203 protein-coding genes, 2 tRNA genes, 3 pseudogenes and 1 riboswitch are annotated in these 229626 nt (G+C 72.1%); of the genes and pseudogenes, 92 read left to right on the plus strand and 116 right to left on the minus strand.

Translation table 11 applies throughout. From position 1 onward, the window contains the following. Positions 1–222: 222 nt before the first annotated feature. Positions 223–933, minus strand: a complete 711-nt coding sequence (locus LZG04_RS24150) for an alpha/beta fold hydrolase (RefSeq protein ID WP_233820434.1) — start codon at positions 931–933, stop codon at positions 223–225. Between the two features lie 37 nt (positions 934–970). Between LZG04_RS24150 and LZG04_RS24155 the strand changes: the two genes are divergently transcribed. Then, entirely contained in the window at positions 971–1504 is a 534-nt protein-coding gene (locus LZG04_RS24155) for a GNAT family N-acetyltransferase (RefSeq protein ID WP_233820435.1), read from the plus strand. Here LZG04_RS24155 and LZG04_RS24160 read toward each other — a convergent pair. Continuing rightward, entirely contained in the window at positions 1480–2235 is a 756-nt protein-coding gene (locus LZG04_RS24160) for an alpha/beta hydrolase (RefSeq protein ID WP_233820436.1), read from the minus strand. The genes LZG04_RS24155 and LZG04_RS24160 overlap by 25 nt on opposite strands. Before the next feature lie 750 nt (positions 2236–2985). Then, positions 2986–3279: a hypothetical protein gene (locus tag LZG04_RS24165; protein ID WP_233820437.1), complete on the minus strand. Its 294-nt coding sequence runs from the start codon at positions 3277–3279 to the stop codon at positions 2986–2988. Positions 3280–3331: 52 nt separating this feature from the next. Between LZG04_RS24165 and LZG04_RS24170 the strand changes: the two genes are divergently transcribed. Both LZG04_RS24170 and LZG04_RS24175 read left to right on the plus strand, forming a co-directional pair. Then, positions 3332–3748 carry a hypothetical protein gene (locus LZG04_RS24170; RefSeq protein ID WP_233820439.1) on the plus strand — a complete coding sequence of 139 codons (417 nt, stop codon included), beginning with the start codon at positions 3332–3334 and terminating at the stop codon, positions 3746–3748. 5 nt (positions 3749–3753) lie between these two features. Next, a complete protein-coding gene (locus tag LZG04_RS24175; protein WP_233820441.1) occupies positions 3754–3954 on the plus strand; it encodes a zinc ribbon domain-containing protein in 201 nt (66 codons plus the stop codon). 58 nt (positions 3955–4012) lie between these two features. Here LZG04_RS24175 and LZG04_RS24180 read toward each other — a convergent pair whose 3' ends face one another. From LZG04_RS24180 to dhaK, 5 genes are all read right to left on the minus strand, one after another. Beyond that, complete coding sequence (locus tag LZG04_RS24180) at positions 4013–4603, minus strand: DUF3558 family protein (RefSeq protein ID WP_233820443.1); 591 nt, start codon at positions 4601–4603, stop codon at positions 4013–4015. Between the two features lie 59 nt (positions 4604–4662). After that, the gene (locus LZG04_RS24185; RefSeq protein WP_233820445.1) at positions 4663–6441 is read right to left on the minus strand and encodes a 3-hydroxyacyl-CoA dehydrogenase family protein; all 1779 of its coding nucleotides are present in this window, start codon (positions 6439–6441) and stop codon (positions 4663–4665) included. Positions 6442–6576: 135 nt separating this feature from the next. Further along, entirely contained in the window at positions 6577–7224 is a 648-nt protein-coding gene (gene dhaM, locus LZG04_RS24190; RefSeq protein ID WP_233820447.1) for a dihydroxyacetone kinase phosphoryl donor subunit DhaM, read from the minus strand. Beyond that, positions 7221–7847 (minus strand): dihydroxyacetone kinase subunit DhaL, encoded by a 627-nt coding sequence (gene dhaL / locus LZG04_RS24195; RefSeq protein ID WP_233820449.1) that lies wholly within the window; start codon positions 7845–7847, stop codon positions 7221–7223. The genes dhaM and dhaL overlap by 4 nt, the downstream gene beginning before the upstream one ends. Next, entirely contained in the window at positions 7847–8848 is a 1002-nt protein-coding gene (gene dhaK / locus LZG04_RS24200; RefSeq protein WP_233820450.1) for a dihydroxyacetone kinase subunit DhaK, read from the minus strand. Before dhaK ends, dhaL begins: the two co-directional genes overlap by 1 nt. Positions 8849–8978: 130 nt before the next feature. Between dhaK and LZG04_RS24205 the strand changes: the two genes are divergently transcribed. Then, entirely contained in the window at positions 8979–9983 is a 1005-nt protein-coding gene (locus tag LZG04_RS24205) for an ABC transporter substrate-binding protein (RefSeq protein ID WP_233820452.1), read from the plus strand. Positions 9984–10376: 393 nt separating this feature from the next. Here the strand turns inward: LZG04_RS24205 and LZG04_RS24210 are convergent, their stop codons facing one another. From LZG04_RS24210 to nucS, 10 genes are all read right to left on the minus strand, one after another. After that, a complete protein-coding gene (locus LZG04_RS24210; RefSeq protein ID WP_233820454.1) occupies positions 10377–11882 on the minus strand; it encodes an aldehyde dehydrogenase family protein in 1506 nt (501 codons plus the stop codon). Between the two features lie 77 nt (positions 11883–11959). Continuing rightward, a complete protein-coding gene (locus tag LZG04_RS24215) occupies positions 11960–12958 on the minus strand; it encodes a DUF3558 domain-containing protein (protein WP_233820455.1) in 999 nt (332 codons plus the stop codon). 241 nt (positions 12959–13199) lie between these two features. Continuing rightward, positions 13200–13457: a hypothetical protein gene (locus LZG04_RS24220; RefSeq protein WP_233820457.1), complete on the minus strand. Its 258-nt coding sequence runs from the start codon at positions 13455–13457 to the stop codon at positions 13200–13202. 11 nt (positions 13458–13468) lie between these two features. Further along, entirely contained in the window at positions 13469–15154 is a 1686-nt protein-coding gene (locus tag LZG04_RS24225) for a sodium:solute symporter family protein (protein WP_233820459.1), read from the minus strand. Positions 15155–15288: 134 nt separating this feature from the next. Further along, the gene (locus LZG04_RS24230) at positions 15289–15609 is read right to left on the minus strand and encodes a hypothetical protein (protein ID WP_233820461.1); all 321 of its coding nucleotides are present in this window, start codon (positions 15607–15609) and stop codon (positions 15289–15291) included. 323 nt (positions 15610–15932) lie between these two features. Next, positions 15933–17507, minus strand: a complete 1575-nt coding sequence (locus LZG04_RS24235; RefSeq protein WP_233820463.1) for a TROVE domain-containing protein — start codon at positions 17505–17507, stop codon at positions 15933–15935. Positions 17508–17614: 107 nt separating this feature from the next. After that, a tRNA-OTHER gene (locus LZG04_RS24240) sits at positions 17615–17684 on the minus strand. Between the two features lie 116 nt (positions 17685–17800). Next, positions 17801–19795 carry a tetratricopeptide repeat protein gene (locus tag LZG04_RS24245; protein WP_233820465.1) on the minus strand — a complete coding sequence of 665 codons (1995 nt, stop codon included), beginning with the start codon at positions 19793–19795 and terminating at the stop codon, positions 17801–17803. Between the two features lie 121 nt (positions 19796–19916). Next, a complete protein-coding gene (locus LZG04_RS42660) occupies positions 19917–21938 on the minus strand; it encodes a TIR domain-containing protein (RefSeq protein ID WP_233820466.1) in 2022 nt (673 codons plus the stop codon). A gap of 126 nt (positions 21939–22064) precedes the next feature. Then, complete coding sequence (nucS, locus tag LZG04_RS24255; protein ID WP_233820467.1) at positions 22065–22724, minus strand: endonuclease NucS; 660 nt, start codon at positions 22722–22724, stop codon at positions 22065–22067. Positions 22725–22780: 56 nt separating this feature from the next. On the opposite strand from nucS, the gene LZG04_RS24260 reads away from it, so the two are divergent. From LZG04_RS24260 to LZG04_RS24270, 3 genes are all read left to right on the plus strand, one after another. Beyond that, positions 22781–24175 carry an amino acid permease gene (locus LZG04_RS24260; protein ID WP_233820468.1) on the plus strand — a complete coding sequence of 465 codons (1395 nt, stop codon included), beginning with the start codon at positions 22781–22783 and terminating at the stop codon, positions 24173–24175. A 2-nt stretch (positions 24176–24177) separates the two neighbouring features. Further along, the gene (locus tag LZG04_RS24265; protein ID WP_233820469.1) at positions 24178–24714 is read left to right on the plus strand and encodes an NUDIX hydrolase; all 537 of its coding nucleotides are present in this window, start codon (positions 24178–24180) and stop codon (positions 24712–24714) included. Positions 24715–24844: 130 nt separating this feature from the next. Beyond that, the gene (locus LZG04_RS24270; RefSeq protein ID WP_233820470.1) at positions 24845–25186 is read left to right on the plus strand and encodes a DoxX family protein; all 342 of its coding nucleotides are present in this window, start codon (positions 24845–24847) and stop codon (positions 25184–25186) included. Here LZG04_RS24270 and LZG04_RS24275 read toward each other — a convergent pair. Continuing rightward, positions 25183–25956 carry an enoyl-CoA hydratase-related protein gene (locus LZG04_RS24275; protein WP_233820471.1) on the minus strand — a complete coding sequence of 258 codons (774 nt, stop codon included), beginning with the start codon at positions 25954–25956 and terminating at the stop codon, positions 25183–25185. The genes LZG04_RS24270 and LZG04_RS24275 overlap by 4 nt on opposite strands. Before the next feature lie 56 nt (positions 25957–26012). Between LZG04_RS24275 and LZG04_RS24280 the strand changes: the two genes are divergently transcribed. After that, positions 26013–26843 (plus strand): hypothetical protein, encoded by an 831-nt coding sequence (locus LZG04_RS24280; protein ID WP_233820472.1) that lies wholly within the window; start codon positions 26013–26015, stop codon positions 26841–26843. A gap of 6 nt (positions 26844–26849) precedes the next feature. Here LZG04_RS24280 and LZG04_RS24285 read toward each other — a convergent pair whose 3' ends face one another. Continuing rightward, positions 26850–27794 carry a GlxA family transcriptional regulator gene (locus LZG04_RS24285; protein ID WP_233820474.1) on the minus strand — a complete coding sequence of 315 codons (945 nt, stop codon included), beginning with the start codon at positions 27792–27794 and terminating at the stop codon, positions 26850–26852. 72 nt (positions 27795–27866) lie between these two features. Here LZG04_RS24285 and LZG04_RS24290 point away from each other — a divergent pair, with 72 nt between their 5' ends. Next, on the plus strand, positions 27867–28388 hold the full coding sequence (locus LZG04_RS24290; RefSeq protein ID WP_233820475.1) for a cysteine hydrolase family protein: 522 nt from the start codon (positions 27867–27869) through the stop codon (positions 28386–28388). Here the strand turns inward: LZG04_RS24290 and LZG04_RS24295 are convergent. Beyond that, positions 28385–30376 carry a protein meaA gene (locus LZG04_RS24295; RefSeq protein WP_233820476.1) on the minus strand — a complete coding sequence of 664 codons (1992 nt, stop codon included), beginning with the start codon at positions 30374–30376 and terminating at the stop codon, positions 28385–28387. The genes LZG04_RS24290 and LZG04_RS24295 overlap by 4 nt on opposite strands. A 128-nt stretch (positions 30377–30504) precedes the next feature. Between LZG04_RS24295 and LZG04_RS24300 the strand changes: the two genes are divergently transcribed. Beyond that, complete coding sequence (locus tag LZG04_RS24300; RefSeq protein ID WP_233820477.1) at positions 30505–30807, plus strand: hypothetical protein; 303 nt, start codon at positions 30505–30507, stop codon at positions 30805–30807. A 7-nt stretch (positions 30808–30814) separates the two neighbouring features. Here LZG04_RS24300 and murA read toward each other — a convergent pair whose 3' ends face one another. Then, positions 30815–32071, minus strand: coding sequence for a UDP-N-acetylglucosamine 1-carboxyvinyltransferase (murA, locus tag LZG04_RS24305; protein ID WP_233820478.1), 1257 nt, complete (start codon positions 32069–32071; stop codon positions 30815–30817). Positions 32072–32165: 94 nt separating this feature from the next. On the opposite strand from murA, the gene LZG04_RS24310 reads away from it, so the two are divergent. The 3 genes from LZG04_RS24310 to LZG04_RS42665 all read left to right on the plus strand — a co-directional run bounded on the left by LZG04_RS24310 (position 32166) and on the right by LZG04_RS42665 (position 34183). Next, positions 32166–32738, plus strand: a complete 573-nt coding sequence (locus LZG04_RS24310) for a cob(I)yrinic acid a,c-diamide adenosyltransferase (protein ID WP_233820479.1) — start codon at positions 32166–32168, stop codon at positions 32736–32738. A 73-nt stretch (positions 32739–32811) separates the two neighbouring features. Further along, positions 32812–33495 (plus strand): alpha/beta fold hydrolase, encoded by a 684-nt coding sequence (locus tag LZG04_RS24315; protein WP_233820481.1) that lies wholly within the window; start codon positions 32812–32814, stop codon positions 33493–33495. 4 nt (positions 33496–33499) lie between these two features. Further along, on the plus strand, positions 33500–34183 hold the full coding sequence (locus LZG04_RS42665; RefSeq protein WP_233820482.1) for a winged helix-turn-helix transcriptional regulator: 684 nt from the start codon (positions 33500–33502) through the stop codon (positions 34181–34183). Here LZG04_RS42665 and LZG04_RS24325 read toward each other — a convergent pair. After that, positions 34171–34521 carry a helix-turn-helix domain-containing protein gene (locus LZG04_RS24325; protein ID WP_233820483.1) on the minus strand — a complete coding sequence of 117 codons (351 nt, stop codon included), beginning with the start codon at positions 34519–34521 and terminating at the stop codon, positions 34171–34173. The two genes, LZG04_RS42665 and LZG04_RS24325, sit on opposite strands and share 13 nt — an antisense overlap. Before the next feature lie 90 nt (positions 34522–34611). Here LZG04_RS24325 and LZG04_RS24330 point away from each other — a divergent pair, with 90 nt between their 5' ends. Then, positions 34612–35490 (plus strand): NAD(P)-dependent oxidoreductase, encoded by an 879-nt coding sequence (locus LZG04_RS24330; protein ID WP_233820484.1) that lies wholly within the window; start codon positions 34612–34614, stop codon positions 35488–35490. 160 nt (positions 35491–35650) lie between these two features. Here the strand turns inward: LZG04_RS24330 and LZG04_RS24335 are convergent, their stop codons facing one another. Together LZG04_RS24335 and LZG04_RS24340 are read right to left on the minus strand one after the other, a co-directional pair. Then, the gene (locus tag LZG04_RS24335) at positions 35651–36082 is read right to left on the minus strand and encodes a DUF2550 domain-containing protein (protein ID WP_233820485.1); all 432 of its coding nucleotides are present in this window, start codon (positions 36080–36082) and stop codon (positions 35651–35653) included. Between the two features lie 22 nt (positions 36083–36104). Beyond that, positions 36105–36470, minus strand: a complete 366-nt coding sequence (locus LZG04_RS24340) for a F0F1 ATP synthase subunit epsilon (protein WP_233820486.1) — start codon at positions 36468–36470, stop codon at positions 36105–36107. A 317-nt stretch (positions 36471–36787) separates the two neighbouring features. Between LZG04_RS24340 and LZG04_RS24345 the strand changes: the two genes are divergently transcribed. Continuing rightward, entirely contained in the window at positions 36788–37540 is a 753-nt protein-coding gene (locus tag LZG04_RS24345; protein ID WP_233820487.1) for an IclR family transcriptional regulator, read from the plus strand. Positions 37541–37595: 55 nt separating this feature from the next. Here the strand turns inward: LZG04_RS24345 and atpD are convergent, their stop codons facing one another. The 8 genes from atpD to LZG04_RS24385 form a co-directional block, all read right to left on the minus strand. Next, a complete protein-coding gene (gene atpD / locus LZG04_RS24350) occupies positions 37596–39032 on the minus strand; it encodes a F0F1 ATP synthase subunit beta (RefSeq protein ID WP_233820490.1) in 1437 nt (478 codons plus the stop codon). After that, the gene (locus tag LZG04_RS24355) at positions 39025–39960 is read right to left on the minus strand and encodes a F0F1 ATP synthase subunit gamma (RefSeq protein WP_233820492.1); all 936 of its coding nucleotides are present in this window, start codon (positions 39958–39960) and stop codon (positions 39025–39027) included. Before LZG04_RS24355 ends, atpD begins: the two co-directional genes overlap by 8 nt. Positions 39961–39967: 7 nt before the next feature. Further along, positions 39968–41614: a F0F1 ATP synthase subunit alpha gene (gene atpA / locus LZG04_RS24360; protein WP_233820493.1), complete on the minus strand. Its 1647-nt coding sequence runs from the start codon at positions 41612–41614 to the stop codon at positions 39968–39970. Between the two features lie 61 nt (positions 41615–41675). Continuing rightward, positions 41676–42503, minus strand: coding sequence for a F0F1 ATP synthase subunit delta (locus LZG04_RS24365; RefSeq protein ID WP_233820494.1), 828 nt, complete (start codon positions 42501–42503; stop codon positions 41676–41678). Between the two features lie 10 nt (positions 42504–42513). Beyond that, positions 42514–43065 (minus strand): F0F1 ATP synthase subunit B, encoded by a 552-nt coding sequence (locus LZG04_RS24370; RefSeq protein ID WP_233820495.1) that lies wholly within the window; start codon positions 43063–43065, stop codon positions 42514–42516. 31 nt (positions 43066–43096) lie between these two features. Continuing rightward, positions 43097–43342, minus strand: coding sequence for an ATP F0F1 synthase subunit C (locus LZG04_RS24375; RefSeq protein WP_121231937.1), 246 nt, complete (start codon positions 43340–43342; stop codon positions 43097–43099). 76 nt (positions 43343–43418) lie between these two features. Continuing rightward, positions 43419–44198, minus strand: coding sequence for a F0F1 ATP synthase subunit A (gene atpB / locus LZG04_RS24380; RefSeq protein ID WP_233820496.1), 780 nt, complete (start codon positions 44196–44198; stop codon positions 43419–43421). Between the two features lie 152 nt (positions 44199–44350). After that, positions 44351–44809 carry a hypothetical protein gene (locus LZG04_RS24385; protein ID WP_233820497.1) on the minus strand — a complete coding sequence of 153 codons (459 nt, stop codon included), beginning with the start codon at positions 44807–44809 and terminating at the stop codon, positions 44351–44353. Between the two features lie 104 nt (positions 44810–44913). Here LZG04_RS24385 and LZG04_RS24390 point away from each other — a divergent pair, with 104 nt between their 5' ends. After that, positions 44914–45084, plus strand: coding sequence for a hypothetical protein (locus tag LZG04_RS24390; protein ID WP_233820498.1), 171 nt, complete (start codon positions 44914–44916; stop codon positions 45082–45084). 56 nt (positions 45085–45140) lie between these two features. On the opposite strand, the gene LZG04_RS24395 is transcribed toward LZG04_RS24390, so the two are convergent. The 3 genes from LZG04_RS24395 to LZG04_RS24405 form a co-directional block, all read right to left on the minus strand. Beyond that, positions 45141–46301 (minus strand): glycosyltransferase family 4 protein, encoded by a 1161-nt coding sequence (locus tag LZG04_RS24395; RefSeq protein ID WP_233820499.1) that lies wholly within the window; start codon positions 46299–46301, stop codon positions 45141–45143. A gap of 110 nt (positions 46302–46411) precedes the next feature. Then, positions 46412–47062: an L-threonylcarbamoyladenylate synthase gene (locus LZG04_RS24400; protein ID WP_233820501.1), complete on the minus strand. Its 651-nt coding sequence runs from the start codon at positions 47060–47062 to the stop codon at positions 46412–46414. A 72-nt stretch (positions 47063–47134) separates the two neighbouring features. After that, complete coding sequence (locus LZG04_RS24405; RefSeq protein WP_233820503.1) at positions 47135–47782, minus strand: hypothetical protein; 648 nt, start codon at positions 47780–47782, stop codon at positions 47135–47137. A 51-nt stretch (positions 47783–47833) separates the two neighbouring features. Between LZG04_RS24405 and LZG04_RS24410 the strand changes: the two genes are divergently transcribed. After that, positions 47834–48502, plus strand: coding sequence for a hypothetical protein (locus LZG04_RS24410; RefSeq protein ID WP_233820510.1), 669 nt, complete (start codon positions 47834–47836; stop codon positions 48500–48502). Positions 48503–48553: 51 nt separating this feature from the next. Here the strand turns inward: LZG04_RS24410 and prmC are convergent, their stop codons facing one another. The 5 genes from prmC to rpmE all read right to left on the minus strand — a co-directional run bounded on the left by prmC (position 48554) and on the right by rpmE (position 53412). Beyond that, on the minus strand, positions 48554–49414 hold the full coding sequence (gene prmC / locus LZG04_RS24415) for a peptide chain release factor N(5)-glutamine methyltransferase (RefSeq protein ID WP_233820511.1): 861 nt from the start codon (positions 49412–49414) through the stop codon (positions 48554–48556). 19 nt (positions 49415–49433) lie between these two features. After that, positions 49434–50819 (minus strand): dihydrolipoyl dehydrogenase, encoded by a 1386-nt coding sequence (gene lpdA / locus LZG04_RS24420; RefSeq protein WP_233820512.1) that lies wholly within the window; start codon positions 50817–50819, stop codon positions 49434–49436. 10 nt (positions 50820–50829) lie between these two features. Further along, the gene (locus LZG04_RS24425) at positions 50830–52035 is read right to left on the minus strand and encodes an acyl-CoA thioester hydrolase/BAAT C-terminal domain-containing protein (protein ID WP_233820514.1); all 1206 of its coding nucleotides are present in this window, start codon (positions 52033–52035) and stop codon (positions 50830–50832) included. Between the two features lie 21 nt (positions 52036–52056). Continuing rightward, a complete protein-coding gene (gene prfA, locus LZG04_RS24430; RefSeq protein WP_233820516.1) occupies positions 52057–53112 on the minus strand; it encodes a peptide chain release factor 1 in 1056 nt (351 codons plus the stop codon). Positions 53113–53199: 87 nt separating this feature from the next. Continuing rightward, the gene (rpmE, locus tag LZG04_RS24435; RefSeq protein WP_233820518.1) at positions 53200–53412 is read right to left on the minus strand and encodes a 50S ribosomal protein L31; all 213 of its coding nucleotides are present in this window, start codon (positions 53410–53412) and stop codon (positions 53200–53202) included. Between the two features lie 247 nt (positions 53413–53659). Here rpmE and LZG04_RS24440 point away from each other — a divergent pair, with 247 nt between their 5' ends. Continuing rightward, complete coding sequence (locus tag LZG04_RS24440; RefSeq protein ID WP_233820521.1) at positions 53660–54070, plus strand: hypothetical protein; 411 nt, start codon at positions 53660–53662, stop codon at positions 54068–54070. A gap of 220 nt (positions 54071–54290) precedes the next feature. On the opposite strand, the gene rho is transcribed toward LZG04_RS24440, so the two are convergent. From rho to argS, 6 genes are all read right to left on the minus strand, one after another. Next, positions 54291–56384 (minus strand): transcription termination factor Rho, encoded by a 2094-nt coding sequence (rho, locus tag LZG04_RS24445; protein ID WP_233820523.1) that lies wholly within the window; start codon positions 56382–56384, stop codon positions 54291–54293. Positions 56385–56728: 344 nt separating this feature from the next. Then, positions 56729–57619 (minus strand): homoserine kinase, encoded by an 891-nt coding sequence (thrB, locus tag LZG04_RS24450; RefSeq protein WP_233820524.1) that lies wholly within the window; start codon positions 57617–57619, stop codon positions 56729–56731. Further along, positions 57616–58692: a threonine synthase gene (thrC, locus tag LZG04_RS24455; RefSeq protein WP_233820527.1), complete on the minus strand. Its 1077-nt coding sequence runs from the start codon at positions 58690–58692 to the stop codon at positions 57616–57618. The genes thrB and thrC overlap by 4 nt, the downstream gene beginning before the upstream one ends. Then, complete coding sequence (locus tag LZG04_RS24460; protein ID WP_233820529.1) at positions 58689–59996, minus strand: homoserine dehydrogenase; 1308 nt, start codon at positions 59994–59996, stop codon at positions 58689–58691. Before LZG04_RS24460 ends, thrC begins: the two co-directional genes overlap by 4 nt. 3 nt (positions 59997–59999) lie before the next feature. Next, positions 60000–61424, minus strand: coding sequence for a diaminopimelate decarboxylase (gene lysA, locus LZG04_RS24465; protein ID WP_233820531.1), 1425 nt, complete (start codon positions 61422–61424; stop codon positions 60000–60002). Continuing rightward, entirely contained in the window at positions 61424–63067 is a 1644-nt protein-coding gene (gene argS, locus LZG04_RS24470; protein WP_233820533.1) for an arginine--tRNA ligase, read from the minus strand. Before argS ends, lysA begins: the two co-directional genes overlap by 1 nt. A 170-nt stretch (positions 63068–63237) precedes the next feature. On the opposite strand from argS, the gene LZG04_RS24475 reads away from it, so the two are divergent. From LZG04_RS24475 to LZG04_RS24485, 3 genes are all read left to right on the plus strand, one after another. Continuing rightward, a complete protein-coding gene (locus LZG04_RS24475) occupies positions 63238–64059 on the plus strand; it encodes a DUF3105 domain-containing protein (protein ID WP_233820535.1) in 822 nt (273 codons plus the stop codon). A gap of 2 nt (positions 64060–64061) precedes the next feature. After that, on the plus strand, positions 64062–64766 hold the full coding sequence (locus LZG04_RS24480) for a DUF305 domain-containing protein (RefSeq protein WP_233820537.1): 705 nt from the start codon (positions 64062–64064) through the stop codon (positions 64764–64766). A 253-nt stretch (positions 64767–65019) separates the two neighbouring features. After that, positions 65020–66909 carry an acyl-CoA dehydrogenase family protein gene (locus LZG04_RS24485; protein WP_233820539.1) on the plus strand — a complete coding sequence of 630 codons (1890 nt, stop codon included), beginning with the start codon at positions 65020–65022 and terminating at the stop codon, positions 66907–66909. Between the two features lie 230 nt (positions 66910–67139). Here LZG04_RS24485 and LZG04_RS24490 read toward each other — a convergent pair whose 3' ends face one another. Next, positions 67140–68285: an ROK family transcriptional regulator gene (locus LZG04_RS24490; protein ID WP_233820934.1), complete on the minus strand. Its 1146-nt coding sequence runs from the start codon at positions 68283–68285 to the stop codon at positions 67140–67142. Between the two features lie 176 nt (positions 68286–68461). Between LZG04_RS24490 and LZG04_RS24495 the strand changes: the two genes are divergently transcribed. Continuing rightward, the gene (locus LZG04_RS24495) at positions 68462–72727 is read left to right on the plus strand and encodes a GH92 family glycosyl hydrolase (protein WP_233820541.1); all 4266 of its coding nucleotides are present in this window, start codon (positions 68462–68464) and stop codon (positions 72725–72727) included. Positions 72728–72734: 7 nt separating this feature from the next. Here LZG04_RS24495 and LZG04_RS24500 read toward each other — a convergent pair whose 3' ends face one another. Beyond that, positions 72735–73643: a cation diffusion facilitator family transporter gene (locus LZG04_RS24500; RefSeq protein ID WP_233820542.1), complete on the minus strand. Its 909-nt coding sequence runs from the start codon at positions 73641–73643 to the stop codon at positions 72735–72737. A gap of 44 nt (positions 73644–73687) precedes the next feature. Then, positions 73688–75208 (minus strand): SDR family NAD(P)-dependent oxidoreductase, encoded by a 1521-nt coding sequence (locus tag LZG04_RS24505; protein WP_308199279.1) that lies wholly within the window; start codon positions 75206–75208, stop codon positions 73688–73690. A gap of 131 nt (positions 75209–75339) precedes the next feature. Here LZG04_RS24505 and LZG04_RS24510 point away from each other — a divergent pair. Both LZG04_RS24510 and LZG04_RS24515 read left to right on the plus strand, forming a co-directional pair. After that, a tRNA-Arg gene (locus tag LZG04_RS24510) sits at positions 75340–75411 on the plus strand. A 542-nt stretch (positions 75412–75953) separates the two neighbouring features. Further along, entirely contained in the window at positions 75954–77108 is a 1155-nt protein-coding gene (locus LZG04_RS24515) for a polysaccharide lyase family 7 protein (RefSeq protein WP_267937672.1), read from the plus strand. Positions 77109–77157: 49 nt separating this feature from the next. On the opposite strand, the gene LZG04_RS24520 is transcribed toward LZG04_RS24515, so the two are convergent. Next, the gene (locus LZG04_RS24520; RefSeq protein ID WP_233820545.1) at positions 77158–77889 is read right to left on the minus strand and encodes an SWIM zinc finger family protein; all 732 of its coding nucleotides are present in this window, start codon (positions 77887–77889) and stop codon (positions 77158–77160) included. 491 nt (positions 77890–78380) lie between these two features. Continuing rightward, positions 78381–79436 carry an amidohydrolase family protein gene (locus tag LZG04_RS24525; RefSeq protein WP_233820546.1) on the minus strand — a complete coding sequence of 352 codons (1056 nt, stop codon included), beginning with the start codon at positions 79434–79436 and terminating at the stop codon, positions 78381–78383. Between the two features lie 109 nt (positions 79437–79545). On the opposite strand from LZG04_RS24525, the gene LZG04_RS24530 reads away from it, so the two are divergent. Further along, positions 79546–79908 (plus strand): MerR family transcriptional regulator, encoded by a 363-nt coding sequence (locus LZG04_RS24530; protein WP_233820547.1) that lies wholly within the window; start codon positions 79546–79548, stop codon positions 79906–79908. A gap of 15 nt (positions 79909–79923) precedes the next feature. On the opposite strand, the gene LZG04_RS24535 is transcribed toward LZG04_RS24530, so the two are convergent. Beyond that, a complete protein-coding gene (locus tag LZG04_RS24535) occupies positions 79924–81138 on the minus strand; it encodes an MFS transporter (protein WP_233820548.1) in 1215 nt (404 codons plus the stop codon). A 55-nt stretch (positions 81139–81193) separates the two neighbouring features. On the opposite strand from LZG04_RS24535, the gene LZG04_RS24540 reads away from it, so the two are divergent. Continuing rightward, positions 81194–81772 (plus strand): transcriptional regulator, encoded by a 579-nt coding sequence (locus LZG04_RS24540; RefSeq protein ID WP_233820550.1) that lies wholly within the window; start codon positions 81194–81196, stop codon positions 81770–81772. On the opposite strand, the gene LZG04_RS24545 is transcribed toward LZG04_RS24540, so the two are convergent. Beyond that, entirely contained in the window at positions 81716–82474 is a 759-nt protein-coding gene (locus LZG04_RS24545) for an ABC transporter permease (protein ID WP_233820552.1), read from the minus strand. The genes LZG04_RS24540 and LZG04_RS24545 overlap by 57 nt on opposite strands. Next, positions 82471–83394 (minus strand): ATP-binding cassette domain-containing protein, encoded by a 924-nt coding sequence (locus tag LZG04_RS24550; RefSeq protein ID WP_233820553.1) that lies wholly within the window; start codon positions 83392–83394, stop codon positions 82471–82473. The genes LZG04_RS24545 and LZG04_RS24550 overlap by 4 nt, the downstream gene beginning before the upstream one ends. A 104-nt stretch (positions 83395–83498) precedes the next feature. Here LZG04_RS24550 and LZG04_RS24555 point away from each other — a divergent pair, with 104 nt between their 5' ends. Beyond that, on the plus strand, positions 83499–84248 hold the full coding sequence (locus tag LZG04_RS24555; RefSeq protein WP_233820554.1) for a TetR/AcrR family transcriptional regulator: 750 nt from the start codon (positions 83499–83501) through the stop codon (positions 84246–84248). Between the two features lie 41 nt (positions 84249–84289). On the opposite strand, the gene LZG04_RS24560 is transcribed toward LZG04_RS24555, so the two are convergent. The 5 genes from LZG04_RS24560 to LZG04_RS24580 all read right to left on the minus strand — a co-directional run bounded on the left by LZG04_RS24560 (position 84290) and on the right by LZG04_RS24580 (position 88958). Beyond that, positions 84290–84757: a DUF417 family protein gene (locus tag LZG04_RS24560; protein WP_233820555.1), complete on the minus strand. Its 468-nt coding sequence runs from the start codon at positions 84755–84757 to the stop codon at positions 84290–84292. Between the two features lie 176 nt (positions 84758–84933). Continuing rightward, entirely contained in the window at positions 84934–86964 is a 2031-nt protein-coding gene (locus LZG04_RS24565; protein WP_233820556.1) for an EAL domain-containing protein, read from the minus strand. Positions 86965–87336: 372 nt separating this feature from the next. Next, positions 87337–87684 carry a hypothetical protein gene (locus LZG04_RS24570; RefSeq protein WP_233820557.1) on the minus strand — a complete coding sequence of 116 codons (348 nt, stop codon included), beginning with the start codon at positions 87682–87684 and terminating at the stop codon, positions 87337–87339. An 84-nt stretch (positions 87685–87768) separates the two neighbouring features. Continuing rightward, positions 87769–88179 (minus strand): glycosyl hydrolase, encoded by a 411-nt coding sequence (locus LZG04_RS24575; protein ID WP_233820558.1) that lies wholly within the window; start codon positions 88177–88179, stop codon positions 87769–87771. Positions 88180–88466: 287 nt separating this feature from the next. Continuing rightward, positions 88467–88958: a MarR family winged helix-turn-helix transcriptional regulator gene (locus tag LZG04_RS24580; RefSeq protein WP_233820559.1), complete on the minus strand. Its 492-nt coding sequence runs from the start codon at positions 88956–88958 to the stop codon at positions 88467–88469. A gap of 80 nt (positions 88959–89038) precedes the next feature. On the opposite strand from LZG04_RS24580, the gene LZG04_RS24585 reads away from it, so the two are divergent. Genes LZG04_RS24585 through LZG04_RS24595 form a run of 3 tightly spaced genes read left to right on the plus strand, consistent with a single transcriptional unit; the run spans position 89039 to position 91575 of the window. Further along, complete coding sequence (locus tag LZG04_RS24585; protein ID WP_374202871.1) at positions 89039–89962, plus strand: EamA family transporter; 924 nt, start codon at positions 89039–89041, stop codon at positions 89960–89962. 42 nt (positions 89963–90004) lie between these two features. Continuing rightward, positions 90005–90412, plus strand: coding sequence for a YciI family protein (locus tag LZG04_RS24590; protein ID WP_233820563.1), 408 nt, complete (start codon positions 90005–90007; stop codon positions 90410–90412). Between the two features lie 8 nt (positions 90413–90420). Further along, on the plus strand, positions 90421–91575 hold the full coding sequence (locus tag LZG04_RS24595; RefSeq protein ID WP_233820936.1) for an RNA polymerase sigma factor: 1155 nt from the start codon (positions 90421–90423) through the stop codon (positions 91573–91575). 54 nt (positions 91576–91629) lie between these two features. Here the strand turns inward: LZG04_RS24595 and LZG04_RS24600 are convergent, their stop codons facing one another. Continuing rightward, complete coding sequence (locus LZG04_RS24600; protein ID WP_233820565.1) at positions 91630–94212, minus strand: exo 1,3/1,4-beta-D-glucan glucohydrolase; 2583 nt, start codon at positions 94210–94212, stop codon at positions 91630–91632. Positions 94213–94477: 265 nt separating this feature from the next. On the opposite strand from LZG04_RS24600, the gene LZG04_RS24605 reads away from it, so the two are divergent. The 3 genes from LZG04_RS24605 (at position 94478) to LZG04_RS24615 (ending at position 97129) form a co-directional block, all read left to right on the plus strand. Next, positions 94478–95350 (plus strand): alpha/beta hydrolase, encoded by an 873-nt coding sequence (locus LZG04_RS24605; RefSeq protein WP_233820567.1) that lies wholly within the window; start codon positions 94478–94480, stop codon positions 95348–95350. Between the two features lie 313 nt (positions 95351–95663). Continuing rightward, the gene (locus LZG04_RS24610; protein ID WP_233820569.1) at positions 95664–96254 is read left to right on the plus strand and encodes an RNA polymerase sigma factor; all 591 of its coding nucleotides are present in this window, start codon (positions 95664–95666) and stop codon (positions 96252–96254) included. After that, complete coding sequence (locus tag LZG04_RS24615) at positions 96251–97129, plus strand: hypothetical protein (protein ID WP_233820580.1); 879 nt, start codon at positions 96251–96253, stop codon at positions 97127–97129. The genes LZG04_RS24610 and LZG04_RS24615 overlap by 4 nt, the downstream gene beginning before the upstream one ends. 22 nt (positions 97130–97151) lie before the next feature. Here the strand turns inward: LZG04_RS24615 and LZG04_RS24620 are convergent, their stop codons facing one another. Further along, complete coding sequence (locus LZG04_RS24620) at positions 97152–97598, minus strand: Lrp/AsnC family transcriptional regulator (protein ID WP_233820582.1); 447 nt, start codon at positions 97596–97598, stop codon at positions 97152–97154. Positions 97599–97691: 93 nt separating this feature from the next. Between LZG04_RS24620 and LZG04_RS24625 the strand changes: the two genes are divergently transcribed. The 3 genes from LZG04_RS24625 (at position 97692) to LZG04_RS24635 (ending at position 99781) form a co-directional block, all read left to right on the plus strand. Then, positions 97692–98525, plus strand: coding sequence for an LLM class flavin-dependent oxidoreductase (locus LZG04_RS24625; RefSeq protein WP_233820584.1), 834 nt, complete (start codon positions 97692–97694; stop codon positions 98523–98525). Continuing rightward, on the plus strand, positions 98522–98932 hold the full coding sequence (locus LZG04_RS24630) for a nucleoside deaminase (RefSeq protein ID WP_233820586.1): 411 nt from the start codon (positions 98522–98524) through the stop codon (positions 98930–98932). Before LZG04_RS24625 ends, LZG04_RS24630 begins: the two co-directional genes overlap by 4 nt. A 177-nt stretch (positions 98933–99109) precedes the next feature. Continuing rightward, positions 99110–99781 carry a lytic polysaccharide monooxygenase gene (locus LZG04_RS24635; RefSeq protein WP_233820588.1) on the plus strand — a complete coding sequence of 224 codons (672 nt, stop codon included), beginning with the start codon at positions 99110–99112 and terminating at the stop codon, positions 99779–99781. A gap of 75 nt (positions 99782–99856) precedes the next feature. Here LZG04_RS24635 and manA read toward each other — a convergent pair whose 3' ends face one another. The 6 genes from manA to LZG04_RS24665 form a co-directional block, all read right to left on the minus strand. Then, complete coding sequence (gene manA / locus LZG04_RS24640; RefSeq protein WP_233820590.1) at positions 99857–100957, minus strand: mannose-6-phosphate isomerase, class I; 1101 nt, start codon at positions 100955–100957, stop codon at positions 99857–99859. A gap of 9 nt (positions 100958–100966) precedes the next feature. Continuing rightward, entirely contained in the window at positions 100967–101923 is a 957-nt protein-coding gene (locus LZG04_RS24645; RefSeq protein ID WP_233820591.1) for an ROK family protein, read from the minus strand. Between the two features lie 100 nt (positions 101924–102023). Next, the gene (locus LZG04_RS24650; protein ID WP_233820593.1) at positions 102024–102464 is read right to left on the minus strand and encodes an NUDIX domain-containing protein; all 441 of its coding nucleotides are present in this window, start codon (positions 102462–102464) and stop codon (positions 102024–102026) included. A 10-nt stretch (positions 102465–102474) separates the two neighbouring features. Further along, positions 102475–103455, minus strand: a complete 981-nt coding sequence (gene mgrA, locus LZG04_RS24655; protein WP_233820603.1) for an L-glyceraldehyde 3-phosphate reductase — start codon at positions 103453–103455, stop codon at positions 102475–102477. Between the two features lie 10 nt (positions 103456–103465). After that, positions 103466–104299, minus strand: coding sequence for a LacI family DNA-binding transcriptional regulator (locus tag LZG04_RS24660; RefSeq protein WP_233820605.1), 834 nt, complete (start codon positions 104297–104299; stop codon positions 103466–103468). Then, positions 104296–106743, minus strand: coding sequence for a glycoside hydrolase family 2 protein (locus LZG04_RS24665; RefSeq protein ID WP_233820607.1), 2448 nt, complete (start codon positions 106741–106743; stop codon positions 104296–104298). Before LZG04_RS24665 ends, LZG04_RS24660 begins: the two co-directional genes overlap by 4 nt. A 121-nt stretch (positions 106744–106864) precedes the next feature. Between LZG04_RS24665 and LZG04_RS24670 the strand changes: the two genes are divergently transcribed. Beyond that, entirely contained in the window at positions 106865–108985 is a 2121-nt protein-coding gene (locus LZG04_RS24670) for an alpha-galactosidase (RefSeq protein ID WP_233820609.1), read from the plus strand. A 79-nt stretch (positions 108986–109064) separates the two neighbouring features. Here LZG04_RS24670 and LZG04_RS24675 read toward each other — a convergent pair whose 3' ends face one another. Further along, positions 109065–112145 (minus strand): TIR domain-containing protein, encoded by a 3081-nt coding sequence (locus tag LZG04_RS24675; protein ID WP_233820611.1) that lies wholly within the window; start codon positions 112143–112145, stop codon positions 109065–109067. Positions 112146–112430: 285 nt separating this feature from the next. On the opposite strand from LZG04_RS24675, the gene LZG04_RS24680 reads away from it, so the two are divergent. Continuing rightward, positions 112431–112964 carry a DUF3558 domain-containing protein gene (locus LZG04_RS24680; protein WP_233820613.1) on the plus strand — a complete coding sequence of 178 codons (534 nt, stop codon included), beginning with the start codon at positions 112431–112433 and terminating at the stop codon, positions 112962–112964. Positions 112965–112967: 3 nt separating this feature from the next. Here the strand turns inward: LZG04_RS24680 and LZG04_RS24685 are convergent, their stop codons facing one another. From LZG04_RS24685 to LZG04_RS24705, 5 genes are read right to left on the minus strand one after another with little or no spacing between them, the layout of a single operon-like run. After that, the gene (locus tag LZG04_RS24685) at positions 112968–115034 is read right to left on the minus strand and encodes a glycoside hydrolase family 36 protein (RefSeq protein ID WP_233820615.1); all 2067 of its coding nucleotides are present in this window, start codon (positions 115032–115034) and stop codon (positions 112968–112970) included. Then, a complete protein-coding gene (locus tag LZG04_RS24690; RefSeq protein WP_233820617.1) occupies positions 115031–115894 on the minus strand; it encodes an ABC transporter ATP-binding protein in 864 nt (287 codons plus the stop codon). The genes LZG04_RS24685 and LZG04_RS24690 overlap by 4 nt, the downstream gene beginning before the upstream one ends. Next, on the minus strand, positions 115891–117717 hold the full coding sequence (locus LZG04_RS24695; protein WP_233820618.1) for a dipeptide/oligopeptide/nickel ABC transporter permease/ATP-binding protein: 1827 nt from the start codon (positions 117715–117717) through the stop codon (positions 115891–115893). Before LZG04_RS24695 ends, LZG04_RS24690 begins: the two co-directional genes overlap by 4 nt. Before the next feature lie 17 nt (positions 117718–117734). Continuing rightward, a complete protein-coding gene (locus LZG04_RS24700) occupies positions 117735–118724 on the minus strand; it encodes an ABC transporter permease (RefSeq protein WP_233820620.1) in 990 nt (329 codons plus the stop codon). Positions 118725–118752: 28 nt separating this feature from the next. Continuing rightward, positions 118753–120441 (minus strand): ABC transporter substrate-binding protein, encoded by a 1689-nt coding sequence (locus tag LZG04_RS24705; protein WP_233820622.1) that lies wholly within the window; start codon positions 120439–120441, stop codon positions 118753–118755. Between the two features lie 156 nt (positions 120442–120597). Here LZG04_RS24705 and LZG04_RS24710 point away from each other — a divergent pair, with 156 nt between their 5' ends. Continuing rightward, positions 120598–121869, plus strand: coding sequence for an ROK family transcriptional regulator (locus tag LZG04_RS24710; RefSeq protein ID WP_233820624.1), 1272 nt, complete (start codon positions 120598–120600; stop codon positions 121867–121869). A gap of 140 nt (positions 121870–122009) precedes the next feature. On the opposite strand, the gene LZG04_RS24715 is transcribed toward LZG04_RS24710, so the two are convergent. Both LZG04_RS24715 and LZG04_RS24720 read right to left on the minus strand, forming a co-directional pair. Further along, a complete protein-coding gene (locus LZG04_RS24715; RefSeq protein ID WP_233820626.1) occupies positions 122010–122795 on the minus strand; it encodes an ABC transporter permease in 786 nt (261 codons plus the stop codon). Further along, complete coding sequence (locus LZG04_RS24720) at positions 122792–123574, minus strand: ABC transporter ATP-binding protein (protein WP_233820629.1); 783 nt, start codon at positions 123572–123574, stop codon at positions 122792–122794. Before LZG04_RS24720 ends, LZG04_RS24715 begins: the two co-directional genes overlap by 4 nt. Before the next feature lie 61 nt (positions 123575–123635). On the opposite strand from LZG04_RS24720, the gene LZG04_RS24725 reads away from it, so the two are divergent. Then, positions 123636–124418, plus strand: coding sequence for a TetR/AcrR family transcriptional regulator (locus LZG04_RS24725; RefSeq protein ID WP_233820631.1), 783 nt, complete (start codon positions 123636–123638; stop codon positions 124416–124418). Between the two features lie 2 nt (positions 124419–124420). Here the strand turns inward: LZG04_RS24725 and LZG04_RS24730 are convergent, their stop codons facing one another. After that, positions 124421–125059 carry a ThuA domain-containing protein gene (locus LZG04_RS24730; protein ID WP_233820633.1) on the minus strand — a complete coding sequence of 213 codons (639 nt, stop codon included), beginning with the start codon at positions 125057–125059 and terminating at the stop codon, positions 124421–124423. 11 nt (positions 125060–125070) lie between these two features. Continuing rightward, the gene (locus LZG04_RS24735; RefSeq protein WP_233820635.1) at positions 125071–125736 is read right to left on the minus strand and encodes a TetR/AcrR family transcriptional regulator; all 666 of its coding nucleotides are present in this window, start codon (positions 125734–125736) and stop codon (positions 125071–125073) included. A gap of 75 nt (positions 125737–125811) precedes the next feature. Between LZG04_RS24735 and LZG04_RS42670 the strand changes: the two genes are divergently transcribed. From LZG04_RS42670 to LZG04_RS24760, 5 genes are all read left to right on the plus strand, one after another. Continuing rightward, positions 125812–126567: an MSMEG_6728 family protein gene (locus tag LZG04_RS42670; RefSeq protein ID WP_308199283.1), complete on the plus strand. Its 756-nt coding sequence runs from the start codon at positions 125812–125814 to the stop codon at positions 126565–126567. A gap of 23 nt (positions 126568–126590) precedes the next feature. Continuing rightward, positions 126591–127025: a DoxX family protein gene (locus LZG04_RS24745; RefSeq protein ID WP_233820637.1), complete on the plus strand. Its 435-nt coding sequence runs from the start codon at positions 126591–126593 to the stop codon at positions 127023–127025. A gap of 88 nt (positions 127026–127113) precedes the next feature. Next, positions 127114–127953: an SDR family oxidoreductase gene (locus LZG04_RS24750; protein ID WP_233820639.1), complete on the plus strand. Its 840-nt coding sequence runs from the start codon at positions 127114–127116 to the stop codon at positions 127951–127953. 134 nt (positions 127954–128087) lie between these two features. Next, on the plus strand, positions 128088–128519 hold the full coding sequence (locus LZG04_RS24755) for a YciI family protein (RefSeq protein ID WP_233820641.1): 432 nt from the start codon (positions 128088–128090) through the stop codon (positions 128517–128519). A gap of 53 nt (positions 128520–128572) precedes the next feature. Further along, positions 128573–129817, plus strand: a complete 1245-nt coding sequence (locus LZG04_RS24760; protein WP_233820652.1) for an RNA polymerase sigma factor — start codon at positions 128573–128575, stop codon at positions 129815–129817. Positions 129818–129829: 12 nt separating this feature from the next. On the opposite strand, the gene LZG04_RS24765 is transcribed toward LZG04_RS24760, so the two are convergent. After that, positions 129830–130711: a DMT family transporter gene (locus tag LZG04_RS24765; RefSeq protein WP_233820661.1), complete on the minus strand. Its 882-nt coding sequence runs from the start codon at positions 130709–130711 to the stop codon at positions 129830–129832. 37 nt (positions 130712–130748) lie between these two features. Here LZG04_RS24765 and LZG04_RS24770 point away from each other — a divergent pair, with 37 nt between their 5' ends. Continuing rightward, a complete protein-coding gene (locus LZG04_RS24770) occupies positions 130749–132149 on the plus strand; it encodes a PLP-dependent aminotransferase family protein (protein WP_233820663.1) in 1401 nt (466 codons plus the stop codon). Between the two features lie 2 nt (positions 132150–132151). On the opposite strand, the gene LZG04_RS24775 is transcribed toward LZG04_RS24770, so the two are convergent. After that, complete coding sequence (locus LZG04_RS24775) at positions 132152–132604, minus strand: SRPBCC family protein (protein WP_233820665.1); 453 nt, start codon at positions 132602–132604, stop codon at positions 132152–132154. Beyond that, positions 132601–133788, minus strand: coding sequence for an MFS transporter (locus LZG04_RS24780; RefSeq protein ID WP_233820682.1), 1188 nt, complete (start codon positions 133786–133788; stop codon positions 132601–132603). The genes LZG04_RS24775 and LZG04_RS24780 overlap by 4 nt, the downstream gene beginning before the upstream one ends. Before the next feature lie 30 nt (positions 133789–133818). On the opposite strand from LZG04_RS24780, the gene LZG04_RS24785 reads away from it, so the two are divergent. Then, positions 133819–134856: a LacI family DNA-binding transcriptional regulator gene (locus tag LZG04_RS24785; RefSeq protein ID WP_233820685.1), complete on the plus strand. Its 1038-nt coding sequence runs from the start codon at positions 133819–133821 to the stop codon at positions 134854–134856. A 114-nt stretch (positions 134857–134970) separates the two neighbouring features. On the opposite strand, the gene LZG04_RS42675 is transcribed toward LZG04_RS24785, so the two are convergent. Beyond that, a complete protein-coding gene (locus tag LZG04_RS42675) occupies positions 134971–135642 on the minus strand; it encodes an AraC family transcriptional regulator (protein WP_233820695.1) in 672 nt (223 codons plus the stop codon). A 62-nt stretch (positions 135643–135704) separates the two neighbouring features. On the opposite strand from LZG04_RS42675, the gene LZG04_RS24795 reads away from it, so the two are divergent. Continuing rightward, the gene (locus LZG04_RS24795) at positions 135705–136469 is read left to right on the plus strand and encodes an NAD(P)H-binding protein (protein WP_233820697.1); all 765 of its coding nucleotides are present in this window, start codon (positions 135705–135707) and stop codon (positions 136467–136469) included. A 1-nt stretch (position 136470) separates the two neighbouring features. Here the strand turns inward: LZG04_RS24795 and LZG04_RS42680 are convergent, their stop codons facing one another. Next, the gene (locus LZG04_RS42680) at positions 136471–139134 is read right to left on the minus strand and encodes an AAA family ATPase (RefSeq protein WP_308199284.1); all 2664 of its coding nucleotides are present in this window, start codon (positions 139132–139134) and stop codon (positions 136471–136473) included. Positions 139135–139562: 428 nt separating this feature from the next. Here LZG04_RS42680 and LZG04_RS24810 point away from each other — a divergent pair, with 428 nt between their 5' ends. The 3 genes from LZG04_RS24810 (at position 139563) to LZG04_RS24820 (ending at position 142783) form a co-directional block, all read left to right on the plus strand. Further along, a complete protein-coding gene (locus tag LZG04_RS24810) occupies positions 139563–140084 on the plus strand; it encodes a hypothetical protein (protein ID WP_233820699.1) in 522 nt (173 codons plus the stop codon). 72 nt (positions 140085–140156) lie between these two features. Beyond that, positions 140157–141452: a PepSY domain-containing protein gene (locus LZG04_RS24815; protein ID WP_233820701.1), complete on the plus strand. Its 1296-nt coding sequence runs from the start codon at positions 140157–140159 to the stop codon at positions 141450–141452. 167 nt (positions 141453–141619) lie between these two features. Then, positions 141620–142783: an alginate lyase family protein gene (locus LZG04_RS24820; RefSeq protein ID WP_233820703.1), complete on the plus strand. Its 1164-nt coding sequence runs from the start codon at positions 141620–141622 to the stop codon at positions 142781–142783. A 229-nt stretch (positions 142784–143012) separates the two neighbouring features. On the opposite strand, the gene LZG04_RS24825 is transcribed toward LZG04_RS24820, so the two are convergent. Then, complete coding sequence (locus LZG04_RS24825; protein ID WP_233820705.1) at positions 143013–144299, minus strand: isocitrate lyase/phosphoenolpyruvate mutase family protein; 1287 nt, start codon at positions 144297–144299, stop codon at positions 143013–143015. 64 nt (positions 144300–144363) lie between these two features. On the opposite strand from LZG04_RS24825, the gene LZG04_RS24830 reads away from it, so the two are divergent. Then, complete coding sequence (locus tag LZG04_RS24830) at positions 144364–145044, plus strand: helix-turn-helix transcriptional regulator (RefSeq protein WP_233820707.1); 681 nt, start codon at positions 144364–144366, stop codon at positions 145042–145044. Here LZG04_RS24830 and LZG04_RS24835 read toward each other — a convergent pair whose 3' ends face one another. Further along, on the minus strand, positions 145045–145677 hold the full coding sequence (locus LZG04_RS24835) for an SMI1/KNR4 family protein (RefSeq protein WP_233820716.1): 633 nt from the start codon (positions 145675–145677) through the stop codon (positions 145045–145047). It lies immediately after the preceding gene. Between the two features lie 46 nt (positions 145678–145723). Beyond that, positions 145724–146974: a hypothetical protein gene (locus LZG04_RS24840; RefSeq protein WP_233820718.1), complete on the minus strand. Its 1251-nt coding sequence runs from the start codon at positions 146972–146974 to the stop codon at positions 145724–145726. Positions 146975–147129: 155 nt separating this feature from the next. Here LZG04_RS24840 and LZG04_RS24845 point away from each other — a divergent pair, with 155 nt between their 5' ends. Then, on the plus strand, positions 147130–147483 hold the full coding sequence (locus LZG04_RS24845) for a YbaB/EbfC family nucleoid-associated protein (protein WP_233820720.1): 354 nt from the start codon (positions 147130–147132) through the stop codon (positions 147481–147483). Continuing rightward, a complete protein-coding gene (locus LZG04_RS24850; RefSeq protein ID WP_233820722.1) occupies positions 147480–147803 on the plus strand; it encodes a hypothetical protein in 324 nt (107 codons plus the stop codon). The genes LZG04_RS24845 and LZG04_RS24850 overlap by 4 nt, the downstream gene beginning before the upstream one ends. A gap of 24 nt (positions 147804–147827) precedes the next feature. Here LZG04_RS24850 and LZG04_RS24855 read toward each other — a convergent pair whose 3' ends face one another. Together LZG04_RS24855 and LZG04_RS24860 are read right to left on the minus strand one after the other, a co-directional pair. After that, entirely contained in the window at positions 147828–148577 is a 750-nt protein-coding gene (locus tag LZG04_RS24855) for a PP2C family serine/threonine-protein phosphatase (RefSeq protein ID WP_233820724.1), read from the minus strand. 55 nt (positions 148578–148632) lie between these two features. Further along, on the minus strand, positions 148633–149688 hold the full coding sequence (locus LZG04_RS24860) for an ROK family transcriptional regulator (RefSeq protein ID WP_233820726.1): 1056 nt from the start codon (positions 149686–149688) through the stop codon (positions 148633–148635). 54 nt (positions 149689–149742) lie between these two features. Here LZG04_RS24860 and LZG04_RS24865 point away from each other — a divergent pair, with 54 nt between their 5' ends. The 3 genes from LZG04_RS24865 (at position 149743) to LZG04_RS24875 (ending at position 152144) form a co-directional block, all read left to right on the plus strand. Further along, the gene (locus LZG04_RS24865) at positions 149743–150762 is read left to right on the plus strand and encodes a Gfo/Idh/MocA family oxidoreductase (RefSeq protein WP_233820728.1); all 1020 of its coding nucleotides are present in this window, start codon (positions 149743–149745) and stop codon (positions 150760–150762) included. After that, on the plus strand, positions 150759–151220 hold the full coding sequence (locus tag LZG04_RS24870) for a heme-degrading domain-containing protein (RefSeq protein ID WP_233820730.1): 462 nt from the start codon (positions 150759–150761) through the stop codon (positions 151218–151220). The genes LZG04_RS24865 and LZG04_RS24870 overlap by 4 nt, the downstream gene beginning before the upstream one ends. Before the next feature lie 438 nt (positions 151221–151658). Continuing rightward, positions 151659–152144: a carboxymuconolactone decarboxylase family protein gene (locus LZG04_RS24875; protein WP_233820732.1), complete on the plus strand. Its 486-nt coding sequence runs from the start codon at positions 151659–151661 to the stop codon at positions 152142–152144. A 64-nt stretch (positions 152145–152208) separates the two neighbouring features. On the opposite strand, the gene LZG04_RS24880 is transcribed toward LZG04_RS24875, so the two are convergent. Further along, a complete protein-coding gene (locus LZG04_RS24880) occupies positions 152209–153339 on the minus strand; it encodes a serine hydrolase (protein ID WP_233820734.1) in 1131 nt (376 codons plus the stop codon). 245 nt (positions 153340–153584) lie between these two features. Here LZG04_RS24880 and LZG04_RS24885 point away from each other — a divergent pair, with 245 nt between their 5' ends. Then, positions 153585–155213: a glycosyl hydrolase family 18 protein gene (locus tag LZG04_RS24885; protein WP_233820736.1), complete on the plus strand. Its 1629-nt coding sequence runs from the start codon at positions 153585–153587 to the stop codon at positions 155211–155213. Between the two features lie 323 nt (positions 155214–155536). On the opposite strand, the gene LZG04_RS24890 is transcribed toward LZG04_RS24885, so the two are convergent. Beyond that, positions 155537–157303 (minus strand): M14 family zinc carboxypeptidase, encoded by a 1767-nt coding sequence (locus tag LZG04_RS24890; RefSeq protein WP_233820739.1) that lies wholly within the window; start codon positions 157301–157303, stop codon positions 155537–155539. 153 nt (positions 157304–157456) lie between these two features. On the opposite strand from LZG04_RS24890, the gene LZG04_RS24895 reads away from it, so the two are divergent. Further along, on the plus strand, positions 157457–157699 hold the full coding sequence (locus LZG04_RS24895) for a DUF2630 family protein (RefSeq protein WP_233820741.1): 243 nt from the start codon (positions 157457–157459) through the stop codon (positions 157697–157699). Positions 157700–157755: 56 nt separating this feature from the next. Continuing rightward, positions 157756–158568, plus strand: coding sequence for a MerR family transcriptional regulator (locus LZG04_RS24900; RefSeq protein WP_233820743.1), 813 nt, complete (start codon positions 157756–157758; stop codon positions 158566–158568). 5 nt (positions 158569–158573) lie between these two features. Here the strand turns inward: LZG04_RS24900 and LZG04_RS24905 are convergent, their stop codons facing one another. The 3 genes from LZG04_RS24905 to LZG04_RS24915 form a co-directional block, all read right to left on the minus strand. Next, entirely contained in the window at positions 158574–160739 is a 2166-nt protein-coding gene (locus tag LZG04_RS24905) for an ATP-dependent RecD-like DNA helicase (RefSeq protein WP_233820745.1), read from the minus strand. A gap of 105 nt (positions 160740–160844) precedes the next feature. Beyond that, the gene (locus LZG04_RS24910; RefSeq protein WP_233820747.1) at positions 160845–161702 is read right to left on the minus strand and encodes a hypothetical protein; all 858 of its coding nucleotides are present in this window, start codon (positions 161700–161702) and stop codon (positions 160845–160847) included. A 27-nt stretch (positions 161703–161729) separates the two neighbouring features. Beyond that, positions 161730–163448 (minus strand): caspase family protein, encoded by a 1719-nt coding sequence (locus LZG04_RS24915; protein WP_233820749.1) that lies wholly within the window; start codon positions 163446–163448, stop codon positions 161730–161732. A 135-nt stretch (positions 163449–163583) separates the two neighbouring features. On the opposite strand from LZG04_RS24915, the gene LZG04_RS24920 reads away from it, so the two are divergent. The 3 genes from LZG04_RS24920 (at position 163584) to LZG04_RS24930 (ending at position 166832) form a co-directional block, all read left to right on the plus strand. Further along, positions 163584–164258, plus strand: a complete 675-nt coding sequence (locus LZG04_RS24920) for a response regulator transcription factor (protein ID WP_233820751.1) — start codon at positions 163584–163586, stop codon at positions 164256–164258. Continuing rightward, positions 164255–165277, plus strand: coding sequence for a HAMP domain-containing sensor histidine kinase (locus LZG04_RS24925; RefSeq protein WP_233820753.1), 1023 nt, complete (start codon positions 164255–164257; stop codon positions 165275–165277). The genes LZG04_RS24920 and LZG04_RS24925 overlap by 4 nt, the downstream gene beginning before the upstream one ends. Positions 165278–165500: 223 nt before the next feature. Further along, on the plus strand, positions 165501–166832 hold the full coding sequence (locus LZG04_RS24930) for a DUF4153 domain-containing protein (RefSeq protein ID WP_233820755.1): 1332 nt from the start codon (positions 165501–165503) through the stop codon (positions 166830–166832). Here LZG04_RS24930 and LZG04_RS24935 read toward each other — a convergent pair. Continuing rightward, positions 166807–167649: an alpha/beta fold hydrolase gene (locus LZG04_RS24935; protein ID WP_233820757.1), complete on the minus strand. Its 843-nt coding sequence runs from the start codon at positions 167647–167649 to the stop codon at positions 166807–166809. The genes LZG04_RS24930 and LZG04_RS24935 overlap by 26 nt on opposite strands. A gap of 90 nt (positions 167650–167739) precedes the next feature. On the opposite strand from LZG04_RS24935, the gene LZG04_RS24940 reads away from it, so the two are divergent. Beyond that, a complete protein-coding gene (locus LZG04_RS24940) occupies positions 167740–168360 on the plus strand; it encodes a TetR/AcrR family transcriptional regulator (RefSeq protein WP_233820759.1) in 621 nt (206 codons plus the stop codon). On the opposite strand, the gene LZG04_RS24945 is transcribed toward LZG04_RS24940, so the two are convergent. Continuing rightward, a complete protein-coding gene (locus LZG04_RS24945) occupies positions 168357–169511 on the minus strand; it encodes an MFS transporter (protein ID WP_233820761.1) in 1155 nt (384 codons plus the stop codon). The two genes, LZG04_RS24940 and LZG04_RS24945, sit on opposite strands and share 4 nt — an antisense overlap. A gap of 208 nt (positions 169512–169719) precedes the next feature. On the opposite strand from LZG04_RS24945, the gene LZG04_RS24950 reads away from it, so the two are divergent. Then, positions 169720–170859, plus strand: a complete 1140-nt coding sequence (locus LZG04_RS24950) for a mechanosensitive ion channel family protein (protein ID WP_233820763.1) — start codon at positions 169720–169722, stop codon at positions 170857–170859. A gap of 44 nt (positions 170860–170903) precedes the next feature. After that, the gene (locus LZG04_RS24955) at positions 170904–171311 is read left to right on the plus strand and encodes a hypothetical protein (RefSeq protein ID WP_233820772.1); all 408 of its coding nucleotides are present in this window, start codon (positions 170904–170906) and stop codon (positions 171309–171311) included. A gap of 60 nt (positions 171312–171371) precedes the next feature. Here the strand turns inward: LZG04_RS24955 and LZG04_RS24960 are convergent, their stop codons facing one another. Then, a complete protein-coding gene (locus LZG04_RS24960; RefSeq protein ID WP_374202872.1) occupies positions 171372–174617 on the minus strand; it encodes a S8 family serine peptidase in 3246 nt (1081 codons plus the stop codon). Between the two features lie 256 nt (positions 174618–174873). On the opposite strand from LZG04_RS24960, the gene LZG04_RS24965 reads away from it, so the two are divergent. Beyond that, positions 174874–175704, plus strand: coding sequence for a hypothetical protein (locus tag LZG04_RS24965; RefSeq protein ID WP_233820776.1), 831 nt, complete (start codon positions 174874–174876; stop codon positions 175702–175704). A 422-nt stretch (positions 175705–176126) separates the two neighbouring features. Here LZG04_RS24965 and LZG04_RS24970 read toward each other — a convergent pair whose 3' ends face one another. Beyond that, a complete protein-coding gene (locus tag LZG04_RS24970) occupies positions 176127–176600 on the minus strand; it encodes a cupin domain-containing protein (RefSeq protein WP_233820778.1) in 474 nt (157 codons plus the stop codon). Positions 176601–176667: 67 nt separating this feature from the next. On the opposite strand from LZG04_RS24970, the gene LZG04_RS24975 reads away from it, so the two are divergent. Next, entirely contained in the window at positions 176668–178320 is a 1653-nt protein-coding gene (locus LZG04_RS24975) for an FAD-binding dehydrogenase (protein ID WP_233820780.1), read from the plus strand. Positions 178321–178432: 112 nt separating this feature from the next. Beyond that, complete coding sequence (locus LZG04_RS24980) at positions 178433–179146, plus strand: zinc ribbon domain-containing protein (RefSeq protein ID WP_233820782.1); 714 nt, start codon at positions 178433–178435, stop codon at positions 179144–179146. A 28-nt stretch (positions 179147–179174) separates the two neighbouring features. Here the strand turns inward: LZG04_RS24980 and LZG04_RS24985 are convergent, their stop codons facing one another. After that, positions 179175–180131, minus strand: a complete 957-nt coding sequence (locus LZG04_RS24985) for a hypothetical protein (protein ID WP_233820784.1) — start codon at positions 180129–180131, stop codon at positions 179175–179177. 193 nt (positions 180132–180324) lie between these two features. After that, positions 180325–182997: a BTAD domain-containing putative transcriptional regulator gene (locus LZG04_RS24995; protein WP_374202873.1), complete on the minus strand. Its 2673-nt coding sequence runs from the start codon at positions 182995–182997 to the stop codon at positions 180325–180327. Positions 182998–183237: 240 nt separating this feature from the next. Between LZG04_RS24995 and LZG04_RS25000 the strand changes: the two genes are divergently transcribed. From LZG04_RS25000 to LZG04_RS25010, 3 genes are read left to right on the plus strand one after another with little or no spacing between them, the layout of a single operon-like run. Then, positions 183238–183654, plus strand: a complete 417-nt coding sequence (locus LZG04_RS25000; protein WP_233820786.1) for a hypothetical protein — start codon at positions 183238–183240, stop codon at positions 183652–183654. A 13-nt stretch (positions 183655–183667) separates the two neighbouring features. Further along, positions 183668–185290, plus strand: coding sequence for a PPE domain-containing protein (locus tag LZG04_RS25005; RefSeq protein ID WP_233820788.1), 1623 nt, complete (start codon positions 183668–183670; stop codon positions 185288–185290). Then, entirely contained in the window at positions 185287–186054 is a 768-nt protein-coding gene (locus tag LZG04_RS25010) for an ESX secretion-associated protein EspG (protein WP_233820790.1), read from the plus strand. The genes LZG04_RS25005 and LZG04_RS25010 overlap by 4 nt, the downstream gene beginning before the upstream one ends. Before the next feature lie 93 nt (positions 186055–186147). Here LZG04_RS25010 and LZG04_RS43070 read toward each other — a convergent pair whose 3' ends face one another. After that, positions 186148–186582, minus strand: coding sequence for a hypothetical protein (locus tag LZG04_RS43070; protein ID WP_374202875.1), 435 nt, complete (start codon positions 186580–186582; stop codon positions 186148–186150). Further along, positions 186565–187020: pseudogene (locus LZG04_RS43075) on the minus strand (NAD(P)-binding domain-containing protein); the annotation flags it as partial. The gene LZG04_RS43070 and the pseudogene LZG04_RS43075, both read right to left, overlap by 18 nt. Positions 187021–187227: 207 nt before the next feature. Between LZG04_RS43075 and LZG04_RS25020 the strand changes: the two are divergent. Continuing rightward, the gene (locus LZG04_RS25020) at positions 187228–189315 is read left to right on the plus strand and encodes a bifunctional diguanylate cyclase/phosphodiesterase (RefSeq protein WP_233820794.1); all 2088 of its coding nucleotides are present in this window, start codon (positions 187228–187230) and stop codon (positions 189313–189315) included. A 45-nt stretch (positions 189316–189360) separates the two neighbouring features. After that, the gene (locus tag LZG04_RS25025) at positions 189361–190200 is read left to right on the plus strand and encodes a S1C family serine protease (RefSeq protein ID WP_233820796.1); all 840 of its coding nucleotides are present in this window, start codon (positions 189361–189363) and stop codon (positions 190198–190200) included. Between the two features lie 100 nt (positions 190201–190300). On the opposite strand, the gene LZG04_RS25030 is transcribed toward LZG04_RS25025, so the two are convergent. Together LZG04_RS25030 and LZG04_RS25035 are read right to left on the minus strand one after the other, a co-directional pair. Beyond that, positions 190301–191536 (minus strand): class I SAM-dependent methyltransferase, encoded by a 1236-nt coding sequence (locus LZG04_RS25030; RefSeq protein WP_233820798.1) that lies wholly within the window; start codon positions 191534–191536, stop codon positions 190301–190303. 15 nt (positions 191537–191551) lie between these two features. Beyond that, positions 191552–192925, minus strand: a complete 1374-nt coding sequence (locus LZG04_RS25035; RefSeq protein WP_233820800.1) for an FAD-binding oxidoreductase — start codon at positions 192923–192925, stop codon at positions 191552–191554. A gap of 88 nt (positions 192926–193013) precedes the next feature. Between LZG04_RS25035 and LZG04_RS25040 the strand changes: the two genes are divergently transcribed. Further along, entirely contained in the window at positions 193014–194606 is a 1593-nt protein-coding gene (locus LZG04_RS25040) for an acyl-CoA dehydrogenase family protein (RefSeq protein ID WP_233820809.1), read from the plus strand. Continuing rightward, positions 194603–195358 carry a crotonase/enoyl-CoA hydratase family protein gene (locus LZG04_RS25045; protein WP_233820811.1) on the plus strand — a complete coding sequence of 252 codons (756 nt, stop codon included), beginning with the start codon at positions 194603–194605 and terminating at the stop codon, positions 195356–195358. Before LZG04_RS25040 ends, LZG04_RS25045 begins: the two co-directional genes overlap by 4 nt. 153 nt (positions 195359–195511) lie before the next feature. Here LZG04_RS25045 and LZG04_RS25050 read toward each other — a convergent pair whose 3' ends face one another. From LZG04_RS25050 to LZG04_RS25065, 4 genes are all read right to left on the minus strand, one after another. Next, the gene (locus LZG04_RS25050; RefSeq protein WP_233820813.1) at positions 195512–196666 is read right to left on the minus strand and encodes an acyl-CoA dehydrogenase family protein; all 1155 of its coding nucleotides are present in this window, start codon (positions 196664–196666) and stop codon (positions 195512–195514) included. A 3-nt stretch (positions 196667–196669) separates the two neighbouring features. After that, the gene (locus LZG04_RS25055; protein ID WP_308199290.1) at positions 196670–198589 is read right to left on the minus strand and encodes a biotin carboxylase N-terminal domain-containing protein; all 1920 of its coding nucleotides are present in this window, start codon (positions 198587–198589) and stop codon (positions 196670–196672) included. A 5-nt stretch (positions 198590–198594) separates the two neighbouring features. Beyond that, the gene (locus tag LZG04_RS25060) at positions 198595–200199 is read right to left on the minus strand and encodes a carboxyl transferase domain-containing protein (RefSeq protein WP_233820817.1); all 1605 of its coding nucleotides are present in this window, start codon (positions 200197–200199) and stop codon (positions 198595–198597) included. A 116-nt stretch (positions 200200–200315) separates the two neighbouring features. Then, on the minus strand, positions 200316–201104 hold the full coding sequence (locus LZG04_RS25065) for an SGNH/GDSL hydrolase family protein (protein WP_233820819.1): 789 nt from the start codon (positions 201102–201104) through the stop codon (positions 200316–200318). Between the two features lie 182 nt (positions 201105–201286). Here LZG04_RS25065 and LZG04_RS25070 point away from each other — a divergent pair, with 182 nt between their 5' ends. Together LZG04_RS25070 and LZG04_RS25075 are read left to right on the plus strand one after the other, a co-directional pair. Continuing rightward, positions 201287–201880 (plus strand): TetR/AcrR family transcriptional regulator, encoded by a 594-nt coding sequence (locus LZG04_RS25070; RefSeq protein WP_233820821.1) that lies wholly within the window; start codon positions 201287–201289, stop codon positions 201878–201880. Positions 201881–202000: 120 nt separating this feature from the next. Further along, entirely contained in the window at positions 202001–204151 is a 2151-nt protein-coding gene (locus tag LZG04_RS25075; protein ID WP_233820823.1) for a phospholipase A2, read from the plus strand. Between the two features lie 18 nt (positions 204152–204169). Here LZG04_RS25075 and LZG04_RS25080 read toward each other — a convergent pair. The 4 genes and pseudogenes from LZG04_RS25080 to LZG04_RS25095 form a co-directional block, all read right to left on the minus strand. Further along, positions 204170–205030 (minus strand): annotated as a pseudogene (locus LZG04_RS25080) (acyltransferase family protein); the annotation flags it as partial. After that, complete coding sequence (locus LZG04_RS25085) at positions 205027–205701, minus strand: alpha/beta hydrolase (RefSeq protein ID WP_233820825.1); 675 nt, start codon at positions 205699–205701, stop codon at positions 205027–205029. The gene LZG04_RS25085 and the pseudogene LZG04_RS25080, both read right to left, overlap by 4 nt. 63 nt (positions 205702–205764) lie before the next feature. Then, positions 205765–206412: a response regulator transcription factor gene (locus LZG04_RS25090; protein ID WP_233820827.1), complete on the minus strand. Its 648-nt coding sequence runs from the start codon at positions 206410–206412 to the stop codon at positions 205765–205767. After that, positions 206409–207524 (minus strand): histidine kinase, encoded by a 1116-nt coding sequence (locus LZG04_RS25095; protein WP_233820836.1) that lies wholly within the window; start codon positions 207522–207524, stop codon positions 206409–206411. The genes LZG04_RS25090 and LZG04_RS25095 overlap by 4 nt, the downstream gene beginning before the upstream one ends. A 205-nt stretch (positions 207525–207729) precedes the next feature. Here LZG04_RS25095 and LZG04_RS25100 point away from each other — a divergent pair, with 205 nt between their 5' ends. Both LZG04_RS25100 and LZG04_RS25105 read left to right on the plus strand, forming a co-directional pair. Continuing rightward, positions 207730–208230 (plus strand): hypothetical protein, encoded by a 501-nt coding sequence (locus tag LZG04_RS25100; protein ID WP_233820838.1) that lies wholly within the window; start codon positions 207730–207732, stop codon positions 208228–208230. Between the two features lie 132 nt (positions 208231–208362). Continuing rightward, on the plus strand, positions 208363–209922 hold the full coding sequence (locus tag LZG04_RS25105; RefSeq protein ID WP_233820841.1) for a cellulose binding domain-containing protein: 1560 nt from the start codon (positions 208363–208365) through the stop codon (positions 209920–209922). Here LZG04_RS25105 and LZG04_RS25110 read toward each other — a convergent pair. Further along, positions 209919–210983, minus strand: coding sequence for a homoserine O-acetyltransferase (locus LZG04_RS25110; RefSeq protein WP_233820843.1), 1065 nt, complete (start codon positions 210981–210983; stop codon positions 209919–209921). The genes LZG04_RS25105 and LZG04_RS25110 overlap by 4 nt on opposite strands. Next, positions 210980–212272, minus strand: a pseudogene (locus LZG04_RS25115) (bifunctional o-acetylhomoserine/o-acetylserine sulfhydrylase); the annotation flags it as partial. The gene LZG04_RS25110 and the pseudogene LZG04_RS25115, both read right to left, overlap by 4 nt. A gap of 214 nt (positions 212273–212486) precedes the next feature. On the opposite strand from LZG04_RS25115, the gene LZG04_RS25120 reads away from it, so the two are divergent. Then, on the plus strand, positions 212487–213503 hold the full coding sequence (locus tag LZG04_RS25120) for a Gfo/Idh/MocA family oxidoreductase (RefSeq protein WP_233820847.1): 1017 nt from the start codon (positions 212487–212489) through the stop codon (positions 213501–213503). Positions 213504–213693: 190 nt separating this feature from the next. Here LZG04_RS25120 and LZG04_RS25125 read toward each other — a convergent pair whose 3' ends face one another. Continuing rightward, complete coding sequence (locus LZG04_RS25125; protein WP_233820849.1) at positions 213694–214965, minus strand: MFS transporter; 1272 nt, start codon at positions 214963–214965, stop codon at positions 213694–213696. Positions 214966–215143: 178 nt separating this feature from the next. On the opposite strand from LZG04_RS25125, the gene LZG04_RS25130 reads away from it, so the two are divergent. The 5 genes from LZG04_RS25130 (at position 215144) to LZG04_RS25150 (ending at position 219051) form a co-directional block, all read left to right on the plus strand. Beyond that, positions 215144–215497: an SSI family serine proteinase inhibitor gene (locus LZG04_RS25130; protein WP_233820852.1), complete on the plus strand. Its 354-nt coding sequence runs from the start codon at positions 215144–215146 to the stop codon at positions 215495–215497. Positions 215498–215606: 109 nt separating this feature from the next. Continuing rightward, positions 215607–217520: an AarF/ABC1/UbiB kinase family protein gene (locus LZG04_RS25135; protein ID WP_233820854.1), complete on the plus strand. Its 1914-nt coding sequence runs from the start codon at positions 215607–215609 to the stop codon at positions 217518–217520. A gap of 31 nt (positions 217521–217551) precedes the next feature. Continuing rightward, positions 217552–218262, plus strand: a complete 711-nt coding sequence (locus LZG04_RS25140; RefSeq protein WP_233820857.1) for a hypothetical protein — start codon at positions 217552–217554, stop codon at positions 218260–218262. After that, a complete protein-coding gene (locus tag LZG04_RS25145) occupies positions 218255–218569 on the plus strand; it encodes a transcriptional regulator (protein ID WP_233820859.1) in 315 nt (104 codons plus the stop codon). The genes LZG04_RS25140 and LZG04_RS25145 overlap by 8 nt, the downstream gene beginning before the upstream one ends. Beyond that, positions 218566–219051 carry a glutathione peroxidase gene (locus LZG04_RS25150; RefSeq protein WP_233820864.1) on the plus strand — a complete coding sequence of 162 codons (486 nt, stop codon included), beginning with the start codon at positions 218566–218568 and terminating at the stop codon, positions 219049–219051. The genes LZG04_RS25145 and LZG04_RS25150 overlap by 4 nt, the downstream gene beginning before the upstream one ends. 46 nt (positions 219052–219097) lie before the next feature. On the opposite strand, the gene LZG04_RS25155 is transcribed toward LZG04_RS25150, so the two are convergent. Together LZG04_RS25155 and gcvH are read right to left on the minus strand one after the other, a co-directional pair. Then, complete coding sequence (locus LZG04_RS25155) at positions 219098–220462, minus strand: L-serine ammonia-lyase (protein ID WP_233820866.1); 1365 nt, start codon at positions 220460–220462, stop codon at positions 219098–219100. A 4-nt stretch (positions 220463–220466) separates the two neighbouring features. Continuing rightward, a complete protein-coding gene (gene gcvH / locus LZG04_RS25160) occupies positions 220467–220847 on the minus strand; it encodes a glycine cleavage system protein GcvH (protein ID WP_233820868.1) in 381 nt (126 codons plus the stop codon). A 122-nt stretch (positions 220848–220969) separates the two neighbouring features. Beyond that, positions 220970–221064, minus strand: a riboswitch (glycine riboswitch). A gap of 194 nt (positions 221065–221258) precedes the next feature. Between gcvH and ald the strand changes: the two genes are divergently transcribed. From ald to LZG04_RS25190, 6 genes are all read left to right on the plus strand, one after another. Then, entirely contained in the window at positions 221259–222365 is a 1107-nt protein-coding gene (gene ald, locus LZG04_RS25165; RefSeq protein WP_233820870.1) for an alanine dehydrogenase, read from the plus strand. Between the two features lie 339 nt (positions 222366–222704). After that, positions 222705–222887, plus strand: coding sequence for a hypothetical protein (locus LZG04_RS25170; RefSeq protein ID WP_233820872.1), 183 nt, complete (start codon positions 222705–222707; stop codon positions 222885–222887). 5 nt (positions 222888–222892) lie between these two features. Then, the gene (locus LZG04_RS25175) at positions 222893–223267 is read left to right on the plus strand and encodes a hypothetical protein (protein WP_233820875.1); all 375 of its coding nucleotides are present in this window, start codon (positions 222893–222895) and stop codon (positions 223265–223267) included. 48 nt (positions 223268–223315) lie between these two features. Next, entirely contained in the window at positions 223316–224479 is a 1164-nt protein-coding gene (locus LZG04_RS25180; protein WP_233820877.1) for an ABC transporter ATP-binding protein, read from the plus strand. Then, entirely contained in the window at positions 224479–225351 is an 873-nt protein-coding gene (locus tag LZG04_RS25185; protein WP_233820879.1) for an ABC transporter permease subunit, read from the plus strand. Before LZG04_RS25180 ends, LZG04_RS25185 begins: the two co-directional genes overlap by 1 nt. A gap of 94 nt (positions 225352–225445) precedes the next feature. Further along, positions 225446–229204, plus strand: coding sequence for an ABC transporter ATP-binding protein (locus tag LZG04_RS25190; protein ID WP_233820881.1), 3759 nt, complete (start codon positions 225446–225448; stop codon positions 229202–229204). Positions 229205–229626: the final 422 nt, after the last annotated feature.

A 229626-nucleotide genomic window follows, 5' to 3' on the forward strand; every position in this document is an offset into this window, starting at 1 on the left:
CGATCCGGGGAGGCCGCTGCCCCCACCCCCGCGGCCTCCCCGGATCCCGCTCCCACCGACGAGGCGAAGCCAACCCCGGACGCCCCAACCCAGAAGATCGCGCGCCCCCAACCGGCCAAGCGCTGACCCCGCGGGAGTCCTACCTTCACGTCGCGCGTGTCCTACGTTCAGAACGCGCGTGTCCTACGTTCAGGACCCCCGAATTCAACGCTCAGGACGCCGTCACACGCCGGCGCGCCGTCGCCAGTCGAGGACGGCGGCGGCGAACGCGTCCGGCGCTTCGAGCGGGCTCAGGTGACCGACGCCCGGCAGTTCGACGTACTCGCCCTGCCGCAGCGTCGTGGCCAGTTCCCGGGCCAACGCGGGCGGCGTGAGCGAGTCGTGCTCCCCGACCAGCACCAACGCCGGCACGTCGACTCCGGCCAGCACGTCCGTCGAGTCCGGTCGCGCCGCCATCGCCCGCTGCGCCCACACGACCTCCGCCGGGTCCTGGTCGAGGATCAACTCCCGCACCCGCCCGACCACGGCGTCGTCCGCCGCCGGTCCGAGCAGCCCGCCCACGACCGCGTCCGGCACCCAGCCGAGGCCCTCCGCCTCGACGCGCGCGGCCATCGTCAGCCGGTTCGCCCGCGCTTCCTCCGTGTCCGCGCCCGCACGCGTGTCGGCCAGCACGAGCCCCGCCACCCGCGACGCGTCACGCCGCAGCACGGCCATCGCCACGTACCCGCCCATTGAGCACCCGCCGAGCACCGCCCGCTCGATCCCATGCTCGTCGAGCAACCGCAGCACGTCGTCCGCAACTGCCACCAGATCGGGTGAACGATCGCCGCCCCGCTGGTCCGGCGTGATCGGTTTCAGCAGGTCACGGACCCCGTCCCACATCCGTGAGTCGAACGGGAAGGCGTGCAACAGGACGAGCGGAGCGGATTCCATACCCGGAATTGTCGGACCCCCTCGCTAGCTTCGTCGCATGACCTCCACCCCGGAACCGGACGGGATGCGCACCGACCGCCTCCTGCTCAGGCGCGTCGGCCCGGGTGACGTGCGCGCGGCGATCGCGGTGCTGTCCGACCCGGGGGCGAACCGCTATAACCCAGCGGGGCCACCGTCGGCGGAACAGGTGGCGAAGATGCCGACCGAGTGGCAGGCGCACTGGGCGCGTGACGGCATCGGGTACCGGGCCGTGGAGCTGCCGGAGACCGGGGAGGTCATCGGCTTCGGCGGCCTGCGGCACCACGACTTGGACGGCGAGGCGACGTTCAACCTGTTCTACCGCTTCCGCCCCCGGCACTGGGGTCGCGGCTACGCACCGGAGATGGCGCGCGCGGCCGTCGACTGGGCGGGCCGGGCCCGGCCGGACCGTCCGGTCGTGGTCATCACCGACCCCGACAACGCGCCCTCCCAGCGCGTGACGGAGAAGCTGGGCTTCGCGCACGTGGGCGGGAGCAGGACCGTCGAGGGTCCGGTGCCGGTCTGGCGTCAGGAGGCCACGATGGTTGCCTGATACCGCTCGTGGGGGCCGGACCAGGTGCGCGGCAACGGCGTGGGCACCTCGGGCACGGCCGCGGACACGATCGCGTCCAGCACCTCTTCGGTGTGCCCGACCATGAGGTGCTTGGCGCCGGGGAAGTCGATGACGTCCGCGGTCGGGATGTCCGCGCCGAACCGCCGCCTGGCCTCGGCCGGTGGGAGGTAGGTGTCGAACTCGGGCACCAGGCACACCACCGGCTTGCCCGACCGCGCCCACGTCCGCAAGTGCTCGGCCTTGCTCCACCGCAGGGGAGGTGAGATCAACACGGTGCCCTCGACCATCGGCTCGCACCCGTGCATCAGCGCGAGGTCGGTGCCGAAGGACCAGCCGACCAGCCACACCCGGGGCAACCCCCGTTCGGCCGCGAACGCCAGGGCGGCAGCGACATCCAGCCGCTCGCCCACGGCGTGGTCGAACGCGCCCTCGCTGCACCCGGCGGCACTGGCCGTGCCCCGCGTGTTGAACCGCAACACCGCCAGGCCGGCCAACGCGGGCAACCGCCACGCCGCCTTGCGGTAGAGGTGGGAGTCCATCATCCCGCCGTGCGTCGGCAGGGGGTGCAGCAACACCACCGTGGCCACCGGTTGCCGATCGACGGGCAACGCCAACTCCCCGACCAACCCCAACCCATCGACCGTCCGCAACGTCACCGCCTCCCGGCGCGCCGGGAGCACGGTGTTGGCCTTGATCGGAACCTCACCCACGACCCCATCGTCCCACCGCGCCGCCAACGCCTGCGTCACCGGCGGCCTGCACTCGCCGCCAACCACGACACCTCTCACGGCTGGCCGACCACAAGACACCACAGCGGCCGAGCTTGTGGGGCAGTGGCAGCAGCCGCAACGGGGCGGTGCCAGCAGGGGCAGTGGTGGAAGGCGGCCGTCGCGACTGCGTGGTGGCAGCGGTCGCCGGCCGGAGGTGGTCTGTCGGTGTGCTGCCTAGCTAGCCGGGCATCGGCTGCCATCGACGGTTGGCGGGCGGTCGGCGGGCCCTGGGGTTCCCTGCCGGCGATCGGCTGGCCGGATGGTCGGCTGCCCGTCGAACGGGCGGTCCGCTGATCCGCTGGCCGGGCGTTCGACTGCCCGTCGAACGGGCGTCCAGGCGGCCGATTACCGCCTGATCCGCTGGTCGGGAGATCGGCAAGCCAGGCGCTCGGCGGACCGGGCGGTCGGCGGTCGGTGGGCCGGGCGGTCGGCGGTCGGTGGGCCGGGCGGTCGGCGGGTCAGGCGCTCGGCGAACCAGGCGCTCAGCGGACCGAGCGGTCGGCGAACCAGGCGGCCGGCGGGCAGTGCGATCGGCGGGCTAGGCGGCCGGCGAGCCGGGCGGTCGGCGGGCAGTGCGATCGGCGGGCCAGGCGGCCGGCGAACCGGGCGGTCGGCGAACCGGGCGGTCGGCGGGCAGTGCGATCGGCGGACCGGTGGGGAGGGGTTGGCCGAGTCGGCGGGTACGGAGCGTTACCAGCGGCGGGTGGTGGGGCCTCGGCGGGTTCTCGTGGTCCAGCAGCCCTGGTGCCAGTGGCGGCGGTCTTCGACGGAGCCGTAGTCGGCGGCCGGCCAGGCGACGACGTGGGCTGTGCCGGGGCGGATCTCGTGGTCGCAGCCCGGGCAGCGGTAGGTCTTGGTGGTGGCGGTGCCGGAGACGGTGCGCACCAGCCACTCGCCGTCCGGGGCGCTCTCGGCCCGCGCCCAGCCGTGCCCACCGATGGGTGAGGGCTCGGAAGGGCGTTGCGGGCGGTTACGGCGTGGCACGAGGAACGAGGGTATCCGGGCTCGCCCTGGGTGATCGCCTACGGTCCACTGGGTGAGCAAGTGGCAACGGGTCGTATTAACCCTGCTCCTGGTGACCGAAGTGGCCGTGACGCTGCTGCCGGTGGTGCGCGGGCTGCTGTTCGAGCCGTCACCCCCGCACGTGGTCGCCGGTGACGTGGCACGTCCGATCGTGGCCGAGCGGGACGTGCCGGTCGGCCAGCCGCGCGGGCTCAGGCAGGGCGTGCTGCTCGGGTCCACGATGTTGCTGCTGGTCACCGCGCTGTCGGCGTTGGCCCCGGTGTGGTTGCGGCCGAGTTCGCGGACGTGGGTCGTCACGTTCGCGGGCACGCACGTGGCCGCCGCGGGCCTCGGCTGGGTGCACAGCCTGCCGTTGTTGACGTTGCTCGCCGCCGTGTCCGCTGTTGGGGTGCCCTTGCTGGTGCTGGCACCGCCGCGCCGGGGACAATGAGCGACGTGCCAACCTACGAATTCCGCTGCAAGGCGTGCGGCTCGACCTTCGACGTGAAGCGGTCGATGGACGACGCCTCCGCGCCCGCACCGTGCCCGAACGGCCACGACGACACGGTCAAGCTGCTCTCCATGGCCGGGCTGAGCGGCAAAGCCGACGCACCCGCGACCGGCGGTGGCTGCTGCGGCGGCGGTTGCTGCGGCTGACCGCACGCCACGACCGCGGCCTGCGCCGCACCACGCGCGGAGCAGGCCCGGACGTGGCTCAGCTGGTGGGTTCCTTCGCCACCAGCGCCTCGGCGACCTTCTTGCCCTGGTCGCAGATCGCGCCGAAGCGGGCCGTCCCGTCGATCACGATGATGCCGATCCCGCCACCGGCGTAGTCCATCACCAGCACGCACGACGGCTGCACGGACGTGTCCGTGGTGCGGTCGAAGTAGGTCACCTTCCGGTCACCCAGGTCGAACTCGCCGTTGCTCTGCTCCAGCGTGATCGCCCGCCCCGCCCGGAACCGCAGCGTCACGCCCACGTCCAGCGACCCGACCGACGTCTGCCACTTGCACGACTGGTCGAACGTCTTGTCGTAACCGGTCTCCGTCGGCTTGGCGTTCTTGTCCGGCACGTCGTAGGGCAGGTCCTTCCACCCGATCAACGCGCAGATGTCCCCGACGTCACCGGTCGGCTCGGAGCGGTCGTCGGACGGGTCCGCGGACCCCGTCGGCGTGGGCTGGGCCGACGTGAACGGCGGGTCGACGTCGAGCACCTGCTCCGCCACCGGGGTGCCGTTGACCGTGTACGCGCAGGCGCTCGTCAGACCGAACGCCGCCACCAGGAGCGAGATCACCACACGCCGCATGGTGACCACGATGCCAAACGCCGAAACCCGCCACGCCATCAGCCCGGGCAACGCGGGTCTCAGGCCGCGTAGTCGCGGAACCCCTTGCCGGTCTTGCGACCCAACCGCCCGGCCTTCACCAGGTGCTCCAGCAGCGGCGCTGGTGCGAAGCCCGCCTCGCGGAACTCCAGGTAGAGGGTCCGCTCGATGGCCAGCGAGACGTCCAGCCCGACCACGTCCAGCAGCTCGAACGGCCCCATCGGCAACGAGCAGCCGACCTTCATCGCGTTGTCGATGTCGTCGGCGGACGCGTAGTGCGCCTCCAGCATCTTCACCGCGTCGTTGAGGTAGGGGAACAGCAGCGCGTTGACGATGAACCCCGCCCGGTCGCCGCAGTGCACGGGCACCTTGCCCAGGTCCAGGCACACCCGGCGGGCCGTCGCGACGACGTCGGCCGACGTGGAGATGGTCCCCACGACCTCGACCAGCTTCATCACCTGCGCCGGGTTGAAGAAGTGCAGGCCGACGACGTCACCGGGGCGCGCGGTCGCGGCGGCGCACTCGATCACCGGCAGGGACGACGTCGTGGTGGCCAGCACCGCGCCCGGCTTGCACACCTCGTCCAGCGCCTGGAACACCGCCTTCTTGATCGACAGCTCCTCGGCCACGGCCTCGACCACCAGGTCGCAGTCGGCGAGGTCCGCGAAGTCGACCACCGGCGTCACGCGGGCCAACGCGGCGTCACGGTCCTGCTCCGACAGCTTCCCCCGCGAGACCGCCTTCTCCAACGACTTGCGCACCTTGCCGACGGCCGCGTCCGCCTTGTCCCGCGACCGGGCCCGCAGCACCACGTCGTACCCGCGCTTGGCGAACACCTCCACGATGCCCGTGGCCATGGTGCCGGTGCCGATCACGCCGACCCGCTGCACCTCGCGCGCCGACTCACCCTCCTGAGACGCGACCGGCGTGAGGACGTCCGGCACGACGACCGGCGAGTCCGGCCCGTCGTAGGTGTAGAAGCCGCGCCCGCTCTTGCGCCCCAGCAGACCCGCCGTGATCATCTGCTTCAGCAGCGGCGCGGGCGCGTGCAGCCGGTTGCGCGACTGGTGGTACATCGTGTCGAGGATCTCGTACGCGGTGTCCAGGCCGATGAGGTCCAGCACCGCCAGCGGTCCCATGGGGTAGCCGCACCCGTACCGCATGGCCGCGTCGAGGTCTTCCCTTGTCGCGTAACGGGACTCGTACATCCGCACCGCGTGGTTGAGGTACCCGAACAGCAGCGCGTTGGCGATGAACCCGGCCCGGTCGCCGATGACGACCGGCGTCTTGCCGATCCGTTCGGCGAACGCCACCACGTCGGTCACCACGTCCGGCTCGGTGACGACCGTGCGGATCACCTCGACGAGCTTGAGCACCGGCGCGGGGTTGAAGAAGTGCAGCCCGACGACCTTGCCCGGCCGTCCGGTGTGGACACCGATCTCGGTGATCGACAACGACGACGTGTTCGACGCGAACACCGTGTCGGGCCCGCAGATCCGGTCCAGCTCGGCGAACACGGCCGCCTTCAGCTCGATCCGCTCGGGCACCGCCTCGATGACGAGGTCGACACCGGCCAGCGCGTCCAACGACGTGGCGTAGGAGATGCGGGCCAACGTGGCGTCACGTTCGTCCGCCGACAGCTTGCCGCCCGCCACCGCGCGGTCCGTCGAGTGGTCCAGGTGGCCGCGACCGCGGGCCAGGCCCGCCTCGTCCACGTCCACCGCCACCACAGTGGTGCCGGTCCGGGCGAGGACTTCGGCGATACCGGCGCCCATCGTGCCGAGACCGACGACACCGACCGTGTCGAACTGGCGCGTCACTGCTCACCTCCCACTCAACGGAGTGGCTACCGGACGGTAACTTGACCGCGACTATCCCACGGCCGTCACGCGTCGTTCGCGTGAGCTTCACCATCGGTATCGAGCAAGTGATCGGTCCAGGCGCGCCTCACCAGCTCATTCGTCGAACCGCCGCGCGGCCAGCTCCTCCACCCTCCGCACCGCCTCCGCCGCGTCGGCCCCCGACGCCACGACCTCCACGCGCGCACCGCCCGGCGCGCCCAGGCCCATCAACGCCAACACGCTCTTCGCGTCCGCCGACTCGTCGCCGAACCGCACGTGGACCGACGCGTCCAGCCGGTCCAGCGCCCGCGCCACCAACGCGGCGGGCCGGGCGTGCAACCCGACCGAGTTCGTCAACTCCACCTCGGCCCGCACCACGTCCCCGTCCACCACCGACGTCGGCGCGACACCGGACGCGGCCGCCGCCACCTCCGCCAACCCGGCCCCGCCCTGCGCCCGCACCGCGGCCGCCACCGCGCCCTCGACCAACGGCGCGTCCACCACGACGACCGACCCCTCCGCCTCCTCGGCCGCCATGTCGGCCACCATCTTCGCGCTGCCGAGGTCGAACAGGACCACCACACCCGACCCGGAATCGGCCCGCGCGATGGCCTCCCCGACGGCCACGTAGTCCGTGCCCAGTCCCCCCGTTCCGTCACCGCCGGACGGCACGATCCGCACCGAAGGCGCCATCTGCCCGGCCAGCTCGGCGACCCCCTCGGCCAACTTCCGGCTGTGCGACACCACCACGAGACCGATCACCGCGCGCTCGCCGCCAACGTCCGCAGCAGCAACGCCGTCGACCGCGCGCCCGGGTCGAGGTGCCCGGAACTGCGTTCACCCAAGTACGACGCACGCCCCTTGCGCGCCACCATCGGCACGGTCGAGTCGGCACCCATCTCGGCCGCGTCGGCCGCCGCCGTCAACACCTCCGCGACGCCACCACCGCCGGCCGCCACGGACTCCGCGGCCGCCACCGCGGGCGTGAGCGCGTCCACCATCGTCTTGTCCCCCAACGACGCCTTCCCCCGCGCCACCACCCCGTCCAACGCCGCCCGCAACGCCGCCGCCACCGCCGCGCCGTCCAGCGTGGCGACATCACCGACCGATGTCGCCGCGCGCAGGAACGCCGTCCCGTACAACGGTCCCGCCGCGCCGCCCACCGTGGAGATCAACGTCGTGGCCGCCAACCTCAACACCCCACCGGGTGACGACGGCACCTCGTCCAACTTGGACACCAACGCCGTGAAGCCGCGCGCCAGGTTCTCGCCGTGGTCCCCGTCGCCGATCTCGCGGTCGAGCCGGATCAGCTCCTCGCGGTGCTCGACCACGACCGCCGCCACCGCCCGCACCGCCTCCGCGACCGACTCCGCCGTGCAGGCCATCAGACGCCCCACCGCAACGCCGGGGTTTGCACGGGCGCGTCCCACAGCTCGACCATCTCGTCGTCCAGCTTCAACACCGTCAAGCTCATGCCCTGCATCTCCAGACTCGTGATGTACGGCCCGACCAACCGCCGCGCCACGGCGATCCCCCGTTCCGCCAACAGCCGCTCCGCGATCCCGTGCGCCAAGTACAGCTCGATCAACGGCGTCCCGCCCATCGAGTTGGTGAACAACAGCACCCGGTCGCCCTCGCCGAACGGCAAGTCCTCCAGCACGGGGTCGAGCAGGGCGCGCACCATCTCCTCGGCCGTCCCGACCGCCACCCGCCGCCGCCCCGGCTCGCCGTGGATGCCGATCCCCAGCTCCATCTCGTCGTCCGCCAACGTGAACGACGGCTCCCCCGCGTGCGGGACCGTGCAGGGCGTCAACGCCAGGCCCATCGACCGCACGCGTTCGACCACCCGCCGCGCCAACGCCTCGCACCCGTCGAGGTCGACGCCACGTTCCGCCGCCGCCCCGACGATCTTCTCCAGCAGCACCGTCCCGCCGACACCGCGCCGTCCCGCCGTGTACAGCGAGTCCTTCACCGCCACGTCGTCGTCGATCACCACGGTCCGCACGTCCACCCCGTCGGCCGCCGCCAGCTCGGCCGCCGTCTCGAAGTTGAGCACGTCACCGGTGTAGTTCTTCACGATCAGCAACGCCCCCGCCCCGCCATCGGTCCGCGCCACCGCCGCCGCCACCTGATCGGGTGTCGGCGACGTGAACACCGCGCCGGGGCAGGCCGCGTCGAGCATCCCCCGCCCGACGAACCCGCCGTGCAGCGGCTCGTGCCCCGACCCGCCACCCGAGATGACGGCGACCTTGCGCGGCACCGGCGCGTCCGCCCGCACCACCACCGCCGGGTCGTACTGGACGTCCAGCAGGTCGGCGTGCGCGAGCGCCATGCCCCGCAGCGAATCGGCCACGACGGTCGCCGGATCGTTGATGATCTTCTTCACGGGTGACCTCCCGATCGACGCTGATCACCCCATTACTACTCCACCGCGAGCGACCCCGAAAGCGGAAGCTACGGTGAGGACACCCTAAGAACAGCAGGTCAGTGACCTGGAGTAGTGGAGGAACCCCGGAGTGTCGAAGACCAGGACCGCGGCCCTGCTGGCAGCCGCCCTCACCCTCGCCGCGTGCGGCCAGACCGATGCGCCCGCCGACAAGCCCGCGGTGGCCCAGGGCGGCTCGGAGTTCGGCAAGGCGGGCGAGAAGAGCGCCGGCTTCGGCACCGACGCCCAACCGGGCCAGTTCCCCCGCACGATCAAGCACGCCATGGGCGAGACCGTGATCGAGAAGCGCCCGGAACGCGTCGTCGTCCTCGACGGCGGCGAGCTCGACAACGTGGTCGCGCTGGGCATCAAGCCGGTCGGCGTCGCCTACCCCGACGGCGCGCCCACCATGCCCAGCTACATCGGCGACAAGGCGGGCAACCCGGAGAACGTCGGCGGCATCACGAGCCTCAACCTGGAGACCATCGCCAAGCTCCAGCCCGACCTCATCATCGGTTCCCAACTGCGCGCCGAGCAGCAGTACCCGAAGCTGTCGGAAATCGCCCCGACCGTCTTCGCCGCCCGTCCCGGCTACACGTGGAAGGAGAACTTCCGCCTGAACGCCGCCGCCCTGGACCGTTCCGCCGAGGCGGAGAAACTCCTCACCGACTACGAAACCCACGCCAAGCGGGTGGGCGAGACCATCGAGTCCAAGGCGGGCAAGCGCCCGACCATCACCATGCTCCGCTTCATGCCGGGCAAGATCCGCCTCTACGCCCAGAAGAGCTTCATCGGCACGATCCTGATCGACGCCGGCATCCCCCAACCCCCGGCCAGCCAGAAGGACGACCTGGCCGTCGAGGTGAGCACCGAACAGATCGCCCAAGCCGACGCCGACTGGATCCTAATCGGCACCTACGGCGACCAATCCAAGACCGCCCAACAACAAGTCCTGGGCGGCCCCCTGTGGCAAACCCTGTCCGCCGTCCGATCAGGCCACGCCAAGCCCGTCAGCGACGAAACGTGGTTCCTGGGCCTGGGCGTCCTCGCCGCCGAAGAAGTCCTCACCGACCTCGAACAAACCCTCACCAACTGACCAAACCCGACCCACCCCCACCATCCCCAACCCACCCCATCCCCACCACCCACATCGGACCCGCCACCAACCCACTGAGGCCCGAATTGACATGGGTTCGGGTGCTTTAGGCTGGTCGAAGCCGGCAGGCCTGGCGGGACGCTTTTCCCCGCCGGGCCTGCCGGCTTTGGCCTGCCTGGAGTGCCCGTAAGGGCCCCATGTCAAATCGAGCCGGACTGGACCACCGCCCCCGGCCTTGCCCCCTGCCTCACACCCCACCGCACCTGAACGTTGAACTCGGGTGTCCTGAACGTAGGACACACGCGTCCTGAACGTAGGACTCACCCGACCCGAACGTAGGACTCACGCGCTCTGAACGTAGGACACACGCGTTCTGGACGTAGGACACGCGGGTTAGCGGCCGTAGAGGAGGCGGACCATGCGGACCACGTGCCGGATCGTGCGGGAACCCCGTTCGTACGTCATCGGGTTCAGCAGAGCACCGAACCGCTTGCGGGTCACCGCGTGGGCGTAGGCGAACTCCCGCAGCCCGTCCTCCCCGTGGATCCGCCCGAACCCCGAATCCCCGACCCCGCCGAACGGCAACCCGGGCACCGACGCGAACGCCAGCACCGAGTTGACCGACACCATCCCGCACCGCAGCTTGCCGGCGATCTCCTCACCCCGGTTGCGCGAGAACACCGTCGCACCGAGCCCGTACGCCGACGAGTTCGCCCGCCGCACGGCCTCGTCCGCGTCCGCCACCCGCGTCACGACCAACGTGGGCCCGAACGTCTCCTCGGTCACCGCGATCGAGTCGTCGGGCACGTCGACCAGCACCACGGGCTCCACGTACGGCGGCCGGATCGACTCCAGCCCGCCGACCACCGCCCGCCCGCCGCGCTCCAACGCGTCGGCCACGTGCGACTGGATGACGTCCACCTGCTGGGGCATGGTGATCGGACCGAAGTGCGCGTCGGCCTCACCACCGGGCCGCAGCTTCCCGGCCTTCTCCACCACCAGCGCGACGAACTCGTCGTACACCGCGTCCGCCACGTACACCCGCTCCACCCCGGCGCACGTCTGCCCGGAGTTGAAGATCCCGCCCCACACCGCGCCGTCCGCCGCCGCCCGGACGTCGGCGTCCTCGGCCACGATCAGCGGGTCCTTGCCGCCGCACTCCACCAGCACCGGCGTCAACGACGCGGCGCACGCCGCCATCACCTTCTTGCCGGTCGCCGTCGACCCGGTGAACGCCACCTTGTCCACCCCGGCCGCGCACAACGCCGCCCCGGTCTCGCCGAACCCGGTCACCACCTGCAGCACCGGGTACTCCGGCACCACGTCGGCGAACGTGGAAGCCAGGAACACGCCGACCCCGGGTGTGAACTCCGACGGCTTGAACACGACCGCGTTCCCCGCCGCCAACGCGTACGCGATGGAACCCATGGGCGTGAACGCCGGGTAGTTCCACGGCCCGATCACGCCGACCACGCCCAACGGCCGGTACTCCAGGGTCGCCGCGTGGTTGTACATCAACATCCCCGGCGCGACCTTGCGCTTGCCCAGCACCTTCGCCGCGTGCCTGGCCGCCCAGTGCAGGTGGTCGATGACCAGGGCCACCTCGGTGCGCGCGTCGTCGGCCGACTTGCCGGTCTCCGCGCTGATCAGCACGTGGAACTCGTCCAGCCGCTTGACCAGCGCCTTGCGCCACGCGTCCAGCCGCGCCCGCCTGCCGTCGAACCCGAGGTCGTCCCAGAAGGCGGCGGCGTCGCGCGCCACGCGCACGGCCTCGCGCACGTCCTCCTCCGAGGCGACGACGTGGTGGGCGACGACTTCACCCGTGCGGGGATCGAGCGACGCGAACCGCCGCTGCCCGTCGTCGGCCCGCGCCGGAGTGGTGGGAGCGGTCTGCGTCATCGGGCCCTCCAAGCACAAGCACGAACGCGGGTGTTACTCGACAGTAACGGGTAACGGGGGGTGATGTCAGCCCCCGTTCAGCCCTTCGGGATCTTGCCGATGACCGCCTTGGCGAACGCCACGGCCGTCGCGCAGCGGTCGAACTCGGTCGCCTTCGGCCCGGCCGACTTGACCTCGCCGATCTCGCCGTCGTTGTCGGAGCCCGCCAACTGCACCCACTTGACCTCGCACGACGGGAACGCCGTGCTGCTGGACACCTGGTAGCCGGTCACGCCGCCACCCAGGTCGACCTCGGTCTGCTTGGCGTCGAACTCGCGGTCGTCGGGGATGAACGTCTCGCGGAACGCCAACGACACCTCGCGGTCCTTGCCGACCCAGGCGCAGTTGTGCAGCCCGTACGGGTACAGACGGTAATCGGCGCCCGCCGCCGCCTCGACCGCCGCCTTGTCCGGCAGCACGCACGGGTCCAGCGTGATCAGCGAGCCCTTGGCGGGCGTCCGGGTCGCCGCGCGGGCCTTGATCTGCTCGACCACCGACACGGCCATCTCACGGCCGGGCGCGCACGCGTCACCGTCCTCGTACCCGATCTGCACCGTGATGCCGAGGCCGGGCTGCTCCTGCGTGATGACGGACACGAAGCACGCGCTGTTGTCCAGCACCTGCTCGTAGCTGCGCAGGCCGGCGAGCTGCTTGTCGGCGTTCTTCAGCTCGGTGGTCATGGTCTGGCCGACCTCGACGGTCACGGCCAGGTCCTTCCCGCCCTTGTCCTTCATGAAGTTCGAGCACCGGCTGAACCCGCTGCGCGAGCGGTCGCCGGGCGTGCCGAACCGCTTGAGCACGTCCTCGTCCAGCAGCTCGCACGGGTCGGTCAGCCGCAGCTTGTCCGGGGCGAACGCCGGGTCGACCGGCTTGCCGTCGGTGGCCGGTGGCGACTTCTGGCTCGACCCGGTCGGGTCGGAGGCGTTCTCGGCGTCGGCCGGGATGGTGGTGCGCGGGAACCTCTGCTTGGCCAGATCCGCCCCGGCACAGCCGGCCAGCAGCAGGATCGAGCTCAACACGGCGACGAGACGGTGCACGTGGTGCACGGTAGCGACCGAGTGGTCCATTCGTGGCACGAACCCTGTGTCCGTCCTCACGACGGCGTTCGGGAACGATTCAGAAGATCGACGCGCTGAACCAGGTGTCCCCCCGCCGAACCCGACGAAAGGACATCGAATGCGCAACCGCATCCGACGCGCCGTCCGCTGGATCGACAGCTGGACGGTCGAGGCGTTCAACCCGGTCTACCCGCGGCGCTGACCGCGGGTAGCCCCGACCTCAGCCACGCGTGCCCGACGACTCCCCGACCGGGGTGTCGGGCACGATGACCGGCCGCAGGAGCGCCCAGGCGGCGAACACCGCCGACAGCGCGATCATGCCGACGCCGGACCACAGGTTGATGTTGAGCCCATCCGCTTTGGCCAGGTCGGCCTCGTCGGTGAAGCCGAGTCCGACCACCAACAGCACCACGCCGTAGATGGCGAACAGCACCGCGATCACCAGTCGCAGGTCGAACAGACCGGCCTTGCGCGCCACGACGACCTCCCTCAGCCGAAGATGATGTTGAGCACGGCGGTGAGCACGAGCACGCCGATGCCGAGCAGCAGCGGCGAGCGGTACCACCCGGCGTCGTCACCCGTGGTGGAGTGCATGCGGTCCTCCTTGGGCGTCAGGCTGTACACCAGCCCGACCAGCCGCTCCTCGGGCACCGGCCGGGTGAACACCGTCACCACCACGCTCACCACGATGTCCACCGCGAACGCCACGCCCGCGCCGACGAAGCTCGCGCCCTGCCCCGGCAGGTCCAGCGCCCCGGTCTCGGCCAGCACGAACACCGCCACCGCGCCGAGCGTGCCCGCGACCAGGCCCGCCCAGCCCGCCGCCGCCGACATCCGCTTCCAGAACATGGCCAGGATGAACGTGGCGAACAGCGGCGCGTTGAAGAACGAGAACAGCGCCTGGATGTAGTCCATGATGTTGCCGTAGCCGGCCGCCAGGAACGCGGTCCCGATGGCGATCAGCGTGCCGCCGATGGTGGCCAGCCGACCGACCCGGAGGTAGTACTCGTCCGGGCGGTCCTTGCGCACGTAGTCCTGCCACAGGTCGTACGTGAACACCGTGTTGAACGACGACACGTTCGCCGCCACGCCCGCCATGAACGACGCCAGCAGGCCCGTGATCGCGATGCCCAGCATGCCGTTGGGCAGCAGCTCGCCGATCAACGCGGGCAGCGCGTTGTTGTAGACCACGCCGGCGCTGTCGTCACCGGCCTTGAGCGCGACCATCTCCGGCACGACCAGCGCGGCGATGATGCCGGGGATGATGATCACGAACGGGATCAGCATCTTCGGGTACGCGCCGATGATCGGCGTGCGCCGGGCGGCCGACATGCTCTTGGCCGACAAGGCGCGCTGCACCTCGGCGAAGTTCGTGGTCCAGTACCCGAACGACAGCACGAACCCGAGCCCGAACACGATGCCGATCACGCTGAGCACCGGGTTCTGGATGCCGGTCAGCTCCGTGGCGGGCCACGCCGAGAGCTGCTCCGCGCCGCCGGGGCCGCCGGTGACCTTGTCGACCAGGCCCTGCCACCCGCCGACCTTGTGCAGGCCCACGATCGTGAGCGGCAGCAGCGCGGCCACGATCACGAAGAACTGCAGCACCTCGTTGTAGATGGCCGCGGACAGGCCGCCCAGGGCGGTGTAGGTCAGCACGATCGCCGCCGCGATCACCACCGACAGCGGGATCGGCCAGCCGAGCATGAGGTTGAGCAGGAACGCCAGGGCGTACAGGTTCACGCCCGCGATCAGCACCTGGGCGACGGCGAAGCTGATCGCGTTGACCAGGTGCGCGCCCTTGCCGAAGCGCCGGCGCAGGAACTCGGGGACGCTGCGGACCTTCGAACCGTAGTAGAACGGCATCATCACCAGGCCGAGGAACACCATGGCCGGGATCGCGCCGATCCAGTAGTAGTGCACCGTCGCCATGCCGTACTGCGCGCCGTTGGCGGCCATGCCGAGCAGCTCGATCGCGCCGAGGTTGGCGGAGATGAACGCCAGGCCGGTCACCCAGGCGGGCAGCGAGCGGCCGGAGAGCAGGAAGTCCAGGCTGGAGGAGACCGATCGGCGGGCCAGGAAGCCGATGCCGAGGACGAACAAGAAGTAGACCGCCAGCAGGGTGTAGTCCAACGGACCGGCATCCAGCCTGAGATCCACCTGGGCCAGTACGGGCACGTCCGCCCACCTCCCTGATCGAACAACCCCGAACACCACCGCGCACTACCGCACAGCCGATCAAGCCGACGGTAGTGCACCTCGGCGCGCTCCGCCGGTTTGAACTACCCCGGCCTAAACCTCTGGTGAGGGCGTCAGCGGGTGAGGACGAACGGGGTCTCGGCCGACACGGGGCCGGAGGTCGCGCCGATGGTGAACTGGGTGCCGGGCGCGGAGTCGGCGAAGGACCCGGGCACCCGCACGGGGACCGCGGCGAACCGCCCGACCGCGTCCGCGGTGGTGTCGCCGACCGGCCGGCCGTGGAAGGTGAACACCACCCGACCGTGTGCCGGATACCCCTCGCCGCTGAGCCGGACCTCGCCACCGGCCGGGCCGGCCACGGGCTGCGTCACGAGGTGCGCGGCGGAGGGTGCGACGGTCGAGCTCAACGCCGCGACGACGGCCGGCGGCGTCACGGGCGACCGCTCCGCGCACCCGGCCACCGCCAAGAGGGCCGAGAGGGGAACCGCCCAGGCCAGGACGGGCCGACCGGATCTTCGTCTTCGACGTCTTCGCACCACGCGCCTCCAGGCCCGTTGACGGGGGAAGTCAGCGTATATCGCGGAATCCGGCCTGCCACGCGCCCGAACGGCTTACCGCCGACCCGGGAATTGCGGAGACGACGACCGCCCACCGACCCCGACACCCGCGGCGGAACAGCCGCCCTGCCGAACCCGACCATCCCACCGAGCGCGGCCGCCCCGCCGGCCCGCGGGCAGCGGACCGGCGGGGTGATCGCCTAGAACGGCCAGCCGGCGTCCCGACCGCTCTCCAGCAGCGGGATCATCCGGAACGCCTGGTCGGTCAGCCCTCCGAACGCGTGCCGCCCCCGGCCGCCGCTCGGCGCGTGACCGTGCCGGTACCCGGCGAGGTTCCACGTGTACAGCGGCACGTCGTCGGGCACCGCGCGGTGCACGTCGCCGTCACCCGCCTGCTCGTCGGTGACGATGACCACGCGGTCGTGGCGCTTGAAGTGCGACCGCACCGCACCGGCCGTGGCGGTGCCGCTGCCCAGGAAGTAGCCGTCGGACTTCCAGCGCTCCACCGCCTTCAGCAGCGACTCGCCCCGGCGCAGCCGGAACGGGCGCGTGCCGTCCGAAAAGGACACCACGTCGGCCCGCTCGCACCGGGAGCCCAGCGCGATCCCGAACACCGCCGCCGCGTCCCACCGCATGAGCGTGCCGTCCTTGGTGAACGGCGCGTTCATCGAGTACGACGTGTCGACCAGGACCAGCGTGCGCCCCGCCAGCTCGGGCACGTTGCCCAGCGAGTGCGTGACCGCCTGCTCCAGCGCCCACGCCCAGCGCAACGACGGCGCGGCCCGGTACGCCGACAGGAACCGCATGGGCAACTGCCGCGACCGCGCCACCTGCCCGGCGTCGGCCAACCGCTCCGCGACCTCCGCCGCGACCGCGTCCGACACACCCGCCAGGTCGAAGTTCCGCAGGTTGCGCAACAGCGCCATGTAGCCCATGGACGGGATCAGCGCCTCCCACACCTGGGCCGTCATCGGTCCCTGCAACCAGCCCGCGACCGACTCCCACGTCATGCCCGCCGCACGCAGCGTCGTCGCGACCGTGTCGCGGTCCGCGGCGAACAGCGCGCGCCGCCGTTCCACCGGCCACGCCATCAGCTCGGCACGCGCGCGCAGCACGCCCAAGGACGCCGCCACGTCGTCGGCACGGCCGAAGCGGCGGTCGAGGGCGTGGGCGAACAGGTCGCCCTGCCACGGCGCGCGCGGGGACGGGTGGGTCAGGTTCAGCACGTCGCCGAACCGGTAGCCGCGCGCCTCGGAGTCCCACTTCACCAGGGCGCGCTCGTCGTACAGCCGCCGCACCGCGTCACCGATGCCGCGCTTGACCGGCTTGGGCAGCGCGCGGCCGTGCCGGGAGGTCCAGTAGGCCAGCAGCTCGCCCGGCTCGTCGGCGCGGTGCAGCACCGAGTCCACGACCTGGCGGGACAGGCCCGGCGCGCCCGCGTCGAGCCGTGCCTTGACGAAGTGCGCCGCGCCCACGAGGGCCGCCGTGCGCATGTTCGCCTCGCCGCGCAGCCACGCCAGGAACCGGGCCGTCCACTCGGGGTCGGCGGCGGTGGTGGCGCGCACCAGCGCGGCGTAGCGGTCGTCCCGCTCGCCGGCGGACTCGTAGAACGTCCGCTCGCCCACCATGTTGGCGACCGCGAGCAGGAACAGCTCCGACTTGGCGTCCCGCGCATACCCCGGCGCGCCCTCGTGCGTGCGCCCGCTCGCCACCGCCTCGGACCGGACCGGGCTGGACACGGCCGCGCGCACGCGACCGAAGTTGAACTTGCTCATTTCCCGCCCCTCACTCGCCGAGGGGAGCGACCACCAACCCCACACGTGCCCGAGATCGAATTCGGCGAAGGCACACAGCTGCTCTGCCAGTTGAGCTACACCGGTCGAACCGGTGGCGGGACTCGAACCCGCAACCCGCCCATTACCAGTGGAAGTAGCCCTCGCCTGCGCACCGGGCACGTGTGGAGTCGTGCGCTCCCGAGGTCACACCGTCCCGCGGTGAACTTTGTCGAGAAGTAACCGCCGAACTCGCACCGGGTGCGCGGCCCACAGTAATCCGCGCACGAGCAGGATCAAACCGATTTCGGCACGGCCGGTCGCGCGGTTTCCTCGTCCGGCGGGAATCGTTCTTCGGCCACGTCCATGGACGCCAGCCGCGCGGTCAGGCCGGCGGCCTCCGGTGACCCGAGGGACCGATAGTGGCGCACCGCCGCGCCCCACCGGGCGACGGCCTCGTCGACCGAACCGCGCGCCGCTGCCAAGTCGCCCAGCCGGTGCAGCGCTTTGGCTTCCTCGAGAGTGCTACCGCACGCCCGGCTCGCCTCCAGGGCGGCCAGGTGCTGCGCCTCCGCGCCCGCCGCGTCACCTCGCCGCGCGGCGATGACACCGCGCAGGTCGTACGCCTCGGCGAGGTCTAGGTGCGATCCCAGTTCGGCGAACATGGCGACCGCCCGATCGAGGTCGGCGGAGGCTTCATCCAGCGCGCCTTCCGCGTAGTGCATCTTCGCCCGGCTGCGCCACGCGATCGCGGCGTTGCGCCGCGCGCCCACCTCGAGGTAGTAGTCCAGCGCCGACTTGTTGAGGCGCAACGCTTCCGCAAGGTCACCGGAGCGGCGTAACAGGACCGCCCGGTTGGCGACCGCGTTGCTCCACCCGTGCCGGTCGCCGATCTCCTCGAACAGGCGCTGCGCGCTCTCGTACTGCCCGGCGGCCTCGTCCGGCCGCCCGGTCTCCAGCAGTGCGCGACCCAAGTCGTTGCGGATGCGAGCCTCGGCGTGCCGGTCGCCCAACCGCAGGCATGCCGCCAGCGCCGACCGGTAGCACTCGAGCCAACCGTCCCACTGCTTGGTGAGGAAGAAGTAGCCCCGCATCGTGTACGCGAGCTGCCAGCGCCGCACGTCCAGTTCCGGCTCGTCCCAGGCGCACAGGCCGACGGCGTCGCGCCAGTGCCGGTGCAGCCATGCCAGGGCCGAGCCGTAGTCGGCGAACTCCTCCGCACCGGCCGGGTCACCGACCAGCGGCACCCGGTACCGGTTGGGCGTGACGAGCGCGTCGGCCCGCTCGGCGGTGTGCAGCACGTGGTCGAACAACCTCGCCTTGGCGGCGACCCGCTCGCGGTCGACGCCCGCGAGTTCGACGGCGAAGAGGCGGAGCAGGTCGTGCGCGCCGTACCGACCGGTCACGGGCTCGGCGAGCATGTGGGCCCCGACCAGCACGCGCAACAGGCGCGCGGCCCGGGCCACCGACACGCCGCAGAGCGCGGCGAACGCGGGTGCCTCCACCACGCCGGTCGGGTGCGCGCCGAACAGCCGGAAAGCGCGTGCCGCGTCCTCCGGCAAGCGGTCCAAGGACCACGACAACACCGGCCGGATCGAGGAGTGGAGGTCGCCGCCGACCTCCAGCGCGTCCAGCCGGTCGCCCGCGTGGCGCAGTTCCGCGACCAGTTCCGCCAAGGGAGCCGCCGGTCGGGACCGAGCCAACTGCGCGACGATCCGCAGCGCCAGCGGCAGCCCGCCGCATTGCGCCACCAATTCCCGCGCGGCGGGCTCCCGGTCCACCCGGTCACCGAGCGCGGCACGCAGCAGGGCCTGCCCCTGATCGGGGCTGAGCAGGTCCAGGTTGAGCACCTCCGCACCCTCGTGCACCTCCAGGCCGGGCAGCACGTTCCGGCTCGTCACGAGCACCACACCCGCGCCTGGCAGCAACGGGCGCACCTGGTCCTCGGATGCGGCGTTGTCGAGCACGACCAGCACTCTGCGGCCGTGCAGCAGGCTGCGGTAGCGCCCTTCGCGTTCATGACGGGCCTGCGGCACCTCGGCATGGGGTACGCCGAGGTCACGCAGGAACGCGCCGAGCGCCTCGTCCGGCGTCAGTGGCCGATCCGGGCCGTGCCCGCGCAGGTCGACCCACAACTGCCCGTCGGGGAAATCCGAGAGGTGCGCGTGCGCCCAGGTCAGGACCAGGGCACTCTTGCCCACGCCTCCGGGGCCGCTCACCACGACCGGCGCGGGCCGCGCCGCGCCCACCTGGTGGTCCAGCCAGGCGAGCTCCGCTCCGCGTCCGGTCAACCGACGCGGACCGCCGGGTAACTGGCGCGGAACGACCACCGGCGGCGCGGCCCCATGGATGTGCACGGGGCCCTCGATGCGACCCGCCTGCACTGCCACGGACACCGGGGCCGTCACGGTGTTACGGACCTCTTCGCCCATCGTCTGCCTTCCCGGCGGCCAGGATGAACTCCGCCAGTCGCTGGAAGTCGCCGTCCCGTTGGAAGTGCAGCCGCTTGGTGCCTCGGAAGATCCGGGGGATGGCTTCGTCGTTGCTCTCGTTCTCGTAGAGCTTGAGCACGAGGACCTTCGGGTCGTCGTGCTCCCGCTTCACGTCCAAGTGCAGGACCGAGTCGATCTCCCGGTTCGCCCAGTCCGACGAGTTGAGGTTCGCACTTGCGCACAGGAGCAGGAACCGGCTGCTCATCAGCCCTTTTTCGATCACCTTGCGGGTCGAGTCGCCCGGACGCAGCTCCGCGTCGTCGTACCAAGACCTGAGGCCGTAGTCCTGCCACAGCCGGTCCTTGATCTCACGGACGACGGCCTTGTCCCGGCTCGAGTGGCACAGGTACACGTCGTACTCGTACTCGGGTGGCACCTCGCCGACCACGCTCTCCAACGACCGGCGCAGCTCGGCGCGCTGCTCCAGCGACAGCCGGTCGACGCCCTTGGCCCCGATCCGCAGCACCATGATCGGTTCCGCAGCGCGCTCGTAGGTGCTCGGCGGGGCGTCGAAGAGTTTGGGCACGTCGACCCACAGCAGCGGGCGCCGGGTGCCGTTCAACTTGGCGACGACGGGCGATGAGGACTGGACGCTGCCCGACACCAGGACGAACATGCCGTGTTCCGGGTCGTCCTTGTTCATCGCGCGCACCACTTCGCCGATCTCGAGGGTGAAGCCCCCTGGGGCGACCGTGACCAGTTCCGTGTGCGGCAGCAGCTCGCGGACGGCGGCCTCCCACGCCTTGACGTCATCGCTGACTCGCGCGATGCCGTGGGCGGGAGGGATGCTCAGCGGCCCGAAGAGGTACGGCGTGGCCTGGACGGTGTGCTGGAGCACGCGGTCGAGGATGAACAGGTCGTACTGCCGCCTCGCCTCCTTGCCCGGTTCCGTGTCCGACAGCTTGTCGGTGACCTCCTCGCTGATGAACGACAGCAGCGCCACGTCGGTCTTCGCGACGAGGTCCGCGGTCCGGTTGCGCTTGAGAGCGGTCGCCAACTCCCCGACCACCTCGCCCGCGCGGTGCACGTTGTTCGCCTCGGCCGTGCCCCCGAACCCCTTGCCCTCCAGGTTGTAGACACCGACCTCGCCGCGCAGGATGACGAACATCGACTCGCCTGGTTCGCCGACGCGGCAGATCACCTCGCCGGGCCTGCGCTCGACCAGGTGACCGAGCTTCAGCATCTCGGTCAGCTCGTCCGCCCGAAGCAGCTCGAGGAAGCTGCGATTGGCACCGGTGCTGGACTTGAGCATTCGCGAGGCGCGCTCAAGTGCAGCCGTGACGTTGTGGTCCCGCGGGTTGATCTGGGAGATCCTCTTCGCGTAGTAGAGCGCGTCCCACCCGTTTCCCGTTTTCAGTGCCAACTTCAACGACGCGTAGTCGTGCTCCGGTTTTCCCCATTCGGATCGCACGCCCTCGAGCGACAGCAGGCAGAGCAGCTCTTCATAGCTGCGTTCCACCCGCAGGCGTTGGTCGTGCAAATCGACTTCGGAAGCGATCGGCGCGGAGGCGATCGCGCGACGGAACGTGTCGGACACGACGATGCCGTCACCGGTCGCCTGGGAGACCAGCCACCCGGCGAAGTTGATGCCGGACCCGACCACCTGGGTGCGTCCGTCGGCCCCGGTGAGGCTGTCGACCTCGCCGACGTGACCGGTGACGCGGAGCTTGACCCGCTCTCCGCGCGCCCAAGAACACAACTCCGCCATGAGTCGCACGGCGTGCTCCTGCCAGTCTTCCCCGAAGAAGACCACGTGACCGCCGTCGCCACCCGACGCCCAGACGACCTGACCGGGCTCCCGGCGCTCGATCGCATCGGCGACGATCCGGTTGATCGCCGCGACCCGGCGGAGTTGGGACACGCCGTTCGCCGCGGAATGGCCGGAGATGTCGCATGACACGACGGCGACCTCTGCTAGTTCACCCGCGGGGACCTCGACCACAGACGCTCCTCCTTCTCCGCGTGGCGACCGCTCGAATGGAGCAGCGCAACTACGCAAAAATGCGGAAACGCCTGAAAGGCGTTCGAACCACATTACCCACCGGCCGTCCGCAGTGGGAAAACGGGATCAGAACAGGCGGAACTCGTCGGATTCGATGCCGCGCAGGGCGTCGTAGTCCAGGACGACGCAGCGGATGCCGCGGTCCTCGGCGAGGGTTCGGGCTTGGGGTTTGATCTGCTGGGCGGCGAAGACGCCCTTCACCGGGGCGAGCAGCGGGTCGCGGTTGAGCAGTTCCAGGTAGCGGGTCAGTTGTTCGACGCCGTCGATCTCGCCGCGGCGTTTGATCTCGACGGCCACGGAGGTGCCCGAGGCGTCGCGGCACATCAGGTCGACCGGGCCGATCGGGGTCGGGAACTCGCGGCGGACCAGGGTCCAGCCCTCGCCCAGGGTGGTGACGTGCTCGGCCAGCAGCTTCTGCAGGTCGGCTTCGACGCCGTCCTTGACCAGGCCGGGTTCCGGGCCGAGCTCGTGCTTGGAGTCGTGCAGCACCTCGGCCAGGGTGATGATCAGCTTCTCGCCCGCCTTGTTCTGCACGACCCACAGGTCCGGGTCCTCGATCAGCCAGCACGGCGGGCTCATCCAGTTCAGCGGCTTGTACGCGCGGTCGTCGGAGTGGATCGACACCGAGCCGTCCGCCTTGATCAGCAGCAGCCTCTGCGCCATCGGCAGATGGGCGGTGAGGCGTCCGACGTAGTCGACCTGGCAGCGAGCGATGACGAGGCGCACGGCCGACAGGCTACGGGGTGCGAGCGCCGATCCACCGGCAGGTACCGTCGGCCGACGTGTCACCGCTGCGACAGCTCCTGCGCACCAAGCCCGTCGACCGGATCACCGACGAGAGCGCTCACACCTCACTGCGCCGCAGCCTCGGCCTGGTGCCGCTGGTCTCCCTCTCGGTCGGCGCCACGCTGGGCACGGGCATCTTCGTCGTGCTCGGCCAGGCGGCCCCGGTGGCCGGTCCGGCGGTCGCCGTGTCGTTCGCCGTGGCCGCGCTGGCCGCGTTGTTCTCCGCGCTGTCGTACGCCGAGCTGGCCGGCGCGGTGCCGGTGTCCGGGTCGGCCTACTCCTACACCTACGCCACGCTCGGCGAGCTGGTCGCGTGGGTCTGCGGGTGGTGCCTGCTGCTGGAGTACGGCGTCTCGGTGGCGGCGGTCGCGGTCGGCTGGAGCGGTTACCTCAACGCGTTCCTCGACGCCACGCTCGGGTTCCAGCTGCCCGCGGCGCTGTCCGGGGACGTGGTGAACCTGCCCGCCGCGGTGGTGGTGCTGCTGGCCACGGCCGTGCTGCTGGGCGGGGTGAAGGAGAGCGCGGCCGTCACCACCGTGACCACGCTGCTCAAGGTGGCCGTGCTGGTGTTCTTCGTGGTGGTGGCCGTGTTCGGGTTCCACAGCGAGAACCTCGCGCCGTTCGCGCCGGCCGGGCTCGCGGGCGTCACGGGCGCCGCGTCGCTGGTGTTCTTCTCGTTCATCGGGTTCGACGCCGCCTCCACGGCCGGTGAGGAGGCGCGCGACCCCCAGCGCGACCTGCCGCGGGCGATCGTGATCTCGCTGGTCGTCGTCACGGTCGTGTACGTGCTGGTGGCGTTCACCGCCGTGGGGGCGGTGGGCGTGGACGCCCTGGCCGGTTCCGACGCCTCGCTGGCCACCGTGCTGCGGCAGGTCACCGGGGCCGGGTGGCCCGCGACGGTGCTGTCGGCGGGCGCGGTGGTCGCGATCGCGTCCGTGGTGCTGACCGTCCTGTACGGACAGACGCGGGTGCTGGTGGCCATGGCGCGTGACGGCCTGGTGCCGCGGGTGTTCGCGCGGGTCGGCGCGAAGCGGGTGCCGACGGTGAACACGGTGCTGGTGGGCGCGGTGGTCGCGGTGCTGGCCGCGCTGGTGCCGCTCGGGCAACTGGCGGAAGCGACGAGCATCGGCACGCTGGTGGCGTTCAGCCTGGTCAACGTGGGCGTGCTCGTGCTGCGGCGCACACGGCCGGACCTGCCGCGCGGTTTCCGCACGCCGTGGGTGCCGGTGGTGCCGCTGCTGGGGCTGGGCATGTGCGTGCTGCTGGTGGCGGGCCTCGCGCCCGCCACCTGGCTGGCCTTCGGCGTCTGGTCGGCCGCGGGCCTGGTGGTGTACTTCGCGTACGGGCGACGCCGGTCGGAACTCGCCCGGCATTCGGCACAGGGAGAGTGATCGTGGAAACCCTCGGATCGCGTGAGGTGTACGCGAACCAGTGGATGGTGGTCCGCGAGGACGCCATCGGGCGGGCGGACGGGACCACCGGCATCTACGGCGTGGTGGACAAGCCCGACTTCGCGCTGGTCATCCCCATGGACGGGGAGCGGCTGCGGCTGGTCGAGCAGTTCCGCTACCCGCTGGGCATGCGGCGCTGGGAGTTCCCGCAGGGCACCGCGCCCGAGCGGGCCGACGAGGACCCGCTGGTGCTGGCCGAACGCGAGCTGCGCGAGGAGACGGGGTTGCGCGCGGGCAAGCTGGTGCAGCTGGGGATGCTGGACGTCGCGCCGGGCATGTCGAGCCAGCGCGGCCGGGTGTTCCTGGCCACCGAGCTGCGCGAGGGCTTCCACGAGCGCGAGCACGAGGAGCAGGACATGCGCTCGGCGTGGTTCCCGCGCGCCGAGTTCGAGGCGATGATCGCGCGCGGCGACATCACCGACGCCCAGTCGATCGCCGCCTACACGCTGCTCCTGCTGCACGAGCACGCCCAGCCGTGACCGCCGGGCTCGCGGGGCACGACCCCCGCCGAGCCTCGGGTGGCACGGGTGCCGGGCAGCGCGGTCACCTCCCGCGCCGCCCGCGCGTCGGGTGAGCAGACGGTCCTGTGCCCGCTCACCCGGAGGTCCCATGTCCACCGCGCACGTCGTCGTCACCGCCCTGGCGATCCTGGCCAACGCCGGCATCGCCGTCGCCGACCTGGTGAAGGCGGACTTCGTCCTGGCGAACTCGGCCGCGGTCGACGTGCCGCCGTCGTGGGTGCCGGTGCTCGGCCTGCTGAAAGGCGCGGGCGCGGTCGGTCTGCTGCTCGGTCTGCTCGGCGTGCCGGTCGTCGGGACGGCGGCGGCGATCGGGCTGGTGGCGTTCTTCGCGGGCGCGGTCATCGCCCACGTGCGCGCCGGTGTGTGGCACAACATCGCCGCGCCCGGCGCGTTCCTCGCCCTCGCCGTCGCCTCCCTCCTGCTCGGCTAGTCGGTCCAGGCGGCGGGGCGCTTCTCCAGGAACGACGACATGCCCTCCTTGGCCGCCGGGGTCTGCGAGGCCGCCGCCATCACCTCCAGCGCGATGGCGTAGGCGTCGGACTCCGGCCGGTCCAGTTGGGCGTAGATCGTCTGCTTGCCCAGCGCCTTGCTGGCCCGGCTGCCGCGGGTGGCGCGGCGCATCAGGTCGGCCACGGCGTCGTCCAGCTCGGCCTGCGGCACGACGCGGTTCACCAGGCCCCACTGCTCGGCGGTGCGGGCGTCCACGGTGTCGCCGGTCAACGCCATCTCCATCAACCGCTTGCGGCCGATCGCGCGGGCCACCGGCACGGCCGGGGTGTGGCAGAACCAGCCGCCCTTGCCGCCGGGCAGGGCGAAGCCGGCCTCCTCGGCGGCCACGGCCAGGTCGCACGAGGCCACCAGTTGGCAGCCCGCGGCGGTGGCCAGGCCGTGCACGCGGGCGATCACGACCTGCGGCACGGACTCGATCGTGCGCATCAGCTCCGTGCACAGCGCGAGCAGGTCGCGCACGCCGTCGAGGTCGCGGGCCGCCACGTCGGCGAAGTCGTGGCCGGCGCAGAACACCGGCCCCTCGCCCGCCAGCACCACGCCGACCGCGTCCGACGCGGCGACCTCGCGGAACGCGGTCAACAGCTCCGCCAGGTGCTCGGCGGACAGGGAGTTGCGCCGGGCGGCGCGGTCCATGGTGATCCGCACGACGTCATCCGTGCGGTCGACGCGGATGTGCTGGTGTTCGGCCATGTTGCGACGGTAACGGGCCGTGCAACCGCGTGCCCGGGGACTGCCGTCCAGGGGGTATGAGACTGCGCCTGTCAGCGCTGGCGGTGGGTGCGCTGCTGCTCGTCGGCTGCGCCTCGAAGACGCCGCCCACCCTGCCGGTCGACCACGGCACCTCCACGCAGACCGCGACGTCGACCGTGCCCCCGCCACCGCCCGCCGACTTCCCGGTGACCGCCGTGCCACGCCCGATCGTGCTGTTCGCGCCGAAGCTGGTGACCGTGCGGTGGGCCGGCTCGGAGCAGGACAAGCTCTCCGGCGGCAACGGCTACCGGTTCACCGGGGTCGAGCCGCCGACGCCCGGCCCCGCACCGGTGGTGCTGCCCGACGGTCCGGCGACGTTCCCGCTGATCGGCGTGCGCGACGCGCTGGCCGCCATGTCGGAGGGAGCGCGCGGGGGCGAGCCGACGGAGATCGTGGGCGTCGAGCTGGGCGCGGCGGCGTTCACCACCGACCGCGGTCCGCTGGAGTTGCCCGCCTGGCTGTTCCGGTCCTCGTTCGGCAGCCTGTTCGCGTGGCCCGCGGTCACGCCGGACGCGTTCTGGAAGCGGGGCGAGGTGATCGCCGGGTCCCACCACGCCAAGACCTCGGACGGGGTGCGGCTGGAGGTGGAGCTGGGCGCGCCCGAGACGCCGTGCGAGGGCGACGAGCCGTCCACCAAGGAGGCGGTGGTGACGGAGACCGGGACGGCCGTGGTGGTCGGGGTGCGGACGATCGGGACCGTCGGCGACTGCGCCCGCAACGCCATTTACCGGCCGCAGTACTACCCGGTGACGCTGGCCGAGCCGTTGGGCGCGCGGCTGCTGGTCTTCGCCGACGACAACAGCGTCATCCCGGTGACGTCGAGCTGACCGGGGTCAGGCGGCGGGCACGCGGAACGTGCGGCGGTAGGCGTCGGGGGTGACACCCAGTTCGGCGCGCAGCCGGCGGCGGAGGTTGGCGGGCGTGCCCAGTCCCGCGCGTTCGGCCACCCGGTGCACGGGCAGGTCGGTGGTCTCCAGCAGGCGCTGGGCCAGCCGGACCCGTTGCGCCTGGAGCCAGCGGCCGGGTGTGTCGCCGGTGGCGGCCAGGAACGCGCGGTGGAACGTGCGCTCGCTCATCGCGGCGTGCGCGGCCATGTCGGCCACGCCGACCGCCGACGCCAGGCGCGTCACGGCCCAGTCCACCGTGGCAGCGATGCCGGCGCGGTCCGGGCGGGGCGGCAGGGGCGCGTCGACGTACTGGCGCTGGCCGCCCTCCCGGATCGGCGGCATCACCAGGCGGCGCGCCAGCGCGGCGGCCACGTCGGCGCCGTGCGCCCGGCGCACCAGGTGCAGGCACAGGTCCAGCCCGCCGACCACGCCCGCCGACGTCGGCACCTCGCCGTCGGTGAACAGCACGTCGCGGACCACGCGGGCGCGGGGCGCGGCGGTCTCCAGCGCGTCGAGCAGCCGCCAGTGCGTGGTCGCCTCACGGCCGTCCAGCATCCCCGCCGCCGCCAGCGTGAACGCACCCGAGCACAACGCCGCCACCACGCCGGAGAACGACCGCAGCGCGCGCACCGCGGCCTCCGGCACGGGCGCGAGCGGGTCGACCCGACCGGGCACCACCACCAGGTCGCAGTCGCGCAGGCCGGACAGCCCGTGCGTCGCCGGGATCACGCCCACCGGCTCGACCGGCGTCGCCGCACGCCCCGGAGCGCACAGCCGCAGCTCGAACGGCCCGATGCCGGCGTCACCGCGGTCCACGCCCCACACCTCGCCGACCACCGACACGTCGAACATCCGACTGCCCGGCAACACCAGGACACCGACCGTGCGCATGGCAGGAAAGTACCCCAACGCGCCGGTTCTGCCACTCACGGCCGGGCCGCGGACCAGCGCAGGCTCGACGTCATGACCACCACCGCCCTGATCCTGATCGACGTCCAACGCGGCTTCGACGACCCTTCGTGGGGCACGCGCAACAACCCCGGCGCGGAGGCCAACATCGCCCGCCTGCTCGACTCCTGGACCGGCCCGCTGGTGCTCGTCCGCCACGACTCGACCAAGCCGGGTTCGCCGCTGCGCCCCGGCCAGGACGGCAACCGGTTCAAGCCCGAGCTGGACCGCGCCGAGCCCGACCTCGTGTTCGCCAAGGACGTCAACTCCGCGTTCCACGGCGAGGTGAACCTGGACGCGTGGCTGCGGGCGCGCGGCATCACCGACATCGTGCTGGCCGGCATCCAGACCAACATGTGCGTGGAGACGACCGCCCGCCTGGGCGGCAACCTCGGCTACCGCGTCCGGGTCGTGCTCGACGCCACGTTCACGTTCGACCTGGAGGACCTGACCGCCGACCAGCTCGCCCGGGCCACCGCCACCAACCTGCGCGGCGGCGGGTTCGCCGAGGTCGTGTCGACCGACGAGGTCGTCTAGAGGCCGTTCGCCTCCCGGACCACGGTGACGATCTCGTCCATGATCTGGGTCAGCTCGTAGTCCTTGGGCGTGAACACCCGGGCCACGCCCCGTTCGCGCAGCTCGTCGGCGTCGTCGGGCGGCACGATCCCCCCGACGACGACCGGCACGTCACCGGCACCGGCCGCGCGCAGGCCGTCGACCACCGCGGGCACGACCTCCAGGTGCGAGCCGGACAGGATCGAGAGGCCCACCACGTGCACGTCCTCCTGCACGGCGGCGGCCACGATCTGCGCGGGCGTGAGCCGGATGCCCTGGTACACGACCTCGAAACCGACGTCGCGGGCCCGCACGGCGACCTGCTCCGCACCGTTGGAGTGGCCGTCGAGCCCCGGCTTGCCGACCAGGATCCGCAGCCGCTCCCCCAGCTCCTCGCCGGTCGCCCGCACGCGCTCGCGCACCCGGCCGATCTGCGTGCCCGCCTCGCCGGACGCCGACGCCGCCGACACCCCGGTCGGCGCGCGGTACTCGCCGAACGTCTCGCGCAACGCCTGCGACCACTCACCGGTCGTCACGCCCGCGCGAGCGCACGCGATCGTCGCCTCGACCAGGTTGCGGTCCGTCTTCGCCGCCGCCCGCAGGTCGTCCAGAGTGGACTTCACCAGCGCGTCGTCCCGGGAGGACCGCCACTGCCGGATCGCCTCGACCGCGTGCCGCTCCACGACCGGGTCGATCTGCTCGATCGCGTTCGCGCCCTCGGCCTGCAACGGCGAGGGTTCCGTGGTGGCGAACTTGTTCACGCCCACCACGACGTCCTCACCGGACTCGACCCGCCGGCGGCGTTCGGCCAGCGACGACACCAGCGCCGACTTCATGTACCCGGACTCGACCGCCGCGACCGCGCCGCCCATCGCCTGCACGCGGTCGATCTCGGCCCCCGCGCCCTCGACGATCTCGTCCACCTTGGCCTCGATTACGTGCGAGCCCGCGAAGAGGTCCTCGTACTCCAACAGGTCCGTCTCGTAGGCCAGCACCTGCTGCATCCGCAGCGCCCACTGCTGGTCCCACGGCCGGGGCAGGCCGAGCGCCTCGTTCCACGCCGGTAGCTGGATCGCCCGCGCCCGCGCGTCCCGCGACAGCGTCACGGCCAGCATCTCCAGCACGATCCGCTGCACGTTGTTCTCCGGCTGCGCCTCGGTCAGCCCGAGCGAGTTCACCTGCACGCCGTACCGGAAGCGGCGGTGCTTGGGGTCGGCGATGCCGTACCGGTCGCGGGTGATCTCGTCCCACAGCCGGACGAACGCCCGCATCTTGCACATCTCCTCGACGAACCGCACGCCGGCGTTGACGAAGAACGAGATGCGGGCGACCACCTCGCCGCGCCGCTCCTCGGGCACCTGCCCGGAGTCGAACACGGAGTCCAGCACGGCGATCGCGGTGGACAGCGAGTAGGCGACCTCCTGCACGGGCGTCGCGCCCGCTTCCTGCAGGTGGTAGGAGCAGATGTTGATCGGGTTCCACTTCGGCACGTTCGACACGGTCCACGCGACCACGTCGGTGATCAGCCGCAGGCTCGGCCCGGGCGGGAACACGTAGGTGCCGCGGGACAGGTACTCCTTGATGATGTCGTTCTGCGTGGTGCCCGCGAGGGTGGCGCGGTCCGCGCCCTGCTCCTCGGCCACGCTCACGTACAGCGCGAGCAGCCACATGGCCGTCGCGTTGATGGTCATCGACGTGTTCGCCTCGGCCAGGGGGATCTGGTCGAACAACTGCCGCATGTCACCGATGTGGCTGATCGGCACGCCGACCTTGCCGACCTCGCCCCTGGCCAGCTCGTCGTCCGGGTCGTACCCGGTCTGCGTGGGCAGGTCGAACGCCACGGACAGGCCCGTCTGGCCCTTGGCCAGGTTGCGGCGGTACAGCGCGTTGGAGGCGGCGGCGCTGGAGTGACCCGCGTACGTCCGCATCACCCACGGGCGGTCGCGCTCTCGATCGGCCGGGTAAGGCACGGCACCTCCTGTGCTCAACTGCGCCGCCGCTCGGCAGCGGTCGTTCGCGACCTCACGTGCCCCGTAGCGTACTGACCGGTAACACAGCGGGTGGGTGCCGTTGCTCACTGAATCGTGACTGCGGGAGGATGGGCGGCGTGACCGCGCTCACCACGTTCCTGCTCATGGTGATCGTCTTCGGGCTGCTCGGCCTGGTGCTGTTCTGGGCGTTCGGCATCGACCGGCGGGCCGTGCCCGACTACACCGGCGACGACTTCGGCCTGCTCACGGAAGTCTCCGCGGTGCCGACGCCCGAAGCCGCCGACGTGCTCGCCAAGCGCTTGCGGGCGGCCAGGATCAAGGTGACGGTCGTGCGGCGCGGCGGCCTGCACCGGCTGATGGTGTTCCCGGCCGACGCGCCCGACGCCAAGCTGCTGCTGCGCGGCTCCTGACCGGCCGTCAGGCGCTGACCCGCTCCACGGTCGCGCCGAGCTTGCGCAGGTTCTCCACGAAGCCCGGGTAGCCGCGCTCGATGTGGAAGATCTCGTACACCTCGGTCACGCCGTCCGCGCACAGCCCGGCCAGCACCAGGCCCGCTCCCGCGCGGATGTCCGACGCCCACACCGGCGCGCTGGACAGCCGGTCCACGCCGCGCACCACCGCGTGGTGGCCGTCGGTGCGCGCGTCCGCGCCCAGCCGCACCATCTCCTCGATGAACCGGAACCGCGCCTCGAACAGGTTCTCGGTGATCATCGACGTGCCGTCGGACACCGCCGACAGCGCGATCGCGAACGGCTGGAGGTCGGTGGCGAAGCCGGGGTAGGGCAGCGTCACGAAGTCCACCGACCGGGGCCGGTCGGTCTGCACCACGCGGAAGCCGTCGTCGAGCGTGGTCACGTCCGCGCCCGCCATCCGCAGCTTCTCCAGCACCAGGTCGAGGTGGTGGGGGTCCACGCCGCGCACGGTGATGTCACCGCGGGTCATGGCGGCGGCGAACGCCCACGTGGCGCCGACGATGCGGTCACCGATCACGCGGTGCTCGGTCGGCTGCAACGACTCCACGCCGTGCACGGTGAGCGTGGACGTGCCCGCGCCCTCGATCTTCGCGCCCATCTGCTGGAGCATCACGCAGATGTCCACGATCTCCGGCTCGCGGGCGGCGTTGTCGATGACCGTGGTGCCGTTGGCCAGCACCGCCGCCATCAGGATGTTCTCCGTCGCGCCCACGCTGGGGAAGTCGAGCCAGATCTGCGCGCCGTGCAGGCCCTCGGCCTCGGCGATCACGCAGCCGTGCTCGATCTCGCTGTGCGCGCCGAGCTTGCGCAGGCCGTTCTGGTGCATGTCCAACGGCCGGTTGCCGATCGCGTCGCCGCCGGGCAGCGCGACGACCGCGCGCTTGCACCGGCCCACCAGGGGACCGAGCACGCACACCGACGCGCGCAGCTTGCCCATCGCCTCGGAGTCGGCGCGGTGGTTGAGCTCCTTCGGCGTGGTGATGGTGACGACGCTGCCGTCGAGCGTCACCTCGCAGCCCAGGCTGCGCAGGACGTCGGCCATCAGCGGCACGTCCAGGATCTCCGGGCAGTTGGTGATGGTGGTGGTGCCCTCGGCCAGCAGTGCCGCCGCCATCAGCTTGAGCACGCTGTTCTTCGCGCCTACGACGGCGACCTCGCCGACGAGCCGCGCACCGCCCTGAACCCGGAAGTGCTCACTCACGTAAGGAACTCCTCGCTCGATGTGCCGCAATCCTACGTACGGTCTGAATCGTGCCCGTCCCTGGTGGCCCGGCCCGGTGTCTACAGTGCTCGGCATGGCCGTGCACCTGACGAAGATCTACACCCGGGTCGGCGACGACGGGACCACGGGCCTCGGCGACTTCTCCCGGGTGCCCAAGACCTCGCCCCGCATCACGGCGTACGCCGACGTGGACGAGACCAACGCGGCGCTCGGCGTCGCCCTGGCGCTCGGCGCGCTGGAGGCCGACGTCGCCGAGGTGGTCCGGAAGGTCCAGAACGACCTGTTCGACGTCGGCGCGGATCTGTGCACGCCGATCGCGCCCGACCCCAAGTACCCGCCGCTGCGGGTCACCCAGGCCTACGTGGACCGGCTGGAGTCGTGGTGCGATGCGTTCAACTCCCGGTTGGGCAAGCTGGAGTCGTTCATCCTCAACGGTGGCACACCGGGCGCGGCGCTGCTGCACCAGGCGCGCACGATCGCGCGGCGGGCCGAGCGGTCGACGTGGGCGTTGATCGAGGTGGAGGCCGAGCAGACCAACGCGCTGACCGCGAAGTACCTGAACCGGCTGTCCGACCTGCTGTTCATCCTGGCCAGGGTCGCCAACCCGGACGGCGACGTGCTCTGGCAGCCGGGCGGCAACGCCTGACCCTCGCAGTGGCACTTCCTGTTTTTGAACCGTAGACTTCAAAATCAGGAAGCACTCACTGGGGAGGTCGACCATGACCACGTACGTCCTCGTGCACGGCGCGTGGCACGGCGGTTGGGCCTGGGAGCGGGTCGCACCGCTGCTCACCGCCACCGGCGCGCACGTCGTCACGCCCGACCTGACGCACGACCGGGACGTCGGCCTGGCCGACCACGTGGACGAGGTGGTGGCCGCGCTCGACGCGGTCACCGACCCCGGCGCGGTGCTGGTCGGGCACAGCTACGCGGGCCTGGTCGTGCGCCAGGCGGCCGACCGGCGGCCCGACCGGGTGGCGCACGTCGTGCTGGTCGACGGCTGGGCGGGCCCGGACGGCGCGAGCCTGGTCGACCTGGCCCCGGGCTGGTTCGGCGAGGCGATGGCGGCCGCCGCCGGCCCCGACGGCCTGATCGCGCCGCCGCCACCCGCGTCGTACGGCGTCACCGACCCCGACGACGCCGAGTGGCTGCGACGACGGCTGCGCACCCACGCGCTGCGGACGTTCACCGAGCCGACCCGCCTCACCGGCGCGGTCGACCGCCTGCCCGGAACCGGCGTCCACTGCGTGCCGGGGACGTTCCCGTTCGCCCGGTTCGCCGCCGACCTCGGCTACCGGACCCTGCCCGTCGAGGGGCCGCACGACGTGCCCCTGACCGACCCCCGGGCCGTGGCGGACGTGCTGCTCGCGGTCGGGTCGGAGGAGGCCCCGACCCTAGGATGAGCGGGTGGACCAGCGGACGTACAACCAGTACTGCGCCACCGCGCGCACGCTCGACCTCGTCGGCGAACGCTGGACCCTCCTGCTCGTCCGCGAGCTGCTCACCGGGCCCAAGCGGTTCGGCGACCTCCAGAAGAGCCTGCGCGGCCTGGGCACCGGCCTGCTCGCCGCCCGGTTGAAGCACCTCGAACAGGAGGGCCTCGCGCACAAGGTCACGCTCCCACCGCCCGCCCGCACCCCCGCCTACGCCCTCACCGAGGCGGGCCGGGAGCTCGGGCCCGCCGTGCTCGCCCTGGCCCGCTGGGGCGCCAAGTGGGCCATGGGCGGGCGGCGGGACGGCGAGGCGTTCCACCCGGGCTGGGCGGTGCTGGCGATGGAGGCGTTCTTCGACGCCGGCGCCGCGGCGGGCGTGCGCGCGGTCTACGAGTTCCGGGTCGGCGACGAGGTGTTCCACGTGCGCGTGGACGACGGCTCGGTGGACGCGGGCCACGGTCCCGACCCGCGCCCCGACGTGGTGGTCGAGACGAGCGAGAACGTGTTCGCCGAGCTGGCCGACGGCCGGTCGGGCCTGGCGGACAAGATCGCGTCCGGCGAGGCGACCGCGTCCGGCGACCGGGACGCCCTGCGCCTGCTGGGCACGCTGTTCCGCCGGCCGACCCCCGCCGAACGAATGCCCGCTCAGGACGCGTAGACCTTCTCCGCGCCGATGCGGCGGATCCGCTCGGTGCCCCACGCGCCCAGCGGGGCCAGCGCCTCGTTGAGCGAGCGCCCCTCGTCGGTCAACGCGTACTCCACCCGCGGCGGGACCTCCGCGAACACCTCGCGGTGCACGAGGCCGTCCTCCTCCAGCTCGCGCAGTTGCTGTACCAGCATCTTCTCGCTCACGCCCGGCAGGCCGCGGCGCAGCTGGGCGAACCGCCGCACGCCGTGGTCGGCCAGCTCCCACAGGATCAGCACCTTCCACTTCCCGGACACCACGTCCATCGCCGCGTCGATGCCGCAGAAGTAGGGACCACGTCGAGCCGCCATCGCCCCTCCCAGGGGTGCTTACCGAAAGGTGGGTACTGCACAAAATAGTCCGTACTGGTACGACCGTACCGTTCGGGTGATGATCAATCCATGACACACGCGAAGACGAACACGAAGGTCACCGTCCTCGGGCTCGGCGCCATGGGTGCCGCCCTCGCCGAAGCCCTGGTGCGGGCCGGGCACCCCACCACGGTCTGGAACCGCACGCCCGGCCGCGCCGACACCCTGGTCGAGCTGGGCGCGACGGCCGCCACCACCGCCCGCGACGCCGTGACCGCGTCGGAGGTGGTGATCGCCTGCCTGCTCGACGCCGCGTCCGTGCACGAGGTGCTCGACCCGGTCGCCGACCTGCTCGCCGGCCGCACGCTGGTCAACGTCACCACGACCACTCCCGAGCAGTCGCGGGAGATCGCCGACTGGGCCGCGGCGCACGGCGCGGTGCACCTCGACGGCGGCATCATGGCCGTGCCGCAGATGATCGGGCAGCCCGGCTCGTCCATCCTCTACAGCGGCTCGCGGGCCGCGTTCGAGCGGTACCGCCCGCTGCTGGACCTCTGGGGCGAGAGCGCGTACTTCGGCGAGGACGCGGGCCTGGCCTCGCTGTACGACCTGGCCCTGCTCGCGGGCATGTACGTGATGTTCGCGGGGTTCGCGCACGGCGCGGCGATGGTCGCGGGCGCGGGCGTGTCGGCGACGGAGTTCGCGAAGCGGGCCGCGCCCTGGCTGTCGGCGATGACCGGCGCGCTGGCCGGGTACGCGGCCGTGATCGACGGCGGCGACTACACCGTGCCCGGTCAGCAGAGCCTGGAGTTCTCCGACCTGGGCGACCTGGTCGCCGCGAGCGCCGCGCAGGGCATCTCCACCGAGGTGGTCGGCGTGGTGCAGGGCCTGATCCGGCGGCAGGTCGACGCCGGGCACGGCAAGGAGGGCTTCGCCCGGATCTACGAGAGCATCAAGAACCCGGCCTGACCTCTGTTCGAGTGACGTGCCTGGGCCGATCGAGTGCCCGGGTGATCGGCGGGCCACCGCGGCTGATCGTCCTTGGGTCTACTCGGTCGCGAGGCGACGACCGCCCCGCGACAACGAGGCGATCAGCGCGACCACCGCCGTGCGGCAGGCCGTGACCGGCCTAGGAGGCCCAGGGAATGGATCGGCCCGGAGGCGCTGACTCCAACCAGGAGAGGAATCCTGTCAGCGCGTCCGGGCCCATCGCGATCTCGACCTCGCCCTTGCTGCCGCGGCAGCGGAGCACCACCGCGCCCGTGGGCATGGCGTACGCCTCCGGCGCGGTGGGCTCGCGGCGGTCGTCGATCTCGAAACCCTCGCGGGAGATCACCATGTCCGGGCCGCTGCGCAGGCTCAGCACGCGGAACCAGGTGAACTCGTCACCCCGGTAGTGCCCGACACCCAGGTGCCAGCCCCGGCCGGAGTCCTCGATCCGCGATCTCAGCGCGACGTGCACACCGCCCGCGCGCAACAGCCGGACGCGGCGCCACGCGAAGTACGCGAGGACGACCACCGCGCCGAACAGGACCACCCCCACCAGCTCGGCGATCCCCACGGCGTTCGTCCGCTCGTCCGCGTCAGGCCGAGTGTCCGGCGGCGCGAAGCCGCGCGATGGCCCGTGCCCGCTGCACGTCGTCGGCGTTCTGCGCGTCCGCGCGGGCCTGTTCGACGTCGATCTCGTGGGAGAGCTCCGCGTCCTCGGCGAGGATGCTCACGCCCTCACCGGTCACGGAGAGGAACCCACCGTGCACGGCCGCCGTGACGAGGTCGTTGTCCGTGGTCCGGATCCGGACCACCCCGCCCTCGACCAGCTGCCCGAGCACCGGCTCGTGGCCGGGCAGGATGCCGATCTCGCCTTCGAGCGTCTGCGCGACCACCGAGGTGGCCGTGCCGGACCACAGGCGGCGTTCCACGGCGACCAACTGGACGGTCATCTCGGCCACGCGCATCTCCCTGAGTCGAGTGAGTCCACCGCAGTCTAAACGGTGACCGGAACACCCCGCCGCACCAGCCACCCCCAGCCACCCTCACGACCCGCCACCCGCCGCTCCGATGCCGCCCCACCACGCCGAACACGGGCACGAGGCCCGCGATGAGCACCGTGCGCACAGCAGCGGCCCACCCTCGACCGAGGCCACGCGCCGGGGTCGGAACAGCGAGCCGACCAGCCCATCGGGTGCACCCGTTCGCCCGCGCGAGCGGTGGTGGGGGTCACCGCCCGCCGGGCGGTCAGGTTTCCGGTGAGTGGAAGACTGGGCCGGTGCCGACACCGAAGTCGCTGCTGGAGCGCGCGTTCTCGCTGCTGTCCGTCTTCACCGTGGACCGGCCCGCGGTCACGCTGTCCGAGCTGAGCCGCCACTCCGGCCTGCCGCTGAGCACCACGCACCGGCTGGTGACGTCCCTGGTCGAGCTGCGCGCCCTCGACCGCGCCCCGAACGGCCGCTACCGCGTGGGCCTGCGGCTGCTGGAGCTGGGCGCGCTGTCGCCCGGCAGCCTGGACCTGCGCGACCGCGCCCTGCCCTTCCTGGAGGACCTCTACGAGGTCACGCGGCACAACGTGCAGTTGGCCGTGCGCGACGGCACGGAGGTCGTGTACGTCGAGCGCATCTCGGCGCGTGACGCGGTGAACGTGGTGACGCGGGTCGGCAGCCGGATGCCGTTGCACTGCACGGGCGTCGGCCTGGTGCTGCTGGCCGCCGCGCCGGTCGCCGTGCAGGACGCCGTGCTGGCCGCGCCGCTCAAGCGGTACACGGCCAGGACGATCGCGTCGCCGCAGGAGCTGCGCGAGTCGCTGGCCCGCGTGCGCCGCGACGGTTACGCGATCAGCGACCGCCAGATCGAGCTGATCACCTACTCGGTCGCCGCGCCCGTGCGCGGCCCGGACGGCGACGTGGTGGCCGCCGTGTCCGTCGTCGTGCCCACGGGCACCCGCACCGACACCGTGGTGCCCGCCGTGCGCACGTGCGGCCTGGCCATCTCCCGCGCCCTGGGCTGGGCGTCCGGGGCCCCGTGAACGCCCGAAGGGCCGTCCCCCAGCGGGGAACGGCCCTTCGTGACGAAGCCCGGACTTACTTGCCGGCGAGCTTCTTGGCGTTGGCCTCGACGTCGTCCAACCCGCCGCAGGAGAAGAACGCCTGCTCCGGGTAGTGGTCGAACTCGCCCTTGCAGACGCGGTCGAACGCCTCGATCGTGTCCTTGATCGGCACGAAGGAGCCCGGCTGACCGGTGAACTTCTCGGCCACGATGAAGTTCTGGCCGAGGAAGCGCTCCAGGCGACGGGCGCGACCGACGAGGACCTTGTCCTCCTCGGACAGCTCGTCCATGCCGAGGATGGCGATGATGTCCTGCAGCTCCTTGTACTTCTGCAGGATCCGCTTGACCTCCTGCGCCACCCGGTAGTGCTCCTCGCCGACGATCGACGGCTCGAGGATCCGGGAGGACGAGGACAGCGGGTCCACCGCCGGGTAGATGCCCTTCTGGGAGATCGGACGGGAAAGCTCCGTCGTCGCGTCCAGGTGGGCGAACGTGGTGGCCGGCGCGGGGTCGGTGTAGTCGTCCGCGGGCACGTAGATGGCCTGCAGCGAGGTGATCGACTTGCCGCGCGTCGAGGTGATGCGCTCCTGGAGCTCACCCATCTCGTCCGCCAGCGTCGGCTGGTAACCCACGGCGGACGGCATGCGGCCCAGCAGGGTCGACACCTCCGAGCCCGCCTGGGTGAACCGGAAGATGTTGTCGATGAACAGCAGCACGTCCTGGTTCTGCACGTCGCGGAAGTACTCCGCCATCGTCAGCGCGGACAGCGCGACGCGCATGCGCGTGCCGGGCGGCTCGTCCATCTGGCCGAACACCAGGGCGGTGTCGCCGAGCACGCCCATCTCCTCCATCTCCAGGAGGAGGTCGGTGCCCTCACGGGTGCGCTCGCCGACGCCGGCGAACACCGACGTGCCGGAGAACTCGCGGGCGATACGGGTGATCATCTCCTGGATGAGCACCGTCTTGCCCACGCCCGCGCCGCCGAACAGGCCGATCTTGCCGCCCTTGACGTACGGGGTCAGCAGGTCGATGACCTTGATGCCCGTTTCCAGGATCTCGGTCTTGCCCTCGAGCTGGTCGAACGACGGCGCCTTGCGGTGGATGCCCCACTGCTCGCCGTCGCGGCCGAGGCCCGGCTGGTCGAGGCAGTCGCCCAGCGCGTTGAACACGTGGCCCTTGACGACGTCGCCGACGGGCACGCTGATCGCCCGGCCGGTGTCGGTCACGGCCGCGCCGCGGACCAGGCCGTCGGTCGGCTGCATCGAGATGGTGCGGACCAGGTTGTCACCCAGGTGCTGGGCGACCTCCAGGGTCAGCGTCTTGGCGACCGCCTCGTAGGTGATCTCCACGTTCAGGGCGTTGAACAGCTCCGGCACCGCGTCGCGCGGGAACTCCACGTCGACGACGGCACCGATCACCCGGACCACACGGCCGGTGCGGGTGGCGGTAACGGTTGCGGTCATGTCACTCATCACTTCCTGCGCCACCGGTAAGCGCGGAGGCGCCACCGACGATCTCGCTGATCTCCTGGGTGATCTGGGCCTGGCGGGCCGCGTTCGCCTGGCGGCTGAGGTTGCGGACCAGCTCGGTGGCGTTGTCCGTCGCCGCCTTCATCGCGGTCCGGCGCGCCGCCGACTCCGAGGCCGCCGCGTCCAGCAGTGCCGAGAAGAGCCGGGTCTTGACGTACTTGGGCAGCAACGCGCCCAGCAGCGTCTCCGCACTCGGCTCGAACGAGTACACCGACTGGAGCTTCTGCGGCTCCGGGTCGAAGTCGACGACCATCGGCGCGATCCGCTTGGCGACCGGCGTCTGGCTCAGCATCGACTTGAACTCGGTGTAGACCACGTGCAGCTCGTCCACGCCGAGCACGCCGTCCGGGCCGGGCTGGTCGCCCTCGTCGTCGCTGCCCGCGACGAACGCCTTGACCAGCGCGTCACCGGCCTCGACCGCGTTGACGTAGTGCGGCAGCTGCGAGAAGCCGGTCCACTCGCCCGCGATCGGGCGGCGGCGGAACTTGTAGTAGCCGACGCCCTTGCGACCGATGACGTAGAGCACGGGCTCCTTGCCCTCGGACCGCAGCAGGGAGAACAGCTCCTCCGCGGCACGCAGCACGTTGGCGTTGTACCCACCGCACATGCCCTTGTCGCTGGTCACGACCAGGACGGCGGCGCGGCGGGGGTTCTTGCGCTCGGTCAGCAGCGGGTGGTCGAGGTTCGCCGACGCCGTCGCCAGCGAGGAGAGCACGTTGGTGATCTCCTCCGCGTAGGGCTTCGACGCCGCGACCCTCGTCTGCGCCTTGGCCAGGCGCGACGTGGCGATGAGCTCGTACGCCTTGGTGATCTTCTTGGTCGAGTTGACCGAGCGGATCCGCTGGCGCAGCTCTCGGATCTGTGCTGCCATGCCTACGTCACTTCTCGGTCGGAGCGGGCCGGTTGACCTTCACCGACTCCTGCCCGACCTTGTCGGCGTCCATCGCCTCGGCGGGGACGTCGTTGACCGCGGTCGCGCCGCCGGACGCGGTGAACTGCTGCTTGAACGCGGTGACGGCGTCCACGATGCCCTTCTCCGTGTCGTCCGACAACTTCTTGGACTCGCGGATGTCGGACAGGATCACCTCGTGGCTGCGCCGCACGTGGTCCAGGAACTCCGACTCGAAGCGGCGGACGTCGCCCACCGGGATGTCGTCGTAGTGCCCGTTCGTGCCGAGGTAGATGGAGACGACCTGCTCCTCCATCGGCACCGGCGAGTACTGGCCCTGCTTGAGCAGCTCCACCAGCCGGGCACCGCGGTCCAGCTGGGCGCGCGACGCGGCGTCGAGGTCGGAGGCGAACGCGGAGAACGCCTCCAGCTCGCGGAACTGCGACAGGTCCAGCCGCAGCGAGCCGGCGACCGTCTTCATCGCCTTCGTCTGCGCGGCGCCACCGACGCGGGACACCGAGATGCCCACGTTGACGGCCGGGCGCACACCGGCGTTGAACAGGTCGGACTCGAGGAAGCACTGGCCGTCGGTGATCGAGATGACGTTGGTCGGGATGTACGCCGACACGTCGTTGGCCTTGGTCTCGATGATCGGCAGACCGGTCATCGAGCCGCCGCCCATGTCGTCGGACAGCTTCGCGCAGCGCTCCAGCAGGCGCGAGTGCAAGTAGAAGACGTCGCCCGGGTAGGCCTCGCGGCCCGGCGGGCGGCGCAGCAGCAGCGAGATGGCGCGGTACGCCTCCGCCTGCTTGGTCAGGTCGTCGAAGATGATCAGGACGTGCTTGCCCTGGTACATCCAGTGCTGGCCGATGGCCGAGCCGGTGTAGGGCGCGAGCCACTTGAAGCCGGCCGAGTCGGACGCGGGGGCGGCGACGATGGTGGTGTACTCCAGCGCGCCCGCCTCCTCCAGCGCGGCCTTGACGCCCGCGATGGTGGAGCCCTTCTGGCCGATGGCGACGTAGACGCAGCGGACCTGCTGCTTCGGGTCGCCCGACTCCCAGGCCTTCTTCTGGTTGATGATCGTGTCGATGCAGACCGCGGTCTTGCCGGTCTTGCGGTCGCCGATGATCAGCTGGCGCTGGCCGCGGCCGATGGGGGTCATCGAGTCGATGGCCTTGATGCCGGTCTGCATCGGCTCGCTCACCGGCTGCCGCTGCAGCACGGTCGCCGCCTGCAACTCCAGCGCGCGGTTGTCGTCGGCCACGATGTCGCCGAGGCCGTCGATCGGCTGGCCGAGCGGGTTCACCACGCGGCCGAGGAAGCCGTCGCCCACCGGCACGGAGAGCACCTGGCCGGTCCGCTTGACCTCCTGGCCTTCTTCGATCTTGTCGAAGTCGCCCAGGATGACCGCGCCGATCTGGCGGACTTCCAGGTTCAGGGCCACGCCGAGCACGCCGCCGGGGAACTCCAGCAGCTCGTTGGTCATGGTGCCGGGCAGACCCTCGACGATGGCGATGCCGTCGTAGGTCTCCGCGACGACGCCGACCTCTTCCCGGCTGACTTCCGGGGAGTAGGTCGAGACGTACTTCTCGATCGCACTGCGGATCTCGTCCGACGAGATCGTCAGCTCCGCCATGTCGTTCCTGCTCTCACTTCGTTTTCGGGAAAGGGGCTTGTGGGCCGCGGTTCCGGTTCGGTCAGCCGGCGAGGTCGCGGCGCAGGGACGCCAACCGACCCGCCACGCTTCCGTCGATGACTTCGTCGCCGATCTTGATCAGCAGGCCGCCGCGCAGCGTCGGGTCGACCTCCACGTGCAACGCGATCGGCCTGGAGTAGATCCGGGTCAGCGTGGCCTCGAGGCGCTCCTGCTGTGCCGCGTCCAGCTCGACGGCCGAACGGACGTGGGCGACGGAACGTTCCCGGCGCTTGGCCGCGAGCGACGCGAGCTCACCCAGGCCGTTGACGACGCCCTGGCCACGCGGCTCGCGGACGAGCTGGTCCACCAGGGTCTTGGTGGTCGCGTCGACCTTGCCCGCCACGAGGCTGTCGACCAGCGCGACCTTGCCCGCGGGCTCGGCCGCCGGGTCGGACAGCGCCAGCTCCAGCTCGTGGTTGCCCGCGATGATGCGGCCGAGTCGGAACAGCTCGTCCTCGACGGAGTCGAGCTTGCCGTCCCGTTCGGCCCGCACCAGCAGCGTGGTGCGGGCCAGCGACTCGACGCCGTCGACCAGCTCGCGCGGGCTGGACCAGCGCGCGGTGACGATCGTGGCCAGCACCTGCACCGTCACCTCGCCGACCTTGCCGTCGAGCAGGCCCCGGAGCAGCTGTTCCCGGGACGCGGGGTCCGAGGAGTTGTCGGCCAGCGCCCGGCGCAGCGGGGGCTGCGCCGACAGCAGGCTGACGACCGCGAACAGCTCGCTGCCCAGGTCGCCCAGGGCCGCGCTGTCCTCGGTGCCGTCCACGACCTCCAGCAGCCGCAGCTCGGCGGCGGCCAGGGCGTCACGGCTAGCGGCGTGCAGCGTCATCGGCGTTCCCTCACTTGGCGGCCGGAGCCGACGTGCCGTCGAGCTCGGAGAGGAACCGGTCGACGGTGCCCCGACGGCGCACCTCGTCCTCCAGCGACTCGCCGACGACCCGGTCAGCCAGGTCGATGGCCAGTCGGCCCAACTCGCCGCGCAGCTCCGCGACGATCTGCGCGCGCTGCGTCTCGAGCTGGGTCTGCCCCTGCGCGATGATCCGCGCGGACTCCTCCTGCGCCTTGGCGCGCAGCTCGCTGATGATCTGCTCGCCCTCGATGCGGGCGTCGTCACGGATGCGAGCCGCTTCGGCACGGGCTTCGGCGAGCTGCGCCTTGTACTGCTCCAGCGTCGCCTGCGCCTGGGCCTGCGCCTGCTCCGCCTTCTCGATCCCGCCCTCGATCTTGGCGGCACGTTCCGCGTAGACCGCCTCGAACTTCGGCGAGACGAACTTCTTGATGACGAACAAGAGCAGCAGGAACGCGATCAGGCCGATGATGATCTCGGAAGTGTGGGGGAGGACCGGGTTGATCGGTTCCCCCTCCGCCGCCGCCACGATGAGGGTTTTCATCACAAACCTCTCTTATGCGATGAACAGGTGCTCAGGCTGCCGACGCGAGGAAGTACACGACGAAGCCGAGCAGCGCGAGGACCTCGACGATGGCGAAGGTCGTCCAGGCGAGGCTCAGCAGGACGCCGCGGGCCTCGGGCTGGCGGGCGGTGCCGCTGATGACCGAGGAGAAGATCAGACCCACGCCGATGCCCGGGCCGATGGCCGCGAGGCCGTAGCCGATCGCGGCGAGACCCGCGTTGGTCACACCGGAGGCGGCTTCCTGAGCAAGAACGATGGATGCGCTCACTTGTGCTGTTCCCTTTCCAACTCGGTCCGCGAAAGGCATCGCGGATCGGAGGCTTGACTATTTTTCAGTGCTCTTCCGCCAGCGCGGCGCCGATGTAGTTGGCGCTCAGCAGGGCGAAGATGTAGGCCTGAAGGACCATGATCAGCGCTTCCAGGAACGTCAGCGCGATGGCGAAGAGGAAGGCGATCGGGGCCACCACGACCGTGATGCCGCCGTTGAGCAGCAGGAACTCACCCGCGAGGGTGAACACCAGCAGCAGCAGGTGACCCGCGAACATCGCCGCGAAGACCCGGATGGCGAGCGTGAGCGGGTTCAGGACGAACTTCTGGAAGAACTCGATCGGGATCAGCAGGATGAGCACGAACCAGGGCGCACCGGGCGGCATGGTGGCGTGCTTCAGGTAGCCGACGAAACCGTGGCGCTTGAAGCCCACGAAGTGGTAAACCGGATAGATGACCAAGACCGAGACGGCGAGCGGGAAGCCGATGTGCGCCATCGTGGGGAACTGGACGAACGGGACGAGCCCGAACAGGTTGTTCACCAGCACGAAGGTGAAGACGGTCAGGATCAGCGGCACGAAGGGCTTGAAGTCCTTGCCGCCGATCTGCTCACGCGCGATCGAGTTGCGCCCGATGTCGTAGGCCGACTCGGCGAGGAACTGGAACTTGCCCGGGACGAGCTTCATGTTTCGGGTCGCCAGGATGAAGAACGCCCCGATGATGAGGACCGACAGGACCAGCAGCACCATCGGCTTGTCGACCGAGCCGAAGATCGCCGGGGGGAAGAAGTCCTTCACACCGGGCGCGACGAACTCGCCACCCGAGGCCAGCACCAACGTGGTCACTGTGTTCCTTCCGGTTCTCCCGGCCGGCGTTCACTCCGCCGGGGGAATCGTCACGATCGGGACTTAACGTACCTTACGGACCGCAAGCGCCTGCGAGAGGCACCCCACCTACCTGGGTGTCCCGTCTTGCGCGCACCGTACCAGCCGGTAGATCAGGTGTTGCCAGGGGTCGGGATGACGATCTGACTGCGACTGCGCCTGGAGGCGCGCACCTCCATCGCGGTGGCGACCAGGATGGTCGCGGCCATGGTCAGCGCCAGCGCGTTGGTGTGCAGCACGGGGAACTTGCGCAGGAGCAGCATCACCGCGAACAGCAGGATCAGCTTGCCCAGGAACCCGGCGAACGCCGCCACCATGATCACCTGGAGCGGCATCGCGGCGGTGCGGTGCATGAGCAGCAGCGTCCCGGCCGACGACAGGCACGCGATCGCGCCGCCGATCAGCGCCGCGACGAGGCCGGGGACACCTGCGAGCACGGTCCACAGGACCGCGCCCGCGGCCACCGTGCCCAGCGCCGCCCACAGCGCGCTGCGGTACATCTCCCCCGCGAGTCGCCGCACGACGGCCTCGTGGGTCCACTCGGTGGTTTCCGCAGGTCGGTCCTGGCTCATGTACCAGAGTGTAGGAACCTGGCGCGGACGTCCGTCACCCCACCCCGGGGCGAGGGCGCGCTGTTCGCGTGCTCGCGCCGCAGGTCCTGCACGAAGAAGCGGTCATGTCGTTGCCCCTGCGGGACGTTGGCCGCGGCCAGGTGATCGAGAAAGCGCTCGGCGTCCTGGGCCGCCGGCCCGGTGGCCGCGGCGGCGAAGGCGGCCGTGAAGCCCGTCCCGGGCAGGTCGCCGAGCCGCCGGAAGAACCCCTGTCGGTCGACTCGGCGGGCAGCTGACCTGCAAGGGGCGAAGCAGGGGTGGCGGCAGCTCGGGCGCCACCCCGTTCCGCGTTCTACGTGCGGCGCACTTCGCGAAGCCTGGGTATCGCGGAGACCAACAGTGCGAGAACAAGTCCGATCGCCAGGCACCAGACCACGACCACGACGTCGAACAGCGTCAGCGCGACCGCGCCGAACGCCAGCACACCCGCCCACAAGTAGATCAACAGCACCGCGCGGCGCTGGGAGTGGCCGATCTCCAGCAGCCGGTGGTGCAGGTGCATCTTGTCCGCGGAGAACGGGCTCTCGCCCCGGCGGGTCCGCCGCACGACGGCCATCAGCAGGTCCAGCAGGGGCACGAACAGCACCGCGGCCACCACGACCAGCGGCGAGAGCAGGCCGAGGACGTCGGTGGCCCGCACCGACTCGTAGTTGATCTTCCCGGAGGCCGAGATCGTGGCCGCCGCGAGCATCAGCCCGATCAGCATCGACCCCGAGTCGCCCATGAAGATCCGCGCCGGGTTGAAGTTGTGCGGCAGGAAGCCCAGGCACGCGCCCGCCAACGTGGCCGCGATCAGCGCGGGCGGGTACGCCCCGACGTCACCGCCGTTGTTGGCCAGCAGGCCGATGGAGAACACGCAGGTGGCGGCGGCGGCGATGAGCCCGATGCCCGCGGCCAGGCCGTCCAGCCCGTCCACGAAGTTCATCGCGTTGACCATGGTCACGGCCAGCAGCACGCTCAGGATCGCGCCCTGGTTCTGGTCCAGCGACAGCAGCGAGCCGGTGCCCTCGCCGTCGTCGCCCCACGGCACCCAGAACAGCAGCCACTGCAGGCCGAACAGCACCAGGATGCCCGCCGACGTGACCTGGCCGGCGAGTTTCGTCAGGGAGTCCAGCTCGAACCGGTCGTCCAGCACGCCCACGAGCACGATCACGCCGCCGCCCACGATCACCGCGTACGGGTCGTAGGAGAAGTCGAACGCCGAGCGCAGCACCGGCAGCTGGTGCGCCAGGAGCATGCCGCCGAGCACCCCGCCGTACATGGCGAGGCCGCCCATGCGCGGCATGGGTTGGACGTGCACGTCCCGTTGCCGGGGGTAGGCGACCGCGCCGATGCGGAACGCGAACGCGCGCACCAGGCCGACGAGCAGGAACGTCACGACGGCGGCGGTCAGCGCGACGAGCAGGTACTCCCGGACGGGGAGGACGTTGGACACGGCAGGCAACTGGCCCACGGCAGGCTAGCCCCTCGGCGATGGGGTGTGGGGTGGATCTTGCTGCATCGGATCCCGTCGGGGTGGTTCGTGCGACGGGACCACCACGCTACTCCGATCGACAAGATCCACTAGCGGGCGACCTCGACTTCGACGCCCAGTGCCTCGGACACCTGGGCCACCGGCACCGCGCCCTCGCGCAGCACCACGGCGTCGGGACCGGTCAGGTCGACGATGGTGGAGGCGGTGTTGTCGGTGGCGGGGCCGCCGTCGAGGTAGACGCCGACCTCCTCGCCGAGCTGGTCCCACGCCTCCTGGGCGGTGGTCGCGGGCGCGAACCCGGACTTGTTGGCGCTCGACACCGCCATCGGGCCGACGTCGCGCAGCAGCTCCAGCGCGACGGGGTGCAGCGGCATCCGCAGCATCACGGTGCCCCTGGTGTGACCGAGATCCCACGCCAGCGACGGCGCGTGGGGCAGCACGAGCGACAGCCCGCCGGGCCAGAACGCCTCGATCAGCGCCCGCGCCTGGCGCGGCACGCCGAGGACCAACCCGTCGATGGTGGTCCACGAACCGACCAGCACCGGCACGGGCATGTCGGGCCCGCGACCCTTGGCCTCCAGCAGGGCACGCACGGCGGACGCGTCGAACGCGTCGCACCCGATGCCGTAGAGCGTGTCGGTGGGGAGGACGACCAGCCGCCCGGACCGGACCGCACCCGCGGCCGCGGCGAGCCCTGCCGCCCGATCAGCCGGAACGCCACAATCGTAGACCGTGCTCACCCTGCTGATCCAAGCACAGCGCGGAGCGTCGCAGCGGCCGAGGTCACACCCGACCGCGGCGGCACGGGAGGGTCAGCCGCCGCGTCGGCCGAACGCGGCTTCCGCGTCCACCGACCACTGCCGCTTGCGGTGCGCGACCACGAAGCCGAAGACCAGCGCGCCGCCGACGAGCACGCCACCCACCGTCACCGCCGGGTCGCCGATCGCGGCGCCGACGAACGGCAGCACCAGCACGGCGAGCCCGACCACCGCCGCGGTCCACACGTCCGGCTCCACCCACCTCCACCGGCGGGCCCGGTCGAGGCGGTGGAGCAGCTCGGTGGCGAACGCGGTCAGCTCCGGGTCCGGGCTGACCGCGACGACCTCCTCGGCCAGGGCTCGGCACCGGGCCCACTGCCGGGCCCCGGTGACGACGAGCGCGCCGTCCGGGGTGATGCCCCGCACCCGCGCCGTGCGGGCCGCCAGCGCGATCGCCAGGTGGGTGCGCAGCACGTCGTCCGCCCGGGCGGTGCCGCCGCGCTCCAGTTCGCCGCGCACCGCGGCGGCGGCGAGATCGCCCTCGTCGTCGTGCCCGTCGGCCAACGCCGACATCACCGCGTCCAGCGCGCGGGCCAGGCGGACGCGGTCGTGGTCGGCGAATTCGGTGAGGTCGACGTGCCGGATGCGGGTCAGGAGCCATTCCCGCAGCTCGCTCCACTCGTTCGGCTTATTGACAGCCATCGGCGGTTCTCCGATTTACTCGGCGGAGCGTTGACCCCCAGATTATCGGCGATGGCGAGGCGTCCGGTGAATGCCAGGAACCCGATCGGCGCGCTTCCGCTGGCGCTGTCGCTGGCCGTCGCGTACGTCGCCGTGGCCGGGGCGGCGGGTTTCCTGGCGTTGGACGCGCGCACGGCCACGCCCACCACGACCGTCGCGGCGGTCGTGGTGCCGGTGATCACCACGACGACCGCGACCACCACCACCGCACCCTCCGCCGCGCCGACCACGACCACCGAACTGCCTCCCGACCTGCGGCGGGTGGACGCCCCGGGCGGCCTCAGCACCGCGATCCCGGCGGGTTGGGCGGTCGGCGCCGGCACCGTGGCGACCACGCTCGTGGCCACCGACCCGGCCGACCCGCGCCGCGAGATCCGCCTCGGCGGCGCGCCGGTCACCGACCCGGCGGTGCCCCTGCTCGACCGGATCACCGCCGCCGCGGTCGAGCGGGAACGGGAGCCCGGCCACACCAGGCTCGCGTTGACCGGCGACCGGATCCGCGATTTCCCGGCGGTGCGGTGGGATTTCGAAGAACTGGTGGAGGGCGCGCCCGAACGGGTGGCCGTGGCGTACTGGGAAACGGGTGGGATCGAATACGTGGTTTACGCCCGCGGACCGGCCGGGGAATGGGCGCAGACCCGTTCCCGGCTGGCCGCGCTGATCGACCACGCCCGCCCGTGACCGGGCCGCGGTGATGTCCGGGTCCGGTGCGCGGTCGGGGCGACCGCGAGGTCAGACGCGGCGGGCGGTGGCGAAGCGGGGACGCCAGGCCAGGTCGCGGTGGTCGGCGACGTCGGTCAGCACGCGGCGGGTGGACAGCAGCGCGGGCACGATGACGCCGTGGCTGTCGTCGTGCTCGATCGCCACGTGCCCGCCCGGCTTGAGCAGCCGCGCGGCCAGCGCGACGACGTGCCGGATCACCTCCAGCCCGTCCTCACCGCCGAACACCGCGTGCCGGGGGTCGTGCTCGGCGACCTCCGGTTGCACCTCGGTCCCGTCCGGCACGTACGGCGGGTTGCACAGCACCAGGTCGACCTGACCGTCCAGGTCCGCCAGCACGTCCGGCGCGGTCACGTCGCCCGCGTGCAGGGTGATCGGCGTGTCGCCCGCGACCGCGCGCGCCTCCGCGTTGCGCCGGGCCCAGGCCAGGGCCGCGGGATCGCGCTCCACCGCGTGCACGGACGCGCGCGGCAACCGGTGCGCCACCGCGAGCGCCAGCGCGCCGGAACCCGTGCACAGGTCCACCACGACGGGGTCTTTCGACTCCACAGTGGACAGGCCCCACTCCAGCATCAGCTCGGTCTCCGGGCGCGGGATGAACACCCCCGGGCCGACCTCCAGGTCCAGCCCGCCCAGGTGCGCCCGACCGGTGATGTGCTGCAACGGCACGCGGGTCGCGCGCTGCCGCACGACCTTGTGCAGCGCGTCCACCACCGGCGGGTCGACCAGCGGGATCAGCGGCAGCCTGGAGCGCTCGACGCCGAGCACGTGGGCGGCGAGCAGCTCGGCGTCCACGCGCGGACTGTCGACACCCGCCGCGGCCAGCATCCGCTCCGCTTCGATGATGGCCAGCCGCAACGGGTGTCGGGTCATGGCAGCTAGGGTAGGCGGATCAGAAGTTGATCATGTGGCCGGCCAGGCCGTGGACCGCTTCCTTGACCGCCTCGCTCAACGTCGGGTGCGCGTGCACGTTGCGCGCCACCTCGTGCACGGTCAGGTCCCACTGCTGGGCCAGCGTCAGCTCCGGCAGCAGCTCCGTCACGTCCGGCCCGATCATGTGCGCGCCGAGCAGCTCGCCGTACTTGGCGTCGCTGATCAGCTTGACGAAGCCGTTCGGGTCCGCCAGGCCGTGCGCCTTGCCGTTCGCGGTGAACGGGAACTTCGCCACCCGCACGTCGAAGCCCTTCTCCCGGGCCTGCGCCTCGGTCCAGCCGAACGACGCGATCTGCGGCTGGCAGAACGTCGCGCGCGGGATCATCGGGAAGTCCAGCTCCATGGTCTCCGCGCCCGCGATGGTCTCGGCGGCGACGATGCCCATGGACTCGGCCGCGTGCGCCAGCATCAGCTTCGCCGTCACGTCGCCGATGGCGAAGATGTGCGGGACGGTGGTGCGGCCGCGGTTGTCGACCGCGATCGCGCCGCGCTCGGTCAGCCCGACGCCGGTGTTCTCCAGCCCGTAGCCCTCCACGCGCGGCTGGAAGCCGATCGCCTGGAGGACCTTGTCGGCCTCCAGCACCTCCTGCTGCCCGTCCTTCGACACGGTGACGCGGACCTTCGCGCCGCTGTCGTCGATGGACTCCACGCGGGTGGACGTGCGCACGTCGATGCCCATGCGCTTGTAGCGCTTGGCCAGCTCGGCGGACACCTCCGCGTCCTCCAGCGGCACCACCCGGTCGAGGAACTCGACGATGGTGACCTTCACGCCGTAGTTGTGCAGCACGTAGCCGAACTCGACGCCGATGGCGCCCGCGCCGGCGATGACGATGCTCTCGGGCAGCTCCTTGGACAGGATCTGCTCCTCGTAGGTCACCACCCGCTCGGACAGCTCGGTGCCGGGCAGGAGCCGGGTCTTCGCGCCCGCCGCGATGATGGCGTGGTCGAACGTGACGGTCTCGCCGTTCACCTCGATGGTGTTGGCGTCGCGGAACGTGCCGTAGCCGTTGTACTCGGTGATGCCGTTCTTCTTCATCAGGAAGTGCACGCCCTTGACGCGCCCGTCCGCGACCTTGCGGCTGCGCTCGAAGGCGACGCCGTAGTCGAACTTCACCGTGCCGTCGACCTGGATGCCGTAGGTCTTCTGCTCGTGGGTGAACAGGTGCGCGAGCTCCGCGTTGCGCAGGAGGGCCTTCGACGGGATGCAGCCCACGTTCAGGCACACCCCGCCCCAGTAACGCTCCTCGATGACCGCCGTCTTCAGCCCCAGCTGGGCCGCCCGGATCGCGGCGACGTACCCGCCTGGCCCCGCACCGAGGACCACGACGTCAAAGTGTGCGCTCATGAACGACACATTAGGTGCCCAGTTGGTCGGACAAGAACTCAACGGTCCGACGCCACGCGTCGGCCCGGGCGGCGGCCGTGGCGGCGGGTGTGCCGCCCATCGAGAAGGTCACACCCGGGCCGGGCACGACCAGTTGCGTCGCGGGGCGGTGCGGCGGCCCCGCGATCAGGTGTCCTGCCTCGGGGTATACCACCCGTTCGTGTCGGTGCCGGTGCCCTCGCTCCGTCAACCGGCGCCACGCGACCTCGCTGAGCCCCACGGCCGGCCACGACTCGTCCCGACCGGATGAGAGCAGCAACACACCGCCGGCGATGCGCTCGACCGGGATCTCGGCGTCCTCCGCGATGCCGTCGGAGAAGTCGAACGCCGACGTCAGCGCCACCGGCTTGCCCGACACGACCCGGTGGCGCAGCTCGTCGGGGATCGAGTACGGCAGGTACGGCAGCGGCCTGCCCTGCCAGGTCCAGGACGCGCCCTCGTGCTCCAGCTTCGGCAACAACCGCGGGCCGGGCCCGATGCACTGCGTCACCACACCACTGCCCGCCACGCTCACCACGGCCTTGACCTGCGAGAACGTCGAACCGACGAGCAGCGCCAGCTCACCGCCGCGCGAGCCGCCGACCACGCCGAGCGCACCCGCCCGCGCGCCGAGCCAGTCCAGCGCCGCCCCGACGTACTCCAGCGGGATCTCGACCAGGTCGTCCGGCACGCCCGGCACGCCGAAGTAGGCCAGGGCCAGCGCCGCGAACCCGTGCCCGGCCAGCAGCCCGGCGTCCAGCTCGGGCAACCCGCCCTCGGAGCCGCCGAGCACGACCACGCCGGGGTGGACCTCGCCGTCGTCCGGCTCGAACAGCACGCCGACCAGGCCGTCCTCGCGCACCTCGGTCCGCCGCACGCCCTCGGGCACGTCGCGCCGGTCCACCTCCACCTTGCCGACCCCGACGACCTCGACCACCGTCGGCCCCGGCTCCTCACCCGTCCGGGTCATCGACCAGAACAACCCCATCGGGTCGACACCGGAGTAGTCGCCCTCGACGGGCGCGTGCCGGGTCAGGTCCACCACGCCGCGCTCGTCGGCCAGGAACACCGCCGAGGCCGCCCAGTCGCCCGTCGACGCGCGGATCGTGGCCCGTTCGTCCGGCGGCAGGTCGACCACGCGGATCGCCAGCTCGGCGTCGAGCGGGGCACTGCGCGGTGTCACCAGGATCTCGGCCATCGCGCGCGCCCTCCTCGTCGCTCACCCGCCGGCGAGTCGCTCCGCCCGATCGGCCGCCGCCAACGCGTCGAGCAACGCGTCGAGATCGCCGTCGAGCACCTGGTCAAGGTTATGGGCTTTGTACCCGACCCGGTGGTCGGAGATGCGTGATTCCGGGAAGTTGTAGGTGCGGACCCGCTCGGAGCGGTCCACCGTGCGGATCTGCGAGCGGCGGGCGTCCGAAGCCTCCTGCTGCTGCTTCTCCTCGGCCAACGCGGTCAGCCGGGCCTGGAGCACCTGCATCGCCCGCGCCTTGTTCTGCAACTGGCTGCGCTCGTTCTGGCAGGACACCACGATGCCGGTCGGCAGGTGCGTGATGCGCACCGCCGAGTCGGTCGTGTTGACGCTCTGCCCGCCCTTGCCCGACGAGCGGAACACGTCCACCCGCAGGTCGTTCTCGTCGATCTCGACCTCGACCTCGTCGAGCTCGGGGAACACCAGGACGCCGGCGGCGGAGGTGTGGATGCGGCCCTGCGACTCGGTCACCGGCACCCGCTGCACGCGGTGCACGCCACCCTCGTACTTCAGCCGCGACCACACGCCGTCCGGGGTGTCCGCGCGGCTCTTGATGGCCACCGTGACGTCCTTGTAGCCGCCCAGGTCGGAATCCGTGCCGTCGAGCACTTCGGCCTTCCACCCGTGGCGTTCGGCGTACCGCAGGTACATGCGCAGCAGGTCGCCCGCGAACAACGCCGACTCCTCGCCACCCTCACCGGACTTGATCTCCAGCACGACGTCCGCGCTGTCGTGCGGGTCGCGCGGCAGCAGCAGCTCGGTCAGCTTCGACTCCAGCGCCGGGACGGCCTTGGCCAGCTCCTCGGCCTCCTCGGCGAACACCGCGTCCTCGGCGGCCAGCTCGCGGGCGGTCTCCAGGTCCGACTTGGCCTGCTCCAGCTCGCGAGCGGTCTTCACGATCGGGGTCAGCTCGGCGTAGCGCTTGCCGAGTTTCCGCGCGCCCGCCTGGTCGGCGTGCACCGAGGGGTCGGCGAGCCTGGCTTCCAGCTCGGCGTGCTCGGCCAGCAGGGCGTCCAGCGTCACGATCTCGCTCCGGTCTCGGCGTGCTTCGGGGTGTGGAGACGACAACGGCGCCCACCCGCGAGATCGGGGTGGACGCCGTTCTGGCAGCTACTTGGCGCGCTTGCCGTAGCGGGCCTCGAAGCGCGCGACCCGACCACCGGTGTCGAGGATCTTCTGCTTGCCCGTGTAGAACGGGTGGCAGTTGGAGCAGATCTCGACGTGGATGGCGCCGGACGACTGGGTGCTGCGCGTGCTGAAGGTGTTGCCGCAGTTGCAGGTGACCTGGGTCGTCACGTACTCGGGGTGGATACCGGTCTTCAACGTCTTGTCCCTTTCCTAAGTGGCCGCCGGGTCCTCGTTGGGGTTCGTCGAGGTGAACCGGAGCCGGACTCGACCCGACAGTGTGCCAGATCGGCGGTCACCGACTGCAACGCGCGCCCCGTCCTGGTTGTTCCCGGTGGGAAGCGTCACAACCGCTCACCGATGGTGGTCGACCATTTGGCGCACGAGGTAACCGCTGAACTACAGAGAGCAGCGCACAGCGTTGCGTGGACGCCACACTGACCGCGTGTTGTGCACTGTCGGGCGTCCCCTGCCGCTGACCACGTGGCTGGCCGTGCCGTTCCTGTTCAGCATCGCCGTCCTCGGCCTCACCGGGTTGGGTGGCCTGCTGCTGGGTGCCCCGGGGTACCTGGCCCTGTCGAGCCCCGTGTTCGGGGCGGGCGTCGCCGTCGGGGTGGCGACGTCGAACGCGGTCCTGTGGACCGCCCGGTGGCAGCGCGCGTGGCTGCGCTGGCCGTACCTGGCCGCGGTGCTGGCCGTGGGCGTGCTGCTGGACGGCGTGCGGGTGCCCGTGGGCGCCGTGGTGGCCCTCGGGGTGCCGGTCACCGCGCTGCTGGTCGCCCAGTACTTCCACGACCGCCGCCGCACGGCCGCGCTGGCCGAGGCGGGGCTCGCCGCGCCCACGCCACCCTGCTGACCCGCGAGAACGCCGGAAGAGCCGGGCGAACACCCGAGGGTGCTGCCGAACACCTGAAGGCTCCCCCGAACGCCCCGGAACGCCCGGAACGCCCTGAAGGCCCCGCGGACGCCCGAAGGCCCGCCGAACGCCCGAAGGCCCCGCGAACACGCCGAAGCCCTCCGAACGCCCGAAGGCCCGCCCGGCAGCACGCCGGACGGGCCTTCGCGGTCGTGCGCGGTCAGTCGTTGTCCGCGCCCGGGGTGGTCTTGGCCACCTGCATCAGGAACTCGATGTTCGTGCGGCTCTTGCGCAGCCGGTCCAGCAGCAGGTCGATGGCCTGCTGGCTGTCCAGGGCGTGCAGCACCCGGCGCAGCTTGTGCATGACCGCCAGCTCGTCCGGCGAGAGCAGCAGGTCTTCCTTGCGGGTGCCGGACGAGTCCACGTCCACCGCCGGGAAGGTCCGCTTGTCCGCGATCTTGCGGTCGAGCTTGAGCTCGGCGTTGCCGGTGCCCTTGAACTCCTCGAAGATCACGCTGTCACCCGCGGACCCGGTCTCGACCAGGGCCGTCGCGATGACGGTCAGCGAGCCGCCGCCCTCGATGTTGCGGGCCGCGCCCAGGAACCGCTTGGGCGGGTACAGCGCGGTCGAGTCGACACCACCGGACAGGATCCGGCCGCTCGCGGGGGCCGCGAGGTTGTAGGCCCGACCCAGGCGGGTGATCGAGTCCAGCAGCACGACCACGTCGTGACCCATCTCGACCAGGCGCTTCGCCCGCTCGATGGCCAGCTCCGAGATCGTGGTGTGGTCCGACGGCGGCCGGTCGAAGGTGGAGGCGATGACCTCGCCCTTCACCGACCGCTGCATGTCGGTGACCTCTTCGGGGCGCTCGTCCACCAGCACCACCATCAGGTGGCACTCGGGGTTGTTCTTGGTGATCGCGTTGGCGATCGCCTGGAGCACCGAGGTCTTGCCCGCCTTCGGCGGCGACACGACCAGGGCGCGCTGGCCCTTGCCGATCGGCATCACCAGGTCGATGACGCGCGTGGTGAGGATGTGCGGTTCCGTCTCGAGGCGCAGGCGCTCGTTCGGGTACAGCGGCGTCAGCTTGGTGAAGTCCGGCCGGTTGCGGGACTCCTCCGGGTCGAGGCCGTTGATCTTGTCCACCCGCACCAGGGGGTTGAACTTCTGGCGCTGCTGCTCGCCGTCGCGCGGCTGCCGCACGGCGCCGATCAGGGCGTCGCCGCGGCGCAGCCCGTACTTGCGGACCAGCGACAACGACACGTACACGTCGTTCGGCCCGGCCAGGTAGCCCGAGGTGCGGACGAACGCGTAGTTCTCCAGCACGTCGAGGATGCCCGCCACGGGCAGCAGGACGTCGTCCTCGCGCACCTCGGTGTCGGTGGCGGGACCGCCGTCGTCGCCCCGGCCACCGCGCCGGCGGCGGTCGCGGAAGCGGCGACCGCGACGGCCGCCCTCCTCGTCGCCGTCGTCGCCCTGGCTCTGCTGGCGGTTGCGGTTCTGGTCGCGGTCGCGGCCACCCCGGTCGCCACGATCGCCGCGGTCGTCCCGCCCGCCCCGGTCGGACCGGTCGCGGTTGCCGCGCTCGCCCCGGTCGGAGCGCTGCTCGCGCTGCTCGGAGCGGTCGGACCGGTCACCGCGGTCGGACCGGTCGCCCCGGTCGGAGCGCTCGGCGCGGTCGGGCCGCTCGCCCTGCTGGCGCTCGCCCTGGCGGCCGTCACCCTGCGCGCGGCCGTCACCCTGCTGGCGGTCGCCCTGCTGGCGGTCGCCCTGGACGACGCGGTCGGCCTGGGCGGGCCGGTCGGCCTGCGGCGCCTGCTGCGCGTCCGCGGCCGGGGCCTCCGGGCTGCCCGCGGGGCGGTTGGCGGACCGGCGGCGGCGGTTGCCGCGGCGGCCGCTGTCCTCCTCGGCGGGGCGGTCGGTCACGTCGAGCTGCTGCTGGGTCGGCTTCTCCACCGCGGGCAGCGCCTCGGCGGGCTTCTCGACCACGGGCGCGGCGACCGCCTTGGCGGTCTCGGCCTTCTTCTCGGCCTTGGGCGGCGTCGCGGCACTGCCCCGACCGGAGGTGCCGCCCTGCCGCTCCTTGATGGCCGCGATCAGGTCGCCCTTGCGGAGGCCGGCCACGCCGGTGATACCCAGCTGACCTGCGAGTTCACGGAGTTCGGCCAGCACCATTCCAGAGAGGCCCGCGCGCTTGCGCGGCGTGGCGCTGCCGTTCGAAGGGGTGGTCAGAGCGTTCTCCTCGGCTCCGGAACTGGCAGCGGGGTCGGGAGCAGCAGGAGCTTGGCTGCTCAGTACATCGGTGTTGGTCACACATGTCCTTCCTGACCGGAGCGCGCCTCCTACGCGATCCAGCGGACCTGCCGTCCGACGGAATGCGGCGCGGCAGTTTCGTCCCGGTTCAGGCGGACCTGGCGACGGCGCGGAACGCGCACGAAAGCGGAGTCCTCCGGTGCGGGACTTCGGTCACACGGCGAGCGGGTGCCTTCCAGCGTCGGCCCCGTCCATACGGCACAGAGCCAAGTCACTGGAGGAATGCGATCCGGAACGAACGTCCGGGCACCACACCGGCGCCCGTGCGCGCGGTGACTGATGGCCCCGAGGGTAGACGCCGGTCCGGCCGGGTGCAACAACCGGGGCACGGCGCGTCGCATCACTCAGCCGAGTGGCGCAACCCGGACTCCGGCCAGGTCGACCGGTACGGCACGGGCCTCGAACCCGGTCGTGTCCACCCGGGGCGGCAGCACACCGTCGGGTGGCAGGGCCAGGACCGTGGGTCCGGCGCCCGACACCGCGGCCGCCACCCCCGCCTCCCGCAGCGACCGCACCAGGCGTGTCGTCGCAGGCCAGGCGGGTTCCCGGTAGGGCTCGTGCAGCCGGTCGTCCAACGCGTCGAGCAGCAGCGAGGGGTCCGCGGTGAGGGCGTGCACGGCCAGCGCGGACCGTCCCGCGGCGAACGCCGCGTCCTCGTGCGGCACCTTCGACGGCAGCAGCCCCCGGGTGGTGTGGGTGGACGACTCCTCCGCCGGCACCAGCACCACCGGCGTCACGCCGGGGTGCGGGTCCACACGGACCGCGCGGTAGCGGTCACCCTGCGTCCACGCGATCACCACACCGCCGAACATCGCCGCCGCCGCGTTGTCCGCGTGGCCCTCGAACTCGGCGGCGAGTTGCAACGCGCTCGTGTCCGACTCGCGACCGGCGAGGGCGAACCCGGCCGCCACGCCGGCCACCACCGCCGCCGCCGAGGAGCCGAGGCCCCGCGCGTGGGGGATGGCGTTGCGGCACGTCAGCCGCAGCCCCGGGACGTCGAGCCTGAGCCGCTCGCACGCCGCCCGGAACGCCCGCACGACCAGGTGCCGCTCGTCGGTCGGCACGTCGGAGGCGCCCTCGCCGGACGCCTCCACCACCAGCCCGCCGCCGGTCACGGCGAACTCCAGCTCGTCGTGCACGCCCAGCGCCATGCCGAGCGCGTCGAACCCCGAGCCGAGGTTCGCCGTGGACGCGGGGACGGTGACGCGGACGGCGTGGGCGGCCAGGGCCGTCACGCCAGCTCCAGGGCGGTCGCGACCGCGCCGGGGTCCACCGGCACCGGCTCGACCTCGGGCATGCCGAGCAGGGCCGTGTCGGGGTCCTTCAGGCCGTGGCCGGTGACCGTGCAGACGACCGTGGAGCCCTTGGGCAGCCTGCCGTCGGCGGCCGTGGCCAGCAGGCCCGCCACGCTGGTCGCCGACGCGGGCTCGACGAAGATGCCCTCGGTCGAGGCCAGCAGCCGGTAGGCCTCCAGGATCTTCTCGTCGGTCACGGCCTCGAACAGGCCGCCGGACTCCTCCTTGGCGGCCACCGCGCCGGTCCACGACGCCGGGCTGCCCACCCGGATGGCGGTCGCGATGGTCTCCGGGTTCGCCACCGGCGCGCCCAGCACCAGCGGCGCGGAGCCCGCGGCCTGGAAGCCGAACATGCGCGGCGTCGAGGAGGTGACCCCGTCCTCGTGGTAGTCCGAGTAACCACGCCAGTACGCGGTGATGTTGCCCGCGTTGCCGACCGGCAGGCAGTGGATGTCCGGCGCGCGGCCGAGCACGTCGCAGATCTCCCACGCGGCGGTCTTCTGGCCGATCAGCCGCACCGGGTTGACCGAGTTGACCAGCGTGATCGGGTACTCGGTCGAGGTCTTGGCGGCCAGCTCCAGGCAGTCGTCGAAGTTGCCGTCGATCTGGAGGATCTTCGCGCCGTGCGCCACCGCCTGGGCGAGCTTGCCCAGCGCGATCTTGCCGCGCGGCACGAGCACCGCGGCGGTGAGGCCCGCCTTGGCCGCGTAGGCCGCCGCGCTGGCCGAGGTGTTGCCGGTCGACGCGCAGATCACCGCGCGGATGCCGCTGGCCAGGGCGTGCGTCATGGCCACGGTCATGCCGCGGTCCTTGAACGAGCCGGTCGGGTTCGCGCCCTCGACCTTGATGTGGACGTCGCAGCCGGTGAGCTCCGACAGGTGCCGGGCGGCCACCAGGGGCGTGCCGCCTTCGTGGAGGGTGACGACCTCGGCGCCCTCGGGGAGTCGGATCCGGTCCGCGTAGGCGTGGATGATGCCGGGCCACCCCGGTCGCACGCCTGCTTGGATCGTCATGTCTCTTCGCCTTCCACCCTCATCACGCTGACCACTTCCCGAACCACGGGCAGCCCGCCGATTTTGTCCACGGTCGACCGCAGTGCCGCGTCGGTCGCGGCGTGGGTGACGATCACCAGGCTGGCGTCGTCGACCCGCCCCTCCTGCCGCACCGCCGCGATGCTCACGTCGTGTTCCGCGAACACCGCCGCCACCTGCGACAACACGCCCGCCCGGTCGGCGACGTCGAGGCTGATGTGATAACGCGTGGGCGTCTGGCCCATCGGCCGCACGGGCAGGTTCGCGTAGGCCGACTCACGCGGCCCGCGCCCGCGGTGCACCCGGTTGCGGGCCACCGCGACGAGGTCGCCCAGCACCGCGCTGGCAGTCGGGGCGCCGCCCGCGCCCTGGCCGTAGAACATCATCTCGCCCGCCGCGTCGGCCTCCACGAACACCGCGTTGAACGCGCCGTGCACGCTCGCCAGCGGGTGGGAGGTGGGGATCATCGCCGGGTGCACGCGCACCGAGATCCCCTCGCCCTCGTCGTGCGCGACGCGCTCGCAGATGGCGAGCAGCTTCACCGTGCGGCCCAGGGCCTTGGCGGCGGCGATGTCGGCGGCGCTGACCTGCGCGATGCCCTCGCGGTGCACGTCGGCGGCCGTGACCCGGCTGTGGAACGCCAGCGACGCGAGGATCGCGGCCTTGGAGGCGGCGTCGAAGCCGTCCACGTCCGCCGTCGGGTCGGCCTCGGCGTACCCGAGACGGGTCGCCTCCTCCAGGGTCTCGGCGTAGCTCGCCCCGGTGGAGTCCATGCCCGAGAGGATGAAGTTCGTGGTGCCGTTGACGATGCCCATGACCCGGGTGATGCGGTCACCGGCCAGCGACTCGCGCAGCGGGCGCAGCAGCGGGATCGCGCCCGCCACCGCCGCCTCGAAGTACAGGTCCGCGCCCGAGGCGTCGGAGGCCTCGAACAGCTCCGCCGAGTGCTCGGCCAGCAGCGCCTTGTTCGCGGTCACCACCGACTTGCCCCCGCGCAACGCGGCGAGCAGCAGCGTACGGGCGGGCTCGATGCCGCCGATGACCTCCACGACCACGTCCACGTCGGCGGAGGTGACCAGCGCCTCGGCGTCGGTCGTCAGCAGCTCGGCGGGCACGTCGCGGTGCTTGTTCGGCCTGCGCACGGCGATGCCGGCCAGCTCGATCGGCGCGCCGACCCGCGCGGTGAGGTCGGCCGCCTGGTCGGTGAGCAGCCGGACCACCTCGGTGCCGACGGTGCCGCAGCCCAGCAGCGCGACCCTGATCGGTTTGCCCTCGTGGCTTGCCACTTCTCATACCTCCAGGCGGAACAGGTCTTCCTCGGTCTCCCGGCGCAGCAGCAACCGGGCCTGGCCGTCCACGACCGCGGCGAGCGCGGGCCGGGGCAGCCGGTTGTAGCCGCTGGCCATGGAGTAGCAGTACGCCCCGGTGGCGGCGACCGCGATCAGGTCGCCGGGCGCGAGGTCGTCGGGCAGCCAGCAGTCGCGCACGACCACGTCACCGGACTCGCAGTGCTTGCCCACGACCCGGCACAGCACCGGCTGTGCGTCCTCGCCCGCCGCGCGCGAGACCAGCTTGCAGTCGTAGACCGCGTCGTACAGCGCGGTGCGGATGTTGTCGCTCATGCCGCCGTCCACGCTGACGTACCGGCGGACCACGCCCGCGTCGAGCTGGACGTCCTTGATGGTGCCCACCTCGTACAGCGTCACCGTGCCGGGGCCGACGATGGCGCGGCCCGGCTCGACCGCGATCTTCGGCGCGGGCAGCTGCGCGTGCTCGCACTCCTTGGCCACGATGTTGTGCAGCTGCCTGGCCAGCTCGGCGGGCGGCGGCGGGTCGTCGTCCGGGGTGTAGGCGATGCCGAGGCCACCGCCGAGGTCCACGGTCGTGACGTGGTCGAGGATCGCGTCGCCGTGCTCGTCGCGCAGGTCGGCGAGCAACCCGATGACGCGGCGCGCGGCGACCTCGAAGCCGCTGGCGTCGAAGATCTGCGAGCCGATGTGGCTGTGCAGGCCGACCAGCCGCAGCCCTTCGGACTTCAGCACCCGGCGGGCCGCCTCGGCCGCGTCGCCGGAGGACAGCGAGAAGCCGAACTTCTGGTCCTCGTGCGCGGTGGCGATGAACTCGTGCGTGTGCGCCTCGACACCGACCGTCACCCGGATCATCACCGGCTGCACCCGGCCGCGCTCGCGGGCCACCTGGTCCAACCGGGCGATCTCGTAGAACGAGTCCAGCACGACCGCGCCGACCCCGGCCTCGACCGCGGCCGTCAGCTCGGCCACGGACTTGTTGTTGCCGTGCAGCGCGATCCGCTCGGGCGGGAACTCCGCGCGCAGCGCCACGGCCAGCTCGCCGCCGCTGGCCACGTCGATGCTCAGGCCCTCCTCGGCGACCCACCGAGCCACCGCGACGGACAGGAACGCCTTGGACGCGTAGTGGACGCGGGTCGGGTCGCCGAACGCCTCGGCGTGCTCGCGGCAGCGGGCGCGGAAGTCGGCCTCGTCCATCACGAACAGCGGGGTGCCGTGCTCCTGGGCGAGCTGCCGCACGTCCACGCCGGCCAAGCGCACCGCGCCGTCGTCGTCGCGCTCGGCGTTGCGGGGCCACACCTGCGGGTGCAGCGCGTCCAGGTCCCGCGCGGACGTGGGCCGGTTGCCGGCCGTGTTGGAGGGGACGAGGACGTCGGCGTGCCGGGGACCGGCCGGGTGCGCGCGCATCACATGCGCTCCGGCGCGGTCACGCCCAGCAGCGCGAGGCCGTTGGCGAACACCTGGCGGGTCGCCGCGCACAGGCTCAGCCGGGCCCGGTGCAGCTCGGTCGTCTCCTCGTCGCCCCTCGGCAGCACCCGACACGCCTCGTGGAAGCGGTGGTAGGTGCCCGCCAGCTCTTCCAGGTAACGCGCCACGCGGTGCGGTTCGCGCAGCTCGCCCGCGGTGGCGATGACGCGCGGGAACTCGCCGATGGTGCGGATGAGGTCGCCCTCGCGGTCGTGGGTGAGCTCCTCCACCGCGTCACCGGGCGTAACGCCCAGGTCGGCGGCGTTGCGCAGCACCGACGACAGCCGCGCGTGCGCGTACTGCACGTAGAACACCGGGTTGTCGTTGCTGCGCTTGCGCAGCAGGTCCAGGTCGATGTCCAGGGACGAGTCCACCGACGAGCGGCTCATGGCGTACCGGGCGGCGTCCACGCCGACCGCGTCCACCAGGTCCTGCATGGTGATCACGGTGCCCGCGCGCTTGCTCATCCGCACCGGCTTGCCCTCGCTGACCAGGTTCACCATCTGGCCGATCAGCACCTCCACCGACGCCGGGTCGTCGCCCAGCGCCGAGGCGGCGGCCTTGAGCCTGCCGATGTAGCCGTGGTGGTCCGCGCCGAGCATGTAGATGCACAGGTCGAAGCCGCGCGACCGCTTGTCCACCAGGTACGCGATGTCACCGGCGATGTACGCGGGGTCACCGTCGCTCTTGATGACCACGCGGTCCTTGTCGTCGCCGAACTCGGTGGACCGCAGCCACCACGCGCCGTTGTCGAAGTACAGCGCGCCGGAGCCCTTGAGCTGCTCGACTGCCTTGGTGACCGCGCCCGACTTGTGCAGCGAGTCCTCGTGGAAGAAGACGTCGAAGTCGGTGCCGAAGTCGTGCAGGTCCTTCTTGATCTCCTCGAACATCAGGTTCACGCCGATGCGGCGGAACACCTCGTGCGAGTCCTCGCTGGTCAGCGCGCTGGGCTCCTGGCGGAGCACCTCGGCGGCGATGTCGCTGATGTAGCCGCCCGCGTAGCCGTCCTCCGGCGCGGGCTCGCCCTTCGCGGCGGCGATCAGGGACCGGACGAACCGGTCGATCTGCGCGCCCGCGTCGTTGAAGTAGTACTCGCGGGTGACCTCGCCGCCGTTGGCGGTCAGGATGCGGCCCAGCGCGTCGCCGACCGCGGCCCAGCGGGTGCCACCCAGGTGGATGGGGCCGGTCGGGTTCGCCGAGACGAACTCCAGGTTGATCCGGGTGCCGGCGAGCTGGTCGCCCCGGCCGTAGGCCTCGCCGGCCTTCAGCACGTCGCGCACGATGGCGCCCTGGGCGTCCGCGGCCAGCCGCAGGTTCAGAAAGCCCAGGCCCGCGACCTCGACCGAGGAGATGGCGTCGGTGCCGGTCAGCGCCTCGGCGAGCCAGCCGGCCAGGTCGCGGGACGTCACGCCGACCTTCTTGGCGGTCTGCAGGGCCAGGTTCGTGGCGTAGTCGCCGTGCTCGGGGTTGCGGGGGCGCTCGATCGTGACCGCTGTGGGCAGGGCGGCGGGGTCGAGGCCGCGGGTGGACAACACGTCCACGGCCGTCGCACGGACCAGTTCAGCGAGCGCAGCGGGAGTCACCCGGCAAGTCTAGGGAAGCGTTCCCGCTGGTCTCGACCGGGATGGGCGTCCCGCGAAGTGGGAACGGACACGGCCCGTGACCACCGGCTGTGACGGGCAGTTGACGGTGATCAGACACGGTGTCCCTACACTGGCCCGCGGCATGGGCGTATGACGAGACTGAGGCGGACATGACCAGCGGCAAGAAGACGAAGGCCGCGCGCTCCAGCGTTGCGGCGGCGCGCTCCTCGGTGGTGGCCAAGAAGCCGAAGCCGTGGGGGACCATCATCGCGGTGGTAGCCGTGCTGGCCCTGGCCGGCACCGTGTTCGGCTACGCGTTCTCGCAGATCTCGGAGCAGAACGCGAAGGAAGAGGCGCTCGCCCAGTGGACGCCGTCCGAGGAGAACAAGGACCCCTCGGACAAGATCGCGGGCGTGGTGAAGGTCGAGTACGAGGCGAGCAAGCACGTCGACGCCGCGCAGCGGGTCGCCTACGACCAGTCGCCGCCCTTCGGCGGTCCGCACGACAACGTGTGGGCCGACTGCACCGGCACGGTCTACGACAAGGCCGTCCGCAACGAGAACATGGTCCACCCGCTGGAGCACGGCGCGGTGTGGATCACGTACAACCCGGACCAGGTCAGCGGTGAGGCGCTGGACAAGCTGAAGGCGCGCGCCGACGGCCAGCCGTTCACCATGCTGTCGCCCTACCCCGGCTTGGACAAGCCGATCTCGCTGCAGTCGTGGGGCCACCAGCTCAAGCTCGAGAGCGCCGACGACGAGCGCATCGACCAGTTCATCCAGTCGCTGCGGCGCAACCAGTACACCTACCCGGAGGTCGGCGCGTCCTGCGAGTCGCCGAACTTCGACGTGGCCAACCCGCCCGCGTTCGTGGCGGAGGCCCCCGGCCCCGACGCCGTCCCGATGACCGGCGGCAGCGACGCGGCCACGCAGGAGAGCGGCACGCCGTCCGCCTCCGACGCGCCCGCCGCCACCTCCACGCCGGGCAGCTGACCGTGGTCGACGCCGAGCAGGAGGAGGTCACCCCCACCCGCGGGGTGACCGCGACCAGGGCCGCCGTCGCGACGGTGGCCGTGCTGGCCGTCCTCCTGCTCGGCGCCGCCATCGGCCTGCTGATCAAGGTCCCGGGCTCGGACACCGGCTCGACGCCGCCGCGCGACTCCGTGGACGTCGGGTTCAGCCAGGACATGTCGGCGCACCACCTCCAGGGCGTGCAGATGGCCAACATCGCCCGCGAGCGGACCGCCGACCCCGCGATCGAGCAGCTCGCGTTCGACATCTCGTCCACGCAGCTGGAGCAAGTCGGCCGGATGAAGGGGTGGCTGTTCCTCTGGGGCTTCCCGGAGCAGTCGTCCGACGGCAGGCACATGTGGTGGATGACCTCGTCGACCCACGGCCACTCCGCCGGCGGCTCGGGCGCGGGCTCGGCCGACCCGGAGCAGGCGATGCCGGGCATGGCCTCGCCGCAGGAGATCGCCAAGCTGCGCACGTTGAGCGGCGTCGAGTTCGACGTGTACTTCCTCCAGCTGATGCTGCGCCACCACCAGGGCGGTGCGCCGATGGCCGAGTACGCGGCCACGCACGCGGGCCAGAACGTCGTGCGCACGCTCGCGGACAACATGCTCAAGTCGCAGACCGGCGAGAGCACCTACATGCAGCAACTGCTCACCGAACGCGGCGCCGCTCCCCTGCCGAGCTGAGCACGCGCTCGGTCACCGCGATCGCTGCTGGGCACCATCACCGGCGTGCCCGAACGGACCGCCGACCTCGCCGCGCGGCGAGCTGCCGCAATCGCTTGATCCGGGTCGGCGACCGGTCGTGGCCTCCCTGAGCGAGCGGTGGGCCGTCCGACCCCGCGGTTTCACGTCACCCTGATGGGGCTACCCGCCGGTAGTAACGTGAGAGACCGCCCGCGAGGTGGCCGGGCGGCGCACTCCGACACGGAGGTCGGCGATGACCGCAGTGGACCCCGATCGCGACGTCGACGAGCGCACCGCCCGCGAGGTCGCCGAACAGGCGCGCGAGACGCGGTGGCGCCACCCCAGCTTCGGCCGCGAGCTCTTCCTCGGCCACTTCCGCCTCGACCTGATCCACCCGCACCCCAGCGGCTCGGCCGAGGACCGCGAGCGCGGTGAGACGTTCCTGTCCGCCCTGCGCGAGTTCTGCGAGCACACCGTGGACGGCGCGCAGATCGAGCGCGACGCCCGCATCCCCGACCACGTGCTCACCGACCTCAAGCAGCTCGGCGCGTTCGGCATGAAGATCAAGCGCGAGTACGGCGGCCTGGGCCTGTCCCAGGTGTACTACAACCGGGCGTTGATGATGGTCGGCTCGGTCAGCCCGGCGTTGGGCGCGCTGCTGTCCGCGCACCAGTCCATCGGCGTGCCGCAGCCGCTCGCGCTGTTCGGCACCGACGAGCAGAAGCGGCGGTACCTGCCCCGCTGCGCGACCGGCGCGATCAGCGCGTTCCTGCTCACCGAGCCGGACGTGGGCAGCGACCCGGCCCGCCTGGGCACCACGGCCACGCCCACCGACGACGGGTACGTGCTCGACGGCGTGAAGCTGTGGACCACCAACGGCGTGGTGGCCGAGCTGCTGGTGGTGATGGCGCAGGTGCCGGGCAAGGGCATCAGCGCGTTCGTGGTCGAGGGCGACTCGCCGGGCATCACGGTGGAGAACCGCAACGAGTTCATGGGCCTGCGCGGCCTGGAGAACGGAGTGACGCGGTTGCACCAGGTCCACGTGCCGAAGGAGAACCTCATCGGCCGGGAGGGCGAGGGGCTGAAGATCGCGCTCACCACGCTCAACACCGGCCGGTTGTCGTTGCCCGCCCTGTGCGCCGGCTCGGCGAAGTGGTGCCTGAAGATCGCCCGCGAGTGGTCGGGGCTGCGCGTGCAGTGGGGCCGGCCGATCGGCAAGCACGAGGCCATCGCGGGCAAGGTCGCCTACATCGCGGCCACCGCCTACGCGCTGGAGGCCGTGCTCGACCTGTCCAGCGAGCTGGCCGACGCGGGCGGGCACGACATCCGCATCGAGGCGGCGCTGGCCAAGCTCTACGGCTCGGAGATGGCGTGGCGGGTCGCGGACGAGCTGGTGCAGCTGCGCGGCGGCCGCGGCTACGAGACGGCGGCGTCCCTGGCGGCCCGCGGCGAGCGGGGCGTGCCCGCCGAGCAGGTGCTGCGCGACCTGCGGATCAACCGGATCTTCGAGGGCTCGACCGAGATCATGCACCTGCTGATCGCGCGCGAGGCGGTGGACGCGCACCTGGCCGTCGCCGGGGACGTGATCGACCCGGAGGCGGACGCCAAGCGCAAGGCGCGGGCGCTGGCCAAGGCGGGCGGGTTCTACGCCAGGTGGCTGCCGACGCTGGTGGTCGGCAAGGGCCAGGTGCCGCGCGCGTACGCCGAGTTCGGGCCGCTGGCCGGGCACCTGCGGTTCGTCGAGCGGTCCAGCCGCAAGCTGGCCAGGCAGACGTTCTACGCGATGTCCCGCTGGCAGGGCGGGCTGGAGCGCAAGCAGCGGTTCCTGGCGCGGATCGTGGACATCGGCGCGGAGCTGTTCGCGATCAGCGCGGCGTGCGTGAAGGCGGCGGCGGACGGCGACCGGGCCGTGGAGCTGGCCGACGCGTTCGCCGCGCAGGCCAGGGTGCGGGTGGACGAGCTGTTCGACCGGCTGTGGCGCAACTGCGACGATTCGGACGCGGCGCTGGCGCGGCACGTCCTGGAGGGCCGGTTCGCCTGGCTGGAGGAGGGCGTGCTGGACCCGTCCACCCCGGGACCGTGGATCGCGGACTCGACGCACCGGGAGTCCACCGCGCGGGACGTGCACCGCAAGACGCCGTAGCCGAAGCGGCGACCGTTGTACACGGGGCAGGTGTTTGCGGGCGCGGCACCTGCCCCGTGGCACGGTCGAAAGGGGACCACGTCCCCCGTACTCCCCTTTCGACTCCCCTTCTGACAACGGAAGGAACAACACCCTCCAGGAGGAGGTAACGAGTGACGCTACGTCATTACCGGCGAGTTGAGACTTGCGACGTTTGAGTGAATCACCAGGTGAGAGCCACTCGACTACTCTCAGACAGTCACCGCACCGCGGCGGTCGAACACCAGCTCGCGCGCCGACCTCAACCCGATCTCGATCGCACCGCTGAGCACCGCCCCGTCACCCAGCTCCCCCGCCACGATCCGCGGCACGAGCGGCGTCATCCGCCGCAACGCCGCCTCCAGCGGCTCCAGGAGCAGGTCGGTGTTGCTGCCGATGCCGCCCCCGAGCACCACTAGCTCCGGGTCGATCACCGCCACCACCGAGGCCACCACGAACGCCAGCCGCTCGGCCTCGTCCCGCACCGCCGGCAACGCCCGCTCGTCACCGGCCTTCGCCGCCGCGAACACCTCCCGCGCCGACCGCACCGCCAACCCGCGCTGCTTCGCCAGCGCCACCACCGACTCCGCCGCCGCGGCCGCCTCGACCTGGCCGCGCTGCCGTCCGTCCTCTTCGGACTGACCGGGGTAGGGCAGGTAGCCGACCTCGCCCGCCGCGCCGTGCGCGCCGCGGAACAACCGACCGTCCACCACGATCCCCATGCCGATCCCGGTGCCGACGGTGACGCAGACGAACACCTCCGCGCCCCGCGCCACCCCGTGCGCCTGCTCGCCGACGGCGGCCAGGTTCGCGTCGTTCTCCACCACCAGGCCCGGGCCCAGCGCGGCCTCCAGGTCGTCCAGCAGCCCCGGCCGCTCCCACCCGGGCAGGTTCGGCGCGTGGTGCAGCGTCCGGTCGCGCGGGTCGGGCACGCCGGGCGTGCCGACCACCTTCACCACCAGGTCGGCCGACGTCAGCCCGGCCTCGGACACCGTGCGCTCGGCCAGCTCCCGCACCGTGCGGACCAGCGCCGTCGCCGAACGGCACCGGTTGCGCTCGTCCACGCGCGCGATCACCGACCCGGCCAGGTCCGCCACGGCCACCCGGATGCGCTGCCTGCCGATGTCCACGCCCAGCACGTGCCCCGCCGCCGGGTTCGGCTCGTAGAGCATCGCCGACCGGCCCGGACCGGTCGACGTGCGGCCGATGAGGCGCACCAGGCCGTGCTGCTCCAGGTCCAGCAGCGCCTGGCCCACGGTCGGCTTCGACAGGCCGGTGTCCTTGGCGATCTGCGGCCTGGTCGCCGGACCGCCCACCCGCAGCCGGTCGAGCACCGCGCGCTGGTTGAGCACGCGCATCCCCGCGGGGGTGCCCACCGGGGGTGGATTCCGGGCCGTCACGGGGAGTGAGTGTAGATCGGGTGGAGCAGCATCCGGACAGGCTTGCGGACAAGATGGGTGACCACTCTTGACAACGATGTCACCTGCCCCTTTGCTTCGCTGAAGATCGGGTCGGTTCGGGCGGAAGGCGTGCAATGGGGCACAAGCGCGGCAGGAGATCGCTGGTGGTCGTCTCGACCATCGCACTGGCGGTGGGAAGCGTGGGAGGCTGGTCGTCCGCGACCGCCGCACCGGGGGAGCCAACCGTGAGCGAGACGCTGTTCGCCACGTCGTTCGAGGACGGGCAGCCGCAACCCGCCTGGGCGAGCACCGTGGAGACGGGCCCGGACGGCACGCCGAAGACCTCCGGCGTCAACGGCACGGACTCCAGCGGCATCCCCGGCAACGTCACCGACCGCGTGGTCGACGTGGCGGCCAACTCGGAGAACTCCGGCGCGGGCGAGGTCAAGGAGAACCTGGTCGACGGCAACGTGACGTCGAAGTGGCTCACCTTCACCCCCACCGGCTGGGCGCGGTTCACCTTCGCCGAGCCGGTCGCGGTCAAGCGCTACGCGATGTCGTCGGCCAACGACGTCCCCGAGCGCGACCCGAAGGACTGGACGCTGCGCGGCTCCGACGACGGCACGACGTGGATGCCGCTGGACACCCGCACCGGTGAGGCGTTCGCCGAGCGGTTCCAGACCAAGACCTACGACATCGCCAACACCCGCGCGTTCAAGCACTACCAGCTCGACATCTCCGCCACCGCGGGCGGCGTGAACCTCATCCAGCTGGCGGAGGTGCAGTTCTCCGACGGCTCCGCCACCCCGCCGGCGCAGAACATGCGCACCACCGTGGGCAAGGGCGCCAACGGCGGCTACAACGCCAAGGCGGGCGCGGGCTTCACCGGCGTGAAGGCGTTGCGCTACCAGGGGACGCACGTCGCCGAAGGGCGCGGCTACTCCTACAACAAGGTCTTCGAGGTCGACATCCCGGTCACGCCGACCACCGAGCTGTCCTACCTGATCTTCCCGTCGTTCACCACCGACGACCTGAACTACCCGGCCACCTTCGTGTCGCTGGACCTCGCGTTCGCCGACGGCACCTACCTCAGCGACCTCGGCGCGCGCGACCAGCACGGGTTCGAGCTGTCACCGCGCGGCCAGGGCGCGGCGAAGTCGCTCTACACCAACCAGTGGAACCGGGTCGCGTCCGTGATCGGCGCGGTCGCGGCGGGCAAGACGATCAAGCGGGTGCTGCTGGCGTACGACAACCCGAAGGGCCCGGCCGGGTTCAACGGCTGGGTGGACGACATCGCGGTGAAGTCCGCGCCGGTCGTGGTGGAGCGGCCCCGGCCGTCGGACTGGGTGCTGACCACCCGCGGCACGAACTCCAGCGGCTCGTTCTCGCGGGGCAACAACTTCCCGGCCACCGCGGTGCCGCACGGCTTCAACTTCTGGTCGCCCATGACCAACGCGGGCTCGATCAGCTGGCTCTACGAGTACGCCAAGACCAACAACCGGGACAACCTGCCCACCCTTCAGGCGTTCACCGCGAGCCACGAGCCCAGCCCGTGGATGGGCGACCGGCAGACGTTCCAGGTGATGCCCTCCACCGGCACGCCGACCGCCGACCGGGCGGCGCGCGCGTTGCCGTTCAAGCACGAGAACGAGGTCGCCAAGGCCCACTACTACGGCGTGCGGTTCGAGAACGGCATGCGCACCGAGATCGCGCCGACCGACCACGCCGCGCTGTTCCGCTTCACGTTCGTGGACGACGCGTCGAACCTGGTGTTCGACAACGTCAACAACAGCGGCGGGCTCACGCTGGACCCCGCGTCCGGCGTGGTGACCGGCTTCTCCGACGTCAAGAGCGGCCTGTCGACCGGCGCGACCCGCCTGTTCGTGTACGGCGTCGTGGACAAGCCCGTGGTGGCGAGCGGACGGCTCACCGGCGCGGGCCGCGACGACGTGGCTGGCTTCTTCCGGTTCGACACCTCCGCCGACAAGACCGTGACGATGAGGATCGCCACGTCGTTGCTGGGCGTGGAGCAGGCGAAGAGGAACCTGGAGCTGGAGGTGTCCACTTCGGACACGTTCGACTCGGTGCGCGACCGGGCGCAGCAGGCGTGGGACCGCGTGCTGGGCATGGTCGAGGTCGAAGGCGCGTCGGAGGACCAGCTCACCACGCTGTACTCCAACCTCTACCGGCTCTACCTCTACCCGAACTCGGGCTTCGAGAACACCGGCACCGCCGACGCGCCCAAGTACCAGTACGCCTCGCCGGTGCAGGCCGCCGGGCCCGCCACGCCGACGCGGACCGGCGCGAAGGTCGTCGACGGCAAGATCTACGTCAACAACGGGTTCTGGGACACCTACCGGACCACCTGGCCCGCGTACAGCCTGCTCACGCCCCGGCGGGCGGCCGAGCTCGCGGACGGCTTCGTGCAGCAGTACCGCGACGGCGGGTGGATCTCGCGCTGGTCCTCCCCCGGTTACGCGAACCTGATGACCGGCACCAGCTCCGACGTGGCGTTCGCGGACGCGTTCGTCAAGGGCGTGCCGCTGCCCGACGCCGAGGCGGCCTACCAGGCGGCGGTGAAGAACGCGACGGTCGCGCCGCCGAACGCGGGCGTCGGCCGCAAGGGCCTGGACACCTCGATCTTCACCGGCTACACCTCCACCGCCACCGGCGAGGGCATGTCGTGGGCGATCGAGGGCTACGTCAACGACTACGGCATCGCGAACATGGCGCGCGAGCTGCACGAGCGCACCGGTGACGCGCGGTACCAGGCGGACTACGAGTACTTCGCCAACCGGGCGCAGAACTACGTGCACATGTTCGACCCGTCGACGGGCTTCTTCCAGGGCCGCAACCCCGACGGCACGTGGCGCGTGCCCACCGACGAGTACGACCCGCGCGAGTGGGGCCACGACTACACCGAGACCGACGGCTGGAACATGGCGTTCTCCGTGCCGCACGACGGTCAGGGGCTGGCCAACCTGTACGGCGGCCGGGACGGGCTGGCGAAGAAGCTGGACGACTTCTTCGCCACGCCGGAGACGGCGAAGTTCCCCGGCTCCTACGGCGGCGTGATCCACGAGATGACCGAGGCGCGCGACGTGCGGATGGGGCAGCTCGGGCACTCCAACCAGGTGTCGCACCACATCACCTACATGTACGACTACGCCGGTCAGCCGTGGAAGACGCAGGAGAAGGTGCGCGAGATCCTGTCCCGGCTGTACCTGGGCAGCGAGATCGGCCAGGGCTACCCCGGCGACGAGGACAACGGCGAGCAGTCGGCGTGGTGGCTGTTCAGCGCCATGGGCTTCTACCCGCTGCAGATGGGCAACGACACGTACGCGATCGGGTCGCCGCTGTTCAAGAAGCTGACCGTGCACCTGGAGAACGGGCGCTCGCTCGTCGTGAACGCGCCCGCCAACTCGGCGAAGAACATCTACGTGCAGTCGTTGAAGGTCAACGGGAAGACGTGGGACAAGTCGTACCTGCCGCACTCGGAGATCGCGGGCGGTGGCGTGCTGGACTTCGAGATGGGGTCGTCGCCGTCGCGGTGGGCCACCGGTCCGGACGCCGCCCCGCCGTCGTTGACCAAGGGGTCGGCCGCGCCCGCGCCGCTGCGGGACGTGACGCTGCTCGGGACCGTGACCGGGGCGCCGGCGTCGGTGCTGGACAACACCTCGCAGACCTCCGGCGCGCTGTCGTGGTTGCAGGTGGACCTGCCGTCGAAGAAGGAGAGCGCGACGTTCTACACGTTGACGTCGGGCAAGGCCGCGGGCGACCCGGCGGCGTGGGTGCTGAAGGGCTCCTACGACGGCAAGACGTGGTCCACCGTGGACGAGCGGTCCGGCGAGGTGTTCGGGTGGCGGCAGCAGACGCGGGCGTTCAAGATCGCCCGGCCGGGGCACTACCAGCACTACCGGCTGGAGTTCCCGGGCTCGGCGACGGTGGCCGAGTTCGAGCTGCTGGCCAAGCCGTTCGCGGCGTGCACGGCCACGGTGACCGGTGAGCACGCCGGGCCGTTGCGCGTGCAGTCCGGCGTCACGTGCGTCGACGGCGCCTCGGTGACCGGTCCGGTGACGGTGGCGGCGGGCGCGTCGCTGTACGTGTTCGGCGGCCGGGTGGACGGCCCGGTGAACGCCACCGGCGCGGCGGCCGTCGTGCTGGTGGAGACGACCGTGGGCGGCCCGGTGAACGTCACCGGCACGACCGGTGAGCTGTCGCTGGAACGGGTGAACGCCGGCGGGCCCGTGCGGCTGGTCGACAACAAGGGCGGCACGCTCGTCGCCGGCAACGCGGTGAGCGGGCCGCTGTCGTGCACGGGCAGCGACCCCGCGCCGGTGAACAGCGGCTGGGCGAACTCGGCGAGCGGGCCGAAGACGGGTCAGTGCGCCGGGCTGTAGGTGGTGGTCACCAGGAGATTTCGCGGCACCTGCGCGCGGAGTCCCCTGGTTCGACCTGGAGCGTGGCGTGCTCGATGTGGTAGCGCTCGGCCAGCAGCGCCTGCGCCGAGCGCAGCACCTCGGCCGGGTCGACGTGGTCGAGCGTGGTCAGGTGGGCGGAGGCGACCTCCATGCCCGAGGTCAACGTCCAGACGTGCAGGTCGTGCGCCTCCGCCACCCCCGGCAGGCGGCTCAGCGCGGCCTGCACCTCGGCCACGTCGAGGCGTTCCGGGGCGTGCTGGAAGAGGATGCGCAGCGCGCTCGCGGCGAGCTTGTAGGTGCGCGGGAGGACGAACAGGCCGATCGCGACACCCATGATCGGGTCGGCGTAGCGCCAGCCGAACAGCAGCGTGACGGCACCGCTGATCAGCACCCCGACCGACCCGATGAGGTCGGCCAGGACCTCCAGGTACGCACCGCGGACGTTGATGCTGTCCTTCGCGCCCTCCCGCAGCATGAAGAACGAGACGACGTTGGCCACGAGGCCCGCGCCGGCGGCCAGCACGACGGGCAGGCCGGGCACCTCGGGCGGGTTGCCGAACCGCCCGACGGCCTCGTACACGACGTAGCCCGCCACGCCGAACAGCAGCACGGCGTTCGCCAGCGCGGCCAGCACCTCGGCGCGGTAGAGGCCGAACGTGCGGCTGCCGCCCGTGCGCGCGCGGCGGGCCAGCATGATGGCGGCCAGCGCCATGCCGACGCCCAGGACGTCGGTGAGCATGTGGGCGGCGTCGGAGATCAGGGCCAGCGAGCCGGTGGCCACGCCGACGGCGAACTCCAGTGCCATGAACGCCGCGCCGATGGCGAAGGCGACCCAGAGGCGGCCGAGGTGCTTGGCGCTCCCCGACGACACACCGTGGCCGTGTCCGTGACCCATGAGCGGAACATATAGTCACATGCGCATGAGTGCAACTTGGAGTGTCAAGGTCGCCACCGACGTCCCAAGGCGCGGACCAGGCCCGGCGCGACCCGGTTGCCCAGGTGGACCGCCTTCGCCTCTGCCGTGACGGGTACCACCGGACGGCTCTTGCGCACAACCTCGAGCACTTCGGCCGCGACCTTCTCCGGGCCGAAGCCGCGCAGCCGGTAGGCCCTGGTCGCCGCCGCCCGCCGGTCGTCCTGCTCGGCGGCCGTGCTGCCGGCGAACGTGAACGTCCGGGTGATGTCGGTGCGCACCAGGCCGGGGCAGAGGGCGGTGGCCCTGACGCCGTGCTCGCGCAGTTCGGCGTCCACGCACTGGGCGAGCATGAGGACGGCGGCCTTCGTGGTCGAGTAGGCCGACAGCGCGGCGGTCGGGAAGTAGCCCGCGGCCGACGCCGTGACGACCAGGTGGCCCGTGCCCCGTGCCGCCATCCCCGGCGCGAAGGCCCGCAACACGTGCACGACACCCCACAGGTTGACGTCCACGACCCGCCGCCAGTCGTCCTGCGACGTGCGCAGGAACGACCCGGCCAGGCCGATGCCCGCGTTCGCCATCACCACGTCGGGCACACCGTGCCGTCGCAGGACCTCCTCCGCGACCGCAGCCACGGCCGCCGCGTCCGCGACGTCGACGCGGTAGGCGTGACCACCGACCGCCTCGGCCACCTGCCGCGCCCTGTCCTCGTCCACGTCCAGCACGACCACCTCGGCGCCGTCCCGCGCGAAGGCGGTGGCGGTGGCGCGCCCGATCCCGCTGCCACCGCCCGTGATGACGACCAACCGCCTGCGCCACCGGCCGTCGACGACGTCCTCGATGTGCCGGGCCACCTGCTCCGGGTGCGTCCGCGACGCCCAGTGCCCCGCGTTCAGGCGACTGCGGGTGAGCTCCCGCACCCAGGGTTCGGCTGCCTCCAGGTGCTCCCGGACCACGTACGGGTCTTTGGCCAACTCGATCTGGTGAACCGGGACCGCGACCACCTCCGGCCGCCGTGACCGGCCGACGTTCGCCCGGTACAGCTCCAGCCCGTTGACCAACTCCCGCCTGCCCGCCCGCAACCACTTGCGGACCCACGGCACCCGCCACACCAACTCGGGCACCACGGGCACCTTGAACCCGGCGATGTACCAGGACCGCCACAGCACCTTCGCCAGCTTCAGGGGCCGCAAACGATTGCGACTCACCCAGTCCCCGACGTGCCCCAGATCGGGCCCGGAAACACTGGTGAACGACAGGAACAACTCGGGCCTCGCCCGCACCGCCGCCCAGCCCTGCAACGACCCCCAGTCGTGCCCGACGAGGTGCACGGGCCCACCGACCGCCTCGACGACCGCCACCAAGTCCCCGACCAACCGCTCCAACCGGTACCCCTCACCCCCCACCGGCGCCTGCGACCCACCCGCACCCCGCACGTCGTACCGAACCACCCAGAACCGCTCCCCCAACCTCTCCGCCACGCCCTCCCACACTTCGGACGTATCGGGGAACCCGTGCACCAACACCACCGCGACCGCCCCGACCACCCCACCCTCCACCACCCGAATCCGCAGGTCATCACTCCGAACCACCCGCTCACGCCAGGTCTGCACAGCCCCAGAGGGTAGGGGGTGAAAACCACCTCGCGGAGTGCGCTAAGCTTCCACCCGTAGCTACGGCCCCCGTAGCTCAGGGGATAGAGCACCGCCCTCCGGAGGCGGGTGCGCAGGTTCGAATCCTGCCGGGGGCACATCCTAAAAGGCCCGCTGACCAGCACGAATGCTGATCAGCGGGCCTTTACCTGTCCGGCTGCGTTCGGCCAAAACCGGCCTTTTACGGGCGTCTGTGCCGATGGTGTGCCGAGGAGATCCCACTGAGCGTGGGCGATCAGAGCCTCCACCGAGTGCCAGCCCACTGCGCGACCTGCTTCGGCGGGCGGCCAGGCTCGTACCCACAGCAATTGGCTCACATCGACAGATGAAGCCTGGACGGCGGTGTTGCCCGTGCCTCGGCTGGCGCTGTGGACCAGCCCTCTGACTCCGTAAATCCGTCACGCTGGTTGCTTGTCCGACGAAGCGGCAGCAGCGGCCTCAGCCAAGGCGGGTTGGAGCTCCGCCTGGCTCTACGCGCTTTCTTGCGTTCGATGCCGACGTTCACAGCAGCAGGCGGACTGATCACATACGCAGAGCGCTGAGACGGCCGCACAGCGGCGCACGAGCCGCAGCGGGCCGGTGTTTGGCAGGAAGGCGACAGCGGGCGTCCGCGGTCCGTCGTGGTCAGCACGATGGCGGCATGGGAAGAGTTCTTCGGTTGTTGGCCGCTGGTGCGGTGGGGGTTGGGGTGTTGGTGCCGGTCGGGGCCGGGGCGGGGGCGGTTGGGTGCGATTTTCCCGCTCAGGTGTTGGACCTGCGCAGTTGGAAGGTGCAGTTGCCGATCGGCGGGGAGGAGGATCCCGACGAGGTCAAGCAGCCGGCGTTGGCGACGTACCGGGTGGATCCCTGGTTCGTGGTCGACCCGGGTTGTCAGGGGGTGCGGTTCCGGGCGGCGGTCGACGGGGTGACCACCAGTGGGTCGAAGTACCCCCGGTCGGAGTTGCGGGAGATGAACGGGACGGCGAACGCGGCGTGGTCGTCCACCAGCGGGACGCACGTGATGACCGTCGACCAGACCGTCACGAGGTTGCCGAACGACAAGCAGCACCTGGTGGTCGGGCAGATCCACGGCGGTGACGACGACATCTCGGTGTTCCGGGTCGAGGGGCGCAACCTCTACGTCACCAACGGCGACGACGCGCACTACAAGCTGGTGACCGACGACTTCCGGCTCAACACCCGGTTCCAGGTGAAGTTCGTCGTCTCCGGCGGCAAGATCAACGCCTACTACAACGGCACGTTGGCGGCCACGCTGAGCGCGAGCTTCAGCACCGGCTACTTCAAGGCGGGCGCGTACACGCAGGCCAACTGCGGCAACTCCAGCCCGTGCAGCGCGAGCAACTACGGCGAGACGATCATCCACAACGTGGTGCTGGGCGACAGCACGCCCCAGCCACCCACCGGCGACCGGCTGCCGGTCTCGGCGGTCACCGCGAGCGGTGACGACGGGAACGTGCCGGGCAACACCCTGGACGGCGACCTGTCCACCCGGTGGTCGGACGAGGGCGACGGCGTGTGGATCCGGTACGACCTCGGTTCGGCGCGCCCGGTCGGGTCAGTGAGGTTGGCGTGGCACAAGGGCGACACCCGCCGCCACGACTTCCGGATCCAGACGTCGTCCGACGGCACCCGCTGGACGCCGGTGTTCTCCGGCTCCAGCAGCGGTACCACGCTTCAGCCCGAGACCTACGACATCCCCGACACCACGGCCCGCTACGTCCGCGTGGTCGGTTACGGCAACACCGGCAACGACTGGACCAGCATCAGCGAGACCACCATCCACCCGCCGGCCTGATCGAACGCCCGCCCGGGAGCCCCAGCGGTTCCCGGGCGGGCCGGTGCGTTCAGCGACGCCGGGCGGCGAGCCGCCGGATCCGCTGGGCACGGGCGATCGCTTCGTCGACGCCGCCGACGTCCTCCACGCGGTCGGCGGCGTCTTCGAGCAGTTGCGCCGCGTACTCCGCCAACTCGACCGCGATGGTGGTGAACCCGTTGTCCACCAGGCGGGCCACCTCGTCCAGCGCCCGCTCGACGTGGTGGAGGTACTGGTCCGCCGCACCGAGGCTGACGTAGTCGGGCACGTCGATGGCGAACTCCAGCCGCTCCCGCAGCCCCCGACCGTCGAACGCCCGGTCGGCCTCCACCCCGGCGGCCACGTCCAGCCGGGCGCGCAGCACCTCGTCGGCCTTCGCCGCCGCCATCAGCTGGTCCACCAGCCACTCCGGGTCGCGGCCGAGCAGGAACGCCCGCAACCGCTTCTCCGTCAACGGTTGAGCCCGCCGCCGCACGGGCGTCGAGCCCCGGCCCGCCTGCTCCAGCCACGCCAGCGCCACCGCCACGCAGTGCTTGCAGAACTCGACGTCGTGCGGGCAGGAGCACCGGCCGCGCAACCCGCTCCGGGTGACGTCCAGCCGCACGCGGTAGGCGTGCGTGCCCTCGACCGTCGCGCTCACCGCCGTGCCGTCCACGCTGATCCGCCGCACGTGCCCGGCGGCGAAGTACTCCTCGCCCCGCTGGAACGACTTGGGGTCGGCCAGTTCCCGGACCACGCTCGCGCTCACCTCTACTGCGACCACGATCCACATCTTCCCGCACCCGGGAAAGGGGAAAGGCGCACCCGCCCCGACGTCGCGCCCGTCGGCACGGCGTCGCCCTGGTTGGGGGCGGGTGCGCCTTCTGTGGAGGAACCGGGTTCCAAGGGAGGGGACCCGGTTCGGTGGCGGCTGGGTGCCGCTATGCCTCCAAGGTCGAGCGGCGAACGCTCAGCGCCCGACGGCGCGGGGTCGACCGCGGTCCACGTCCACTTCGGACATCGGGTGGAATCCACCACACCGCCCGCGCGGGGTGCGCGGCGGTGACGGCACGGGATCCGGGCCGAGGTCCGGCGGCCCGCGGTCCGACGGGCGTGGTGCGGCTGGAGCCGGGTCGACCCAGCCGCCCCGCCACCCCACCCGCCGACGTCCGCGCGGCGCCGACCGCCGGACGACCCGGTCCCCGGACACCTCCGCCAACGACTTGTCCGCCGACCAACGGCCTGGGCCGCGCCCGCGGTGGCGAACCGGGCGGATCAGGCGGTTCGGGTGACGCGCACCGGTCGGCCGCGCAGGACCACGGCGATCGGGTGGGCCAGTTGGTCCAGGTCGGACCTCGGGTCCTCGGCGTAGACGACGGCGTCGGCGGGTGCGCCCGGTTCCAGGCCCGGCAGGCCCAGGTAGGCGCGGGCGTCCCAGGAGGCGGCGGCGAGGGCGTCGTGCGGGCGCAGGCCGGCGTCGGCCAGGGCGCGGACCTCGTCGATGATCCGGCCGTGCGGCAGCGAGTCCGTGCCCGCCAGCACCCGGACGCCCGCCTCGGCCGCGGCGGCGACCAGGGACGGGTGGGCGTCGGCCCCGCGCAGGTACCACCGCCTGGCGGGGCTGTCGGGGCGGGCGCTCACCTCCGGGCGCGACCGGCGCATGACCGCCAACGTCGGCGTCAACGCGGTGCCCTGGGAGGCCATGCGGGTCAGCAGGTCGGGGTCGAGCAGCATCCCGTGCTCCACCGAGTCGACCCCGGCCAGCACCGCCACCTCACCGCCCGCGGCCTGCTGCGTGTGCACGGCGACCCGACCGCCCACCGCGTGCACGGCCCGCACCACGGCGGTCAGCACGTCCAGCGGCACGGGTTCGCCGTTCGACCGCCAGTCGCCGATCACCTTCGCCCACCCGGTGCGCGCCGCCTGCGCCGCGGCGATCGCGGGCAGCTCGGCGTGGTCGGCGCGACGGCCCCAGCCGTCGAAGAACTGGCCGTGCTGCGCCAGCCACGGCCCGGCGTGCCAGGCCCTCGGCGTGTCCGGGTCGACGCCGAACCACGGCGGCGGCTCACCGGCCAGCCCCGGCGCGCGGATCACCGCCACCCCGGCGTCCACGTGCTGCCGCAGGTGCTCGCGCAGCATCACGTCGTCGAGCGGGTCGCCCACGGCCTCGGCCCCGGGGTGCGTGTGCGCGTCCACCAACCCCGGCAGCAGCCACCCCTCGGCGACCAGCTCCGCGTTCGGCACGGGGTCGGTGGTCCAGCGGTCGCCGTCGGCGTAGAGGTCGACGTGCTCGCCGTGCGGCAGGGCCCGCCCCCGGATCCGGATCACCACGAGGCCCAGTGTGCCCGCGCGGAGGCCGTGAAGGGATCGGTTGTGCGAATCGCGGCGCTGCGGTAGGAGTTGACACCGGTGTCAGGTTCGAGTCGCACGGGGGTGGGCCATGCGGATCGGTGAGCTGGCCGAGCGCACGGGCGTGAGCGTGCGCTCGTTGCGGTACTACGAGCAGCAGGGGCTGTTGACGTCCGAACGCACCGCCGGCGGCCACCGCGAGTACCCCGAGCGGGCGGTCGACCGGGTCATCCGCATCCAGGAGCTGTTCGCCGCCGGGTTGAGCAGCAAGAAGATCGCGCTGATGCTGCCCTGCATGAGGGACGCCGACGGCGGGCCGTCCGAGATCGCCACGCCGCGCCTGGTGGACGACCTGACCGCCGAACGCGCCCGGATCGACCGGTTGATCACCGACCTGGTGCGGTCGCGGGAGGTGCTGGACGAGGTGATCGACGCCGCCTCCGGCCGGCGCTGACACCCGCGCCCACCACTACGCCGCCGCCATCGCCCGCTCGATCTTCCGCTCGGTCGCGACGGTCAGGCCGGCCAGCGCCACGACCGACACCGCGGTCATGATCACGAAGACCGCGCGCGGGCCGAACGCGTGCGCCAGCGCGCCCCCGATCGCCGCGCCCAGCGGCATGGTGCCCCAGGCCACCAGGCGGTAGGCGCTGTTGACCCGGCCGAGCAGCCGGTCCGGCGTGACGTGCTGCCGCAACGACACCGCGACCACGTTGAGCACCGCGATCCCGCCGCCCGCGACCGCGAACGCCGCCGTGATGACGCAGGGGTCGCTGGTCGCCGCAGGCGCGGCCACCATCAGCGTCCCGGCGACGAACCCGAGCGCGAGCGAACGGCCGCGGCCCAGCCGGGCGACCACGCGTTCGGCGGCCGGCGAGCCGACCAGGCTGCCGACGGCCGGCGCGGTGAGCAGCAGGCCGAACACCTGCCCGGTCAGGCCCATCGCCGACCCCGGGCCCACGGCGTAGAGCACGAGCACCGCGCCGGACGCGGTGTTGGCCACGTTGAACAGCCCCACCACAACCGCGAGGCCGCGCAGCAGCCGGTGGCGCAGCAGGAAGCGCAGACCTTCGGCGATGTCCGCGCGCAGCGTCGTCCGGTGCTCGCGGTGGGCCTTGAACGTGCCGCGGACCGTCCACAGGGCGACCAGGGCGACCAGCCAGAGGGCGGCGGGCGCGGTGAACGCGGCCACCGCGCCGGCGGCGACCAGGAGACCGCCCACCGGTGGGCCGACGAACTCGTGCGCGGTGAGCTCGGCCGCGAACAGGCGGGAGTTGGCGCGCGGCAGCCGGTCGCGGTCGACCAGCCGGGGCAGCAGGGACTGGGCCGAGGTGTCGTAGAGCGTCTCGGCGATGCCGGCGGCGAAGGCCACGGCGTACAAGAGCCAGATGGTCGCCCACCCCGCCGCCACGGCCACCGCCAACGCGGCCAGGAGGGCGGCTCGGGTGGCGTTGGCCCACAGCATGGTGCGGCGGCGGTCGAGGCGGTCGGTCAACGCGCCCGCCGGCAGCGCGAAGACCAGCCACGGCAGGGTGAGGGCGAACACCAGGCCCGCCACCAGGGTCGGTTCCCGGGTGGTCTGGATGGCGACCAGCGGCAACGCGACCTTGAACGTGCCGTCGGCCAGGTTCGACAGGCCGGAGGACACCCACAGCCGCCGGAAGCCCGATCCCAGGAGAGCCATCGGTGGAGTTTTCTCCATCGGTGTGGATGCCCACCGGTCGGCTAGGTTGGGCGCCATGGCTGAGCGGCGACGGCGTGCGGCGACGGTGGAGGAGACGAAAGCGCTGGCCCACCCGTTGCGCCTGCGGATCCTGCGGCTGTGCGCGCAGCGGGAGTTGACCAACAAGCAGTTGGCGCAACGGTTGGGCCGCGATCCCGGGACCGTGCTGTACCACGTTCGGCAACTGGCGGCGGCGGGTTTCCTGGAGCCGGGCGAGGTGCGCACCGGCGTCAGCGGGGCGTTGAAAAAGCCCTACCGGTCGACCGGCGTGTCCTGGTGGCTGGACGGCCCGGTGGTCGACGGCACCGCGACCTCGGCTCCCCTGGAGGCGTTCCAGGAGGAGCTGTCGGAGGCCGGGCCGGGGTCGGTGCGGACCTACGCGCGGTTCGCGCTGCACCTGTCGCCGGACGACGTGGCGGAGCTGGACCGCCGCATCAGCGCGGTGCTGGACGAGTACGTCGCCACCGACGACCAGCGCCGCCACCTGCCGCTGCACGGCGGGATGGTCGTCGTGCACCGGTTGAAGGAGGACGCGGGTTCAGTCGTCGACGCGTCGCCGGTAGAGGGCGGTGGCCAGGACGAACGACGCCAGTAGCAGGCCGACCGACCAGGCGAGCGCGATCCACCCCCGGTCGCCGATCGGGACGCCGGTGAGCAGGCCGCGCACGGTCTCGATGACCGGCGTGATCGGCTCGTGCTCGCTGATGCCCCGCAGGAACGACGGCATGGTGTGGGTCGGCACGAACGCGCTGCTCAGGTACGGCAGGAAGAGCATGAAGAAGCTCAACGCGCTCGCCGACTCGACCGACTTCGCCACCGCGCCCAGCCCGGCCGCCAACCACGACAGCGCCAGCACGTAGAGCAGCAGCAACCCGGCCGCGGCGGCCCACTCCAGCGGTGACGCGGACGGGCGGAAGCCCATCGCGACCGCCGCACCCACGACGATCGTGGTGGACAGGGCGTTGCGGGCGACGCTGGCCACGACGTGCCCGGTGAGCACGGCGAAGCCGCGGATCGGCATGGACCGCAGCCGGTCGATCATGCCGCTGGTCATGTCGTCGGTCACGGACATCGCGGTCGACGCGGCGCCGTAGCCGGTGCACAGCAGGATGATGCCGGGCACCACGTAGTTGATGTACTCGGTGCCGGTGTCGATCGCACCGCCGAAGACGTACACGAACAGCGCCATCATCAGCAGCGGCAGGACGATGGACATGATCAGCGTGTCGACGTTGCGCTTGCCGAGCCGGATGCTGCGGCCGATCATGGTCATCGAGTCGGCGATGGCGTGGCTCATGCCGGCACCCCTTCCCGGGCGGTCAGGGCGAGGAAGACGTCGTCGAGGGTCGGGCGGTGCGAGGAGACCTGAGCCGGCACGACCGCGGCGGCGCGCAGGTCGTCCAGCACGGTGTGCAGGTGCGCGGCGCTGCCGTCGGACGCGACGCTGAGCACGAGCCGCTCGTGGTCGGTGAAGCCGCCGAGCAGGTGGGCCGCGACGTCGAGCGCCGCGGCGGAGGTGAAGCGCAGGTCGAGCCGGTCGCCGCCGACCCTGGCCTTGAGGTCGTCCGCGGTGCCGTGCGCGGCGACCTTCCCGCCGGCCAGCACCATGATCCGGTCGGCGAGGCGGTCGGCCTCCTCCAGGTACTGGGTGGTGAGGAAGATCGTGGTGCCGGTGCGGACCAGGTCGCGGATGGCATCCCACATGGTCGTGCGGCTGGCCGGGTCCAGCCCGGTGGTCGGTTCGTCCAGGAAGATCACCTTCGGCGCGGCGACGAGGCTCATGGCGAGGTCCAGCCGCCGCCGCATCCCACCGGAGTAGGTCTTGACCCGCCGGTCGGCGGCGTCGACCAGGTCGAACCGCTCCAGCAACGCCGCGGCGCGGGCCTTCGCCCCCGGTCGGCCCAGGCGCATGAGCCTGCCGACCATGACCAGGTTCTCCCGACCGGTCTGCTCGGCGTCCACGGCCGCGTACTGCCCGGTCAGGCTGATCACGCCGCGCACCGCGGCCGGTTCGCGCACCACGTCGAACCCGGCCACCCGCAGCCGCCCCGCGTCCGGGCGCGACAGCGTGGACAGGATCCGGATCGTGGTCGTCTTGCCCGCGCCGTTGGGACCGAGCAACGCGAAGACCGACCCCTCGGCGACCTCCAGGTCTATCCCGTCCAGCACCGCGGTCGAGCCGTACGCCTTGCGCAGGCCGGTGGCCTCGACGATCATCACTGCCCCCTATGTGTATCAGGTACGCCAAAGAGCGTATCTCATACGCAGTTAAGCGCGGTAGCCCTAGACTCGACCCGCGGTCGCGAGACGAGAGGGTGGAGATGACGGACGAGACCGGCCTGCCGGCGGAGATCGCGCTGCTCTGGGGCCTGCGCGAGACACCGCGGCGTGGCCGCAAGCCGTCCCTGACGGTCGACGACATCACCCGCGCGGCGATGGAGGTGGCCGACGCCGAAGGGCTCGGGGCCGTGTCGATGGCCCGGGTGGCCAAGCAGCTCGGCAACTCCACGATGGCGCTCTACCGGTACGTGGACAGCAAAGACTCGCTGCTCAAGCTGATGGCCGACGCCGCGCTGGACGACCCGCCCGAGCTGCCGGCGGACGGCGACTGGCGCACCGGGCTCACGGTGTGGACGGTCAGCGTGCTCGCGGCGCTGCGCAAGCACCCGTGGTACTCGCGGATCCCGCTGCACGGGCCACCGGCCGGACCGCGCAACCTGGCCTGGTTCGACCGCGCGCTGAGCGCGCTCGCCGACACCCCGCTGGAGGAGGGCGAGAAGGTCGGCGTGGTGATGGGGCTGATCACCTTCGTGCACGGCCAGCTGCGCCTGAGCGTGGAGCTGGCCGAGGGGTTCCAGGACAACCCGGAGGCGTTCGGCCGCACGTACTCGCGCGCGTTGCGGCAACTGGTCGACCCGCGCCGGATGCCCGCGCTGGGTCGCGTGGTGGCGGCGGGCGTGTTCGACGTCGACGAGGAGCTCTACGACCAGAGCGACGTGGACGCCGAGTTCGCCTTCGGCCTGGAGCTCTACCTCGACGGCGTGGCCGCGCACCTGGCCGGCCGGGGTTGACGGTGCCGCGGGGCCGGTCGGGGCCCCGCGGCACCGCGTGATCACCGCCGGGCGACCTCGGCCCGCGCCGTCCGCTGCCGCACGGGCGCGTCGGCCGACATGACCGCGAGGCCCGCCGTGATCAGGACCAGGTTCTTGACCACGAACTCGCCGGTCATGGTCAGCAGCAGCGGGTTGCCCGTCTGGAACGCGACGGACGGCTGCACCACGAGCGTCGAGAACGTGCCGGCGAGGTGGAGCACGACCAGCAGCGCCACCCAGCGCAGGCGGAAGCCCACCACCAGGGCGATGCCCAGCACCACTTCCACCAGGCCGAGCGCGAGCACGAACGCGCCCGGGTCGAGCCACGGAACGGTGTGCGCGACCAGGTCGGCCACCGGCGTCGTGCCGGTCACCTTGAGCGCGCCGAACCACACGAAGACCACGCCGAGCGAACCCCGCAGCAGGGGGATGCTCAGCGTCCGCAGGAGTTGCGCGGGCGCATCCAGGCGGGACGGGAACTCCGTCATCCACATCACTTCCTTAGCGAGCGGACCACGCCGACCCGCCCGCGTGGGGAGAGGCCGTCCCGAGGTCCACACTGACCGGAACAGTTCTGGGAGCGCTCCCAGAACTGTAACGGCAAGGAAACGCGGTGTGAAGCGTTGATGCCACGCCGTCCCGGATGCCGGGCAGCGGAGGTGGTTCAGTCGTACCGCACCGGCTCGTGGAACGCGCCCGCCGGCATGGGGTCGCCGAAGAACGGGCCCGTGCCCGCGACCGCGCCGGCGGCCCGCCACCACTCGGCCTGCTCGCGCGTCTCCAGCCCGTCCACCAGCACCTGCGCCCCCGCCCGCTGCGCCAACGGCACCAGGTCGGCCAGGAAGTCCGCCTCGCCGCCGGCCTGGCGGCGCACCAGGCGCGGCGCGACCCGGACCGACCTGATCGGCAGTTCCGCGGCCACCGCGAGGTCGTCCGGGCCGAGCCCGAAGTCGTCCAACGACGTGCCCACGCCCAGCTCGGCCAGCACGGTCAGGTTGTCCACCGCGTCGGACTCGGCGAGCACCGACACCGGCATCCCGATCATCAGCCGCGACGCGGGTAAACCGGTGTCGCCCAGCACGCGGCGCACCCGGCGGACCAGGTCGCCGTCACGCGACTGGTGCCTGGTCAGCCCCACGTGCAGCGGCACGGTGGAGCCCGAGCCCTGGCCCCACCACAGCACCTGGCCGCACGCGGTGGCCAGGTGCCACTCCCCCAGCGGCAGGATCAGGCCCGTCCGCTCCGCCAGCGCCGCGCACGTGAGGTGGTCCAACGACTCGTCGCCGTGCTCCCAGTGCAGCGTCGCCGCCACGCCCACCAGCGCACGCCCGGCCAGCGCCACCACCGGGTGGTAGCGCACGTCGACCTCGCCCTGCTCCCACGCGCCCGGCATCGCGACGGCCAGCGCGTCGACCCGCCGCTCGTCGGCGTCCTGCCCCTCGTGGAACAGGGCCCACTGACCGCGACCGCTCGCCTTCGCCCGCCGCAGCGCCTGTTCCGCGGCGCGCATCACCTCCGCGGGCTCGGCACCGGGCGGCGGGCGGCGCACCACGCCGACGCTGACCGACACGGCCAGCCCGCGGCCGTCGAAGTACACCGGTTCGGACAGCTCGCGGTTGATCTCGGCCACCGTGGTGGCGACGTCCGGCGTGGTGGCGGTGTTCTCGACCAGGACGGCGAACTCGTCGCCGTCGAACCGGGCGATCATCGCCTTCTCCCGCGCCAGCACGGCCTTCAGCCGCTGCGACACGTGCACCAGCAGCCGTTCGCCGGTGGGCCGGCCCAGGCTGTTGCACACCATGCCGAACGAGTCGACGTCGAGGTGGAACAGGCTGATGCCGCGCACCGGGTCGGCGCGGCGCAACGCGCTCTCCAGGTGGGTGGTGAAGTACTGCCGGTTGGGCAGGCCGGTCGACACGTCGTGCAGCGCCTGCCGGTTCAGCTCGGACTGCAGCAGCATCAGCTCGGTGCCGTCCTCGATCACGGCGACGTAGTGGGCCGGCTGCCCGTCCGCGCCGCGCAGCAACGACACCGTCAACGAGATCCGCGCGACGTCGCCGTCCTTGCGCAGCAGCCGCTGCGGCTGCCGGACCCGTTCCCGCGCGCCGCCCAGCAGCGCCCGCAGGGCGTCGCCGAGCACCCGGGCCGACGCCGGGTGCACGAGGTCGAGCAGCGCGAAGCCGGTCAGCTCCTCGGCCGAGTAGCCGAGGATCTCGCCGATCGCCGCGTTGGCCCGCGCGATCCGCCCGTCCAGGTCGACCACCAGGATCCCGCTGGCCGACGACGTGGCGACCTCCTCGAACCGGGCCTCGCTCTCCTTGAGATGCCACTGGGCGTCGCGAACGGCCTTGAGCAGCGAGAGCTGCATCGACTCCTGCTGCTCGAACACCGCGCGCCTGCTCGCCGCGAGGAACCCGGACGACAACGCGCCCAGCACGGTCACGATCGGCTGGGCGTAGCGCTCCACCGGCTGGAACTCGGCCAGCCCGAGCAGCCCTTTGCCCAGCACGTCGAGCGTGACGCGCAAGCCGTCCTCGGTGAGGTAGCCGAGCGCGACGAGCTGTTCGCCGATCCGCTCGGCGGTTCGGGGCGAGGCGGGCTCGGCGGACGCCTCGGCGTGCACCGCCGCGCACAGGTCGTCCAGCCGGTCGCGCATTTCGCGGTCGAGTTCGGACCTGTTCAGCGCGATGACCACGGCACCGCTGAGCAGGTACGACCACTTCCGCGCGAGGAGTTCGCGGCCACGTCCGGGTGGTGACGTGGCCCCTTGTCTCTGACTGGGGATCGACATTCCCGTTGCCCTGTTGTGATACGAGGATCCGCGGCAGTTTACCCACCCCCCACTGGCCAAGACTCGACCGGAAGTGTGAACCGCAGGCACGCGCGGTGACTTTTCACCGATATTCAGGGCTTTTGGTTCAGGGTTTTGCTTTTGCGCCGGTTCGGGGTGGTGCGGTGCGCTGGCGCGGGTTCACCTGATCGGGGCTGTCGGTTCGGGTTGGTCACCGATTTCCGCAAACCTGCGGTTATCGGTGTTCCGAACGCCGGTGGCGAGTCGGCTCGCCCCTCATGCCGGGATCGGGGTCAGCCGGTAAGCGACGGCGGTGGTGGTGGGCACCTCGTCGTAGACGGTCGCCAGGCGGGTGATGCAGGTGGTGTCGGCGAACAGCTCCAGCGCGCTGCCGTCGCCGAAGCCGCGGGCGGCGGAGCGGGCCGGGGTGAAGCCGAGGGCGCTGACCGGGTGGCAGCCGTAGGTCGGCGGGACGGTGGCTCGGGTGCCGGTGAAGGACGTGCCCGAGAACAGGCAGTAGCCCGGCTGTCCGCAGTGCGGGCTCACGTCGGCGGCGGACGCCGGGGTGGTGGCGGTGAGGGTGAGGCCGAACAGGCAAGCGGCGATGAGTGCGAGTCGGTTCATCACGGAATCCCCCTGTTGTTCGCTTGCACTCCAGCCAACCCAAGGTTGGCGGGTGGGGCAAGCGGGTGGGGTTCGGGGGTCGGGTCAGCTCGCGCGGATGTCGTCGAGGAGGGAGCTGCCCGACCCGACCGGGTTGCCCGGGACCTGGTTGATGAAGGTGGTGAACTGGGACAGGCCCTTCAGGTCCTCCGCCGTGATCCGGCGGTGCGCGTTGGCGGTGTCCCAAGGAGCCGGGCGCCAGTCCGCGAACGGGATCGTCACCACCCTGGCCGACGTGCCCGCCGGGGACGGGTACGCCATGCCGCCGTAGCCGCCACCCGGCGAGTACGCGTACAGGAAGTTGTGCACGCCCTTGACGTCACGCAGGTACTCGACGGTGTAGCGGAACAGCTCGACGTACTCCGCCGGTGACGCGTGAGCCGCGCCCCACCGGAACCACGAGCCGCTGTTCTCGTGGAACGGCCGGTAGATATTGGGGATCGGGTTGCCGGTCACCGCCGGGGAGGATGCGGGTGACGACGTCGCCGTTGATGTCGCAGAAGTCGCCGCCGGTGACGAAGTTGTCCATGCGGGACGCCCGGTGACGAGCCGTGGCCCAGGTGGCCGGTGTCCCAGCCGAACGGCGCCGGGCGGTCGCCGACGCCCGCATCGACGCGGACTTCAGGCGTCGGCCTCGGCGGGCTCGTTACAGGTGAAGCTGGAGGCACGGGAGGCGTAGGTTTGGTAACTGAAGAAACTTGACACTGGAAGGGTGTGGACGTCTCGGTTGGGGCGCTCGCCGGTCACTTGTCGCCCAGGGACTCCAGAACCTGCTTCAAGGTGTCGGCCAAGGCGGTCCGGTCGCCTGGTGACAGCGCGCCGAGCAGGCGGTTCTCGGTGGCGAGGTGGTCGGGCAGCACCCGGTCGATCAGGTCGAGCCCGGCGTCGGTGAGCGCGACGACCACGCCGCGACCGTCGTGCTCGTTCGGCGATCTCACGACGAAGCCGCGTGCTTCCAGCCGGTCGAGCCGTTGGGTGACGGCGCCGGAGGTGACCATCGAGGCGCGCATCAACTCGGTGGGCGTGAGCCGGTGCGGCGGGGCGCTGCGGCGCAGGGTGGCCAGGACGTCGAACGACGCCCGGTCCAGGCCGTGCGAGGCGAAGGTCTTGCCCAGCTCGGCGTCCACCAGGCGGGCGAGGCGGCTGAGCCTGCCGATCACCGCCATGGGCGAGACGTCGAGGTCGGGGCGCTGCGCGTGCCACTGGCCGAGCACCAGGTCGACGTGGTCTGCCATCGAACTAGCTTAGCGGTGAGGTAAGTCACCGGGTAGGTAGCTTAGCGGTGAGCTACTTTGTCTTAGTGCTAAGCAAATGGGTGACCTCGTTCGCCCCCGCCGTGTGGGGCACGACCTACTACGTCACCACCGAGTACCTGCCACCGGACCGGCCGCTGCTGGCCGGGCTGCTGCGGGCGTTGCCGGCCGGGTTGTTGCTGGTGGCGGTCACGCGTCGACTGCCCAGGGGTGACTGGTGGTGGCGTTCGCTCGTGCTGGGCACGCTGAACATCGGCGTGTTCCTGCCGTTGCTGTTCCTGGCCGCCTACCGGCTGCCGGGCGGGGTGGCGGCGACCGTCGGTGCCGTGCAGCCGTTGGTGGTGGCCGGGTTGGCGGTGGCGTTGCTGGGACAACGGCTGACGAAGCGCACGGCGCTCGCCGGGGTGGCGGGGGTCGTGGGTGTGGCGTTGCTGGTGCTGCGCGGTGACGCCCGGGTGGACCTCGTCGGTGTGGCGGCGGCGTTGGGCGGGGCGGTCGCGATGGCGGCCGGGGTCGTGTTGAGCAAGCGGTGGACCTCCCCCGCGCCGCTGCTCGCGGTGACCGGGTGGCAGTTGGTGGCGGGCGGCCTGGTGCTGCTGCCGGTGACGTTCCTGGTGGAAGGGCCGCCGCCGGCGATGACGGCGGCCAACGTCGGCGGGTTCGCGTACCTCGGCGTGATCGGTGGGGCCGTGGCGTACGCGTTGTGGTTCCGGGGGATCCGGGTGCTGGCCGCGACGCAGGTGACGTTCCTGGGCCTGCTCAGTCCCGTGGTGGCGACGGCGGTCGGGTGGCTCGTGCTCGGGCAGGGGCTCACGCCGGTGCAGGTCCTCGGCGCGGTGGTCGTGCTGGGGGCGTTGGTGGTGTCCCAGGGGGTCGGCCCGCGAGGGTGGTCGGGTGGGGTGGCGACGAGCTGGTCGGTGACACGATCCCGAGATTTCCTGGCGGGTGGTGTCGAGAACCCGGCAACGGCTCCGTCCCAGCGGTGAACGTGACCAGAATGGGTCACCACAGCGCCGAGGAGAACAACCATGGCCAAGTTCCTGCTGCTCAAGCACTACCGCGGCGCGCCGACGGCGGTCAACGACGTGCCCATGGACCAGTGGACGCCGGACGAGATCTCGGCCCACCTGCGGTACATGAACGACTTCGCGGACCGGCTCAAGGAGACCGGCGAGTTCGTGGACGCGCAGGCGCTCGCGCCGGAGGGGACGTTCGTCCGGTACGACGGGGAGGGTCGCCCGCCGGTCACGGACGGGCCGTTCGCCGAGACCAAGGACGTCATCGCGGGCTGGATGATCATCGACGTCGACACCTACGAGCGGGCGGTCGAACTGGCGGGCGAGCTGTCGGCGGCACCGGGCGCGGGCGGGAAACCGATCCACGAGTGGCTCGAGGTGCGGCCGTTCCTGCACGCGATGCCCACCATCACGGAGTGACCGCGCCGGTGGACGAGCTCCTGCTCCGCGGCCTCACGCCGACCGTGCTCGGGATCCTCGTGCGCCGCGGCGCGGACTTCGCGGCGGCCGAGGACGCCGTGCAGGACGCGCTGGTCGAGGCGATCCGGGTGTGGCCGGCCGACCCGCCGCGCGACCCGAAGGGCTGGTTGGTGACGGTCGCGTGGCGTCGGTTCCTGGACGCCACGCGTGCCGAGGCCGCGCGGCGGCGGCGTGAGGAGGCGGTGGAGGAGGCGGGACCGGGCGGCGCTGTGGAGCCGGGGGACGTGTCGCAGGTGGACGACACGTTGCAGCTCTACTTCCTGTGCGCCCACCCGTCGTTGACGCCGTCGTCGGCGGTCGCGCTCACGTTGCGGGCGGTCGGCGGGTTGACCACGCGGCAGATCGCGGCGGCCTACCTGGTGCCGGAGACGACCATGGCGCAGCGGATCAGCCGGGCGAAGCGGACCGTGTCGGGGGTGCGGTTCGACCAGCCCGGTGACGTCGCCACCGTGCTGCGGGTGCTGTACCTGGTGTTCAACGAGGGGTACTCCGGGGACGTCGACCTCGTGGTCGAGGCCGTTCGGCTCACCCGGCAGCTCGCGGCGGCGATCGACCACCCGGAGGTGGCGGGGCTGCTGGCGTTGATGCTGCTCCACCACGCGCGCCGGGCCGCGCGGGTCGGGCCGGACGGGAGCCTGGTGCCGCTCGCCGAGCAGGACCGGGGGTTGTGGGACACCGGGATGATCGCGGAGGGGGTCGCGGTCCTCCAGGCGGCGTTGGCGCGGGACCGGTTGGGCGAGTTCCAGGCGCAGGCGGCGATCGCGGCCCTGCACGCCGACGCGCCGGCCGCGGACGAGACCGACTGGGTGCAGATCGTGGAGTGGTACGACGAGCTGGTGCGGTTGACCGGCAGCCCGGTCGTGCGGCTCAACCGGGCGGTGGCGGTCGGGGAGGCGGATGGGGCGCGGGCCGGGTTGGCGGCGCTCGCCGGGTTGGACGAGTCGCTGCCCCGGTACGCGGCGGTGGCGGCGTACCTGCGGGAGAAGGACGGCGATCCGGTGGCGGCGGCGCGGTGGTACGCGGAGGCGGCTCGGAAGGCGACGAACGTCGGGGAGAGGGATCACCTCGTGCGGCAGGCGGCGAGGTTGAGATCAGCCGGATGACCGGGTGCACGAAGCCCTTCCGCTCGGGGGAAGGGCTTCGTGCACCGCTTGGGATCAGGTCAGGTCAGCGCAGGTTTTGGCGTCGGGGTCGGTGGCGGCTTGGGGGGTCCAGCGGATGTTGGCGAAGGATGCCTGGAAGTTGCCCTCGGTGTAGACGAGGAACGGGGTGTTGACGTTCTCCAGGTCCAGGCCGCCTTGGGCGAAGCAGGAGATGGGGATCTTGACGGTGGACTTGACGCCGGTCGGGAGGTCGGTGAAGAGGGTGGTCGCGTCGACCTCGGCGAAGCAGGGGTACTGGCAGTGGGTGCTGACGACGGTCCGGGCCGAGGGTGGTTGGTGGACGATGACGTCGAAGACGAGGGCGGCGTTGGCGTTGAGGTAGCCGCGCAGGTCGGTGCCGCCGGCGGGGTTCTGGGCGTAGACCTGGCCGGTGCCGGTCCAGGTGGTCTTCAGCGCGTCGCCCTGGACGTTGACGTCGGCGGGGACGACGGAGATCGTGCTGTGGGCCGCTTCGCCGTCCGGGCCGAGTTCGGTGCCGCCCCAGTTGTCCGGTGAGCCGATGTAGCTGCGGTAAGGGGCGATGTCGGTGCGGACGTGCAGGTCGAGGTCCTCGGTGGCGGTCCCGCCGCCGCCGTTGCCCGAGCAGCCGAACTCCGGCGAGGTCTCGTCCAGGTGGCCGAGGTTGCCGTTCTGCCAGGTGCGCAGGCCGTGACCCGGCTTGAACAGGGGGTCGCCGCCGGCGTCGACGGGGGTCTGGCAGGCGCTGCGGGGCCAGGAGAACGACAGCTTGCCGGTGTAGGTGTGCTTGCCGCGGATCAGCAGGTCGGCGACGCCGCCGCCCTCGGTGCCGGGGAGCCATGCGGCGACGAACGCGTCGGAGCGGTTCAGCTCCTTGTTGACGTGCAGCGGGCGGCCGGAGAGGTAGACGGTGACGACCGGGGTGCCCTTGCCGCTGACCTTGTCCAGGACGGCCAGGTCGTTCGGGTAGAGCTTGGCGGCTTCCAGGGAGCGCTTGCCGAGGTCGCCCACGCCTTCGGCGTAGGGGGTTTCGCCGAGCACGGCGATGACGGCGTCGAAGCCGGTGGGGTCGACGTCGCCGGTTTCGCTGAAGACGACGTTCTGCTCGCCGAGGGCCTCCTTGAGGCCGCCCAGGACGGTGGTGCCGTTGGGGAAGTCGGCGTTGGTGTTGCCGGTGCCCTGCCAGGTGAGGGTCCAGCCGCCGGTCTGGTTCTGGAGGCTGTCGGCGCTCTTGCCGACGACGAGGACCTTGGAGCGGCGGCTCAGGGGCAGGGTGTGGTTGTTGTTCTTGAGCAGGACCTGGCTCTTGCGGACGGCCTCGCGGGCGAGCTTGCGGGCTTCGAGGGCGTCGGTGGAGCCGGCGTGGTCGCGTTGGGACGGCTTCTCGCCGTCGAGGACGCCGGAGCGGAGCTTGACGCGGAGGATGCGGGTCACGGCGTCGTCGATGCGGGCGAGGGGGATCTGGCCGCTCTCGACCTGGGCGGTGGTGTTGGCGATGAACGACTTCCAGTCGTTGGGCACCATGACGACGTCGATGCCCGCGTTGACGGCCTGGGGGCAGGAGGCGTTGGTGCAGCCGGCGACTTGGCCGATGCCGTTCCAGTCCGAGACGACCAGGCCGTCGAAGCCCATCCTGCCCTTGAGGATGTCGGTGATCGCGCGCTTGCTGCCGTGCAGCTTGCCCTCGTCGATGCCGGAGTCGTTGGTCCAGCTGTTGAACGACACCATCACGGTCTGGGCGCCGGCGGCGAGCGCGCCGTAGTAGCCCTGGCCGTGGATGTTGATCATCTCGGCCTCGGACGACGGGTTGACGCCCTGGTCCTTGCCGTTGACCGTGCCGCCGTCGCCGATGAAGTGCTTGGCGGTGGCGAGCACGCCGACGCGGCTGCGGCTGTTGCCCTGGAGGCCGCGGGTGGCCTCGTAGCCGTAGGCGCGGGTGATCCGGGGGTCCTCGGAGAAGCCCTCGTAGGTGCGGCCCCAGCGGTCGTCCAGGGGGACGGCGAGGGTGGGCGCGAACGCCCAGTCCTGGCCGGTGGCGCGGATCTGCTCCGCGGTCGCCTCGCCGATGTCGCGGATCAGGCACGGGTCGTGGGCCGCGCCCAGGCCGATGTTGTGGGGGAAGACCGTGGCCCCGAAGACGTTGTTGTTGCCGTGCACGGCGTCGATGCCCCAGAGGGCGGGGATGCCGGTGCGGCTGGCCTTGGAGGCGTCCCAGTAGGCGTCGGCCAGGGCGAGCCACGCCTCGGGCGCGGCGTGCTTGTCGCGGCCGGGCCACGAGCCGCCGCCGTTGAGGACCGAACCGATGCCGTACTGGCGCACCTCGTCCGGGGTGATCGCGCCGATCTCCGGCTGGGTCATCTGGCCGACCTTCTCGGCCAGGGTCATGCCCGCGAGGATCTTCTTGATGCGCCGCTCGTCGGCCGGGTTGGACTTGACCCGGCTGTCGACGCGCGGCCAGTCGGACAGCTCGGGGAGGTTCGGCTCGATCCGGGCGCAGCCGTGCTCGGTGCGCGGCTCGCCGACGACCGGCCGGCGGTCCGGGGAGGCGGCGGCGGTTCCGGTGATGAGGCCGGCGGCGAGCACCGCGGCCAGCGCGGCGCCCAGGTGTCTGCGGGACATCGGCGGTTCCGTTCGTCGGACGGCTTTGTCGCGCCCGATCTTCGTGAGGGGTTGGAGCGGGGTCAATAGGTGCGTGGGAGCGCTTCCTCGCTGGTAGGAGTTCCGGGATCGGCCGGGACGAGAGGTGAAGGAGTTTCAGTTACGCTGCGTGTCGAGATCCTTACTTGACTCTGGAGTAGGTATTGGGCCAGACTCGGCGGCGGTAAGCACGGTCCACTCAGGACTCTCTCCGCCAAGTCCTTGCCACCCCGGGAAGAGCACAACCATGTCCCTGAGGTCTCCCCTGTCCCGACGCGCCCTGATCCTGGTCGCGGCGGTCGCCCTCACCTCGTCCGGCGCGGTCGCCCAGGCCGCCGAGAACCCCTACGAACGCGGTCCCGCACCGACCACGGCGAGCATCGAGGCCACCCGCGGGCCGTTCGCCACCGCCTCGACGTCGGTGTCGTCGCTGAGCGTGCGCGGCTTCGGCGGCGGCACGATCTACTACCCGACCAGCACCGCCGAGGGCACGTTCGGCGCGGTCGCGGTCTCGCCCGGTTACACGGCCTCCCAGTCCAGCCTGTCCTGGCTGGGGCCGCGCCTGGCGTCGCAGGGCTTCGTCATCTTCATCATCGACACCAACTCCCGCTACGACCAGCCGTCCTCGCGCGGCGACCAGCTCCTGGCCGCGCTGGACTACCTCACCACGAGCAGCCCGGTGCGCGACCGGATCGACTCGAGCAGGCTGGGGGTGATGGGCCACTCGATGGGCGGCGGCGGCGCGCTGGAGGCGACGAAGGACCGACCCAGCCTCCAGGCGTCCATCCCGCTCACCGCGTGGAACGCCACGAAGACGTGGTCGACCGTGCGCACCCCGACGCTGATCGTGGGCGCGGAGAACGACTCGGTCGCGCCGGTCTCCTCGCACTCCGAGCCGTTCTACACCTCGCTGCCGTCCACGTTGGACAAGGCGTACCTGGAGCTGGAGGGCGCGAGCCACTTCGCGCCGAACAGCTCGAACACGACGATCGCGAAGTACAGCATCGCGTGGCTCAAGCGGTTCATCGACGACGACACCCGCTACGAGCAGTTCCTGTGCCCGGCGCCGGGTCGCAGCGCGCTGATCGAGGAGTACCGGGACACCTGCCCGCACTCCTGACCCCGCTCGACGGGCCGTTCATGCTGTTCAGCAGCGTGAACGGCCCGTTGGCCTGTCCGTGGGAAAGCGCTTGCCGGCCGCGTGTGACGTGCGCTACGGTCGGGTCTGGGAACGTTCCCAGAGTGGTCGTCCCGCAACGCACGGCGGCGGCGTTGACGGGTCCGAGGGGCCGCCGTCGGTGTGGCTGGACCCGGGGCGAGAGCGCTATCCCCCGACGTCCTGGAGGTCTCGACGACGAGGCCGACCTCGCCGGCGGCGGCCCTTCAGGGTCCGGTGAGGCAACACCTCCCCGACCGGCGGGCACTAGCGGGACATGACGACCGATGACCCTGACGACCGCACCCTGTGGTCACAGGCCGCGGCAGGGAGCGGACCGGCTTTCGGCGTGCTGTTCGACCGGCACGCCAAAGCGGTCTACAACCACTGCTTCCGGCTGACCGCGTCGTGGGCGGCGGCCGAGGACCACCTGCAGAACACGTTCCTGGTGGCCTGGCGCAAGCGGGACCGGCTGAGGCTGGAGCACGACTCGGCCCTGCCGTGGCTGCTGGCCGTGGCCACGAACGTGGTGCGCGGCGACCGCCGCACGGTGGCGCGCCGGCTGCGGTTGTTCCGCCGGGCCCCGGTGGAGGCGCCGGTACCCGACCACGCCGACCAGGTGGCCGAACGGGTCGACGACCAGCGGCGGATGGCACTGCTGCTCGCCGCCGTGGCGGAACTGCCGCGCAACGAACGGGAAGCGCTCGCGCTGTGCGTGTGGTCCGGCGTGTCCTACGCCGACGCCGCCGGCGTGCTCGGCATCGCCGAAGGCAGCGTGCGAGCCCAGGTCAGCAAGGCCAAGGCCCGGCTGTCCCGCAAGCTCGCGCCGGTCGTCGCCGTCCCCGCGCTCACCCTGGAGGACCGATGAACCACGCACTCCCCCCGACCCGGGACGTTCCGCCGCACAGCCGGGCGCGGATCCGCGCGCGGCTGGAACAGGAGGTCACCGGCGGTCGCCGTGCCGTCCGGTTCGCGCCCCTGATCACCGCCGGTGTCGCGGTGGCGGCCGTCGTCGCGCTGGTCGCGGTCGTCACGCCGGGGCAGCCGGCAGGCGGTGACGACGTGGCCGTGCAGACGACCGCGGCCGCTGCCACGACGACGTCGAGCCGGCCGGCGGGGCCGCCGGTGATCCCCGGGCTGTCGCCGCAGCGGATAGCCGAGATCGAGCGGGGCTGCGCGGACAGCGCGGGCGTCAAGAGCAAGCCCGTGCTGCACCAGTACCTGACCGACGAGATCGGCACGTTCGCGCTGCTCTACTCCGGCAGCGACATGCTGAGCTGCACGATCGACGGTCCCACCATGCCCTACAACTCGGCGATGGCCGGCGGCTTGGCGGTCGGGTGGCTGCCCGGCGAGTTCTCCGCCGACGAGGTCGGCGCGGCCTCCGGCGGCGACGGCGGCAAGCCGGAGTACGCGGGCCGCCCGGGGTACGAGCAGGCGGCCGGCCGGGTGACGTCCAAGGTGGCCAGGGTCACCTTCGGGCGGGACGGGCACGAGGTGGACGCGACGATCGCCAACGGCACGTTCGTGGCCCGGATCCCGCACCCGTCGGACTGGCAGGTCACGGACGGGTGGGACCGGCAGGGCTCTCTCCGGGCCTACGACGCGCACGGCGCGCTGCTCGGCGAGTGGATGGCCGAGTGGGACCGGACGAAGTGCTGGGTCGACCCCGACGGGGTGATCGTCGTCGGCGCCCGTGACCGCGACCCGACGACGTGCGCGCCGGCCGTGGCCTGGGAGTAGTGGCCCGCGGGGTGTGTCGGGCTCAGGTCGGCGACACACCCCGGTACGGCAGGGTCTGGCTGTAGACGATGTTGGTGGTGGTGCTGCCGAAGCCGGTGAGGTCGTTGACGACCTGCTCCAGGTGCGGCATCGAGGTGGCGGCGACCTTGAGCGTGTAGCAGTCGTCACCGGTGGTGCGCAGGCACTCCAGGATCTCGGGGCGGTCGGCCAGCAGCGCGTGCAGCGGCTCGTGCCGGTTGCCCGGGTACTTCAGGCGGACGACGGCCAGCACGGCGTAGCCGACCTTGGCCAGGTCCACCTCGGCCCGGTAGCCGGTGATCACGCCGGCGGACTCCAGCCTGCGGACGCGCTCGGTGGTGGCCGACGCGCTGAGGTTGACTCGGCGGCCCAGCTCGCTGAGCGCGATCCGGCCGTCGCGTTGCAGCTCGGCGAGGATGGCCCAGTCAGTCGGATCGAGGTTCCCGGTCATCCCGGCACTTTACCGTGGATTTTGCGGCCGGAGGGTCGTTGAACAGGGGTTTGTCTCTTCAGGATCGGTTGCGCACCGCATAGCGTTGGCGCCGTGCAGATCGGTGTGAACGTCCCGAACTTCGGTCCGGGCACCTCTCCGGACGTGTTGCGCGACTGGGCGCGGACCGTCGAGGGCCTGGGCTTCGACCTGTTGATGGTGTCCGACCACGTGGCCGTGACGCCGGACGTGGCCCAGCAGTACCCGGCCCCGTTCTACGAGCCGTTCACCGCGCTGGCGTGGCTGGCCGGGGTGACGTCGCGGATCCGGCTGGGCACCACCGTGCTGGTGCTGCCGTACCGGCACCCGTTGCTGGTGGCGCGGATGGCGGCGAACGTCAACGAGCTGTCCGGCGGGCGGTTCGTGCTCGGCGTCGGGGTCGGGTGGGCGCGGCAGGAGTACGCGGCGCTGGGCGTGCCGTTCGGCGAGCGGGGCCGGTTGACCGACGAAGGGCTGCGGGTGGTGCGTGACGCGTGGCGGGACGAGTCGGACTACCGGGCCGGGCGCATCCCGATCTGGGTGGGCGGGCACTCCGACGCGGCGTTGCGGCGGGCCGTGCGGCTCGGGGACGCGTGGCACAGCCTGCGCCTCACGCCGGCGGCGTTCCGGGAGGCGTTGGGGCGGTTGGAGGGCATCGCGGCGGCGGAGGGGAAGCCGTTGCCCGCGTTGACCCCGCGCATCCTGCTGCACCTCACGTCGGGGGACCCGGGGCCGGAGCGGCGGTTGGGCGAGGGGACCGTCGAGCAGGTGGTCGGCGACCTGGCGGAGTTGCGTTCGCTGGGCGCGGAGGCCGTGGTGCTGGACCCGTTCGTGGGCGATCCACAGGAGACTGTCCACCCCGAGGTCGCCTGGCAGGCGTTGGCGACCGTGCGAAAGGAGTTCCGATGAGCTTGCTCAGGGCGATCGAGTTGGCGGCGGAGGCGCGTGCGTCGGGCAACCCGCCGTTCGGGTCGTTGTTGGTGGGGCCGGACGGTGAGGTGTTGGCGGAGGAGCGCAACACCAGCGTGACGGACGACGACATCACCGCGCACCCGGAGCTGAAGCTGGCGCGGTGGGCGGCGCGGTCGCTCACGCCGGAGGTGGCGGCCGGGACGACGATGTTCACCAGCTGCCAGCCGTGCGGGATGTGCCAGGGCGCGATCGAGCGGTCGGGGCTGGGGCGGGTGGTGTTCGCGCTGTCGACCGAACAGCTCAACGCGTTGAAGCCGGGTGGCGGGTTCCCGCCCGTGCCGCAGGAGGGGCCCGCGTTGCTCGAGGAGGCGACCGTGCCGGTGGAGGGGTACTACCGGTCCTGAGCGTTGAACTCGGGGGTCGCGAGCGTAGGACACGCGCGTTCCGAACGTAGGACTCTCGCGTTCTGGAGGTAGGACTCGCGGTGTGGGGTTCACAGATTGTGCCCGGTTCGCTACCTTGGGATCTGGGAGCGCTCCCAGCCCTGTAGTCGGTTAATCCTCAACGTGGAGGACACACACATGACCTTCAGACGCGGTCTTCGCTCGGCGCTCGGCGTCTTCACCTCGGTCCTGGCGGTCCTCGCCGCAGGTCTCGTGGCCCTGGTGGGCACCTCGGGCGTCGCGAGCGCGCACGGCTCGGTCACCGACCCGCCGTCGCGCAACTACGGCTGCTGGCAGCGCTGGGGTAGCGACCACCTGAACCCGAACATGGGTCAGACGGACCCGATGTGCGCCCAGGCCTGGAAGGCCGACCCGAACGCGATGTGGAACTGGAACGGCCTGTACCGCAACGGTGTCGGCGGCAACCACCAGGGTGCGCTGCCCAACGGCCAGCTCTGCAGCGGCGGCCTGGCCGAGAGCGGCCGGTACCGCGCGCTCGACACGGTCGGCGCGTGGAACACCACCACCAAGCCCCGCCAGTTCACCCTGACCATCACGGACCAGGCGAAGCACGGTGCGGACTACCTCCGCATCTACATCACCCGCCAGGGCGTCAACACGGCGACCACGCCGCTGCGCTGGAGCGACCTGGAGCTGGTCACCTCGACCGGCCGCTACGGCACCACGGGCCTCTACCAGGCCCAGGTCAACGCGGGCAGCCGCACCGGCCGCCACACGATCTTCACGATCTGGCAGGCCAGCCACATGGACCAGGCGTACTACCTGTGCAGTGACGTGAACTTCCAGTAAGACCCGGCGGCGGTGACGCCGTGAGCGACACACGGGCACACGGGCGCGGCCTCCGCGCCCGTGTGCCCGCCCGCGTCAGGCGAGGTTCGTGGTGGCCCAGAACGCCTCGCCGTCACCGGAGACCTCGGCGGCGTCGGCGCTGTGCGGCAGGAACGCCGACTCGCCGCCGCGCAACACCACGTCCGCACCGGCACGGCTCACGACCACGCAACCCTTGGTGCACAACAGGAGCTGCGGTCCGGCACCGCGCAGAACGGCCCCCGGCCGCACGGCGTGCAGGCGGAACTCGGGCTCCGGCGTCCGGTAAGTCCTCAGTGGACCGTCGTCTTCACCGTCGAGCACGGCGGCGGGACCGGTCCGGTGGTCCACCAACGACAGCACCGCGGGCACGTCCACCGGCTTGGTGGTCAGGCCCGCGCGCAGCACGTTGTCGGAGTTCGCCATCAGCTCGACGCCCGTGCCGCGCAGGTGCGCGTGCAGCACGCCCGCGCCGACGTAGACCCCTTGCCCCGGCCGCAACCGCACGGCGTTGAGCAGCAACGCCGCCACCACGCCCGCGTCGGTCGGGTAGACCTCGGCCAGGTCCACGACGTGCGCGAGGGCCGGCACCCGTGCCGCCGCGTCCGCGACCTCCGCGACCACGGACCCATCGGCGTCGTGCAACGCCCACCGCAGCGCGCTCGCCGTGTCGTCGGCCGAGAGCGCGGCCCGCATCGGGGCCAACGACGGCACGTCCAGCTCGTCCAGCAACGCCACCGTCTCGGCGGGCCGGCGCAGGCCCGACAGGGTCTCGAACTCGGTCAGCGCGACCAGCACCTCCGGCTTGGGCCGGTCGTCGCGGTAGCCGTGCTCGGCGAACCCGACCACGGCCTGCTCGCGGTTCGGGTGCACCTGCAACGACAGCGGCGCGTCCACGGCCAGCACCTTGAGCAGGAACGGCAGGCGCGGCCCGAACGCGGCCAGGCTCGCCGGCCCGAGCAGCCCGGCCGGGTTGGCCGCGAGGTGGGCGTCCAGCGCCACGTCGCAGTCGGCCAGCCGGGACGGGTCGTCGGGGTGCGCGCCGACCCACAGCTCCGCCTGCGGCACGGCGCTCGGCGACGGCTCGCCGCGGAGCTCGGCCAGCGCGGTCCGCGAACCCCAGTGGTACTCCCGGACGGTGGTGTCCAACTTGCGCACGGCGATCCCTCAGATTCCCACGGGCACGGACGGGGCGCGGTCCTCCGCGAGCAGCGCCGCCGCGCCGATCAGGCCGGAGTCGACGCCCAGCGTGGCGGGCCACACCTGCACCCGGCGCATGAACTCGAGCCCCGCGTAGTCCGCGAGCGGGCCGGTGACGGCGGGTTCGAGCAGGTCCCAGGCTTGCGCCACGCCGCCGCCGATGACCACGCGGTCGATCTCGCACAGCGCGGAGGCGACCGTGATGACCTGGGCGACCGCCGCGCCGGAACGCCGGAAGGCCGCCCGCGCGGTCGGGTCGCCCGCCCGTGCCGACGCGGCGAGCGCGACGCCGTCCGCGGTGCCGCCGAGCGGCTGCCAGCCCTGTTCCAGGGCCCAGCGCACCATCGACGGGCCGCTGGCGATGGCCTCGGAGCAGCCGTTGGCGCCGCAGCCGCACAGCGGACCCCTCGGGTCGACCACGAAGTGCCCGACGTGGCCGGCGTTGCCGGTGGTGCCGAAGTGCGGCCGGCCCGCGAAGACGAACCCGCCGCCGACGCCGGTCGAGACGACCATGCCGAGCAGGCACTCGCTGCCGCGGCCGTTGCCGTGGTGGTACTCGGCCAGCGCCATGCACAGCGCGTCGCCGCCGAGGCGGACCGGCAGGCCGGGCAGCAGGTCGCCGACCCGGGCGGTGATCGGGAAGTCGCGCCAGCCGGGGATGTTGACCGGGCTGATCGTGCCGGTGCGCAGGTCCATCGGCGCGGCCGAGGCGATGCCGGCGCCGAGCACGGTCCGGCCGGCGGCGGCGTCGAGCAGGTCCGCCAGCACGCCCGCGAGGCCGGCCCAGACGGTCTCGGCGTCACCGGCGGGCGTCGGCGTGGTGCGGCGGGCCAGGACGGAGCCGTCCGGCTCGACCAGTGCCGCGGCGAGCTTGGTGCCGCCGATGTCGATGGCGACCGCGACCGGGTCGAGTGCTTGGCCCATGGACTTAGTTAATCCGTTAAGCAAAGTTTCGTCAAGAGCTGGTGACAGGGTCGGGCGGAGGGAGGTTAACCGGTTCACCCAATCCCGCTCGACCGCGCGGTCACCGGTCCCAGCCGTAGGCGGAGAACGGTGTGCCGGCGCGGTAGCCGGCCAGGCCCGCGGCCGGGTAGTCGATCAGGTCGCGCGGCAACGCGCCCAGCTCGAACCACCCCAGCTCCGCGCACTTGTCCGGCTCCCGGTTCTCCGGGACACCGGCCCAGGTCCGCGCCTCGAAGAACAGGCCGAGGCGCGGCTCCAAGCCGGAACGCCTGGCGTGCACGGTGTGCACGAGGCGCAGGTCCGCGGGGTCCAGGCGCACGCCGATCTCCTCCTCGGCCTCGCGCACGGCCGCGTCGAGCACCGACTCCCCCGCGTCGAGCTTGCCGGACGGCAGGTGCCAGCGGCCGTCGAACAGCGGGTTCGCGTCCCGCCGCCGCGACAGCAGCACCCGGCCGTCGCGCACCAGCAGGACGTGGACGTCGATCAGGTGGCGGTCCGGCATCGGCGTGCCGTCACAGGTGCCGTTCGATCTCGGCCAGCTCGTCGTCGTCGAACGCCAGGTTCGCCGTCGCGGCCACGTTGTCCTCGAGCTGCTTCACGCTCGACGCCCCGATCAACGCGGACGTGACGTTGCGCAGCACCCACGCGATCGCCAACTGCGCCAACGTCTGCCCGCGCCGCTTGGCGACGTCGTCGAGCGCCCGCACCTTCGCCAGCGTCGCCTCGTCCAAGTTGGACTCCGACAGGAACGGCGACGCGCCGGCCGCCCGCGAACCCTCCGGCACGCCGTTGAGGTAGCGGTCGGTCAGCAGGCCCTGCGCCAGCGGCGAGAACGCGATGCTGCCCGCGCCGACCTCGGCCAGCACGTCGAGCAGGCCGTCCTCGACCCACCGGTTGAGCATCGAGTACGACGGCTGGTGGATCAGCAGCGGCGTGCCGAGCGAGTCGAGCACGCGGGCCGCTTGCGCGGTCTGCTCGGCGGAGTAGTTCGAGATGCCGACGTACAGCGCCTTGCCCGAGCGGACGACGTGGTCCAGCGCGCCCATCGTCTCCTCGATGGGGGTGTCCGGGTCGGGCCGGTGGTGGTAGAAGATGTCGACGTAGTCCAGGCCGAGGCGGGCCAGCGACTGGTCCAGCGAGCTGACCAGGTACTTGCGGGAACCCCACTCGCCGTACGGGCCGTTCCACATGTGGTAGCCGGCCTTGGTGGCCACCACGATCTCGTCCCGGTACGGCCGGAAGTCCTGCGCGAACAGCCTGCCGAAGTTCTCCTCGGCGCTGCCGGGCGGCGGCCCGTAGTTGTTGGCCAGGTCGAAGTGCGTCACGCCCAGGTCGAACGCGCGGCGCAGGATCGCCCGCTGGCCGTCCAGGTGCTTGTCGTGGCCGAAGTTGTGCCACAGGCCCAACGACACGGCGGGCAGCTTGAGCCCGCTGCGGCCGGACCGGCGGTAGGGCATGGCGTCGTACCGCGACTGCGCGGCGAGGTGGGTCATCGGAATCCTCTTATCGGGTGCTCTCCCGCGCGATGAGCGTGGGCTTGGGCGACCAGCGCTCGGCGACCTCGACCCCGGCGATGAGCTCCAGCACCGACTCGGCGACGGTGACGCCGAACTGGTGCACGTCCACGCTCATCGTGGTCAACGCGGGCGAGGCGAGCCGGCACAGCGACGAGTCGTCCCACGCGACCAGGCTGAGCCGGTCGGGCACGGCGACGCCGAGTTCCTTGGCGACGCTCAGGCCCGCGACGGCCATCACGTCGTTGTCGTAGAGGATCGCGGTGGGCGGCTCGGGCGAGCCGAGCAGCGCGGTGGTGAGCTTGGCCCCCGACTCCTCCGAGTAGTCGCCCTCCACCACGACGGGCTCGATGCCCGCCTCCGCGCAGCCTTCGAGCAGGGCCGCGGTGCGCGCCCTGGTGTGCAGCAGCGCGTTGGGGCCGGTGACCCGGGCGATGCGCCGGTGGCCCAGCTCCAGCAGGTAGGACAACGCCTCCCGCACCGGTCCCGCGTCGTCGGTGCGCACGGCGGGCACGGCCAGCTCGTCCGGCTCGCCCACGTACAGCGCGGGCAGGCCCATCTCGCGCAGCACCGCCGGCCGGTGGTCGTCCACGGTGCGGTTGACCACCACCACCGCGTCGACCACACCGCCCGCCGCCCACCTGCGGTAGGCGGCGATCTCGGCGTCCTCGTTGCCCACGATGTGCAGCAGCACGGACCGGTCGCCCTCGGCGAGCCGTTCCTCGATGCCCGCGATGAACTCCATGAAGAACGGCTCCGCCCCCAGCAGCCGCGCGGGGCGGGCCAGGACGAGGCCGACGGAGCCGGGCGAGCCGGTGGTCATGTCCGCACCGCGGCGAGGCTGTTGGCCGAGCGCAGCACCAGCGGGTCGGTCAGGGTCGACGGGTCGGCCAGCTCGGTCCGCGTGCGCACCAGGAACGAATGCGTCCCGCCGGCGGGGAGCGTGACCAGCGCGTCGTCCACGACGGCGTCCTCGGCGACCCGGTCGGCCAGCACGGCGACGTCGCGGGCGAAGGAGTGCGCGGTGACGTCCACCCGGTAGCCGTCGGCCACGCGGTGCGCCTCGGCGGTCAGCGGCGCGGGGTCGTAGGCCAGCTCCAGGTCCTCCCGGAACAGGTGCGCGGTGCGCGCGTCGGTCGTGCTCGCCACCAGCACCTCCCCCTTCGGGTCACCCGGCGTGACCAGGTCGTCCGCCAGCTCCAGCCGCGCCGCGGACCGCGCCGGCACGTCGAGCGGGAGTTTAGCCGCCACCAGCACCTCGCCCGTGAACGTCTGGCGCTCCAGCACGACCTCGCTGGTCCAGACCTCGTCGGTGTCGTTGACGGCGATGAGCGCGTCCCGGCCGTCGCGCGGCTGGACGGTGAGCAGGCGCGGCGCGAAGGCGTGCTTGAGCGCGTAGTACAGCGGCTTGGGCCGCTCGTCGCCGTCGATCGCGGCCCAGGAGGTGACCGGCCAGCAGTCGTTGAGCTGCCACACCAGCGCGCCGGCCGTGCGGGGCCAGTGCGAGCGGAAGTGCTCCACGCCGAACGCGACCGCGCGGGCCTGGTTGAGCTGGGTCGCCCAGTGCCAGTCCTCGAACGCCGCGGGCGCGGGCAGGTGCGGCGCGAGGCCGCGGTCCAGCTTGCCGTTGCCGTCCTCGGCCTTCTGGTGCAGCAGGAACGCGGGCGAGGTCGGCGTCATCGGCTCGTCGTGCACCCACTTGGTGAGCGTCGCCCAGGTCGGCGGGCCCTGGAAGCCGAACTCCGAGCAGAACCGCGGGGTGTGGTCGCGGTAGTGGGTGTAGTCGACCCGGTTCCACACCTCCCACTCGTGGCGGGTGCCGTGGGTGTCGGAGTTGGGGTGCAGCTCGCCGGGGCTGTACGGGCTGCCCGGCGAGTAGTGCCTGGTCGGGTCCAGCTCGGCGACGATCGCGGGCAGCAGTTCGGTGTAGTAGCGCAGGCCCCACGAGCGGCCCTGGAGCTGTTCCGCCCAGCCCCAGTCGGCGAAGCCCCACAGGTTCTCGTTGTTGCCGTTCCACAGCGCCAGGGAGGCGTGCGAGGTCAGCCGGGCGACGTTCTCGCGCGCCTCGGCCTCGACCTCCTCCCACAGCGGCGACTCCTCGGCGTAGGCCGCGCAGGCGAACAGGAAGTCTTGCCAGACCAGCACGCCGCGCTCGTCGCAGACGTCGTAGAAGTCCTCGGTCTCGTAGATGCCGCCGCCCCAGATGCGCAGCATGTTCATGTTCGCCGCAACGGCCTGGTCCACCCGGCGGGCGAGGCGCTCGCGCGTGACGCGGGTGAGGAAGTGGTCGTCCGGGATCCAGTTGGCGCCCTTGGCGAACACGGGCTTGCCGTTGACGACGAACGTGAACGGCGCGCCGACCTCGTCCGGCGTCGTGTCGACGGTGATCGTCCGGAAGCCGACGCGACGATCGGTGCGGTCGACCACGTCCGCGCCCGAGCGCAACGCGACACCGAGGTCGTAGAGGGGGTGTTCGCCGTAGCCGACCGGCCACCAGAGGTCGACGTCGGGCACCTCGACGGTCACCACGGCGGAATCGCCCTCGACGCGGACCTGCCGCTCGACGCCGGCCACGGTCGCGACCACGGTCAGGTCGGCGTCGTCACGCGCGCGGTCGACCTCGACGTGCACCTCGACCCGGCCCGTGCCGTCCTGGTCCACCGTGACCAGCGGGCGGACCCGCGCGAGCCGCGCCTCGGTCCAGCGCTCCAGCCGCACCGGCTTCCAGATGCCCGCGGTCTGCAGGTCCGGACCCCAGTCCCAGCCGAACGAGCAGGCCATCTTGCGCACGGCGTTCATCGGGTGCGGGTAGGCGCGGTCGCGGTGACCCAGCTGTGCCTCCTGCTGCTCGGCGTAGGCCAGAGCAGAGGAGAAGGTGACGACGAGGTGGTTCGCGCCGTCCTCGAGGTGCTCGCGCACGTCGAAGCGGTACGAGCGGAACATGTTCGCCGTGCGGCCGAGGACCACGCCGTTCAGCTCGACCGCGGCGACGGTGTCGAGGCCGTCGAACGCGAGCTCGACCTTCTCCCCCGGCTTGGCCGCCTCCGCCTCGAAGGTCAGGGCGTAACGCCAGTCGGCGCGGTGCATCCAGGCCAGCTCGGCCTCGTTGGTGTCCAGGTACGGCTCACCGATCAGTCCCGCCGCGAGGAGGTCGAGGTGCGTGCTGCCGGGCACGACCGCGGGCACTTCGCGCTCGGCGACGGCCGCCGGGATCGGCCCGCCCACCGCGCTCAGGCGCCACCCGTCGTGCAAGGTCGTGCGAATCATCGTTCCTCTTTTCCCGGCGACGGCGGTGGGTTTCTGCCGTGTGACATCCAAGGTATGGCGATTCTTACGCCAGCAACTAAAGTAAGTCAACGAGGATCACCACCAGAGAGGAAGACCACAAGTGGCAGACCTGACGCACCTGCGGGCAGCGGGTGTGAGCCTGGTGCTCGACTTCTCCGGAGGCTCACTTCCCCGAGTCCGACACTGGGGTGCGGACCTCGGCGAACTCTCCCCCGCGCAACTGGATGACGTGCTGGTCGCGCAAACTCCCCACCCGATCGGGTTCTCCGTGGACGGCGCGGTCGACGTGGCCGTGCTGCCCGAGCAGTCGGCGGGCTGGCTCGGTACCCCGGGAATCGTCGGCAACCGCGACGGCCGCGACTTCTCCACCGCGTTCCGCGTGGTGTCGGTGGACGGGACGGTCGTGCACGCGGTGGACGAGGTCGCCGGGCTCGCGCTGGAGCTGGTCGTCGAGCTGACCCCGTCCGGGCTGGTGCGGCAGCGGGCCGTGCTGACCAACACCGGGTCGTCGGGCTTCGCCGTGGACGCGGTGAACCTCACCCTGCCCGTGCCGCCGCAGGCGGTCGAGATCCTCGACTTCACCGGCCGGTGGACGCGGGAGCGCAGCCCGCAGCGCACGGCGTTCACCCACGGGCTGCGGGTGCGCGAGAACCGGACCGGCCGGACCGGCTACGACTCGGCGTACCTGTTCGCCGCGGGCACCGCCGGGTTCGGCAACCGCTCGGGCGAGGTCTGGGCCGTGCACACGGCCTGGTCGGGCAACCACCGCACGTTCGCCGAGAAGACCTACCACTCGGTGTCGCTGCTGGGCTCGGGCGAACTGCTGCTGTCCGGCGAGGTCGTGCTGGGGCCCGGCGAGTCGTACACCTCGCCGTGGCAGTACGCCTCCTACGGGCACGGGCTGGACGAGGTGTCCGCGCGGTTCCACCGGCACCTGCGCTCGCGGCCGTCCCACCCGTCCTCGCCGCGCCCGGTCGTGGTGAACACGTGGGAGGCCGTGTACTTCGACCACGACCTGGACCGGTTGACGGCGTTGGCCGACGCCGCCGCGTCGGTCGGCGCGGAGCGGTTCGTGCTGGACGACGGCTGGTTCGGGTCGCGGCGCGACGACCGGCGCGGCCTGGGCGACTGGTACGTGTCGGACGAGGTGTGGCCCGACGGCCTCGGCCCGCTGACCGACCACGTGACCGGGCTGGGGATGCAGTTCGGCATCTGGGTCGAGCCCGAGATGATCAACCCGGACTCGGAGCTGGCGCGGGCCCACCCGGACTGGGTCATGGCGGCGGGCGACCGGCTGCCCGGCACGGCGCGGCACCAGCAGGTGCTCGACCTGGCCCGGCCCGAGGCGTTCGAGCACATCCTGGGACGGCTGGACGCCCTGCTGACCGAGTACCCGGTGTCGTACCTGAAGTGGGACCACAACCGCGACCTGGTCGACGCCGGGCACCGGCCGACCGGGCGGGCGGGCGTGCACGGGCAGACGCTGGCCGTCTACCGGCTGCTGGACGAGCTGCGCCGCCGACACCCCGACGTGGAGATCGAGTCCTGCTCCTCCGGCGGCGCGCGGGTGGACCTGGAGATCCTCCAGCGCACGGACCGGGTGTGGGTGTCGGACTGCATCGACGCGCTGGAGCGCCAGCCGATGCAGCGGTGGACGAACGCGCTGATCCCGTTGGAGCTGATGGGCACGCACGTCGGCTCGGGCACCTCGCACACGACCCACCGGCAGCACCCGCTGGACTTCCGCGCCGGCACCGCGCTGTTCGGGCACTTCGGCATCGAGTGGGACCTGACCAAGGCCTCCCCCGAAGACCTGGCGCGGCTGACGTCGTGGGTGGCGCTGTACAAGGAGCTGCGGCCCCTGCTGCACACCGGCGTGTCGGTGCACGGCGACCACCCGGACCCGGCGATCCAGGTGCACGGGGTCGTGGCGGAGGACGGGTCGGACGCCGTGTTCGCCATCGTCGCCCTGGCCACGTCCCAGCTCTACCCGCCGGGGCCGGTCCGCCTGCCGGGCCTGCCCGCCGACCGCACCTACCACGTGCGCCCGCTCGCACCCGGCGACGTGCCGGACGGCAACGCCGACAACTGGGGCGTGCACCTGCCGTGGTGGAAGCCGGAGGGCGTGACCCTGCCGGGCCGGGTGCTGACGACGGCGGGCGTGCAAGCCCCCGTCCTGCACCCGGAACGGCTCGTGCTGGTGCGCGCGACGGCGGTCTGAGCGCCGGCCCTGGACGGTGCCACCCACGTCCGCCGGGACGGGGTGAGGAGTCGGTGCGCGGAAGGACGGGCGGGCCCGGTCAGCAGGTGGCCTCGTACTCCAGCTCGGGGACGTGGATGCGCCACTCGACCGGGTCCAGCCCGCCGCCCGCGATCTCGCAGGCACGGGCCACCGCGCCGGAACGCATGTCGTGCAGGCCGGAGAGGTCCCACAGCGTCGTGGACATCCCCGGGCCGGAGCCGATGCCCCCGGTCATGAGCCGGCGGTCGTCGGCGCCGAAGGCCACCGTCGTGATCGAGTTCTCATTGCCGTAGGACAGCGGTCCGATCGGGTGCACGCGTGGGAAGTCGGTGAGGTCCCAGAGCATCAGGCTCTCCGCCCTCCCGTCGGCCTCCTGCCCGGTCGACGCCATCGTGAGGCCGTCCGAGGCGAAGGCGACGCTCGTGACACCGCCCTCGTGGGCGGTGAAGACCTGCCCGGCGCGGCCGGGCGCGGCCGGGTCGGTGACGTCCCACAGCACGATCTCCCTGGCGGAGCCGTCACCCTCGTTGCGCGCCTGGACGACCGCGAGCGTGCGGCTGTCCGGGGTGAAGGCCAGGGCGCCGATGTCCGCACCCTCCCGGGCCGACGAGGCCCCGGTATCGCGCGGGTGGGTGCGGTCGGTCAGGTCCCACAGCGCGAACATCCCGTCGTCCTCCCAGTACTCGAAGCCGCCGCCGAGGGCGAGGAGCCTCCCGTCCGGGGACACCTCGGCCGTCGAGACGACCCGCGGCAGGGTGAAGGTGCCGACGCGGGTCAGTGGCACGTCGCCACCCACGTCGAGCACCTCGACCACCCCGGTCCGGTCCTCGGCGGGGCTCTGGTGGCTCCCGCCCACGACCAGCGAACGCCCGTCCGGGGTGAAGGAGAGCGTGACGATCCCGCCGACGCTCGACGCCGTGGTCGTGGCGGAGAGCCGCGGGTTCGCCCGATCGGACACGTCCCACAGGCGCACGGTCGAGGCGAGCGCGGTGCGCACCCCGACGGCGACGAGGCGTTCGTCCGGTGAGATCGCCACCGCCGTCGGCGGTGCGTCCGGCTCGCCGCCGAGGTCGATCGTCGCCGTGCGCTCGGGATCAGCAGGGCCGTTGACGGTCCACACGGCGAGAGCCGCGTCGCCGTCGGCGGTGACGAGCATCGTGTCGCCGGCTGCGAGCGCGGACAGGTTCAGCGGGCCGCCGAGCGTGACCGCGGCTCCCGCGACGTGGCCGGACCTGCGCGGACGGCCCCGTCCGGCAACGCTCCACAGGTAGGACTCGCCGGTGGCGTCCCCGGTGAGGAGCAGGCCGCCGTCGGGCGAGAACGACATCTCCCGGACGTGGTCGGTGTGCCCCGTCAGCGACTCCAGGAGGAAGGGTTCGGCCGGGTCGCGGATGTCCCAGAGCCGCACGGCGCGATCCGGACCACCGCTGGTGGCCAGCAGCGAGGAGGTCGGGTCGAACGCCGACACCACGGCCTTCGTGCGACTGCCTTCGAAGGGTGCCGCCAGTTGGCGTGGCCGACCTCGGTCGGTCACGTCGACCAGGATCGCGGCCACGTCGGTGTTGCCCTGCGGGCCGTCCCCACCTGCCGTGAGCAGGTTCCCCGAGCCGGCGAACTGCAAGGACGTGACGTAGCCACCCGACGTGAACCGCGTGGAGCCGAGCCGGGTGGCCGCCGCGCCCGCGCCGACGTCCCACAGCGTGATGATCATGTCGGCGTCGGTGCCGTCGGTCCGCGCACCACTGCCCAGGGCGAGCGTGCGGTTGTCCGGCGCGAACGCCAGGGACGTGACGTCGTCCTCCAGCTCGGCCCGCGGGACGGGCTGACGGGGGTCGCTCACGTCCCACAGGACGATCGTGGACGCTGAGTCGCCTTGACCCTGTAACGCGATCAGGCGCGAGTCCGCGGAGAACACCACCGAGAAAGGAGCGACGGTGGCGTCCTTCCGCCACATCTTCTCGGGGTGGACGCGGTCGCGCACGTCCCACGCCTCGACCCACTGGGCGGGTTCGTACCGCGGTGGGACGACGATCAGCGTGCGGCCGTCCGGGGACAGGGCCGGCTGCCCCGTCGTGGGCACGCTCGCCACCTCCACCGGCTGGGTGCCGCCGACGTCCCAGATCTTCACCCGGTCGTCCTCGCTGACCACGACGGCACGTCCGTCGGGGAAGAAGCTCTGCCGCGCCGATGGCGATCCGGGCAGGCGGCCGGCGTAGGAGGTGGCGGTCAACGCCTGGTGCAGGGCCGCGCGCGTCTCGGCGCCGGGGTGGATGTGGTGAGCCGCGACCGCCAACCGCAGCGCGGTGCGCGGATCCCGTGCGACGGTGTTCGCCGCCGTCGTCGCGACCTGACGGCTGATCGCGGTACGCCTGCCGGCCTCGGCCAGCGACCGCTGCTCCTCGGCGGCCTGCCCGCGCCGGATCGCGACGACGGCGGTCAGCGACGCGACGGCCGCCAGGACCAGCAGCGAAGCGACGGCCCCGACGACGGCCGACCTGGTCCGGCGGTGTTGTCGCAGGTCCTCGCCGACGATCTCGTCCTTGGACACCTGCCGCAGCGCGGCGACGAGGTCGGCGACGACGTCCTTGAAGGCCGCGGACCGCAAGGAGAGGTTGTCCTCACCGCGCGCGCCTCGCAGGTCGGCCCAGCGCGGTTCCTCGCGGAACGCGCCGTACAGGGCGGGCGGGAGGCAGTTCGTGGTCGTCGGGTCGAAGTCGTGCTCGCCGCCGTCCCAGGTCAACTCACCGTCGGTGACCACGATGAGCAGGCGTTCGACCGGTCGGTGCTCCAGCCAGTGCGCCACTTCCTTCTCCACCCAAGGTGACGCGGCCGCTTCGGGGGAGGCGAGCAGGATGAAGAACTCCGAGCTGTCCAGCCCCGCCCGGATCGACGACCACAGACCGGGGTTGGCCGACAGGCTGTCGTCGTCGCGGAACACCCGCAGCGCCCGACGCCGGTACCACGGCTTCGCGAAGACGCGCAGCGCCGAGGCCAGTGCCGGCGCCAACTTCCCGTCCACCGCGCGGCTGTAGGAGATGAACGCCGAGTACCGCGCCGGTGGCGAGGGCGCCGGCCGGTCGGGCGGATCGGCGCCGTCGTCCCGCGCCGCGCCGGATAATCGGGAGTTCGCAGGCTGCACCGAGTTTCCCCTGACACCAGTCGTGCCGATCGCCGGGCCCACCGCAGCGACCACGACCCTGCGGCGACGGCGCAGTGTACTCGCCGGTCCGTGACGTGATCGGCGTTCTCCCTCCGCGCGGGGACCGACCGACTGGTGGGACGCAGGTCTGGTAGCGCTCCCAGAACGTGCGCTACCGTCGGCGGCACGAAGTGTCGGTCCCGGTTGTGAGCGTCACCGGGGCGTGGACCGACCGGAACGCCGGCGGCGCCCCCTCACCGCCCTGACCGACCGGGGAACGACCCAGTGAACCCTCGCACCACGTTGGCCGCGGTCGCGGTCCTGATCTCGGCCGTCGCCTGCGGCGGGCCCTCGGCCGAGCAGGCCGCACCGACCTCCGACGCCCCGTCCACGACCTCCACCGCGCCGCAGGTCGGCCCGTCCCGGGGCGGCCCGCTGGACGGCGTGGACCCGTGCACCCTGCTCACCAAGGCCGAGGCCGAGCGGGTGACGGGCGCGCAGACCGCGGAGCCGGTGGTGGAGCAGCTCGGTTCGGCGCGGGTGTGCAACTTCTCGCCGCAGCAGGCCCTGCTCGGCGTCGGCGTGCGGACCACCTCCGGGCTGGCGCAGGTGCAGTCGAACGGCAACGTGGTGCAGGAGCTGGTGATCGGCAGGCACCAGGCCAAGCAGGCGGTGGGCGCGACCGGGAGCTGCGGGATCTTCATCGGCGTCACCGAGTCGTCCCGGGTCGACGTCGTGCTGAACTCGGGCAGTCCCGACGAGGACCCGTGCCCGGCCGCGATGCGGGTCGCCGAGCTGGTCGAACCGAGGCTGCCCTGAGCGTCAGGTCCCGAGCCGGATGACGACCGCGGCCGGTGCGCCGCCGGTGTGGGTGGCACGCAGCACCCCTCGTCCCGCGTGCCACTCGAAGTCCCACTCGGGTGACGCCGCCGGGAACACCGGTGACACGACGACATCCCGGCCGTCCAGGTGCGGCACGGGCAGGTCCACGTCCGGTGGCGCGTCGGGCAGTCGCCACAGCGTCAGGTAGCTGGTCGTCGCGGCACGCAGGCCCTGCGCCACCCACGGACCCGTGCGGCCGGTCAGGCCGAGCGGCCAGAACGGGACCGAGGCCGCGATCTCGGGGCGCAGCGCCTTGTGGGCCCACACCGCCTCGGCGACCAGCGACCGCCGCGCCGCGTCCATCAGGTCGACCCGGCCCGCCAGGTACAGCCGGCCCAGCACACCGGTGGCCAGCGTGAACGCGGCCTGCGAGGGCGTCATCCCCGGCTGCGCGTAAGCCCAGTTCGCGGCCTGCTCCGGCAGCACGGACGCGGGCGCGGCGGCCGCGATCGGCGGGTACAGCAACGGGTTCTGCTGGTCCGAAGTGGACTGCACGTGCAGGCGCGACAGCATCGCGTAGTCCATCCGCATCGCGCCGGACGCGCAGTTCTCCAGCAGCAGCCCGGGGTGGCGGGCCAGCAGCGCGTCCAACCACGCCAGGTGCGCGCGGTTGTGCCCGAGCAGGCCCTCCCCCGGCGCGACGCCGCCGACGTCGCTGCCCGGGCCGGGCATGATGTTGTAGTCGAGCTTGAGGTACCCGATGCCGAACTCGTCGACCAGCCGGTCGACCACCTCGTCCACGTGCCGCACCGCCGCGGGGTGCCGGAAGTCCAGGTGGAACCGGCCGTGCTCGACCACCCGCTCGCCGTGCCGCCGGAAGAACGCCTCCTCCGGCAACGACCGGGCCACCGCCGACCGCACGCCGACGACCTCGGGCTCCAGCCAGATGCCGGGCACCATCCCGCGCTCGCGGATCCGGTCGGCGACCTCGCCGAACCCGCCGGGGAACCGGGTCCGCGACGGCCGCCACTCGCCGACGCTGTCCCACCACCGGCCGTCCTCGTCGTACCAGCCCGCGTCGACGCAGAAGCAGTCCGCGCCCACCTCGGCCGCCGCGTCGATCAACGGCAGCAGCTTCTCCGTGGTCGGGTCGCCCATGAGGGTGTTCATGTAGTCGTTGAAGATCACCGGCAGCTCGGGCGCGCGCCGGTCGCGCAACGTGGCCCGGCGCTGCCGCGTCAACGCGCCGAACGCCTCGTCCACCCCGCCCTCTACGACCGCGACCGACACCGGCACGGTGGCGAAACCCCGCCCGGCCGACACCACGCGCGACCACTGGTGCTCGGCGTCGGTGGGCCCGAGCACCGCCAAGTACGCGCCGGCGAACGTCTCGCCGACCTCCCAGTGCCACGCGCCGTTGTGCTCGACCTGCCAGGCGAGCGCCCAACTGTCGTCGCGGGCCACCAGGACGCCGGTCGGCAGGTGCTCGCCGGTCGACCACGAGCTGCGCGAGGTGAGCGCGAACCGGCTGCGTGACGCGTGGTGGTGCGCGGGTGGGTCCATGCGGACCAGGCCGACCTCGCGCAGCGGCGTGCGGCGCCAGCGCGACTCGGCGACCCAGTCCGAGTCGGCGTGCACCAGGTCTACCTCGTCCACCGAACGGCCCGAGTCCACCAGGAACGCCCCGGTGGACAGTGACGTCACGGCCTGGAGGCGGACCGGTTCGCCCTCGACGTCGACCTCCGTCCACGTGCGCAGGGCGGGCACGCCGGCCACGCCCTCGAACACCGACGTGACCACGAGCCCGCTCACCGGGTCGTGCTGCACGACCCTCAGTCCGGAAGCGGACGCCGTGTGCGTGCGGTACCGCAGGCGTGCGCCGATCGTGGTGTCGGCGTAGCGGTGGCTGCCGGGGAACCGGCCGTGGCCGAGGGCCTGCACCTCGACCAGCGGCACCCCGATCCCCTCGACCGGCCCGTCGGGGCGCAGCGACAGCAGGCTCACCGGGCGGTCGTCGGCGAAACCCAGCACCAGCCCGATCGCGCCCGTCGACCAGGTGACGGTCATGCGGTGACTTCCTCCCACGCCCCGGTGTTGTGGTCGTACGCGGCGGCGGCCCCGGCGCGCTCGACGTCCGCCGGGTCGATCTCGACGGCCCGGCCGCGCGCCTCGGGGTTGGGCGCGGCGGAGGCGAGGATCTTGGTGTAGGGGTGCTGCGGGTTGAGGATCACCTCGTCGGCCGGTCCCCGCTCGACCACGCGCCCCTTGTAGAGCACGAGGATGTCGTCGGAGAAGTGCCGGGCGGTGGCCAGGTCGTGCGTGATGTAGAGGACGGCCAGGTCCTCCTCGCGCTGCAAGCGCGCCATGAGGTTCAGCACGCCCAGTCGGATCGAGACGTCCAGCATGGACACCGGCTCGTCGGCCACCACGACCTTCGCCCCCGGCGCCAACGCCCGCGCGATGGCCACCCGCTGCCGCTGGCCTCCGGACAGCTCGTGCGGCCGGCGGCCCGCGATGTCGCGGCCCGGCAGGGACACGCGCTCCAGCAGCTGCACGACGTCCTCCCAGCCGTGCGGCTTGCCGTGCAGCTTCAACGGCCGCGCCAGGTGGTGCTCGATGGTGTGGAACGGGTTCAGCGAGGCGAACGGGTCCTGGAACACCATTTGCACGTTGTCGCGGTACTGCCGCTCGGGCACCTTCCGCCCGTCCGGGCCGGTGACCGTGATGGAGCCCGCGCTGGGCTTCTCCAGCCGGGCGATCATCCGGGCGATGGTCGACTTGCCCGAGCCGGACTCGCCGACCAGGGCGACCGTGCGGCCGGGCGTGAGGGTGAACGACACGTTGTCCACCGCGCGCAGCCTGACCCGGCGCAGGCCGACCCGCACGTGGAAGTCCTTGACCAGCTCGCGCGCTTCCAACGTGGTCATCGGACGCCTCCGGACGGGGTGGGCTCGCCGGACCGGTCGACCGGCGGCGTCTGCTCGCCGGAGCGGACGAACGAGCCGCGTTCGCCGGTCAGGCTGGGGAACGAGTCGAGCAGTTGGCGGGTGTAGGGGTGCTCGGGGTGCTCGAACATGTCCTGCGCGGCGCGGTACTCGACGACCTCGCCCTCCTTCATCACGGCGATGCGGTCGGCCAGTTCGAGCAGCAGCGGCAGGTCGTGGGTGATGAACAGGACCGCGAAGCCGATCTCGTCGCGCAGCCGCAGGATCTCCCGCAGGATGCCGCGCTGGACGACCACGTCCAGCGCGGTCGTCGGCTCGTCCATGATCATGACCTGCGGGTCGAGCAGCAGCGCCATGGCGATCATGACCCGCTGCCGCATGCCGCCGGACAGCTCGTGCGGGAAGGAGCTGAGCCGCCGCACGTCCACGCCGACCAGCTTGAGCACCTCCTCGCACCTGGCCCTGCGCTGCGCCTTGGTCATCTCCGGCCGGTGCGTGGTGAGCACGTCGTCGAGCTGCGCACGGATCGAGATGACGGGGTTCAACGCGTTCATCGCGCCCTGGAACACCATCGACAGCTTCGACCAGCGGAACGCCCGCAGCTCGCCCGGCGTGAGCGCCAGCACATCGATGTCGCCGCCCTCGCGGTCGTGGAACGTGACCGAGCCGGTGGTCACCTCGGCGGGCGGGCGGTGCAGCCGGTTGATCGCGTAGGCCAGGGTGGTCTTGCCGCAGCCGGACTCGCCGGCCAGGCCCAGGATCTCGCCGCGCCGCAGCGTGATGGACACGTCCTTGACCGCGTGCACCGGCTTGTCCACCTGGTAGACGACCGACAGGTCGGTCACGGTGAGCACCACGTCGTCGTCCGGGCGCGGTACGGGGTCGGGCGTGCGGGCGGCTTCGGCCTTGTCGCGGCGCGGGATGTCGCGCAGCTTCGGGTTGATGATCTCGTCGATGCTGAAGTTGACCAGCGCGAGGCCGCAGCCGAGCAGGGCGATGATCAGGCCCGGCGGCACGAACCACCACCACGCCTCGCGTTGCAGCGCGAAGCCGTTCTGCGCGTAGTAGAGCATCGTGCCCAGCGTGGACGAGTTGGACGCGCCCAGGCCGAGGAACGACAGGCCGGCCTCGCTGAGGATCGCGTAGATCACCGAGAACACGAACTGCGAGGCCAGCAGCGGCAGCAGGTTCGGCAGGATCTCGACGGTGATGACGCGCCACGGCTTCTCGCCGGAGACCTTGGCCGCGGCCACGTAGTCGCGGTTGCGCAACGACAGGGTCTGGGCGCGCAGGACGCGTGCCGACGCGGCCCAGCCGGTGATCGCCAGCACCACCGCGATCGTCCACGAGCCGCGCTGGTCGGCCGGGACGAACGCGGAGATGACGATCACCAGCGGCAGGCCGGGGATCACCAGCATCACGTTGGAGAACAGGTTGAAGCCCTCGTCGACGTACCCGCCGACGTAGCTGCCGACGATGCCGAACAACGCCGACAGGGCGGTCGCCATCACGCCGACCAGCAAGCCGATGTAGAGCGAACCCCTGGTCGCGTGCGCGAGTTGGGCGACGACGTCCTGACCGGTCAGGGTGGTGCCCAGCCAGAACTCGCCGCCCGGCGTGGTCAGACCGATGTCGCGGATCGTGCTCGGGTCGCCGACGAGCAGCGGACCCACGACGCCGATCAACGTGATCAGGACGATCAGCACGAGACCGACGCCGAGCTTGGGCGACCAGCGTGGCAGCATCGACCGCCAGCCGGACCGGCCGCGCGGCGGCGCGACGGTGACAGGACTGAGATTGGTCACGGTGTCCGTCCTCTTTCTCAGCCGCTGACGCGGGTGCGCGGGTCGATGACGGCGTACAGCAGGTCGACCACGAGGTTCGCGCCGAGCACGGCGACCGTGATCACCAGGAAGATGCCCTGCATCAGGGCGTAGTCGTTGTTCTGCACCGCTTGCAGGAGCTTGGACCCGATGCCCGGGTAGGAGAACACCTGCTCGGTGACGATCGAGCCGGACACCACGAACCCGAGCGAGATGGCGAAGCCGGCCACGGACGGCAGCACCGCGTTGCGGGCCGCGTACTTGATCATGATCCGGGAGTCGCGCAGGCCCTTGGCCCTGGCGGTGAGCACGTAGTCCTCGGCCGTGGCCGAGACCATCATGTTGCGCATCCCCAGCAGCCAGCCGCCGACCGACGAGATCACGATGGTCAGCGCGGGCAGCGTGCCGTAGTAGATCGCCGAGCCGATGAAGTCGGCGTTCCAGCCCGGCGAGAGGATCACGTCGTAGCCGCCTTGCAGCGGGAACCAGCCCCACGCCGAGGACAGCAGGGCGACCAGGATCAACGCCAGCCAGAAGTACGGCACGGCGGCGAGCACGGTGGTGGCGGGCACCAGGCTGTCCAGCCAGGTGCCGCGCCGCCAACCGACGAACGTGCCCAGGACGATGCCGAAGACGAACGACAGGAACGTCGCGATGCCGACGAGCATCAGGGTCCAGGGCAGGGCTTCCGCGATGATGTCGGACACCGGCGCCGGGAAGTTGCTCACCGAGACGCCGAGCTCACCGCGGAACATGTTGCCCAGGTAGGACAGGTACTGCTGGAACAGCGAGTCACCGGTGTTGCCGCCGAGCAGCAGTTCGTAGGCTCTGCGGGCCGACGGGTCGACGGTCCCGCCTCGTTGCGAGAGCTTCGCCATGAGGATGTCCACCGGGTTGCCCGGCATGAGCCTCGGGATGAAGAAGTTCAGCGTCAGCGCCGCCCAGAGGGCGACCAGGTAGAACGCGAACTTACGGGCGTAGTACCTCATCGGTCCGCCTATCGCCTCATTCAGTCGTTCACTGGCCCGCCGGCTTGAGCTTCAGGTACACCTCAGAGGCGTCCGGGCGCGACCAGACGGCGGGGAACGCGTAGAGGTCTTCCTTCGTCGGCCAGCCGGTGAACTTCTTGGCGTTGTACTCGCTGGTGGTGCCGCCGGTCAGGACCGGGATGTACGGGATCGACGCCTCGATCTTCGTCTGGATGGTGTCGAAGTGCGGCTGCCGTGCCGCGGTGTCCTTCGGGTCGATGCCCTTGAGCGCGGTGAGGGCGGCGTCGACGTCCGGGTCGGAGAAGCGGGCGAAGTTCGGCTGGGCGGCCTCGCCGACCTTGGCCGTGGTCGCCGTGCTGAAGAAGTAGGACGCGTTGTAGAACGGGTCGGGCGCCGGGCCCTGGTAGATCGAGTCGATGATCAGCTCGAAGTTGCCCCGGCCGCGCGCGTCGGACCACTCGTTCCAGGAGAGCTGCTGCGCGGTGACCTTGATGCCGACCTTCTGCAACTGCTGGCTGATCGTGTCGACGGCGGTGATGTAGTCCGTCCAGCCGGCCACGACCTTGAGGGTCAGCGCCACCGGCTTGCCGTCCTTGGCGTAGATGCCGTCCGAGCCCTTGGTGTAGCCGGCGGCCTCCATGGTGGAGGTGGCCTTGGCCTCGTCGGGCTGCATCGGGGCGGTCTTCTCCTGGAGCTTGGTGGAGATCACGTCCTTGTCCCGGTCGAGCAGCGCGGCGCCGGGCGAGATCTCACTGGCGGTGTTCTCGAACGCCAGCGAGTTGATCTGGGTGCGGTTGATGCCGTAGTAGATGGCCTTGCGGACGGCCACGTCGGTCTGCGGGCCCTGGCAGCCCAGTGCGGCGTTCGAGCAGGTCATCAGCCCGACCTGGTTCATCGGGATGGTGATGGCCTTGTAGCCGGGGTAGTTCTTCTCGACGTTCTTGATGTCCGGCACGGGGCCGGTCTGCCAGTCGATCGTGCCCGCCTTCAGCGCGTCGGCGCCCGCCTGGTTGCCCGACAGCGACAGGTAGCGGACCTTCTTCACGGCCGGTTCGCCGGCGTAGTAGGCGGGGTTCGCCTTGAGCGTGAACGCCTGGGGCTTGAACTCGTCCAACGCGAACGGTCCGGTGCCGACCGGCTCCTTGATCACGTCGGTCGCCGGGTTGGAGATGTCCTTCCACTTGTGCTCGGGCACCATCCAGATCCGGCCGAGGATCTGCGGGCCGTCCATGTAGGACGGCTCGGTGAACTTGACCGACACGTGCGTGTCGTCGACGGCCGTGGCCACGCCCTTGTAGTTGGTGCTGTTCATGGTCGCGTTCTTGGCGATCATGTCGAGGGTGAAGACGACGTCCTCGGCGGTGAACTTCTCGCCGTCGGTCCACTTCACGTCGTCACGCAGCTCGATGTCGAGCTGGGTGCCGTCGGCGTTCCACTGGTAGCTCTTGCCGAGCCGGGGCCTCGGTTCGACGTCGCGGACGTTGTTGAAGAAGAACAGCGGTTCGAAGATCGTGCCGGGACCTTCGATGAGGGTGGGCGAGAACGGGTTGAAGTTCAGCTGCCAGTCGCCTGCCTGACCGGTGTAGACGACCAGCGTGTCCTTGTTCGCGTCACTGCCCGCGCTGGACCCGCCGCACGCCGTCGCGAGCATGGCGACCGCGGCCAGTCCGGCCGCCGCCATGCAAGCGCGTGAGAAGCGCCTTGCCTTCAGGGACATCGTCGATTCCTCTCCTGGCCCGAGACCGGCCGCGGTCCCGCGTTGAGGCAGATTGTTAAGTCATCGAAGAAACGAAGTCAACACTTCGGCGTCATCTGCCGGTCAAGTTGCTACCCTTCGTCCAACGAACGAACTAAGACGAACGCGGGGGACCACGTGAGCGGACCGGCGCGGGCGACGCAACACGCGAGCAGCAAGTCCGCGGTGCTCGACGTGATCCGCGCGGCGGGCACCATCAGCCGCGTCGGCCTCATCAACGCCACCGGCTTCACCGGCGCCACGATCTCGACCGTCGTCCGCAAGCTCATCGACGAGGGCCTGGTGGTCGAGACCGGGCGGGCCGAGTCGACCGGCGGCAAGCGGCGGGTGCTGCTCCAGCTCAACCACTCCTCCCGCTACGCCGTGGGCGTGCACCTCGACCACGCCGGCATCACCTACGTGCTGACCAATCTCGGCGGATCGGTGGTGGCGCGCATTTCCAGGGCGGGCGCGGGCGCGGCGGAACCGCGCACCGTGGTGGCCCGGATGGCGGCCGAGGTCAAGGGCCTGATCGACGGCGTCGGCGTGGACCACAACCGGGTGCTCGGGCTGGGCCTGGTCTCCCCCGGGCCGCTCAGCTCCGACACCGGCATGGGCCTGACCCCGCCCGCCATGCGCAAGTGGGAGGACTTCCCGCTCGACCAGGAGCTGGAACGGGCCACCGGCCTGCCGGTCGTGCTGGACAACGACGCCACCGCGGCGGCGTTGGGCGAGCACTGGTCGGGCGGCATCGGCGGCACGGCCATCTCGGCGGCGCTGTACATGGGCACGGGCATCGGCGCGGGCCTGATCATCAACGGCATCACCTACCGCGGCAGCAGCGGCAACGCCGGGGAGATCGGCCACATCTGCGTCGACGCCGACGGGCCGGAGTGCTGGTGCGGCGCGCGCGGGTGCGTGGAGGCGCTGGCCGGGCCCGCGGCGGTGGTGGCGGCGGCCCGTGCGGACGCGGCGCTGGCGGGGTCGGCCGGGTTGACCGGGCGGTCGAAGTCGGTCTCGTCGGACTTCGCCGCGGTGAGCCGGGCGGCGCGGCGCGGTGAGCCGTCGGCGTTGGCGATCCTGGAGCGGTCGGCCCGGTACATCGCGGTGGCCGCGCGGACGTTGGCCAACGTCATGGACCTTGAGGTGCTGGTGCTGACCGGGCCGAGCTTCGCCATCGCCGGGTCGGTGTACCTGCCCGTGGTGCGCGACGAACTGGACCGCACGTTCTTCTCCCGCGCGGCGCACGGCGTGGACGTGCGCCTGTCCCGCTCGGCCGCCACGGCGTCCGCGATCGGCGCGGCGGCGCTCGTGCTGCAGTCCGAGCTGGTGCCGCTGCACGAGGGGCTGAGGCTGCCGGAGAACCTGTCCGACTCCGAGCCCGCCGCCCTGCCCGCCTCGGGCGAGTGAGCGGCGGGCCGGACAGCCCCGGTACGGCCGCGCAGCGAGCGGGCAGTCGGCGGGTCAGTGCCCGGTACGGCCTCGCAGCGAGCGGGCGGTCGGCGGGTCAGTGACCGGCACCGCCACACGCCCGGCGGGCGGCTGCCCGGTCAGCGGCCCAGTGCCCGGTACTGCCGCACGGCCAGCGGCAGGAAGACCGCGGTGAGGACGGCGGGCCAGAGCAGTGCCAGGGCCACCGAGTGCCGTGCCGCCCAGCCGCCGTCGTGCCAGGCGGGGTTGCCGAACAGCTCCCGGATCGCCGTGGCGGTGGCCGACAGCGGGTTCCAGGTCGCCACCAGCCCGAGCCAGTCCGGCATCGTGGCGGGCGAGACGAAGGCGCTGGACAGGAACCCGACCGGCCACACCAGCACCTGCACGGCGACCGCCGACTCCGGCGTCTTGAGCAGCAGCCCCAGGTAGGTGCCGATCCACGTGAACGCGAACCGCAGCCACACCAGCAGGCCGAGGGCCGCGAGCGCGGGCAGCACCCCGCGCTGGGCCGTCCACCCGACCAGGAGCCCGGTCGCGACCATGACGCCGAGGCCGACCACGGCGTTGAGCAGGTCGGCGGCGCTGCGGCTCGCGAGGACCGCCCCGGTCGTGACGGGCATGGCGCGGACGCGGTCGGTGACGCCCTTGGCGGTGTCCGCGGTGATCGACACGACCAGCGCCTCCAACCCGAACAGCATGGTCATCGCCAGCATGCCGGGGATGAGGAAGTCCAGGTAGCGCCCGTCCGGCACGGCCATCGCGCCGCCGAAGAGGTAGCCGAACATCAGCACCATCAGCACGGGGAACATCAGGCCGAGCGCGATCGAGACGGGACGGCGACGCCAGTGCCGCAGCACGCGGCCGGTCAACGTGGCGGTGTCGCGCAGCGCGGTGGCGGTCGTCATGACGGCTCCGTGGTCGGTCGGTGGCCCGTGAGGTGGAGGAAGACCTCGTCCAGGGTCGGTTTGCGGGTGACGGTCTCGACCCGGTCCGGGCCGACCTTCGCCTTCAGCTCGTCGGGCGTGCCCTCGGCGACGACCCGGCCGGCGTCGATGACGGCGATCCGGTCGGCCAACTGGTCGGCCTCCTCCAGGTACTGGGTCGTGAGCAGGACCGTCGTGCCGTCGCCGACGAGCGACTTGACGCAGGCCCAGACGTCGATGCGGGTACGCGGGTCCAGGCCGGTGGTCGGCTCGTCCAGGAACAGCACGGGCGGCGACAGGATCAGGCTCGTGGCCAGGTCGAGGCGGCGGCGCATCCCGCCCGAGTAGCCGGCCACCGACCGGTCGGCCGCGCCGGTCAGCTCGAACCGCTCGAGCAGCTCGTCCGCGCGGCGGCGGGCCGCGGCGGTCGGCAGGTGGCACAGCTTGCCGAACAGCACGAGGTTCTGCCGCCCGCTGAGGACCTCGTCCACCGACGTGTCCTGGCCGACCAGGCCGATCCGGTAGCGCACGGCCCGCGGGTCGGCGAGCACGTCGCGGCCGGCCACGCGGACCCGTCCTCCGTCGGGGCGAAGCAGGGTCGTCAGGATCCGCACGGCGGTGGTCTTGCCCGCGCCGTTCGGCCCGAGCAGGCCGCACACCGTGCCCGCCTCGACGGTGAGGTCGAAGCCGTCGAGCGCGACCTTGCCCCGGTAGCGCTTGCGCACGTCGACGGCTTCGATCGCCGTATCTCCGTATGCCATACGGAGAAGACTAGCAGAGTTTTTCGTACGCCGTACGAAGTCGGCTTCCTATGATGGGCGCATGGCCGAGACGGAGACCAGTGGCAGCGGCGACCCGGCACGCACGATCGCCACGTTGTGGGGCACCCGGCCGTCGCCCAAGCGCGGGCCCAAGCACACGCTGACCACCGCGCAGGTGATCTCCGCCGCGATCGCCATCGCCGACCGCGACCAGGACCTCGCCGCGCTGTCGATGCGGCGGGTCGCGGAGTCGCTGGGCGTGGGCACGATGTCGCTCTACACGTACGTGGCGTCGCGGGACGACCTGGTCGAGGCCATGCTCGACCACGTGTACGGGGAGGCGGTCGAAGCGCTGGGCGAGCGCGGGGACGTGCCGTGGGAGGAGGGCCTGCGGGAGGTCGCGCGGGTGAACTGGGACCTGTGCATGCGCCACCCGTGGGTGCTCCAGGTGTTCACCGGTCGCCCGCCGCTGGGGCCGCACACCATCGCCAAGTACGAGCGCGAGCTGAGCGCGATCGAGGGCATCTGCCTGACCGACGTGGAGATGGACGCGGTGATCACGCTCGTGCAGACCCACGTCGAGGGCGTGGCGCGGCGGCGGGTCGAGGCCGACCGGGCGGTCCGCCGCACGGGGATGACCGACGAGCAGTGGTGGCGGGCCGTCGGGCCGTTGGTGGCGAAGGTGTTCGACGCCTCCCGGTTCCCGATCGCGGCCCGCGTCGGCGAGGCGGCCGGGCAGGCGCACCAGTCGGCGCACAACCCGGAGCACGCCTACGCGTTCGGCCTGGACCGCTTGATCAGCGGCGTCGCGGCACTGGTCGAGGAACGGTCACGCGAGGCGTGAGCTCAGGTCGTGCCGGTGGCGGCCCACAGCAGGCCGCGTTCCACCAGGGTGCGGACCGGCGGCAGGGCGAGGTCGGCCGGGTGGTGGCCGATGGTGCAGGCGAAGACCCGGCCCGCGCCCCAGCGCCGGGTCCACACCGCGGGCACGGTCAGCGGGGCGTGCCACGGCTCGGCGGCGGCGAACGTCGTGGTCGCGTGCACGTCGTTGAGGCCGTCGGTGAGGACCCAGTACTGCTCGGTCCGCAGCTCGAACCCCGCCAGACCCGCCACGACCGGGTGAGTGGAGGTGATCTCCACCCGGTGGTCCACGAAATCACCGGGGTGCGCGACGAACTGGCCGCCGACCAGCTGCAAGTAGCCGCGGGAGTGGCGGAACGCGTCGACCAGGCCGCCGTGCCACCCGGCCAGCCCCGTCCCACCCCGGACCGCCGCCTCCAGGCAGGCGAACTGGTCGTCGGTCAGCACGCCGTCGCTCCAGCACTGCACGATCAGGTCGTAGCCGCCGAGGCGGTCGTCGTAGACCTCCAGCGTCTCCGCCACGTCCACCGCGAACCCCGACGACCGCAGGAACGGCAGGAACGCCTCGGTCGCCTCGACCGGCTTGTGCCCGTCCCAACCACCGCGAACCACGAGTGCCTTCACGGCACCGAACCCTAGGGCGTTCGCGGTGCCGTGGTCGACGCCCGGGCCACCAGGCCGACGAGCTGGTTGACCAGGCCCTCGGTCAGGCCGTCCCGCACCAGCTCCCACGCCGTCGGCCCGCCCTGCTCCCGCATCACCCGCGCCACCGCGTCGGTCGGGTTCGCGTGCGGCCACAGCCCGGCCGTCATGACCAGCACGGTGCCGGCGAAGTGCCGTGCCGCCGCCTCGTCCAGCACCGGCACCCGGCCGCGCACCAGGTCCGCCAGCCGGGCCCGGTGCTCGTGGGCCCGGCGCTTGAACACGCGGGCGAAGTCCACCGTGATGTTGCGCTCCAGCACCCCGGCCATGCCGCTGACCAGCTCGCACAGCAGCCGACGGCCCAGCAGCGACGTCGCGACCACCCGTGCCACGTCCTCCACCTCGCCGACCGACCCGAGCGACTCCTCCAGCTCGTCCAGCCACGCGCCCCACTCCTGGTCCAGCACCTCCAGGAAGATCGCCTCACGGCTGTCGAAGTACCGCAGCACGTTCGACTTGGCCAGGCCCACCCGCTCGCTCAGCTCGCGCAGGCTGATGTCGGCGACCGGGCGCTCCCGCAGCATCGCGCACGCCGTGTCGAGGATCGTGCGCCGCCGCTGCTCGACCTGCTCGGGCCGCCTCGCGCGCTGGAACTCCACCGCCGCAGGCTAACAGCCCACCGGTCTGTTGTCGGTCGCGCGCTTGACCGCCCGCACGCGGGGTAGGTGGCAGGGGTGCAGACGTTCCTGCCCCGCGCCACCTTCGCCGGCAGCGCCGCCGTGCTCGACTCGCGGCGGCTGGGCAAGCAGCGCGTGGAGACCGCGCAGATCCTGCGCGCCCTGGTCTGGCCGACCTACGGCTGGAAACACCACCCCGCCGTGCTCATGTGGCGCGGCTTCACGCCCGCGCTGGTCGCCTACGGCGTGGCCGTGTGCGACGAGTGGCGCCGCCGCGGCCACCGCGACGGCCTGCGCGCCACCCTCCTGGACTACACCGGCGGCCACGAGCCGACGTGGTCGTGGTGCCTGGCCGAGGGCCTGCTCCCACCCTGGCTGGGCGACGACGACCTGCACCGCAGCCACCGGTCCGCGCTCCTGCGCAAGGACCCCGAGCACTACCGCCCGCTGTTCCCCGACGTCCCGGACGACCTCGACTACGTCTGGCCGCCGCCCGTGCTGCCGCTGGACGTCCCCGACACCGACGGCCTGGTCGCGTGCCGGGTGGACCGACCACCGCTGCCGGACGACGAGCACCCGCCGCCGCCACCGCCGCTCGACCACCGGCCGGGGCCGTCGGTCGCCCGCCTGCCCACCGAGGCCGACCTGGCGGCCATGCGCGCGGAGGCGACCGACCCGCGCCGGGTCCGCTTCTTCCGCCGCGGCCAACCCCTACCGCCCCCGACCAGCCGTTTCACCCTCGAAGTGGAGTTCGTGGAAAAAAGTTCGGCGGACGTGTCGATCCGGCGGGAGCCCCGTTCGTCGTCTCAGTAAGACCACGAGATGGGGAGCCCGAGATGACCACCACGACCGACACCCGCCGCGCCGCCGCCCACCCGATCACCGCCACCAAGCGCAACGACCTGGTGCTCGCCGCCTTCCGCGTCGTGGTGTCGTTCCTGTTCGGCCTGCACGGCCTGCAGGGCCTCGGCTTCCTCGGCGGCGTCGACGGGCAGGGCGGCGCGGTGCCGTTCGGCTCCTGGCCGGGCTGGTACGGCAGCGTGATCGAGCTGGTCGGCGCGGTGCTGGTGCTGACGGGCCTGGCCGCGCGGCCGGCCGCGTTCGTGCTCTCCGGCGTGATGGCCTACGCCTACTTCACCGTCCACCAGCCGGAAGCGCTGCTGCCCATGCACAACATGGGCGAGCTGGCCGCCGTGTACAGCTGGGTGTTCCTGCTGCTGGCCGTCCTCGGCCCGGGCGCCTTCACCGTCCAGCGCGCGCTGCGCCGCTGACCCACCACATCACACCAAGGGCGCGTCTCCATTCGGGGACGCGCCCTTCGGCGTGTTCAGGCCGCACTCGCCTGGGCACCCTGCGGGCATGGCCGAGACCCCCATCAAGTACCCCGGTTTGACCGACGACGTCCACCCCACCCCCGACCACGGCGAGGCGAGCTACCGCGGCACGGGACGGCTCACCGACAAGAAGGCCGTGATCACCGGCGGCGACTCCGGCATCGGCCGTGCCGTCGCGCTGGCGTTCGCGCGCGAGGGCGCCGACGTGCTCATCTCCTACCTGCCGTCCGAGGAGAAGGACGCCCGCGACACCGCGCGGCTGGTCGAGGAGGCCGGGCGCAAGGCGGTCACCGTCCCCGGCGACCTCGTGGAGGAGTCGCAGTGCGCGGCCGTCGTGGCGCGCGCGGTCGAGGAGTTCGGCCGGATCGACGTCCTGGTCAGCAACGCCGCCTACCAGATGTCGCAGGAGGGCGGCCTGCTCGACATCACCTCCGAGCAGTTCGACCGCGTGATGAAGACGAACGTGTACGCGATGTTCTGGCTGTGCAAGGCGGCCGTGCCGCACATGCCCGAGGGCTCCTCGATCATCACCACGTCGTCCATCCAGGGCTTCCAGCCGTCCTTCCAGCTCCTCGACTACGCCACCACCAAGGCGGCGATCGTGAACTTCACCAAGGGCCTGGCGCAGAACCTGGTGGACCGCAAGATCCGCGCGAACTCCGTCGCGCCCGGTCCGGTGTGGACGCCGCTCATCCCGGCCACCATGCCGCCGGAGAAGGTGGAGAGCTTCGGCGAGCAGGCGCCCATGGGCCGCGCCGGCCAGCCCGCCGAGCTCGCGCCGCTGTACGTGTTCCTGGCCTCGTCGGAGTCCAGCTACATCACCGGCGAGGTCATCGGCGTGACCGGAGGCTCGCCCATCACGTGAAACCGCAGGTCAGCGGCCCGCGAAAAAATCTCGGAGAAAAATCGGCCGACGTGTCGAATCACGACCCCGCTCGTTCGTCGCGTCAGTGAGGGGCCAGGATGGGCCGGCCCGAAGAACGGACAGGGAGAACCGCGATGCGTTTCATGGTGATCGTCAAGGCGACCGAGGAGACCGAGGCCGGCGTCCAGCCGAGCGCGGAGATGCTCAACGAGATGGCCGCCTTCAACGAGGAGCTGGTGAAGGCCGGCGTGATGCTGGCCGGCGAGGGCCTGCACCCCAGCTCGAAGGGCGCGCGGGTCCACTTCTCGGGCGACAAGCGCACCGTGGTCGACGGCCCGTTCACCGAGACCAAGGAGCTGATCGCGGGCTTCTGGCTGATCGAGGTCAAGTCGCTGGAAGAGGCCATCGAGTGGGTGAAGCGCGTGCCGAACCCCACGGGCGAGGAGTCCCAGATCGAGATCCGGCAGGTCTTCACCGAGGACGACTTCGTCAACGCCTCGGAGGAGCTCAAGGACCGCGAGCGGGAGCTGCGCGCCCAGCAGGAGGCCCGCTCCGCCCAGGGGTGAGCGCGCCCGCGCCGCTTGCCGACGCGCATCGGTAGCTGATCTGATCCCGGGTCGTGACGGCTACCGATGCGCGTCGCGCCGTCGAGGCGGTGTGGCGGATCGAGTCCGCCCGCCTGATCGCCGGGCTGGCGCGGATGGTGCGCGACGTGGGGTTCGCCGAGGAGCTGGCCCAGGACGCGCTGGTCAGCGCCTTGGAGCAGTGGCCGGAGCACGGCGTGCCGCGCAACCCCGGCGCGTGGCTGATGACCGCGGCGAAGAACCGGGCCGTCGACGTGATCCGGCGCAGGCAGAACTACCAGCGCAAGCTGGAGCAGATCGGGCGGGACACCGAGTTCGACCACGCGCCCGACGCCGGTGCCGCGGTCGGTGAGATCGACGACGACCTGCTGCGGCTGGTGTTCACCGCGTGCCACCCGGTGCTGTCCACCGAGGCGCAGGTGGCGTTGACCCTGCGCATGCTCGGCGGCCTGACCACCGACGAGATCGCCCGCGCGTTCCTGGTGCCCGAGGCGACCGTGGCGCAGCGGATCGTGCGGGCGAAGAAGGCGCTGGCCAAGGCCGGCGTGCCGTTCGAGGTGCCGGCGGAGGACGAGCGGGACGCCCGGCTCGCGTCCGTGCTCGGCGTGATCTACCTGATCTTCAACGAGGGCTACTCGGCCACCGCGGGCGACGACTGGATGCGCCCGGCGCTGTGCGAGGACGCGGTGCGGCTGGCCCGCGTGCTGGCCGGGCTGATGCCGCGCGAGCCCGAGGTGCACGGCCTGGTAGCGCTGCTGGAGATCCAGGCGTCGAGGGCCAAGGCCCGCGTCGGCCCGGACGGCGAACCCGTGCTGCTGCTGGAGCAGAACCGGGCGCGCTGGGACCAGTTGCTGATCCGCCGCGGCCTGGCCGCGTTGGCCAAGGCGGAGTCGCTGGGCGGTGCCGGTGGCCCGTACGCGCTCCAGGCCGCGATCGCCGCCTGCCACGCGCGGGCACGCGTGGCCGAGGACACCGACTGGACCCGCATCGCCGGTCTCTACGAGGCGTTGTCGCTGGTCGCGCCGTCGCCGATCGTCGAGCTGAACCACGCCGTGGCGATCGGGATGGCGTTCGGCCCGCAGGTCGGGCTGGAGCTGGTGGACGAGTTGGCGGACGAGCCCGCGTTGAAGGGCTACCACCTGCTGCCCAGCGTGCGCGGTGACCTGCTGGCCAAGCTGGGCCGCAACGCCGAGGCGCGCGCGGAGTTCGAGCGGGCGGCCGGGCTGACCCGCAACGAGCGGGAGCGCAAGCTCCTGCTGGACCGCGCCGCCGCCTGCTAGCGCCCCACCGCGTCACCGGCGGTCGAGGCGGACGCGCACCGCGACGGCCGCGCAGAGGATCACCGCGACACCGCCGAGGACGGTCGCCCAGGTCACCTGCTCGTGCAGCAGCAGCGCCGCCCAGCCGATGCCCAGCACGGGCTGGACGAGCTGCACCTGGCTGACCCGTGCCATCGGCCCGATCGCGAGGCCCCGGTACCAGGCGAAGAAGCCCAGGAACATGCTCACCACGGCCAGGTAGGCGAACGCCGCCCACTGCGTCGCGGTCCCCGACGGCGGCCGGGCGACCGCCGAGCCGACGGCCAGGGCGATCATCACGGGCGAGGACAGCACCAACGCCCAGGACACCGTCTGCCAGGAGCCGAGCTCGCGGGCGAGCAACCCGCCCTCGGCGTAGCCGACCGCCGCCGCGGCGACCGCGCCGAACAGCAGCACGTCCGACCAGCGCGGCGGCCCGAAGCCGCCACCGGACAGCGACGCGAACGCCAGCGCCGCGACCGCGCCCGCCACCGCCGTGCCCCAGAACAGCGACGGGGGCCGCTCCTTGCCGCGCAGCACGGCCATGACCGCGGTCGCGGCCGGCAGCAGCGCGATCACCACGGCGCTGTGCGCGGCCGACGCGGTGGTGAGCGCGTAGGACGTCAGCAGCGGGAAACCCGCGACGACCCCGCCCGCGACCACGGCCAACCGCGCCCACTGCGCGCCGGTCGGCCGGGCCTGCCCGGTGAGCACGAGCGCCGCCGCGGCGAGCACCGCCGCGACCACCGCCCGGCCCGAGCCGATGAACAGCGGGGACAGGCCCGCCACGGCGACCCGGGTGAACGGCACGGTGAACGAGAACGCCACCACGCCCAGCAGACCCCACCCGAGGCCCGCCCGCGCAGGCGATAGCACCGGCGGCGAAACAACAGTAACGCTATCGTTGGCCGACATGTCCAACGATAGCAGCGCGCGCATCGTGGCCGGTCTGCGCGCGTGGGTCGCGCAAGCGCCGCCGGGCGCGCGGGTGCCGTCCACCAGGGCGTTGATAGCGGAGTACGGCGCGAGCCCGGTGACGGTGCAGAAGGCGGTGCACGTGCTGGCCTCGCAAGGGCTGGTCGAGTCACGTCCCGGAGTGGGCACGTTCGTGCGTGCCGCGCGCACCGTGCGGCCGCCGGACTACGGCTGGCAGACCGGGGCGTTGCGGTCGCCGCGAGCACTTCCCCCGCCGGCCACGCCGTTGCGCGGCAGGCTGCCGGACGCGATCGGCCTGCACTCCGGCTACCCCGAGCGCGGCCTGCTCCCCGAACGGCTCGTGCGCGCCGCGCTCGCCCGGGCCGCCCGCGCCGACGTCGCGCTGTCCGGTTCGGACATCGCCGGGCTGCCCGAGCTGCGGGCGTGGTTCGCCAACGAGCTCGCGCGGGCCACGCCGACCGGCACGACCCCGCCGGCCCCGCGTGACGTGGTGGTGCTGCCGGGCAGCCAGAGCGGCCTCAGCTCGACCTTCCGCGCCCTGGTGGGGTTCGGCCGGCCGCTGCTGGTCGAGTCGCCCACCTACTGGGGCGCGATCCTGGCCGCCGCGCAGGCCGGCGTGCGGCTGGTGCCCGTGCCGAGCGGGGCGGGCGGGCCGGACCCGGACGAGGTGGCGCGGGCGTTCGACGAGACCGGGGCGCGGGCGTTCTACGCGCAGCCCAACTACGCCAACCCGACCGGGGCGCAGTGGTCGCCGGAGCTGGCCGGGCGGGTGCTCGACGTCGTCCGCGACCGCGGCGCGTTCCTCGTGGAGGACGACTGGGCGCACGACTTCGGCATCGACAGCGAGGCACGGCCGGTGGCGGCGCGCGACGACGCGGGCCACGTGGTCTACCTGCGTTCGTTGACCAAGAGCGTGTCACCGGCCGTGCGGGTCGCCGCCGTGATCGCCCGCGGGCCCGCGCGCGACCGGGTCGTCGCCGACCGGGCCGCCGAGTCGATGTACGTCAGCGGCGTGCTCCAGGCGGCGGCGCTCGACGTGGTCAGCCAGCCGGCGTGGCGCTCGCACCTGCGCGCCCTGCGCCACCAGCTGCGGGCCCGGCGCGACCTGCTGGTGGACAGCCTGGCCGAGCACGTGCCGGACGCGCACCTGGAGCACGTGCCGCCCGGCGGACTGAACCTGTGGGTCCGGCTGCCCGACGCGACGGACGTGGACCGGCTGGTGCGCGACTGCGAGGCCGAGGGCGTGATGCTCGCGGCCGGCGCGGAGTGGTTCCCGGCCGAGCCCTCGGGGTCGTTCGTCCGGCTCAACTACTCCGGCCCGGACCCCGACCGCTTCCCCGACGCCGCCCGGGTCGTCGGCCGTGCGCTGCGGCGGTGAGGTCAGCTCTCGGCGACGGCCTTGACGTGGGCGTTGCGCGTGGCGATCAGGCGGGGCATGTACCGGTTGAGGACGGCGAGTTCGGCGACCGCGCCGAGCGGCCCCAACGGCGCGGCGAACTCGACCACGTCCCGCATGACCGTCCCACCACGGCCGTCCGGCTCGAAGTGGTGCTCGTGCCGCCACCGCCGGAACGGCCCGCGCACCTGCTCGTCCACGAAGTGCCGGGGCGGGTCGTAGGCGCTGATCCGCGACGTCATCCGCCACCGCACGCCGAAGTGCCGGGCCTCCCAGGTGACCGTGTCCCCGTCCCGCAGGCTCCCGGACGTGACGCCGCCGACGACCCGTTCACCCGAGGCGGCCATGGAGCCGGTGTGCACCTCGACGTCCAACGACACCGCGAACACCCGCTCCGGCGGCGCGGCGACGGCGGTGACCACCTCGAAACGCGTCATGATCCGACCTTACGACCGGCGCGACGGCCCGGCCGACCGGCGAACGCGCCGGACCGGTGGACGATGAAGGCGCTCACGAGGCCGCACGTGGCGGCGACGGCCACCGCGACCGGCAGGGCGTCGAGGTCGAGCAGGACGCCGCCGGTCCACGCGCCGAGGGCGATGCCCACCTGGAACGCGACGACGTAGACCGCGGACGCCAGGTCCGGCCGGTCGGAGGCGGCACGCAGGACGGCGGCTTGGAGCACCACGGCCAGGCCGCCGGACGGCACGGCCCACAGCACCACCGCCGCACCCGCGACGGCACCCGACCCGGTGCCGACGACCAGCAGCACGAGCATGCACGCGGCGAGGCCGGCGGTGACGGTGAGGCCGGTCGCGCGGGGACGCCCGTCGACCCACCGCCCGATCAGCACCAGCCCGACCAGGCCCGCCGCGCCGTGCGCGAGCAGCAGGGCCGACGTACCGGTGCCGGTGAGGTGGACGTGCGAGGCGATGACCACGGTGATGTAGGTGAACACGGCGAAGTGGCCCGTCACCGCGAGCACGGTGACCAGGTTGACCGGGACCAGGGACCGGTCGGTCACGGCGCGGCGCACGGCCGAGGGCCGTGGTGTCGACGGCTCGCCCGGCATCGGGTCGACCGTCACCCGGATCGCCGTCGCCGCCAGCGCCGCGACGCCCGCCACGGCCAGCGCGGTGGGCCGCCAACCGATCGTGCCGCCGAGCCACGAGCTCAGCGGCAGGCCGACGAGGAAGGCGAGCGAGTTGCCGGCGAACACCACGGCGGTGGCCCGGCCGGCGCGCTGCGGGCCGAGCAGCCGGGCGGCCATCGGCGCGACGACCGACCAGAACACGCCGTGGCCCACGGCCGAGACCAGCCGGGCGGCCACGGCCACGCCGTAACCGGGCGCGACGGCCAGCAGCACGTTGGACACCGCGATCGCCGCCACCGTGACCAGGGCGGTGGTGCGGCGGTCCCAGCGGGAGGTCAGGGCGACCAGCGGCACCACCGAGATCGCCACCACGACGGCGTACCCGGTGACCAGCAGGCCGACGTCCGACTCGGGCACGCCCAGCCCGGTCGCCAGCTCGGACAACAGCGCCACGGGCAGGTTCTCCGACGTCACGGACACGAAGCAGGCCGCGCTGAGCGCCACCAGGGCCACACCCGACTTCCGCATTGTGTAACGATACACAGATACGCTGGGGCCATGTCGGACCCGAGGTCCTCGCGCGTGACCATGGCGCTGGTGGCACGCACCAGCGGCGTGTCGCCGATGACCGTGTCGTACTGCTACAACCAGCCGGACCGGGTCGCGCCGGACACGTTGCGCCGGGTCCTCGAAGTGGCCGCCGAGCTGGGCTACAAGGGGCCGGACCCGACCGCGCGGTCGCTGCGCCGCCGCCACAACGGCGCGATCGGCGTCGTGCTCGGCGAGCACCTCGCCTACGCCTTCGAGGACCCGCAGGCCCGCCGCTTCCTGACCGGCGTCGCCGAGGTCTGCCGCGAGCGCGGCGTCGGCCTGAACCTCATCCCGACCACCGGCGAGGACGACGACGTCGACCGCGTCCGGTCCGCCTCCGTGGACGGCTACATCGTCTGGACGACCGTCGACTCCGACCCCGTGCTGGACGTGGTGAGCGGCCTGGACAAGCCCGTCGCGGTGCACGGCGGCCCGGCCGTCCCCGGCGCGCGGGTGGTCACCATCGACAACCGCGCCTCGGCCCGCGAGCTGGCCGCGCGCACGTTCGCCGGCGCACACCGCCCGGCCGTGCTCAGCTTCCCCTTCGACCGCGACCGCAGGCCCCGGCTGGAGACCGGACCGGACCCCGACGAGGTGGCGTTCCCGGTCACCCGCGACCGCCTGCGCGGCATCTACGACCACTGCCGGGACGCGGGCCTGGACCCGGACCTCCTGCCGGTGGCCGTGGTCGCCCGCAACGACCGCGCCGACGCCGCCGACCTGGCCGGGGCGCTGCTCGACCTCGACGCCGACGCCGTGGTCGCCATGAGCGACCAACTGGCCTTCGCCGTGCTCGACGCCGCCCGCCGCCGTGGCCTGCGCGTGCCCGACGACCTGGCCGTCGCGGGGTGGGACGACGGCCCGGACGCGAGCCGCGAAGGTCTCACCACGATCGCCCAGTCCCTGCTCGACCAGGGCCGGACGTGCGCGCTGATCGCTCTGGGCGACCGGCGGCCGGGCGGTGAGCCGGCGTGGGCGGCCGAGGTGCGGGCCAGCACGCGTTAGGCGGGCACGTCCACTCCACCGACGACGTCTCCAGCCACGCGTCGCGACCACCGCGCCGTGCGGACCGGACACCGCGTTGCACCGGGGCACGCCCGCGACCCGCGGCCACGGCCGCTAGCAGAAGGTCGCCTCCGGCAGGTCGCCCGCCAGGTACGCGCCGGGCGGCACGCCCATCGTGGCGCGGAACTCGCGGCTCAGGTGCGCCTGGTCGTAGTAGCCCAGCTCGGCCGCCAGCCGCGCCCACCCGCCGCGCCCGCCCAGCGCCACCACCCGCCGCACCCGGTCCACCCGCGCGTACTGCTTGGGCGACAGGCCGACCGCCCGGGTGAACAACGTCCGCAGGTGCCGTTCGCTGACCGCCAGCGCGCGGGCCGTCTCCGCCACGCCGCGCGTGCGCAGCAGCCGTGCCGCCGCGTGCACCAGGTCCGACCGCGCCGGGTCGGTGGCCGCGACCCGCTTCAGCAGCGCCGACCGCAACGCGGCCTCGTCGCCCACCGGGCGGCCCCACACCTCGTCCAGCGGCACGTGCCGGTCGACCAGCTCGTCCACCGGCACGTCCAGCACCGCCTGCGCCCGTCCCGGCGTCAACCGCACGACGGTCCGCCGCGCGCCGCCGCCGGTCGTGGTGGTGTAGCGGGCCCGGTCGCGCGGGCCGACCACGTACGCGCCTTCCGACGCCGTGCACAGCACCAGCGTGGTGGCCGTGTCCGGCGCGTGCACGAACGTCTCGCCCTCGAACCGCTGGACGCCGATGCCGGCCACCCACGGCCGCAGCTGTGCTTCCACGTCCGACCACAACCGCCGAAACGTCCAAGACCTTCCCGGTCCCGCGCGCCGAGACTCGTCCCATGTTGCTGATCACGGGTGCCACCGGCACCACCGGCCGCGAAGTCGTCCGCCTCCTGACCGACCGCGGTGTCCCGTTCCGCGCCATGTCGCGCACGCCGACCGGCGACCAGGTGCACGGCGACCACACCGACCCCGCCTCCCTCGACCGGGCCGCGGAGGGCGTGGACGCGGTGTTCCTGCTCGGTCCGGGCACGGCCGACCTGCCCGCCTACGACCTGGCCGTGCTGGACGCGGCGAAGCGCGCGGGCGTGCCGAAGGTGGTGAAGCTGTCCTCGATCCCGGTCGGCCCGGTCGCCGAGTGGCACCGGCCCGGCGAGGAGGCGTCACGCGCGTTCCCGGCGTGGACGTTGTTGCGCGCGAGCCTGTTCGCCACGAACTCGTTGCAGTGGGCCCCGCTCATCGCCGCCGGCGAGCCGATCCCGAACCCGATGGGCACGACGAGGCTCGGCGTGGTGGACCCGCGCGACCTGGCCGAGGTCGCGGTGCGCGCGCTGCTCGACGACCACCACGGCCGCACCTACACCCTCACCGGGCCGCACCTGCTGAACGTGTCCGAGCAGGTGGCCGTGCTGTCGGACGTCCTGGGCCGCGAGCTGTCCACTGTGGACGTGCCACTGGACGTGCTGCCGCCCGAGTACGCGGAGGGCGTGCGGGCGGTGCGCAGCGGCGGCGGTTCGCTGCTGTCCGACGACGTGGCCAGGGTGCTGGGACGGCCGGCGCGCGACTACGCCACCTGGGCGCGCGAGAACTTCCCGAGGGCCTGACTCAGCCCGACGCGCCGAGGCGGCGGATGCCCTCGCGGGCGATGTCGGTGCGCGAGCGCACGCCGAGCTTGGCCAGCACGTGCGACACGTGCGTGGCCACCGTGCGACCGGACAGGAACAGGCGTTCGCCGATCTGCCGGTTCGACAGCCCGGCCACGACCAGCTCGGTGACCTTGAGCTCCGTCGGCGTCAGGCTCTCCCAGCCGTGCGTGGCCCGCCGGTGCTTGGCGTGCGGGCCGCGCCGGATGCCGTGCACGCGCAGCCGGGCCAGCAGGCGGGTCGAGTCCCAGTCCGCGCCGAGCTCGGCGTGCACGTCCACCGCGTGGCTCAACGCCGCCCGCGCCGACGTCCGGTCACCCGCCGACGCGAACAGCTCCGCCGCCGACGCCAGCGCCTTGGCCCGGAACAGCGGCCGTCCCGCCACCCGGTACTGCTCGGCCGCGTGCAGCGCACCGACCGGGTCGGCCGCCACCAGCGCCCGGCAGTAGGCGGCGGACGCGCGCCGGTGCGGCACGTCCGACTCCGCCGCCAACGCGTCGGCGTGCGCGACCGCGTCGGCCGCGTCCTCGCCCAGCTCCACGGCCAGCCGCACGAAGTCGGGCAGCAGGTCTTCCGCGCAGTCCCACCCGGCGAGCACCGACCACGCCTCGCGCACGTGCCCGGCCTGCTCCAGCGACAGGCTCACGGCGAGCGCGAGCGGGCCGATCACGTGCCCCTCCAACCCCGTGCCCGCCGCGTCGAGGTGCTGCCGCGCGCCCGTCGCGTCACCGCGGTGCAGGTGGATCAACGCCGCCACGCCGTGGTCGCAGCGCGACACCATCGGGTGCTTCAGGTCGTCGGCCAGCAGGTCGACGTCGACCAGCGCCTCGTCCCACCGGCCGGCGTCGAGCAGCAGTTGGCCCAACGCGCTCTGCGCCTGCGCCAGCCGCACCAGGTTGCCGACCTGGTCGGCGGCGTGCCGCACCACCTGCGCCGACGCGATCGCCTCCGCACCGCGGTCGAGCTCGCCCAGCGTCACGGCCTGGTTGATCTGCAACAGCAGCCGCAGGTCCGACGTCGCCGGCTCGCCCATGGCCACCGCCAGCGCCCGGTCGAACAGCGGCAGCGCCTCCGCCATCCGGCCCCTTGCCATCGCCACGATCGTGCGCACGTGCAGCGCCCAGCTCGTGGCCCACCGGTCGCCGTCCACCAGCGCGGCCCGCGCGAGCCGTTCGGCGTCGTCCAGCTCGCCCACGTCCCAGTGCGCACGGGCGGCCAGCACGAGCAGCCGCGCCCGGTCGGCCGGAATGAGGTCGGGCGCGGCGAGCGCGCGTCGCACCTCCACCAGCGTCTGGGCCGAACGGCCCGTCATGCTGCGGCACTGCGCCAACGTCCAGTGCAGGTCGACGAGCGTGCCGTGCTCCAGCCCGGCCAGCGCGACGGCCTCCGCGCCGTGGTGGTCGCCCAGCCGGAACCTCGCCTCGGCCAGGTGCGCGAGCAGCACCCCGCGCCGCGCGCCGGCGTCCGGCGAGACCACCACCCGGCCGAACAGGTCCACGGCGGCCTCGGGCGCGTGCGCGACGAGCACCGAACCGTGCCGGACGAGCCACTCCGCGACCCAGTCGGGCATCCGGTCGTCGGACGCGAGCAACTGCCGCGTCACCCGGTCCACGCCCGCGCCCGTGTCGGCCAGCGCCCGCGCCGCCTCGGCGTGCCACGCGCCCCGGGCCGCCTCGGGCACCTCGTCGTACAACGCGGTGCGCACCAGCGGGTGCCGGAACGACAGGCCGGCCGTGCCGTCCACCAGCACGCCCGCCACGGTCGCCTCCTGCAACGCGGGCAGCAGCTCCACCACGCGCAGGCCGAGCACGGCGGCCAGGTCGGCGACCGGGAAGTCCACGCCGAGCAGCGCGGCGGCCACGAGCACCCGCCGCACGTCCGCGCCGAGGAACCCGATCCGGTCCGCGATCGCCGCCGACAGCGACGGCGGCACGCCCGAGTCGACCAACCGGGCCACGCCGCCGTCGACCTCGACCGCCGAGCCGCGCACCAGCGCCTCGACCAGCTCCACCAGGTAGAGCGGGTTGCCGCCGGCGTCCTCGGCCAGCCGCGCCAACGCCTCGTCGGGCGTGCCGCCGACCAACTGCCCGGTCAGCTCCACCACGGCGTCCGGGGCCAGGCGGGGCAGCGGCAGGCGGGGCACGCCCTTGCGCAACGCGACCAAGTCCTCCCGGCGGGGCAGCGGTCGCAGCACACCGATCAGCAGCAAGGGCAGTTGCGGCACCAGGCCCGCCAGCCGCCTCCACACCGCGACGCTCGCCTCGTCGGCCCACTGCAGGTCGTCCAGCGCCAGCACCACCGGGCCGATCGCGCACAGGTCGTCCACGCGCGCCACCACGCGTTCGGCGGTGACCGCCGCGCTCTCCGACCGGGCCACCGCCAGCGCGTCCAGCAGGGGTAACAGCGGCAGCGGTCGGCCCAGCTCGTCACCCGCGCCGCGGCACACCCGGAAGCCGCGGGCCGTCGCCGCGTCGCACGCCGCCCGGACCAGCGCCGTCTTGCCGATGCCGGACTCGCCCTCGACGAGCAGCGCGCCGCCCCGCCCCCGCGCCAGGTCGTCCACCAGCGCCAAGAGGCGGCCCAGCTCGCGCTCGCGCCCGGCGAGACGCAGTGTGACGGCGCGCACACCCAGAGAATACGGCGCAATCGCCGCGTTAACAAGACGTTACATTTTTTACCGATTAACCTGCCTGCCGCACTTTTTGCAGTTTGTTCACGCCGATTACGCTGCACACCGCCCCGGCGACTGCCACGGTTATCGCCGGAATTCCCGACCCCCGTCGACTGGAGAACGCATGCGAATCGGACGAGCGCTCATCGCCGCCCTGGTGGTCACCGTCTTCACCACCGCCGCCGGAGTGGCTGCCAGCCCGTTCGGCGGAATGCCCTACAACTGACCGGCGATATTCCATTCGGGCGGGCCACATTCCACCCGGGTGGGCCGAACAGCCGCGAATAGGGGTCGCCCGGACAACGGAGTCCGGCGCACCCGGCGGCCGACCCCGCACATTCGCCCTTCTTCCGCCCTGGACGTGGTCGCTACGCTGCGGAAGCGTGGCACCGGCCCCGACCCGAGGCGCCGCGCGCGTGGTGCGCTGCGGCGCGGTCGGCCTGTCCACCGGGCTGCTGGCCGTGCTCGCCCACGCGACCGGAGGCGGCCACCTGCCGTCCCTGCCGCACGTGCTGGTGTTCGCGCTGGCCATCGCCTGGACGTGCGTGCCGCTGACCGACCGGCAGCTCGGGTTCGGTGAACTGCTCGGCCTGATCGGCGTGGTGCAGGTCGCCGCGCACGTGTTCCTGGCCGTGCTGTCGCGGCACCCGCGCGACGTGCTGCCGTCACCGCCGGCGCTGCTGACCCACCTCGTGGCCACGGCGGTCGTCGTCGCCGCCCTGACGGGCTTCGAGCAGGCCGTGTTCCGGCTGGCCGCCGCCGTGGCGGCCGTGCTGCCGCGCCGGCTGAGCCCGCCGCCCGCGTTCGCGCCGCTGCGCATCCCGATCGCCGCCCACCCGCCGCAGCCCTTCTCCGAGGTGCTGCGCCGCCGCACGCTGCCCCGCCGAGGCCCGCCCCGCTCCTAGGTATGCGCACCTCCCCACCACCGCCCCACCCCCGGGACCGGTGGCATCCCCCCATACCCAGGAGTTCCCGCCATGACCGAGTCCTGGCGCGGCCTCGTGCTGCGCTTCCACTTCTACGCGGGCGTGCTCGTCGGCCCGTTCGTGCTCATCGCCGCCCTCACCGGCGTGCTCTACGCCGCGACACCGCAACTGGAGTCGTGGCTGTACGCCGACCAGTTGCGCGTGCCGGGATCCACGTCGTCCGTGCCGTTGTCGGAGCAGGTGAAGGCCGCCGTGGCGACGCGGCCGGGTGACCAACTGGTCGCCATCCGCCCCGCGCCCGAACCCGGCGCGACCACCCGCGTGCTGTTCGCGAGCGACGGCGACGCGCGGCCGACCGTGTTCGTCAACCCCGCCGACGCGACCGTGGTCGGCGAGCTGATGACCTACGGCACCAGCGGCGTGCTGCCGTTGCGCACCACGATCGACCAGGTCCACCGCAACTTGCTGCTCGGCGAACCCGGCCGCCTCTACAGCGAGCTGGCCGCGTCCTGGCTGTGGGTGGTGGCGTTGGGCGGCGTGGTGCTGTGGTTCAGCCGCCGCCGCGCGCAGCGCACCAGGCCGACCACCCGCGCGCACGCCACGATCGGCCTGTCCGTGCTGGTCGCCGCGCTGTTCCTGTCCGCGACCGGGCTGACGTGGTCGGCCTACGCCGGTGAGAACGTCGCCGACCTGCGCAAGGCGTTGAACTGGACCACGCCGGCGCTGGAGGGCGGCGGCGACCACGCCGGGCACGACATGTCCGACCCCATCCCGGTGATGCCGGGCGAGGTGGACTCCGTGCTGGCCCACGCCCGGTCGGCGGGCATCGACGCCGGGCTGATCGAGATCACCGTGCCGCCGATGGCCGGCATGGCGTGGAACGTCACCGAGATCGACCGCTCCTGGCCGACCCAGGTCGACGCCGTCGCCATCGCCGGTGGTGAGGTGGTGGACCAGGTGCGGTTCGCCGACTACCCGCTCGCGGCCAAGCTGACCCGGTGGGGCATCGACCTGCACATGGGCGTGCTGTTCGGGTGGCCCAACCAGCTCCTGCTGCTGGTGTTCGGCCTCGGCCTGGTCGCGCTGGTGGTGCTCGGCTACCGGATCTGGTGGCTGCGCCGGCCGACCACGGGCTTCGGCAGGCCGGTGCCGCGCGGGCAGTGGCGCAAGGTGCCGCGGGCGCAGTTCGTGGCCGTGCTGGTGGTGGCCGCGGCGGTCGGCTGGTTCATCCCGTTGTTCGGGCTGAGCTTGGTGGCGTTCCTGGTGGTCGACGCGGTGGTGGGGGCGCGTGCTCGGCGTCGTCGCAGCGGTGAGGCGGCTCCGGAGTCCACGCCGGTCGCCGGGTGAGCCGGTAGGCGGCGGGGCGGCCGAGCCCTCGGTCCGGCCGTCCCGTTCGCCGTTGCGGGCAAGGGGTTCCGGCCGGGCGCGCTCCCGGCCGGAACCGGACGACGCGGTCGTTTCACCACCGTGAACGTTGTTGACGGGTGTGGTCCAGACCACACAGACTCGGTGGCATGGTTGGGAAATCGCTCTTCACCGCCGCGTTGCTGGCGGTCGGCTTGGTGGTGGTGCCGTCGCCGTCCTCGGCGGCGCCGGCCACGTTCACCCACCCCGGGGTGTTGGTGAGCAAGGGGCAGCTCGACTTCGTGCGGGCCAAGGTGAACGCGGGCGCGCAGCCGTGGCGCGGTGCGTACGACCAGATGATGGCGCACCCGTTCGCCTCGCTGTCACGCGTGCCGAAACCCCGTGCGGTGGTGGAGTGCGGGTCGTACTCCAACCCCAACTACGGGTGCACGGACGAGCGCGAGGACGCGTTGGCCGCGTACACGCTGTCGTTGGCGTGGTACGTGACGCGGGACGACCGTTACGCGGCCAAGGCGATCGAGATCATGGACGCGTGGTCGGCCACGATCCGCGACCACACCAACAGCAACGCGCCGTTGCAGACCGCGTGGGCGGGCTCGACGTGGCCGCGTGCGGCGGAGATCATCAAGCACGTGCGCGGGAACTGGCCGAACGCGGGCCGGTTCGCGACCATGCTTCGGGAGGTCTACCTGCCGGAGATCGTCAACGGGCGTGCGGCGACGAACGGCAACTGGGAACTGTCCATGATGGAGGCGACGCTGGGGATCTCGGTGTTCTTGGAGGACCGGGCGGTGTACGACAAGGCCGTGTCGATCTTCCGGACCCGGATGCCCGCGTACGTGTACCTGACCACGGACGGCGCCCTGCCGCGCACGCCGCCGGGCAGCGGCATCGACACGCGGGACGAGATCATCTCGTACTGGCACGGGCAGAGCACGTTCGTGAACGGGCTGTCGCAGGAGACGTGCCGCGACTTCACCCACACCGGCTACGGCCTGGCCGCCGCCGCGCACATCGCCGAGACCGCGCACCACCAGGGCCAGGACCTCTGGTCGGAGGTCCGCGAACGCCTCCGCCACGCCTACGGCCTGCACGCCCGCTACCAGCTGGAACCGATGCCGTCGTGGCTGTGCGGCGGCACGCGCACGCAGGCCCTCGGCCCCACCACCGAAGTCGCGTTCAACGCCCTCAACACCCGCCTGGGCATCGCCATGACCAACACCCAAACCCTGACCGAACGCCAACGCCCCGCCGGCACCGACCGCCTGTTCATCGCCTGGGAAACCCTGACCCACGCCACCAACCCCTCCTGACCCCCGCGCGAGTCCTACCTCCAGAACGCGAGAGTCCTACCTCCAGAACGCGAGAGTCCTACGTTCAGAACACCCGAATTCAACGCTCACGACGAACGGTCGGTGCACGAACGTTGAACTCGGGGGTTCTGAACGTAGGACACACGCGACGCGAACGTAGGACACACGCGTTCCGAACGTAGGACACGCGCGTTCCGAACGTAGGACTCACGCGGCGTGAAGGTAGGACTCACGGGGTGGTGAGGGAGGTGGTTTCGGAGTAGGTCGGGAGGTCGGTCGGGGTCGGGTGGCCGGAGCGGACGGCGTCGGCGGTGCGGACGGCGGCGGCCAGGGCGGCGCGGAACGGCAGCGAGCCCGTGCTCACGCGGCGCACGCCCAGCTCGCGGAGGGTGTCGAGGGGAAGAGACGGCAGTGTGTTCAGCGGCACGGGCAACGCGGACACGAGCGCGGCGATCTCGGCTTCCCGGTCCAGTCCCGGCACGAAGACGCCGTCCGCACCGGCGTCCACGTAGGTCCGGGCCCGGCGCAGGGTCGACGGCTGGTCGACCGACAGCCAGTGGGTGTCCACGCGGGCGTTGACGAACAGCCCCGGCGCGGCCTCCTTGAACGCCCGCACGATCGCCGCCTGCTCCGCCGGGTCCGCCAACCCCGCGTCACGGCCGTCCTCCACGTTCACCCCCGCCACGCCCAGCTCCCACAACTGCGCCGCCAACTCGCCCACGTCACCGCCGAACCCGGCCTCCACGTCCACCGTCACGGGCACGGGCAGCCGCACCAGCAGCCGCGCCAACGCCAGCGTCTCCGCCCGCGCCGCCCCCGCCGCGTCCGGCAGCCCGTGCGCCACCGCCACGCCGAGGCTCGTCGTGCCCACCGCCGTGAACCCGGCCCGCACGAACGCCGCCGCGGACGCGAAGTCCCACGCGTTCGGCAGCACGAGCAGCTCGTCGTGCAGCCGGTGGAACGCCCGCGAGCCTTCCACCAGCGCCAACGCGTGCGCCCGTCCCGGGCAGGCGTGCCGTCCCGCCCCGAACCACTGCTCACCCAGGTCCACTTCCACCACCGACCCGTCGGGCCCCACCCGCCGCGTCACGGGCACCGGCGGCTCCACCCCCGCGATCATCGCCCGGGTCGCCGCGCAAGCCTGCACCAGCACCCCGATCCGGGCGGCCGCCTCCTCGTCCCACGCCCCGCCGCACACCGCGACCAGCCGCGCCACCGCCGCGTCCGCCTCTGCCGTGACGGGGACGTGCGGCTGGTAGCAGGCAGCCACCACCGCCACGTCGGACGCGACCGTCCGGGGCAGCCCCATCGCCTCCGCCAGCACCGCCACCGGTTCACCGGCCCGCCGCAACGACGCGGGGCCCACCGCGCCAAGCACCCGTTCGGCCGACGCCCGCCGCCGCACGTGGTCCGCGCCCTCGCTGAACCGCGCCACCGACGCCCGCAACCAAGCCACCCCGGTCGACGCCGCGGGCACGGGCGGGACCACGTAAGACGAATCCGACAACACGCTCATGCCGCCAACGTAGGCCGCCGTCACTTCGGCCACCGCCGAACCGTCACGGGCGCACAATGGGCCCGTGGCAGCAGACGAACTGGCCGCCCTGGCCGCCTTGCTGGCCGACCGCAGTCGCGCCCGCTTCCTCCTCGCGCTCCTGGACGGCCGCGCGTGGACGTCGAGCGAGCTGGCGCAGGCCGCCGAAGTCGCGCCCTCCACGGCCAGCGAGCACCTGTCCCGCCTGGTCAAGGGCGGTCTGCTGGTGGAACGCAGGCAGGGCCGCCACCGCTACGTCCAACTGGCCGGCCCGAAGCAGGCGCGGCTGCTCGAAGACCTGCTCGCCTACCTGGGCCCCACCGACCAGCCGAAGCGCACGCTCCGCGCGTCCGCCGCCGACCAGGCGCTGCGCCGCGGCCGGACCTGCTACGACCACCTGGCCGGGCGCCTGGGCGTGGCCATCACCGACGCCATGACGACCCGCGGCCTGCTCACCGACGACCTCGCCGTCACCGACGACGGCGTCACGTGGCTGGAACGGGAGCTGGCGTTCACCCCGCCGACCACCCGCCGCCCGCTCTCCCGGGCGTGCCTGGACTGGACCGAACGCCGCTCGCACCTCGCGGGCACGGTCGGCGCGCACGTGTGCGCCCACCTGCACGAGCGCGGCTGGGTGCGCCGGGTCGGCACGGGCCGCGCGGTGCGCCTCACCCCGACCGGCGCGACGGCCCTGCACGACCTGCTCGGCGTGACGCCACCCGACTGATCACTCCCCTGTGGACAGTCGAACGGTCGCGCCGGGCGGCAGGTCGTGCAGCCCGCGGGCGATCGGCCCCCGGATCACCATGGCCTCCGCGGCGTCCTTCACCAGCAGGTTGTCGAAGCTCACCGCGCCGCCGAGCACGAACGGCCGCCGCGGCAGCAGGCGCTGGGCCGGCTCCAGCGGCCCGTGCTCGTCCTGCCACGCCTTGGCCAGCAGCGCCGTCGCTCGCTCATCCGGGTCGGCGAAGACCCACCGCGCCCACTGCTCCAACGACTCGCCGACCGGGGTGGCGCGGGCGTTCTCCGGGTCCCAGCTGACCACCGTCGCGCCGCGGTGGATCGCGTACTGCGTGCCGAGGACGTCCTGGCCGAAGCAGAAGTAGTCGTCGGCCAGCCCGCCGTAGGCGTGCTTCCACCGCTCGCCGGAGTTCCAGTCCGACAGCTCGGGACCGAGGCCGTCCGGTCCGACCCGGAACACCTGCAGGCCCGCGTCGAAGGCGAAGAAACCGTTGATCCGGGACAGCACCTCGCCGAGTTCGCGCAACGGCCCGCCGGGCACGCCGAAGTCCACCGCGACCCGCGGACCGAGGGGGCCTCTCGCGCGGTCGAGCAGATCGGACAACGCGGATTCGGTCATGACCCGCACCCTTCCGCAGTTATGGCGACGAATTCTAGCAGTCGATTCACGGTGTCGTGTCCGGCACGACGACGACGTTCACCTTCGCGTCCTCGGGCAATCCCCGCACCCCGTGGTTCCACCAGGAAGAACCGGAACCGCGGTTGTCGGAGGCGTCGATCGGCCGCACGCTCGCATAAGCCTCGTCCGGTGTGCCGGCATTGCGCTTCCCGCCCTCCCACATCCGCGCCGGCGGATATTCGTCCAGGTCACGCGGACGACCGTCCGGACCGGGCGTGTTGCGGTAGGGCACGCCGTGCTCCTGCCGGTATTCGCGCCGGAAATTGGCCAGCGATTCCTTGCGGCGGTTCTCCGCGCGTTGTTGTGCGTGCGGCGGTCGGTTGTCGACGGTCACCGTCTGCGGGTGTCCGGTGAGTTGCGCGTCCTGCACGTGCCGCGCCGATTCGGGATAGGTCTCGGCGTTGAGGTAGAGCGTGTAGCTGCCGTCCGGCTCCTGCACGCGCATCCAACTGCGGCCCGCGAATTCGATCGTGTCATCTGGCCGGCCGTCCGCGCCTTCGGGCGGCACGGCGTCGCCCACGGCGTCCGCGACTTGGGCGACCTTGGCCGCCGTCGCGCCCATGCCGGCGACGGGCACCGCGCCCAGGGCGGACCTCGCGGCCTCGCCGTACTCGCCCTCGGCGAGGTACCAGACCGCGTTGGCCAGGTCGGCGGTGTCGACGACGAGCCCGGCCACGTCCAGGGCCGTGTGGGCGTAGTGGCCGAATGCCAGCACCGGTTCCCGGTTCACCGGCGGCGGCGCGGCGCCGTCCCACCGCAACGCGGCCGCCTTGCGCATGATCATGTCCCGCAGGTGGTTGGCGATGGTGGTGGCGAAGTCGTGCCGCAGGTCGACGCCCGGGCCGAAACCCCTGATCATCACGGGGTTGGCCAGCAACGCGTAGACGACCTCGTTCTGGGTGATGTTGTCGACGATGGCGGTCTTGGCCGAGTGCAGCTCCTGCCGGTAGTGGTCGGCGCGGACCTGCAACCGCGCCATCCGCTGCCCGAGGCCGGCCAGCTCGGCCAGGTACTGGTCCACGCGCAGGCCCAGTTCCGCGCCACCGTCGTCCTGCCAAGCCGCGCACGCGCCGTCGCGCGCCCGGCCGGTCTCCTCGGCGGACGTCGTCACGGTGTCGACCGCGAGCTGCCACGCGTCGGCAAGCCGGGCCGCGGCCGCCTCGTCGTCCGGCGGCCACGAGTCGTAGATGGCCTTGACCGCGGTCCACAGGGGACTGGACGGCTCCGGTATGCCCATGTGTCGCGCCCCTCTCACCACCGCACAGCCGCCGCCGAGTCTGGGGCGGGGCCGGCGCGCGGTTCGCGGCCGTGACCGGAAGCGGCCGGCGGGAGCGGTGGCGCGGTCCGCGATCGGCACGCTGACCGCACCGCACGAGGGGACTGGAGGGCACGGTGGGCCACATCGAGGCGAGGCGGCGGACGGTCGAACTGGTCGAGGGGGTGAACCAGGCCCTGGCCGCGATGGAGGCGACGGCCTCGTCGGACGACGGGTTGGTCGACGTGACCGTCGGCCCCGGCGGCGAGCTGCGCGCGCTGCGCCTTGACCCCCGGCTCTACCGCAGGCCCGACGCCGCCGCGCTGGCCCGTGCCATCACGCGTGCCGCACGCGCCGCCGCAGAGGACGCGCGACAAGCGGCGTTCGACATGCTCGCGCCTCTGCTCCCAGCGGACGCGACGGCCGCCGACACCGACCTGGCGTTCGACCCGCTGCTGCACCACCTCGACCGCGCCGGTGGTGCGCGGTGAACGGCGTGCACATGAACCTGGTCGCGACCGCGACCGCGATGGACCGGTTCACGCAGGCGGGCACGACGTTCGCGAGCGAGTGGGCCGGCGCGCTCGACTCGATCCGGGAAGCCGCGGCCGAGCTGGGCAAGGGGCCGCTCGGCGCGGCGTTCGCAGGCATGTACCGGGCCCCGGCGAACGCCACGGCCCAGCGCGCCACCGAGGCGGCGCAGGTGCCGCAGCGGCTCGGTGCCGCCGGGTTGGCGTGCGTGGAGGACTACCGGCGGGCCGACGAGGCGGCGGCCCGGGCCATGCCGACTCCTGGTCCCCGCCCGCGCTGAGACCCGCTCACCGGACGCGCCCGGCTAACGCGCCAGCCAGGTCGGCAGCCACGACGGGTTGCCCGCCGGCAGCACGTCGACCACGACGCAGGTGATGTTGTCCGGTCCGCCGCCCGCGTTGGCCGCGTCGATCAACGCCCGCACGGTCTCGTCACCGTCGGCGGACGCGGTCAGCAGGCCGGCGATCTCCGGTGCGCCCACCACGTCGGACAGCCCGTCCGAGCAGATCAGGTACCGGTCGCCCGCCTCGACGTCGGCGAAGAACAGGTCCGGGTCGTGCGCGCTGCCCGCCTGCAACGCGCGCATGAGCATGGACCGGCCGGGGTGCTCGGCGGCCTGCTCGGCGGCCATCCGCCCGTCGTCCACCAGCGCCTGCACCATGGTGTGGTCGCGGGTGATCTGGCTCAGCTCGCCCTCGCGGACGCGGTAGCAGCGCGAGTCGCCGATGTGCCCGACCGCGAACCGCTCGCCGTCCCACAGCAGCGCGGTGAGCGTGGTGCCCATGCCGCGCATGTCGAAGTTCTCCTCGGCCAGGTCGGTCAGCCGCACGGCGATCTCCCGCGCCGCGCCGGCCAGCTCGCCGAGGGGGTCGTCGGCCTCGACGTCGAGGTCGGCCAGCACCGCCACCGCGATCGAACTCGCCACTTCGCCGTACGCGTGCCCGCCCATGCCGTCGGCGACGGCGAACAGGCGTTCGCTGAAGTACACGGAGTCCTCGTTCGCTTCACGGCGCAAGCCGGGGTCGGTGCCGACGGCGTACCGGAGCGCATACATGCCGCACAGTGAATCACCCGCACGAGTGCCCGTGAGCAGGGCATGTCTCATCCGGTCAGCGCGGACGGCCGTAGAACTCGCTCAGCAGGAGCATCGCCGCGCCCGCCGCGACCACGTCATCACCCAGGGGGGTGATCGACACGTCGACCGGCAGCCACTCGTCCTTGGGCAGCCTGGCGCGCACGCCGTCGAGGTAGGCGGCGGGTTCGGCGAGCACCGCGCGACCGGCCAGCACGACGTGGTCGATGTCCAGCAACTGCACCAGGTCGGCCACGGCCACGCCCACGATGTCCGTCGCCTCGACCAGGTCGCCCCGGGCGGCGGCGAGGTTGTGCAGGGCCTCTATGCACCCGTTGCGCCCGCACACGCACGGCGGACCGTCCAGCTGGAGGGTGGTGTGGCCGTACTCGCCCGCGTTCGTGCGCACGCCCCGGTGCACGCGGCCGTCGAGCAGCATCCCGATGCCCAGGCCCGTGCCGACGAGCACGAGCACCGCGTCGCGCAGCTCCTCGCCGCGCCGCCACGCCTCGGCCACGACCGCCGTGTTGGTGTCCTTGTCGAGCACGACGGGCAGGCCGAGCCGTTGTTCGGCCAACGCGCGCAGCGGCACGTCGTGCCACGCGGTCAGGCCGGTCGGGTAGTGCACCACGCCCGTGCGGTGGTCCAGCGGGCCGACGAAGCCGATGCCCACCCCGAGGAGGCGCTCGCTGCGGAGCCGTTCGCCGCGCAGGCCGTCGACCAGCCGGGTGAGCTCCTCGACGAACGTGGGCGGGTCGAAGTCGCGCGGCAGCGGCGCGACCGCGCGGTCCAGCACGGTGCCCGCGAGGTCGGTGAGCACGACCCGCAGCTCGTCGCGCTCGACCTGGGCGCCGAGGGCGAGCCGCGAGTCGGCGACGAGCTTGAGCAGGGTGCGCGGCTTGCCGACGCCGACGTTGCGGGTGCCCGACTCGACCAGCAGGCCATCGTCGATGAGCCTGCTGACCACCTTGGACACCGCCTGCGGCGTGAGCCCGCTGCGATCGGCCAGCTCGACCCTGGTCACCGCGCCGGACCGGGCCAGCCCGAGCACCACCGCGTCGTTGTACCCCCGCAGGAAGCGCAAGTTGGCCACGGACCCATCATCGCACCTGGCTTTTTACTACACGGCGTTGCTTTAATCGTGCCCATGTCTCTCCGCACCGGACTGCTCGGCTACGGCATCGCCGGCCGGGTGTTCCACGCACCGCTGATCGCGGCGACGCCCGGCCTGGAGCTCAGCGCCGTCCTCACCGCCGACCCGACCCGACGGGCCCACGCGCAGGCCACCTACCCGGGCGTGCGGCTGCCGCGCGCGGTGGAGGAGCTGTTCGCGCTCGACCTCGACGTGGTCGTGGTCGCCACCCCGAACCGCACGCACGTGCCGTTGGCGCTGGCGGCGATCGAGGCGGGCCTGGCCGTGGTGGTGGACAAGCCGTTCGCGCCCACGTCGGCCGACGCCCGCCGGGTGCTCCAGGCGGCGATGTACCGGGACGTGCCGGTGACCGTGTTCCAGAACCGGCGGTGGGACAGCGACTTCCGCACGATCCGCTCGCTGCTCGCCGAGGGCGCGCTGGGCACCGTGTCGCGGTTCGAGTCGCGGTTCGAGCGGTGGGTGCCGCGGGTGTGGGACAACTGGCGCGAGTTCGGCGCGCCGGAGGAGGCCGGCGGCCTGCTCTACGACCTGGGCGCGCACCTGGTCGACCAGGCGTTGGAGCTGTTCGGGCCGGTGGCGACGGTGTACGCGGAACTGGACCGGCGACGGCCGGGCGTCGAGGTGGACGACGACGTGTTCGTCGCGTTGACGCACGTGGACGGTGTGCGTTCACACCTCTGGGCGAGTTCCGCCGCGGCGCACCACGGGCCGCGGCTGCGCGTGCTGGGCTCGACCGGCGCGTACGTCTCGCACGGGCTGGACCGGCAGGAGGACGCCCTGGCGGCCGGCAAGCCGTTTGACGATTTGTCGACAAATGGTCGTCTGGGTTTGTTGGACGACGCCGAGGAGGTCGTGAACCTGCCCGGCGCGTACTCGGAGTTCTACCGGCTGCTGGTCGCCGCCCTCACCGACGGCGGGCCACTGCCCGTCGAGCCGGAGTCGGCCGTGCGCGCGCTGGAAGTGATCGAGGCGGCGTTCACCTCCGCCCGGACCGGACAGGTGGTGTCGCTGTGAGCTTGCTGGAGGCGTTGGCCGAGCAGGAGGCGCGGCTGGTGTTCACGTCGTTCGACAACGACGTGGCGCTGGCGCTGGGCGCGTTCCTGCTGGAGGCGGCGCGCGAGCGGTCGTTGCCGGTGACCATCTCGGTGCGGCGGGGGCAGCAGCGCCTGTTCCACGCGGCGCTGCCGGGCACGTCGGCGGACAACGACGAGTGGATCGACCGCAAGAGCCGCGTCGTGGACCGCTACGGGCAGAGCTCCTACCGGGTCGGCGAGAGCTTCCGCGCGAACGGCAGGACGTTCGAGGTGGACTCCCGGCTCGACCCCGACCGTTACGCGGCGCACGGCGGCGTGTTCCCGGTGACCGTGGCCGGCGTGGGCGTGGTGGGCACCGTCGGCGTGTCCGGCCTGCCCCAGGCAGAGGACCACGCGTTCGTCGTGGAGCAGGTGGAGAAGTTCCTGGCCACCACTTAGACCGCGGGCGCGCCGGCTGCCGCCCGGCCGCCGCGCCCTTCCCCACCCGACGGCCCGTCCTGCCCCCGGACGGGCCGTCGGGCGTCAGCGCGCCGACTCGACCCGCCCGCACCCGCCGATCCCCCTCCACTCGGCCCTGCCCCGAACCCGACCACCCGGCCACCACGCCGTGCCGCCGCCTGGACTGCGGACGCACCGACCGTCGCGCCGTGCCGCCGCCTGCACCACGCACGCACCGACCGTCGCGCCGTGTCACCGCCTGGACCGCGGACGCACCGGCCGTCGCGTCGTGTCGCCGCCGGTGACCCGCGCGAGCCGCCTGCCACCCGGCCACCACGCCGACCCACCGCCGGCGACCCGGCGCGTGCCGGTCACATTCGCCGCTCGCCGACCGTCACCGTGGTGACATCAGCGAAGTCCGGGAAGGACAGGTCCACGATGACCACCACCCAGCAGTCCCGTCTGCCCAACCCCGCCGTGCTCATCCCCGAGCTGGCGCAGATCGGCGGAGTCCTCTTCCAGGCCGTCGGCAACGGCTCGATCCCGCAGACCACCATCGGCCTCGTGCAGCTTCGCGCCGGGCAGATCGTCGGCAACACCTACCTGACCGCGCTGCACACCGGCAACCTGCGCCGGGCCGGCGAGGCGGAGGACCGGATCACCGCCGTCGCGTCCTGGCCGGACGCACCCCACTTCACCCCGGCCGAACGGGTCGCGCTGGCCCTCGTCGAAGCCGTCCTCACCCCCTCCTCGCACGGCGAACGCGTGCCGGACGAGCTGTACGCCGAAGCGTCCGCCCACTACGACGACAAGGCGCTCGCCACGCTCACCACGGCGATCGGCCAGGTGTGCTTCTTCATCCCCCTCGCCCTCATCGGCAAGCCGCTGCCCGGCGTCGCACCGGCGGCGCAGTGGCGCGACTGAGCCGCCGGGCGGTGAGGGCCGCCGATCGGCCCTCACCGCCCACCTCGGCGCCGGGGCGCCCCCGTCAGCAGAACACCTCGTTCACCAGCTCCTCGTACCCCGTGATCGGACCCGGGTCGGGCGCGGACGTCACGGACACCGTCAGGCGGGTCTTCGTGTCCGCCGTGCTCAGCATCAGGCTGGCGTAGCCGGGGATGCCGCCGCTGTGACCCCAGACCGTGACACCGCACGGCAACTGCTGCGCCTCGATGCCCAGGGCGTAACCCCCCGTGATCGGCAGGGTCGAGGTCAGCTCCGCCTGCTGCGCCGGCCGGAGCAGGCGACCGTCCAGCAGCGCGTCCACGAACCGGTCCAGGTCGGCCGTCGTGGAGATCATCTCGCCCGCCGCGTACGCGACCGACGGGTTCATCTCGGTGATGTCCACGACCCCGCCGGCCGCCCGGATGTACCCGTGGGCGTGCGGGCCCGCGATGTCGGCGCGCGTGCCCGGCACGGACGTCGAGCGCAGGCCCAACGGGCGCAGGACGCGCTGGGTCACGGCCGCCTCGTACGGCTTGCCGGTGACCTTCTCCACCAGCATCCCGGCCACGACGTAGTTCGTGTTCGAGTAGCTCCACCGGGTGCCGGGCTCGAAGTCCAGCGGCCGGGCCGTGGACAGGGCGACCAGCTCGGCGGGCGTCCACGTCCGGTACCGGATGGTCAGCAGGCCGTCCGGGTCCAGCGGCAGCGCGGACGTGTAGTTGTACAGCCCGCTGGTGTGCTGGAGCACCTGCCGGACGGTGATCCGGTCGCCCTGCGGCAGCAGGCCGGGCAGGTAGCGCTGCACCGGCGCGTCCAGCTCGACCTTCCCCTCGCCGACCAGTTGCAGCACGACGGTCGACACGAACGTCTTGGTGATGCTGCCGACCCGGAACCGGCCGTCGGTCGGCACCGGGCGCGGCGAGTCGACGCGCGCCGTGCCGCTGCGGGCGGTGAACTCGCGCCGCCCGTCGGTCACCCGCGCCTGCACGCCCTGCGCCCCCGTGCGCGCCATGTCGTCCAACGCCCGCTGCACGACCTGGCGGTCGACGCGGTCGGCCTGCTCGACCGACGGCTCGGCCACCGCCGTCCCGCCGACGGCCACGACGGCCAGCCCCACGACGGCCGCTAAGGCGATTCCCCTCTTGCCCAACAACGCGTTGCCTCCCTCTGCCACGTCGAGACCCCCTCGACGGGGTCGAGTCTGGCCGTCCGGCGGCGTGTGCGCGTCGGACCGTGGTCTGGGAGTGGGGTCAGACTTTAGGCTCATCACCCCCTAGTGGTCGGCGGGCTTCGGAACCGGTTCCGAAGGGTTTGCCACTAGTCCGTTCGAGTGACGACAATGGTCTAGACCTTGACCGTGAAGTGGTCTGAACCACATGGTGGCCTCAACCCTGCACTCCTTTCCTGACGAGGAGCACGATGTCCAAGATCCGATGGCATGTCACAGCGTTGTTCGTGGCGGTCGCCACGTTGGTGGTGGGGCTGGTCGTCGCACCCGCGGCCAGCGGTGCGGGCGGCGTCTCGGCCACCTTCAACAAGGGCTCGGACTGGGGCACCGGCTACGAGGGCAAGTACACGATCAAGAACGGCGGCACGTCCGCCCTGACGTCGTGGACGGTCGAGTTCGACCTGCCCGCCGGCCACAAGGTCAGCTCCCTGTGGGACGGCTCGTACACCACCAGCGGCCAGCACGTGACCGTGAAGAACACGTGGAACGGCAACGTGGGCGTGGGCGCGTCGGTGAGCTTCGGCTTCAACGTGACCTACTCCGGCGCGTTCGCCGGACCGGCCAACTGCAAGCTGAACGGCGCGTCGTGTGACGCCGGCGGGGTCGACCCGACGACGACCACGACCACCACCACGACCACTACGACGACGACCACCACCACGGACACGACGACGACCACGACGACCAGCAACCCGCCGGTCGGTTCGCGGAAGAACCTCGGCTACTTCACCCAGTGGGGCGTCTACGGCCGCCAGTACTTCGTGAAGAACATCCACACCTCCGGCTCGGCCGCGAAGCTGACGCACATCAACTACGCGTTCGGCAACGTGCAGAACGGCCAGTGCACCATCGGTGACGCCTACGCCGACTACGACATGGCCTACACCGCGGCGAACTCCGTCGACGGCGTGGCGGACACCTGGGACACCGGCGCCCTGCGCGGCTCGTTCAACCAGCTGCGCAAGCTGAAGAAGATGTACCCGCACATCAAGGTGCTGTGGTCGTTCGGCGGTTGGACCTGGTCCGGCGGCTTCGGCCAGGCGGCGCAGAACCCGGCCGCGTTCGCCGAGTCCTGCTACAAGCTGGTCGAGGACCCGCGCTGGGCGGACGTGTTCGACGGCATCGACATCGACTGGGAGTACCCGAACGCCTGCGGCCTGACCTGCGACACCAGCGGCTTCGGCTCGTTCAAGACGCTGTCGCAGGCGCTGCGCAACCGGTTCGGCGCCAACAACCTGGTCACGGCCGCCATCACGGCGGACGGGTCCAACGGCGGCAAGATCGACGCGGCCGACTACGGCGGCGCGGCGCAGTACCTCGACTGGTACAACGTCATGACCTACGACTACTTCGGCGCGTGGGCCGCCAAGGGCCCGACGGCCCCGCACTCGCCGCTGACGTCGTGGTCGGGCATCCCGACGCCCGGCTTCTACTCCGACGCGGCGATCCAAAAGCTGAAGGGCAAGGGCGTGCCCGCCGCCAAGCTGCTGCTGGGCATCGGCTTCTACGGCCGCGGCTGGACCGGCGTGACGCAGTCCGCGCCGGGCGGCACGGCGACCGGCGCGGCGCCGGGCACCTACGAGGCGGGCATCGAGGACTACAAGGTCCTCAAGACCAAGTGCCCGGCCACCGGCACCGTCGCGGGCACGGCGTACGCGCACTGCGGCAGCGAGTGGTGGAGCTACGACACCCCGGCCACCATCGGCGGCAAGATGGGCTACGCCAAGACCCAGGGCCTGGGCGGCGCGTTCTTCTGGGCGCTCGACGGTGACACCACCAACGGCGAGCTGATCACCGCGATCGGCAACGGCCTGAAGTAACACCCGGCACCACCCGAAGGGCCCTGCGGGCGTCTCCCCCGCAGGGCCCTGCGGGCGTCTCCCCCGCAGGGCCCTTCGCGCGTGTCCTACCTCCAGAACGCGTGTGTCCTACCTCCAGAACGCGAGAGTCCTACGTTCGGAACCCCCGAGTTCAACGCTCACGTCAGCGCCGCAACGCGACCCCGGCGACCGGCTGGGCGACCAGGCGGTCCTGAGCGTTGAATTCGGGGGTCCTGAACGTAGGACACACGCGTTCCGAAGGTAGGACACGCGCGTTCTGAACGTAGGACTCGCGCGGCGTGAACGTAGGACTCTCGCGGGGGTCAGACGGTCAGGCTCCACGAGGTGAGGGTGCCGGTGTCGGCGGAGTAGACGTCTCGCACGCGCAGCTGCCACGCGCCGTTGCGAGCCTCCGACGACACGTTCGCCGTGTACGTGGTGTCGATGTTGTCACCCGCGTCGTTGTCCGACGCCTTCAGCGGGTACGCCGTGCCGTCCGGCGCGACCAGGTCGATCACCAGGTCACCCCGGTAGGTGTGCACGATGTGCACCTCCACCTGCGACGACGCCGAGGCGTTGCCCTCGCAGCCGGCGATGGTGATGGTGCTGGTGACCGCCGGCCCGTTGTCCGGGATGGCCACGTCGGTGTCGTTGGTCTGCCGCGCGCAGCCGACCGGCGGGGTGCCGCCGCCGTACGGGTTGGCCGCCTTCTTCGCCGCGTACATCAGCATCGGCTTCGTCTTCGGCCAGAACGTCGACGCCTGGCACGAGTACGTCGGGAAGAACCCGGAGCACGTGCCCGACGACGGCCCGATCTCCCACACGAACGACGCCACGCCCAGGTCGTCGTACACCCAGTCGTCGGTCGCGCCGGCCGCGTTGTACAGCACCTCGCCCGGCTGCCCGTACTGCCACCCGCCGGCCATCGTCGCCATGTCCTTGGCCATCGCGCGCAACGGCGCGTCGTTGCCCGTCTTGTACGACGTCGTCCAGCCCCACGGGAACAGCACCAGGTTCGAGTAGCTGTGCATGGAGATCACGACACCGGTCGTGTCGGCGGGCGCGGCGTCGGTGACGCCGGTGCCGCGGCGGTCGCGGTAGAGGTTGCGCCACAACGCCTGCAACGCCTTGGTCTCCACCTCGGAGTTCGCCGAGGGCCCCTTGTAGGTCTGGTCGCACGGGTTGGACGACGTGCCCGCGCCGCCCCAGTGCGAGTCGGTGTTGCGGTTGAGGTCGATGCCGACCTGCGACGACGACGTGCCCGAGCAGTTCGACCCGTTCGTGGTGTTGGCGTTCTTGCGCTGGTAGCGCGGCGAGTTGCCGCCCTGCTGCACGATGTTCACGCCGTCGGGGTTGGCGATCGGCACCACCCACACCTCGGTGGTGTCCAGCAGCGCCGTGACCTCGGCGTCGACCCCGTAACCGCTGGTCAGGTGGTCGATCCACCGCCACGCCACGTCACCGGTGGTGACCTCGCGGGCGTGCAGCTGGCCCATCACGAAGAACCGGGGCTTGGGCGCGGACGTGGTCAGCGCGCAGTCGCCCGCGTTCTTCTTGGTGATGCAGATGGCCCGCAGGTCGTACCCGCCCGCGCCCTGGGTCTTGCGCCACGAGTCGCCGTAGTCGACCAGGGTCGTCAGGTTCGGGTACTGCTGCCCGACGAGGTCGAGGTGCGACCAGTGGGCGTTGATCGTGCGGTAGCCGCCGTAGTAGGTCTCGTTGACGTCGGCGGCGTCGAAGGTCGGCGACTGGGACTTCTTGGCGGGCGGCTGCCACTGCGGCGCGGGCAGCACCTCGTCGATCACGGCGGTGAACCCGGCCCGCGCGAGAGCGCCGCCGGTGGTCGCGTCGCCGAGCACGAACAGGTAGTCGCCGTCACGGTCCTCCAGCACGTCGAAGCCGCGCCCGAGCAGGTTCTGGGCGGCGGCGCCGAGCGGCGCGTGGACCTTGTAGACGTAGGTCGGTCCGGCTTGGACCGCGGCGACCTCGGGTGCGGGGCCGGCGGTTCCGGGGGTGCCCCCGGTGAGCACCGCGGCCGCCGCGACACCGGCTATGGCCAGCGTCAGCAGTGAGCGTCCGGTCGACTTCACGGTTGTTCCTCCTAGGCAGGGTTGAGCAGGAGGATGGGGGACGGACCGGCCGCTTGCACACCCGCCAACCGGTCGTTCCCAGGCCCCGGCGGCACGGGGTTTTGACAGATGCCGGCGAGGTACCCGGCTCTTGGTCCGGATGGAGGAGGAGTCGTGACGGACGAAGAACTAGTCGCACGGATCACCCAACTGGTGGAGGAAGAGCACCGGTTGGAGGGGTCGCGCATCGGCGAGGGCCTGACCGAGGGCGACGCCCGGCGGCTGCGCGACCTGGAAGTCGCCCTGGACCAGACGTGGGACCTGCTGCGCCAGCGCCGCGCCCGCCGTGCGGCCGGCATGGACCCGGACGCCGCCGAGGCCCGTGATCCTGGCACGGTCGAGAACTACCGCCAGTAGGCGTTGACTCGTCCCCTGGGGCAGCCCGCAGGGTCGTCGCCGTGGAGGATGCGGGGGTGGCACGGCTACTGGGCATCGGCGAGTTCGCCCGCCGGTCGCGGCTGTCGGTGAAGGCGCTGCGGCTCTACGAGCGCCAGGGCCTGCTGCGCCCGGCCGCGGTCGAGCCGGGCAACGGCTACCGGCGGTACGGCGAGGACCAGTTGGCCACCGCTCGCCTGGTGCTGCTGCTGCGCCGGCTGGACATGCCGCTCGCGGTCGTGGCCCGGATCGTGGCCGCGCCCGAGGACGAGCGGGCCCGACTGCTCACCGAGTACTGGGACGCCGTCGAGCACCGGATGGCCGTGCAACGCGGCCTGGCCGCCCACCTCCGCGTCGTGTTGTCGGGAGGGAAGGGTCTGGTGGAGATGTACGAGGTCAAGCAGCGTGACGTGCCCGAGCAGGTGGTCCTGACCGAGCAGCGGCACCTGTTCCAGCCGGCGCTCGTCGACTGGATCAACGCTTCGATGGACCGGCTGGTCAAGGCCGCCCAGGAGCACGGCGGCGTCGCCGATGCACCGTTCGTCGTCTACCACGGCGAGGTGAACGAGGACAGCGACGGGCCGGTCGAGGCGTGCGTGCCGATCGGCGCGGCACAGCCGCCGAGCGGGGTCGCGGCCCGGGTGGAGCCCGCGCACCGGGAGGCGTACGTGCGGCTGACCAAGGCGCAGGTGGCGTTCCCGCAGATCCTGTCCGCCTATGACGCCGTGGCGATGTGGATCAAGGACAACGGTCACGTCGTCCACGACGCTCCCCGCGAGGTGTACTTCGCGGACTTCGACGCGGCCGGCCCCGACGACGAGGTCTGCGACATCGCCTTCCCGATGCGCTGACCCGCTCAGAGGAGCCGCGCGAGGCGGTGGTCCAGTGCCGTGTGGCGTCGTCCGGCGCCCACGGTGCGGACCGCCTGGCCGATCGCCTTGCGCGACCCGACCAGCACGACCAGCTTCTTGGCCCGAGTCACGGCCGTGTACAGCAGGTTGCGCTGCAACATCATCCACGCGCTGGTCGTGATTGGAATGACGACGCACGGGTACTCACTGCCCTGTGAGCGGTGAATCGTCATGGCGTAGGCGTGGGTCAGCTCGTCCAGCTCGGCGAACTCGTAGTCCACGTCCTCTTCCTCGTCGGTCCGAACGGTCAGCTTCTGCTCCACGGCGTCGATCGCGGTGACGATGCCGAGCGTGCCGTTGAAGACGTTCTTGTCGTAGTTGTTGCGCATCTGGGTGACCTTGTCGCCGACCCGGAAGACCCGGCCGCCGAACCGGCGTTCCGGCAGGTCCGGTTTGGACGGTGTCAAGGCCTCCTGCAGCAACGCGTTCAGGCCGCCCGCGCCCGCCGGACCCCGGTGCATCGGCGCGAGCACCTGCACGTCCGTGCGCGGCTTCAGGCCGAACTTGCGCGGGATGCGGTGGGCCACGACGTCGACCACGAGCGCCGCCGCTTCCTCGGCTTCCTCGACCGAAAAGAAGAAGAAGTCCGGCATGCCCTGCACGACGGGGTAGTCGCCGTTGTTGATCCGGTGCGCGTTGGTCACCACGCCGGACTGCTGCGCCTGCCGGAAGATGTGCGTGAGGCGGACGTTCGGGATGGGGCTGTCGGCGGACAGCACGTCCCGCAGCACCTCGCCCGCGCCGACCGACGGCAACTGGTCCACGTCACCGACCAGCAGCAGGTGCGCGCCCGGCGCGACGGCCTTGACCAGCTTGTTCGCCAGCAGCAGGTCCAGCATCGAAGCCTCGTCGACGACCACGAGGTCCGCGTCGAGCGGCCGGTCGCGGTCGTAGGCCGCGTCACCGCCGGGCTTGAGCTCCAGCAGCCGGTGCACGGTGCGGGCCTCGTGCCCGGTCAGCTCGGTCAACCGCTTGGCCGCCCGGCCGGTCGGCGCGGCCAGCACCACCTTCGCCCCCTTGGCGGCGGCCAGCTTCACGATCGACCGCACGGTGAAGCTCTTGCCGCACCCCGGACCACCGGTCAGCACCGCCACCTTGCGGGTCAGGGCCAGCCGCACGGCGTCGCGCTGCTTGTCCTCCAGCGACGCGCCGAGCCACGCGAACGCCCGCTCCCAGTCGACGTGCTGGAACGCGGGCATCCGCTCCTCGTCGGTCTTGAGCAGCCGCAGCAACTGGTTGGCCAGCGAGATCTCGGCGCGGTGGAACGCGACCAGGTAGATGCCCGGCTCGCCGTCCGGCATGACCTCGCGGACCACGCCCTCCTCGGCGACCAGCTCGGCCAGGCACTCGATCACCAGGCCCGCGTCGACCTGGAGGATCTTGATGGCCTCGCCGATGAGCGCGTTCTCGGGCAGGTAGCAGTTGCCGTCGTTGGTGGCCTCCGACAGCGTGAACTGGAGCCCGGCCTTCACCCGTTGCGGGCTGTCGTGCGGGATGCCGACGGCCTTCGCGATCTGGTCGGCGGTGCGGAACCCGATCCCCCAGACGTCGTTGGCGAGCCGGTAGGGCTCCTCGCGCACGACCTCGATCGCCTTGTCGGTGTACTGCTTGTAGATCCGCACGGCCAACGACGTCGACACGCCGACGCCCTGGAGGAAGACCATCACCTCCTTGATCGCCTTCTGCTCCTCCCACGCGGCGGCGATCATCCTGGTGCGCTTGGGCCCGAGCTTGGGCACTTCGATCAGGCGCTGCGGCTCGTGCTCGATGACGTCCAGCGCGTCCACGCCGAAGTGCGTGACGATCCGGTCGGCCAGCACCGGCCCGATCCCCTTGATCAGCCCCGAGCCCAGGTAGCGGCGGATGCCCTGGATGGTGGCCGGCAGCACGGTCGTGTAGTCGTCCACGTGGAACTGCTTGCCGTACTGCGGGTGCGACCCCCAGCGCCCGCGCATCCGGATCGACTCGCCGGGTTGCGCGCCGAGCAGCGCCCCGACCACCGTGACCAGCTCCCCGCCGCGCCCGGGATCGACCCGGGCGACCGTGTAACCGGTCTCCTCGTTGGCGAACGTGATCCGCTCCAGCACCGCCTCAAGGACCGCATCAGCCACCCGGTCACCCTATGACGCCCGCCCGGCGCGACCTCCAGCGGTCAGCCTCGCAACATCACGCCCATTAGAATCCACCGACCGCAGGCGTAGTCCGACACGCGACCGTTAACCGCGCTCCACCGCGTCGAGCACTTCCGCCGCGATCACTTCGTCGGAGAGGTATCCGGTAATCCCGTGCGCGTCATCGCGCGGGTTGTGAATGTCGGCGAAGTTGTCTATCCCGGCGGCGAAGCTGTCCCGGTCGAGTCGCGCGTATAGGGCGACTGGGTCGCGCTCGTCGGATCCGTTGACCCAACGCCTGACATTCGGTGGCTTGCTCGGTTTTCCTTCGAGGTAGCTCTTCACGACCGGTATTCCGAGCGGGGAGCCGACGGTCACGAACAGCGGCACCTCGACCCGTCTACCGAGTTCGTGCAACACCTGATAGGCGACTATCGATCCAAGGGAGTGGCTGACGACCACGGCCGACCCGCCGTCGAGCTCCCGACGGACGCGCTCGTTGACCTCCTCGGCCACGACTCGCACCGAGAGGTAGGTGTGAACGTCCCGGACAAACGCTTCGAGCACACCGCTGGCCAGCCATGGCAAGCGTTTGCCTACCGCCCTGGCTGCGGCTCTGACCCATGGCCAGTTCTCCGGACCACGGGCCACCGCACGATCGTCGAGTTCCTTGGCGATGTCATCGTTGGTGACTCCCGCCCGTTCAGCGATCTCCAACAGCATCTCGCCCGCGAGGGCATCCTGTTCGGTACCTGCCGCGCCGCGAGCCACGGCTTGTGCACCGGAGAGCGAGCGGTCGACGTGGTCTTGGAGGAGCTTGCCGTAGAAAGGGAACCTGATATCGAGCCCTTCGGGGAGCCGGCTGTCACCCAAGCCTGCGACAAGCGCTGCCTTCCAGTGCTCACGCAGGGCGTCCGGATCCTTCTTGGCTTGCCCTCGACCGTGGACGAATACCAGTCGCATCGCGATCCGCCTTGTTCGTCGGTGGTGTCATGCGCGGAAGTGGTCGACCGCCCCAGCCTCGGTCTCGACCTGCCCGACCAGCGCCTGCATGACCGGCAGCGGCGCGGCGCTGAACGCGGTCCACAGCGATGGCGTGAGGTAGGGCCGAGCCGCCTTGAACGCCTTTTCACCGACCAGCGCTGTCTCGGCGAGCACCCAACCGCGGGTGGTCATCGGGAAGTCCGGCACCACGGGGATGTGTAGGTCGTCCAGATCCTGCCCAGCGAACAAGACCAGGTCGTAGGGCACCACGCGACCGCCGTTGACGAAGTGGTCGATCAAGTCGAGCACCAGGTCGGGTCGCCCTCTACGGGCGTACTCGACAGCGGTGAGGACGGCGACGACGGGGTCGAACCTGTCGAAGACCGCGCTTTGTACATCCTTGTCGTCGGGGCTGAACATTCCCTCCTCGAAAAGCGCCAACGCCATGACGATCGAATGCGGCGGCTCCGGGACCGTGTCGTGCTCGGCGAAGACCGGGGAGTAGATCAGTTGCTCGACACCGTGCGGCCCGAGCACGGCGGTGCCGGAGAGGCCAGGGAACAGGGCTGCGGCCAGCCAGTCCGACGCTCTGTCGGCACGCTCGATTTCGATCAGCGCGGTGGCGGACCCGTGCTGCGGACCCGCGATGTGCCAGCCCTCGGGCTCCTCTGCGACATCAGCACGGCCTCCGGTGACCAGAACCCGGCTCGCCGTGCCGCCGACTACGGTCAGCCCCGCGAGCCCGCTTGATCCGAGCACGACGTTGCGGATCCTGTCGAACGTCTCGTCGAGCCGACGTCCCCGCTCCTCTTCCAGGAAACGCGACAAGGTGTCGTCATCTGCCTGGCTCATGTCCGGCGGACGCGAGCCGGTCGTGCCGCCTCGGCGAGAAGGACGTGCGGCTGACGGCACACCGACGGCAGGCGGTTGACCCGGCCCCGGCAGCCAGGAGATGACATGCGGTGACCAGGCCGACTCAGCGCGGTAGTCGGGTGTCTGCTGCACCGCCAGAAGGCGGTACGACTCCCTGGGTACCTGTTCATCGAGGTACTCGCCCAACGGGTGAGCCTGCACGGCGAACGGCAACTTCCCGTCATCGATGGGAGTGACCACTTCAGGCACCCGACCTTCGAGTGCCGCAACGAGCAACCTGCTGAAGATCCCGAACGCCTCCGACCTCACGTCGTCGGGCACCTGCTCGAACGCACGCTCACCCGGCCGCGTGGCGAAGAACCGATCGACCCGCACGCGTACACCGTTGCGGACAGCCAAGTACGGGAAGATGGTCGCGCCTCTCATGCCCAGTTGGAACCCGACGGGCGGTGTCCGACAGGCATCGCCGAAGAACGCCACGTGGGGGATGCCGCAATTGCGGGCGTACTCGGCGCTCCTCGCCACGCTGATCGCCTCGTCATGGTTGGTACCCGCCCTGCTGAGCAGCCAGTTGTCCTCGACCAGGTCGGTGCTCACACCGTGTCCGGCGAAGAACACGAAGAGCTTCTGGACGTCCCGAGTGGTGACCAGTTCCTCGACGTACCGCTTCAGGTCGTCGGTGGTCACCAACCTGCCGTCGGAGTCGGTGAACGAGTGCACCTCGAAGCCTTGATCGCGCGCCCACCGGAAGAAGTCGGCGACACCGCTCTCGACGCCCTGCAACACCGGTAGGCGGTCCACCCGCGACACGCCGATCCCGATAGCCACTTGTCTCGCCATGGCAACCTCCACGCCTCTCACCTAAGAGGTCGACCGCACGCGACACGGCGTTACTGCATTCGGAGCAACATCGTGGTGGCGCGACCTCCACAGGACGTTCACAAGTCGCGCCGGTCGCCTCCACGGCCGCGACATAGAGTCGGCCGCATGACACGCCGCGTTCTGGTGGTCGAGGACGACCTGACCATCGCCGAGTCCGTGGCCGCGCGGCTGCGGGCCGAGGGGTTCGAGGTCGAGTTGGCCCACGACGGGCCGTCGGCCGTCACGCGCGCCCGGGACGTCCGGCCCGACCTGGTGGTGCTGGACGTGATGCTGCCGGGGTTCGACGGGCTGGAGGTGTGCCGGCGGATCCAGGCCGAGCAGCCCGTGCCGGTGCTCATGCTGACCGCGCGCGGTGACGAGACGGACCTGCTGGTGGGGCTCGCGGTCGGGGCGGACGACTACCTGACCAAGCCGTTCTCGATCCGCGAGCTGGCCGCGCGGGTGCACGCCCTGCTGCGGCGGGTGGAGCGGGCGGCGTCGGCGGCGGCGTCCCGGATCACCGTGGCCGACCTGGAGATCGACTTGACCGAGCGGCGGGTGGTGCGCGGCGGCGAGGAGGCGCACCTGACGCCGACCGAGTTCGAACTGCTGGTGCACCTCGCCGAACGACCGCGTGCCGTCCAGTCCCGCGAGCGGCTGCTGAGCGAGGTCTGGGGTTGGGCCGACGGCACGGGCACGCGGACCGTGGACAGCCACATCAAGGCCCTGCGACGGAAGCTGGGCACCGACCTCATCCGCACCGTGCACGGCGTCGGCTACGCGCTGGAGGTCCCCCGATGAGCCTGCGCTCGGCGTTGCAGGCCACCGTCGAGTGGCTGCCGCGCCCACTCGACCCGGTGCGGTCGATCAAGCTGAAGCTGGGCATCCTGCTGGTCTCGGCGATGTCGGCCGGGTTCGCGTTCTTCCGGTGGCGGATCGGCTGGCTGGCGCCGGGCACGACGTTCGGCGCGATGGCGATCGTCCTGGTGACGTCGCAGGTCCTGGCGCACGGGATGACCAGGCCGTTGCGCGAGATGACCGCCGCCGTGCGCGCGATGCGGGCGGGCGACTACAGCAGCCGGGTGCGCGCGACGGCACGGGACGAGGTCGGCGAACTGGCCGGCGCGTTCAACCAGATGGCAGCCGACCTCGGCGCGGCGGACCAGCAGCGACGCGAACTCATCGCCAACGTCTCGCACGAACTGCGCACACCCATCACCGCATTGCAGAACGTGCTGGAAAACGTCGTCGACGGAATCGCCGAACCAGACCCCGCCACCATGCGCACCGCACTGGCCCAGACCGAACGCCTGGGCCGCCTGGTCACGGAACTGCTGGACCTGTCCCGCATCGACGCCGGCGCCCACCGCCTCGACAAGGCCGAATTCCCATTGGCCCCGTTGCTGGAAGAAGTCGTCGCCGAAGCCTCGGTCGCCGCCCGCGGAATCCGCTTCACCATCACCGTCTCCCCACCGACCGCGACGGTCTACGCTGACGAGGCCCGCTTGGCCCAAGTCGTCGCCAACCTGCTGGACAACGCCGCCCGCCACGGCCCCACCGGTGGCGAGGTGCGCGTCTCGGCCTCCGTCGACAAGGACCTCGTCCTCGAAGTCGCCGACGACGGCCCGGGCATCGCCCCTCAAGACCGCGAACGCGTCTTCGAACGCTTCACCCGAGGTGAACGGGCCGGCGGCGGCGGCACGGGACTGGGCCTCAACATCGCCCGCTGGGTGGTCGACCTGCACGGCGGCACGATCGCCGTCGTCGACGGCCCGGGCTGCCGAATCCGCGCCACCCTCCCCGCCACCGACCAACCCTGACCCCGCACCACCCCACCTCGCCCCCACCTGCTCTTCCCAAAAGCAGGGCCTCGGGTCATCCCGCCGACCTGGCGCAGCCTTACCGCACGCGTCAGGTGGGCGCGAGTTCACCAATACCCGCGGCTTCCACTGATGCCCGCGCCATGCTGATCCGCCCGTCCGGCGAGGGCTCTTTTCCTCTTTTTCTTTTCTCGCCACGCCCACGCCCTGAAGAGGACTACGAATGACTCCCAACCGCGTCCTGCTCACCGGCACCGCCGGCGGCATCGGGGCGGCCGTCCTGCTGCCCCTGGACGAACCCGGCCTCGGCTGGGCCCTGACCGCGATCCTCGTCTTCGCCCTCCTGCGCCACGTCAGACCGGTCTGGGCCGTCCTCTCCGTCGCCCTCTTCGCCGTCGGCGCGTTCGTCGCCGCCGACTGGCTCTTCACGCTCTGCGCCATCGCCGGCTGCGCCGCCGGATCACTCGCCGTCACCGGGGGTCGGACCGCACGCGGCCTCGTGTTCGGATCCCTGGCCGTGCCCGTCGCCGCCGTCCGGGCCGTGCCCTGGGTGGCACGGGGCATCAAGGCGTCCGGCGCGCCGCCGCTGGCCCGGCCGGTCCTCGTCACCGCCGGTCTGCTGCTGGTGTTCGTCCCGCTGCTGGCCGGCGCCGACGCCGCGTTCGCCGACCTGCTCGGCTCGATCGCGCCCGACGAGTCGTCCGGCCAACCGATCGTGCTGTTCACCGCCGTCGGTCTGGGCACGATCGGCGCGGCCTACCTGCGCGTCTGCCCGCCGACCCTCGACGACGCCTCCGACCTGCCCCGAACGGTCGCCCGCCGCGACTGGGCGCTCCCGGTCGGCGCGCTCGTCGCGCTCTTCGCCGCGTTCGTCGCCGTGCAGGTCAGCACGCTCTTCGGCGGCGACGAGCACGTCCTCGTCACGCCCGACCTCACCTACGCCGACTACGCCCGCAGCGGCTTCTGGCAACTGCTCGCCGTCACCGTGCTGACCCTGGGGGTGATCGCGGTCGTCGCCCGGCTCGCCCGCCTCGACTCGCCGACCGACCGCCGGTGGCTGCGCGGCTCGCTGGGCGCGCTGAGCGTGCTCACCCTGGTGATCGTCGCCTCCGCCCTGGCCCGCATGTGGCTCTACCAGCAGGCGTACGGCTTCACCGTCCTGCGCGTCCTGGTCTCGGCCTGCGAGCTGTGGCTCGGCGTCGTCTACCTCCTGGTCCTGGCCGCGGGCGTGCGGCTGGAGGGCGGGTGGCTGGCGCGGGCCGTAGTCGGCACGGGTTTCGCCGCCCTGGTCGGGCTGGCCGCGCTGAACCCGGACCGGTTCATCGCCGAGCGCAACGTCGACCGCTACCACGCCACCGAGAAGATCGACGTCTGGTACCTGGCCCGCCTGTCCGACGACGCCGTGCCCGCGCTGGCCGAGCTCCCACCGCGCCTGCGGGCCTGCGCCCTGCTCCACCGCCGCGTCGAAGCGGACGACTGGCGCTCCTGGAACCTGGGCCGCCAACGGGCCCGGGACGTGCTCCAGCAGGTCAAGCCGGGTGATTGTGCGCCGTGACGTGGTCGGCCACCAGCAGCGCCACCGCCCGGGGGTGCGTGACCGGCACCCAGTGCCCGGCGTCGATCACCCGCCGCCGCACGTCCGACGCCCATCGCGGGACGTCCTCGGTCACGCCGGCCGTGACGTACCGGTCCCGCGACGGCTGCACGACCTGCACGGGCACGTCCGTCTTCCGCACGCGCGGCGAGCGCAGCCGCGGGATGAAGTTCGCCCGGTACAGCGCGATGCCCTGCACGCCGTCCCGCACCACGGTCGGCGACACGTGCGGCGCGACGCCCTCCAACCGCCGCACGATCCCCTGCCAGCGCGGCCCGATCACGTGCCGCCACAGCAGGGGCGCGACGAACGGCAGGTGGAACACCGCGATGTACCAGGAGTGCAGCAGCTGCTCGACCTGGCGGCGGGTCGTCCGGCGGCGCATCCAGTGGCCGACGTGGTCCAGGCACGGCCCGGAGATCGAGGTGTACGAGGCGATCGGCGCGTCCGGCGTGGTCACCGCCTCCCACGCCTGGATGGAGCCCCAGTCGTGCGCGACGACGTGCGCCGGCGCGTCCGGGCTGACGGCCGCGATCACCGCGAACAGGTCCCGCGCGAGCACCGGCAGCCGGTAGGCGGCCAGCCCGCGCGGCGCGGACGACTCTCCCGCCCCGCGCACGTCGTAGGTGACCACGTGGAACTCCTCGGCCAGCAACGGCACGACGTCGTCCCACACCCGGTGCGTGTCCGGGTAGCCGTGCACCAGGACGACGGTCGGCGCGGACCGGTCGCCGTGTTCGAACACGGCGAGCCGCGCGCCCTCGGACTCCACGAACACCGTTGCCTCCGAGCGCTTCGTAGCATGTCGCAGCGCTTCCTACGCATGCGTAGCTTTGTCAAAGCTACGCCACCGTAGCAATATGGTCCGGTGAGCACAACGCGTCGCAAGTACGCACCGCGCCTGCCACCGGACCAGCGGCGCGACCAGCTCCTCGACGGCGCGCTCGACCTCATCGCCGAAGGCGGCTTCGACGCCGTGACCATGGAGGCCGTCGCCCGCCGCTCGGGCGTGACCAAGCCCGTGGTCTACGAGCTGTACGCGAACCGGACCGAGGTGATCGCCGCGCTGCTGCACCGCGAGGCCGACCGGGCGACGGCCCAGGTGCTGGGCGCGATGCCGGCCACCGACTTCGGCGACCGCCGGCCGGAGGACGTCTACACCGACACCGTGCACGCCTTCGTCAACGCCGTCGTCGCGTCACCGCAGCGCTGGCGGCTGGTGCTGCTGCCGCCCGAGGGCACGCCGGTGGCGTTCCGCCGCCAGGTCGAGCTGGTCCGGGCGCAGGTGCTGGCGCAGGTCAACGCCCTGGCCGAGCTGGGCCTGAAGGCGATGGGCGACACCGGGCTGGACGCCGAGCTGCTCGGCCACACCATGCTCGCGCTGGCCGAGATGGCGGGCCGCCTGGCGATCACCGACCCCGAGCGGTTCACGCCGGACCGGCTGGTGGCGTTCGTCGGCCAGGTCGCCCACCTGCTCCCCAAGGGTTAGCGGCGCGCGACCCACAGCGGTTCGGTGAGCAGGATGCCCAGCGCGGCCACCGCGAGCAGCCCGCCGACCAGCACGAGCGACCGCACCCCGCCGTCGGTCGGGAGCAACAGCCCGCCCAGCAGCGAGCCGCCCGCGATGCCGACGTTGAACATGGCCGAGCTGATCGCCGACGCGATCTCCGTGCTGCCGGGCGCCACGACCAGGATGCGGCTCTGCAGGGCCGTCGTCATCGCCCCGACCGCCGCGCCGAACAGCATCACCAGCGCCACGGTCGCGGCGGGCGTCGCGCCGAACGCGTGCAGGCCCAGCAACGCGGCACCCAGCGAGCCGACGGCCGCGACCAGCGCCGACCGGGGCCACCGGTCGACCACCGCGCCGGCGACCGACGTGCCGACGAACCCGGCGACGCCGGAGGCCAGCAGCACGGGCGCGGTCGCCGCCTCGGCGAACCCGGCCACGTCGGTCAGGAACGCCGTGACGTAGGTGTAGGTGGTGAAGAAGCCGCACACGACGACGACCGTGGTCGCCATCAGCACCACGAACCTCCGCAGGTCCGGTTCGACGCCGCGACCCGCGTGACCGCCCTGCGCCGCCCCGGCCGGCAGCAGGGCGAACACCGCCACCAGCGCGGTGAACCCGAGCCCGCTCACGACCAGGAACGGCAGCCGCCACCCCGCGTGCTGCCCGAACCACGTGCCGAGGGGCACGCCCGCCACGCCCGCCAGCGCCGGGCCGGTGAACAGCCCCGCGACCACCCGACCGCGCACCGCCGGCGAGAAGAGCCCCGCCGCAGCGGTCGCCACCACCGACCAGAACACCGCGTGCGCCAACGCGACCGTGACGCGCGACGCGAGCAGCGCACCGTAGTTCGGCGCGACCGCGCTCACCGCCGTGGCCAGGACGAACACCCCCAGCAGGGCCAGCAACAACGTCCGCCGCGGCACCCGGCGCACCCAGTGGGTCAGCGGGACCGACAGCACGGCCACCACCAGGCCGTAGCCGGTCACCAACAGCCCCACCGCCGACCGCGACACACCCAGGTCGGCCGCGATCACCGGCAGCAGACCGACCGGCAGGGTCTCCACGGTGGTCAACGAGAAGAGGGCGACCGCCAGCGCGACCAGCACCACCACCGCGGACGACCGGCGCATGAGCTGCCCTCCCCCGGGTCGACCACGTCGGTCATTTCTACAAGGCCCGCCGGCCCACCCTGCACCGCCGAAGAGCCGCCACCGACGACCCGCCACCCGCCTGTGGTGAATCTCCCAATCGCCCGGCACGGGGTTCAAACACGCCTGAACTACTCCGTTCGCGGGTACGGCTCCGGGGACGTACCCGCGCAGAGGAGGTGCCCTTCCCGTGCTCGCAGCCGTGGTCACGTTCGCCGGCTCGCTGCTCGTCGCGCTGCTCACCGTCACGCTGGTCCACCGGGTGGTCCGGCGCATCGGCCGCCGGTCGGCGTTGTTCGCCGGCCTCGCCCGGCACGCGCACAAGCCCGCGCTCGCGGTGGCGGTGCTGGTCGCGGCGCAGGTCTCGCTCGGCGTGGCGGCGCACGGCGACTGGCGGCCGGTGGCCATGCACGTCACGGGGATAGCGCTCATCCTCGCGGGCGCCTGGCTGCTCGCCGCGCTACTGGTGGTGATCGAGGACGCCACGCTGGCGCGCATCCGGGTCGACGTGTCCGACAACCGGCACGCCCGCCGCGTGCACACGCAGATCACGCTGGTCCGCCGCGTCACGGTGGTCGTGGTGAGCGTGCTGGCGGCGGCCGCGGTGCTGATGACGTTCCCCGGCGCACGGGCCGCCGGCACCTCGATCCTGGCCTCCGCCGGTGTCATCGGCGCGATCGCCGCGCTGGCGGCGCAGTCGTTGCTGGGCAACGTGTTCGCGGGCGTGCAGATCGCGTTCAGCGACGCGGTGCGCCTCGACGACGTGGTGGTCGTGGACAAGCAGTGGGGCCGCATCGAGGACATCACGCTCACGTACGTGGTCGTGCACCTGTGGGACGACCGGCGGCTGATCCTGCCCACCGCCTACTTCCTCAAGACCCCGTTCGAGAACTGGACCCGCACCCAGTCGGCGCTGCTGGGCACGGTGGAGCTGGACCTCGACTGGACGGTGCCGGTGGAGGAGCTGCGGCACGAGCTGCGGCACGCGCTGGAGACCAGCGACCTGTGGGACGGCCGGGTGTGCGTGCTCCAGGTGACCGACGCCGTGGGTTCGTTCGTGCGGGTCCGCGCGCTGGTGAGCGCGTCGGACGCCGGACGGCTGTGGGACCTGCGGTGCGTGGCGCGCGAGCACCTGGTCGGCTGGCTGCGCTCGCGGCACCCCGGTGCGTTGCCGCAGGTCCGGGTGCGCGACCTGCCCCGCGCCACGGGCCGCGCGCCGGCGTCCTCGGCCAACGGCTCGTCCGACAACCGGGTGTTCGGCGAGAGCGCGGACGGCGAGGAGCGCGTGCAGGCGTTCAGCGGCCCGGACCAGGCCGTGCAACCGCGCTGACCCCCGCGTCCGTCCTGGTGGCAGGATCGGCCGCAGGAGGGCACGTGCGAGGACTCGTGGTATCGGTGCTGGCGGGGCTGGCGCTGGCGGGCTGCGCCCAACGACCGGCGGACACCGGCTCGATCGGCACGCCGCCGCCCACCTCGGCCGGCGTATCGTCGGCGCCCGTGCCGTCACCCAAGCTCAGCCCGCACGCCCGGGACGTCCTGGCGAAGGCCGAGCGCGACGGCGTGGAGACGATCGGGCTGACCGTCTCCACCGAACCCGGCAAGGCCGACGAGGTCGCCGCCACCATGGGCCGGCTGGGCGCGACCGTGGAGACCACCGACGCCACCATCGGCTACGTCCGCGTCACAGCGCCGATCGACGCGGTCGCCGAGCTGACGGGCGTCGAGGGCGTCAGCCGGGTCGACGTGGACGAACCGCTCTCCAACGCCGACCCGACCCCCTGACGTGGCTCAGGGCCACCCCCGCCCGCGGCGGGAATGGCCCTGAGGGTCTCGCGAGTGGCGTCAGGCCACGTTCTTCAGGATCACCGCGCCGCGGCCGACGACCGCGCCGTCCGAGGTCTGCACGGTCAGCTCGCCGCGCAGCACGCGGCCCGCACCGGCCTGGCCCGCGGCCGTCACCGTGGCGGGAACCGTCCACGTGGCGCCGGCGGTCCGCTCGGCGTCGGCGTCGGTCACCGCGACCGTGCCGAGGCCGGCGGCGGTGAACAGGTCGATGTAGTCGTACTCCGTGGTGCCCGCGGGCACCTCGTAGCCGTCGACCTGCACGCGCCACGCACCGGCGGCCGGGTTGGCGATCGTCACCGACTCCTCCGAGTCGCCGTCCGCCGACTGACCGGCCAGCACGCAGGTGCCGGAGGTGCAGTTGTAGACGAACAGGTCCAGGTCGGCCGACACGTCGCTGGTCTTGCCGATCGTCGCGCGCAGCGACGTCGAGCCCGGGGCCACGGTCAGGTCGTAGCTCTGGACCGCCGCGTTCGCGATGGTCGGGCGGTCGATCCGGGCGCTGGCCAGGGGACCGCCGACGAGCTTGCCGGTGAACGAGGCCAGCGAGTTGGTCACCGCGTACTCGCGGCTGATCGGCGTTCCGATCACGGCCGACTCGATGGTGTCCGGGTTCGGGCTGATCGTCGTGCCCAGCACGGACGCGGACACCGAGTACGGCGCGGCGTCGGCGTCGGACGTGCGCCGCGCCTCGACCACGATCTCCCACACGCCCGGCAGCGGGTTGCTGACCGTGCGGCTGGTCGGCGAGCCACCGGCGCAGCCGGCACCCGCGTCGGGGTTGTAGCAGTTGGTCGACGACGTGGTGTCGAACGGCACGCCGTACGGGTCGTAGCGCAGGAACCGGACCTGGCCCTTGCCCGGCTCGGTGCCGCCCGCCGCCAGGTCGACCTTCAGCGCGCTCGTGCCCGCGGGCACCCGCACGAAGAAGCTCTTCGACTGGTTGCGCGCGATCGTGCCGGTCTTGGTCACCGCGTACTTGCCCGCCGCGGTGAACTCGTCCGCCGCGAAGACGGTGTTCAGGGTGAACACGTCGATGCCGCGGGTGAGCACGTTGTCCAGCCGCAGCACGGCCGAGTGCGCGCCCGCCGCCTTCGGCTTGACCTTCACGTCGAACTTCACCGGCGTGTTCAGCGGCAGCGTCACCGACGACCTCGACGAGAACGTGCCGTCGTTGCCCTGCCAGTTCACCACGAAGCTCTGGTTGCGGTCCGGGCCCGTGGTGCGGGTCAGGGTGTACGTGCGGGTGTACTCCTGGCCGACGACGACGCCCTCGCGGTCGTGGATGCCGACACCGGTGTTCGGGGTGGCCAGCAGCGCCGACAGCGCGGTGTTCACGGTCACCGAGGTGCTGACCGACTGCGTCTCCGGGTGCGCGTTGAGCTGCGTCCACGCGCGCTTGGTGTCGAACAGGCCCGCGCCCTGCTCGTACGCCTGGAGGGTGGAGACCCACTTGGCGCCGGACTGGATCGCGGTGCGCAGCGCCTGGACCGGCGGGCGCTCGCCGTTGTGCTCGGCCTTGTAGGCGCTGATCAGCAGCGCGGCCGCGCCGGTCGCCTGCGGGGCGGCCATCGACGTGCCGTTGAACATGGCGTAGCCGGCGGGCAGCTCGTAGGTGCCGGCCACCGGGCCCGGGGTCTGCCACTGCGGCACGGTCGAGATCGCCGAGCCGGGCGCGACGATGTTCGGCTTGAAGCCGCCGTCCTCACGCGGGCCGCGCGACGAGAAGCCGTGCAGGCCCTCCTTCTGCGCGGTCTTCGAGCCGTAGTTGGACAGCCAGGTGTCGGCCGTGATGTACGAGCCGACGCTCATCGCGTCCGTGGCCACCGACGGGTCGCCGACGGTGTTCGCGCCCGCGCCGCTGTTGCCCGCGGAGATGAACACCTGCACGTTGTACTCGGCGATGGTGCGGTTGTAGAGCTCGGCGCGCGCGTTGTTGCCGTCGTTGAGCGCCGGCAGGCCGCCGATGGAGATGTTGACGACGTCCGCGCCGTTGCGCGCCGCGTACAGCAGGCCGTCGATCAGGCCGCTGTTGGTGCACGACGGGGTGGACAGGCAGACCTTGACCGCCATCAGCTTCGCGCCGGGCGCGGCGCCGGCCATCTTGCCGCCGAACATCTTGTTCGCCGAGGTGATGCCGGCGACGTGCGAGCCGTGGGCGGCGGCGGAGATGCCGATGTTGACCCACGCCGTGCCGGCCGCGTCGTAGTTCGACTTGTCCGTCTGCACCACGAACGCCACGGTGTCCAGCACCGGCGTGGCCGGGTTGTCCGCGCCGAAGTGGCCGACGTCCTTCTTGTACTTGTAGTCGATCATCGCGGTCTGGTCGGTGAAGTCGCCGTCGCCGTCGGTGTCGACCCGGACTTCCTTGGTCGTGATGTCCTGCAGCACGCCGAAGGTGTCGGTGCGGTCGCCGTCGCGGTTGATGTCACCGCCGGTCTCGCTGTTGGCCAGGCCCAGGTCGCCCGCGGTCTCGCGGAACGTGCCGAAGCTGAACGGGCCGCCGGTCGCGGGCGCGGTGTAGGTCGCGCCGCCCGCGGTGAACTTGCCGTTGTAGCGGCCGGAGACCTGCAACCAGGTGCCGTCGCCGGAGTTGGTGGCGTTGGCGTTGTACCAGTCGACGATCTTGCGCTCACCGGTGGTGGTGGTCGCCAGCGCCGGGTGGTCCAGGTCGATGCCGGAGTCCATGATGGCGATCGTCGTGCCGCGGCCGTCCCACTTGGGGTGCTCGTCGGTGAACTGCGCCGCCTTGGTGTCCTGCGTCGGCATGTACGGGTTCTTCTTGGGCGTGGACTTGCCCGGCGCCGGCTGCGGCAGCGGGTTCGTCGCGCCCTCGGGACGCGGGTTGTCCAGGACGACCAGGCCGTCGACGTCCACCGAGTTCACGGACGCGAGCTTGGCGGCCTTCTCGGCCTTGTCCCGCGGCACCGAGACCTTGAGGTAGTCGACATCGCGCTCGGTGGACTCGACGACGCCGCCGAGGGCCTTGAGGTCGTTGGCGGCGGAGTCCAGCTTGCCCTCTTCGGCGGCGACCAGGAGCGTCACGTTCGCCTGACCGGCCTGCTCGGCCTCGGCGATGCGCTCCCGGTCCTGCTTGTCGAGCTGCTTGTCGGCGGTCGCGGGCGCGGATGGCGCCTCTTGCGCGACGGCCGACCCGGCGGCGAAGCCGAACCCAGTGGTGCCCAGCACGGCGGCCAGCAAGGCCGCACTGGTGCGGTGTCTCCACCGACTTCCTGAGTTGATCACGGCGCAAACCCTTCGTGGGGAAAGAATGGCGCAAGCACATCCCCCCGGGCACCGCGTAACAATCGGACGAACAGCCCAATAGAAAAGTCCACATTGGACTGAACGGGCTATTGCGCGAACACGCGAGAAGTGCCGCGGAACACCGGAACGGGCGCGGCAGCTCCAGTCAAGAGCCGACCGGCCGGAATGTCAAACACTGTCAACGGTGAACCGCCCGCATGCGCGGAAAAACGGTAACAAATCGCACATCGGCGCGATGGCGAGCACACTGGTCGACATCGTGGACACCGCGCCGTTCGACCGGATAGCCGACGAGCTGTACGCACTGCCGCCGGCGGAGTTCGTCGCGGCCCGCGACGCCCACGCCCGGCAGGCCGCCGACCGGGGCGACAAGGTGCTGGCCAAGCAGGTCTCGGCGCTGCGCAAGCCCACCACGTCGGCGTGGGCGCTGAACCTGCTGGCCCGCGAGGACGCGGCCGACCTGGCCGAGGCCCTCGCTCTCGGTGACGAGCTGCGGGCCGCGCAGGAGGAGCTGCGCGGCGGGGCGTTGCGTCAGCTGAGCGCGCGGCGGCGGGCCGTGCTGAGCGCGCTCGTGCGGCGGGTGGAGGTGCTGGCCGGTCATGCCGGGCAACCGCTCGGGCCGGACGCCGTGCAGCAGGTGCGCACCACGTTGACCGCCGCGCTGGCCGACGCCGTGCTGGGTGCCCGGATCCGGGCCGGGCGGCTGGTCAAGCCGGTCGAGCAGTCCGGCTTCGGCCCGTTGAGCGAGACCGCGACCCCGGTGCGCGACGACCTGGCCCCGCGCCGGGAGCAGCGGCGGGAACGGCAGCTCGCCCGGGCCCGGGACGAGATCAGCGGTGCGCGGCAGGACGTGCGGAAAGCGGACGCGGCCGTCACGGAGGCCGAGCAGACCCTGACCGAGCGGGAGGAGCACACCGCCACCCTGCGCGCCGAACTGCGCCGCGCCCAGCAGGCCGAGCAGGAGGCGGCGACCAGGCTGGCCAAGGCCAAGCGCCGCGCCGGAACCGCGCGGGACAAGCTGGCGAGCGCCGAGGCCCGGATGACCGAACTGCGCGGCGACGCCTGAACCGACCGACCCCCTGCCGCACCACCCTCCGCCGGCGCACGCCGACCCGGCACCCACGGTGGCATCACCGTCCGCCCACGGCCCCACCCGACCCGGCACACCCCACCGGCACCACCCCGCGCCCCGGCACCGCGTGACCCCGGACACCCGCGACACCCCGCCGCACGCCGTTCCCGACCACGGTCCGTGACCCCCGACACCCTGCCGCCACCGGGGGAACACCCACCGGTCACCGCCCGTTCTACTGCTGGTCGGCACGTGGACGCCGCACCGGACGTCAGGCCCGCAGGGCACCTCCCCCCAGGCCCGCGCGGCACCTCTCCCCGAGACGTTGCAGGTGCGCCCACGCACGCCCGACCGCCGCCGGCCGGACGGTTCCCCCACCGCACGGCCGGCGGCCTGGACCGCGTCACCCGCGCAGCTCAGACCATGTACTGGTCGTGCCGCGCGTAGAACTCCGCCCACTCCCCCGGGTCGAGCCGCCGACCCGAATCGGCGATCTCCGCGAGTTCCCGGAAGAACTTCTCGCGGGGAGGGGCCGGGGCGAACAGGATCAACATCGACGCCGGTTCGTCGGTCTCGTTCCGGAAAGCGTGCACACCGCCTTGCGGCACGTACAGGAAATCACCCGGCGTGGCCGTCACCCAGGTGTCGCCGTTGTAGAGCCGGACCGATCCGGAGATCACGTAGAACGACTCCGAGAACGTCCGGTGGAAGTGCGGCGCCGGGCCGCCCGCCCGCGGTCGCATCCGCCAGTCGAACAGCCCGAACTGCCCGCGCGTGACGTCGCCGGGCGCGACCAGCCGGTTGGTGGTCAGCGGTCGGTCGATGGACTCCACCTCCGCCACCGGCCGCCAGACCGCGTTGACCTCGCCCGAGTCCCCCGTGTACGACACCGCGCCTCCTCAAAGTGAATCTTATTCAGCTCTCGTCCAGTGCCGCGGTTCGATCTAGACTCGCCCGATGGCAGATGCGGATGTCATCGTCGTCGGCGCGGGCCTGGCGGGCCTGGTCGCCACCGCCGAGCTCGTCGACGCCGGGCGCAGGGTCATCCTGCTCGACCAGGAGCCGGAGTCCTCGCTCGGAGGTCAGGCGTTCTGGTCGTTCGGCGGGTTGTTCCTGGTCGACAGCCCCGAGCAGCGACGGCTGAAGGTCAAGGACTCGGCGGAGCTGGCCCTGCAGGACTGGCTGGGCTCGGCGGCGTTCGACCGGGACGCCGACCACTGGCCGCGGCAGTGGGCCGAGGCGTACGTGAACTTCGCGGCCGGTGAGAAGCGGGCCTGGCTGCACGGGATGGGCGTGCGCTGGTTCCCGCTCGTGCAGTGGGCCGAGCGCGGCGGGTACCTGGCCGACGGCCACGGCAACTCCGTGCCGCGGTTCCACGTGACCTGGGGCACCGGGCCGGGCATCGTCGCGCCGTTCGAGCGGCGGGTGCGCGAGGGCGTGGCGCGCGGGCTCGTGCAGCTGAAGTTCCGGCACCGGGTGACCGGGCTGACCACGACCGGCGGCGCGGTGGACGGCGTGCGCGGCGAGGTGCTGGAGGTCAGCACGGCCGGTCGCGGCGAGCCCAGCTCGCGGGTCGTGTCCGGCGACTTCGAGCTGCGCGCGCAGGCCGTGGTCGTCACCTCCGGCGGCATCGGGGCCAACCACGAGATGGTGCGCCGCAACTGGCCGTCCCGCCTGGGCACGCCACCCGAGCACATGCTGTCGGGCGTGCCTGACCACGTCGACGGCGAGATGCTCCGGGTCGTGCGGTCCTCCGGCGGCGAGATCATCAACGAGGACCGCATGTGGCACTACCCCGAGGGGATCGCCAACTACGCGCCGGTCTGGAGCAGGCACGGCATCCGCATCCTGCCCGGCCCGTCGTCGCTGTGGCTGGACGCGACCGGCTCGCGGCTGCCCATCCCGCTGTTCCCCGGCTTCGACGCGCTGGGCGCGTTGGAGCACATCGTGAAGACCGGGCACGGCTACTCGTGGTTCGTGCTGAACTCCCGGATCATCGGCAAGGAGTTCGCGCTGTCCGGGTCGGAGCAGAACCCCGACCTGACCGGCAAGGACGTGCGGGCGGTGCTGAAGCGGGCGTTGCCGGGTGCGGTCGCGCCGGTGGAGGAGTTCGCCAAGCGGTCCGAGGAGTTCATCTTCGGCCGCACGCCGGAGGAGCTGGCGGCGGGCATGAACAAGCTGACCGGCACCTCGTTGATCGACGCGGCGGCGCTGCGGCGCACGATCGTGGAGCGCGACCGGCAGGTGATCTCCGGGTTGGGCAAGGACATGCAGGTCAACGCCATGCGCGAGGCCCGCAGATTCATCACCGACAAGCTGATCCGGGTGGTCGAGCCGCACCCGCTGCTGGACCCGAAGGCCGGGCCGCTGATCGCCGTGCGGCTGTCCGTGCTGACCCGCAAGACGTTGGGCGGGCTGCACACCGACCTGTCGGCCCGGGTGCTCAAGGACGACGGCACGCCGTTGGAGGGCGTCTACGCGGCCGGTGAGGCGTCCGGCTTCGGCGGCGGCGGCGTCCACGGCTACCGCGCGTTGGAGGGCACGTTCCTGGGCGGCTGCCTGTTCTCGGGCCGCGTGGCCGGGCGGGCGGCGGCGAAGGCCACCGCCTGAGGCTGGACAACCAGCGGACAAGAAGTGGTCAATCGCCGCACCCGGCGGTGCGGCGGTGAGGCCGGGGCTAGCGTGGTCTGTCTTCTTCGCCACGACACGGCAGGGACGCCCCATGAACGTCTGCGGCAGGTGTGGCGCCGGTCAGACCCCCGGCCTCCGGTACTGCACGGCGTGCGGCGCCGACCTGGAGGCGTGGTCCGCGGGGGCCCGACCGGACGGTCCACGCCTCTCGCTGCCGTTGGTGGTCACCGCGTTGGTGGTGGTCGCGATCACGGTGGTGGCCGCGTCCGTGGTCGCGGTGCGCTACTCGAACCGCCGCGTCACGGGCGTCGCGACCGCGGCGGAGGCGGGCGTGCCGACCGTCCCGGTGCCGTCGTGGACGTGGACGCCCCCGCCGGGCACCACGACCCCGGCCCCGCCCACCGCCCGCGCGCTCTCGCCGGACGAGATCGCGCGCGGACACCTGGACGCGCGGGTCGCCACCGACCGGGCGGCGGTCGAGGCCCTCGTGGGTCGGTGGGTGCCGCAGCTGTCCTCGAAGCGGCTGGGGCTCGTGGTCGACGGTGTCCCGTTCACCCACGAGGACATCTGGCGGGACTTCCAGCTCACCGCGGCGAGGTACCCGAACGCGCTGCTGCTGTCCTCCGCGGACTTCGTCAGCTTCGACAGCGGCGACTTCTGGGTCACCGTGGTGCCCTACACCTACGCCACCGGCGCGGAGGCGAACGCGTGGTGCGACCGGGAGCGCATCGGTCCCGACGACTGCTTCGCCAAGCGCCTCAGCCACACCGGGACGTCCGACGGCACGACGCTGCCGCGCCGCTGACCGCGCCGGCCCGGGTGGGGCGGGACGCTCAGCCGCCGGGCACCTCCGGCCGCCAGCGAATCCCGTAGACGTTCCCGGAACGCAGGTCCTCGAACGCGGCGTGCGCCTCGTGGACCGCGTCGACCACCACTTCGCCCTCGGCGGCCCACCCGTCGCCGGCCGCCGGCGAGCCCCGGACCGGGCTGATCGCGGCGGGCACGTGCGCGGCCGGGAACCGGACCGTCAGCTCGAAGGTCTCGCACCGCCGCTCCGGGCGGTAGAGGTGGTGCGAGCGGGCTCCGCCGCCCGCCGCGGTGGTGACGACCAGGCCGCACTCGTGCCGCTGACCGGCGCGCAGGGCGCGGGGCAGGCGCAGGTCCAGCAGGAGGCGCCCGTCCGGCAGCCGCTGCTCACCGGCCACCTCCACCCCGAAGAACGGGACGGCTCGCACTCGCGCGCCGTCACCGGTCGGCCCGCACGGTGGGCTCACCGCGACCCGGACGTGGTCGCCGATGTCGCGTGCGGCCACGATCGTCCAGCGCTCGACGCACTCCGGTTCCGGCACGTCGAGGCGGACCAGCGCCTCCAGCCGCTCGACGTGCCAGTGGTCGGCGTCACCACCGGGCGGTGGGCCGGCGCGGGCGGCGGCGTTCTCCGCGAACAGGTCGATCGCCTCTTCGACGCGTCGCCGGATGGTGCGGACGTCGCGGTGCAACCCGACGGCCAGCGACCGCTCCCGGTCACCCAGGAACTTGCCCTCCACGTCGACGTCCAGCGCGAGCGCGACGACGAAAACGGCCCGCAGGTCGACCGGCAGCGCTTCGCTCCACCCGCGCAGCGTCACGCGCACCTTCTCCCGGACGACGGCGTGGGAGTCGGTGTCGCGGACGCCGCACAGCGCGCGCAACGCCGGACCGACCTCGTCGGCGAGGCGCGGCGCCTGGGCCCCGCGACCGCGGCGGAGCCTGCGCAAGTCGGCCGCGAGTTCGGCCGGGGAGATGTCCACGCGTGCTCTCCGTCCGGTTCACCGAACCGACCTCCAGTGTCGGCACACCGAGCCGTCCCCGCCGCACCGCCACCCGTTCGAGTGACAGCGTGGGTGTGCCTGCCGACGGTCGACCCGGTCCGACCGTCGCACCCACCGACGAGCCGACCCGGAGCCCGGTGAGCTCGAACGCCCAGGCTTCTCGATCACACGCTCAGGATGCGTGCGGGTGGTGGTCCGGGAGCGGGAGGGTGGGCAGGTCCAGTTTGCGGGCCACGTCGTCGGCGTCGGGCAGGCGCAGGTCGCGGTAGAGGGTGAGGGCGGCCAGCCAGTGCGGGCGGGCGGCGGCGGGTCCCTCCGACTGCTCCAGGACGTCGCCGATCGCGCGGTGGCACAGGGCCTCCTGGTAGCGGTCGCCCAGTCGGGCGGCCAGGGCGAGGCCCGCGCGGTAGGACTCCAGGGCCTCGTCGGCACGGCCCAGTTGCTGGGACGCGGTGCCCACGGTGTGCAGCGTCGCCGTGTGCGCCTTGGACGGGGCCGAGGGGAACAGGCCCAACGCCTCCGTCGCGTGCCGCAACGCCTCCTCCGGCTGGTGCTTGCGCAGCAGCACGTTGGCCAGGTTGTTCTGGATGCTCGCCTGCGACCGGTCGTCCCCGACCTCCCGCGCGACGTCCAGCGCCTCCAGGATCGTCTCCTGCGCGCGGTCCAGCTGGTCGTCGGCCATCAGGCAGTACCCGAGGTTCGCCAACGCGGCCAGCTCCAGGTGCCGGTCGCCGTCGGCCAACGCCGCCGCCCGCGTGCACGCCTCGATCGCCTCGTCGATGCGGCCCAGGTCGGCCAACGTCGACCCCAACCGCAGCAGGAACGTCGCCTCGGCGTGCCGGTCGCCCAGCGACCGCGCCGCCGCCAACCCGATCCGGCACAGCGCCAGCCGGTCCAGCCGGTTGCCGCGGCGGAAGTGGAACGCGTCCAGGCACAGCGCGAGCTGCCACGTCCGCTCCCGCTGCCCGCCGTTCACCGCGATGTCCAGGGCCAGCCCGAGGTTGGCCTCCTCCAGCGTGAACCAGTCCAGCGCCGCCGCGTGCGACGACAGCTCCGGGAACGACGCGGGCCGGTGCTCGGCCGGGCCGAACGGCCGCACGTGGTCGGACAGGTGCGCCCGCGCCCGGTCCGCCACGTGCAGGTAGTAGTCCAGCAGCCGGTTGGTCGCCACCTGGTTGTCCACCTCGGACTCGGTGGCCGCCAGGTGGTGGGTGAACAGCCGCACCAGGTCGTGCCGCGAGTAGCGGTCGGGCGTCGACTCGTGCAGCAGGTTGGCGTACGCCAGCGTCCGCAGGTGCGTCCGCGCGCTGACCACGTTGATGTCCAGCAACGCCGCCGCCGTGTAGCTGTCCAGGTCCGTGCCGGGGTGCAGGCCCAGCCGGCGCAGCAGCCGCGCCGCGCCCTCCGGCAGTTCCCGGTAGCTCACCGCCAGCGCCGCGTGCACCCCGCGCCCGGCCTCGGGCAGCGACAACGCCGACAGCCGCCCCTGCTCGTCGCGCAGCTCGTCCACCAGCGACTGGATCGTCCACCGCGGCCGTGACGCCAGCCGCGCGCCCGCGATCCGCAGCGCCAGCGGCAGCCGGTCGCACAGCTCCACCAGCTCCGCCACCGCGTCCGGCTCCTGCTCGATCCGCTGGCGGCCCAGCAGGGCGGTCAGCAGGTCCTCGGCGCTCGACTCGGGCAACGTCGGCACGTGCAGCGAGGACGCGCCCTCCGTGACCACCAGGTCGTCGAGCCGGTGCCTGCTGGTCACCAGCACCAGGCACCGCGCCGAGCCGGGCAGCAGCGGCCGGACCTGCTCGGCCGACCGGGCGTTGTCCAGGAACACCAGCACCCGGCGACCCGCCAGCAACGACCGGTACTGCGCGGCCTGGCCCTCCAGGTCCGCCGCGATCTGCGAGTCGGTCAACCCCAGCGCCCGCAGGAACCCGATCAACGCCGTGCGCGGGTCGAGCGGCTCGGTCTCGTCGAACCCGCGCAGGTTCACGAACAGCTGCCCGTCCGGGAAGTCGCCCGCCACGCGGTGCGCCCACCGCAGCGCCAACGCCGTCTTGCCCACCCCGGCGGGACCCACCAGCAGCCCGATCGCCGAGTCCTGGCCGATCAGGGCCGTGCCGAGGTCCGACAGCTCCTCCTCGCGCCCGACGAACCCCCGGTGCTCGCGCGGCAGTTGCGCGGGCGCGCGCTCCACCGGCGTCGCCGGCGCGGTGTCGCCCGCCAGCACGGCCTGGTACGCCTCGCGCAGCTCCGGTCCGGGGTCCACGCCCAGCTCGTCCGCCAGCCGTTCCCGGGTCCGGTGGAACAGCGCCAGCGCCTCGGCCTGCCGCCCGCTCCAGTGCAGCGCCAGCACCAGCCGCGACACCAGCGCCTCGCGCAACGGGTTGGCCTCCACCGCGTCACGCAGCCCGGATACCGCCTCGGCCGCCCGGTCCAGCCGGATGAGCCGGGTCGCGAGCTCCTGCACGGCCACCAGCCGCAGCTCCTCCAGCCGGGCCGACACCGCCTCCCGCACCTGGTCGCCCGGCACGTCGGCCAGCACCGGCCCGCGCCACAGCCCCAACGCCTCGCGCAGCAGCCGCACCGCGTCCTCGTCGCCCGCCTCGCGCGCGCTCCCCAGCAGGTCCTCGAACCGGAACACGTCCACGGCCGCGCGTTCGCCGGTCAGGACGTAGCCGGGCGCGCGGGTGACCAGCGCGACACCGCCGCCGAGGACCTTGCGCAGTTGGGCGATGTGCCCCTGGAGGGCGGCTTTGGCCTGCGCCGGCGGTGAGCCGTCCCACACCAGCTCCAGCAGCCGGTCGCCCGACACCACGCGGTTCAGTTCGAGCGCGAGTGCCGCGAGCACCGTCCGCCGCTTGGCCGCGCCCAACCGAACGGCTTCCCCACCTGCGGAAACCAGCTCAACGGGGCCAAGCAGGTTCACCCGCATCCGCAAGCCCTTTCGGCGTTGTCACCGTGTAGTCGAAGAGTTTCCCACAGTCGCCACCGCACTCCGGCGGGCCGCGTTGGGCGCGCGTTGGCCGGGCGTTGGAGGACACCGGGATGGTGTGTTCCGTCCATCAGGCTGCCTTCGCGAGGGATACCGATGTACATCGCCGAGAACGGGGATGAAGTGGCCCCGCCCCAGGAGGTCCCGACCGTCAACGGCCAGGTCGTGGCGCTCCAGGAGACCGTGAACTCCGGCCGGGTGTCGCTCGATCCCGCCACCGGCGAGGAGCTGCGCAAGATGCTCCTGGAGCAGATGGACCAGGTCGACTCGTGGCTGGAGCGCGCCGGCCGGCTGGCGCGTCCCACCCCGATCGGCCGCAACCCCGTCGGCGACCGGCTGGCGCAGAAGTTCGAGGCGCGCGCGGACGGCGACCCGCGGTCGTTCGTGGCCGTGATGACGGCCTACCGCGAGGTGCTCCAGCAGACGCACGACTCCGTGCAGAACGCGATCCGCAACTTCACCGCGGTCGACGACGAGAGCAGCGTCGAGCTGCGCAAGCTGAGCGGGAACTGAAGGGCTGGCGAGCATGGCGACGGAGCGGGTGGACCTGCAGCTCAAGCGCTTGGTCCGGGAAGAGCGCGAGATCGACCTGGTGCTGACCGACACCCAGAACTGGGCGTCCCGGTCGCACCGCGAGCTGTACGAGGCGGTGCACAACAACAACGACCCCGGCCAGACCGGCGAGATCGGCGCGGAGTGGGGCCAGTTCGGCGCGGAGCTGACCGAGGCCGCGCGGCTGATCAACGAGCGGGTCGCGGTCAGCGAGTCCGGTTGGACGGGTGACGCGGCGGACGCGGCCCGCCTGGCGATCAAGGGCCTGGCCGACTGGGTCACGCACACCGCCGAAACCGCCGTCGAGGTCGGCAAGCGGGTGCAGGACGAGAGCCAGATCATGGAGAACGCCCGGGCGAGCATGCCCGAGCCGGTCGAGTTCAACTGGGACCAGGCCACGGGGGTGTTCACCGCGGGCGGCATCCAGGGGCTGGCCAGTTCCGCGGCCGACGTGCAGGCGGCCAACGACCACGCGCGGGCCTTGCACGAGCACGCCGTGACGGTCATGAGCACGATGGAGCGCGAGTCGCAGGCGGTCGACCAGACCACGCCGCAGTTCAGCGCGCCGTTCAACCCCGTCACCGGCCGCACCGAGGAGCCGCCGGTCGCGTTCATGCGGTCCACCTCGACCGCCACGCTGGCGGGCGCGGGCGTGGACGCCCTGAGCGCTTCCGGTGGCGCGACCGCGCCTTCGGCGTACACGGCGACGCAGCCCGCCCAGCCGACGCAGGCCGCCCAGACGTACCAGCCCGCGCAGTCGTACCAGCCGGCGCAGTCGACGTCGGGCACGCAACCGTCGGGCTACTCGCCGCCCGCCCCGTCGTACCCGACGACGGCCCCCGGCTCGTACGGCAGCCCCGGCACCTACACCAGCGGCTCCACGCCGTCGGCCCCGCCGGTGTACCGGCCCGAGGGCACGACGGCCGCCGCGGCGGCCGCGCAGGTGCCGGTGTCGAACCCGTACACGCCCCCGTCGAACAACCCGGGCTACAACTACACGCCTCCCGGCGGCGGCTACAACCCGCCCGGCAGCAGCGGTTACGTGCCGCCGTACCAGCCCGCGAACCCCAACGCGGTGCCCCGCCAGGGCGGCGGCACGCTGCCTCCCGGCGTGAAGCCGCCGGCCTACATCCCGGCCGGCAGCCCCGGCACCCCTCCGCTGCCCGGTGGCGGCGGTGCGGGCGGTGGCGGCGGTGGCGTGCCCGGCGGCCGGATGCCCGGCGGTGGGATGCCTCCGGGCGGCTTCGGCGGCGGCGGTGGCGGCTTCGGCGGCGGTTTCGGCCCGACCGGGTCCGGCGGGGCCGGCGGGGCTGGTGGCTCGCTGGCCGCCGGTGGGTCGACGGGCGCGATCGGCGGCCAGGGGCCGCGCGGCCCGATGCCGGCCGGCGGGTTCGGCCCCGGCGGCGCGGCGGCGGCGTCCCCGATGGCGGGTGGCGCACCGATGGGTGGCGCGCCGGCCGGCGGTCAGCAGGGCGAGGACAAGGAGCACCGGGCCGCGGCGTACATCCGCGGTGAGGACATCTTCGAGGTGCCCGGCGAGAACCTGCCCCCGTCGGTGATCGGCGGCGCGAAGCCCAAGAAGAAGGACCAACCGTGATCGAGCCGGAGTTCGTGCTCACGCCCCGTGAGCTGGACGTGCTGTGGCACCACCTCGACCTGGGGCGGCTGCCCTACCCGTTGGACGTGCCGAGCCTGGGCGACACGGAGGAGGAGCGCAAGCGGTTGCGGGAGGAGGTGCTCGCCGCGTACGGCGAGCCCGACCCGCGGCTGGTGGCGCTGCTGCGGCTGCTCGGTGACCACGAGGTGGCCGTGGACGCGGTCGCCCACGTGGACCGGGCGGTGCGCGCGGTGGCCGTGTCCGACGGGAACCGGGCGGCGTTGGCGGTGATCGACAGCGGTTCGGTGGGCGTGCTGGAGATCCGGCCGACGGCGTTGGCCCGGTCGATCGTGGAGGTGCTGCCGGACGGGTCCGCCGGGCCGGGCAGCGCGTTGTCGCTGCGCTTGGAGACGTTGACCGCCGCCGTGGCGCTGCAGAACGAGCAGCAGGACGACGAGGACGACGACCCGTGGGGCGGCGGCGGTGAGCTGGACGAGCGCGAGGCGTTGCAGAAGGCCGGCCTGTCGCGCGAGGACGCGACCGTGGTCAGCGAGCTGGCCTCCAGCCGGGTCGCGGGCGGCCAGTTCGGCGTGACCGTGGGCGGCGGCTACCGGCGCACGCGCGCGGGTGCGCTGATCACGTGGTTCGACACCCACCAGGGCCGCTACCTGATGGTGCACGAGGACGGCTGGCTGAGCCTCGCGCCGACCGACAACGACCGCATCGCCACCCGGATCGCCTCCGTCCTGTCCGCCGTCTCCTGACCCCCGGCTCCCGCCTCCCGAACGTAGGACTCTCGCGAGAGTCCTACGTTCGGAACGCGAGAGTCCTACGTTCGGAACACCCGAGTTGAACGCTCAGGACGCGCCCGCCCGGAACCGCTCCACCAGCCGCGAGTAGCTGTCGTCACCGTGCCCGGCCCGCACCGCGGCACGCACCAGCTCCGCCGTGCACGCCGGGAACTCCACGTCGATCCCCCGCTCACGGCTCTCCCGCACCAGGTCCTCGGCGGCCGGCAGGTGGTGCTTCAGCGCGCCGAACGGCACCGCGTACTCACCCCGGTCGACCTCCTCCGCCAACGACGGCAGGTAGCCGAGCAGCCCGGTCAACGACGCCGACGCCGCCTCCACGAACCGCTTCACCTCCACGCCCTGGCTCGACAGCAGCGCCGCGGCGTGCAGGAACCCGTTGAGCGTGCCCCACATCGTGCCGTTCATCGCCATCCCGAACAGCGCCGCCGCGCCCGGGTCGTCCCCCAGAAAAGTCGCGCGCCCGCCTATCAACAACAGCACCTCGGCGTGCTGCTCGAAAGCGGCTTCATCACCCCCGAAGAACACGACCGAATCGGGATGCCCGACAGCCGGCGCGATGGTCATGATCTGCCCGTGCACGTACCGCGCGCCGCGTCGCACGACCCACGCGGCCAGGTCACGCGCCTCCCCGGACGTCCCGTCGGACAGGTTCACCACCACCCGCCCGGATAGCGACCCGGCCGCCGCCAGGATCGACCGCGCGGCCTCGTTGCCCTTGACGTTCACCACCACGAGCTCGGCGCCCGCGACGGCCTCCTCCGCCGACGCCGCGCCCACCGCACCCTTGGCGACGAGCGCGTCCGCCTTGCCCGGCGTGCGGTTCCACACCGTGGTCCGCTGCCCGCCCTCGAGGAACGCCGTGGCCAGCGCGCTCCCCATCTCACCCAGACCCAACACCGTGACCGACATGGTCACGACGCTAAAACCTCGGGTGCACTGGAGATCAAGTACCCGCGGAGGTCACGGGCGGCTGAAGACCTGTGTTGATCGTCTTGCCGTGCCTGCGCGCTCGGCAAGTAAGCTGATCGGGACCACCGGTCCGCATTCCTCCATTCGAGTGACAAATGGTCCGGGAATGCGCGGAGAGCGACCCCCGTGACGATTGGCGCGCAGAGCTGAATGACGATGGCAGACACAGCGAGAGCCGATGACGAACCCGCTCAATCACGGGACGCGTTCGCACGCCGTTGGGCCGCCGCCGTCACCGATCCGGGCACCGAACCCGACGACCGGCTGATCGACCTGCTCGCCGGTTGCACCGACGACCTGCGCGCCGCCGTCGAGCACGACGGGTCGGCCGCACGGGCGCGCGAGGTGGGTCGCCGCCTGGTCGAGCACCACTTAGCGGGCACCGGCACCGTGGAGCGCACGCTCGCCTTCCTCGGCGAGCACCTCGCCGTCGACGACAGACCGCGACTGATGGCCGCACTGGGCGCGCTCGCCGCCGGTTTCACCGAAGCGCTGTGCCGCCGCACGCTCGACGAGCAGCAGCACGACCACGAGCTGAGCTCCACCCGGACGACCGAATCCGCGGTCCGGGCGAGTGAGGCGAAGTTCCGCGCCGTGTTCCAGACCTCGGCGCTGGCCATCGCGGTCGCCGACATCGACGGCGTGATCCTCGACTGCAACGACGCCATGCTCGCCCTGCTGGACCGCACTTCGGAGGAGCTGGTCGGCTCGCGGGGCCGCGACCTGGTCCACCCCGACGAGCGCGACCTGATCTCCCGCACCGCCCAGCAGCTGCACGCCGGTCGCGAGCACGTGCGCGCGGAGACCCGGCTGGTCAAGGCCGACGGCGAGCTGGTGAGCGTGGTCATCGCCATCGCCCTGCTGCGCGACGACGACGGCGAGCCCGCGTTCTACGTCACCCTGATCGAGAGCCTGGACGAGGTCCGCGCGTTGCAGTCGCAGCTGGTGCGGCAGAGCCTGCACGACGTGCAGACCGGCCTGCCGAACCGGGCGCAGTTCGTCGGCTGGCTGGAGGGCGCGGTCGGCACCCGCGGCCCCGCCACGCTCGCCCTCGTCGTGTTCGACCTCGACGGGTTCCGGGTGGTCAACGACGCGTTCGGGCACGACGTCGGCAACCGCGTCCTCACCGCCGTCGCCGGGCACCTGCGGTCGGTGTTCGACGGGATCGGGCAGTTGGCCCGGATCGGGCCGGACGAGTTCGGCGTGCTGATCCGCGACCCGGCGGACGTGGCGGGCGTCGTCGCGCTCACCGAGTCGGCCGTCGAGCTGCTCGCCGAACCCGTCTGGGTGGGTGACGACGGCATCGGCGTGACCGCCAGCGTCGGCATCGTGGTGCAGCCGGCCCGCGGCGCGGACGCGGTCGAGCTGCTGCGGTGCGTCGACCTGACCGTGCGGTGGGCCAAGGACGACGGCAAGGCGCAGTGGGCGCTCTACGACAAGGCCCGCGACCAGCGTGAACGCGCCCGGATGCGGCTGGCCGCGTCGATCTCCGGCGGGTTGGAGCAGGGCGAGTTCCGGGTCGACTACGAACCGGTGCACGCGCTGGCGGACGGGTCGCTGCTGGCCGTCGAGGCGCGGTTGCGGTGGGACCACCCGACCGAGGGCGTGCTCGACCCGCAGGAGCTGGTGTCGCTGTCGACGTGCACCGGCATGGCGGCGCGGCTGGGCAAGTGGGCCATCGCGCAGGCGTGCGCCGACGCGGGGCGTTGGCACGCGGAGTTCGGCGACGCCGCGCCCGTGCTGAGCATGGACCTGACCGCGCGGCAGTGCCAGGAGCCGGAGCTGGTGGCGACCGTGCGCGCGGCGTTGCGCGACAGCGGGCTGCCGGCGCGGCTGCTGCAGTTCGAGCTGAGCGAGCACCTGCCCGCGTTGATCAGCGAGGACCAGGTCGAGGAGCTGACCTACCTGGCCGAGCACGGCGTGCGGCTGGTGCTCGACCAGGTCGGCGGCGGCAACGTGCCGCTGGACCGGTTGCGGCGGATCCCGTTGACCGCGGTGAAGTTCCAGGGCTCACCGGTGTACGGGCTGGCCGAGGGCGCGGACCCGGTCGAGGAGAGCGCGGCCGTGACGCTGCTCTCGTGGACGCGCGGCACGTTGGGCGTGCCGCTGTTCGCGGCGGGCGTGCGCACCGGGGCCGAGGCCAGGCGGCTGGTGGAGCTGGGCGTCACGGGCGCGCAGGGTCCGCTGTTCGGGTCGAAGCTGCTGACCGCCGACGAGGTCCGCGGGATTCTTGGCAAGTCCTGATGGGACGCTCAGCTTGCTCATAGCCCGCGGGTCGACGCTGGACGCATGACGACACAGGGCTTCCCCGCCATGAGCGGGACGTTGGAGGAGCGGGCGCCGTTCTGGCGGCGTCGTACCGGCACGGTGATCACCTCGGCGGCGTTGGCGGCCGCGTTGTTCGGCGGTGTCACCGGCGGGGTGGTGGGCGCGATGAACGCCTCGCCCGCCTCGGTGACGCCGGTGAGCGGCCCGGTGGCGGCGAACGCCTCGTCCACCCTGGACGTCTCGGCCATCGCCGCGAAGGTGCTGCCGAGCGTGGTGCAGGTGAACGTGGTGTCGGCGCAGGGCCAGGGCATCGGTTCCGGGGTCGTGCTGACCGCGGACGGCCGGATCCTGACCAACAACCACGTGGTGGCGGGCGCGCGGGAGGTGACCGTGACGTTGAGCGACGGGCGCACCGCGGGCGCCTCCGTGGTCGGCACGGACCCGTCCAGCGACCTGGCGGTCGTGCAGGTGTCGGGGGTCAGCGGCCTGACGCCCGCCACGTTCGGCGACTCCGACCAGGTGAGGATCGGTGACCAGGTCGTCGCGATCGGCTCGCCGGAGGGGCTCCAGGGCACCGTCACGTCGGGCATCGTCAGCGCCCTGGACCGCACGGTGACCGTGCCGGGCACGTCCTCGGGCCGCCACGGCTCGTCGTCGGTCAGCTACCAGGCCATCCAGACCGACGCCTCGATCAACCCCGGCAACTCGGGCGGGCCGCTGGTCGACTCGGCGGGCCGGGTCATCGGCATCAACTCGGCGATCTACTCGCCCGCGTCCGACAGCGGTCAGGCGGGCAGCGTGGGCATCGGCTTCGCCATCCCGTCCGACCAGGTCCAGCAGATCGTCGGCCGGCTGTCGTGACCGGTGGGGCGTGGACGTCCGATCGCGGCCAGGCCGACGATCCCGTCGACCCGGCCGCGGTGGCGGGTGGCGCGACCGGCGGCCGCGCCACCCGACGGCCTCAGCCCAGCCACTCCGGCCGCAACGGCATGTGCGACGTGGTGCCGTCCAGCTTCACGCCCAGCACCTGGTGCAGCTGGATGTTGTTGCGCTCGAAGCCCAACCGGGACGCGGCCAGGTACAGCCGCCACACCCGGGCCCGGCCCAGCCCCACCTCGCTCACCGCGTCGTCCCAGTGCTTCTCGAGGTTCTCGCACCACGCCGCCAACGTCATGGCGTAGTGCTCGCGGAGGTTCTCCTCGTGCCGCACCTCGAACCCGGTGTCGTGCATCAGCGACACGATGTGCCCCGGCCCGACCAGCTCGCCGTCCGGGAACACGTACCGGTTGATGAAACCGCCGGTCCGCGCGGGCTGCTTGTTGTCCGGCCGGGTGATGCAGTGGTTGAGCATCCGCCCGCCGGGCTTGAGCTTGCCGTACAGCGACCGGAAGTACCCGGGCAGCTTCGCCTTGCCGATGTGCTCGGTCAGGCCGATCGAGCTGACCGCGTCGAACCCGGTCTCCCGCACGTCGCGGTAGTCGAGGTAGCGCACCTCGGCGAGGTCGGACAGCCCGGCCTCCACGATCGCCTTCTGCGCCCACTCGGCCTGGTTGCGCGACAACGTCACGCCGAGCGCCTTCACGCCGTACTCGCGCGCGGCGTGCATGACCATCCCGCCCCAGCCGCAGCCGACGTCCAGCAGCCGCATCCCCGGCTTGAGCCCGAGCTTGCGCGCCACCAGGTCGTGCTTGGCGAACTGCGCCTGCTCCAGGGTGGACTCCGCGGTCGGGTACACGGCGCACGTGTACGCCATGGACGGACCGAGGACCCACTCGTAGAACGTGTTCGACACGTCGTAGTGGTGCGCGATCGCCTCGCGGTCACGCGCCTTGGAGTGCCGCAGGCCGCGCAGCCGGCGCTCCTGCGGCGGCACCTCCACCTTCGTGCCCAACCGGGTGCGCCCGAGCGTGGCCAGCAGCTCCAACCGCTCACCCCACGGCACCTCGCGCAACGAGATCTCGGACAGCTGCTTCAACGCGCCGTAAACGTCGCCGATGATCTCCAGGTGCCCGGTCACGTACGCCCGCGCCAACCCCAGCTCACCCGGCGCGGACGCCAGGTACGACAACGCCTCCGGTGTGCGCACCTCGATGCTCACACCCGCGTCGGCCGGCCCCGCGTGGCTGCCGTCGTACGCGCTGAACCGCACGGACGCGCCACCTCCGACCGCCCGCTGGAACACCTCCGCCAACCGCATTGGCCCCGGCTCCCTTCACCTACGGAGAACACACTTGGCGTACAAATCGGGCAGCCGGCCCGCCGGGTCGTACCGCTTCTTCAGGTCCTGGTAGGTCGGGCCGCTGTAGTTGTCCCAGAACTCCTCCTCGTCGTAGTAGGAGTCGGAGTACAGCGACTTGTGCCCGCCCAGCTCGGTGACCTTCTCCTCGATCAGCCGGTTGCGGCTGCCCATCTCCTCGTCGGGCCGCAACGGCACCGTCGACCAGAAGCCGACGTTGACGTACAGCACGTCCGGGTCCATCGGGTACAGCGGCCAGTTCGTCCGGCTCCCGTCGGCCTGCTCCCTGAGCCGCACCGGGCACAGCCACACCGGGCTGATGCCGATCTCGCGGTGGAAGAAGTCGAGGAACTCGGCGAGCCGGTCGACCGGGATCTCCACGTCCTGGATCACCGGTTCCTGCACCGCCTTGCTCAACCGGGCGGACAGCTTGTGCCGCCGGTCCCACGCCACGACCTTGCGGTACACGTCCGAGCGCAGGTAGCGCTTGGGCACGAGCCGCCGCACGACCGGGTGCTGCACGCCGAACGCGCGCGAGCACCAGAACCAGTCGGTGTCCCACCGCCACAGGTAGTCGCGCACGGTCAGGTAGTCGACGCTGCGCCGCTGGATCGACCGGTAGTAGATGCCGTTGCCGGTGTAGTCCGAGGTGAACGGCGCGGTGTCGGCCCAGTTCGCCAGCGTCAGGTACTGCTCGCGGCCGGTGAACACGGTCCCGTCCACGAAGTCGACCGGTTCGCCCTGGTAGGAGCGCTCGGCGCAGACCCGCGCGATCACCTCGGCGCACTCGGCCGCGTCGGCGAACGGCACGTGCCGCAGCCGCACGTACGGTTTGACCGGTTCGAGCTCGATGTCCAACCGGAGCGTGTAGCCCAGCGTGCCGTAGGAGTTCGGGAAACCGCGGAACAGGTCGTCGCCCGGCTTCACCACGACGACCTCGCCGTCGCCGGTCATCACCTCGAGCTCGCGCACGGACTCGTGCGGCAGGCCGTTGCGGAACGAGCTGGACTCGATGCCGAGGCCGGCCACCGCGCCGCCCAGCGTGATCGTCTTGAGCTGCGGCACGACCAGCGGCATGAGGCCGTGCGGCAGGGTGGCGTCGACCAGGTGCTCGTAGGTCGTCATGCCCTGGACCTGCGCGGTCCGCGCCTCGACGTCCACCGACAGGACCCGGTCGAACCGGGCCACGTCGAGCCCGCCGCCCTGGTCGGCGCGGAACCGGAACAGGTTCGACGTCGACTTGGCCAGGCGCACCGGCGCACCGGCCGGGATCGCCGCGTACTGACCGCGCAACGCGGCCACCGCTCGCTCGTGGTCGGACTCCCGGCTCAGCCGTGCGTGATCCCTCACGGCACCGACGTTAGGCCGCCGGAGCTTGATCAGCACCCCCAAATTTCACGGCTGTCCAAGTTACCGACGAGTAGTACTCTAGGCGGTTATGACCCACGCCACTCATGAGGTGACCAACCAGGTCCCGCCGCTGGCCGGCCACGACGTCGCCGCGGACCCGGCGCTGCTGGACGGCCTGCGGCGCGGCGGCGCGGAGTGGGCCGAGGCCGACGTCCGGGAGCTGGGCGTGCTCGCGGGCACCCCGCACGTCCAGGACCTGGGACGGCTCGCCAACGCGCACCCGCCCGTGCTGCACACCCACGACCGGTACGGCCACCGGATCGACGAGGTCGAGTTCCACCCCGCCTGGCACGAGCTGATGACCACCGCCGTCTCGCACGGCCTGCACGCGGCCCCGTGGGCGGACGACCGGCCGGGCGCGCACGTCGCCCGCGCGGCCAAGTTCTACGTGTGGAGCCAGGCCGAGGCGGGCCACGGGTGCCCGATCTCGATGACGTACGCCGCCGTGCCCGCTTTGCGCCGTACACCCGTTTTGGCCCAACGGTTCGAGCCGCTGCTGGCGTCGCGCGAGTACGACTTCGGGCTGCGCGAGCCGTCGTCCAAGCGCGGGTTGATCGCGGGCATGTCGATGACCGAGAAGCAGGGCGGCTCGGACGTCCGGGCGAACACCACGCGCGCCGTGCCCGCCGGCGACCACTACCTGCTGACCGGGCACAAGTGGTTCACCTCCGCGCCGATGTCGGACCTGTTCCTGACCCTGGCGCAGGCGCCGGGCGGGCTGTCGTGCTTCGTGCTGCCGCGCGTGCTGCCCGACGGCACGCGCAACGCGATGTTCCTCCAGCGGCTCAAGGACAAGCTCGGCAACAAGTCCAACGCGTCCGCGGAGCTGGAGTACGACGGCGCGGTCGGGTGGCTGGTCGGCGAGGAGGGGCAGGGCGTGCGGACCATCATCGAGATGGTCAACATGACCCGGCTGGACTGCGTGCTCGGCTCGGCGGCCGGGATGAGGCTGGGGCTGACCCAGGCCACGCACCACGCGGCGCACCGCAAGGCGTTCGGCGCTTACCTGGTCGACCAGCCCGCGATGCGCAACGTGCTGGCCGACCTGGCGGTGGAGTCGGAGGCGGCGACCACGGTGGCGTTGTGGCTGGCGGGCTCGCGCAGCAGGCTGGGCCTCGCGGTGAGCAAGTACTGGGTGTGCAAGCGGGCGCCCGCGCACGCCGCCGAGGCGTTGGAGTGCTTGGGCGGCAACGGCTACATCGAGGACTCGGGGATGCCGCGGCTGTTCCGCGAGTCGCCGTTGATGTCCATCTGGGAGGGTTCGGGGAACGTGGCGGCGCTCGACGCGTTGCGCGCGCTCGGGCGTTCACCCAGTGCGGTGGAGGAGTTCTTCGGCGAGCTGGACGCGGCGCGGGGCGCGGACCGTCGGCTGGACGCGGCGGTCGACGGGATCAAGGCCGAGCTGACCGACGTGACGGACCTGGAGGTGCGGGCGCGGCGGTTGGTGGAGCGGATGGCGTTGGCGTTGCAGGGCGCGTTGCTGGTGCGGTACGGGCACCCGGCGGTGGCGGACGCGTTCTGCGCGTCGCGGCTGTCCGGCGACTGGGGCGTGGCGTTCGGCACGCTGCCGCGCGGGGTGGACTTCGGCGCGATCGTGGAACGGGGGTTGCCGAAGCCGTGAGCGCCGTGCGGGTGGAGCGGTCGGGTCCGGTGTTCACGGTGCTGCTGAACCGGCCGGACGTGCGCAACGCGGTGGACGGGCCGACCGCGCACACGTTGACCGAGGTGTTCCGCGAGTTCGACGAGGACCCGACCGCCGCGGTGGCCGTGCTGCACGGCGAGGGCGGCACGTTCTGCTCGGGCGCGGACCTGAAGGCGCTGGGGACGCCGCGCGGCAACGACGCGGCGTCACCGTCCGGGCCGATGGGTCCGACCCGGTTGCGGCTGTCGAAGCCCGTGATCGCGGCCGTGTCCGGGCACGCGGTGGCGGGCGGGTTGGAGCTGGCGCTGTGGTGCGACCTGCGGGTGGTGGACGCCGACGCGGTCTTCGGCGTGTTCTGCCGTCGCTGGGGCGTGCCGCTGGTCGACGGCGGCACCGTGCGGCTGCCGCGGCTGATCGGCACGTCCCGCGCCATGGACCTGATCCTGACGGGCCGCCCGGTGTTGGCCGACGAAGCCCTGGCCATCGGCCTGGCCAACCGCGTGGTCCCGCCGGGCACCTCCCGTTCGGCCGCCGAGTCCCTGGCGCTGGAGCTGTCGTCGTTCCCCCAACTGTGCCTGCGCCACGACCGCCTGTCCGTGCTGGAACAGGAGTCCCTCCCCGAACCGGACGCCCTGGCCAACGAACTGGCCCACGGCCTGACCTCCCTGACCGAGGTCGACCGGGGCCTGCGCCGCTTCCACTCGGGCCACGGCCGCCACGGCCACTTCTAACCCCCGCGAGAGTCCTACCTCCAGCACGCGAGAGTCCTACGTTCACGACCCCCGAGTTCAACGTTCGGCATACCGAGCGGTCGGTCGAGTGGTGAACTCGGGGGTTCCGAACGTAGGACTCTCGCGGCGTGAACGTAGGACTCTCGCGGGGGGTTAGTGGAGGCCCAGGTCGCGGGCGATCAGCATCTTCTGGACCTCGCTCGTGCCCTCGCCGATCTCCAGGATCTTGGCGTCGCGGTAGAAGCGGCCCACCGGGTACTCGTTCATGAAGCCGTAGCCGCCGAAGATTTGCGTCGCCTCACGCGCGTTGTCCATCGCCGCCTCCGACGACACCAGCTTCGCGATCGCCGCCTCCCGCTTGAACGGCTCGCCGCGCAGCATCTTCGCCGCCGCCTGGTAGTACGCCAGCCGCGCGGTGTGCGTGCGGGCCTCCATCTCGGCGATCTTGAACTGGATGGCCTGGTACTGCCCGATCTTGTGCCCGAACGCCTCGCGCTCGCCCACGTACCGCAGGCACTCGTCCACGCACCCCTGCGCCAGGCCGACGCCGATGGCCGCGATCGCCACCCGCCCCTCGTCCAACGTCTGGAGGAACTGCGCGTACCCCCGCCCGCGCTCGCCGACGAGGTTCGCCAACGGCACCCGGCAGTCCTGGAACGACAGCTCCCGCGTGTCGGACGCGTTCCACCCGACCTTGGAGTACTTCTTCGACACGGTGAACCCGGGCGTGCCCGACGGCACGATGATCGCCGAGATCTCCGGCTTGCCGTTCTCCCGCCGCCCGGTCACCGCCGCCACCGTCACCAACCCGGTGATGTCCGTACCCGAATTGGTGATGAACGCCTTGGTGCCGTTGAGCACCCACTCGTCGCCGTCGACCCGTGCGGTGGTCCGCAGGGCGCCCGCGTCCGACCCGCCGCCGGGCTCGGTCAGCCCGAACGCGCCCAGGACCGACCCCGAGCACAGCCGGGGCAGCCAGGTGGCCTTCTGCTCGGCCGTGCCGAACCGGAACAGCGGCATCGCGCCCAGCGAGACGCCCGCCTCCAGCGTGATCGCCACCGACGAGTCGACCCGCGCCAGCTCCTCCAGCGCCAGGCACAACGCGAAGTAGTCGCCGCCCATCCCGCCGAGCTCCTCCGGGAACGGCAGCCCGAACAGGCCCATCCGCCCCATCTTGGCGACGATCTCGTACGGGAACTCCTCGCGCTCGTAGAACCCGCCGATGACCGGCGCGACCTCGTCGCGCGCGAACTCCTGCACGGTCTTGCGCAGCGCTTCGTATTCCTCGTCAAGGCGGAAGTCCAGCATCGCTCACTCCTCGTGGGGCACGACGACGGCCAGGGGTTGGTCCAGCGCGACCTGTTGGCCCGCCTGGACGTGCACTTCGGTGAGCACACCGGCCACGGGTGACGTGACGGTGTGCTCCATCTTCATCGCTTCGACCACGAACAACGCCTGCCCGGCGGTCACGTGGTCCCCCGCCGCGGCCCGCGCCAGCAGCACCGTGCCGGGCATCGGACTGGTCACCGGTCCACCACCCGCGGCCGCACCCGAAGCGGCGACCTCCGACGGCCGGGTCTCGGTCAACGCCCAGGCGTGGCCGTCACGGCCCAGCCACAGCACGTCCCCGTCCCGGCACATCGCGTACCGCCGCCCGTCCACGACCAACCGGTCGCCGTCGACCCGCACCGCGTGCCGCACCGGTTCACCGCCCGCGACCGACACCTCGTCACCGCGCACCCGCACCTCGACGCCGTCGATCAGCCACCGGGTCCAGGCGTGCTCGCCGACCCGCCACCCGTCCGACCGGGCCCACGGGTCGTCACCGCCGCCCAACGACAGCTGCCGCTCCAACGCCGCCGCGGCCAGCACCTCGTCCGGCCGCTCGCCCGCCACGAGCGCGTCGAGCTTGCGCTCCACCAGCCCGGTGTCGAGCGCACCCGACCGCACGTCCGGGTCGACCAGCAACGCCCGCAGGAACGGCACGTTCGTCGTCACGCCCAGCACCGTGAACCGGCCCAGCGCCGCGTGCAGCCTGCGCAGCGCCTCGTCCCGCGTCGCCCCGTGCGCGATCACCTTGGCCAGCATCGGGTCGTAGTCGCTGCCCACGACGAGCCCGACGCGCAACGCCGAGTCGACCCGCACGTCGTCCGGCTCCTCCAGCGCCAGCACCGTGCCGCCGGTGGGCAGGAACCCGCGGGCCGGGTCCTCGGCGTACACGCGGGCCTCGACCGCGTGCCCGGTGAACGCCACCGAGGTGAACCCGAGCGGCTCGCCCGCGGCCACCCGCAACTGCCACTCGACCAGGTCGACCCCGGTCGCCAGCTCGGTCACCGGGTGCTCGACCTGGAGCCGGGTGTTCATCTCCATGAAGTAGTAGTCGCCGGACGCGCCGTCCACGATGAACTCGACCGTGCCCGCGCCGACGTACCCGACCGACCGCGCGGCCTCCACCGCCGCCGCGCCCATGGCCTCCCGCAGCTCGGGCGTCACCAGCGGCGACGGGGCCTCCTCGATGATCTTCTGGTGCCGCCGTTGCAAGCTGCACTCGCGCTCGCCGAGGTGCACGACCCCGCCGTGCGCGTCGGCCAGCACCTGGATCTCGATGTGCCGCGGGTTGCCGACGAACCGCTCGATCAGCAACGCGTCGTCGCCGAACGACCCGCGCGCCTCGCGCCGGGCCGACTCGATCGCGTCACGCAGCCCGGCCTCGGCCTCCACCAGCCGCATGCCCTTGCCGCCACCGCCGGCGGACGGCTTGAGCAGCACCGGGAACCCGATCTCCGCCGCCGCGGCCACCAGGTCGTCGTCGGTCATCCCGACCTCGGTTCGCCCCGGCACCACCGGCACGCCCGCCGCCGCCACGGTCAGCTTGGCGCGGATCTTGTCGCCCATCGCCTCGATCGCGTCGGCCGGCGGCCCGATGAACACCAGCCCGGCCTTCTCGCACGCCCGCGCGAAGTCCGCGTTCTCGGCGAGGAAGCCGTACCCGGGGTGCACGGCCCGCGCACCCGTCGCCAGCGCCGCTTCGACGACCCGTTCCACGGACAGGTAGCTCTCCCGCGCCGACGCGGGCCCGATCCGCACCGCCTCGTCGGCCAGCCGCACGTGCAGCGCGTCGGCGTCGGCGTCGCTGTAGACGGCCACCGACCGGATGCCGAGCCGCCGCAACGCGCGGATCACCCGCACCGCGATCTCGCCGCGGTTGGCCACCAGAACGCTGTCCACCATGCTCATCACATCCGGAAGACGCCGTAGGAAACCGGCTCGATCGGGGCGTTCGCCGCCGTGGACAACGCCAGGCCCAGCACCATCCGCGTGTCCATCGGGTCGATCACGCCGTCGTCCCACAACCTGGCCGTGGAGTAGTAGGGGTTGCCCTGGTCCTCGTACTGCTGCCGGATCGGCGCCTTGAACGCCTCTTCGTCGTCGGCCGACCAGGCGTCGCCGAGCTGGTCGCGCCGCACGGTCGCCAGCACGGAGGCCGCCTGCTCGCCACCCATCACGGAGATCCGGGCGTTGGGCCACATCCACAGGAACCGGGGCGAGTAGGCCCGCCCGCACATCGAGTAGTTGCCCGCGCCGAACGACCCGCCGATGACCACGGTGAACTTGGGCACCCGCGCGCACGCCACCGCCGTCACCATCTTCGCGCCGTGCTTGGCGATGCCCGCCGCCTCGTACTCGCGGCCCACCATGAACCCGCTGATGTTCTGCAGGAACACCAGCGGCACGGACCGCTGGTCGCACAGCTGGATGAAGTGCGCGCCCTTCAACGCCGACTCGCCGAACAGCACGCCGTTGTTGGCCACGATGCCGACCGGGTGGCCGTGGATGCGGGCGAAGCCGGTGACCAGCGTCGCGCCGTACTCCTTCTTGAACTCCTGGAACCGGCTGCCGTCCACGATCCGCGCGATCACCTCGCGCACGTCGTAGGGGGTGCGGCTGTCGGTCGGCACGACGCCGTACAGCTCGGCGGGGTCGACCGCGGGTTCCACGGCCGGCTCGACCTGCCACGGCCGCGGCGCGCGCGGTCCCAGCGTGCTGACGATCGAGCGCACGATCCGCAGCGCGTGGGCGTCGTCCTCGGCGAGGTGGTCGGTGACGCCGGACGTGCGCGAGTGCAGCTCGCCGCCGCCCAGCTCCTCGGCCGTGACGACCTCGCCGGTCGCGGCCTTCACCAGCGGCGGGCCGCCGAGGAAGATCGTGCCCTGGCCGCGCACGATCACCGCCTCGTCCGACATCGCGGGCACGTACGCGCCGCCCGCCGTGCACGAGCCGAGCACGGCGGCGATCTGCGGGATGCCGCGGGCGGACATGGTGGCCTGGTTGAAGAAGATCCGGCCGAAGTGCTCGCGGTCCGGGAACACCTCGTCCTGCCGGGGCAGGAACGCGCCGCCGGAGTCCACCAGGTAGACGCACGGCAGGTTGTTCTGCAACGCCACCTCTTGGGCGCGCAGGTGCTTCTTCACCGTCATCGGGTAGTAGGTGCCGCCCTTGACGGTGGCGTCGTTGGCGACGACCACGACCTCGCGGCCGGACACGCGGCCGACGCCCGTGATGACGCCCGCGGCGGGCGCTTCGTCGCCGTACATGCCGTTCGCGGCCAGCGGCGAGAGCTCCAGGAAGGGCGAGCCGGGGTCGAGCAGCGCGTCGACCCGGTCGCGCGGCAGCAGCTTGCCGCGCTCGACGTGCCGGGTGCGGGCCTTCTCCGGACCGCCGAGGGCGGCCTGGCGGAGCTTGGCGCGCAGGTCGTGCACGAGCCGCGCGTGTTCTTCGTGGTAGCGCCGGAAGGCGTCGGCCGACTTGTCGGCCGTGCTGCGCAGCACCGGGGCGTCCATCGGGCTCCTCGCGGTTAGCCGTCGTTAACCTGAGGAGATGTTAGCGGCTGTTAACGCCGGTTCACAAGCCGGAGGGGGCCGCGGGCGCGACCCCCTTCGGGTGGTGCCGTCGTAGGTCAGCCCGTGACGGCGGTGAGCTGCGGCAGGTAGCCGAGGCGCTGGCCGTTGCGGTTGGGGTGGTAGGACTCCTCCACCGGCCAGGACAGGCTGTTCAGCCACCAGTCCGACGAGCAGATCTCGTGCCCGGTGAACGGGGTGCGCAGGTCGCGGTAGGCGAACGCCTTCGCGCCCGCCTGGGCGGAGATGACCTGGTGCAGGGTGTCGGCGGCGGAGTTGATCGCCGCGCGCTTGGTGTCGCTCAGGCCGACCGAGCAGCTGCCCGGCACCTTGTACAGGCGCGGGTAGCCGAGCACGACGACGGTCGCGGACGGCGCACGGGTGCGGATCTGCGCGTAGACGTTGTCGAGCAGGCCCGGCAGGGTGCCGGTGGCGTAGGCCTTGGCCTGGTTGACCCGGTTCACGCAGGTGGAGTCGGAGCCGAACGTGCAGGTGGTGATCACGTCGGTGAAGCCCGCGTCGTTCCCACCGATCGAGATGCTGACCAGAGACGTCGACGCGGACAGCGCGCCGACCTGGTTGGCGAGCACGTCACCGGTCTTGGCGCCGGAGCAGGCCACGAACTTGAACGACGCCGGCGCGTGCGACGCGGCCCAGAGCGCCGGGTAGCTGTACTGGCTGCGCTTGCAGCTGCCGGAGTCGCTGTAGTACGAGCCGGTGCCCGTCCCGGACGAGTACGAGTCGCCGAGCGCGACGTAGTTCTCGCCGGCGGCTTCGGCCGGCACGACCAGCGCCAGCGCGGCGGCTATTGCCAGCGCGGCGCTGGACAGGGTTCGGACAAGGCGCATCGGAGCCTCCCGGAGGGAAACAACGCAGGGTGTGATGCGGAGCACAACAAGAGTTACCAGTAAGTAGTCCTATATAAAAAGAGTGGGTCAAGAGTTAACTACGCGTTTCGCCGGCCGGTCGGTGATCACTTCGCGACCGCCGGGTTAACGCCCGTTTACGTGGACTGGGCTGGACGTTTAAGATGAGCGGCGTGTCAGCCGAGCCAGCGAAGCAAACCCGCCGGGACCAGATCCTGGCCGCCGCCGCCGAGCTGTTCGCCCGGCACGGCTTCCACGGCGTCGGCATCGACGACATCGGTGCGGCCGTGGGGATTTCGGGGCCGGCGCTGTACCGGCACTTCCGCAGCAAGGACGCGATGCTGGGCGAGATGCTCACCTCCATCAGCGAGCGGCTGCTGGACGGCGGGCTGAACCGGGTGGCCGCGTCGGGCGAGCCGGGGCAGGCGCTTCGGGAATTGATCCGGTGGCACGTCGACTTCGCGCTGGACGACCCGGCGTTGATCACCGTGCAGATCCGCAACCTGGCGAACCTGACCGACCCCGACCGGCGGCGGGTGCGGGCCCTTCAGCGGCGTTACGTCGAGGTGTGGGTGGAGACGATCCGCAAGACGTCGCCGGAGGTGGACGAGCCGACCGCCCGTGCGGCGGCGCACGCCGTGTTCGGGTTGATCAACTCCACGCCGCACAGCGCGCACCTCGACCGCGACCAGATGGCCGCGTTGCTCTCGCAGATGGCGTTGGCGTCGTTGTCGGGCGCGCTGCCCGTGCGGCCGTGAACGCACAGGTCGCGTGTTCCGAGCGTTCAACTCGGGGGTCCTGAACGTAGGACACGCGCGTTCTGAAGGTACGACACGCGCGTTCTGAAGGTAGGACACGCGCGGTACGCTGGGCGGCCGATGGGTGACGATGCGGTGAACACCACCGGGGGGTGGCCGGGGCTCCGGTTGCTCGCCCGCCTGCCCGGCTGGTTCAGGTTCGTGCTCGTGGCGCTGGCCGTGTTCGTGTGCGGCGTGATCGCCTCCCGGCCGGCGGGCGCGACGGACACCTCCCCGTTGAGCGGCGACGTCGCGGTCGCGGCGAAGGCCGTCGAGGCGATGGCCCACCCATCGCCGACCGACCCGCTGACCGGGTTCCCGGCCGACTTCGACGAGGTCACCAACCGCAGGCCGATCACGATCACGGCGGCCGACGGGACCGTGCGCGCGATCGACCCCAACGGCGGCTGCTCCGGGCCCGCGGGCAACACCGAGTGGGACTTCGGCACCGGCTGCAAGGCCCACGACCTGGGCTACGACCTGCTGCGCTACGCCGAGCACAAGGGCAGGCCGCTCGGCCAGGAAGCCCGCAAGTCCCTCGACGCCCGCCTCGCCCGGGACATGCACGACCAATGCGACGCCAACCCGCGCGGCCACGCCACCCGGTGCCACGCGACCGCCCAGCTCTACGCGGCGGGCCTGGAGTTCAACTCGTGGCGGCAGCGCTGGGGGCCGCCCGGTCACGAGCCCGTGCTCGCCTGGGGCTTCGGCAGCGCCGTTGTGGTGTTCCTGCTGCTGGCCCGCCTGCCGCGCAAGCGGGGGCCCGACGAGCCGGCGGACGCGCCCCGGCCACGGGCCACCGACGACCGCTACGCCACGTTCCTGCGGCTGAGCGCGCTCGGCCTGGTGGTCGTCGGCCAGTCCCTGATCACCGTGCTGCACTGGGCGGGCGTGAGCGCGAACTGGCTGTGGCTGCTCACCTGGGCGCTGCAAGCCGCGCCCCTGTTCTACTTCGCGGGCGGCCACGCCAACCTCACCAGTTGGCACGCCGTGCAGGCCGAGCACGGCGGCTACGGCCGCTACCTGGCCGCCCGCATCTCGTGGCTGCTGCGGCCGGTGCTCGCGTTCGTGCTGGCCTGGCTGGTCCTGCCGCTGCCGCTGGAACTGCTCGACGTGGACAAGTCGCGGGTGGAGATGTTCGGCCGGCTCATCGCGAGCCCGCTGTGGTTCCTCGGCCTGTACCTGGTCGCGGTCGCCGCCACCCCGGTCATGGCCTGGCTGCACCGGCACGCCCGGCTGGCCACGCCGGTCGCCCTGGTCGCCGCCATGATCGTGGTCGACCTGGTCCGCATCGGCCTCACCTGGCGCACCGGCGGCTACCTCAACCTGGTGCTCGGCGCGCTGCTGCTGCAACAGCTCGGCTTCCACTACGCCGACGGCAGCCTGCACCGCCTGTCGCGCCAGGTCCTCGGCGCCCTCGCGCTCGCCGCCGTGCCCGCGTTGCTGGCGCTGATCACGTTCGGCGGGTACCCGCGCACGATGATGCCGCTGCCCGGCGAGGGCAGCTCCAACCTCAGCCCGCCGACCGTGTGCCTGCTCGTGCTGGGCCTGGCGCAGATCTGCCTGGCGCTGCTGCTCAAGGACCGCGTCACGGCCTGGCTCGCGGGCGGGCACCCGTGGCGGGTCGTCGAGTTCGCCCGCACCACGCCCATGACCGTCTACCTCGGCTACCTGACCGTGCTGGCCGCCGTGATCGGCGTGCTGGGCCTGCTGGACTCACCGGCCGCGTTCGACTGGGTCGCCACCAAGCCGCGCTGGCTGGCCGTCCTGGTGCTGCTGCTCCTGCCGGTCCTGCTGGTGTTCCACCGCTTCGAGCGCGACGCGGCGCTCAGCCCCTGCCGCACCCGCGAGACCCACCGCACCCGGCTCGCCGTCACGCTCGGCGCGGGCTACGGCGTGCTGGGCGTCCTCGGGTTCGTGGTCACCGGCTTCGCGGGCGAGGCGGGCACGCTGGTCGTGTTCAAGGTCGACCCGCTGCAGAACCTGATCCACCTGCTGCTCGGCTGGTACCTGCTGCACACCGCGCACGCCGGCACGTGCCACGGCCGCCGCCCCTGGCTGCTCACCGCCCTGGCCTGCGTGCCGCCGCTGCTGGTGCTCGAGCCGACCGGCTCGGTGGTGGTCCTGCACGGTGCGACGATCGCCGTGGCCCTGGCGGCGGCGGTGCCGAAGCAGCAGCAAGCACACGCAGGTGAACACCGGCAGCCACGTCCCGCGCTCCAGCACCCATAGCGCGTCCGACGGCGGTGTGTGCAGGCCGCGCAACGGCCCGAACACCGCGCCGGCCAGCGTCACCACCAGCAACGCGCTCTGGTGCACCAGGAAGATCGGCAGCGCCCGCGCGTTCAGCGCCCGTGCGAGCGACGTCCGGCCCAGAGGCGCCGGCCGCACCAGCAGCACCAGCCCCACCTGCGCCAACGCCAACGCCAGCGCGGCGGCCGAGGGCGGCGACAGGTTCGACTCCGCCGCACCCGGCACGCCCACCGCACTGGCCGGGTACCCGGCGTTCAGCAGCAGCGCGAACGCCCCGCCCCCGCACACCAGCAGCGCCGCGCCCCACGACCGGCTCAGCCCCCGTCGGGCGACGAGCACGCCCACCTGCCACGGGGCCCACCACACCGCGACCACGTTCACCCAGTCGACGTCCAGCGCCACCAGCGCGATCGGGATCGCCACGCCCCACCACCCCAGCCGCAGCGCCAAGGGCGTGCAGGCCAGCAGCACGACGTACACGGCGAGGAACCACAGCGGCGTGACGACGAGGTACCCGACCGTCATCACCGTCTGCTGCGGCGAGCCCCGCAACGACAGTCCGAACAGGACGGCGGCCCACGCGCCGAGCAGCACGGCCACCGGCGGCACGAGCCCGCGCGCCCGGGACCACCACGGCGCGCCCGAGCGGGCCGCCCCGAACCCCCCGGTGAAGAAGAACAGGCCCAGCGTCTGCAACACCCAGCTCGCGGGCGCCAGCTCCGGCACCCACCGCAGCGGGCTGTCGACCACCAGCCCGTCGCCGGTCAGCACCACGGCCGTGACCAGCCAGTGCCCCAGCACCACCCCGACGATGGCGATCGCACGTGCCGCGTCGATCACCGGGTCACGTCGCCTCATGGTCCCTCCCCCACCGCGATCCGGGCCAGGGCGCGCAAGGACGGCGTGCCCTCCCGGAAGTACTCGTCGTGCCTGATGTCACCGACGTCGAACACCCGCGCGCCGAACGCCGGGTCGACCGGGTCGGGCCCGTGCCCCAGGTCGCCCAGCCGCACCGAGGGCACCCACCGCGTCCAGTCCCGACCACCCCGCGCCGCCCACACCCGCGCGCCCGAGGTCACCGCGTCCACCCGCACGCCGGGCGACCCGAGGAACACCACGTCGGCCGCGGGCGGCTGGGCCAGGCCGCACACCACCGACCCGTAGCTGTGGCACATCAGGTGCACCTGCCCGGGCAACGTCCGCACGTACTCGTCGAGCGCGACGGCGCCCGCCCGGGCCAGCCGACCGCCCGCCGCGTCCACGCCCAGCCCGGACGGCGTGCGGTACCCCAGCCACGCGACCACGGCCACGTCGTCGCGCCCGACGGCGGCGTGCAGCGCGCGTGCCATCCGCCCGACCGTGCCGTCGAACCGCTCACCGTCCACATCGGACCCCGGCACGACGACCGCGACGTGCGCGGCCCGGGCCAGGTCGCCGTGCACCTCGACCCGGGGCGTGAACGGGGGCGGGTCGCCACCCGGCGTCGCGAGCACCAGCAGCGCCGCCACCAACGCGATCTTCTTCGGCATGGCGCCGAAGCTACGAAGACCACCCGCCCCGGATCGTCACCCCGCGGTGCCGTTCCCGGCGTGCTACCCGGGTACCACCAGACCGGACTCGTAGGCCGCGATCACGGCCTGCGCCCGGTCGCGCAGGCCGAGCTTCATCAGCACCCGGCTCACGTGCGTCTTCACCGTCTGCTCGGCCAGCACCAGGTGCGCGGCGATCTCGCCGTTGGACAGGCCCCTCGCGATCAGCCGCAGCACCTCGGTCTCCCGCTCGGTCAACGCGCTCAACGCGGCGGGCTTCACCACCCGCGCCGGCCGCGCCTTCACGAAGTCCTCGATGAGCCGCTTGGTCACCGACGGCGCGAGCAGCGCGTCACCGCGCGCCACCACCCGCACGGCGGCCAGCAGTTCGCTCGCGGGCGCGTGCTTGAGCAGGAACCCGCTGGCACCGGCCCGCAACGCCTCGTAGACGTAGTCGTCCAGGTCGAACGTGGTCAGCACGAGCACCTTGACCGGGTCGTCGGCCAGCAGCCGGGTCGCGGTCAGCCCGTCCATCTCGGGCATCCGCACGTCCATGAGCACCACGTCCGGCCGCAACCGGCGCACCTCGCCGACGGCGGCGACGCCGTCACCGGCCGACCCGACCACGCTGATGTCGTCCTGGGCGTCCAGCAGCGCGGAGAAGCCCTCGCGGACCATCTCCTGGTCGTCGGCCACCAGCACCCGGATCACGGCGTGCCCACCGGAACGGTCGCGACCACCTCGAACCCCCCGTCCGCGGTCGGCCCGGCGGTCAGCGAACCGCCGTGCACCGCCACCCGTTCCGCCATGCCCTTGAGCCCGTGCCCGCCGCCACCGCCGCGCGACGGCCCGCCGGCGGTGTTCCGCACGACGACCCGGAGCTCCCCGCCCACGAGGTCGACGGTGACCGCCGTCGTCGAGCCCGGCGCGTGGCGGCCCGCGTTGGTCAGCGCCTCCTGCACGATCCGGTACGCGGTCAGCCCGACCGCGGGCGGCACCTCGGCGTCGGCCACGGACGCGTCCGCGTGCAGCGACCTGATGTCGGTCAGCCCCGGCTGCGGCGCCCGGTCGGGCCGCTGGTCGTCGGCCCGCAGCACGCCCAGCAGCTGCTGCATGTCGGTGATCGCGGCCCGTGCCGCCGCACCCAGCTCGGCGAACTCCCGCTTGCCCGCCTCGGGCAGGTCGGCGATCCGGTAGGGCGCGGTCTCGCACCGCACGACCACCAGCGACATGTGGTGGGCGACCACGTCGTGCATCTCTCGGGCGATGCGGGCGCGTTCGACCAGCGCCGCCTTCTCGTCCCGCTCCTCGTGGAACCGCTGCTCGGCCCGACCGCGCGCGCCGACCGCGTACCCGACCAGGAGCACCAGGAGCAGGAAGCCGGTGGCCGGCAGCACGGCGGCGGGCCGGTCGAGGGTGAACAGCACGCCGACCGTGATCGACGCCACGAGCAGCACGACCCGGCCGCGGTGCGCGGTGGCGACGGCCAGCAGCACCGCCACGTACCACCACCACTGCCAACTGCCCAGCACGGACGGTTCGGAGGGCATCAGCAACTTCATCGCCACCAGGCCGGCCGTGGCCAGCCGCCACGCCAGGAGGGTGGAGCGCAGGGTCAGCGCGGTGCTGCCGGCGATGACCGCGAACAGCACCGGCCACCAGCCGTCCGGATCCTCGCTGGTGACGTAGTCCGAGCTCACGACGATCCCGATGACCAACCCGTAGGCCGGCACCACCAGCGTCAGCGGCCGGCGGAAGCGGAAGCCGTCGAAGACCCGCGACCGGTCGCGGAACAGCACGACCTGGAGGAGAGTGCGGATCACGGCCCCGATGCTAGGCGGCAGGCCGCGCCCGCACATGCCCCCGTGGGTTGTCATACCCCGGTAGCACGCCGGCCGCCGTGCCCGTCCCACATCGGCCTATACCGGACGGTCCACGCCCCGGACAAGGCGTTGCGGCGGGCGAACACCACCGGGTAGGCAATATGCGAGAGCTGTGCGCCCCTACTCCGTGTTGGAAGATGGCTGAATGCACCCGCAGCAAGATCCGGATCGCTGGTCGCGGCTCCAGGCCGTGGCCGGCGAGGCCCTGACCGCAGCCAAGGTCGGGGAGGACGCTGTCGCGGTCGACCTGGTCACCGGGTATCTCAGCGGCTCGCCCGAGGGCAACGAGGAGATCCGGGAGCTGGTCCTCCTGCTGTTCAGCGAGTGCAGCGCCATGGTCGCCGCGCTCGGCTCGGGCGGGGCGACACCGGTCAAGATGCAGGTCTTCGACGAGGACGGGCAGGAGGTGCCGATCGACGACGCCGACCCGCCCGTGCGCACCGCGATCCGCACGCTGCTCGCCGAGGTGCACGGCGACCAGGAGGCCGCGGCCGAGCAGATCGAGATCGCGCTGGCCAACGGGCAGCCGCAGGAGCTGGCCACGGTGGTGCTCCAGGCCCTGCGCTGGACGGTGAAGCTGGCCGTGGAGTGCGGCCTGCGCGACCTGCCCGTCTCGCCGTGGATCGCCACCGCGTTGGACGAATAGTCCTGTTCGCCCGGTTCCCGCGCGCGACCGCGCCGGGAAAACCGTAAAGAGCCTTGCCATTTCATTTGGTCTAGACCACCCTCCAGTTGGGCGCGATTCACCCTGCCGATCCCGCCGAGGAGGACCCCTCTCATGTCACGACGAACGAGCGCGCTGCTCGCAGCAGGCGCACTCGCCATCGGTTCACTGCTCGTGGGCCCGGCCGCGTCAGCGGCGCCGGGCGTCACCGCCACCTTCGCCAAGACCCAGGACTGGGGCAGCGGCTTCGAGGGCAAGTTCACCGTCGCCAACGGCGGCCCGTCCGCCATCACCTCGTGGCGCATCGAGTTCGACCTGCCCGCGGGCACCTCGCTGGGCTCGTACTGGGACGCACTTGTCACCCGAACGGGTGATCATTACGTGGCGACCAACCGCGAGTACAACGGCAACCTCGCCGTCGGCGCGTCGGCGAGCTTCGGCTTCGTCGGCACCGGCTCGGGCGCGCCGCTCAACTGCACCGTCAACGGGGCTGCCTGCACCGGTGGCGGCGGCGGTGACACGGTCGCGCCCAGCGCGCCCGGCTCCCTGCGCGTCACCGCCACCACCAGCAACTCCGTCTCGCTGGCGTGGACGGCGTCGACCGACAACGTCGGCGTGACCGCGTACGACGTCTACCGGGGCAGCGCCGTGGCCACCACGGTCAGCGGCACCACGGCCACCGTCACCGGCCTGAACGCCTCGACGGCCTACACCTTCACGGTCCGTGCCCGTGACGCCGCGTCGAACACCTCGGGCCCGTCCAACCAGGTCAGCGCCACCACCCAGCCGGGCACGAACCCGGTCGGCGGCCGCGGCGCGCCATACCTGTTCCTGGGCTGGGGCAACCCGCCCGCGCCCGCCACCGTCATGAACGCCACCGGCGTCAAGTGGTTCACCATGGCGTTCGTGCTGTCCTCGGGCGGCTGCACCCCCGCGTGGGACGGCACCCGGCCGCTGACCGGCGGCATCGACGCGCAGGCCATCCAGCAGATCCGCGCGGCGGGCGGCGACGTCGTGCCGTCGTTCGGCGGGTGGAGCGGCAACAAGCTCGGCCCGAACTGCTCGACCCCGCAGGCCCTGGCCGGCGCGTACCAGCAGGTCATCAACGCCTACGGGCTCAAGGCCATCGACATCGACATCGAGAACACCGACGAGTTCGAGAACGCCGCCGTGCAGGACCGGATCCTGGAGGCGCTCAAGATCGTCAAGGCGAACAACCCGGGCATCCAGACCATCGTCACCTTCGGCACCACGACCACCGGCCCGAACTCGTGGGGCAACCGGCTGATCGAGCGGGCGGCGGCGATCGGCGCGAACATCGACGTGTTCACGATCATGCCGTTCGACTTCGGCAGCTCGAACATCGGCACGGACTCGATCAACGCCGCCACCGCGTTGAAGAACAAGCTGAAGGCCACGTTCGGGTGGTCGGACGCCGAGGCGTTCCGGCACACCGGCATCTCGGGCATGAACGGCCTGTCCGACCAGCGCGAGGTCACCACCCCGCAGACGTGGACGCAGCTGCGCGACTGGGCGAAGTCCAACGGGCTGGGCCGGTTCACGTTCTGGGCGGTCAACCGCGACCGCGGCGGGTGCGACGGCCAGGTGGCGTCCACGTGCAGCGGTGTCCCGCAGGCCGACTGGGAGTTCACCCGCATCACGGCCGGGTTCTAACCGGTCTCCAGCAGTTCGGAGACCAGCTTCGACACCTGGTCGACCTCGATGAGGAACGCGTCGTGGCCGTAGGGCGAGGTCACCACGCGCAGGTCGCCGGCGCCGGGCACGGCGTCGGCGATCTCGGCCTGCTGCCGCAGCGGGTACAGGCGGTCGGAGTCGATCCCGGCCACGAGGGTGCGCGCCGTGACGCGGCGCAGCGCGGCCCGCACCCCACCCCGGCCGCGGCCCACGTCGTGGCTGTTCATGGCCTCGGTGAGGGTGACGTAGCTGGCCGGGTCGAACCGCGCGACCAGCTTGGCCGCGTGGTGGTCGAGGTAGGACTCCACCTGGAACCGGCCGTCCTCGCGCACCTCGCGGCCGAACCGGGCGGCCAGCTCGGCCTCGCTGCGGTAGCTGAGGTGCGCGATCCGGCGGGCCACCCCGAGGCCGCCGACCGGGTCGAGCCGGATGGCGTGCAACTGGGCCGAGGCCAGCGCGATGTGCTCGGCCGTGGACGCCGCCGGCGCGGCCAGCACGAGCAGCGCGCGCACCCGGTCGGGCTCGGACACCGCCCACTCCAGCGCGCGCATCCCGCCCATCGAGCCGCCCAGCACGGCGGCCCACGCGTCGATGCCCAACGCGTCGGCCAGCAGCACCTCGGCCGCCACCTGCACCCGCACGGTGATCTTCGGGAACCGCGCGCCCCACGGCTCGCCGTCCGGCGCGGTCGCCCACGGGCCCGTGGTGCCCTGGCAGCCGCCCAGCACGTTCGGCGCGACCACGAACCAGCGCTCGGGGTCCAGCGCGCGTCCCGGCCCCACCAGGCCGTCCCACCAGCCGGGCGTGGGGTGACCCGGTTCGGCCGGGCCCGCCACGTGGCTGTCGCCGGTCAACGCGTGCAGCACCAGCACGGCGTTCGAGCGGTCCGCGTTCAGCTCGCCCCACGTCTCGTAGGCGATCGAGAGCCCCGGCAAGCCGGGCAACGAGCCCCGGAACCACTGCCGTCGCCCGTTCGGGTCCCCCTCCCGCCACCCGCCGGCGGTGGGAGGGGTCTTCCCGGAGGTGGACTCGCGGCTCACAGCACCGACTTGGCGGCGCGGAAACCCGCTTCGAGATCGGCCTTGAGGTCCTCCACGCCCTCGATGCCGACCGACAGCCGCACCAGGCCCGGCCCGACGCCCGCGACCAACTGCTGCTCGGGCGTGAGCTGGCTGTGCGTGGTGCTGGCCGGGTGCACGATCAGGCTGCGCACGTCGCCGATGTTCACCAACTGGCTGAACAGCTCCACGCCGTCCACGAACGCCCGCCCGGCGGCCACCCCGCCCCGCAGCTCGAACGACACCACGCCGCCCGCGCCCGTCGGCAGGTACTTCTGCGCCAGGTCGTGCCACGGGCTGGACGGCAGGCCCGCGTAGTGGACCTTCTCCACCTCGTCGCGCGCCTCCAGCCACCGGGCCAGCTCCAGCGCGTTCGCCGAGTGCTTGTCGATGCGCAGCGACAGCGTCTCGATGCCCTGCAGGATCAGGAAGCTGGTCAGCGGCGCGATCGCGGCGCCCGTGTCGCGCAGGCCCTGCACCCGCAGCTTCGCGGCGAACGCGCCGTGGCCGAGCGCGGGCCAGTACTGCAGCCCGTGGTAGCTCGGGTCCGGCTCGTTGAAGTCCGGGAACTTCGCCGCGTCGGAGTACTCGAACGTGCCGCCGTCCACGACCACGCCCGCCACCGCGGTGCCGTGCCCGCCCAGGTACTTCGTGGCCGAGTGGACCACGATGTCCGCGCCGTGCTCGATCGGCCGCACCAGGTACGGCGTGGGCACGGTGTTGTCCACCACCAGCGGCACGCCCGCCGCGTGCGCCACCTCGGCGACGGCCGCGATGTCCAGCACGTTGCTGCGCGGGTTGGCCAGCGACTCGGCGAAGAACAGCTTGGTGTTGGGCCGCACGGCCGCGCGCCACGCGTCCAGGTCGTCCGGGTCGTCCACGAAGGACACCTCGATGCCAAGCTTCGGCAGCGTGTAGTGGAACAGGTTGTACGTGCCGCCGTAGAGGGAGGCGCTGGACACCAGGTGGTCGCCCGCGCGGGCCAGGTTGAGCACGGTGGCGGTCTCGGCGGCCTGGCCGGACGCGAACGCCACCGCCGCCACGCCGCCCTCCAGCGCGGCGACCCGCTGCTCCAGCACGTCCTGGGTGGGGTTGTTGATGCGGGTGTAGATGTTGCCCGGCTCGGCCAGGCTGAACAGCGCCTCGCCGTGCGCGGAGTCGCGGAACACGAACGACGTGGTCTGGTAGATCGGGGTGGCACGCGCGCCCGTCGCCGGGTCGGGCGCGGCGCCGGAGTGGACCTGCTTGGTGTCGAAGGACCAGGACATGCTGACGGCTCCTGTGTGCTGGGGGTTTCGCGGGCACGCCGAAGGGACCGGGCGTGCGCGGTGGTGAGGCGGATCAGACGAGGCGACAGGCCATGCTGGTCACGCGCACGTAGTCCACGTGCCGACGTGCCACGAGCGGGATCATGCGGCTGAAGGTAGCGCTGCGTGACAGCCGACGACAGGGCGTCCACGTTCTGGGACGCTTAGGGTGCGGACCATGCGCACCGCACTCATCGGTTACGGGCTCGGCGGAGCCGCCTTCCACGCACCGTTCCTGGCCACCACGGCCGGCTTGACGCTGGCCGCCGTCGTCACCGGCAACCCCGAGCGGCAGGCCGAGGTGGCGTCCCGCTACCCGGGGGTCGAGCTGATCGGGTCCCCGGCCGAGGTGTGGCGGCGGGCCGACGAGTTCGACCTGGTCGTGGTGACCACGCCGAACCGGTGGCACGCCGAGCACGCCCGTGCGGCGTTGGAGCACGGGCTGCACGCCGTGGTGGACAAGCCGTTCGCTTCGTCGGCCGCCGAGGCGCGCGAGCTGGCGGACCTGGCGGCGGCGCGGGGGCTGCTGCTGGCGCCGTTCCACAACCGGCGGTGGGACGGCGACTTCCGGACCGTGGCGCGGCTGGTCGGTGAAGGCGCGCTGGGGCGGGTGCACCGGTTCGAGTCGCGGTTCGAGCGGTGGCGGCCGGAGGTGAAGGAGGGGTGGAAGGAGTCCGGTGACCCGGCCGACCTGGGCAGCATCGTGTTCGACCTGGGCACGCACCTGATCGACCAGGCGGTGGCGTTGTTCGGGCGTCCGACCGGCGTGTACGCGGAGGTGCGGACGCTGCGGGCCGGTGCGCGGGCGCACGACGACGCGTTCCTCGCGCTGACCCACCCGTCCGGCGCGGTGTCGCACCTGTGGGCGTCGGCCCTGGCGGCGTCGCCGGGGCCGCGCTTCCGCGTGCTGGGCGACCGCTCGGCGTTCGTGAAGCACGGGATGGACCCGCAGGAGGAGGCGTTGAAGGCGGGCGAGGTGCCGGGCGGTCCCGGTTGGGGCGAGGAGCCGGCCGAGCGGTGGGGCGTGCTGGGTTCCGCGCCGGTGCCCACCTCACCGGGCGCTTACCAGGACTTCTACGCGGCCGTCGCGGCCGGCCGGGCGCCCGTCCCGGTGGCGGACGCGATCACCGGCCTGGACGTCGTCGAGGCCGCCTTCACCTCCGCCCGCACCAACACCGTCGTCCCCCTCCCCTAACCCGAGAGTCCTACCTCCCCGCCGCGTGAGTCCTACCTTCAGAACGCGTGTGTCCTACGTTCGGAACGCGTGTGTCCTACGTTCAGAACCCCCGAATTCAACGTTCGCGCACCGACCGTTCGTCGTGAGCGTTGAACTCGGGGGTCGCGAACGTAGGACACTCGCGTTCTGAACGTAGGACTCGCGCGGGTCAGGGGGTTGGGCGGCGGAGGGTTTCGCCCAGGGCGAGCAGGGACAGGGCGCTGATCAGGGCGCCCACGATCAGGTAGAGCGAGATCGGCCACGAGTCGTGGGTCGGGGTGACGCCCAGCAGCCACGTGGCGACCACCGGGGACAGGCCGCCGCCCAGCACGGCCCCCAACTGGTAGCTCAACGACACGCCGCTGTAGCGGACGCGGGTGCCGAACAGCTCGGCGTAGTACGCGGGCATCGGCCCGAACACCGCCGCCGAACCCGCGAACGCCACCACCATCGCCAGCACCACCAACCCCGGCGACCGGGTCTGGAGCAGCCAGAACAACGGGAACGCGAACACGCCCAGGAACGCCGCGCCACCCAGCATCACCGGCAGCCGCCCCACCCGGTCGGACAGCCGCGCGAACACCAGGATCGCCACCGCCTGCGCGAACGCGCCGACCAGCCCCGCGTTGAGCAACGTCCCCCGCGCCATCCCGAGCTCACGCGTCCCGTACGACACCGCGAACGTCGCCACCACGAAGATGAACATGTTGAACCCGAGGTTCACGCCCGCCCCCAGCAGCACCTTCCGCCACGACTGCCGCAGCACCACGGCCACCGGCAGCCGCACGGTCCCCGCCGCCGCACGCGCCTCGCGGAACACCGGGCTCTCCTCCACCGACAGCCGCACGTACAGCCCGACCCCCACCAGCACCAGGCTGAGCAGGAACGGCACCCGCCAGCCCCAGCTCAGGAACGCCTCCCCGGACACCGCGGTCGACGCCGCCATCGCGCCGTTGGCCAGCAGCAGCCCGACCGGCGACCCGAGGAACGTCCAGCTGCCGTACCACCCGGTTCGCCCCGGCGGCGCGTGCTCGACCGCCATCAACGTCGCGCCGCCCTGCTCGCCGCCGAGGAAGAACCCCTGCACCACGCGCAGCAGCACCAGCAGCAACGGCGCGGCCAGCCCGATCGAGGAGTACGTCGGCAGCAGCCCGATCGCCGCCGTGCACAGCCCGGTCGCGGTCAGCGTCAGCACCAGCATCGACCGGCGCCCGATGCGATCGCCGAAGTGGCCGATCACCACCCCGCCCAGCGGCCGGGCCAGGAAACCCGCGCCGAACGTGGCGAACGCCAGCAGCGTGCCGACGCGCGGGTCGAAGGACGGGAAGAACAGCTTGTCGAACACCAGCGCCGACGCGGTGCCGTAGAGCAGGAAGTCGTACAACTCCACCGCGTTGCCCGCGGAACTGGCGAGCGCCACCCTGCGCACCTCGGAAGCCATCCACCCACCCTGGCCCGCACGCCCGCACCACCCACCTCGACCGTGACCCACGTCACATCGTGGACCCGCAGGACCGTCGCGGGGTCGCCCTCCCGACCCGGGTCCGGGGCCGTGGAGGAAACCACACGATCCGGTGAGATCGCTGGAGACGGCGGTGCGGTGCGGTCAGTCTGGGTGCATGGCACCACTCCCCTTCTTCGCGGCGATCGCCGCGCTGATCCCCGCGTTCGCCGCACCGCAGTCGGGCTTCGTGCTCAGCGTGCAGCGCGGCGACACGGTCCAGATGACCAACCTGACCTGCGAACCCGCGGGCGGCCTGCACCCCAGGGCGGACCAGGCCTGCCTGGCGTTGTCCGAAGTGGACGGACAGATCGACGGTCTGTCGACCGGCCAGGCCCTGTGCACGTTGGAGTACGACCCGGTGCGGGTCAAGGCGTCCGGCACGTGGCGCGGCGAGACGCGGTTGTTCGAGGCGGAGTACCCGAACCAGTGCGTGCTGCTCGCCGAGACGGGCCCGGTGTTCGACCTCTGACCCGACCAACTCGTTCGTGAGCCCTCCGAGTGATCGGATGTGTGCTCTGATCACCCACCGTCTCAGGTAGACCGTTCTATCCTCCGCGTGAACCGTGGGGGGAAGACGTATGGGTGATGTCCTGCTGTACACCGTCGGTGTTCCGGTGACGTTCCTGGCGCTGGTGCTCGGCATGGCGCTGGCCGCGCGGCGGATCCTCGGGCTGCGCGTCGGGCTCGTCCGCACCACGTTCGCGTGCCTGATCGGGCTGTCGTCCAGCGAGGCGGCGCTGCACGCGATGCCCGATGCGGACACCACGTCCGCGTTGGCGACCGTGCAGATCGGCATCGCGCTGCTGCTGATGATCGGCGTGCTGACGCTCGCCGAGATCGTGGTGCCGACCGGGTCGATCCCGCCGCCGACCCAGTGGTGGCGGGCGCTGCGGGGCCGGGTCTCGCGCGCCCGCCGCTACTCCCGGATCACCGCGATCGCGTTCCGCCACGGCCTCGGGCCGTACCTGCGCGGCCGGGAGCGCACCGACACCCGCCTGGCGCGGTCGTTGCGGCTCGCGCTGGAGGAGGGCGGCGTCACGTTCGTCAAGCTCGGCCAGGTGCTGTCCACGCGGCCCGACCTGCTGCCGCCGGACGTGGTGGCCGAGCTGACGTCGTTGCAGGACAAGGTGCCCGCCGCGCCGTGGCCGCGGGTGCGCGAGGTGCTGGTGGCCGAGCTGGGGCAGCCGCCGGAGGACGTGTTCGCCGAGTTCGACGAGCGGCCGATCGCCGCCGCGTCCGTCGCGCAGGTGCACCGGGCGCGGCTGAAGTCCGGCGAGGACGTGGTGGTGAAGGTGCAGCGGCCGGGCGTGCGGCGGGTCGCCGAACGCGACCTGGACATCGTGAACCGGCTCGCGGAGACGCTGCACGTCCGGACGCGCTGGGGCAAGGCGATCGGCGTGCGCGACCTGGCCGCCGGGTTCACCGCCGCGTTGCGCGAGGAGCTGGACTTCCGGGTCGAGGCGCGCAACCTGGCGGCCGTGCGCGCGGCGTCGACCGGGACCGACGTGGTGCTGCCCGCCGTGCACGAGGACCTCTGCACGGCCCGCGTGCTGGTCATGCAGCGGCTGGACGGCGTGCCGGTGCGGTCGGCGTCGCTGGAGTCGGTGGACCGGGACGCGCTGGCCCGCGCGCTGCTGGACGCCCTGCTGCGCCAGGTGATGGTCAACGGCGTCTTCCACGCCGACCCGCACCCCGGCAACATCATGCTGCTGGGTGACGGCAGGCTCGGCCTGCTCGACTTCGGCTCGGTCGGCCGCATCGACGCGCAGCTGCGCTCGGCGCTGGGCAAGCTGCTGCTGGCCGTCGACCGCGGCGACCCGGCGGGCCTGCGCGACGCGTTGCTGGAGCTGGTGACCCGGCCGGACGAGATCGACGAGCAGCAGTTGGAGCGCGCGCTCGGGCAGTTCATGGCACGGCACCTGAACAGCGGCATGAGGCCGGACGCGGCGATGTTCGGTGACCTGTTCAAGCTGGTCTACCGGCACGGGCTGAGCATCCCGCCGGAGATCGCGGCGGTGTTCCGGGCGCTGGCCACGGTGGAGGGCACGCTGGGCGCGCTGTCGCCGGGGTTCAACCTCGTGGTCGAGTCGCGGTCGTTCGCGGAGCAGCAGTTCAGCGCGCACCTGTCGCCGGAGTCGCTCAAGCGCACGGTGACCGAGGAGCTGCACGCGGTCCTGCCCATGCTGCGACGGCTGCCCCGGCGGGTGGACCGGATCTCCAGCGCGTTGGAGCAGGGGCGGCTGGGGCTGAACCTGCGGCTGTTCGCCGACGAGCGCGACCGGCAGTTCGTCGTCTCGCTGCTGCACCAGGTGATGCTGACCGTGCTCGGCGCGACGGCGGGCGTGATGGCGGTGCTGCTGCTGAGCGCGGACGGCGGGCCGCGGGTCGGCCCGGACGTCACGCTGTTCCAGGTGTTGGGCTACAACCTGCTGGTCATCAGCGTGCTGCTCGGGTTGCGGGTGGTGGTGACGATCTTCCGCCCGCGTGGTTGACGCGTTCGGTTTGCGGTGCAAACCTGATTGGGTGGCAGACCTGCTGGGCGACCTGGCCGACCTGCGCCGCCGGGCGCGGGAGGACCGGCACGCCTACGCGTTCCCGCTGCTGTTCTTCGGCGTCGCGTCGTTCCTGGCGCTGCCGCTGTACGCGCCCGCCGAGCCGTCCGCACGGGGGCTGGACGTGCGCCACCCGGCGCTGCTCGACCTGTACTGGTCGGTCGTGCTCGTGGTGGGTGGTCTCGCGACCGTGTGGTGGTACCGCAGGCGTGGCGCGCGGGTGGGCATCGAGACGTCCACGCGGGGCTATTTGGGCGCGTTGGCGATCGGCCTGGGCGGCCCGGTGGTCGGGGTGGCGCTGGACCACCTGCCGTTCCGGTTCCACTCGGGCACCGGGGTCGGGTTGATCGTGCTCGCGGCGGCGACCGTGCTGTGGCACCGGCAAGCCCCGCGGGCGGTGACGCCGGTCGCGGCCGTGCTGGGCACCGCGGTGCTCCAGCACGACCAGCCGGTGATCGCGCAGTTCATCGCCATCGGCCTGGGCCTGGTGGTGCTGGCCGCGTTGGAGCGCAGCACCCGGTTCACCACGATCACCGCGGCCTACCTCGTGGTGCTGTGCGTGTCGGCCGCGTTCACGCCGCTGGCGGTGCCGGTGGCCACCACCTGGTCGATGGGCAGCGTCGTGGTGCTGCCCGGGTCGGTACTGCTCCTCGGCGGCCTGGCGGGCCTGCGGCGTGGCTGAGCACCCGACCGCGGCGCTGGACGACGTGGTGCACCAGAAGCACCGGCTCGGCATCCTGACCGTGGCGGCCGAGGCGAAGCGGGTCGAGTTCGGCTACCTGCGGTCCACCCTCGAGCTGACCGCCGGCAACCTGTCGCGGCACATCGCCGTGCTGGAGCAGGCCGGTCTGGTCGCCGTGGAGAAGGGTTACGACGGCCGGCGGCCGCGGACGTGGGTCGCCGTCACGCCGGCGGGTCGGGCCGCGCTGGCCGCGGAGATGGCTGCGCTGCGGGCGCTGGTGGAGCGGCACGTAGCCTCGCAGCCATGAGCATCCACGACATCCCGCTGCGCACGCTGTCCGGTGAGCCGTCGAGCCTGGGCACGCTGGCGGGCAAGGCGCTGCTGGTGGTGAACGTCGCCTCGAAGTGCGGCCTGACGCCGCAGTACCAGGGCCTGGAGCGGTTGCAGGAGCGGTACGCGGCGCAGGGGTTCTCCGTGGTCGGGATCCCGTGCAACCAGTTCGCCGGCCAGGAGCCCGGCACGGCGGAGGAGATCGCCACCTTCTGCTCCACCACCTACGGCGTCACGTTCCCGCTGTTCGAGAAGATCGACGTGAACGGCCCGTCCCGGCACCCGCTGTACGCCGAGCTGACGACGTTCGCCGACGGCGACGGCGAAGCGGGCGACGTCCAGTGGAACTTCGAGAAGTTCCTGGTGTCCCCGTCCGGCGAGGTCGTCGCCCGGTTCCGCCCCCGCACGGAGCCGGAGGACGGGTCCGTCGTGAAGGCGATCGAGTCCGTGCTCCCCTAGTCCGCGCCGTGGGAGGCGGCCGACCGACCGCCCCCCACGTCCGGGGTCAGCACTCGATGACGTTCACGGCCAGGCCGCCGCGAGCCGTCTCCTTGTACTTGACCTTCATGTCCTTGCCCGTCTCACGCATGGTCTTGATGACCTTGTCCAGCGACACGAAGTGCGAGCCGTCGCCACGCAACGCCATCCGCGCCGCCGTGATCGCCTTGATCGAGGCCAACGCGTTGCGCTCGATGCACGGGATCTGCACCAGCCCCCCGATCGGGTCGCACGTCAGCCCCAGGTTGTGCTCCATGGCGATCTCGGCCGCGTTCTCCACCTGCTCCGGCGTGCCGCCCAGCACCTCGGCCAGCCCGCCGGCCGCCATCGAGCACGCCGAGCCGACCTCGCCCTGGCACCCGACCTCGGCACCGGAGATCGAGGCGTTCTCCTTGAACAGCACGCCGACCGCGCCCGCGGTCAGCAGGAAGCGCACCACGCCGTCGTCGGACGCGCCCGGCACGAACCGGGTGTAGTAGTGCAGCACGGCGGGCACGATGCCGGCCGCGCCGTTGGTCGGGGCGGTCACCACGCGGCCGCCCGCGGCGTTCTCCTCGTTCACCGCGAGCGCGAACAGCGTCACCCAGTCCATCACCCGCAACGGGTCGGTGGCGTAGTGCTCGGCGGCCATCCGCTGCCGCATCTCGGCGGCACGGCGGCGCACCTTCAGCCCGCCGGGCAGCACGCCGGTCCGCGTGCAGCCGCGCTCGACGCACTCCTGCATCACGTCCCAGATGTGCAGCAGCCCCGACCGCACCGACGCCTCGTCACGCCACGACAGCTCGTTGGCCAGCATGACCTCGCTGATCGACAGCCCGGTCTCCCGGCACCGCGCCAGCAGCTCGTCACCGCTGCGGAACGGGTGCGCGACCGCCGTCTCGTCCGCCTTGATCCGGTCGGTGCCGGTGGCGTTCTCGTCCACGACGAACCCCCCGCCGACCGAGTAGTACACCGCCGAGTCGACCACGATGTCACCCGAGTGGGCGGTGAAGCTCATCCCGTTGGGGTGCAGCGGCAGGGACTTGCGCCGGTGCATCACCAGGTCGGCGTCCTCGGCGAACGCGATCTCCCGCACGCCCGCCAGCCGCAGCCGACCGGTGGCGCGGATCTCGGCCAGCCGCCGTTCCGCCTCCTCCGGGTCGACCTCCTCCGGCCGGCAGCCCTCCAGGCCGAGCAGGACCGCCTTCGGGCTCCCGTGCCCGTGCCCGGTCGCGCCGAGCGACCCGAACAGCTCGACGTGCACCCGGTCGACCGAGGCCAACGAGGGCCGCAGCCGTTCGGCGAACAGCATCGCCGCGCGCATCGGGCCGACGGTGTGCGAGCTCGACGGTCCGATGCCCACGGAGAACAGGTCGAACACGCTGATCGCCATGGCTTCAGTCCCCGGTCAGTTCCGCGTACTTCGCCGCGGTCAGCAACCCGGTCGCGTCGGTCACCGCCACCTTGAACAGCCAACCACCGCCGTACGGGTCGTTGTTGATCAACGACGGGTCGGCCACTGCGGCCGGGTTGACCTCCACGACCTCACCGCTGACCGGCGCGTACAGGTCGCTGACCGACTTGGTCGACTCCAGCTCGCCGCACACCTCGCCGGACTTCACCACGGTGCCGACCTCGGGCAGCTCCACGAACACGATGTCACCCAGCGACTCCGCGGCGTACGACGTGATGCCGACCGCCACCGGGTCCTGGGTACCCGGCGCCCAGTCCACCCACTCGTGCTCGGGCGTGTACAGCAGGTTGTCCGGAAAAGTCACGACAGCGCTCCTCAACGGCAGGTCCGGACCCCACTCTGTCCTGGGACCTGAGAGCTTCGCCGCGCCGGAGCGACGGCTTGCACCGTGGGTGCGCGCGATGGGAGCACGCTTTCCAGAGTCGCCTCACCCGAGCGGTTCTCGCTGCCTGAGAGTGTGCGGGGTACTTGCTCCTTCGGCGCCCCGGTCCGATCACCGAGGTCTCTCCCGCGCGGGTTCCGGCGCTCACGACGCGCCGCGGCCGATGTTCAGTTGGTGAGCCCGAACGCTAGGTGCCCACGACGACGGGTGTCAACGCGCCGCCGACTTGTTCTGCCCGCACAACCGCGCACGGCCGCGTTGGTGCGTCCCGCACGATGACACCGAAATCGCGTTACCGGACCTTGGGTGTAACAACGGCCGAAGGAGCCCACCGTGCGGATCGCAGTCCCCCGCGAGATCAAGAACCACGAGTACCGCGTCGCGCTGACCCCGGCGGGCGCACACGAGCTGACGCAGCGCGGTCACGACGTGGTCGTCGAGGCGGGTGCGGGCCTCGGTTCGGCGATCACCGACGAGGAGTACCTGTCCGCCGGCGCGAAGGTGCTCGCCTCCGCCGACGACGTGTGGGCCGAGGGCGACCTGGTGCTCAAGGTGAAGGAGCCGATCGCCGAGGAGTACCCGCGGCTGCGCAAGGGCCAGGTCCTGTTCACCTACCTGCACCTGGCCGCCGACCGACCGCTGACGCAGGCGCTGCTGGACTCCGGCACCACCGCCATCGCCTACGAGACCGTGCAGACCGCGAACGGCGCCCTGCCGCTGCTGGCCCCGATGTCGGAGGTGGCGGGCAGGCTCGCGCCGCAGGTCGGCGCGTTCGCGCTGATGAAGCCGTCCGGCGGGCGCGGCGTGCTGCCCGGCGGCGTGCCCGGCGTGCACCCGGCGCGCGTGGTCGTCATCGGCGGCGGCGTGGCGGGTCTGAACGCGGCCGCGATCGCCGTCGGCATGGGCGCGGACGTGCAGATCCTGGACACCAACGTGGACCGGCTGCGCCACATCGACGCCCTCTACCAGGGCCGCCTGCGCACCGTGACGTCCAACCGGTACTCCGTCGAGCAGGCCGTGCGCGAGGCCGACCTGGTCATCGGCGCGGTGCTGGTGCCCGGCGCGAAGGCGCCGAAGCTGGTGAGCAACGAGCTGGTGGCCGACATGAAGCCCGGTTCGGTGCTGGTGGACATCGCGATCGACCAGGGCGGCTGCTTCGCCGACTCGCGGCCGACCACCCACGCCGACCCCACCTACCAGGTGCACGACACGGTCTTCTACTGCGTCGCGAACATGCCCGGCGCGGTGCCGCGCACGTCGACCTACGCGTTGACCAACGTGACGCTGCCGTACGCCGTGGCGCTGGCGGACCTGGGCTGGGAGGCGGCCCTGCGCGGTGACGCGTCGCTGGCGCTCGGCCTGAACGCCCACGAGGGCCTGCTGACCAACCTGCCGGTGGCGCAGGCGCACGGCATGACCCACACCCCGCTGGACCTCTGAGCACCACAACGGAGAAGGGCCCTGCTCACGTGCTGTGAGCAGGGCCCTTCTCGACGAAAGACGGCCCGCTCAACCAGCCTGGGGGTCACTGGGAGCGGGCCGCGTCACCAATCTTAGCCGGGAACCCGGGTCCCTGCCCAGCGACCCCACCGATCCGGCCCACAATTCCCCCGGCGGTGTCGACACGCTGTGTGCACGGTCAAGCGATCGAGTGAACTTGGGTGGTAACGGGTAAGTCACGACGGCCCGGCGACCGATGCACAAGGCAGGAACCCGCAGCTACGCAGCGGGGTTGTCCGCTCGCGGCGTGTTGCCGCCTCATCGCCGATCGGAGCGCAGATGGCTGGACCCGAGGGCTGGATCGACTGCCACGACCCGTTCGGACGGGACCGGTCGATGACCGTTCTCGTCGAGGACGACCGAGTCCTGCTGGTCGCGCCGCCGGGCGAGTCGGCTGTGATGTCGGTCACGCAGACGCGCCGGTTGCACCGCCTGCTCGACCAAGTCGCCGACAGGATGTGACCCGCGTGGACGAGGTACTGCGCGCCGCCGTGCTGCGCCGACTGGCGTTGCTGGACGAGGCCGCCGAGAGCGGTGAGGCGGACGCGCTCGTGCCGCTCGCGCGCTCCGAGATCCACCGCCTGGCCGACGGTTGGCGGCTGCTGCTGACCGTGCACCAACCGGATCCGGACGGCCGCTGCGGCGCGTGCCCCGGCATCCTGCGGCACAAGAAGTGGCCGTGCCAGGTGTGGACGATGGCGCACCAGCACCTCATCGGCGACGGGCTGCCGCACCGCGAGCGCCGCCGCCCGCTGCGGACGCTGCGCCGTTCGACCGACGTGGAGACGACCGCCGAGATACCGCGGGTCGCGTCGAAACCGCGACACGCCCTCCCCGAGTGACCCTCCTAGGGCAGGATGACGCCCGGTAGGAGTACTCGGGAGGGACGCGTGCACGACGGCAGTGGCCGCATCGTGGTGCAGAACTTGACCAAGCAGTTCGGTCCGGTCGCAGCGGTGCAGAATCTCAGCTTCACGGTGGAACCCGGTTCGGTGACCGGCTTCCTCGGCCCCAACGGCGCCGGCAAGACGACCACGCTGCGCATGCTGCTCGGCCTGGTGACCCCGACCGCGGGCATCGGGCTGATCAACGGCAGGCCGTTCAGCCAGCTCGGCAACCCGGCGCGGGTGGTCGGCGCGGTGCTGGAGGCGCAGGGCTTCCACCCCAAGCGCACCGCGCGCAACCACCTGCGCGTGTACGCCGCCGCGATCGGCGTGCCGGACTCGCGCGCCGACCAGGTGCTCGGGCTCGTCGGCCTCGGCGCCGCGGGCGACCGCAAGGCGGGCGGCTACTCGCTCGGCATGAAGCAGCGGCTGGCCCTGGCCACCGCGCTGCTGGGCGACCCGCAGATCCTGGTGCTCGACGAGCCGGCCAACGGGCTGGACCCGGAGGGCATCGCCTGGCTGCGGACGTTCCTGCAGTCCTACGCGCGCAGCGGGCGGACCGTGCTGATCTCCAGCCACCTGCTGGCGGAGGTCGAGCAGACCGTCGACCAGGTGGTCATCATCAGCCGCGGCCAGACCATGTACTACGGGCCGCTGGACCACCTGCGCAACCAGCAGCAGGGCCGCGTGCTCGTGCAGCCGTCGGACACCGGCGCGCTGGTCGCGGCGCTGCGCGAGGACGGCGTCGCCGGCATCGAGCAGCTGCCCGACGGCCGGCTCGCGGTCAGCGGCGTGGACGCCAAGCAGGTCGCCGACACGGCGTTGAAGGCGGGCGTGTCGATCTACGGCATCCAAGAGGAGAAGGCCGACCTGGAGCGGCTGTTCTTCCAGCTCACCAACGGCCAGTACGCGGCGCCGGGGCAGTACGCGCAGCCGGTCGCCTACCAGCAGCCGGGCTACCAGACCCCGCCGCAGGGCTACCAGCAGCAGGGTTACCAGCAGCCGCCGGCGGGCTACCAGCAGCAGCCGCCACCCGGCTACGAGCAGTACCAGCAACCCCCGCCCGGCTACCAGACGCCGCCGCAGGGTTACCCGGGAGCCCCGCAGCCGCCGCAGGACAACCCGTACGGTCCGCAGCACGGCCAGGGCGGCCTCGGGGGAGGTGCGTGATGGGCAACCTGATCAAGTCGGAGTTCCGCAAGACCACCACCACGGGCCTGTGGTGGGGCCTGATGATCCCGACCGTGCTGCTCGCGTTCGGCTGGGCGCTGGGCACCGGGGCCATCTTCAAGAGCGTCTCGGACTTCATGGGCAGCTCCGAGGCCGAGGAGCTGGCCACGCTGCTCAACGTGGACCCGTCGCAGTGGCAGATGTCGGTGTTCGGCATCGCCCGCAGCATCAACGTGGCCACGATCTTCCCGATGATCTTCGGTGGCCTGGCGATCGCGAACGAGATCAACCGCAAGACGATCACGACCACGTTCCTGACCGCGCCGAACCGGGTCTCCGCGCTGGCCGCGAAGATGGTCGTCTACATCCTGTGGGGCGCGATCTTCGGCATCGCGATCGTGGCGTCGGTGAGCATCGGCATCGCCCTGACCTCGAACTCCGGCTCCCTGCCGGACGCGGGCGGGTGGCTCGCGCTGGCCGGTGTCGGCGTGCTGTCGTCGATCCTGATGACGATGTTCGGCGTAGGCGTCGGCGCGCTGATGACCAGCGTCATCGGCACCACCGTGGTGCTGCTGCTCTACATGCTGATCGTGGAGAACGGCCTTCAGCTCGTGCTGGCGTCGCAGGGCCTGCCGGAGATCATCGGCTTCCTGCCCAACGGCGCGGTGAACGGCCTGACCGGGTCCGTGGCGTCGTCGCTGTTCCTGGCGAACGCGGGCGTCGTGCCGGAGGACATGGTGGAAGGGCTGCGGGCCATCGCGGGCGCGCTGGGCGCGTTCGACTGGTGGTTGAGCGGCCTGATCTTCCTGGCGTGGACGGCGTTGTTCTTCCTCGGTGGCTGGGCGGCCACGCAGCGCAAGGACATCACCTGATCCGGTGATCTTGAACGGCCGATGGAGGCCGCCCCGAACCTTCGGGGCGGCCTTCGTCACACCCGTGGCGGCAAAACTGTCGGTGAGCCGACCTATGTTGGATCCCGTGACTACCTCCGACGGCTGGATCCGCAGGCTCGCCCGGACGTGCTGGCAGCACCGCGCGCTCGTGGTGCTGTCGGTGCTCGCCGCCGTCGTGGGCGTGGGGTTGCAGGCCGTCGGCCCGCTGCTGATCAAGGTCGCGGTGGACGACGCCACGGCGGGCCGCACCGACCGCCTGACGTGGCTCGCGGTCGTGCTGGTCGGCTTGGAGCTGCTGACCTTCGGCACCGCGTTCGTGCGCCGGTACCTGGGCGGGCGGCTGGCCGTGGACGTGCAGCACGACCTGCGCCAGGCCGTGTTCGGCGCGGTGCAGCGGCTGGACGGGCCGAAGCAGGACGCGTTGCGCACCGGCCAGGTCGTGTCCCGCTCGATCACCGACCTGCAACTGGTCAACAGCCTGCTGTCGATGACGCCGCTGGCGCTGGGCACGGTCGTGTTCGCGGTGGCGGCGATCGCGGCGATGTTCTGGCTGTCGCCGCTGCTGACCGTGATCGCGCTGGTGATCGTGCCCGCCGTCGGGATCGTGGCGGTGCGCAGCCGGCTGACCCTGTTCCCGGCCACCTGGTCGGCCCAGCAACGCGCGGCCGACGTGGCGCAGCACGTCGAGGAGACCGTCACCGGCGTGCGCGTGGTCAAGGGCTTCGGCCAGGAGGCGCGCGAGGTGGCCCGGCTGGAGTCGCGCGCCGAGCTGCTGTTCGCCGAACGGATGCGCGCGGCCCGCCTGACCGCCCGGCCGTCGGCGACGTTGAACACCCTGCCCTACCTCGGCCAGGTGGCGGTGCTGGCGCTCGGCGGCTGGCTGGCGCTGCGCGGCGAGGTGACGCTGGGCACGTTCCTGGCGTTCGCGACCTACGTGGCCACGCTCGTCGGCCCGACCCGGCTGCTGGCGAGCCTGATGGTGACCGCCCAGCTGGCCCGCGCGGGCGTGGAGCGGGTGTACGAGCTGGTCGACTCGCAGCCGACGGTCGTGGACGGCGACCGCGACGTGCCGGACGGGCCGGTGGCCGTGGAGCTGCGGGACGTGACGTTCGGCTACACGCGCAGCGAGCCGGTGCTGTCGGGCGTGTCGCTGCGCGTCGAGCCGGGCGAGACGCTGGCGATCGTCGGCACGGCGGGGTCGGGCAAGTCCACCGTGTCCCTGCTGCTGCCGCGGTTCTACGACGTGCACGAGGGCGCGGTGTCCGTGGGTGGCGTGGACGTCCGCGAGCTGCGGCTGGCCTCGCTGCGCCGGACCGTCGGGACGGTGTTCGAGGAGGCGTTCCTGTTCTCCGACACCGTTCGGGCGAACATCGCCTACGGCCTGCCCGACGCGTCCGACGAGCAGGTGCGGGCCGCGGCCCGGGCGGCCGAGGCGCACGAGTTCATCGAGGCCCTGCCGAACGGCTACGACACCGTCGTGGGCGAGCGGGGCCTGACCCTGTCCGGAGGTCAGCGGCAACGCGTGGCGCTGGCGCGTGCCCTGCTCTCCGACCCGCGCGTGCTGGTGCTGGACGACGCGACGTCGGCGGTCGACAACGCCACCGAGGCCGCGATCCACCGCACGCTGGCCGCCGTGACGGCCGAGCGCACCACGTTGCTGATCGCGCACCGGCGGTCGTCGTTGGCGCTGGCCGACCGCATCGCCGTGCTCGACGCGGGCCGGGTGGTCGACGTCGGCACGCACGCCGAGCTGCACGAGCGGTGCCGCCTCTACCGGGAGCTGCTCGCGGGCCCGGGTGAGGCGATCGAGCAGGTCGACCCCCGTGCCGACGCGCGCCTCGAACCGGGACCGGACGGCACGACGCCGGACCTGTGGCCCGAGTCCGAGGAGGACGAGCTGGCCGTGCGCGCGGCCAACCGGGCGGTGGGCCCCGCGAAGGTGGCCCGTGGCGGTGGCGGCACGTCGGCGCTGCTGGGCGGCACCCCGCCGACCCCGGACCTGATGGCCCGCGTGCACGCCCTGCCGCCCGCCCGGGAGGTGCCGGTCCTGGACGGCGAGGACCCGCGCGCCCCCGACCCGGGCTTCCGCCTGCGCACCCTGCTGCGCCCGGTCCGGTGGGCGATGCTGGGCGTCGCGGGCCTGCTGCTCGTCGACACCGCGCTGGCGGTCGCCTCGCCGAACCTCGTGCGCCTCGGCATCGACCAGGGCGTCGTGGGCGGCCAGGTCGGTTGGCTGTGGGCCGCGGTGGCGATCAGCTTCACGCTCGTGGTGCTGGGCTGGGTGTCCTCCGCCGCGGGCACGGTCGTGACGTCGCGGGTCGGCGAGCGCCTGCTCTACCTGCTGCGCGTGCGCAGCTACGCCCACCTGCAACGGCTGGGGCTGGACTACTACGAGCGCGAGATGGCCGGCCGGATCATGACCCGGATGACCACCGACGTGGACGCCCTGTCCAGCTTCTTGCAGACGGGCCTGACCACGTTCGCGATCAGCGTCCTGACCGTTCTGGGCATCGCCGTGGCGCTGGTGGCCACTGATCCGGGGCTGGCGCTCGTGGCGCTGGCCGTGCTGCCGATCCTGCTCGTCGCCACCGTGATCTTCCAACGCCTGTCCTCGGCCGCGTACGCGGAGGCGCGGGAGCGGGTCAGCGCGGTCAACGCCGACCTCCAGGAGAACGTCTCGGGCCTGCGCGTCTCCCAGGCGTACACGCGGGAGGCCCGCTCGGCCGAGGCGTTCGCCGAGCGCAGCGACGCCTACCGCCGCTCCCGGATCCGCGCCCAGCGCTACATCGCCACCTACTTCCCGTTCCTGTCCCTGCTGTCGGGCGTGGCCCAGGCCGGGGTGCTGGTGGTCGGCGCGTACCGGGTGGCGGACGGCAGCCTGTCCCCCGGCGTGCTGCTGGCGTTCGTGCTCTACCTGGGCCTGTTCTTCTCGCCGCTGTACCAGCTGTCCGGCGTCTTCGACGGCTACCAGCAGGCCAGGGTGGGCCTGAGCCGCATCGGCGACCTGCTGCGCACCCCGACCACCGTCCCCCCGGCCGCCGACCCGGTGCCGGTCACGCGGCTGCGCGGCGAGGTCGAGCTGCGCGACGTCGGCTTCACCTACCAGGGCACCACCCAGCCGGCCGTCGAGGGCATCTCGCTGCACGTGGCCCCCGGCGAGACCGTCGCCCTGGTCGGCGCGACCGGCGCGGGCAAGTCCACCCTGGTCAAGCTGGTGGCGAGGTTCTACGACGCCACCGAGGGCGCGGTGCTGATCGACGGCGTCGACATCCGCGACTACGACCTCTCGGCCTTGCGCCAACGGCTGGGCATCGTCCCCCAGGAAGCCCACCTCTTCGGCGGCGACATCGCCGAGAACGTCGCCTACGGCAAGCCGGACGCCACCCGCGCCGAGATCGAGGCCGCCGTCCGCGCCGTCGGGGCCCTGCCGGTCGTCGCCTCCCTGCCCAACGCCTTCCACCAGCAAGTGGGCGAACGGGGCCAGGGCCTCTCCGCGGGCCAACGGCAACTGGTCGCCCTGGCCCGCGCCGAGCTGGTCCAACCGACCATCCTGCTGCTGGACGAGGCCACCGCCGCCCTGGACCCGGCCACCGAGTCCGCCGTCCTGGCCGCCAGCGACCACCTGTCCGGCGCGCGGACCACCTTCGTCGTCGCCCACCGCCTCGCCACCGCCGCCCGCGCCGATCGGATCATCGTCCTGTCCGAGGGTCGAATCGTCGAACAGGGCACCCACACCGACCTGCTGAAGGCCAACGGCCCCTACGCCCACCTCTGGGCCCACGGTCAGGACCACCACCCGACCACCGACCTGACCTCGGTCCAGGTGCCCTGACCGCGCGCCTCCCGGTCCGACCGCGCGTCTTCCGGTCCGACCGCGCGTCTTCCGGTCCGACCGCGCGTCTTCCGGTCCGACCGCGCGTCTTCCGGTCCGACCGCGTGCCTCCCGCAGCGACCGCACGCCTCCCGCCGCCGGGCCGGCCGTTTTATCCGGCTAACGTGAGAGATGCGGTTGGGGTTGTCAGAGGTTGCACGATTCGCCCGATCGAGCACCCACCCCACCGCCGCCGACCGCTCTTGCCACCAGCGGTGATCGGCCGCGCCCAGTACGTTCACCCCTGCGGCCTTCTGCCCTCCCCGACCTGACCACCGGGGCTGCGCCCAAGCCGAGGCCCCGCCGCAACGGACTCCCAGCGGATCGCAAGCTCGCCGTCCCCATCAAACTTTCCGACTCGGCAAGTTTGCAGGTTCGGAAAG

This window comes from Saccharothrix sp. S26 (assembly GCF_021390395.1).
Lineage (GTDB): Bacteria > Actinomycetota > Actinomycetes > Mycobacteriales > Pseudonocardiaceae > Actinosynnema.

Excerpts from the sequence above, each read along its gene's own strand:
- LZG04_RS24150 (WP_233820434.1), bottom strand. The coding sequence starts at position 933 with ATGGAATCCGCTCCGCTCGTCCTGTTGCACGCCTTCCCGTTCGACTCA.
- LZG04_RS24155 (WP_233820435.1), top strand. The coding sequence starts at position 971 with ATGACCTCCACCCCGGAACCGGACGGGATGCGCACCGACCGCCTCCTG.
- LZG04_RS24180 (WP_233820443.1), bottom strand. The coding sequence starts at position 4,603 with ATGCGGCGTGTGGTGATCTCGCTCCTGGTGGCGGCGTTCGGTCTGACG.
- dhaL (WP_233820449.1), bottom strand. The coding sequence starts at position 7,847 with ATGGCCTGCACGGCGGAGTCGGTCGCGGAGGCGGTGCGGGCGGTGGCG.
- LZG04_RS24210 (WP_233820454.1), bottom strand. The coding sequence starts at position 11,882 with ATGACGCAGACCGCTCCCACCACTCCGGCGCGGGCCGACGACGGGCAG.
- LZG04_RS24235 (WP_233820463.1), bottom strand. The coding sequence starts at position 17,507 with ATGAGCAAGTTCAACTTCGGTCGCGTGCGCGCGGCCGTGTCCAGCCCG.
- LZG04_RS24270 (WP_233820470.1), top strand. The coding sequence starts at position 24,845 with ATGTCCACCGCGCACGTCGTCGTCACCGCCCTGGCGATCCTGGCCAAC.
- LZG04_RS24275 (WP_233820471.1), bottom strand. The coding sequence starts at position 25,956 with ATGGCCGAACACCAGCACATCCGCGTCGACCGCACGGATGACGTCGTG.
- LZG04_RS24280 (WP_233820472.1), top strand. The coding sequence starts at position 26,013 with ATGAGACTGCGCCTGTCAGCGCTGGCGGTGGGTGCGCTGCTGCTCGTC.
- LZG04_RS24285 (WP_233820474.1), bottom strand. The coding sequence starts at position 27,794 with ATGCGCACGGTCGGTGTCCTGGTGTTGCCGGGCAGTCGGATGTTCGAC.
- LZG04_RS24290 (WP_233820475.1), top strand. The coding sequence starts at position 27,867 with ATGACCACCACCGCCCTGATCCTGATCGACGTCCAACGCGGCTTCGAC.
- LZG04_RS24300 (WP_233820477.1), top strand. The coding sequence starts at position 30,505 with ATGGGCGGCGTGACCGCGCTCACCACGTTCCTGCTCATGGTGATCGTC.
- LZG04_RS24310 (WP_233820479.1), top strand. The coding sequence starts at position 32,166 with ATGGCCGTGCACCTGACGAAGATCTACACCCGGGTCGGCGACGACGGG.
- LZG04_RS24315 (WP_233820481.1), top strand. The coding sequence starts at position 32,812 with ATGACCACGTACGTCCTCGTGCACGGCGCGTGGCACGGCGGTTGGGCC.
- LZG04_RS24325 (WP_233820483.1), bottom strand. The coding sequence starts at position 34,521 with ATGGCGGCTCGACGTGGTCCCTACTTCTGCGGCATCGACGCGGCGATG.
- LZG04_RS24330 (WP_233820484.1), top strand. The coding sequence starts at position 34,612 with ATGACACACGCGAAGACGAACACGAAGGTCACCGTCCTCGGGCTCGGC.
- atpD (WP_233820490.1), bottom strand. The coding sequence starts at position 39,032 with ATGAGTGACATGACCGCAACCGTTACCGCCACCCGCACCGGCCGTGTG.
- LZG04_RS24355 (WP_233820492.1), bottom strand. The coding sequence starts at position 39,960 with ATGGCAGCACAGATCCGAGAGCTGCGCCAGCGGATCCGCTCGGTCAAC.
- atpA (WP_233820493.1), bottom strand. The coding sequence starts at position 41,614 with ATGGCGGAGCTGACGATCTCGTCGGACGAGATCCGCAGTGCGATCGAG.
- LZG04_RS24365 (WP_233820494.1), bottom strand. The coding sequence starts at position 42,503 with ATGACGCTGCACGCCGCTAGCCGTGACGCCCTGGCCGCCGCCGAGCTG.
- LZG04_RS24370 (WP_233820495.1), bottom strand. The coding sequence starts at position 43,065 with ATGAAAACCCTCATCGTGGCGGCGGCGGAGGGGGAACCGATCAACCCG.
- LZG04_RS24385 (WP_233820497.1), bottom strand. The coding sequence starts at position 44,809 with ATGAGCCAGGACCGACCTGCGGAAACCACCGAGTGGACCCACGAGGCC.
- LZG04_RS24390 (WP_233820498.1), top strand. The coding sequence starts at position 44,914 with ATGTCGTTGCCCCTGCGGGACGTTGGCCGCGGCCAGGTGATCGAGAAA.
- LZG04_RS24405 (WP_233820503.1), bottom strand. The coding sequence starts at position 47,782 with ATGGCTGTCAATAAGCCGAACGAGTGGAGCGAGCTGCGGGAATGGCTC.
- LZG04_RS24410 (WP_233820510.1), top strand. The coding sequence starts at position 47,834 with ATGGCGAGGCGTCCGGTGAATGCCAGGAACCCGATCGGCGCGCTTCCG.
- prmC (WP_233820511.1), bottom strand. The coding sequence starts at position 49,414 with ATGACCCGACACCCGTTGCGGCTGGCCATCATCGAAGCGGAGCGGATG.
- lpdA (WP_233820512.1), bottom strand. The coding sequence starts at position 50,819 with ATGAGCGCACACTTTGACGTCGTGGTCCTCGGTGCGGGGCCAGGCGGG.
- LZG04_RS24425 (WP_233820514.1), bottom strand. The coding sequence starts at position 52,035 with ATGGCCGAGATCCTGGTGACACCGCGCAGTGCCCCGCTCGACGCCGAG.
- thrC (WP_233820527.1), bottom strand. The coding sequence starts at position 58,692 with ATGACGATCCAAGCAGGCGTGCGACCGGGGTGGCCCGGCATCATCCAC.
- lysA (WP_233820531.1), bottom strand. The coding sequence starts at position 61,424 with ATGCGCGCGCACCCGGCCGGTCCCCGGCACGCCGACGTCCTCGTCCCC.
- LZG04_RS24475 (WP_233820535.1), top strand. The coding sequence starts at position 63,238 with ATGACCAGCGGCAAGAAGACGAAGGCCGCGCGCTCCAGCGTTGCGGCG.
- LZG04_RS24485 (WP_233820539.1), top strand. The coding sequence starts at position 65,020 with ATGACCGCAGTGGACCCCGATCGCGACGTCGACGAGCGCACCGCCCGC.
- LZG04_RS24490 (WP_233820934.1), bottom strand. The coding sequence starts at position 68,285 with ATGCGCGTGCTCAACCAGCGCGCGGTGCTCGACCGGCTGCGGGTGGGC.
- LZG04_RS24495 (WP_233820541.1), top strand. The coding sequence starts at position 68,462 with ATGGGGCACAAGCGCGGCAGGAGATCGCTGGTGGTCGTCTCGACCATC.
- LZG04_RS24500 (WP_233820542.1), bottom strand. The coding sequence starts at position 73,643 with ATGGGTCACGGACACGGCCACGGTGTGTCGTCGGGGAGCGCCAAGCAC.
- LZG04_RS24515 (WP_267937672.1), top strand. The coding sequence starts at position 75,954 with ATGGGAAGAGTTCTTCGGTTGTTGGCCGCTGGTGCGGTGGGGGTTGGG.
- LZG04_RS24530 (WP_233820547.1), top strand. The coding sequence starts at position 79,546 with ATGCGGATCGGTGAGCTGGCCGAGCGCACGGGCGTGAGCGTGCGCTCG.
- LZG04_RS24535 (WP_233820548.1), bottom strand. The coding sequence starts at position 81,138 with ATGGCTCTCCTGGGATCGGGCTTCCGGCGGCTGTGGGTGTCCTCCGGC.
- LZG04_RS24540 (WP_233820550.1), top strand. The coding sequence starts at position 81,194 with ATGGCTGAGCGGCGACGGCGTGCGGCGACGGTGGAGGAGACGAAAGCG.
- LZG04_RS24545 (WP_233820552.1), bottom strand. The coding sequence starts at position 82,474 with ATGAGCCACGCCATCGCCGACTCGATGACCATGATCGGCCGCAGCATC.
- LZG04_RS24550 (WP_233820553.1), bottom strand. The coding sequence starts at position 83,394 with ATGATCGTCGAGGCCACCGGCCTGCGCAAGGCGTACGGCTCGACCGCG.
- LZG04_RS24555 (WP_233820554.1), top strand. The coding sequence starts at position 83,499 with ATGACGGACGAGACCGGCCTGCCGGCGGAGATCGCGCTGCTCTGGGGC.
- LZG04_RS24560 (WP_233820555.1), bottom strand. The coding sequence starts at position 84,757 with ATGACGGAGTTCCCGTCCCGCCTGGATGCGCCCGCGCAACTCCTGCGG.
- LZG04_RS24570 (WP_233820557.1), bottom strand. The coding sequence starts at position 87,684 with ATGAACCGACTCGCACTCATCGCCGCTTGCCTGTTCGGCCTCACCCTC.
- LZG04_RS24580 (WP_233820559.1), bottom strand. The coding sequence starts at position 88,958 with ATGGCAGACCACGTCGACCTGGTGCTCGGCCAGTGGCACGCGCAGCGC.
- LZG04_RS24590 (WP_233820563.1), top strand. The coding sequence starts at position 90,005 with ATGGCCAAGTTCCTGCTGCTCAAGCACTACCGCGGCGCGCCGACGGCG.
- LZG04_RS24600 (WP_233820565.1), bottom strand. The coding sequence starts at position 94,212 with ATGTCCCGCAGACACCTGGGCGCCGCGCTGGCCGCGGTGCTCGCCGCC.
- LZG04_RS24605 (WP_233820567.1), top strand. The coding sequence starts at position 94,478 with ATGTCCCTGAGGTCTCCCCTGTCCCGACGCGCCCTGATCCTGGTCGCG.
- LZG04_RS24610 (WP_233820569.1), top strand. The coding sequence starts at position 95,664 with ATGACGACCGATGACCCTGACGACCGCACCCTGTGGTCACAGGCCGCG.
- LZG04_RS24615 (WP_233820580.1), top strand. The coding sequence starts at position 96,251 with ATGAACCACGCACTCCCCCCGACCCGGGACGTTCCGCCGCACAGCCGG.
- LZG04_RS24620 (WP_233820582.1), bottom strand. The coding sequence starts at position 97,598 with ATGACCGGGAACCTCGATCCGACTGACTGGGCCATCCTCGCCGAGCTG.
- LZG04_RS24630 (WP_233820586.1), top strand. The coding sequence starts at position 98,522 with ATGAGCTTGCTCAGGGCGATCGAGTTGGCGGCGGAGGCGCGTGCGTCG.
- LZG04_RS24635 (WP_233820588.1), top strand. The coding sequence starts at position 99,110 with ATGACCTTCAGACGCGGTCTTCGCTCGGCGCTCGGCGTCTTCACCTCG.
- LZG04_RS24645 (WP_233820591.1), bottom strand. The coding sequence starts at position 101,923 with ATGGGCCAAGCACTCGACCCGGTCGCGGTCGCCATCGACATCGGCGGC.
- LZG04_RS24650 (WP_233820593.1), bottom strand. The coding sequence starts at position 102,464 with ATGCCGGACCGCCACCTGATCGACGTCCACGTCCTGCTGGTGCGCGAC.
- mgrA (WP_233820603.1), bottom strand. The coding sequence starts at position 103,455 with ATGACCCACCTCGCCGCGCAGTCGCGGTACGACGCCATGCCCTACCGC.
- LZG04_RS24660 (WP_233820605.1), bottom strand. The coding sequence starts at position 104,299 with ATGACCACCGGCTCGCCCGGCTCCGTCGGCCTCGTCCTGGCCCGCCCC.
- LZG04_RS24665 (WP_233820607.1), bottom strand. The coding sequence starts at position 106,743 with ATGATTCGCACGACCTTGCACGACGGGTGGCGCCTGAGCGCGGTGGGC.
- LZG04_RS24685 (WP_233820615.1), bottom strand. The coding sequence starts at position 115,034 with ATGACCGTCACCTGGTCGACGGGCGCGATCGGGCTGGTGCTGGGTTTC.
- LZG04_RS24690 (WP_233820617.1), bottom strand. The coding sequence starts at position 115,894 with ATGACCACGTTGGAAGCGCGCGAGCTGGTCAAGGACTTCCACGTGCGG.
- LZG04_RS24700 (WP_233820620.1), bottom strand. The coding sequence starts at position 118,724 with ATGAGGTACTACGCCCGTAAGTTCGCGTTCTACCTGGTCGCCCTCTGG.
- LZG04_RS24705 (WP_233820622.1), bottom strand. The coding sequence starts at position 120,441 with ATGTCCCTGAAGGCAAGGCGCTTCTCACGCGCTTGCATGGCGGCGGCC.
- LZG04_RS24715 (WP_233820626.1), bottom strand. The coding sequence starts at position 122,795 with ATGACGACCGCCACCGCGCTGCGCGACACCGCCACGTTGACCGGCCGC.
- LZG04_RS24720 (WP_233820629.1), bottom strand. The coding sequence starts at position 123,574 with ATGGCATACGGAGATACGGCGATCGAAGCCGTCGACGTGCGCAAGCGC.
- LZG04_RS24725 (WP_233820631.1), top strand. The coding sequence starts at position 123,636 with ATGGCCGAGACGGAGACCAGTGGCAGCGGCGACCCGGCACGCACGATC.
- LZG04_RS24745 (WP_233820637.1), top strand. The coding sequence starts at position 126,591 with ATGACCACCACGACCGACACCCGCCGCGCCGCCGCCCACCCGATCACC.
- LZG04_RS24750 (WP_233820639.1), top strand. The coding sequence starts at position 127,114 with ATGGCCGAGACCCCCATCAAGTACCCCGGTTTGACCGACGACGTCCAC.
- LZG04_RS24755 (WP_233820641.1), top strand. The coding sequence starts at position 128,088 with ATGCGTTTCATGGTGATCGTCAAGGCGACCGAGGAGACCGAGGCCGGC.
- LZG04_RS24770 (WP_233820663.1), top strand. The coding sequence starts at position 130,749 with ATGTCCAACGATAGCAGCGCGCGCATCGTGGCCGGTCTGCGCGCGTGG.
- LZG04_RS24775 (WP_233820665.1), bottom strand. The coding sequence starts at position 132,604 with ATGACGCGTTTCGAGGTGGTCACCGCCGTCGCCGCGCCGCCGGAGCGG.
- LZG04_RS24780 (WP_233820682.1), bottom strand. The coding sequence starts at position 133,788 with ATGCGGAAGTCGGGTGTGGCCCTGGTGGCGCTCAGCGCGGCCTGCTTC.
- LZG04_RS24785 (WP_233820685.1), top strand. The coding sequence starts at position 133,819 with ATGTCGGACCCGAGGTCCTCGCGCGTGACCATGGCGCTGGTGGCACGC.
- LZG04_RS24795 (WP_233820697.1), top strand. The coding sequence starts at position 135,705 with ATGTTGCTGATCACGGGTGCCACCGGCACCACCGGCCGCGAAGTCGTC.
- LZG04_RS24815 (WP_233820701.1), top strand. The coding sequence starts at position 140,157 with ATGACCGAGTCCTGGCGCGGCCTCGTGCTGCGCTTCCACTTCTACGCG.
- LZG04_RS24820 (WP_233820703.1), top strand. The coding sequence starts at position 141,620 with ATGGTTGGGAAATCGCTCTTCACCGCCGCGTTGCTGGCGGTCGGCTTG.
- LZG04_RS24825 (WP_233820705.1), bottom strand. The coding sequence starts at position 144,299 with ATGAGCGTGTTGTCGGATTCGTCTTACGTGGTCCCGCCCGTGCCCGCG.
- LZG04_RS24835 (WP_233820716.1), bottom strand. The coding sequence starts at position 145,677 with ATGACCGAATCCGCGTTGTCCGATCTGCTCGACCGCGCGAGAGGCCCC.
- LZG04_RS24840 (WP_233820718.1), bottom strand. The coding sequence starts at position 146,974 with ATGGGCATACCGGAGCCGTCCAGTCCCCTGTGGACCGCGGTCAAGGCC.
- LZG04_RS24855 (WP_233820724.1), bottom strand. The coding sequence starts at position 148,577 with ATGTATGCGCTCCGGTACGCCGTCGGCACCGACCCCGGCTTGCGCCGT.
- LZG04_RS24865 (WP_233820728.1), top strand. The coding sequence starts at position 149,743 with ATGTCTCTCCGCACCGGACTGCTCGGCTACGGCATCGCCGGCCGGGTG.
- LZG04_RS24875 (WP_233820732.1), top strand. The coding sequence starts at position 151,659 with ATGACCACCACCCAGCAGTCCCGTCTGCCCAACCCCGCCGTGCTCATC.
- LZG04_RS24885 (WP_233820736.1), top strand. The coding sequence starts at position 153,585 with ATGTCCAAGATCCGATGGCATGTCACAGCGTTGTTCGTGGCGGTCGCC.
- LZG04_RS24910 (WP_233820747.1), bottom strand. The coding sequence starts at position 161,702 with ATGCGACTGGTATTCGTCCACGGTCGAGGGCAAGCCAAGAAGGATCCG.
- LZG04_RS24920 (WP_233820751.1), top strand. The coding sequence starts at position 163,584 with ATGACACGCCGCGTTCTGGTGGTCGAGGACGACCTGACCATCGCCGAG.
- LZG04_RS24925 (WP_233820753.1), top strand. The coding sequence starts at position 164,255 with ATGAGCCTGCGCTCGGCGTTGCAGGCCACCGTCGAGTGGCTGCCGCGC.
- LZG04_RS24930 (WP_233820755.1), top strand. The coding sequence starts at position 165,501 with ATGACTCCCAACCGCGTCCTGCTCACCGGCACCGCCGGCGGCATCGGG.
- LZG04_RS24945 (WP_233820761.1), bottom strand. The coding sequence starts at position 169,511 with ATGCGCCGGTCGTCCGCGGTGGTGGTGCTGGTCGCGCTGGCGGTCGCC.
- LZG04_RS24965 (WP_233820776.1), top strand. The coding sequence starts at position 174,874 with ATGGCGAGCACACTGGTCGACATCGTGGACACCGCGCCGTTCGACCGG.
- LZG04_RS24975 (WP_233820780.1), top strand. The coding sequence starts at position 176,668 with ATGGCAGATGCGGATGTCATCGTCGTCGGCGCGGGCCTGGCGGGCCTG.
- LZG04_RS24980 (WP_233820782.1), top strand. The coding sequence starts at position 178,433 with ATGAACGTCTGCGGCAGGTGTGGCGCCGGTCAGACCCCCGGCCTCCGG.
- LZG04_RS25000 (WP_233820786.1), top strand. The coding sequence starts at position 183,238 with ATGTACATCGCCGAGAACGGGGATGAAGTGGCCCCGCCCCAGGAGGTC.
- LZG04_RS25005 (WP_233820788.1), top strand. The coding sequence starts at position 183,668 with ATGGCGACGGAGCGGGTGGACCTGCAGCTCAAGCGCTTGGTCCGGGAA.
- LZG04_RS25020 (WP_233820794.1), top strand. The coding sequence starts at position 187,228 with ATGGCAGACACAGCGAGAGCCGATGACGAACCCGCTCAATCACGGGAC.
- LZG04_RS25025 (WP_233820796.1), top strand. The coding sequence starts at position 189,361 with ATGACGACACAGGGCTTCCCCGCCATGAGCGGGACGTTGGAGGAGCGG.
- LZG04_RS25030 (WP_233820798.1), bottom strand. The coding sequence starts at position 191,536 with ATGCGGTTGGCGGAGGTGTTCCAGCGGGCGGTCGGAGGTGGCGCGTCC.
- LZG04_RS25040 (WP_233820809.1), top strand. The coding sequence starts at position 193,014 with ATGACCCACGCCACTCATGAGGTGACCAACCAGGTCCCGCCGCTGGCC.
- LZG04_RS25050 (WP_233820813.1), bottom strand. The coding sequence starts at position 196,666 with ATGCTGGACTTCCGCCTTGACGAGGAATACGAAGCGCTGCGCAAGACC.
- LZG04_RS25055 (WP_308199290.1), bottom strand. The coding sequence starts at position 198,589 with ATGGTGGACAGCGTTCTGGTGGCCAACCGCGGCGAGATCGCGGTGCGG.
- LZG04_RS25060 (WP_233820817.1), bottom strand. The coding sequence starts at position 200,199 with ATGGACGCCCCGGTGCTGCGCAGCACGGCCGACAAGTCGGCCGACGCC.
- LZG04_RS25065 (WP_233820819.1), bottom strand. The coding sequence starts at position 201,104 with ATGCGCCTTGTCCGAACCCTGTCCAGCGCCGCGCTGGCAATAGCCGCC.
- LZG04_RS25070 (WP_233820821.1), top strand. The coding sequence starts at position 201,287 with ATGAGCGGCGTGTCAGCCGAGCCAGCGAAGCAAACCCGCCGGGACCAG.
- LZG04_RS25075 (WP_233820823.1), top strand. The coding sequence starts at position 202,001 with ATGGGTGACGATGCGGTGAACACCACCGGGGGGTGGCCGGGGCTCCGG.
- LZG04_RS25085 (WP_233820825.1), bottom strand. The coding sequence starts at position 205,701 with ATGCCGAAGAAGATCGCGTTGGTGGCGGCGCTGCTGGTGCTCGCGACG.
- LZG04_RS25100 (WP_233820838.1), top strand. The coding sequence starts at position 207,730 with ATGCACCCGCAGCAAGATCCGGATCGCTGGTCGCGGCTCCAGGCCGTG.
- LZG04_RS25105 (WP_233820841.1), top strand. The coding sequence starts at position 208,363 with ATGTCACGACGAACGAGCGCGCTGCTCGCAGCAGGCGCACTCGCCATC.
- LZG04_RS25120 (WP_233820847.1), top strand. The coding sequence starts at position 212,487 with ATGCGCACCGCACTCATCGGTTACGGGCTCGGCGGAGCCGCCTTCCAC.
- LZG04_RS25125 (WP_233820849.1), bottom strand. The coding sequence starts at position 214,965 with ATGGCTTCCGAGGTGCGCAGGGTGGCGCTCGCCAGTTCCGCGGGCAAC.
- LZG04_RS25130 (WP_233820852.1), top strand. The coding sequence starts at position 215,144 with ATGGCACCACTCCCCTTCTTCGCGGCGATCGCCGCGCTGATCCCCGCG.
- LZG04_RS25135 (WP_233820854.1), top strand. The coding sequence starts at position 215,607 with ATGGGTGATGTCCTGCTGTACACCGTCGGTGTTCCGGTGACGTTCCTG.
- LZG04_RS25150 (WP_233820864.1), top strand. The coding sequence starts at position 218,566 with ATGAGCATCCACGACATCCCGCTGCGCACGCTGTCCGGTGAGCCGTCG.
- LZG04_RS25155 (WP_233820866.1), bottom strand. The coding sequence starts at position 220,462 with ATGGCGATCAGCGTGTTCGACCTGTTCTCCGTGGGCATCGGACCGTCG.
- LZG04_RS25170 (WP_233820872.1), top strand. The coding sequence starts at position 222,705 with ATGGCTGGACCCGAGGGCTGGATCGACTGCCACGACCCGTTCGGACGG.
- LZG04_RS25185 (WP_233820879.1), top strand. The coding sequence starts at position 224,479 with ATGGGCAACCTGATCAAGTCGGAGTTCCGCAAGACCACCACCACGGGC.
- LZG04_RS25190 (WP_233820881.1), top strand. The coding sequence starts at position 225,446 with ATGTTGGATCCCGTGACTACCTCCGACGGCTGGATCCGCAGGCTCGCC.